The sequence below is a fragment of the Herbidospora sp. NBRC 101105 genome (assembly GCF_030269205.1).
GTDB lineage: Bacteria > Actinomycetota > Actinomycetes > Streptosporangiales > Streptosporangiaceae > Herbidospora > Herbidospora solisilvae.
In genome coordinates this window covers 1,191,884-1,422,569 of the sequence record NZ_BSSX01000001.1, presented here as the reverse complement: position 1 = coordinate 1,422,569, position 230,686 = coordinate 1,191,884, and the positions used below count along the sequence as shown (strand labels likewise).

Genomic DNA, 230,686 nt, shown 5'->3' with positions numbered 1-230,686 from the left:
GATCGACCAGCGCACCAGCGTCTTCACCCTGGGCCGGACCGCCCAGCTCCTGCTCGGCGACCACCTCCACGGCCCTCTGCAGCAGGTCACCACCCGCGCGACGCACCCGAACCCGGAAGAACGTCACGGCTCGCTTCCCGAGTTCTGCGCCGCCTGGCGGGCCGCACGCCAGGACCGGTGCTAGACAACGCTCACGCCGGGTTCCTCGGATAGGCACGATCCCAGGCTTCCCGCTGAGCAGCGTCCAGGGGGATGTTCGGAAAGATGGAGAGAAATCTGTGCGCGAGATCGACCAGCCCCGCTCTCTTCACATCCGGGAGCCGGTCGAAATCGGCCCTGGTGACGTCCAGGGAGAAGTGACCGCCGGTGCCGTCCCGCAGAACCACGGTGGTCGAGCAGCGAAACACCCCTTTCGTCTCTTCGAGCAGGAACGTGAGGTAGATATCCGTCAGCTCGGCCCGATGATCGGCCAACCAGTCAGGGCGGCCTCGGCCGCTCCACTTGTTGCGGCTCGCCGCCTCCACCAACCGATCGAGATCCTCAGTGGACAGTTCCTTGATGTCTCCTCTCTCGATGACACCAAAACGGTTGGGCACTCGGGGCCAACGGCCGAATCGGAACATGCGCCTCATTCGCGGTTTCCTCCGGCTCCGGCAGGCAGAGTGTCCATCTTCGCCCGGCCGGCGATCCCTTGCGAAGCGGCCCTAAACAGATTGCCCGGCTTGCTCCTCCGCTGAAAGTCTCGGCCGGGCGCAGATCCCGGAGAGGAACCCTCGACATGGTCACCCCCCGTACACCGTCCATCTCAGAACCCGTAGTCCGCACCGCCGCCGGTGCCCTGCGCGGCGCCCGGGAAGCGGGCCTGACCGTCTTCCGCGGAGTCCCCTTCGCCGAGCCGCCCGTCGGCGCGCTGCGGTTCCAGGCGCCGCGGCCCGTGCGGAGCTGGGACGGTGTCCGGCCCGCCCTCGAACACGGCCCGCCGCCCCCGCAGTCGGGTGTGCTCGGGTCGTCCGGGGGCGTGTCGGACGGCGGCTGGTTGACGCTCAACGTCTGGACCCCCGACCCGGACGCCGCCCTCCCGGTCATGGTCTGGATCCCCGGCGGCGGTTACGCCATGGGCCACTCCGGCCTGCCCGAATACGACGGCGGGCACCTCGCCTCGGCCGGGACGGTCGTCGTCACGATCAACTACCGCCTCGGCGTCGAGGGGTTCGCGCACATCGAGGGGGCTCCGGCCAACCGAGGGCTGCTCGACCAGGTCGCGGCCCTGGAGTGGGTGCGGGACAACATCCGCGTCTTCGGCGGCGATCCGGACCGGGTCACGGTCTTCGGCCAGTCGGCGGGCGGCGGGTCCGTCGCCGCGCTGCTCGCCATGCCCACGGCCGCGGGGCTCCTCCACCGGGCGGTCGCGCAGAGCGTGCCGGGGACGTTCTTCTCCCCCGAGCTGGCCGCCGACCTCGCCGCCGCGTTCGCCGCCGAGGCGGGGGTCCGGCCGACCGTCTCGGAGATGGCCGAGGTGGAGCCGGAGCTGCTGGCCGCCGCGGGTGACGCGGTCTTCGCCCAGATGGACCGCTGGGCGGCGATCACCCTTCGGCCGATCCCGTTCGCACCGGTCGTCGACGGCGACGTGCTGCCCGCCACCCCGTGGCAGGCGCTCGCCGACGGCCGGGCGCGCGACGTCGTGCTGGTCGCCGGGCACACCCGTGACGAGCACCGGCTGTTCAGCCTGATCGACGGCGTGCTCGGGCAGGTCACCCGCGAGCAGGCCGAGACGGCCCTGCGGGTGCTCGCGCCCGGCCTCCCCTATCGGGAGGCGTTCCCGGCGGCGTCCGATGAGGAGGTGTACGAGCTGGTCAACGCCGACTGGCTCTTCCGGATGCCGAGTGTTCACCTGGCCGAGGCGCAGGTCGCGGGTGGCGGGCGGGCGCACCTGTTCGAGCTGACCTGGCCCGCCCCGGGCATGGGCGGTCTCCTCGGGGCCTGTCACGGGCTCGACGTGCCGCTCGTCTTCGGCAACCTGACCAGCGGCCAGACCGCCACGCTGATCGGCGAGCCGTCGCCCGAGGCGGTGGCGCTGTCCGCCGAGATGCGGGGGTCGTGGACGGGCTTCGCCGCGCACGGCGACCCCGGCTGGCCCGCGTACACGACCGGCGAACCCCTCACCCGGGTCTTCGACAACCCGTCCACGGTCGGGCCCTATCCCGAGGAGACCGCGCGGCTGCTCTGGCGGGACCACGTCTTCTCGGCACTGCCGCCGCTCTGAGGGAGACTTCGGCCATGCGGATGCTCGTCGTCCAGGGCGACATCACCACCCGGCACGCCGACGTGATCGTCAACGCGGCCGGCTCGTCTCTGCTGGGCGGCGGCGGGGTCGACGGGGCCGTGCACCGGCGCGGCGGGCCGGCCCTCGTCAAGGAGTGCCGGGCGCTGCGCGCGTCCGCCTACCCGGACGGGCTGCCGGTCGGGCAGGCGGTCGCCACCACCGGAGGTGAGCTGAGGGCGCGGTGGGTGGTCCACACCGTGGGGCCGGTGTACTCCGCCGACGACGACCGGTCCGGCCTGCTGGCCTCCTGTTACCGCGAAAGCCTGCGGGTCGCCGACGGCCTGGGGGCGCGGAGCGTCGCGTTCCCGGCGATCTCCACCGGGGTGCGCGGATGGCCGCTCGCCGAGGCCGCCGAGATCGCGGTCCGGGCGTTGCGGGCCACGGCTACCGAGGTGGCCGACGTCTGCTTCGTGACGTTCACGCCGGAGGCGTTCGCGGCCTTCACGACAGTCGTCACCGGCGACGAGAACATCGCGGCGGGGCTGGCCGCGCATCCGGAGGAACACTGGCGGCGGCTCTTCGCCGCCGTCGACGAGCTCACGCCGGCCGACCGGGTGGTCACCTGGGAGGCCCCGGAGAACCAGCTCCCCTACCCGGTCTACAGCGAGCGGTTCTGGCGGGTCGTGCGGCTGCTGGCGGAACTCGACGTGATCGTGCCGTTCGACTGGGGCGCGTGGAGCCGGGCCAGCCCGCTCCATCCGGACGGCCGGGGGCTGGCCGCCGCGCCGGTCGCCGACGCCGCGCGGCTGGCCACCGCCTACGTCCGGGGCGAGCGGTTCTGCGAGGGCACCCTGGAGACCGGTCTCGCCAACGGGGCCCTGGACGCGATCTTCGATCGGCTGCGAGGCTGGTGCGCCGAAGGGGGTGCACGATGAAGCCGAGGGTCGAGCGTGACCTGCGTGTGCCGATGCGCGACGGGACCGTCCTGCTGGCCGACCGCTGGGCGCCCGCGAACGGCGACGGCCTGCCGGTCGTGCTGGTGCGCACGCCCTACGGGCGGCGGCGGGCCGTCCGGCAGATCGTCGGGCCGCTGGTCGAGGGCGGATTCCAGGCGGTGGTGCAGAGCACGCGCGGCACGTTCGGGTCGGGCGGCGGCTTCGACCCCCTGCGACGCGAACGCGACGACGGCCTCGACACGGTCGAGTGGGTCGCCGCGCAGCCGTGGTTCGGCGAGGCGATGGTCCTGTACGGGATGAGCTACCTCGGATTCGTCCAGTGGGCCGTGGCCGACGCCCTGCCGCCGCAGGTCAAGGCCCTCGTGCCGGGGGTCTGCGAGTCGGCGCTCACCCTGGAGTTCCTGCGGGCCGACGGGTTCTCGCTGGAGACGCCGTTCTCCTGGGGCGTCATGGTCGGCGTACAGGAACGGCCGTTCTTCCTGCTGCGGATGCTGCTCGGCGGCCGGCGGCTCCAGCGGGCCCTGCGCACCCTCCCCCTGAACCGCGCCGACACCGCCGCGCTGGGGCGCGGCAGCGACTACCTCCAGGACATCCTGCGGCACGACACCACGAGCCCGTTCTGGCAGGCGGCCGACCACCGGCACCGGGTGGCCGGGGTCCGGGTGCCGGTGAGCCTGGTCGGCGGCTGGTTCGACATCTTCCTCCCCGGCCAGCTCCGCGACTTCCGGGCCGCGCCGGACGCGCGCCTCACGGTCGGCCCGTGGACCCACGTCTCCCCCGGCGTCATGGACGCCCAGGCCGCCGAGGCCCTGGAGTTCGCCCTGCCGCTGGCCCGGGGCGAGACCCCGGTCGAGCGAGCGCCGGTCCGCCTGTACGTCATGGGCGAGGAGAAATGGCGCGACTTCCCGACGTGGCCACCGCCGGGCTACGAGGACCGGCGCTTCCACCTCCACCCCGGCGGGCTGCTGGCGACCGACCCGCCGGACGACGCCGGCCCCGACCGTTACCGCTACGACCCCGCCGACCCCACCCCGGCCGTGGGCGGCGTCCGGATGGCCTTCGGCGTGGCGGCGGGCCCGGTCGACAACACCGCCCTCGAAAGCCGCGCCGACGTCCTCACCTACACCACACCCCCGCTGACCGAGGCCGTCGAGGTGATCGGCGAGGTGCGCGCCGAGGTCTTCTTCCGCTCCAGCCTGCCGCACGCCGACGTGTTCGTCCGGTTGTGCGACGTCGACCCCGGCGGCCGGTCGACCAACGTGTGCGACGGCCTGACCGGCGTCGCCGGGGCCGACGAGGTCACGGCCGTCGACGTGCGCCTCTGGCCGACCGCCCACGTGTTCAGGCCGGGCCACCGCATCCGCGTCCAGGTCTCCAGCGGGGCCTTCCCCCGCTACAACCGCAACCCCGGCACCGGCGAACCGCGCGCCACCGCCACCACGCTGCGCGTCGCCGACCAGGAGGTGTTCCACGACCCGGCCCGTCCGTCGGCCCTCGTCCTGCCGGTCCGCGCCGGCGGTCCTACGCTGGACGAATGACGATCTTCGGGGACCCGATCGACGTGCGCCGCCTCTTTCCCGCCGAGCGGCGCGCCCTGCTGGACCTGCTCGGCGGGCTCGCGCCAGGCGACTGGACCCGGCCGACCGTCTGCCCCGGCTGGGACGTGCACGACGTCGTCGCCCACGTCCTGCACGACTACGCCCGGCGGTTGTCGGGCAGCCGGGACGGGCACCGGGGCGGCGGTTTCCTTGAGGGCGAGACGCTGCCGGTGTTCCTCGCGCGGGTCAACGACGAGTTCGTGCGCGCGGCGCGGTCCCTCTCCCCGGCGGTCCTGGTCGACCAGATCCGGCATCTGGGGGTCCAGCTGGACGCGTACTGGACGACCACGGACCTCGACGCCCCCGCCGACCTGGACGTCTCGTGGGCGGCGACCGACGTGCCGAGCCCGGCGTGGCTCGACGTGGCGCGGGAGTACACCGAGTTCTGGGTGCACCAGCAGCAGATCCGCGACGCGGTGTCCCGCCCCGGGGCGCTCGGCGCGGACCTCGCCGAACCGGTCGCCGACACGTTCGCGCGGGCGCTGCCGTTCGCCCTCCGGGAGGTCGTCCGCGCCGAGGGCACGTCCGTCGTGCTGAAGGTCGGCGGCCGGGAGTGGTCGGCCGTGTGGCGGGCGGGCCGGTGGCGCATGGGCGCCGGGAACCCGGCCGCCGAGGTGGCCATGGACCACGACACGTTCTGGCGGCTGGCCAGCAGGGGCGTCACCGTCGAGGAGGCCCGCCGGAGGGCCGCGGTGAGCGGCGACCCGGAACTGACGGACGCGGCGACCACACTGCTGGCCGTGGTGGCCTGACGGTCAGGACGCCGGGCCGACCTCGGGGTCGGGTTCCGGCATGTCGGACTCTTCGGAGCCCGCCACGTCGTCGACCTCCTCCACCGGCTCCAGGTCGCGGAGGATCGGGTGGTCGGGGGTCTGGGTGTCGGCGCCCGAACGCTGGGCGACGACCTCGCTCTCGCCGTCTATGCCACGCTTTTCGACCATGACGTGCCCGTGCCCGGGACGGCGGGCCGTACACGCGAACGGATCCCCGGGCACCGCCGGCCGATGCCCGGGGATCCGCCATGAGACCCGGCCTCCCCGCGGGGGGTGAAGAGGAGACCGGGCGGTCAGGGGGTCAGGTCGGGTCGGGGCGCGGCGGTTCGACGGTGGTCCGCGTCGGCCGCCGGAGATGTGGTGGCATGGGGTCCTTCCTGAACGAGGGAACGTCTCGTCAGGCAAGGCGCGCGCCGCCGCGCATGTTGCCGCGTGAATGGTCGGTTCGGCCACGGCACGAACCGGGCGACGAACCGAGGTGCCACCCGCCGGCCGCCCGGACAGTTGTCCGCGAAGGGGATCGATGATGTTGTAACACGGGCCCAGTGGATCAGGCACCCCCGGACCGGATAACGACTTGGCGCTTCAACATCCTGTTGACAACATTTCGTTGAAAGAGCCATGATGGCGGGCGTGTACGCATCACTGACCCACATCGCCTCCCGCCACGCCACCACCGAGGCCCAGCGCTCCCGTCAGGTCCACCCCACGGTCCTCGGCGCCCACGAGGCGGTCCGCCTCGTCACCATGCTGGCCGCCGGCTCCGCCGCCCCCGACGCCGGCGAACCGGAGGTCGACGCCTCCGACCTGACCGCGGCCCTCACGTTGATGCCCCTGGTCAGAGGGGAGATCGACCAGCTGGAGGCGAGCCTGCTGCTGATCGCGCGGGGGCGCGGGCTGACCTGGCAGGAGATCGCCAACGCCCTGGGCCTCGGCTCACCCCAGGCGGCCAAACAGCGCTACGAACGCCTGGCCGGCCGCGTCGCTACCTGAGCACCCATTCCGCCCGTGCCCGCAACTCCTGCGGCGCCTTCGGGAGGAGCCCGGCCAGTTCCTCCCGCAACGCCTCGGGGCACGGCCGGTAGAGCGCGACCAGCACCTGGTCACACCACACCCGCAGGTCCGTCGACGCGACGTCCGCCAGGTCGGGGTCGTCGAGCAGCAGCAGGTCGGCCTTCAGCCGCGTCCACGGATCGGCGGCGACCAGCAGGCGGTGCCCGGCCCGCCGCACGTGCGGCGGGTTGGCCCGGTCGAGCAGCCCGAAATCCGGCGGGGCTCCGGCGGCCCGCAGGCTCTTGGCCACCTGCCGAACCACCCGCGCCGACGGGTCGCGGACCAGCGGGGCCACGTCGTCATGCCGTCCCCACACCCGCAGGGCGACGACCGCGGCGGCCCGCACCCGCGCCCGCCTGTCCCGCAGGAACGGCACGACCCGATCGGCGTCGGCGGGCCCGCCGCTCTCCCCCAGCCCCAGGATCGAGACGGCACTCCCCAGACGGGTGCGATACCAGGACGCGGGGTCGCCCCCCGCCCGCCTGACGAGTCCCTGGGCCGTCAAACGGACGATCTTCGAGCGGTCGCCGAGGAACTCGCCGCCCCGATGCGGCGCCAGCACCAGCGCACGGGCTCTGACCTGGGCGAACGGCGACCGGAGGAACGGCTCCGGGTCGCTCCGCTCGATCAGGTACATCGCCGCACGGAGCAGCGCACCCGGCGCGGTCATCCGCTCGTGCAGACCGCGCACGGCCTCGACGTCGTCCCGCCGGATCAGTTCCTCGACGACGAGACGCATCGTCGGCCCGTCGAAGTCGGCGTGCGCGTCGAAAGCGATCACCGGGCGGAGCAGGTCGAGCAGGCCCGGCCCGCCGATCCTGCCGCGCAGCCGCATGGCGATCGGGATCATGCGCCGTGCCGCCTCGGGCCGCGTCGCGACGTTGACGAGGATGTGCCGGGCGTAGTCGCGCACCGGCCCGGCCCAGTCGAGGGCACGGACGACGAGCAGCGGCCACAACACCGGATGGCGCGCGAGCTGCGGGATCGCCCGCTCCCGGAACTCTCCCCGGCTGCTGCACGCCATCAGCAGCACATGGACCGGCCGCCGCATCAGCGTGACGTCCCGCGGCGCCTGGAGGTAGTGGCCGGAGCGGATCGACTCGTCCAAGGCGACCCAGGCGCCGGGGGTCAGCTCCCAGAGCCGGCTCTCCGGGACGACGTCGTCGAACAGGTCGTACACGCTGATCCGCATACGAGATGGTGGCAGCTCCGGATGTCCGGATTCGACTGCTTCAGGTCGCGCTCCACTTGAACCAGTCCGTGCCCACGACGACGTGCAACTCGTCACCCCGGCCGAGTATGGTCGCCGTCCGGGGGACACGTCGTCCGCCGGGCATCGCCAGCCGGGCCGGGTGCCGCGCCGTGAAGCCCGGACGGTCGAGGATCACCACCCGGTCCCGGTCGTTCCCGTATCCGCCGACGAGGGCGATCCGCCGATCGGCGACGACGAGCGCGCGGGCGCCGCCGACCTGCGTCGGCCAGCCGGTGATCACGCCGTCGCGCACCCGGACGACGGGGAAGTCGGTGTAGTAGTAGGCCCAGGCGTCCGGCCCGGTCACGTTGAGCGCGTAGCAGTCGGAGATCGCGCCGAGGTCGCCGTCGTACGGATATCGCCAGGCCACGTCGAGTTCGGCGGTGAAACGGACCAGCCCCGCCGAGCCGACCGGCTCCGGGCCGTCCGGCTCGCCCCATCCGTGGTTCCCGTAGACGCCCTCGTCGAAGTAGCCCACCCAGACGTCCCCCTCGGAGGTCGTCTGCACGTCGGCGATCCCGTCGCCCAGGACGCCCCGGCGAAGGCGGCGGCCGTCGGCGTCGTAGATCGCGGCGTTCCGTTCGGCCACGCCGTCACGCCGACGGCACCGCGCGGCCACCAGCAGCACGCCTCCATCGGGCATCGGCTGGAGGTGCGGAAACGCGAGCGACCACCCGTCGACGGGTACCGTCGCCGTCAGGTGGGGGGTGTAGGCGGCGATCCGCATGGAGACGGGCCCGGCGGTCCGGCCGTGCAGCACGTCGGCGTCCCCCCGCGACGTCCACATGACGAGCAATTCTCCTCCGGGACCGGCCGCTGCCGTCACCGGCACCGTTCCTTCGGCCGGAGGGGTCAGCTCCGCGTGGTGACGGAGGCGCAGCTCTTTCATTGGACGTGCAGGCCGGTGACCGCCCTGCCGATGATCAGCCGCTGGATCTCCGACGTGCCCTCGAAGATGGTGAAGATCTTCGCGTCGCGGTGGAACCGCTCCACCGGGTGGTCGCGTGTGTAACCCGCCCCGCCCAGCACCTGGATCGCCTGCTCGGTCACCCACACCGCCGTCTCCCCCGCCACCAGCTTCGACATCGACCCCTCGGCCTGGGTGAACCCGGCCCCCTGCCGCCCCATCCAGGCCGCCTTCCACGTCAGCAGGCGGGCCACCTCGATCCGGGTCGCCATGTCGGCGAGCAGGAACGCCACCGCCTGGTTCTCCCCGATGGCCCGGCCGAACTGCCGCCGCTCCCGGGCGTAGTCGCGGGCGTACTCGAAGGCGGCCCGCGCGATCCCGACGGCCATCGAGGCCACGACGGGCCGGGTGGCCTCGAAGGTCCGCAACGCGGCCTGGCCGCCCGACCGCTGTCCCGACCGGGCCCGCGCCAGGCGTTCCTCCATCTTCTCCACCCCGCCCAGCAGGCAGGACGCGGGCAGCACCACGTCGTCCAGGACCACCTCGGCGGTGTGGGAGGCCCGGATGCCGTGCTTGCGGAACTTCTGGCCCTGGGAGAAGCCGGGGGTGCCGGGCGGGACGACGAACGTCACCTGCCCGCGGGCCCCCAGCGACGGGTCGACGGTCGCCACGACGATGTGGACGGCGGCGATGCCCCCGTTCGACACCCAGGTCTTGGTCCCGTTCAGGCGGAAGTCGCCGTTCGGCAACCGGGTGGCATGCGTCCGGATGGCGCCCACGTCGGAGCCCGCGTCCGGCTCCGAGGCGCAGAACGCGCCCACGGCCACGTCGTCAGGGGTGCCGAACATGACCGGCAACCACGTTCCCACCTGTTCGTCGGTCCCGTTGGCCGACAACGCGGCGGCGGCGAGGCCGGTCGCGGTCAGTGACAGGCCGATCCCGGCATCACCCCAGAACAGCTCCTCGAAGGCGACCGGCAACCCCAGGCCACTGCTCTCGAACCACTGGGTGGCGAAGAAATCCATCGAATAGAGGCCGATCTTGGCCGCCTCCTGGAGCACCGGCCACGGGGTCTCCTCCCGGTCGTCCCACAGGGCCCCGGCAGGGCGGACGACGTCGCGGGCGAACGCGTGCACCCACTCGCGGACCTCGCGGACATCATCTGGCAATTCAGGATTGAAGGTCGTCACCGCCACAGGCTACCCCTTGACGTTCATGTTCCCGTTAAGTTAAATCAAGGATCGAAATAAGGCATTGAGAAAGACCCTTCACACCCCCCTTCACTGTGGAGAACACGCATGAGAGGTCTGTCCAGGCTTGCCGCCTTGGGCACCGCGTCGGCCGTCGTGGCCGCCGCGCTGATCGCCTTACCGGCGAGTCCCGCCTTCGCCGACGTCCTGCTGTCGCAGGGCAAGACGGCGACGTCATCCTCCGTCGAAGGCGGCGGCACGCCCGCCTCGGCGGCCGTCGACGGCAACACCGGCACCCGCTGGTCGAGCCTCTACACCAACGACCAGTGGCTCCAGGTCGACCTCGGGTCGGCCCAGGCGATCAACAAGGTGACCCTCCTCTGGGAGGGCGCCTACGGGAGCGCGTACAAGATCCAGGGCTCGACCAACGGCACCTCCTGGACGGACCTGCAGAGCGTCACCGGAGGTGACGGAGGCACCGACACCCTGACTGTGAGCGGTACCTATCGGTATGTCCGGATGCAGGGCGTGACCCGGGCGACCGGGTGGGGCTACTCGCTCTGGGAGTTCCAGGTCTTCGGGCCGGACGGCACCCCCGGCGGCACCTGCGGCACCACCAACGCGGCGCTGAACAAGCCCGCCACCGCCTCCTCGCTCCAGGGCGCCGGCTTCCCGGCCTCCGCCGCGTTCGACGGTGCCACCGGAACGCGCTGGTCGAGCGCCGCGAGCGACCCGCAGTGGGTGCAGGTGGACCTCGGTTCCGCCGTCGACATCTGCAAGATCGACCTGCGCTGGGAGGCCGCCTACGCCTCCGCGTTCCAGCTCCAGTCGTCGACCAACGGCACGACCTGGACGACCCTCAAGTCGGTGACCGGCGCGACCGGCGGCGTGCAGTCGCACACGGTGACCGGCAACGGCCGGTACATCCGCATGTACGGCACCGCCCGGGGCACCGCCTACGGCTACTCACTCTGGGAGATGGCGGTCTACACCGGAACGACGCCGACCGACCCGGGTGACCCGGGCGGCCCGATCACGGGCGGCGGCGACCTCGGCCCCAACGTCCACGTCTACGACCCCTCGACGCCCGCGGCGACCATCCAGAGCCAGCTCGACTCGGTCTTCGCCCAGCAGGAGTCGGCCCAGTTCGGCACCGGCCGCCACGCCTTCATGTTCAAGCCGGGCACCTACAACGTGACCGCCAACGTCGGCTTCTACACCTCGATCTACGGTCTGGGCCAGAACCCCGGCGACGTCACGATCAACGGTCAGGTCAAGGTGGACGCCGGCTGGTTCAACGGCAACGCCACGCAGAACTTCTGGCGCTCCACCGAGAACCTGTCGGTCCAGCCGACCGGCGGCACCAACCAGTGGGCCGTCTCCCAGGCCGCGCCGTTCCGCCGCATGTGGATCAAGGGCAACCTGAACCTCGCGCCGACCGGCTACGGCTGGGCGTCGGGCGGCTACATCGCCGACTCGCGCGTCGACGGGACCGTCGGCCCGTACTCGCAGCAGCAGTGGTACACCCGTGACTCCACGATCGGCGGCTGGCTGAACGGCGTGTGGAACATGGTGTTCTCGGGCGTCAACGGCGCCCCGGCCAACGGCTTCCCCGAGCCCGTCTACACCACGCTGCAGAACACCCCGCTCTCGCGGGAGAAGCCGTACCTGTACGTCGACGGCTCCGGCGCCTACCGCGTCTTCGTGCCCTCGCTCCGCACCAACGCGCGCGGCCAGAGCTGGGCGAACGGCGCCACCCCCGGCACCTCGCTCCCGCTGTCGCAGTTCTACGTCGCCAAGCCCGGCGACTCGGCCGCCCGCATCAACGCGGCGCTCGCCCAGGGCCTGCACCTGCTGCTGACCCCGGGCATCTACCGCACCAGCGCCCCGATCAACATCGACCGGGCCAACACCGTCGTCCTGGGCCTGGGCCTGGCGACGATCATCCCCGAGAACGCGTCCGTGGCGATGAAGGTCGCCGACGTGGACGGCGTCCGCCTCGCGGGCTTCCTGATCGACGCCGGACCGCAGAAGTCGCCTGTGCTCATCGAGGTCGGGCCGCCCGGCTCCTCGGCCGACCACAGCGCCAACCCCACCACCCTGTCGGACGTGTTCGTCCGCATCGGCGGCGCCTTCGCCGGCAACGCCGAGGTCAGCGTCATCGTCAACAGCGACGACGTGATCATCGACCACACCTGGCTCTGGCGCGGCGACCACGGCGAGGGCATCGGCTGGAACGTCAACACGGCCGAGACCGGCCTGATCGTGAACGGTGACGACGTCCTGGCCACCGGCCTGTTCGTCGAGCACTACCGCAAGTACGACGTCGAGTGGTACGGCGAGCGCGGCCGGACGATCTTCTTCCAGAACGAGAAGGCCTACGACCCGCCGAACCAGGCCGCCTACATGAACGGCTCGGTCAAGGGCTGGGCCGCCTACAAGGTGGGCGACAACGTCCAGGTCCACGAGGGCTGGGGCATGGGCGCCTACTGCTACTTCAACGTCGACCCGACCATCCAGGTCGACCGGGTCTTCGAAGTGCCGATCAGGCCCACGGTGAAGTTCCACAGCCTGCTGGCGGTCTCGCTGGGCGGCAACGGGATCATCAACCACGTGATCAACACGACGGGCGGACCCGCCCAGGGCACGGCGACCATCCCCGCCAAGGTGGTCTCCTACCCGTAACCACCACGAACTGGGCCGTGGGTCTCCCGGGCGCCGCCGGGAGGCTCACGGCTCCTCCATGTTCGGTGAGTCCAATTTGTAATGACCTATTCCGGCTTGTCGCCTATAAGGTGACCCGCACCGGAATGGGGATTAAGATGCCGATCTTCCTCGCGCGGCTGCTGGCCCGGATCAGCACCTGGTGGACTCCCGTGCTCGTGCTGGCCGTGGTGTTCGCGACCAGCTGGCCCCTGATGACGCTGGCCGAACCGGGCGCCGACATCACCTCGCCGGGCAACTTCTGGTGGTGGTTCGTGGTGACGTCCTCGACCGTGGGCTACGGCGACCTGTTCCCCAGGTCGCCGGCGGGCCACCTCGTGGGCGTGTACGTGATCGTCGGCGGCATCGCCGCGCTGACGACGCTGTTCACCCGCCTCGCCACCCGGATCGAACGGACGAGGGGACGCCGCATGCACGGCTCGATCACGGTGCGCCTGTCCGGGCACATCGTGCTGCTGGGTTACAGCCCGGGGCGCACCGAGACGATGGTGGACGAACTGTCCGCCGACGGCACGAAGGTGGTCGTCTGCGCCTGGGACGAGGTGCAGAGCCATCCCATGCCCGAGAAGGACGTCGAATTTGTCCGGGGTGACCTGGCCGATGAGAAGACGCTGGTCAGAGCGGGTGTCGACAGAGCGCACAGCGTGCTGGTCGACGCCCGCGACGACAACGAGGCCCTCGCCGTCGCGCTGACCGCCGACCACGTGATCACCACCGCGCATCTGGTGGTGGCGCTGCGCGATCTCGCGCGGGTCAGGCAGGTCCGGTACGTCGGCGAGAAGGTCCGCTGCGTGCAGTGGCACACCCCGCACATGATCACCGAGGAGCTGAAGGACCCCGGGATCAGTGAGATCTACGCCCAGCTCATGACCCACGGCGGCGCCGACACCTATTCGGTCCCGCTCACGGTCGGGCCGGTGACGGTCGAGCACTGCCAGACGGTGCTGGGCCGCCACCACGGCGCGACCCTGCTGGCCGCCCGCGACGGCGCGGCGCTGCTGGTCAACCCTCCGTGGCAGACCGAACTGAGCGCGGGAACGGTCCTCTACTACATGGGCTCGGCCCGGCTCGACGCCGCCCGGCTCGCCGTCAGTCTTGGAGCTCCGGCCAGTCGATGATCATCGGGATCGGCATGCCGATCTCGGGCGCGCCGCCCGCGTCGCGCATGAGCGTGCCGATGTGCTTGTACGTCATGGTCGCCTGGTCGAGGTGGTAACGCTCGACGGCGGAGGCGCCCGACCGGTCGAGCCGGACGATCCAGTAGTACAGGATCCCGGCCCGCCCGTATTCGCTGGGTTTGCCGCACGTGTCGGTGGTCTCGGTCCCGGCCTCGACGATCTCCACGGCCAGCACGACGTCGTCGGGGCGCAGCACATGCTCGTCGTCGAGGCACCGGAAGAGCACCACGTCGGGCCGCCGCACGTGCAGCGGCACGTCCCGGAGCCGGACGTCGGCCGCGTTCGCGACGGTCAGGCAGCCGTAGCCCCGGGCCATCGCCTCGCGGGCGTGCTTCTCCAGCAGATCGGCGAGCCGCCGGGCCACGGTCTGGTGCCGGCGGCCGTTGGCCGGGCGGTGCACCACATAACCGTCGACGACCTCGATCAGCAGGTCGTCGGGCAGCAGCGCGTACTCCTCCACCGTCAGCGGGTGGGGCTGGGAACTGAGCGTGCGGAACCAGTCGTCTGGCACCGTCTCAGGATAGAACGCCCGCCATGGGAGGTCTCTGGGCGACGGAGACATCGTGTTCGACCGGTTCGTGGCCCAGCGCGGACCGCCGGAACTGGGTGAGCCGCAGCTGGCCGCTGCCGAGCGGCACCCCGGTCAGCCGCGACCAGGCGGTCTGCATGATCTGCGCGGCCATCCCGCCGAGCGCCTCGGTCGACTGGTGGGAGTGGACCCGGCGGCCGAGGTCGACCTGCGCCAGCGCGTCGAGGCCGCACAGGCCGAGCAGGTCGATCAGCAGGCCCAGCTCCACGCCGTAGCCGGTCACGAAGGGCACCCGCTCCAGGGCGGTCCGGCGGCCGGCGTACTCGCCCGAGAGCGGCTGGACGAACCCGGCCAGCTCGGGCCAGTGCAGGTTGATCAGGGGACGGGCGACCAGCTCGGTCACCCGGCCGCCGCCGGTCTGCTCGGCGCCGAACGGGCGGTCGTAGCAGCCCTTCACGTACGCCACCGTGGGGTCGGTCAGCAGCGGCCCCAGCAGCCCCGTGACGAACGAGGTCTCGAACTCGCGCAGATCGGAGTCGATGAAGACCAGCAGGTCACCGGAGGTGACGGCGAGCGACTTCCACAGGGCCTCGCCCTTGCCGTCGAGCGGCTTGAGGTCGGGCAGGATCTCGTCCTGGGCGATCACGGTCGCGCCCGCCTTGAGGGCCACCGCCGCGGTGTCGTCGGTCGAGCGGGAGTCGATCACCACCAGCTCGTCGACCAGGCCGGGGAGATCGCGCCGGATGGCCGCGACGATCTCGCCGACGGTCTCGCGCTCGTTGCGGGCCGGGAGGACGACGCTGATGGTCGTGGTCCCCTTCGCGTCGAGCAGCGCCGGGAGGGGCCAGTCGGACGCCGACGACGATCGCCTGCCCGACCACGCCAGCACCTCAGGCAGCACGCCCCCACTCCCCCCTGAACGTCACGCACACACCTTATGGGGTGGCGTGACCGTTCTAATCTGCGGCGTGGCGTTCGAGGAACGCGTACACGTCGGCCTCGTCGACGCCGGGGAACGAACCGGGCGGCAGCGCGGCCAGCACGTGGGAGTTCGCACGGGCCGAGGGGAAGGCGTACCCCTCCCAGCGCTGGGCCAGCTCGGCCGGCGGGCGGCGGCAGCACTCGCCGTTGGGGCAGTTCGACTTGGTGCGCCGGGTGGTCTCGCGGCCCCGGAACCACCGCGACTCGCGGAACGGCACGCCGAGCGTGATCGCGAAGTCCTTCTCGTGGGACGGGTCGACGTGGGCGACGCAGAAGTGGGTGCCGGTGGGGCCGTCGCTGTACTGGTGGTAGACCGAGTAGCGGTCGGGCGACCGGAACACCTGGCGGCCCGACCACTGCTGGCAGAGCCGCTGCCCCTCGATCGCGCCCTGCTCGTCGGCGGGGAAGATGATGCCGTCGTTCTCGTACGCCTTGTAGATGATGCCCCCGGCGTCGTTGCGCACGAAGTGGCAGACCAGGTCGAGGTGGTGCGTGGCCAGGTTCGTGAAGCGGTGGGCGGCCATCTCGTAGGAGACGGCGAACACGTCGCGCAGGTCCTCGACGGAGAGCGCGCGGTCGCGCTTGGCCTCCAGCAGGTAGGGGGCGGCGGCGGCCTCGGGGACCAGCACGGCCGCGGCGAAGTAGTTGGCCTCGACGCGCTGGCGGAGGAAGTCGGCGAAGTCGCGGGGTTTGTGGTGGCCCAGGGCGATGTGGCCGATGGTCTGGAGCAGGATCGTGCGCGGGGTGTGCATGCCGAGCTGCTCGCGCTTGAGGTAGATCCGGTGGTTGCGCAGGTCGGTCACCGAGCGGGCCGAACGCGGCAGGTCGGGGGCGGTGTGCACGGTGAAGCCGTAGTGGGCGACCAGGGCCTGGATCGTGCTCTGCGACAGGGCGCCGGTGCGGTAGCCGACCGACAGCAGGGCCTCGGCGGCGGCGCTCTCGATCTCCTGGAAGTAGTTCCCGGCCTCCTTCTGCTTCTGCCGCAGCTCGGCGTTGGCGGCACGCGCCTCCTCGGGGGTGGCGGTGCCCTTGGCCTGGCGGGCCTTCAATTCGTCGTACAGCCCGAGAAGGTGTTCCAGCACGTCGTTGGGGACCCGCGCGGACACCTTCAGCTTCCCCAGGCCGAGGGAGGTGTAGAGGGGGTCGCGCTGGGCCTCCTCCAGGGCGATCTCCAGCTGGGCGCGGCGGTTGGGGGCCTGCCGGCGCAGCAGTTCCTCCACCGGGACGCCGAGCGCGGCGGCGAGCGCCTTCAGCAGCGAGAGCTTGGGCTCGCGTTTGCCGTTCTCCAGCAGGGAGAGCTGGCTGGGCGCCCGGCCGACCCGTTCGCCGAGGTCGGAGAGGGTGAGGCCGCGCTGCCTGCGCAGGTGTTTGAGGCGCTGCCCGAACGCGAGCAGGTCGATCTCCTGCGTCAAAGACAACGGTTCTTCGCCGAGCACGGAGGGCATCTCCTCAGAATAGGCGAAATTTCGCGACATCTTCCAGATGCAGTGACCCAGCTCACATCGATTGGTCTAGTCCTTATAGGAAATTCGATGTTTCTTCTCACCGCAACACGGGAACGAATTTCCTCCTCGCGAATATTTTGCCATATTTCTAGACATCTCACCTTGTTTGGTCTCTTGACATCAACACAAACTCGGAAACAAGCACCCCAGGTGACGACCCAACGCAACAAGGGAGTGACCGAGAAGATGATGTCGGAACGCCTCAGGTCAGCCGCTGCCGAGCTGCGTCATGACTGGGACACCAACCCCCGGTGGTCCAGCATCGACCGCACCTACACCCCGGAAGACGTGATCAGGCTGCGCGGGTCCGTCCAGGAGCAGTACACCCTGGCCCGCCTCGGCGCCAAGCGGCTGTGGGACCTCCTGCACACCGAGGACTACGTCAACGCCCTGGGCGCCCTCACCGGCAACCAGGCCGTCCAGCAGGTGAAGGCCGGTCTCAAGGCCATCTACCTGTCCGGCTGGCAGGTCGCGGCCGACGCCAACCTCGGCGGCCACACCTACCCCGACCAGAGCCTCTACCCGGCCAACTCGGTGCCCGCCGTGGTCCGGCGCGTCAACAACGCGCTGCTGCGGGCCGACCAGATCACCTGGGCCGAGGGCGTCGAGGACGCGCCCCACTGGCTGGCGCCCATCGTCGCCGACGCCGAGGCCGGGTTCGGCGGGGTGCTCAACGCCTTCGAACTCATGAAGGGCATGATCGCGGCCGGCGCGGCGGGCGTGCACTGGGAGGACCAGCTCGCGTCCGAGAAGAAGTGCGGCCACCTCGGCGGGAAGGTCCTCATCCCGACCTCCCAGCACGTCAAGACCCTCAACGCGGCCCGCCTCGCGGCCGACGTCTGCGGCGTCTCCACCCTGGTCATCGCGCGGACCGACGCCCAGGCCGCGACCCTCCTGACCAGCGACGTCGACCCGATCGACCGCCAGTTCTGCACCGGCGACCGCTCCGCCGAGGGCTTCTACCGGGTCCGCAACGGGATCGAGCCGTGCATCGCGCGGGGGCTGGCCTACGCGCCGTACAGCGACCTGTTGTGGATGGAGACCGGCACGCCCGACCTGGACGTCGCCCGCCGGTTCGCCGAGGCGATCAAGGACCGCTACCCCGACCAGATGCTCGCCTACAACTGCTCGCCGTCGTTCAACTGGCGCAAGCACCTGGACGACTCCTCGATCGCCAAGTTCCAGCGCGAGCTCGGCCACATGGGGTACAAGTTCCAGTTCATCACCCTGGCCGGGTTCCACTCGCTCAACTACTCGATGTTCGACCTGGCCCGGGGCTACGCCGAAGAGGGCATGACGGCCTACGTGGGGCTCCAGGAGGCGGAGTTCGCGGCCGAGAAGCGCGGCTACACCGCGACCAGGCACCAGCGCGAGGTCGGCACCGGCTACTTCGACCTGGTCAGCACCGCCATCTCACCCGACTCCTCGACGACCGCCTACCGGGGCTCCACCGAGGAGGACCAGTTCCACTAGAAGCCCGGCCCCGCCGCCGCGACGCCGCAGGTCACCCTCGAAGGATCTGACGTATCAGCGGCGGCGGGGCCGTTCCCAGTAGGCTCCGGCGAATGATCGGGAAGTTACTCGGCCTCGCCGCCCTCATCGCCGTGGCGGCCTGCGGCCAGGAGGTCCCGCCGACCACGCGGGCGGTGCCCACCCCCGCGGCCCCGGCGGAGTCGGTGTCGGTACCGCCCGAGGTCGCGCCGCATCGGCCGAACGTGGTCAGGGTCACCGTGCCCACGCCCTCCTGCGCCAAAGACAGGGCCCAGGGCACCGGGTTCGCCTATTCACCCGACCGGGTCCTCACCACCGCACACGTCGTGGCGGGCGCCGACGGCCCGATCACGGTGACCGGAGCCGACGGCCGACGCCACCAGGGCGACGTCGTCGTCTTCGACCCCAAACGGGACGTCGCCGTGCTGCGGGTGCCGGGGCTGGACGCGGACTTCCTGAGCTTCGACTCGGCCGACCCCGGGGAACGGGCCACGTTCGCGGCCTACTCGAAGGACGGGGAGTTCACCGTGCGGTCGGGCCGGACCGGAACGCCCCAGACCGCCGTCGGCAACGACATCTACAACGAGCACATCGTGGAGCGCCAGGTCTTCCTCGTCCACGCCGCCGTCGACCCGGCCATGTCGGGAGCGCCGCTGTTCGGGCCGGACGGGGACGTCGTCGGCATGGTCTTCGCGAGCAACCTCGACGATTCCGTCAGCGGCTGGGTGATCAGCACCGGAGAGATCGCCCACCCCGGCCGGAAAGGCCTGAAAGCCACCGCCGCCGTGTCCGCGCGGAAGTGCGTCTGAGATCACCCGCCGGGAGACGGAGACGGCGACGGACTCGGCGAGGGTGACGGGGAGGGCGACGGAGACGGTGACGGGGAGGGCTGAGGCGACTCCTCGTCGCCCCACTGCGGCTCCGTCGTGATCCCGCCCGTCGGGACCGGGCGGGTCGGCGTCGGGTTGCCCGTCGGCCCCGGGTTGTCCGGCGGTCCCTGGGTCCAGGTCGCCCCGCCGGGGGGCGGCGACGGGACCGAGGTGTTCCACGGGTCCTCGCCCTGCGGCCACGACGGGGTGATCGTGCGGGTCGCGGTCACGGTGACCTCCGCGCCCTCCTCGCCGATCGGCGGCACCTCGCCCGCCACCGGCGGCCGGGACGTGCCGAGCACCTCCGGAGAGGCCGCCGCCTCGTTGGGCAGCACGACCATCGGCACCGCCGGCGGCGGCTCGGCGGTCTGCACGCCGCCCGCCGGGGAGCTGGTGGCCGCCACGACCGTGATCGCCGCGATGGTGACCGTGGCCAGGGCGGCGTATCCGGCGTGCTGGGTGGCCGAGCCGGTCCGGCGGCGGCGTCCCCGGGCGGCGGTCTCGGGCGCGGGCTTGGCGAGGGCCTTCACCTCGCCGCCGCGCGGATAGGGCACCGGCTGCCAGATCTCCTCCATGACCTCCGCCACGGCCACCCGCAGGTCGGGCGGCAGGCCCACGCCCCCGGCGGCCAGCAGGGCCGACAGCAGCTCGGCGGCGTCGGGGCGCTCGGCGGGCTCCTTGCGCAGGGCGGCGTTCACGGTGTCCCAGAGCAGCTTGGGCACGGCCGCGATCCGGGGCTCCTCCAGCAGGATGCGGCGCATCACGACCTCGGGCTCGCCCGCCCCGAACGGGTGGTAGCCGGTCGAGGCGAAGGCGACCAGGCAGCCCCAGGAGAAGACGTCGGAGGCGGGGATCGCCGGGCCGCCGGTCAGCCGCTCGGGGGCGACCCAGCCGGGGCTGCCCATGATCTGCCCGGCCTGGGTGTGGGCGGCCAGGGTGTCGAGGTCGCGGGCGATGCCGAAGTCGATCACGAACGGGCCGCTCGGCGACAGCAGCACGTTGCCGGGCTTCAGGTCCCGGTGGACCAGCCCGGCGTCGTGGGTGGCCACCAGGGCGGCGGCCGTGCCGAGGGCGACGCCGTAGGCGAGGTCGGGGGTCAGCGGGCCGCGTGCGGCCACGACCTGCGACAGGCCGGGACCGGCGATGTACTCGGTGACCAGGTAGGGGCGGTCGCGGTCGTGGCCGTCCTCGATCACGGCGGCGGTGCAGAAGGGCACCACGCGGCGGGAGAACTCGATCTCCTCGGTGAACCGGGCGCGCAGCGTCGGGTCGGACAGGTGCATCGGGTGGGGGGTCTTCAACGCCACCAGGCCGCCCTGCGGATGCTCCGCGAGGTAGACCACGCCCATGCCGCCGGTGCCCAGGCGGCCGAGCAGCAGATATCGGCCAATGATGACCGGGTCTCCCACGGTGAGTGGCCGCACGCCGGGCGGCATGCCGTTCTGGGGGCCCGTTCCGCCTCGTGCCATCCGGAAGTTACCTCTCCGATCCAAAGAAGTACGCAAGGCACACTGTGGCCGGATGGAACGGTCCGCGCCCGCTACTAGGCAGAAGCGGCATAACGGGTTAGGTCACTACGACCTGGGGGTAACAAACGCCTGGTCACACGGGTATCACGAGCCCCATGCCTCTAGGCCGCGACCTCGCCGTCGGCCGCCTTGGCCGCCGCCTCGACCGCCTCGACGAACTCGCCCATGTGGGGGAAGACGAGCCGGGCCTCGGGGAGCAGGTCGGCCATGAGCGCGAAGACGTGGGGCATCTTCCGCCATTCTTCATACCGCACCGGAACGCCGTCCGCACGCGCCCGTTCGGCGACCCGGTGGGCCTCCTCCCGGAGCACCTCGGTGGTGCTGGTGACGATCATCAGCGGCGGCAGGCCCGTGTAGTCGCCGAAGACCGGGGAGACGAGGGGGTCGCGGTTGTCCAGGCCCTCGGTCCAGCGGCGGGCCATCCACTCGACCCGCCCGGCGGGGAGCAGCGGGTCGGCCCAGCGGTTGGCGGTCTTGCGCTCGTCGCTGAGGTCGGCCCAGGGAGACAGACAAATGGCCGCCGCCGGAAGCGGCAGCCCGTTGTCCCTCAGGGAGAGCAGCATGGCGAGGGCCAGATGTCCCCCGGCTGAATCACCTGCCAGCACGATGCCGTCGGGGGCGAAACCGCGGTCGAGCAGGGCCCGGTAGGCGTCGAGGGCGTCGGCGAGCGACTCGGCCAGCTTGTGCTGGGGTCCCTGCCGGTAGTCGAGCGCCAGCACCGGCCGCCGCGTCACGGCCGACAGCCGCCACGTGATCGGCCGGTGCGTCACTGGAGAACAGATGAAATAGCCGCCCCCGTGGAGGTAGAGGACGACCTTGCTCTCATCGAGCTCCTGGAGATCGGAGTCGGGGTCGCCGGACCCGCGTACCCACTCCCCCGAGCAGGCGCCGAACGACTCCTGTTCGATCGAGACGGTCGCCGGGACCAGTCCGGGCAGGCGCCCGCCCAGCTCGATGATCCGGTTGGCGACCACCAGGCTGGTGGTCGTACGGAGAAGGACGGCCGATATGGGCTTCATCGTGCCCCGCAACAGCGAGTTGGCCGCTATGGCCTGCCAGCTCAAAGGGTGCTCCGGGCGAACGTCCACGTCGATGTCAGCGTTCATGCGGATCCCTCCTTGTCCGATTCGTTCCCTTATGCCTAGTTAGGTAACCCTGGATGTTACACAGGGGTTACGCAGATCGGCAGGGGTGAATTACCGGGTTACGATCCTCGGCGGGAGGTGGCCGACTTCGTCCTCTACCTACGCCTGTTCCAGTACGGCTTCCGCCGCCACAGCACCTACCTCGCCGCGGCGCTGGCCGGAGCCTTCACCAACACGGTTTTCGGCGTTTTGCGGGCCTATGTCCTGATCGCCTTGTGGGAGGCCCGGCCCGGCCTCGCCGGATACACCCTCACCGAGGCGGTGACCTTCTGCTTCCTCACCCAGGGCTTCATCGGGCCCATGCAGGTGTTCGGCAGGGGCCTGTCGTTCGGTGACCGCATCCGGTCGGGCGACATCGCGTTCGACCTGGTCAGACCCGCTCCCCTGCTGCTCTGGAGCCTGTCGGAGGACCTCGGCAGGGCCGCCTACCTCACCCTCGCCCGCAGCCTGCCGCCCTCGATCGCCGGGGCGGTCATGTTCACCATGATCGGGCCGGTCTCCCCCTGGTTCGCCGTGTCGTTCGTGCTGGGGGTCGTGGTCAGCTTCGGCTGGCGCTACCTCGTCACGCTGACGGCCTGCTGGACCACCGACGACCGGGGCGTGCACACCCTCTCATCCCTGCTGACCTTCTTCTTCAGCGGGATGGTGCTCCCGCTCGGGCTGTTCCCGGGCTGGTTGCGCACGGTCGCGGAGGCCTCGCCGTTCGCGGCGATGGTGCAGGTGCCCGCCGACGTGTGGCTCGGCGCCGAACCCGCCTGGAGCGCCCTGGGATTCCAGCTTTTCTGGGTGGTCGCCCTGCTCGGCCTCGGCGCGCTGGCGACCTCGGCGGCCCGGCGCAAGGTGGTGGTGCAGGGTGGGTGACTACCTCCTGCTGGCCTGGACGTGGGCCCGCGCCTCCGCGCAGTACCGCACCTCGTTCGCCGTCTCGATCCTCAGCTCGTTCGCGATCAACGCCCTCGACGCCGTCGCCATCGGCATCGTCTTCACCCACGTCACCACCCTGGGCGGGTTCTCGCTCCGCGAGGTCATGTTCCTGTACGGCACCGGCGGCGTCTCCTTCGCCGTCGCCGACATGCTCTTCGGCAACGTCGAGCGCCTCAGCCAGCACATCAGGGCCGGCACCTTCGACACGATGCTCATCCGGCCGGTCTCCCCCTTTGTCCAGATGGCCGCCGACGGCTTCGGCGCCCACCGGATCGGGCGGCTGGCCCAGGCGGTGATCGTGCTCGGCCTGTCGCTGCCGGTCGTGCCGTGGTCACGGGCCTGGATGGTGCCGGTCATGATCGTCTGCGGCGTGGTGATCTTCACGGCGGTGTTCACACTCGGGGCGGCGCTCCAGTTCGTCCTGGTCGACGCCCCCGAGCTCGCCAACGCCTTCACCTACGGCGGGGTCACGCTGACGCAGTATCCCCTGTCGGTCTACGGCGACCAGCTCGTGCGCGGGGTGACCTACATCGTGCCGCTGGCCTTCGTGAACTGGCAGCCGGCCCTCTACGTGCTCGGGCGGCCCGACCCCTTCGGGCTGCCCGGCTGGCTGCGCTTCGCCGCACCGCTCGCCGCCCTGCTGCTGTCAGCCGTGGCCGCCCTCGCCTGGCGGGCGGGCATCCGCCGCTACCGATCGACGGGGAACTGATGATCGAGACGATGTCACTGGGCCGCGACTTCAAGGTGCGCGGGGCGGTCGTCCCGGCCGTACACGACCTGACCTTCGGGGTGGCGGCCGGCGAGTTCGTCGGCTGCCTGGGCCCGAACGGCGCCGGGAAGTCCACGACGATCAAGATGCTGACCGGCATCCTGACCCCCACACGCGGCCGGGCGCTGGTGGCCGGGCTCGACCCGGCCCGGCAGCGCAAGGCGCTGGCGCGGCGGATCGGGGTGGTCTTCGGGCAGCGGACGACGTTGTGGTGGGACCTGCCGCTGCGCGACAGTTTTGAGCTGGTCCGGCTCCTTTACAAAGTAGATCGTGACCAGTTCAAGAAGCGGCTGGCCGAGCTGACCGAGGTGCTGGAGCTGGGCCCGTTCCTGAAGACGCCGGTCCGGCAACTGAGCCTGGGCCAGCGGATGCGCGGCGACATCACCGCCGCGCTGCTGCACGACCCCGAGGTGCTGGTGCTCGACGAGCCCACGATCGGGCTCGACGTGGTCGCCAAGGCCGAGGTCCGGTCGTTCCTGGCCCGGCTGAACGCCGACCGCGGCACGACGGTGCTGCTGACCACCCACGACCTGGGCGACGTCGAGCGGCTCTGCCGGCGGGTGCTCCTGATCGACCACGGACGGCTGGCCTTCGACGGGAGCGTGGCCGAACTGCGGGCGCTGGTGCCGGGCCAGGAGTCGATCGAGGACGTCGTGGCGCACCTCTACCTCAGTAGTACTCGGGCTGCTCCTCGTACTCCTCGTCGTACTCCCGATGCGGACCCGCCCACCGTGACGGCATGAGCACCGGCACGAACAGGGCGATGCCCACCAGGCCGTAGACGCCCGACGACAACAGCGCGAGCATGCCCTGCCCGGCCTCGGCGATCTCCTTCTGGACGGTGGCGCCGACGGGGGCCAGGCTCGTGGCGCGGGAGACGTCGATGGCGTACACGACCGTCCAGGCCAGCAGCACCATCGACGGCACGAACGTGGCGATCGGCGAGATCCGCCCCGCGATCACCAGCCCGAGGAGGAGTCCGACGGCGGCCATGACGCCCAGCGCGATGAGCATGCGGTTGTCGCGGATGGGGTCGACGTCTCCGACGGACCCTCGCAGCGACTCCCGCGAGGCCCAGCCCCCTCCGAACAGCAGAGCGGCGGCGACGACGATCCCGACGAGCAGCCCGATGAAGTGCCGCATGTCACCCACCTCGAAAACGTTCTTGGTCCGGCGCGGCCACATTAGCGACAAAAACCGAAATATCGCACTGCTCCTGACGGGATCGCTTCAGACGTGGGGTGACATCCGGTCGAAGCGTGAGAAGATGTGCGCGCCATGCCGAAGAGCCCCCCGTCCGCAGGCCTCGCCTTGAGGTTCGCCCGGTCCGTCTCGTTCGCCGCCGTCTGCGTCGTCCTCGCCGCGCTCGGCCACCAGGCCGCCGGAGGCGACGGGCCCACCGTCGGGGCGCTCGCCGTCGCGATGCTCGGGGCCTTCGGGGCCGCGTTCGCGCTCGCGGGCCGGGAGCGGTCCCCCGGTGTCATCGCCGGGGTGCAGGTCGCGGCGCAGGTCGTGCTCCACGAGCTGTTCACCGAGGGGCAGACCGCGCGGGTGCTGATCGGCCCGCTGACCGATCCCGGTCACGACCACGGCGGGTTCGGGGTCTCGGTCGGCATGGTGCTCGCCCACCTGACCGCCTCGCTGGTCACCGCCTGGTGGCTCGCCCGGGGCGAGGCCGCCCTGTGGGCGGTGCTGCGCCGCCTCGGCGTCGGCGCCTGGCGGGTGCTCAGGACGCCGCCGGTCCCGGCGCTGCCGCGTCAGGTGCGGGTCCGCGCCGCGTTCGTCCTGCCCGCTCCGGCACGCCCCCTCCGGCACGCCGTCGTCAGAAGAGGTCCTCCACTGGCCGGGTGCTGACCCGTCCCCTTTTTCCCTTCTGTACGACCAGTGGAGTCTTCGCCATGTCCATCATCCGCCGCGCCCTGACCGTCACCGCGACCGCCACCGCCCTCACCCTCGGCTTCGCCCTCCCGGCGCTGGCCCACGTCACCGTCCAGCCCGGCTCGGTCGAGCAGGGCAGCTTCAGCAAGGTCGCCTTCCGCGTCCCCAACGAGCGCGACGACGCCTCGACCACCAAGATCGAGGTCACCTTCCCGGTCGACCACCCGCTGCCGTTCGTGTCGGTCAAGCCGGTCCCCGGCTGGAAGGCCGAGGTCACCGAGGGCAAGCTGCCCACCCCGGTCCAGTCGCAGTACGGCGAGATCACCGAAGCCGTCACGAAGATCACCTGGTCGGGCGGCGAGGTGAAGCGGGGCGAGTTCCAGGAGTTCGAGGTCTCCCTCGGCGGCCTGCCGACCACGACCGACCACCTCTACTTCCCGACGAAGCAGACCTACAGCAGCGGCGAGGTCGTCGACTGGAAGGACGAGCCGAAGACCGACGGCGGCGAGGCCGAGCACCCCGTCCCGACCCTGAAGCTCACCCCGCCCACTGGTGACGACCACCACGGCGCCGCCGCCTCGGCCGCCCCGAGCGCCGCCCCGGCTGTGGCCGCCACCCCGGTGGCCGCCGACACCCACGACTCGGCCTCCACCGACGGCACCGCCCGCCTCATCGGCGGCATCGGCATCGTGGTGGGCATCGCGGGCGTGGGCGTCGCCATCGCGGCCCTGCGCCGCAGGCCGACCGCCTAAGCCGTGACGTCCCGCGACGTGAACCGCGCCCACGCGACCGAGCCGAAGATCGCGATGTACGCGGCGAACGCCAGCACCCCCTGACCCATGTCACCCGTGGCCAGCGGTTCGCGGAGCGCTCCGTCGAACCGCTGGAACCACGAGGTGAGCAGGTAGGGCGAGACCGCGTCGAGTTGCGGGATCACCGTGAGGATCTGGCTGACCAGCACCAGCACGACCGTGGTGACGACCGCCCCGATCGAGGTGTCGGTGAACACCGACACGGCCAGCGCGAGCGTGCCGAGGGCGATCATGCCGAGCGTGACGTAGAGCGCGATCAGGCCGATCCGCAGCAGCCCCTCGACGAGCGGCACGGTCGTGCCGGACAGCAGCGTGACCGGCCCGACCGGGAACAACACCAGCCCGGTGACCAGCGCCGCGACCAGGATGACCAGGCACGTCACCAGCGCGAACACGGCCATCCCGGCGAACTTCACGCCCAGCAGCCGGGTCCGTCCGGCGGGGGCGGTGAGCAGGTACCGCAGCGTGCCGAGCCCGGCCTCCCCCGCGACGGCGTCGCCGGCCACGACCGCGACGACCAGCGGCAGGATCAGCGGCACCATGAACGAGAACGCGACGAACCCGAGCGCGAGCCCGTTCCCGGCCACCTGCGTCAGCAGCGCCTCCCCGTCGCCGCCGAAGATCCGGATGGCGACCCCGCAGAGCACGGGCACGACCGCGACGACGGCGAGCATCGCGACGGTCCTCGGCCGCCGGAAGATCAGCCCGACCTCCGACCGGAAGAGCCGGAACGTCGACCGCACCGTCGACTGCCTCGGCAGCGCCGCGAACGGCGAACCGGCCGGGTGGCCGCCGAACCGGTGCGGGGCCTCCGCGGACACGACGACACCGGCGCCGCGCCCGTCACGAGAGGCCTCGGCCCGCGCGTCCGCGGGCTCCGGCCGCGGGCCGGCCTGGGCCGCGGCTCGGACGCCCTGCTCCCCGCCGGGGGAAGGCGCCGCCGTCTCCTCGCGCGGCGCCGCCGTTCGCTCATGAGCCGACATCGAAGCCCTCCCCTGTCAGCCCGACGAAGACGTCCTCCAGGCTGGGCCTGATCACCTGGAAGCCGCGGATCGACACCCCCGCCTTGAACAGCAGGTCGCTGACGTGTTCGGGAGCCGTGTGGCCGATCTCCGCGCCGACCCGGCCGGCGGCCGGGGTCACGTCGCGCAGGCCGAGGTCGGTCAGCACCCGCGTCGCGGCCGTCACGTCGGCCGTCTCGACCTCGACGCGGGCGGGCGCGCCCGACCCGAGGCCGTCCAGCGGGCCCTGGGCGACCAGCTTGCCGGTTCTCATCACGCCGACGTGGGTGCACATCTGCTCGACCTCGGCCAGCAGGTGGGAGGAGACGAAGACCGTGGTCCCGTCGGCGGCGACGTCCTTGATCAGGTTGCGGACCTCGCGGGTGCCCTGGGGGTCGAGGCCGTTGGTGGGCTCGTCCAGAACCAGCAGGTCGCGGCGGCTCAGGAGGGTGCTCGCGATGGCCAGGCGCTGGCGCATGCCGAGTGAGTAGGCCTTGTAGCGTTTCCCGGCCGCCGCCGTCAGGCCGACGCGGTCGAGGGCCTCCGCCGTCCGCCGCCGGGCCGAGGTCGGGTCGGCCGCCGGGTTGGCGGCGTCCAGCCGCAGCAGGTTGGCCTCGCCGGACAACCACGGGTAGAAGGCGGGGCCCTCCACCAGCGCGCCCACCCTCGTCAGGGCCGCGCGGGCGGGGTCGCCGAACAGGGTGCTGGTGCCGGCGGTCGGGGTGATCAGGCCGAGCAGCATGCGGATCGTGGTGGTCTTGCCCGATCCGTTGGGGCCCAGGAAGCCGTACACGGAACCGCCCGGGACGGCCAGGCCGACGCCGTCGACGGCGACCTGGCCTCCCGGGAAGCGCTTCGTCAGGCCCCGCGTGGCGATCGCGGGAGCGTTCATCCGGCGGCCTTCTCCAGGGTCTCGGGGGTGACCGCGCCGACCAGGAGGCGGCCGTCGTCGGTGAGGAGGGCCGAGACCAGCTTGGTGGTGATCACCCTGCCGCCCTCGACGGGCCTGGCCGAGGCCAGGATCGGGTTGTCCTTGAGCTCGGCCGCGTCGAAGGGCAGCGTCACGACGGAGGTCCAGCCGTTCCCGGTGACCGCGAGGTCGCCGGCGGGCATCTGCGGGTGCTGCCGGGTCAGCGCGGGCAGGTCGCCCTCGGTCACCTTCGCGCCGGGCGGCGGGGTGAAGGTGAAGTTCTCGGGTGCCGGCTCGGCGAAGGTGATCGAGTCGAAGCCGACCTCGAAGGCCGGTTCGGCCGCGCCCTTGGCGAAGACCTGGACCCGCAGGGGCACCAGCGTCTCGCCGTCGATCGCCAGCCGCACGTCGCGGACCAGGGACTCGGCCGCCTTCGGCGCGAGCACCAGCTCGTACGCCGCCCTCCCAGCCACCGTCGCGTCGTTCCCCACGCTGACCGCCGTGTCGGTCTCGGCCATCGCCAGCGCCTGGCGGGCGGCGTCGGGCGGGGTCACGGCCGTGGGGAGGGGCGCGGGGGCCGGGGCCTCCGCCGGCAGCTTGATCTTCGTGGCGGTGTTGGCGGCGCTGTCCCACCACCACGCCTGACCCTTGTTGAAGATCACGTTCTGCTCGCTCATGGCGCCGGGGATCGCGAGGCGGAAGCGGTCGGCGGAGCCGTACCAGACCTTGAGCTCGTGGGAGCCCGACAGCAGCGCGAGCGGGCTGGTGCCGACCGGCGCGGCGGGGAGGCCGGGGATGCCGAGCGAGGCGGTCTCGACGATCGTGCCCGACATCGGCGGCAGCGTGCCGGGGCCGCTCCACTTTGCGCTGACCTCGCCGATCAGCTGCTCGGCGGTCAGCTCGGGCAGCTGCGGTTCCCCCTGGACCGCCGCGATGACGGGGCCCGCTCCGATGGCGCCCGCCACCACCAGGACGGCGGCGGCCGGGACCCCCCACCTCACGGCGCGTGCTCTCGTGGACATGTCATGCACTCCAATCTGACGGACGTGCCCCCACCATGCGCGCCCGGCCCTGTGGCGAGGCTGAGACGTGCTGAGACTCCTCTCAGCCGGGTCACAGCGCAGAACCCGCAAAATGGGGAAATGCGCGTGCTGGTGGTGGAGGACGAACGACGGATGGCGGCGGCCCTGCAACGGGGCCTGCGCGCCGAGGGCTTCGCCGTGGACCTGGCCCACGACGGCGAGGAGGGCCTCCACCTGGCCTCGACCGGGGAGTACGACATCGTCGTGCTCGACATCATGCTCCCCCGCCTGTCGGGCTACAACGTGTGCAAACGCCTGCGCGAGGCGGAGAACTGGGTGCCGGTCCTGATGCTCTCGGCCAAGGACGGCGAGTACGACATGGCCGACGGCCTCGACCTGGGCGCCGACGACTACCTCACCAAGCCGTTCTCGTATGTGGTCCTGGTCGCCCGCCTGCGGGCCCTGCTGCGGCGCGGCGGCGGACGCCGTCCCTCGGTGCTGCGGGCCGGGGACCTGACGCTCGACCCGGCGCGGCGGCTGGTGCGCCGCCAGGAGAAGACCATCGACCTCACGCCCCGGGAGTTCGCGCTGCTGGAGTTCCTGATGCGGCACCCGGACGAGGTCGTCTCCAAGGCGGAGATCCTGGAGCACGTGTGGGACACCTACGACACCGACCCCAACGTGGTCGAGGTGTACGTCGGCTACCTCCGCCGCAAGATCGACGCGCCGTTCGGCCGGGGCGCGGTGCAGACCGTGCGCGGCGCGGGATACCGGCTGGCCAGCGATGGCGGCTAACCCGTTCCGGTGGTGGCGGCGGCGCAGCCTACGGGTCCGGCTGACCGTGGTCGCCACCGCCGTGCTCGGCGTCGGCCTGGCGGTCGCGGCGTGGGTGTTCGTGAACGTCCTGGGCCGCTCCCTCATCGCCACCATCGACGACGAGGTGACCTCGCGGGCCCGGGAGATCGTGGCCCTGTCGGACGCCGGCCGGCTCGACGGCGAGATCGTGCCGACGAAGGCGACGATCGTGCAGGTCATCGACCGGAACGGGCGGATCACCGCGGCGACGCCCTCGACCGACCGCCTGGTGCCGCTGCTGCCGCAGGGCGCGCGCCGGACGGCGGCCGACTCGGGCCGGCCGCAGTTCCTCGACGGACGGCCCTACGGCATCCCGGCCGTGTTGCGGATCGTGGTGATGAGCGCCGACAACGGGGTGACGGTCCTGACCGCCCGCTCCTTCAGTGAGATCGAGCGGGCCCTGAAGGCGACCGGCCACGTGCTGCTGCTCGGCACGCCGCTGCTGCTGGTCGTGCTGGCCGGGGCGTCGTGGGTGATCATCGGCCGGACCCTGAGCCCCATCGGCGCGCTGCGGCGCGGCGCGACCGAGATCACCGGCTCCTCGCCGTCCCGGAGGCTTCCGGTCCCGGAGGCCAACGACGAGGTCCACTCGCTGGCGATGACCCTGAACGACATGCTGGCCCGCCTGGAGGAGGCCGGGTCCCGGCAGCGCGCCCTGGTCAGCGACGCCGCCCACGAGCTGCGCAGCCCGCTGGCCAGCATGCGCCTCCAGCTGGAGGTGGCGCTGAGCCACCCCGACGGCCAGGAATGGCGCGAGACGGCCGAAGGCGTCCTGGAGGACACCCTGCGCCTGTCGAAGCTGGCCGAGGACCTGCTGGCCCTCGCCCGGCTCGACGAGGGCCGGGCGCTGCGCCACGAACCGGTCGAACTGGGCCGGCTGGTGACCCGGACCGCCTCCCGGTACGGCCTGGACGCCGACATCCCGGCCGAGGCCGTGGTCGTGATCGGGGCGGAGATGGACCTGGGCCGGGTGCTGGTCAACCTGATCGACAACGCGGTCCGGCACGCCCACGACAAGGTCCGGGTGGGGCTCTGGAAGTCGGGGCCGTGGGCGCTCGTCACCGTCACCGACGACGGGCCCGGCATCCCCCCGGAGGACCGCGAGCGGGTGTTCGACCGGTTCACCCGGCTCGACACGTCCCGCTCGCGCGACGACGGCGGCACGGGACTGGGGCTGGCCATCGCCCGTGAGGTGGTGGAGGCCCACGGCGGCACGATCACGCTCGACGACGCGGAGCCGGGGCTCGTCGCCACGGTCCGGCTGCCGGTGTGATCAGGCCAGGCCGTGGTCGTGGGCGTACACGATGGCGGCGGGCCGGTCCCTGAGGTCCAGCTTGGTCAGGATGTTGCCCAGGTGGGTCTTCACCGTCGCCTCGGAGATGTGCAGGGCCGAGGCCGCCTCGGCGTTCGTGGCGCCCCGCGCGATCTGCGACAGCACGTCGTGTTCCCGCTGGGTGAGCCGGGCCGCCGCCGACCGCCCCCTGCGCTCGCGGTCGGCCACCCGGCGGAAGGCCGTCAGCACCGGCCCGGCCACCTGGGGGTCGAGCCACGACCCGCCCTCGGCCACCATCGTGACGGCCCGGACGATGTCCTCCCCCGGCGCGTCCTTCAGGATGAACCCGGCCGCGCCCGCGCCCAGCGCCGCCGCCACGGTGTCGTCGTCGTCGAAGGTCGTCAGGATCAGCACCGGCACCGCCCCCGCCAGGCGGCGGGTCGCCTCGGCGCCGTCGACCCGGCGCATGCGGACGTCCATCACGACCACGTCGGGCCTCCAGCGGGCGACGGCCTCGGCGACCTGGTCGCCGTCGTCGCACTCCCCGGCGATCGCGAAGGTCCCCTCGGGTTCGAGGATGCGCCGCAGACCGGCGCGGACGAGAGGCTGGTCGTCGACCAGCAGCACGGTGATCACGCGGGAATCCTCGCCGACACGAGCCACTCCCCGTCGCGCATCCCTGCGGCGCACTCGCCCCCGGCGGCGGCGGCGCGTTCCCGCATGCCCGCGAGCCCGCTGCCCGGCCCGTCGTCCCGCACGCTCCCGACGGGGTTGGCGACCTCCACGAGCAGGTCGCCACCCGTCAGGGTCACCGACACCCGGGCCGGGCCGGTCCCGTGCCGGACCGCGTTGGCGAGGGCCTCCTGAATGATCCGGTACGCCGCCAGCTCCGCCCCCGGCTCGACCGCCGTCACCCCGTCCACGGAGAACGTGAGGTCGACGGCGCCCCGGAAACCCTCCACCAGCGCCGCCACGTCGGCGAGCCCGGGTTGCGGCGCCGTGGACGACTCCTCGCCCGAACGCAGCACCTTCACCAGCCGCCGCAGGTCGGCCAGGCTCGCCCGCCCGTGCCTCTCGGCCTCTTCGAGGGCGTCGAGCGCCTCCGCGCCGGCGTCCCGTCTGATCGCCATCCGCGCGGCGGTGATGTGCAGCATGGTCACCGCGAGGGTGTGCCCGACCACGTCGTGGACGTCCTGCGCCATGATCCGCCGCTGGTCGGCGGCCCGCTGGAGGGCCAGTGCCTCCAGCGCCTGGGCCACCAGGCGGCTGGAGTCGTGGCTGACCCGCACCGCGTAGGCGGCGGCGAGGGTGAGCGCGAACCCCAGGTGCACGGCGACCCACGCCACCGGCGGGGCGCCCGTCAGAGCGGCGAGCGCCACGAGATAGGTCAGCCCGGCGACCCCGGCCGCCAGCGGCACGGGCGCGAAGCCGACGTTCAGCGCCACCAGCAGCAGCGCGACCGCCAGCAGCGTCAGCACGGCCACCGGGCTGTCCAGCCCGGCCAGGACCGCCGCCCCCAGCGGGACGAGCACCGCCAGCGCGAACCACCACGACGGCCCGTCGTCGCCCTTGAGGATCCAGCGCCCCCACGGGATCGCCGAGACGAGCACCAGCACGATGCCCACGACGGACGGCCGGGCGGCCAGGGCGGCGGCCGGCACCGCCCCGGCCGTGAAGGCCAGGGCGAGCGCCGGGGCGCCGACGCGGAACATCACCGAGAGCTGAGCGGGGGCGGCGCGGCCCGCGCGGCGGAGGTCGTCCTCCCAGTCGCAGACGGCCGCGGCCGCGTGGTCGGACCTGTCGTCGGACATGTCCCTATCGTGCTATGGCCACCACGTCGTAGGGCGTGGTGGGCGTCGGGGTGGTGTTGAAGCGGCCGTTGGGCAGGTAGAGGCGGTCCTTGAAGGCGGCCACGGTGGTCGGCACGTCGAACCGGGGGTCGGTCACCTTCCGGTCGATGACGCCCTTCGTCGCGCGCCGGTCGAGCTTGACCCAGGTCACGGTGTTCAGGAAGTTCTGGACGACGACCAGCCGGCGTCCCTCCAGGAGCAGCCCGTCGCCGTTGGTGAGCAGCTCGGTCCCGAGGTCGACCTGCGTGGTCGCGCCGGTCTTCTTGTCGGCCCGGAACAACTTGCCGGTGTTCGACTGGACCAGCAGCAGCGCCTTCCCGTCGGGTGTCTGGGCGATGCCGTTGACGTTGATGCCGGTCGTGTAGACGAGGTCGCCGCTGAGCGGGATCTTCTCGGCCTCGGCGGGCAGGCGGCCCCACCGGCGCAGGTCGAGCTTGTAGAGGACCGGGTTGGTGGAGTCGGTGAAGTAGGCGGCGTCCCGGGTCAGCACGACGTCGTTCACGAACGACGCGCCGGTGGCCAGGGTGTAGCTCTTCAGCACCTTGCCGGTCCGCGCGTCGAGCACCCGGGCGGTCCCGGCGGTGCCGCCCGCGACGAACAGGCGGTTGCGCTTGACCTTCAGGCCGAGGGAGGGCGTGCCGGGGCCCTCGTTGATGATCTTCCCCTGGCCGCTGCGCAGGTCGACCTTGTAGATCGCCCCGGAGGAGCGGGAGCCGAAGTAGGCCGAGCGGCCCTCGTCGACGGCGATCCCCTCGGGCGGGAAGCCGTCGGGCAGGGAGAACGAGGTCGGGTATCTCGTCTCCGCCGACGCGGCGACGGGCGGAGCCGCCACGAGTACGGCCAACAGTCCGGCAACGAAGGCTGCCACGCGCATGGAACAGGTCCCATCTGTCGTCTGAGCGGGACATGAGAGGTTTCCGTAAAGTGATCCGAGTCGTCAACGTATGTCAGGAGATGTCACGGTGCTCCCCCACCACGGCGTGACCGCCGAGGAACTGCTCGCCCGCCTGGCCGAGGCGCAGGAGGCCGATCTCCCCGTGCGGGGCGGCAAGGTCACCGCCTACGTGTACGACACCGGCCGCCCCGAGGTGCACGAGGCCGGCGCCGCCGCGTACGCGGGCATGCTCGAGGTCAACATGCTCGACCCGACGGCGTTCCCCAGCATGGTCGCCCTGGAGAAGGACGTCGTGCGCGCCGTCGCCGCCGAACTGGGCCGGCCGGACGCGCCGGGCATCTTCACCAGCGGCGGCACCGAGTCGATCATGCTGGCGGTGAAGGCGGCCCGCGACGCCGCGACGACCGACCGGCCGCAGATGGTCGTGCCGGTCACCGCGCACCCGGCCTTCCACAAGGCGGGCCACTACCTCGGGGTCGAGGTGGTCGCCGTGCCCGTCGACCTGACCACCTTCACCGTCGACCCGGCGGCCGTCGAGGCGGCGATCACCGACCGGACCGTGCTCGTGGTGGTCTCGGCGCCCTCCTACCCGCAGGGCGTGATCGATCCCGTGACGGAGGTCGCGGCCGTCGCGGCGGCCCGGGGCATCCCCTGCCACGTCGACGCCTGCGTCGGCGGCTGGTTGCTGCCGTGGCTCCGGGAGGCGGGGGCCGAGGTGCCGCCGTTCGACCTGTCGGTGCCGGGCGTCACGTCGATCTCCTGCGACCTGCACAAGTTCGGGTACGCCCCCAAGGGCGCCTCCGTGCTGCTGTTCAGGGACGCCGCGCTGCGCCGCGCCGCCTACTTCGCCTCGGCCGCCTGGCCCGGCTACACGATCATCAACGCGACCGTGCAGAGCTCCCGGTCGGCCGGCCCGCTCGGCGGGGCGTGGGGCACCCTGCACGCGCTGGGCCGCGAGGGCTACATCGACCTTGGCCGCGCCACCCTGGAGGCGACCCGGCGCATCGCCGAGGGCGTCGCGAAGATCCCCGGGCTGCGGGTGCTGGGCGACCCGCAGGCCGCGCTGGTCGCCGTCGCGGGCTCCCCCGAGGTCGACGTGTTCGTGCTGGCCGACGAGGCGCGCAGGCGCGGCTGGTTCCTGCAGCCGCAGCTCTCCTACGCCGGCATCCCCGCCAACGTCCACATCACCGTCACCGGCGTGACCCTGGAGCGGGTCGAGGCGATGCTCGCCGTCATCGCCGAGTCGGCGGAGGCCGCCCGCGAACGCGGCCCGGCGACGGTCCCGGAGGGCCTGCCGGAGCTGATCGCCTCCTTGAACCTCGACGAGCTCGACGACCCGACGTTCGTCGAACTGGCCGCCTCGGTCGGCATCGACCTGACCTCCCGCGACCAGCCGGAGATGGCCGCCGTCAACGCCGTACTCGACGCGCTGCCCGCCAAGACCCGCGAGGCGATCCTGGTCAGGTTCCTGTCAGTGATCTACGGCTGACCGGCTCGCGCAGGCCACGGTCACATGCGGCCGACCACGTCCAGGACCTTGCGGGCCGAGGCGGCGTCGTGGACGCGGAACACCCGCGCGCCCTGCACCGCCGAGACCGCCAGGGTGGCGAGGGTGCCCGCATGGCGCCGGTCCACCGGCAGGCCGCCGAGGGTCTCGCCGACGAAGTCCTTGTTCGAGACGGCCACCAGGACCGGCCAGCCGGTCGCGACCATCTCGTCGAGGCGGCGGCTGAGCTCCAGGGAGTGGTAGGTGTTCTTGCCGAAGTCGTGGGCGGGGTCGATCAGGATGCGGTCCCGCGAGACCCCCGCGGCGAGCGCCTTCTCCGCCAGATCGGTCGTGTACGCCACCACGTCGCCCACCACGTCGTCATAGGCGATGCGATGGGGGCGGGTGCGCGGCTCGACGCGTCCGGCGTGGGCGCAGACCAGGCCGATGCCGTACTTGGCGGCCACGTCGGCCAGCCGGGGGTCGACCCCGCCCCACGTGTCGTTGAGCAGGTCGGCGCCGGCCGCCGCGACGACCTCGCCGACCTCCGCGCGCCAGGTGTCGACGCTGACGATCACGGACGGGTGCCGGTCGCGGACCGCCGCGACGAGGTCGGCGACCCGGCGGATCTCCTCCGCCACGTCGACGTCGTCGCCCGGTCCGGCCTTCACGCCGCCGATGTCGACGATGTCGGCGCCCGCCTCGATCTGGCGGGAGGCGGCGTCGAGGGCGGCGGCGAAGCCGTAGGTCGCGCCCCGGTCGTAGAAGGAGTCGGGCGTGCGGTTGACCACGGCCATGATCGCGTGGTCGCCGGGGCCGAACGTACGGCCACGAAGGCGCAGAGTAGACATCGTCAGCGAGCCTACTCCGCGCCCTCTCCGCGACTGCCGGGACGAGGGAGTGCTTCGGGAAATGGCCGATCCAGAAGTGCCCCCACCGATCCGGCCCCGAATCCGACAAGTCGGATTTGGAACGGTCCAAGCGTTTAAGCGGCGGATCCTCCTTCTGCCAGGGTCACGAAGTCCTGCGCGGTCGCGGGCAGCCGTTTGCGGGCGTGCACGATCGCGATGATCTTCCTGGGGGCCGGGTCGAGCGACCGCACGACCAGGCCGGCGCGGGCCGCCTGCTCGGCCATGCCGCGATACCACAGGAGCGAGGCCTGACCCTCGCGTACGGCGGGCAGCCACTTGGCCCGTTCGTCCGACTCCAGCGCGGGGATGGGGCGGACACCGTACGAGGTGAAGATCTGGTCGAACTCCCGCCGGCGCGGGCTGCCCGGTCCGGGCAGCACCAGCCGCATGCCGTTGAGCCTGCTCATCGGCACGGGGTCGGGCAGGTCGAGACCGGGCGGCGAGATCAGCACGATCTCCTGCCGCTCCAGCGGATGGCTGACCAGGTCGGTGGGCACCGGCAGGTCGGTCAGCCCGAGGTCGGCCCGCTGCTCGCGGACGGCGGTGACGACGCTGTCCCGTCCGTCGCAACGGACGATGTGCACGCGGATCCCCGGATGCTCCGCCACGTAGGCGGGCAGCAGGCGACCCGCGAGCCCCGGTTCGAGGCTCGGCGTCGACGCGATGCGCAGTTCGGCTCCCGCCGTGTGCGACTGGGTCGCCAGCGCCTCGATCTCCCGGACGGCGTCGAGCGCCTCCCGGGCGAGCTTGACGACCCGCCGCCCCTGCGCGGTCACGACCACTCCCCGCCCGGAACGCGCGAAGAGGGTCATGCCGAGTTCCCGTTCGAGGTCCCGGATCGCGCGGGATAACGCGGGCTGCGCGATGTAGAGGGACCGTGCGGCGTCGGTCATGGTGCGGTGCTCTGCGGTGGCTACCACATAGCGGAGCTGTTGCAGATTCATGCCAAAGACGCTAGGGCAGACGAGCCGTCCGAATCCGGAACATCGCAGAGATCACCTCGGATGATTACGGCCCGTGCGCGATCAGTGCTACATCCGTGACAAGTGTGAAATCAGTATTGTTCTGCCCAATCTCCAACCAAGGGGGTCAAAGAGATGGGGCAGCCGTATCCGCCGCCTCCCGGACGTCACCCATACGGTCCAGGCGGCCCACGACAGCCCTCCCAGGGGTACCCTGCACCCCCACCCCCCACCCGCCAGACCACCCCACCGCACCCACCGGCGCCTCCTTATGGGCCGCCGCTTGGGCGGCAGCCGCACTTTCCTCCCGGGATGCGTCCCGCTCCCGCGGGTCCCTACGGGCCGCCCCGGCAGATGCCCGTCCACTGGCGGCCTCGGCGGAAGTCGAGTGCCGGGCCGATCATCGGGGGGATCTTCGGGCTGATGGCCGTGGGGTTCGTGGTGGTCGTCCTCGGCGCGTCGCTCGGTGACCGGCCGGCCGCGTCCGAGCCGGTCGTGAGCTCGTCACGCGAAGGGGACGGGCAGGTGCGCGATGCGCAGCGGCAGCCCGTACAGGAACGACGCGCGCCGCTCAACACGTCGCTGAAGGAGAACACGGTCTACTCGGCCGGCGCGCTGCCGCGCACCCGCTGTCCGGGCGGGCGGGCGAACGTGTTCGACCACGCGCAGATCAAGGCGCACATCCTGAAGACGGCCACGTGCATGGACCGGGCGTGGCGGGCGACGCTGGAGAAGGTCGGCATCCCGTTCGAGCCGCCGAAGTGGGTCATCGCCTCGGGGAAGGGCCGCGGCCCGTGCGGGGACTTCCCGCAGGCGAACAGCGCGGCGCCCTACTACTGCCCGCGCACCATGTCGGTGTACGCCTCGACCAGGGCCATGGCGAACGGCAACGGCGAGGCGGTCGGCTACGCGCGGATGTCGTCGTGGCACGGTTCCTACACGGCGATGATGGGCCACGAGTACGGCCACCACGTCCAGCAGCTCACCGGCCTGTCGCAGGCCCGCTGGGAGAGGAGCCTGGCCTCCGGGTCGGAGAGTCAGCGGCTGGCGCTGAGCCGCCGCCTCGAACTCCAGGCCAACTGTTTCGCCGGCATGTTCATGCGCTCCGTCGCGGCGAGCTACCCCGTCCCGGCCGCGCGCCGCAACGACCTGTTCGCGTTCTGGGGCAGCCTCGGCGACCACGCCGGATGGCCGCGTGACCACGGATCTCCGCCGAACAACGGCGTGTGGTTCCGGCAGGGATGGCAGAAGCGGCAGGCGTATCAGTGCAACACGTGGGTGATGCCGGCGAAGGCCGTCTCCTAGACGGAGCCTTCTTTCCGGATGTGTTCAGTGTTGTCCAGATTTGAGGGCTAGAATCCCTGGGCATCGCACGGGCAATAACGAGCAGAGGAGCGGTTGACCATGCGTCGTGGGGGAGCCGCGGGTGACGAGTCACGCCAGAGACGCACGCGAAAACGCCCCCCGAAGTCGTCCGAGGACTTCCCCGGCGCGGTAGCCGACGAAACATACGAAGAACAGCAGATGCCCGCAGAGTCCTCAGGCCCGTCGGAACCCCCGCAGACCGGTTCCTTCGCCGCCATCCCGAAGACCGCCGGCCCCCAGCCCGACCCGGTCCCCAAGAACGCCGGCCCGGCGGCCTCGGTCCGGCCCGACACGATCGTCCACTCGGGCGCCCCGAGCGGGGGCGTGCACGTGGGCGCCCCGCCGAAGTCCGGGGGGCCGCAGTTCATTCCGCCCCCCGCCGTGCAGGGCCCGCCGGGCGAGCAGCAGGTCGCCGACGACGAGATCACCCGGCCGGGGCCGCCGCGCAGGCCCGCTCCCCTGCCGCCCCGGGGTCCCGCGAGGGGCGGCGGCCCGAAGAGCCGGGCGCCGCAGTTCGGACGGCCGCTCACCACCGGCGGCGTCATCGCGTGGACCGCGCTGTCGGCGATCGTGCCGGGGGCCGCGCACCTGCGCAGCGGACGCCGGAAGATGGGCTACGTCTTCCTCGGCACGTTCGGCGTGGTCCTCGTCGCGGCCGTCGTGTTCGGCTTCGGGATCCTCAGCAACGTCGGCTCGGCCGTCCGCGAGAGCACGCTGACAGGTGTCGTGATCGGGTCGGCCACGCTCGCGCTGGCGTGGTTCGCGCTGATCCTCATGTCGTACATCTCCCTGACGCCCGACCGGCTGCCCCAGCGGGGACAGATCATCTCGGGGGTCGTGGTGGGCGCGCTGTGCGTGGGGGTCATGGCCCCCTTCGCGTACGCGGCGAACTTCGCGAACCAGACGCAGAGCCTGCTCGCCAACTTCCCCAGCGACCACGACAGCGCCAACCCGCAGGCCGTGCCCATCAAGGCCGAGGACCCGTGGGGCGGCAAGAAACGGGTCAACTTCCTGCTCATCGGCGGCGACGCGGCCGGCAACCGGACCGGCGTGCGCACCGACTCGATGCAGGTGGCCAGCGTCAACGTGCAGACCGGCAACACGGTCCTGTTCGCGCTCCCGCGCAACCTCCAGCACGTCCACTTCAGCAAGAACAGCCCGCTCAACAAGCAGTTCCCGAGCGGCTTCCACGCCGAACTCCCCAACGGCGGCCTGCTGAACGAGGTCTGGCAGTACGCCGAGGACTACCCCAACCTGGGTGTCCGCGGCCCGGCCGCTCTGAAGGACGCCATCAGCACCACGCTCGGCCTCCACGTCGACTACTACGCCATGGTCGACATGTACGGCTTCGCCGCCCTCGTCGACGCGATCGGCGGCCTGGAGATCAACGTACAGACCGACATCAAGTACGGCGGCGTCTACGGCACGGCCGGCACCATCAAGGCCGGCAAGCGCGTCCTGAACGGCGAGCAGGTCCTCTGGTACGGCCGCTCCCGCGTCGGCAGCGACGACTTCTCCCGCATGGGCCGCCAGCGCTGCGTCATCGGCGCGCTGGCCCAGCAGGCGTCGCCCCCGGTCGTGCTGGCCAACTTCAACAAGATCGTCGCGGCGGCCAAGCGGCTCTTCCGGACCGACATCCCCCGCCCCCTGCTGGAGCACCTGGTCAACCTCGGCCTCAAGGTGAAGGACGCCAAGATCACCAGCACCCAGTTCGTCCCGCCGCAGATCTGGCCCGGCAGCGCCGACTGGGACAAGATCAAGCGAATGGTCGCCACGGCCATCCGCAAGTCCAACGGCGCGGCGGCCCCCGTCCAGGCGGGCGTGACCGCCTCCCCGAGCGGCGGCAGCCCGGTCGCCTCGGCCTCCGCCCCGAGCCCGACCCCGACGGCGGCCAAGCCGACCCTCACCCCGACCCCGAACTCCCAGGCGACCGAAGACCAGTCGCTCGCGGAACTCTGCGGGTTCTAGAAGACGGCGAAGGCCCCCGGGGGTTCACCCCCCGGGGGCCTTGTCTTTGCTACCAGTCGTCCTCACGGCGAATGGCGAACCGGGTGGGCACCCGGTAGCCGGTGTGCTCGGCGGCCAGCCACTCGGTGGTCACCCTCACCCCGGTGAGGCGCTCCGCCAGAACGAAGGCGCGTGTCTTCCACACGTCGAAGTCGAGCGGCGTCTCCAGGGCGAGATCGCCGGCGAGGGACGGCGGCTCTCCCTCGGGTGCGTCTCCCCAGCGGAACCGGCACACCTGCTCGCCGTCGCGGGCGACATGGAGGTGATAGTGCCGCAGCGTGTCCCCGATGACCAGCGAGACCGCCTCCCCGCCACGCGACAGGGCGGCGATGCGATCGGCGGAGTTCCAGTCGTTGGGTTCCAGGACCAGGAACCATCCGTCGAGTTCGCCGATGACCACCGTCCGTCCGCGCCCCGTCATCGCCACCTGGTTGATGGACAGGTCGAACGCGTCGGAGAGCGTCTGCGGCACTGCGCTGTCCGGATCGATCGGGAGCACGGCCGCCACGTTCGCGGCACGGCACCACGTGATGGTGCCGTCGGCCAGCGACGGGTCGATGCTCTGGACCACACGCCGGTAGTGCTCGTCGGGCTCGATCGGGCCGTCCTCGTGCGAAGGCCCCGGGGCCGCCGCGGCGGCGTCCGGGGCCGGGGACCGCCGCCGCGAGGGCGGCGGTCCGGGAACGCGTTTCATCGGGGAGTTGTCCGCCGGTTCACTTCTCGATCGTGAACTGGTCCACGTCGAAGAGGGAACCGGATCCGCCCGTGAACCTCAGGAAGATCGCCCCGGAGGCCGAGCTCGTGAGGTTCGCCGATACGGTCTGGAAGGTGTCCCAGCTGCCGGTGTTCGGGATGGTCAGCGTGCCGATCTGGGTTCCGGTCGCGGAGCCCGCGCGGACCTGGATCTGGCCGCCCGGTCCGCCCGAGGAGTAGCGCACCGTGATGCGGGTGGCGCCGTTGGCGGTGACCTGGTTGTAGCCGGCCCAGTCGCCGTTGTCGATGAAGCCGAGGGTCTGCCCGCCGACGGCGGGGCCGTGACTGGCGACCTGGACGCCCGACTGCGACGTGAACGCCTCACCCTGGACCGTGGTCTGCGTCGGCGTGCTGCCGGTGGTCAGGGTGATGGTGTCGACGTCGAGCAGGGCGCCGGAGCCGCCGCTGAAGGTGAGGAACAGCGGGCCGGAGGCGTTGCTGTTCAGCGAGGTGGTCACGGTCTGGAAGGTGTCCCAGCTGCCGGTGTTCGGCACGTTGACCGTGCCCAGCACCGTGCCGGTCTGGGAGCCCGCGCGGATCGTGATGGTGCCGCCGGGGCCGCCCGAGGAGACGCGGGCGGAGAAGCTGTTCTTGCCGGCGGTGGAGAAGTTCGCGTAACCGACCCAGTCGCCGTTGTCGACGTAGCCGACGGTGGTGCCGCCGCTGGCGGTGGCGTGCCCGGCGGGCTGGACCCCGAAGTTGGAGGTGTACGACTCGGCCTCGATCGTGGTCGGCTGCTGCGGCGGGTTGCCGTTCAGCTCCTTGATGCGGATGTTGCGGAACGACACGTCGTCACCGGTGCCGTGGTTCTGGATGCCGATGTAGCCCTGGGCGAGCGACCGGTTGGCCACGGTGTTGGTGAAGTCGTTGATGAGGCGGCCGTTCAGGTAGACGCGCAGCCGCTCGCCCTCGACGAGGATCTCGTAGCCGTTCCACTCGCCCGGGGGGTTGAGCGCGGCGTCGCGGGCGGCGACGTCGGCCGACTTGAAGCCGTAGATCGAACCCGTCGTCTTGTCGGCGGTGTCCGTCGCGTCGATCTGGATCTCGTAGCCGTTGTTGATCGCCGAGTTCGGGTCGGTGGACGAGGGGAACCCGACGAACACGCCGGAGTTGTCGTCGCCGTCCATCTTCCAGTCGAGCTTCAGCGAGTACGAGGCGTACTCCTTGGCCGAGTACCAGAGCAGGCCCATGCCGCCGGTCGACTTCAGGGTCGCGTCGGAGTTGGTGAAGCTGCCCGGTCCGGCCTGCGACCAGCCGGTGGTGGAGCCGTTGTAGATCGGCGTGTAGCCGGTCTCGACGCGGCAGTCCTGCTTGGCCCAGCCGGCCGCGTACCGGATGCCGCCGAGCAGCAGCGTGCGGAAGGCGGCCTCGCTGTAGGTGGCCTGGGTGTGGCCGAGGCCGGTGTAGAAGCTGCGGCCGTTGCTGACGTTCTTGCACCAGGTGATGGGGTGGTCGCCCATCCCGCCACCCGAGTAACTCGATTCGTCGAGGTTTTGCAGGATCTTGGCGCTGCTTCTCGGGTTCGTGCGGTACGAATACCATTCGTCAGACCGCGACCAGGTGCCGCCCAGGTGGGCGGTGGCCGCGTGGGCGCGGTCCTCGGTGCGGATGGTGGCCGTCTGGATGGCCGGGTGGCTCTGGAACCAGGCGCCGACCAGGTTGCCGTAGAACGGCCAGTCGTACTCGGTGTCGGCCGCCGCGTGCACGCCCACGTAGCCGCCGCCGCCGTTCACGTAGTTCTCGAACGCGGTCTGCTGGGTGGCGTTCAGCACGTCGCCCGTGGTGCTCAGGAAGACCACGGCCTTGTAGTTGGCGAGGTTCCCGGCGGTGAACGCATTGGCGTCCTCCGTCGCGGTGACCGTGAAGTTGTTGGCCGAGCCGATGGCCTGGATCGCCGCGATGCCCTGCGGGATCGAGTCGTGCCGGAAGCCCGCCGTCTTGGAGAAGACGAGCACCTGGTAGGCCGGGTCGGCGGCGTGCGCCGCCGTCGGCACCAGCGTCGTCGCGGCGACGGCCGCCGCGGCGATCGCGCCGAGGAGTCTGCGCTTCATGTCCCGCCTCACTTCTGGATGGTGAAGTTGTCGACGTCGAAGAGGGCGCCCGAGCCGCCGGTGAACCGCAGCACGACCTGGCCGGTGGCCGAGCCGGCCGTCAGGTTCGCCGAGGCCGAGGCGAAGGTCTCCCAGCCGCCGGTGTTCGGGATGGCGAGGGTGCCGAGGAGCGTCCCGGTCGCCGACCCGGCCCGCACCTCGATGGTCCCGCCGGGACCGGCCGAGGAGTAGCGGACCGTGATGCGGGTGGCGCCGTTCACGGTGACCTGGTTGTAGGCGGCCCAGTCGCCGTTCTCGATGTGCCCGGCGGTCAGGCCGCCGGTCGCCGGGGCGTGGGTGGCGACCTGCACGCCCGAGGTGGAGGTGAAGGCCTCGCCCTCGACCGTCGTGGCCGGCGGCGGGGTGCTGCCGAGCGAGAAGGTGTCGATGTCGAACAGCGCGCCGGAACCACCCGTGAAGGTGAGGAACAGGGCGCCGGTGCCGGTGCCGGTCAGCGTCGTGGACACGTTGGCGAAGGTGTCCCAGCTGCCGGTGTTGGCGACGTTGACCGTGCCGAGGACGGCGCCGGTCTGCGATCCGGAGCGGATGGTGATCGTGCCGCCCGGCCCGCCGGAGGACACCCGGGCGGTGAACGAGGTCTTGCCCGAGGTGCTCACGTTCGAGTAGCCGGCCCAGTCGCCGTTGTCGATGTAGCCGACCGTGAGGCCGCCGCTGGCGGTGGTGTGCGAGGCGGTCTGCACGCCGGACTGCGAGGTGAAGGCCTCGCCCTCGATCGTCCCGGCGGGCGGGTTGCTCGTGCCGCCGTTGAAGGTGAACGCGTCGAGGTCGAACAGGTTGCCCTGGCCGGTGACGCCCTTGAAGACGAGGAACACCGTCGTCGTCGCGGTCGGCACGTTGCTCAGGTTGGCGGTGACGTTGGCGAAGGTGTCCCAGCTCCCGGTGTTGGCCACCGTGGCGGTGCCCAGCAGGGTGCCGGTCGCCGAGCCCGCGCGCACCTCCAGGGTGCCGCCGACGCCGCCGGAGGAGACCCGGGCGGTCAGCGAGGTCGCGCCGGTCAGGTTGTACGGCGTGAAGGAGATCCAGTCGTTGTTGTCGACGAACCCGACCGTGGTGCCGCCTTCGGCGGCGGCGTGCTGGGCGGTCTGGACGCCGTTCTGGGCGCCCCAGTGCTCACCCTGGCGGTGCCGCGGCTGGAGGGTGCGGGTGACCGTGGTGGTCAGGCCGCCGTTGTCGGTGTACTCGGCCGTGAAGACGCCGTAGATGTTGGCGGCGGCGTCGTGCTCGCCGTCGGTCGGGACGGTGATGCTGCCGGAGCAGCCGTCCTTGGAGGTGATCTGGTGGGAGTGGCTGTCGTGGCCGAGGAAGTAGGTGAACTTCACCCGGGCGCAGTTGATGGTGCCGTCCTGCGGGTCACTGACGGAGATCGTGTACGGGATCGTGTCGCCGAAGTTGAACAGCGCGCCGCTCAGCGGGGTCTGCAGGTTGACCGTGGGGGCGGTGTTGCCGACGGTGATCGTCACGTTCGCCGAACCGGTCAGGCCGCCGGAGTCGCGGACCGTCAGCGTCACGTTGTAGGTGCCGTTGGCGGTGTAGGTCTTCGACGGGTTGGCGGCCGTGGAGGTGGTGCCGTCGCCGAAGTTCCACGAGTAGGTCAGCGCCGAGCCCTCGGGGTCGGACGAGCCGGCCGAGGAGAAGCTCACCGCGAGCGGGGCGACGCCGGAGGTCGGGGTGGCCGCCGCCTTGGCGATCGGGTTGCGGTTCGCGCCGCCGATGTACTCGATGCGGTAGAGGGCCTGGTTGCCCGAGCCAGTGCCGTAGTCGAGGACGTACAGGGCGCCGTCGGGGCCGAAGGCCATGTCCATGACCTGGGTGCCGGTCCACGGGAAGCCGCTGATCTCGCCGACGCCGCCCGAGGAGGTCACCTCGATGGCCTTGATCCAGCGGCGGCCGTACTCACCGGCGAAGAAGCGGCCGTCGAGCGACTGCGGGAACTTGACCGGGGAGGTGTTGTTCGGGTCGTACCGGTAGACGGGGCCACCCATCGGGGACTCCGAGCCGCCGCCGAACTCCGGCGGGCTGCCGGCGTCGCCGCCGTAGCGGATCCAGGCCGGGCGCGGCTGCGGGAGGGTCTGCAGGCCCGTGTTGCGGAAGGAGTTGTTGGTCGGCTGCCCCGCGCAGTTGTACTTCGCCTGCGACGGGCCGCTCGGGAAGGTGAACTCGTTGTAGGTCTCGGCCGTGGTGTTGTTGCCGGTGCAGTAGGGCCAGCCGTAGTTGCCCGCCGAGGTGATGCGGTTGAACTCGACCTGGCCGCTCGGGCCGCGGTTGGCGTCGCTCGAACCGGCGTCGGGGCCGTAGTCGCCCAGGTAGACGATGCCGGTCGCCTTGTCGACGCTCATCCGGAACGGGTTGCGCAGGCCCATCGCGTAGATCTCGGGACGGGTGTTGGCCGTGCCGGGCGCGAACAGGTTGCCCGAGGGGATGGTGTAGGTCCCGTTGGCCTGCGGCTTGATGCGGAGCACCTTGCCGCGCAGGTCGTTGGTGTTGCCCGAGGAGCGCTGCGCGTCGAACTGCGGGTTGCGGTTGGTGCGCTCGTCGATCGGGGTGTAGCTGTTCGACTCGAACGGGTTGGTGTCGTCGCCCGTGGTCAGGTAGAGGTTCCCCTGCGCGTCGAAGTCGATGTCACCACCCGCGTGGCAGCACTGGCCGCGGTCGTTGTCGACCCGGAGCACGATCACTTCGCTCGCCATGTCGATGGTGTTGCTCGTGGTGAGCGTGAACCGGGACAGGTAGAACTGCCCCTTCCAGGTGTTCCAGTCGGTCTGGGTGCCCGTCGTCGGCGCGTCGCCGCTGGGGGTGCTCAGCCGGGGCGAGTAGTAGAGCCAGATGTGCCGGTTGGTGGCGAAGTTCGGGTCGACCGCCACGCCCTGGAGGCCCTCCTCGTCGTGCGTGTACACGTTGAGCGTGCCCGCGAGGGAGGTGTTGCCGTTGACGTCGGTGATCCGGACCTGGCCGCCGCGGGCGGTGTGCAGCACCGACCGGTTCGGCAGCACGGCCAGGGACATCGCCTCACCGAGCTCGCCAGGTCCGGTGGCGAGCGCGACTTGCTGATAGTCCGAGGCCGGGATGTCGGCCGCGTGGGCACTGGGGGGCGCCACGACGACGCCCATCGTCACCAGGAGCGTGGTCAGGGCGGCTAACGCCCGTAACCGGTGAGGTCGAGACATGTAGGGGGTGATCCTTTCCTGACCTGGGGATTCAGTCAGGCAAGGCGCGCGCCGCCGCGCTTGTGCCCGGGTTACAGCATGTAAAGCGGGGATCATGCCGACGCAAGCCGTGACGGTGCCACGTCGCCGACATGCGTCATTCCGTCTAACTTTTGCGTAACAGCAGGCGGAATTTACCGATTTCTAACACATCTGTCATCCCCGTGTACAGACCCGGGAGTCTACGGAACGAGCCAGAGTTCCGTGTTACGAAACTGTAATGCAAGGCGAAGCGGTTCGACACTTGTGGCACATGCGTCCAGGACATTTAATTCGGCGAGGCATGCAAATTAATTCGAGACGAACGGCCGCAAGCAGACCGACGGGAAGCAAGACGTGCGACTAACCTCAGGGCCCCAGCTGGGCAGGAACGGCTCGACGGGCGTGCCCGTCGACCAGACCATGATCCGCCGGTCCAACCTGTCGCTCGTCCTGCGCCACCTCCAGGAGCACGGCCCCCGCTCGCGTTCGGCGGTCGCCGCCGAGACCGGGCTGAACAAGGCGACCGTCACCAGCCTCGTCGGCGAGTTACGAGCACGCGGCCTGATCCGCGAGATAGGCCCGCAGCACGCCGGCTCCGTCGGCCGCCCGGGCCTCGCCCTGGCCCTCGACGGCGCGGGCGTCGGCGCCCTGGGCCTGGAGATCAACGTCGACTACATCGCCGCCTTCGCCACCGACCTGGCGGGCCGCGTCCTGGTCGACCGCCGCGTCGGGTTCGACGCCATGGGCTGCGAGCCCGAGGCCTCGCTCGACGAACTGGCCCGGGTGGCCCGCGACGCCATCGCCGAGCTGCACATGCTCGGCGTCCGGGTCGCCGGGATAACGGTCGCCGTCCCCGGCCTCATAGACGGCACCAACGGGGTCGTCCACGTCGCCCCGAACCTCGGCTGGTACGGCGTCCCCGTCGCCGAGCGCCTCTGGGAGGTCGCCCCCGGCGTCCCCGTCACCGTCGCCAACGACGCCAACCTGGCGGCGCTGGCCGAGTTCACCAACGGCGTGGCCGCCGGATCGGCCGACATGGTCTACCTGACCGGTGAGGTCGGCGTCGGCGGCGGCATCATCGCCGGCGGACGCCTCCTCGGCGGCGCCGACGGCTTCGCCGGCGAAGTGGGCCACGTCATGGTCGACTCCTCCGGCGAGCGCTGCGGCTGCGGCCGCATCGGCTGCTGGGAGACCAAGGTCGGCCTGGCCGCGCTGGTCCGCATGGTCACCCCCGACCACGCCTACGGGGTGCGCGACGGCATCGTCCGCGACCCCGAGGAACGCCTGAGCGAGATCGAGCGCCGCCTGGCGGCGGGCGACCCCCAGGTCGACCACGCCCTGGCGGAGGTCGGCCGCTGGCTGGGCCGCGGCTCGGCCACCCTCGTCCGGCTCTTCAACCCCCGGGTCATCGTCGTCGGCGGCTTCTTCGCGCGGTTGGAAGGGCACATCCTCCCGCGAGCCCAGGCGGAACTCGCCCGCCTCGGGGTCACCGGCTCCGTCGCCCGCTGCACCTTCGTCGCCTCCGACCTGGGCTTCGGCGCCGCCTCGCGCGGCGCGGCCGGGGTCGTGGTCGACCGCGTCCTGGCCAACCCGACCACTGTGGAGATACCACCCAGCACTCTCAGCACCCTGGCCTGACGCGACCAAAGACTCCCGTCCGCCTGGCTTTCCGGTTCTTCGTGGCGCCGACCTCGCCGACCTCGGCGCCACGGGGATGTGCCACCCGGAGGCCAGGCGGACGGGCTTTTCACGTCAGGGGTTCTGGGACGATGTGAGGGTGTTTCCCCCGCTCACCCGCCATCTGACCCCCCACCGCATCGGCGTCTGGACCCTGGCCTGGGTGTCGGCGGTGACCTACGCGGTGCTCGGCCTGGTGAGGTTGGGGACATTCCGGGCCACCGTTTTCGACCTCGTGATCGTCGACCAGACGGTGCGCGGCTACGCCGCCCTCGGGCCGCCCTACGCGCCCTCCTCCGGCGTGCAGAAGGGCCAGGGGCTCGACTTCCTCCAGCTCGCCGACCACTTCTCCCCTATCTACGCGCTGCTCGCCCCCTTCTACGCGATCCACGACGGCCCCCAGACGCTGATCGTCTGCCAGGCCGTGTTGTTCGCCGCGGCCATCCCGTTCCTGTGGCTGTACGCCCGCCGCCGGCTCGGGGTCGTCGCCGCCTACCTCGTCTCGGGCGCCTACGCGGTGTCGTTCCCGGTGGCGCAGGCGGTCAACTTCGACGTCCACGAGGTCATGTTCGTGCCCGTGCTGAGCGCGATCATGATCGAGCGCTTCGACCGTGGCCGCCGGGTGCCCGCCTACCTGGCGGCGTTCGGGCTGCTGCTGGTCAAAGAGGACATGGGGCTGATGCTGATCGGCTTCGGCGCGGCGCTGGCGCTGACCCGGCGGCGGCTCGACGGCGCGATCGTCGCCGTGATGGGCCTCGGCGCGCTGGCGCTGGTGCGCGGCGTGCTGATCCCGTGGGCGGGCGGCTCCGACGACACCCACTGGCGCTACGACCACCTCGGCGACTCGGTCCCGGCGGCGCTGGCGAAGCTGGCCGGCGACCCGCTCAACACCCTCCACCTGGTGTTCGGCGACGCCGGCAAGATCGACCTGCTGGTGCTGCTCTGCTGGCTGACCCTGTTCCTGTGCCTGTTCTCCCCGTTGACGCTCGCGGCGGCGCCGATGGTGCTGGAGCGGCTCGTCTCCGAGAACCATCTCTGGTGGTCGACCGACTACCACTACAACGCCTTCGTCGTGGCGATCCTCTTCTGCGCCGGGGTCGACGGCGCGGCCCGGCTGGCCAGACGCGTGGAGGCGAAGCAGACCGTGGTGATCGCGTGGGCGGTCGCGGTGGCGGTCGTCGGGCTGACCCAGCTCCCCCGCTTCGCCTTCGACCAGCTCGCCGATCCGGGCTTCTACAAGCCGCACGACCGCGCGGCGGCGGCCTACCAGGCGATGGGGCTGGTCCCCGACGGGGTGGTGGTCGAGGCGGCCAACCACCTCGGCCCGATGCTGACCCACCGCACGACCGTGCTGATCTGGGAGCCCACCCCGCGCGGCGCGCCCTGGGTGGTGGCCGACCTCGGGCAGTGGGCGTGGCCGTGGGGGTCGGTCGACGACGCGAAGAAGTCGGTGGAGGAGCGCCGGGCGGCGGGCTACATGGTGCTCTTCGAGCGCGACGGCTTCGTCGTGCTGCACAAGCCGGGAGGTTAGACCGTCGTACCCCCGCGAAGGAATCGGCGGGTACGGCGGGGATTGGCGGGAGTTGGGCCGGTGGACCCGGTGGCGGGCGTGCGCCAGATTGGTGGGCGTCGTGTCCCCCTGACCGGATGGATCTTCGCATGCGCGTGCTCGTCCAGCTCCGCCCCTCCCCCGACGTGGTCGCCGCGGTCGCCGACCCGGCGGTGACGGCCACCGCGGCCGACGTCGTCAACGGGCTCCCGGGCGTGCTGCTCGACCCCACGTTCACCCCCGTCGCGGTGCCCCGCCCGCTGCCGGCCCGCGCGGGCGGCGACCCGCTGTCGCTGAACCAGCCGCTGATCTTCTCGATGGCGCCCCGCGACGCCTCGGTGCTGGTCCGGGGCGAGATCGCCGACGACGAGGTGTCGACCCGCCTGGCCCTGCTGCCGGGCCGCGACGGGGTGGTCGGCGTCTACGCCGACCCGGTCATCCAGAGCTCCCTCACCTGCGGGGGCGACGGTCCCGTCGGCGACTGGCGCGACGTGCGGCGGCTGCTCGCCGTCGAAAGGCTCCACGCCGAGGGGTACGACGGCTCCGGGGTCGCCCTGGCGGTCACCGACACCGGGGTGAACGAGCACCATGTGAAGGCCGCCCTCGGGAGCGACTTCGTCCTCGACCGGGAGCGGAGCTGGTCGCCCGACGGCGTCCCCGGGCGGCCGGGCGAGTTCGACGTCGACCACGGCACGATGTGCGCCTTCGACGCGCTGCTCGCCGCCCCGAAGGCCTCGGTGATCGACCTCCCGGTGCTGCTGTCGCGCCGCCCCGGCGGCTCGGCGCTCGACGGCCTGCTGTCCGACGCGATGGCCGCCTTCGCCCACCTGCGCACCGTCCTCGACGCCCAGCCCGCCGAGACGCGCGCCCTCGTGGTCACCAACAGCTGGGGCTCCTTCTCCCCCGACTGGGACTTCCCGCCCGGCCACCCCGGCAACTACTCCGACAACCCCGCCCACCCGTTCAACCTGATCGTCGGCTCGCTGGCCGCCGCCGGGGCCGACATCCTGTTCGCGGCCGGGAACTGCGGGCGCGAGTGCCCCGACGGCCGATGCTCCTACCCCGACCGGCCGATCACCGGGGCCAACTCCCACCCGGCGGTGGTGTCGGTGGCCGGGGTCGACGTGACCGGCGAGCGGGTCGGCTACTCCTCGCAGGGCCCCGGCCGCCTGGCCGACCGCAAGCCCGACCTGGCGGCCTACACCCATTTCGCCGGGTCGGGGGCGTTCGGGCCGGGCGAGCCCGACTCCGGCACCAGCGCCGCCTGCCCGGTCGCGGCCGGGGTCGTGGCGGCGATCCGGTCGCGGGTGCCGTCCACGGTCCTCTCGCCGTCCGATTTGCGGACTTTGCTGATGAGAAGTGCCGATGATCGTGGTGTGCTGGGGTATGACTACGACTACGGATACGGAGTCGTGAACGTGCCCGGCATCGTCGAGGCCCTGCGGGCGAGGGCGAGCGAGACGCGGACGGCCGACGGCAGCCCGTGGCTCGCGGTGTAATCCGCCCCAACAAACCGGAGTTGTTGCGTAATGGTTCTGATCACGGTACGGCTGCCGCGTGGCGCCACCCTGGACATGGCGCTGCGCGAACTGCGGCTGAAGAAGGAAGAAGTCGACGTCGGCTACGGCGTCGTGGCGATCGACCCCGACCACGGCCTCTACGGCCTGCGGGTGAGCGCCATGGCGGCCCACCGGCTGACCGCGACCCCGGAAGCGATGGACGGCCCCTGGGCCGACCCGAAGATCGAGCCGATGGGGCCGCCCGGGAAGGACCGATGACCTGCTGGATCGTGGCGGGCCCGCCCGGGAGCGGCAAGACCACGCTGAGTGAGCTCCTGCTGGCCCGCCTCGACCCGGTGCCCGCCCTGCTCGACAAGGACACCATGTACGGCGGCATGGTCAGCGCGATCCTGGCCGCCGCCGGCCGCGACGAGGGCGAGCGCGAGGGCCCCTGGTACGACGAGCACATAAAGAGATACGAGTACGCCGGCATGACCGCCGTCGCCCGCGAGATCCGCCGCCACGGCGCGCCGGTCCTGCTGAGCGGCCCCTTCACGGGCCAGGTCCACTCGAAGTCCCGCTGGGACGAATGGGCCGAGGAACTCGGCGGCGGCGACATCCGCCTGTTCTGGGTCCGCTCCGACGCGGCGACCCTGCGGGAGCGCATCGTCGCCCGGGGGCTGGAACGCGACCGGGGCAAACTGGCCGCCTTCGCGGCCTACCTGAAAGCGATCAAGGTGGACGAGCCGCCTGTCGTGGACCATGTGGAGATCGACAACCGCCCGGGCGCGGAACCGATGGAACGGCAACTGGAACGACTGGGAATCGGCTAGACCCCGGCCACGGGTCGCCGAAAGCAACGCGCCACCCGAGATGGCTCAACACCCTTCATATGGTGATCGGTGATCGCTTGCCGGTTATGTCGGCCGGGCCCGGCGCGTACATTCTTGTGCGTGTCTGAGGTGGAACCGGTCGAGCGTCATGCCAGCTGGCTTGAGCTGTTCTTCGACCTGATCATCGTGGTGGCCGTCGCCCAGCTGGCCCATATCCTGCATCCCACGCCCGAGCATCCCCTCGACGTCGAGCGGGTGCTGCTGTTCCTGGGGCTTTACTACGCCATCTGGAGCGTGTGGACCTCCTTCACGCTCTACGCCAACGTCGCCGGGGAGAAGACCCGCCAGCGGGCCATGCTCGCCGCGATGTTCGGGATCGCGGTCATGGCCGCGAGCGTGCCGGAGGCGACCGGAGCGCACGGCACGGCGTTCGCCATCGCCTACGTCTACTGCCGGCTCCTGGCCGCCTCGACCTGGGGTTCCACCAATACGTTCTTCGGCGGCTGGCCCGCCGCCCAGAACGGGGCCGGGCTGGTCCCGTGGGTGGTCTCGATCTGGGTGCACGACGCGCCCGCCCGCTACTGGCTCTGGGGGGTCGGCATCGCGCTCGACCTGGTCATCTCCATCCTGAGGAGCGGCGACAGCCGGGAGCAGCTCGACCGGATCACTCAGAGGCTGGAGCGGCGGGGGCGAACCAGGCGGTCGTTCCGGCTGCCGGAACCGGCGCGTGTCAATGAGGGTCACCTCGCCGAGCGGCTCGGCCTCTTCGTCATCATCGTGCTCGGCGAGGCGGTGATGCAGGTGGTGGTCGCCACCTCGGAGATCGAGTGGACCCGGCCGCTGATCGTGTCGGCGATGGCCGGGTTCGGGCTGCTGGTCTGCTTCTGGTGGCTGACCCTTCGTTATGGGGCCTCGGCCGCGCCCGTCCACGACGTCAAGCCCCGGGTCACGATGCCCGGCCACTTCGCGATGACCGCCGGGATCGCGGCGGTCGCCGCCGGGCTCGGGGCGCTGGTCGCCCACCCGGAGGGCCACCTGGAGGAGGCGGTGAAGTGGACCCTCTGCGGCGGGACGGTCGTCTACTTCCTCACGTCGGGCATCATCGCGGCCGCCTCGAAGGCCAGGATCGGCTGGCTGCTCGGGTGGACGCTGCCCGCCGTCGCCGGGCCGGTGGTCCTCGGGCTGCTGCCGCTCCCGGGCTGGGGGCTGGTGCTCGGCCTGCTCGCGGTCGCCGGCTGGCAGGTCTGGTTCCCGCGGGTCACGGCGCGCCCGCGGGCTCGCGGAGCGACCTGACCTCTTCTCTGAGCTCGGCCAGTTCGGCCAGGATGCGTTCGCTGACCTCGACCTCCTCCTCGTCCATGGCGCTGACCACGACCGCGATGAAGAGGTTGACGACGACGAACGTGCAGATGAGGACGAAGCAGACGAAGAAGATCCAGGCCGACGGGTATTCGGTCATGACCTGGCGGGTGATGTCCGACCAGCCGTCCCCGGTCATGATCTGGAACAGGGTGAACAGCGACGTCTGCAGGTTCCCGAAGTAGTCGGGGGCGACGTGGGCGTACATGCGGGTGCCCATGACCGCGGCGACGTACAGGACCAGACCCAGCAGAGCCGCGATCGAGGCGACGCCGGGAACGGCGGTGAGCAGCGCGGACACCACCCGGCGCAGGCTCGGCACCGCCGAGACGAGCCGGAGCGCCCGCAGCACCCGCAGCGACCGCAGGACGGTCAGGCCGCCGGCGGCCGGCATGAGGGAGACCACCACGACGATGGAGTCGAAGACGTTCCACGGGTCGCGGGGGAACCGGCCGCGCTGGACGTAGAGCCGCGCGGCCAGTTCCACGACGAAGACGGCCAGGGAGACGCGGTCGATGAGGTGGAGGAGGTCGCCGTAGCGGGCCATCGCGTCGGCGGAGGTCTCCACGCCGAGGGCGGCCGAATTGATCAGGATGATGGCGATGATCGCCTGCTGGAACCGCTTGGACTCGATGATGTGCCGGACACGCTCGCGCACCGTTTTTGCCCCCGGGGGAAGCGAACAGGAACAGCAGGCGAGCGTAATCGCGGTCGCACGAATCCCCGGGGACCCCGGGAAATACGGCGATCCCCGGCCAAAAGTCACCGAGAGTAGTGTTCCACCACGAGTTGCTCGTCGACCGGGATGGCGATCTGCTCGCGGACCGGCTTCTGCAGCAGGGTGACCGTGAGCTCCTTCAGGTCGACCGACAGGAAGCCCGCCGGGCGCTCGTCGGCGTAGATGCCCTCGGCCGCCGCGACGAACGGCTGCGTCTGGCGCGACTTCGCGCGCACGCCGATGACCTGGCCGGGCTTGACGAGGTAGCTGGGGATGTCGACCTTGCGGCCGTCGACGGTGATGTGGCCGTGGTTGACGTACTGGCGGGCGGCGTAGATCGACGGGGCCAGGCCCGAGCGGACCACGATCGAGGCGAGGCGGGTCTCCAGGATGGCCAGCAGCTCCTCGCCCGAGCGGCCGGGGCGGCGCACGGCCAGGTCCCAGTAGCGGCGGAGCTGGCGCTCGGACACGTCGTAGTACCAGCGCAGCTTCTGCTTCTCCAGCAGCCGCATGCCGTAGTCGCCGACGTTGCGGCGGTTGGTCTTCCGGCCGTGCTCCCCGGGCGGGTAGGGCCGCGCTTCGAAGTACTTCACGGCCTTGCGGGTCAGCGGGACGCCCGCCCGCCGCGACAACCGCACCTTCGGACCCGTGTAGCGCACCTGCACTCCTCTGTGGTTAGGTAACCCTTGCTAAGGTAAGCCTTACCTTAACAGACCAGAAGGAGCGTCACGATGACCCAGCCCGTCTCGGCTCCCCCGATCACCGAACGCGTCCGGACGCTGGCCGCGACGGCGGCCCCGACCCACATCGCGGTGGCCGGTTCCGAGCTGACGGCGCTCCCCGCCCGAGGCGGCGTCGACGCCCAGGGCCGCCCGGTCCTGCTGGTCAAACCCGATGAGGTCCTGTACGGCTGCCGCGACGACCTGGCCGTCACCGTCGACCTGGTCGCCACCCGCAGCATGGGCGAGACCGAGCGCGCCCGTGGCATGCTGAAGATCCGCGGCTGGGCCTCCACGGTCCCCGGCCACGAGGTCCGCGAGACGGCGATCGCCATCGCCGAGCGCTGCCCCGACGAGGACCTGTTCGCCGTCGTCGAGAACGCCGGCCGGGCCCCGAGGCTCCTGCGCGTGGACGTGGCCGACGTCGTCTACCTGACCGGCACCGAGAGCGGCATCCTGGACTCCGACGACTACCTCGACGCCGACCCCGACCCCTTCCTCGACCTGGCCGAGCGCATGCTGCACCACGTCAACTCATCCCACCGTCCCCAGCTCGTGGCCGCCGTGGAGCGCCTGCTGGGCGAACCGGCGCCGGACGCCTGGTTGTGGGAACTCGACCGTTACGGCGCGACGGTGCGCGCGGCCCGCGACCGGCTGATCAGGATGCCGTGGCCGTCACCGGCCCAGACCCCGGAGGCACTGGAGCACGCGTTGGCCTGCCTGGTCTGCGCCCACTGACACGCCCGTCGGACGTTCGCCGCCGACACATCCGGATCGCGTCGCGCTGCGGCACGGGCGCAAGGCGACAGGGCCAGAGACGGTCCGCTGAGCCGTGGGCGGAAGATCGGTGGCCACACCCTGCCCACCAGCTCGGAAGAAGCGCGCTCACCAACAGGGCTGTGTCGCCTCCGCGCCAAGACCCAAGCACAACCGCCCGCTGCTCAACGAGGTTGTCCACCCGCACACCACGTCAGTAGTGAGCGGTGCCTCTCCGCCTACCCGAGTTCACCGAGACGGAGGGCGTCCCTCATCTCGCTGAGCTTCGCGGTTGCCGCCGGGGTCCACTCCTTCGCCTGTTCGCCGAGACGGAGGGCGTCCTCGATCTCGTCGAGCTTCGCGGAGGACAGGACGGCCGCCCGCTCGATCAGGTCGTCCTTGGACAGGGTGGTCAGCCACGTGCAGGGGGTGAAGTCCGGGCGCGGGAACGCGAACCGCAGCACGCCTTCGAAAGGCAGTCCTTCCACGGCACCTACGTGCACTTCGACGCCCAGACCGCTGATGTCGACGCCCGCAGGAGCGACGACCTGCATCGCCCGGACCCTGGACGCGTCGTCTGCCCCCAGCAGCACGACCAGCCGCCGCTCGTCGAACTCCACCCACCAGACTTCGCCCGGTTGCACATGTCCTCCTGACTCGGGACGGCAGGAACCGCGCGACCCTGACGCGTTGTGGAGACGGGTGCGGCCATCGTTGACCATCGTGAGTTGTGTGGACCGACGAAGAGACGGTGGCGGCAGGTCACAGCCTAGAACCCGCCGTTGGCGGGACGCATTCGAGTGCCTACGGCCGGGCCAAAGGCCGTCGCAGTGCGGGTCTGAGGATCTTCTTCGTCACGGGCACCTTTGACATGTGAGCCTCTTGGGCGGCTTTGATCGGGTGGGCGCAGACGGTCGGGTGGCCGGCCAGGCGGAGCCGTAACGGAGAAAGGATTTTCGAGCGGAGCGAGCAGCCGTCCGAGCGGAGCGAGGCCTGCAGGGAGCGCGAGGGGCGGAGCCCTTCGCCCGGAGCGGAGCGACTCGGAGCGGCAGCGACGCCGGGACGCGCAAGCGGCCGGGGGGAGCGTGAGGGGGCGCAGCCCCCTGACAGCGGGGGGTTCGGGGGGTCGTCCCCCCGGGTCAGAGCGCGTCTGGGTCGAGGATGTGGTCGATCACCAGCAGGGCGCAGCCGGTGATGCCCGCGCCGGGGCCCAGGCGGCTGCGCTCGATCTTGAGGCTGCGGGTGGCGAGCTGGGTGGAGCGCTGGTAGACGACCTCGCGGACGCCCGAGACCAGGGGCATGAACATCTCGGCGACGTCGCCGCCGAGGACGACCACCGACGGGTTGAGCAGGTTGACCGCGCTGGCGATGACCTCGCCGAGCCATCTTCCGGCCTGCCTGACGACCGCCATCGTCTCGGCGTCGCCCTGGCGGACCAGGACGGTCACGTCGGCGAGGGTCTCGACGTCGCGGCCGCGTTCGCGGAGGGTGCGCAGGATGGCGGTGCCGCTGGCGACCGAGTCGACGCAGTCGAGGTTGCCGCAGCGGCACAACACGCCCCCGCCGTCGCGGACCGGGATGTGGCCGATCTCGCCGGCGGCGCCGAGGGCGCCGCGCATGATGGCGCCGCTGGAGACGACCCCGGCTCCTATGCGGGTGGAGACCTTCACGAACAGCAGGTCGTCCTGGTCGGGGTAGACGCCGCGGTGCTCGCCCATCGCGATCACGTTGACGTCGTTGTCGACCAGGACGGGGACCGGGAACCGCTTGGCGATGCGGGGCGGGATCTCGACGCCGGTCCACGAGGCCATCACGCGGGCCGACTCGGTGCGGCCGCGGGCGTATTCGACCGTGGCGGGCACGCCCAGGCCGACCCCGGCGAGGGGGCCGCGTCCTTCGAGGAGTTTCTCCCAGGTGTCCATCACGAGGCCGAGGACGGCGTCGGGGCCCTCCTCGACGTCGATCACCAGGTCTGTGCGTTCGATCACATCGCCGGCCAGGTCGCACAGGGCGATCTGGGTGCGGCTGGCGCCCAGCGAGGCGACCGCCACGACGCCGCCCGCGGCGTTGAACCGCAGCCGCACGGGTGGCCGCCCGCCGGTCGAGGGGCCCTCGGCGTCTTCCACGACGAGACCGCGTTGCAGCAGCTCGTTGACTCGGTGGGTGACCGCGGGGCGGGACAGGGCGGTGACGCGGCCGATCTCGGCGCGGGTCGTGGCCTCTCCGCTGCGGATGAGCTGGAGCACCTCACCGGTGGTGGCAATCCGTGACATACGTGGCATCGCCTAAAGCATAGTGGTTGACTGAAGTTCATCGACTTATTCATTCTAGGTTACAAAAGTCAGCTTGATAAGTACCTAAGGTTCGGGCTAATGTCCCGCTTGTCCGTATTGAGGAGGGACGTCATGACACACCCGGCCGTGGCCGAGGTCACCCAACGCATCGTCGAACGCAGCCGGGAGTCCCGCACCGCCTACCTGTCCCGTGTGGACGCCGACGCGGCCGAGCTGCGTCGACGGGGGCCCGCACGGGGCCATCTGGGGTGCGCCAACCTGGCCCACGGGTTCGCCGCCGCCGGTGCCGACAAGCCGCTGCTGCGGGCGAGCACCCGGCCGGGCGTGGCGATCGTGACCTCGTACAACGACATGTTGTCGGCGCACCAGCCGTACGAGAGCTACCCGCCGGAGCTCAAGAAGGCGGTCCGGGCGGCCGGGGGTGTCGCGCAGGTCGCGGGCGGGGTGCCGGCCATGTGCGACGGGGTCACCCAGGGCCGGGCGGGCATGGAGTTGTCGCTCTACAGCCGCGACGTGATCGCCATGTCGACGGCCATCGCGCTCTCGCACGACATGTTCGACGCCTCGCTGCTGCTGGGGGTCTGCGACAAGATCGTGCCGGGCCTGTTCATCGGGGCGCTGCGGTTCGGCCACCTGCCGGCGATGTTCGTGCCGGCCGGGCCGATGCCCTCGGGGTTGCCGAACAAGGTGAAGGCGCGGGCCCGGCAGGCGTTCGCCGAGGGCAAGATCGGCCGCGAGGAGATGCTCGACGCCGAGGCCGACAGCTACCACTCCCCCGGCACCTGCACCTTCTACGGCACCGCCAACTCCAACCAGCTCCTGATGGAGGTCATGGGCCTGCACCTGCCGGGCTCGACCTTCGTCAACCCGCGCACCGAGTTGCGGCAGGCGCTCACGGCCGCCGCCGCCCGCCGGGTGGTCGAGCTGACCGCGCACGGCGAGGAGTACACCCCGATCGGCCACGTCGTCGACGAGAAGGCGATCGTGAACGCCGTCGTGGCGCTGCTGGCCTCGGGCGGCTCCACCAACCACACCATGCACCTGGTCGCCATGGCGAACGCCGCCGGGATCACGCTGACCTGGGACGACATGGCGGCGTTGTCGAAGGTCGTGCCGCTGCTGACCCGGATGTACCCCAACGGGCAGGCCGACGTGAACCACTTCCACGCCGCGGGCGGCATGCAGGTGTTCATCGGCACGCTGCTGGACGCCGGGCTGCTGCACGACGACGTGCTGACCGTGGCCGGGCGGGGGCTCGGCCACTACCGGTCGGCGCCGGAGCTGAAGGAGGGCGAGCTCGTCTGGACCGAGCGGGCCGAGGGCAGCGGCGACCTGTCGGTGCTGCGCCCCGCCGATGAACCTTTCTCGCCGGACGGCGGCATCCACATGGTCGGCGGCAACCTGGGCCGGGCGGTCTCGAAGGTGTCGGCGGTCAAGCCCGAGCACCTGGTGATCGAGGCCCCGGCGAAGGTCTTCGACGACCAGCTCGACCTGCTGCGCGCCTTCGAGGGCGGTGACCTCGACGGACAGGACTTCGTCGCGGTGGTCCGCTACCAGGGGCCGAGCGCCAACGGCATGCCGGAGCTGCACAAGCTCACCCCGCCGCTGGCCGTGCTGCTGGACCGGGGACAGAAGGTCGCAATCGTTACAGACGGCCGGATGTCGGGCGCCTCCGGCAAGGTCCCGGCCGCGATCCACCTGTCGCCCGAGGCCGCCGACGGCGGCGCGATCGCCCTGATCAGGGACGGCGACCCGATCAGGCTCGACTCGACCGCCGGAACCCTGGACGTGCTGGCCGACCTGAGCGGCCGGACCCCCGAGGGCGCCGCGAAACCTGACGACAAATGGGTGGGAACCGGACGCGAGCTTTTTGCCGCCTTCCGTCGTACGGTTGGACCCGCGGAACGCGGTGCCAGCATCTTCGGAGGGTTCTAAGTGAGCTACCCCTGGCTCGTCGCCGACATCGGCGGCACCAATGCACGTTTTGGGATCGTCGCCGGGCCGGGTGCGGTGCCCGAGGCGGTGGCCGTCCTCAACGTGGCGGAACACCCGACGTTGCCCGACGCGATGGCCGCCTACCTGGCCGACCACGCCGACGGCGCGCGGCCGGGCGCCGCGTGCGTGGCGATCGCCGGGCCGGTCAAGGGTGACCACTACACGCTGACCAACGGCTCGTGGTCGGGGTCGGTGGCGGGCCTCGGCATCCCGCAGTCCCACGTGCTGAACGACTTCGAGGCGCTGGCGATCTCGCTGCCCCACCTGGCGGGCGACGACCTGGTGCCGCTGGGCGGCCCGGCGCCGGTGGCCGGGATGGTGAAGGCGGTGCTCGGGCCCGGCACGGGGCTGGGCGTGGCCGGGCTGGTGCCGGCCGGCGACGGCTGGGTGCCGGTGCCGGGCGAGGGCGGCCACGTGTCCGTCCCGGCGGTGACCGACCTGGAGTTCGAGATCGTCAAGGCCCTGCGCACCGACGGCCTGCCCTACGTCGACGCCGAGCACCTGCTCTCGGGCTCGGGCCTGCCCCGGCTGCACCGGGGCCTGGCGCTCGTCCGCGGCATCAAGACCACCCGCAAGAGCGCCTCGGAGATCGTGGCGGGCGACGACGACCTGTGCCACGAGACCGTCGAGGTCTTCCTCGCCCTGCTGGGCGGCTTCGCCGGCAACGTCGCGCTCACGCTGGGCGCGCGTGGCGGCGTCTACCTGGGCGGCGGGGTGCTGCCCCGGATCGTCGACCGGGTCCGCGACAGCGACTTCCGGTCCCGGTTCGAACTGACCGGCCCCGCGTTGTCCGACTATCTGACCGCCATCGCCACCTCGCTGATCGTCGCCGAGCAGCCCGCTCTGACGGGTGCGGCCGCCTGGCTCCAGCAGCGGGCCACTAGTGTGGAGTACGTATGAGTTCCCTCCTCGACCTCGCCCCCGTGGTCCCCGTCGTCGTGGTCGACGACGTCGAGACCGCCGTGCCGATGGCCCGCGCCCTCGTGGCCGGCGGGCTGCCGGTCATCGAGGTCACCCTGCGGACCGAGGCCGGGCTGGAGTCGATCCGCCGGATCGCCGCCGAGGTCGAGGGCGCGGTCGTGGGCGCCGGCACGGTCCGCCGCCCGGCCGACGTCGAGGCCGCGGTCGAGGCCGGGTCGAGGTTCCTGGTCTCCCCCGGCTCCCCGGCCGCCCTGGTCGACGAGATGATCGCCTCGGGTGTGCCGTTCCTGCCCGGTGTGGCGACGGCGACCGAGGTCATGGCGCTGTTCGAGCGCGGGCTGCGGGAGATGAAGTTCTTCCCGGCCGAGCAGGCCGGCGGCGTGAACTACCTGAAGGCCCTGGGCGGCCCGCTGCCCGAGGTACGGTTCTGCCCGACCGGCGGCATCCGCCTGGCGACCGCCCCCGCCTACCTCGCGCTGCCCAACGTCGGCTGCGTCGGCGGCACGTGGCTCACGCCCGCCGCCGCGCTGGCCGCCGGAGACTACGCCGCCATCGAGAAACTCGCCGCGGAGGCCGCCACGCTCCGTTGACAGCCTCGTCAGCCAGGCCATCCTCCCTCGGCCGAAGCTGGCGGCCATGCCCGCGTCCGCAACCCGGAAACACGGCCATGGGTACCGGGGCCCGTGACACCCAACCAGGACGTCACGGGCCCTTCCCGTGCCTGGCCCCGGTCGAGCGGCGGACCACCAGCTCGGGCTGGAACATCAGCTCCAGGTTCTTCGAAGGGGCGCCGTCGACGATCTCCAGCAGGGTCTCCACCGCCGCCGAGGCCATCGCGCCGATGGGTTTGCGCACGGTCGTCAGCGGCGGGTCGGTGAACGGGATCAGCGGGGAGTCGTCGAAGCCGACCACCGACACGTGGCCCGGCACGTTCAGCCCGCGTTGCCGGGCGGCCCGGATCGCGCCGAGGGCCATCAGGTCGCTGGCGCAGAAGACGGCGGTGCAGCCCCGGTCGAACAGGGCGCCGGCCGCCGCCTGTCCTCCTTCGACGGTGGCCAGGCTGTGCTCGATCAGGTCGTCGGCGTCGGCGGCCCGGGGCAGGTGGGTCATGGCCTGCCGGAAGCCCTCGATCTTGCGCAGCGCCGGGACGAACCGGCGCTGGCCGAGCGCGAGCCCGATGCGCTCGTGGCCGAGGTCGACCAGGTGCCGGACGGCCAGCCGGGTGGCGAGGCGGTCGTCCGGGGAGATGAAGGGCGCCTGGATCGCCTCGTTGTACCCGTCGACCAGGACGATCGGCAGCCCCCGGTCGGTCATCCGGGTGTAGCGGTCCATGCGGGCGGTGGCGTCGGCGTGCAGGCCGGAGATGAAGACGATGCCGCTGACGCCCCGGTCGATGAGCATCTCGGTGAACTCGTCCTCGGGGGCGCCGCCGGAGGGTTGCGTGCACAGGACCGGGGTGTATCCGTGCTGGCCGAGGGCCTTCTCCACCGCCTGTGCGAAGGCCGGGAAGACGGGGTTGTCCAGCTCGGGGGTGACGAGCCCGACCAGGCCGTTGCTGCGCTGGCGTAATCGGAGCGGGCGTTCGTACCCCATGAAGTCGAGGGCGGTGAGGACGGCCTGCCGGGTGGACGGGGAGACCCCCGCCTTCCCGTTGAGCACACGGCTCACGGTGGCCTCACTGACCCCCGCCTGCACCGCGATGTCGGCGAGCCGGGCGTTGTTCATGCGCGTATCCTCACCGCCGGGCGGCGTTCCGGCCAGGAACGCTTCGTCGCCCCGTCCCGGGATCGCGGAAAGTAGGCCGCTCACCTTTGATCCGCCCTTGTCAGGGCCGGAAGTCAAATGAACCTTTCATGTCGCTGTTTCAGGAAATGTCAGCTGATGACGGAGAACGGCGCGAAAACCAGCAGGAAGTTCCGCAAGACAGCTGGGACTCCAGCCGCTGATCAGGGGGTTTCGGGCCACCCAGAACACCAGGGCACCCCTTCTCGATTGGGTCACCCCTGGTCCCGGCAACACCCCCGTAACCCCAAGGCCTCCCGTTTTTCACGACATGTATGGACATGGACCGTGCCCACGCGATGTACTACCTCATCAATCACCCAGATGGCGGGCTCCGGGCACTGCGCGCCCGGAAGGGAACGAGAACCTATGAGCCAGGTCGTCCTCGACAACGTCACCAAGGTCTACCCAGGTGGATTCCTGGCTGTGGACCGGATGAACCTGCGCGCCGAGGATGGCGAACTGCTGGTGTTACTCGGCCCGTCGGGTTGCGGCAAGTCGACCTTGCTCCGCATGATCGCCGGCCTTGAGGACATCACCGACGGCGACCTGTGGCTGGGCGGGAAGATCGCCAACCACCTGGCCCCCCGCGACCGCGACGTGGCGATGGTGTTCCAGAACGGCGCCCTCTATCCGCACCGGACCGTGCGGGGGAACCTGTCCTTCCCCCTGGAGATCGCCAAGGCCGATCCGCAGATGGTGCGCGAACGTGTCGTCGAGTTGTCGAAGGCCCTGCACATCGACGAGACCCTCGACCGCCGGCCTGGAACGCTCTCCGGCGGCCAGCGCCAGCGGGTGGCGATGGGCCGTGCCATAGTGCGTCAGCCGTCGCTCTTCCTGATGGACGAGCCCCTCTCGAACCTCGACGCGGGCATGCGCACCGAGCTCCGCATGGAGATCTCCAGTCTCGTACGGGCGCTCGGCGTCACCACCATCTATGTGACGCACGACCAGATCGAGGCCCTCACCCTGGCCGACCGGATCGCGATCATGAACCGGGGCGTGCTCCAGGACATCGGCACTCCCGCCCAGGTCTACAACGACCCGGCGACCGCGTTCACCGCCGCGTTCCTCAGCTCGCAGCAGCTCAACCTGCTGGCGGCCACGGTGCGTACACCGCAGAACCAGTTCATAATGCTGGACTTCGGCACCCACCAGATCACGATGCCCTGGACCGATCCACGCGCTTACGCGGTGTCACAACACACCGGCAGCCAGATCATCGTCGGCATCCGCCCCGACGCGCTCGCGCCGATGCCCGAGGGCATGGACGGCCCGGTGTTCATGGGCCGGGTGCGCACGCTCGAATACCACGGCCACGAGTGGCTGGCCTACGTCGAGTGCGGCATCCCGGCGGTGGCCGTGCCCGAGCCGCCCGACCCGAGGTTCCGGGCCGCGAACGGCGGCGCCAACGGCTCGAAGACCCGGTCGATGATGCGGCGGCTGTTCAACTCCGACATCGAGGCCGACGAGACCCCGTCGGGCCCGCAGTCCGGCCCGAACGGGCTCGGGTCGCACCGCCGGGCCGACCTGATCGTCCGGCTCGGCGCCCGGCCGTCGTGGCGCGCGGGCGAGCACGCTCGCGTGGCCGTGGACGTGTCGCGGCTGATGTTGTTCACCCACACCGGCGCCCGCATCGACCCGCCGCGCCGATAGGCGGCTAACGGCTGGCGCCCGCGTGCGCGAGCACCGACACCACGCCGACCAGCCGGCTCACCTTGTCCTGTTCGGCCCGGTGGAAGGCCGGTCCCTGGCGGCGGGCCACGACCATGCAGAGGTCGCCGATCGGCACGCTCAGCAGGTGGAGCGCGCCCTCGGAGAACGCCGCCGCGCGGGGCGCGCCCAGGAGGGCGGCCGGGAGGGTCTCGGGGGCCTGCCAGCTCCCGTGCACGACCTCTCCGGTCCCGGCGTCGACGGCCACCGCCCATTCGGCGCTCACCAGGTCGGGCACCGCGTCGACCAGGGTGAGCACGGCCCGCCCCGGTTCGGCCGCGACGTGGCCGAGCAGGTCGTAGTCGGGACTGGCGCCGGGCGCCTCCCGGGTGGGCCAGGCCGCCTCGACCTTGACCCCGGGCACGACGCCGATGCGGTCGCGCAGTTCGTCGGGGCTGAAGACGGCCGACCACGACACCGTGAAGTCGTCGATCGCCCGGCCCGCCTCGCGTTCGAGCACGGTCACCTGGAGGATGTCGGCCCCCATCACCCCGAAGGCCCTGGCCACCTGGCCGAGCACTCCCGGCCGGTCGGGCAGCGACACCCGCAGACGCAGCAGCATGAGCGGCCTCCTCTCTTCCCCACCCGAACACCACCCTGGCCCACGCACGTTTCGGTCATGTTCCGGAAGGATGTCCAGCATAAGGCGGCGTCCGATTCCCGCCCGGGGCTTGGCCGACCTTTGGTGTTGTCGGGGCGGCGCGATGAGATCACGGTGAGTAGCCTCAAGGGATGTCCCTCCCCTGGCTGCGGACCCGCTCGATACGCGCGCGCCTGACGCTCGTCGCGGTGGCCATCGCGCTGCTGATCCTCATCCCGGTCGGCGTCGGCGGCAACCTGATCACCCGCAGGCTGGTGATCGACAACATCTTCGAGGCGAGCCAGAACGTCGCATCGCAGGTCTCGGCCGAGATCCGCATGGGCACCGTGCCCTCCCCCATCCCGATCCGCGACGAGATCGACTACGTGCAGGTCGTCGCCCCCGGCGGCCGGGTGATCGAGTCGAGCAACCCGGCCCGAGACCTCCCTCCGGTGACGGCCGTCTGGCCGGCCCCCGACAACCGGATCATCCGCTTCACCTCCTGCGCGCTGCCCGAGAAGAGTTGTGTCTACGGTGTCGGAATAAGAGCCACCACCGACTCCAACAGCGAGGTCGTGTACGCCGCCCGTGAGGCCCCCACCTTCCTCACCACCCGCAGCCTGGCCCTGGCGATCGCGGTGCAGGTGGCGCTGCTGACCGCGCTGATCGGCTGGCTGGCCTGGAAGATCACCGGCCGCGCGCTGCGCCCGGTGGAGGACATCACCAACGAGCTGGCCGAGATCACCGTCCGCGACCTCACGCAGCGGGTGCCGGTCCCGCCCGGCGACGACGAGATCGCCCGGCTGGCCCGCACCGCCAACGCCACCCTGGGCCGGATGCAGCGGGCGGTGGAGCAGCAGCGCCAGTTCGCCGCCGACGCCTCCCACGAGCTGCGCACCCCCATCGCGGGCATCCGGGCCCAGCTGGAGAGCGGCCGGCTGCACGTCGAGGACATGCCGGAGGCGATCGAGGCGGCGCTGCGCGACACCGACCGGTTGGAGGCGATCTGCACCGACCTGCTGTTCCTGGCCCGGGTGGGCTCGGCCGAGGCGAACGTCAAGGAGCGGGTCGACCTGGCCGGGCTGGTCGGCGCCCGGCTCAAGCCCAGCTCCGAGCGCATGCCGCGCAAGCTGCGGCTGGAGCCCGGCGTGGTCGTCGAGGCGATCGAGCCGCAGCTCGCGCGGGCCTTCGGCGAGCTGCTCGACAACGCCGACCGGCACGCCGCCAGCGAGGTCACCGTCAGCCTCACCGCCGAGGGCGGCGAGGCCGTGCTGACGGTGCAGAACGACGGCGAGGGCATCGCCGAGGCCGATCGCGAGCGCATCTTCGAGCGGTTCACCCGGCTCGACACGGCCCGCAGCCGGATGCGCGGCGGCACCGGCCTCGGCCTGGCCATCGCCCGCGAGGTGGTGGAGGCCCACCACGGCACGGTCAGGGTGGAGCCGGTGCCGGGCGGCGTCAGCTTCGTGATGCGGCTGCCTCTCGCCGGTCCGCCACCGCCTGACGACCGATGAGGTCGTCCGGCGGGGCGTCGGGCACGTCGGCGTCGAACCGGGCCAGGCGCGGCACCCGCAGCGCCACGAGGGCGATCAGCGCGATGGCGGCGGCGAAGACGACGTACAGGAGCCCGATGCCGGCGCCCTTCGGGCCGTCGACGAGGTTCTCCATGAGCTCCGAGCCGAACGGCGCGACCACGCCGAAGGCCAGCGGCAGGGTCGACCAGGCGATCAGGGTGTTCAGCGCGATGACCCGCCCGTGGAACCGCTGCGGCACCTTGACCTGCACGATCGTGGCGTAGATGCCGTTGACGACGGTCAGCGCGAGCGACATGCCGAACGCGCCGAAGGCGATCACCGCGAGGTCCTGCCGGAGCCCCGTGACCGCGCAGAAGACCGCGAGCCCCAGGGTGGCCAGCAGCATGCCGCGCATGCGGCGCCGGCGCGGGCCGCCCCACAACGCCACCGCGAGCCCGCCGAGCAGCACCCCGACGCCGCCGGCGACCGACACCCGGGCGACGTCGTCGAGGTCGTTGCCGCCGAAGGCCAGCACGAGCGGGCTGAGCAGCAGGAACAGCGGCGACAGGAAGACGTTCAGGCCCGCGAAGAACAGCAGCATGGCGCGGAAGTTGCGGTTGAACCAGGTGTAGCGGAAGCCGCCCACCATCTCGGCCCAGATGGTCTCGCGGCGGCGCAGCCCCATCGTGCGGGGGAACTTCACCAGCAGCACCGAGACGATCGCGAAGGTGTAGCTGGCGACGTCGATGACGAGGATGCCCTTCAGGCCGATGGTGCCCATCAGGCCGGCGGCGATCAGCGGCACGATGAGCTGGGCCGAGCCGGTGACCATCTGGACGACGCCGTTGGCGTGCCCGAGCAGCCGTTTGGGCACGAGCTGCGGGATCGACGCGCCGTAGGCGAGCCGCTGGAAGGTCAGCGCCACCGACAGGACCGCCAGCAGCGGGTAGATCGCCCAGATGTGCAGGTTCCCGGTCCACAGCAGCACGCCGAGCGCGAGCTGCGTCGACCAGGCGCCGACGTCTCCGGCGAGCATGACCTTGCGGCGGTCGTAGCGGTCGACGATGACGCCGGCGAGCGGGGCGACCAGCATGCCGGGGAGCAGGCCGATGACGGAGAACAGCGCGAAGTTGACCAGTGAGCCGGTGGTGACGTAGATCCACAGCGGCACGGCGAACTCGGTGAGGGCCGAGCCGATGATCGAGACGAGCTGACCGGCGGCGACCGCCCCGAACCGTTTCATGCTCGGCTTCGGGCCCTCGTCGGCGACGGGCTCGTCGGAGGTCGCCTGCGTCCACCAGGTGCGTTCGGGGGTGCGGGGCACCTTCTCGCGGGTGGTGACGATCTCGGCGAGCTCCTCGGCGCGGTGCTTGAGGAAGAAGTGCCCGGCCTCGTCGAGCACGACGCACGAGCTGGCCGGGGCCAGCCGGAGCCACTCGCGGAAACGCTCCTGGTAGAACTCGGTGGCCGGGTCGCGTTCGCCGACGACGGCGGTGATCGGGGCGTTGATCACCGGCCCGCCGGTCTCCGACCAGAGCCGGGTGAAGTAGGCCTCGGCCTCGCGGGTGCCCTCGCGGCGGTTGCGGATGATCGCCTTGAGCTGGTCGTCGTCGAGCTCCTCGACGTCGAGGCCCGCGGCGATGAGGCCGTTGGCCCACATCCGGTCCGAGCGCAGCTTCTCGGCCATGGTGCGCACCCTGCCGACCACCGAGCTCGGCCGGGAGAACGGGAAGACGCCGCCGAGGTGCAGCACCTCGACCTCGCGTCCGGCGGCCTCCAGGCGGCGGGTGATCTCGACCGCGAGCATCACGCCGAGGCCGCAGTGGCCGTAGAGGGCGATCGGGCCGGGAACACGTTCGAGGATCTCCTGGACGCACGCGTCGGCGACCTCGGGGATCGGCCGCGCCTCCTCGTCCAGGCCCCACTCCTGGCCGGGGACGGCCACGGAGTAGAGGGCGACGTGGTCGGGCAGGGCGTCGGCGAGGGGCTGGTAGATCGCGGCGCTGCCGCCGCCGTACGGGACGCAGACGAGGGTCGTGGTGGTGCGCCGGGGCGGGGTGAGGCGGTGCAGGAGGCGGCGCGGGCCGTCGTCCGTGCGGGAGGCCAGGGCGCGGACCGTGCGGTGCCTGAAGATGTCCATGATCGTCACCGGGCGCTCGGTGACGCGGCGGAGCTTGGCCACCACCTGGGCGGCCAGCAGGGAGTGGCCGCCCAGGGCGAAGAAGTCGTCCTCGGCGCCGACCTGGTCGACGTTGAGGACGGCCGCCCAGACGTCGGCGATGGCCTGCTCCAGCGGGGTCGCCGGGGGGACGTAGGCCGATTCGGACTGGCGGTCGGTGCCGGGGTCGGGCAGGGCGGCGCGGTCGACCTTGCCGTGCGACTTCAGCGGGAGGGCGTCGAGCCAGACGTACCGCGACGGGATCATGTAGTCGGGCAGCAGGCCGGTCAGTTCGGCGCGCAGGTCGCGCGGCTCGCCGACCAGGTAGGCGACGAGGCGGTCGGCGCGCAGTTCGACCACCGCCTGGTCGACGGCGTCGAGGTCGGCCAGCACGATCTCGATCTCGGCCAGCTCGACCCGGTAGCCGCGGACCTTCACCTGGAGGTCGCGGCGGCCGAGGAACTGGAGCTCGCCCGACGGCAACCAGCGGCCGAGGTCGCCGGTGCGGTACATGCGGGCGCCCGGTCCGCCGAACGGGTCGGGCACGAACTTCTCGGCGGTGAGCGCGGGCCGGCCCAGGTAGCCGCGCGCCAGCCGGTCGCCGCCGAGGTGGACCTCGCCGGGGACGCCGACCGGGCAGGGGTTCCCGGCGGGGTCGAGGACGTAGACGCGGGCGCCGGGCAGCGGGCGGCCGATCGGCAGCAGGCCCTTCTCCCCCTCCGCCACGTCGTGGGTGGTCACGCCGACGGTGGCCTCGGTTGGGCCGTAGTGGTTGACCACGCGCAGGCCCGGCCGCCGCAGGCCGGCGGCCCACTCGGCGGGCGAGGCCTCGCCGCCGAGCAGCAGCAGTTCCCTCGGCAGGACGTCGGCCTCGGGCAGCAGCGACGCCAGGTGCGACGGCGTGATCTTCAGGTGGTCGGTGTCCCGCAGGGTCACCGCGAGCTCCTCGGCCGGGAGGCGCGGGTTGAGCAGCGTCAGCGTGCCGCCGGTCATCAGCGACAGGTAGAAGACGGTGATGCCGAAGTCGAAGCTCAGCGACTGGAGCAGCGCGTAGGACCCCTGCGGTCGGGGGTTCAGGCGCTCGCGCACGCCCGAGAGGTAGGTGAGGATCTGCCGGTGCTGGACGGCCACGCCCTTGGGGCGCCCGGTGGTGCCGGAGGTGTAGATGACGTAGGCGAGGTCGGTCTCGGAGACCTCCGGCAACGGGGAGGCGCCGCGTTCGTCCGGGGTCACCGTGTGCGTGACGCCGGGCAGGCCGCGCCGGGTGACGGCGATCTCGATGCCCGCGTCGTCCACGAGATAGGCCAGGCGGTCGTCGGGTTGCGCCGGGTCAAGCGGCACATAGGCGGCGCCCGCCTTCAGCACGCCGAGGATGGCGACCGCGATCTCGGCCGACTGCTCCAGGCAGACGGCGATCCGGGTGTCGCGTCCGGCGCCGAGGTCGCGTAATCGGGCGGCCAGCGCGTCGGAACGGTCCGCCAGGTCGCCGTAGGTCAGGTCGACGCCGTCGCAGCGTACGGCCACCCGGTCGGCCGGGCCGCGCACCACCTCGTGCAGGAGCGTTCCCGCCCGGTCGACGGGACCGCCGTCGGAGAAGGCGAGCACGTCCCCGGCCGGGAGGGCGTAGGAGGAGATCGGCCGGTCGGGGTCGGCGACGACCTGGCCCAGCAGGTCGGCGAAGTGCCCGGCGAAGCGCTCGACCGTCGCCCGGTCGAACAGGTCGGTGTTGTACGCGAACTGGGCCCAGTAGCCCCCGGGGCGCTCGTACAGGTAGAGCGACAGGTCGAAGCGGCTCACCCCGGCCTCGACGCGGAACGGGGTCAGGGTCAGGCCGTGGCCGTCGAGGCCCTGCCGCCAGTTCTGCAGCGCCATGGTGACCTGGGCGATCGGCGAGCGGGAGACGTCGCGTTCGACCTCCAGCTCCTGGACCAGCCGGTCGAAGGGGAGCTCCTGGTGCGCGTAGGCGTCGAGGGCGCGGTCGCGGACCCGGGTCACGAGCTCGGTGAAGGTCGGGTCGCCGGTCAGGTCGGCGCGCATGGCCAGGGTGTTGACGAACATGCCGGCCACGTCGTCGAGCTCGGGCACGCTCCGGCCGGCGATCGGGGAGGCGACGGCGAAGTCGTCCTGGCCCGAGTAGCGGCCCAGCAGCACCTGGAAGGTCGCCAGCAGCACCATGTACGGGGTCACGGTGCCGTCGCGGGCGACGGCGACGTCCACCGGGATCTCGTACATCGCCCCCGCGTGGCCCATCTCGGGCGGACGCGGCCGGTCGGTCGGCAGGTCGAGCACCGGGACGTCGCGCAGGTGCTCGCGCCAGTGGGCGATGTCCTTGGCGTGGTCGCGGTCGCGCTGCCAGACGGCGTAGTCGGCGTAGGCGACCCGCGGCGGCGGCTTGAGCGCCTCGCCGCGGGCCAGGGCGAGCAGCTCCGACAACACGATGTCGTGCGACCAGCCGTCGGTGACCAGGTGGTGGGCCGCCAGCAGCAGGATCCGGTCGTCGGGCGCGAGCCGGACCACCAGGGCGCGCAGCAGCGGGCCGTGCTCCAGGTCGAACGGGCGTCCCAGGGCGGTCTCGACGATCTCCCTGGCCTGCTCGTCGGTCCCGGCCTCGGCCAGCCGGAACTCGGCCCCCGCCTCGGGCCGCAGGGTCACCACGGGGAGGCCGTCGTCGTCGGCGGCGAAGCGGGTGCGGAACACCTCGTGCCGGGCCGCGACCTGGTGGAAGGCCGCTTCGAGCACGGCGTCGTCGAGGTCGCCCTGGAGGCGGATGGTCAACGGGACGGTGTAGGTCGTGGTGCCCGGCCGGTACTGCTCCAGGAACCACAGGCGCTCCTGGGCCGGGGAGAGCACGAGGGGCGCGGCCGGGTCGCGCGGGGGTATCGCCCGGGTCTCCTCCCGGCGTCGTAACCGCTGGGCGAGGAGGGCCTTCTTGTCGGCCGACAGTGTGCTCACGGAACGTCTCTTCCGACGACGGTTTGTCAATTTCCCTTACTGTAAATAGTCTTTACAGTTGGGCGGAGATCGTCAGTCTCGCACGCCCGCCACGTGCACACAATGACCGGGACGAGGGCTTGTCGGCCCCTCCGTCCGCGTGGTTCACTGACGGCGATCTCGCTAACTGTAAGCAAACTTTCCAGTTTTAGTTTGGCGGTTCCCCCCTTGGCTCGCGCCCTCTCCCCGGCCCAGGAACGCCTGTGGTTCCTGCACCAGCTCGACCCCGCAGACCCGTCCTACACGACCTGCCACGCCTACCGGTTGCGCGGCCCCCTCGACGTCCCGAGGCTGGCCCTGGCGTTCGAGACCGCGGCGACCCGGCAGGAGAACCTGCGCACCCGCTTCCCCACCGCGGCGGCCGAGGTGCTGCCGCCGGGCCCCGTGCCGATCGCCCAGGTCAGGGCGGTCGACGCCGACGAGGCGCGGGCGATGGTGCGCGAGCTGGCCAACACGCCGATGGACCTGTCGCAACCCCCGATCACGGTCGTGCTGATCGAGCTGGCCCCCGACGACCACGTGCTGGCCATCGCGCTGCACCACATCATCGCCGACGGCCTGTCGGTGGCGGTGCTGGCCCGCGAACTGGCCGACGCGTACGGCGGAACTGGAGCGCTCCCACCACTGAAACCGCAGGTCCACGCCCCCGAGGCGGGGCACACCGACTGGTGGGTGGAGCGGCTCCAGGGGGTGCCGGTGCTCGACCTGCCGACCGACCTGCCGCGCCCGGCGCGGCGCGGCGGCGCGGGCGCCGAGGTGATCGTGGAGATCGACGCGGCGACCGCCGGGCGGGCCGCCGAGACGGCGCGGCGCATGCGGGCCACCCCGTTCATGCTCTACATGACCGCGTTCGCGGTGTTCCTGGCGCGGCACTCGGGCCAGGACGACTTCTGCGTCGGCACCCCGGTCTCCCGCCGCGACCACGTCGGCCTGGAGCAGGTCATCGGCCACCTGACCAGCATGCTGCCGCTCCGATTAGCCCCGGCCGGCACGTTCACCGAGGCGATCAAGGCCACCCGGCGGACGCTGATCGAGGCCATGTCCCACGCCGACGTGCCCCTGGAGCGCGTCATCGCCGAGCTCGGGCTGCCCCGCGACCTGAGCCGCACCCCGGTCTACCAGACCATGTTCGCCCTGCACAGCTACACCGCCGACACGGTGCCGAGCCCGCTCCCCGGCCTCGACGCCGAGTCGTTCCCGAGCGGCTGGACCGGCGCCCGCTGCGACCTCTCGCTCGATCTGTGGCCCAACTCTGACGGCTCGGTCACGGGCTCGCTGATCTACTCCACCGAGTTGTTCACCGAGGCCACGGCCCGGCGTATGGGCGCCAGGTTCGCCACCCTGCTGACCGCCCTCCTCGACGACCCCGACCGGCCGCTCGACAGCGTGAACCTGCTGCCCGACGAGGAGCGGGCGTGGCTGACCGAGCAGGGCCAGGGCGCCCCCGGCCACGACGTCGCCACCTGGACCTCGTTGTTCGTCGAGCAGGCCCGGCGCACCCCCGACGCGCTCGCCGTCGACGACGTCACCTACGACGAGCTGCTCCGCTGGGCCACGTCGGTGGCCGCCTCGCTGCCGCCGGCGCGGCTGGTCGCGATCAGGACCTCGCGGGGCGTGCAGACGATCGTCGCGATGCTCGCGGCCCACTTCGCGGGGGCCGCCTACCTGCCGGTCGACCCCGCCTATCCGCAGGCGCGCGTTGAATACATTCTGAAAGATTCAGGCGCGGAGGTCGTGCTGCGCGACGAGGATCTCGTCGTCCCGGAGGCCGACTTCACCCCGACCTCCCCTGACGCGGCCGCTTACATTCTCTACACCTCGGGGTCAACCGGGCGGCCGAAGGGCGTCGTCGTCCCGCACCCCGCGCTGGCGAACCTGCTGCTCGGCATGCGGGACATCGTCGGGTCGACGCCCGGCGACGTGTGGCTGGCGCTCACCAGCACCGCGTTCGACATCTCGGCCGTCGAGCTGTTCCTGCCGCTGATCACCGGCGGGCGGGTGGTGTTCGCCGAGGACGCCCGCGACGCCCAGGTCGTCGCCGACCTGATCCGCGACCACGGGGTCACCCACGTGCAGGCGACGCCGTCGGGCTGGCGGGTGCTGCTCACCGCCGACTGGCCGCCGGTCACCGCGATCACCGCCGGGGAGCCCCTGCCGCCCAAGCTGGCCGGGGAGCTGACCGCCCGCACCCGCCGCCTGATCAACGGCTACGGGCCCACCGAGACGACCATCTACTCGACCACCTGGGACGTGCCGCGCGGCGCCGAGGCGATCAGCATCGGCCGCCCGACGCCGGGCACGGTCGTGCGGGTCGTCGCGCCCGACGGCGACCTGGCCCCCATCGGGGTGCCCGGGGAGCTGCGCATCGGCGGGCTCGGGGTGGCCCTGGGCTACCACGAGCGGCCGGAGCTGACCGCCGAGCGGTTCACGCCCGACGGGTTCTACCGGACCGGCGACCTGGTCAGGATGCTCGACGACGGGACCCTGGAGTTCCTCGGTCGCACCGACAACCAGGTCAAGCTCCGGGGGCACCGGATCGAGCTGGGCGAGATCGAGACCGTGCTGGAGTCGATCGACGGGGTCGGCCAGGCGGTGTGCGCCGTCCAGGACGACACCATCGTCGCGTTCGTCACCGGCGACGCCGCCGCCGTGCGCGACGAGACGCGGCGGGTGCTGCCGGCGTACATGGTGCCGAGCCGGGTCGTCGTGCTGGACGCGCTGCCGCTGACCCCCAACGGGAAGGTCGACCGGAAGGCGCTGCCGAGGGCCGAGGCGGCCCCCGCGCCGGCGCGCATGCTGCGGACGCGGACCGAGCGCCTGGTCGCCAAGGTGTTCGCCGACGTGCTCAAGACCGGCCTGCCGGGCGGCGACGACGACTTCTTCGCCCTGGGCGGGCACTCGCTGCTGGCCACCCGGGTGATCGCGCGCCTGCCGGTCCGGCTGCCGGTGAGCACCGTGTTCCTGCACCCGACGGTCGCCGGGCTGGCCGCCCAGGTCGACGCGGCCCGCCCGCCGGTCGACCACGTGCCCCGGCCGCGCCCGGCCGGGACGGTGCCGCCGCTGTCGGCCGGGCAGGAGCGCCTCTGGTTCCTCAACCGGCTCCACCCCGACACCGACGCCGGGTTCAACATGTGGATGGTCCGGCACCTGGCCGGCGACCTCGACCGCGCCCGGCTGCAGGACGCCCTGACCACGGTCGCCCGGCGGCACGAGATCCTCCGCACGAGCTTCCCGGCGGTCGACGGCGAGCCCGTCGTCGAGATCCTCGACACCACGCCGGTCATCGAGTGGATCGCCGCCGACGACGCCGCGCGGCCGGTCGCCGACCGGGTCAACACCCCGTTCGACCTCACCGCCGGACCGGCGATCAGGGTCACCGTGGTCGAGGTGCCCGACGGGCACGTGCTCTGCCTGGTCGCCCACCACGTCACCGGCGACGGGGTGTCGCTGAACATCCTGCTCGACGAGCTGGCCGACGCCTACTCCGGCGTCGAGCTGCCGCCGGTGCCGCTCCAGTTCGGCGACGTCGCGGTCTGGCAGCGCGCCCGCGACGCCGGCCCGGCGGTCGACTACTGGCGGCGGCAGCTCGCCGCGCCGACCCCGCTCGACCTGCACCCCGACCGGCCCCGCACCGGCAACGCCGGGCCGAGCGCCACGGTCACCTTCCGCGTCGGGCTCGCCGAGACCGAGCGGCTGGTCGCGCTGGCCCGCGACAACCGAGTGACGCTGTTCATGGCGCTGCTGGCCGCCTACCAGACCACGCTGGCGCGGCACACCGGGCACACCGACATCCTCGTCGGCACCTCCAACGCCGGGCGCGACACCGTCGCGCTCGAATCGGTGATCGGCTACCTGACCGACATCCTGGTGCTGCGCGGCGACCTGTCGGGCGACCCGCTGTTCACCGACCTGCTGCGGGCCACCCGCACCACCGTCCTGGACGCCTTCCAGCACCGCGGCGTGCCGTTCGAGAAACTGGTCACCGAGCTCCGGCTGGAGCGCGACCTGACCCGCACGCCGGTCTTCCAGACGATGGCGATCCTGCACACCCACGAGACCGGCCGGGTGCCGCGCCCGTTCGCCGGCCTGACCGTGACCGACCTGCCGTCCGGGCACGCCCAGGCCAAGTTCGACCTGCTGCTGGAGGCCTGGCAGGACGCCGAGGGCCTGCACGTCCAGCTCGAGTACGACACCCTCCTCTACGACGCCGCCACCGCGCGGGGCGTGGCCGAGCGGCTGCGCACGCTGCTGCTCGGCGTCGCCGCCGACCCCGCCCGCCGCCTGTCGGAGCTGCCGCTGCTGACCGACGCCGACCGGGCCTTCCTCGACGAGGCCGGGCACGGCCCCGCCGTCCCCGACCCCGAACGGGTGCCCGCCATGATCGCCCGGCAGATCGCCGAGCGGCCCGGCGCGGTGGCCGTCCGGACCGACGGGCGCGCCGTCGCCTACGGGGAGCTCCCCATCGCCGTCCACGAGAACGGGCGGACGATCCGGGAGGTCGGGCTCGACCGGACCCCCGAGGGCATCGGGGCGCTCCTGGCGGCCTGGGCCTCGGGGGCCGCCTACCTGCCGGTCGACCCGGCGCTGCCCGAGGCGCGCAAGGCGTTCCTGCGCGCCGAGGCGGCCGGCGGGAGCTACGAGGACGCCGCCTACGTGCTGTTCACCTCGGGCTCCACCGGGACGCCCAAGGGCGTCGTGGTCGGGCACCGGGCGCTGGCCACGCGGGTGGCGTGGATGCGGGAGGCGTACGGGCTCACGCCCGGCGACCACGTGGTGCAGTTCGCGGCCTACTCCTTCGACACCCACGCCGAGGAGATCTATCCGGCGCTGGCGGCCGGGGCGACCCTCGAACTGCTGCCCGGCGGGCCGCTGACGCTGCCGGAGTTCCTGGCCTCGCCGCGCGGGCGCGACGTGACGGTGCTCGACCTGCCGACGGCGTACTTCCACGAGCTGGTCACCCTCGACATCGAGATGCCCCCGAAGCTGCGGCTGGTCATCCTCGGCGGCGAGGAGCTGAGCGGGGCGGCCGTGGCCCGGTGGCGGGAGCGGTTCGGCGACACGGTGCGCCTGGTGAACACCTACGGCCCGACCGAGGGCACGATCATCGCGACCGCGGGCGACGTGACCGGCGACGAGGAGCGCCCGTCGATCGGGCGGCCCGTCGGCGGCGTGGTCGTGCTGGTGCTGGACGCCCACGGGCGTCCGGTGCCGCCGGGCATGCCCGGCGAGCTCTGCCTGGGCGGGCCGAGCCTGGCCGACGGCTACCTCAACCGGCCCGCGCTCACCGCCGAGCGGTTCCGGCCCACCCCGCAGGGGCGGGTCTACCTGACCGGCGACCGGGCCCGGTTCCTGGCCGACGGGCGGCTGGAGTTCCTCGGGCGGATCGACGACCAGGTCAAGGTGCGCGGGCACCGGATCGAACCGGCCGAGGTCGAGCTGCGGCTCACCGCGCATCCGGCGGTCACCGGGGCCGTGGTGGTCGCCGACGCCGACCGGCTGGTCGCCTACGTCACCGGGACCCGGACCGACCTCGCCGAATGGGTGTCGGAGGCGCTGCCGGCGTACATGGTGCCCTCGGTCTGGATGTGGCTGGACGCGCTGCCCCTGACCCCGCACGGGAAGGTGGACAAACGGGCGCTCCCGGCGCCCGACGCGGGCGCCTCGCTCGGGCACGTCGAACCGCGCGGCGACGCCGAGGCGCTCGTCGCGGAGGTGTACGACTCGGTGCTCGGCCTCACCGGGGTCGGCGCCCTGGACGACTTCTTCGCCATCGGCGGCCACTCGCTGCTGGCGGCCCGCGCGCTGGCCCGGATCAAGGCCATCACGGGGATCGAGGTGCCGATCAGGGTCATCTTCGACTGCCCGACCGTGGAGAAGCTGGCGGCGGTGCTGGAGGAGATGATCGTCGCCGAGCTCGACGAGCTCTCCGACGAGGAGGCCGCCGCGCTCGTCCACGGGACGCCCCAGTGACCGCCTTCTCGGGGCTGCCGGCCCGCGAGGGCCCGCTCACGATGGGGCAGGCCAACATGGTGCGCTGCGTGCGCACCGACCCCCCGGAGCACATGAACTACCGGGTGGTGCGCGGCCTGCCCGCCGGGGCCTCGGTGGAGGACGCGGTCCGGACGCTGGTGGCGCGGCACGAGTCGCTGCGCACCACCTTCCACGGCGACGTGCAGCGGGTGCACGGCTCCGGCGTGATCGCGTTCGGCGCCGAGGCCGACCACACGGCGCGCTTCGACGTGGAGAACGAGCTGCCGCTGCGGGTCGGGGTGTCCGGCGACCAGGTGACGCTGGTGACCACCCACAGCGCCGCCGACGCCGCCGGGCTGGCCGTGCTTCTGGCCGACTGGGACGACATCGTCGTCGGCAAGCCGCTCGACCCCGTCACCGCGCCGCAGCCCGTGGACGTCGCCCTGGCCGAGACCTCGCCGGCCGGGCGCAAGCGGGCCGAGGCGGCGCTGCGCTACTGGGACGGCGCGTTGTCGCGGGTGCCGCGCTCGACGCTGACCGCCTCGGTCGACGACACCGGCCACGAGTGGCGGCTGCCCCGCCTGCGGATTCGGTCGGCCGGCGCGGCCCGCGCGCTGGCCCGCATCTCGGCCCGGACGGGCGTCAGCGGCTCGGCCGCCGTGCTCGCCGCCTACGCGGCCCTGTCCGGGCTGCGCGGCGGGCTGCCGCTGACGGGGGTGTTGTCGATCTCGGCCAACCGGTTCCGGCCCGACCTGCGTTCGTACGTGGGGCCGCTGGCCCAGGACGCCCTGGTCCCGGTGCCCGTGTCGGCCTCCTTCGAGGAGGTGCTCGCGGGGGTGCGGGGGGCGGCGCTGGGGGCGTACCAGAACAGCCGCTTCGACGCGGACGCGCTGATCTCGATCATGGAGCGGGTGCAGCGGGAGCGGGGCGTGTTCTTCGCCCGCGACCTGGTGTTCAACGACATGAGCGGCACGGGCCGCAACGGGCGCCCGGCGACCTCCGGGGACGAGGTCCGCGCGACGTGGCTGCCGGAGGCGACGTTGCCGTGCCGGACGGCGCTCTGGGTGCACCGGCTGCACGGCGAACTCGACCTGACCCTGTGGGCCGACCCGCGCGTGCTGCCCCGGGAGGACGCGCTGCTGCTCGGCGAGGGAATAGCGAAGACATTGATCGCCGCCGGGCACGGAAATGTCTCCGACATTTCCGAAATTTCAGGAATTGCACCGATTGAGCGGGACGATTCCTGGGTGTTCACCGATGGCCAATGGGTCTCATTGCCGGAAGTGACGAAACTCGTGACCGACGCCTGCGGCATTCCCGCGTCGGTCGGCGCCGATCTCGTCTGCCAGGTGGAAACGCCGATGACCCCGGCGCAATTGCACACCGAATGCCTCCGCCTGCTTCCGGGCCGAATGGCGGCGATCACCCCGCGCCACTATGTCGTGGCGGGAACCGAGGGCTCCGGCCGCTGATTCCCCTCCCCGCCGCACCGGTCCATCCCGCCGCCGCGGGTCACAACCCTTTTCCGTTACGGCTCCGCCCGGCCGGCCACCCGACGACGTGTGGCCGCCCGACGCGCCCGCGCCGTTCCGGCCTCGACCCGCTCGCGCGGGTGGTGACGGGCCTGCGGGCGGGCAGGGCCGACCCGCGCGGGGCGCCGGAGTTGTCGTACCTGCGGCCTGGCCCGGGGAGTTCTGTCCGCGCCTGCCATACGTGGATTCCGGGGAACAGGCCTCCCTCAGGCTTCCGGGAGGAGGGTGGGGAGGGCGCGTTCGAGGGCGCGGGTCCAATAGGGCCAGTCGTGTTTGCCGTTGCCGTAGAGGTCGGTTTCGACCGTCAGGCCGGCGATTCTGGCGGCGCGGAGGAAACGCTGGTTCTGGCGGAGGATGGACTGCTCGCCGAAGTCGGTGCCGCCGCCCTCGTCGAGTTCGCCCGGCTCGCCGTTGCCCGATGAGACGTAGAGGCGCAGGCCCGTCAATCGCGGGGCGAGGTCGGCGGGGTTGTGGTCGCGCCAGTTGTCCTCGCGCGCGGGCAGGGGGCCCCACAACTGGTCGGGGTCGGCGCCATTGTCCTTCAGGAAGGAGGAGAAGCCGGGCACGTCCATGCGGATGTCGAGCACGCCGGAGAACGACGCCGCCGCCTCGAAGAGGCCGGGGTTGCGGGCGGCGTAGCCCATCGCGCCGTGGCCGCCCATCGACAGGCCCGCGATCGCCCGGCGATCCCCCACGCCGTAGAGGTCCTCGACCAGCGGGAGCATCTCCTTCAGGTGGAAGGTCTCCCAGGCGGGGCCGTCGAGCCAGTCGGCGTACCAACCGTCGGTGCCGCCCTCCGGGACGACCACGACCGCCTTCAGGTTCTCGGTCACCCTCGCCGCGTCGCCCTTGGTCAGCCACGTGTCGGGGGTCGGCTCGCAACAACCGTGCAGCAGGTAGAGGACCGGCCAGCCGGTGGAGCCCTTCGTCCAGCCCGCCGGTTTGAGCACCCGCACCTGCGCCTCGCGGCCGAGGGCGGCCGAGGCGATCGTCAGGGCGTCCTGGCGGTCGTCCACGGCGACGGTGTCGGCGACGCGGGGGGTGAGGGCGGTGGTCAACGGGTCCTGCCTTTCCTGAGGGGCGTCGGAGCATCCGGCGGCGAGGAGAACCAGAGGTAAACTCACCGCCAGCAAAATACGTCTCATATGTGACTTCTATCTAAATTTTGATCATTTGGGTAGGGGTCCAGATTTATGGGTAAACCGCCGCGATACCCCCTGAAACGCCGGGAAAAGACGGCCGGTCAGAGCGGTCACAGAGATCAAAGTGATGCCAACGGCACGGAAAGTTAACATGCACGTTCATAACCGTTAAGCTCAGCACCCCCATTCAGGTCACACTCGTGACTAGGTTTCCTGGGACCCCCATCCCTGGGGGGTTACCGCCCTTTGAGGAGTTGACCCGTGCGAGTCCTGGCCGTTGTCCCCGCCCGCGGTGGTTCGGTGGGAGTTCCGCTGAAGAACCTGGAGCGGGTCGGAGGAATCCCCCTCGTCTCCCGGGCCGTCAGCGCGCTCGTCCGCGCCGAGTCCGTCGACACCGTGGTCGTGAGCACCGACCACGCGGGGATCGCCGCCGCCGCCGAGGCCGCCGGCGCCCGCGTCGTCGACCGCCCGGCCGACATCGCGGGCTCGACCGCGTCGAGCGAGTCGGCCGTCCTGCACGCCCTGGCCTCGCTCGGCGAGACCCCCGAGGTCGTGCTGCTCGTCCAGTGCACCAGCGCGTTCATCGACCCGGCCGACGTCGACGCCGCCGTCGCGAAGGTGCTGTCCGGCGAGGCCGACGTCGTGTTCTCCGGTCTGGAGACCTACGAGTTCATCTGGACGGAGGCGGGCGAGGGCGTCAACCACGACCCGGCGACCCGCCCGCGCCGCCAGGACCGCGAGCCCCACTTCCGCGAGACCGGCGCCTTCTACGCCATGCGCGCCCAGGGCTTCCTGGAGGCCGGGCACCGCTTCTTCGGCACCGTCGCCGTGCAGCCGGTCAAGAGCGTGACCGCCCACGAGATCGACACCCCCGAAGACCTCGAGATCGTGCGCGCGCTGGCCCACGTGGTCGACGCGCCGCTGCCGATCGACGTCGACGCCGTGGTCACCGACTTCGACGGCGTCCACACCGACGACCGCGCGTTCGTCGACTCCGAGGGCCGCGAGATGGTCTCCGTCTCCCGCGCCGACGGGATGGGCGTCTCGCTGCTGCTGCGCGCCGGGGTCAAGGTGCTGGTCCTGTCGACCGAGCAGAACCCCGTCGTGGCGGCCCGCGCCCGCAAGCTCGGCGTGCCCGTGCTCCAGGGCCTGTCGGCCAAGCAGAACGCGCTGGCCGACTGGCTGGCCATCGAGGGCCTCGACCCCGAGCGGGTCGCCTACGTCGGCAACGACGTCAACGACCTCGGCTGCATGGCGCTGGTCGGCTGGCCGGTCACCGTCCCCGAGGCGCACGCCGAGGTCCGCAAGGCCGCCCGGGTCGTGCTGACCCACGGCGGCGGCGCCGGCGCGGTCCGCGAGCTGGCCGACCGGGTGCTCGCCGCCCGGCCCGCGACCCCGGCCCCGGCGCCCGCCCCGGTTCCCGCCTCCCGGTTCCGCACCGTCACGGTCGAGCCGAAGGCCGTCGCCATCGGCGAGAAGCTGCTCGGCGCGGGCCACCCGGTCTACGTCATCGGCGAGATCGGCATCAACCACAACGGCGACGTCGAGATCGCCAAGAAGCTGATCGACGTGGCCGTCGAGGCCGGTTGCGACGCGGTCAAGTTCCAGAAGCGCACGCCGGAGATCTGCGTGCCGATGGAGCAGCGCTCCCAGATCCGGCAGACGCCGTGGGGCGAGATGACCTACATGGAGTACAAGATCCGCACGGAGTTCGGCAAGGACGAATACCAGCAGATCGCCCTCTACTGCGCCCAGAAGGGCATCGACTGGTTCGCCTCGCCGTGGGACGTCCCGTCGGTCGAGTTCCTCGAGAACATGAACGTGCTGACCCACAAGGTCGCCTCGGCGTCGATCACCGACCACGAGCTGCTGCGCGCGCTGGCCGAGACCCGCAAGCCGATCCTGCTCTCGACCGGCATGTCGACCCTGGAGGAGATCGACGCCGCCGTCGATATCCTGGGCACGCAGAACCTGGTCATGATGCACGCCACCTCGACCTACCCGCTGCCTCCCGAGGAGGCCAACCTGCGCACGATCCAGACCCTCCGCGAGCGCTACGGCGTCCCGGTCGGCTACTCGGGCCACGAGCGCGGCCTGCAGATCTCCCTGGCGGCCGTCACCCTCGGCGCCGTCACGGTCGAGCGCCACATCACCCTCGACCGCACGATGTGGGGCTCCGACCACGCCGCCTCGCTGGAGCCGAGCGGCCTGGAGCACCTCGTCCGCGACATCCGCATCATCGAGAAGGCCCTGGGCGACGGCGTCAAGCGCGTCTTCCCCGGCGAGGAGGCCCCCCGGGCCCGCCTGCGCAGGGTGACCGTGTGATCAGCCTCTCGGTGATCGTCCCGGTCCGCGACGGCGCTCCCTTCATCGCCGACGCCCTCACGTCGCTGGTGCGCAACCAGCGCGCCGACTTCGAGTACATCGTCGTCGACGACGGCTCGGCCGACGACACGGGCGCGATCACCGACGAGTTCCGCGCGGAACTCCCCGGCCTGCACCTGATCCGCAACCAGGTGCCGGCCGGGCTGGCCGACGCCCGCAACACCGGGCTGAAGCTGGCCTCCGGCCGCTACGTGACCTTCCTCGACGGCGACGACTGGATCGGCCGGGGCTACCTGGCCGACCTGGTCGCCGCGATCGACGGCCTGGGCTGCGACTTCGTGCGGGTCGACCACGTGCAGGTCAACGGCCTGAAGAGAGAGACCCACCGCGCGCCGGTCGCCCGGCGCGGGGTGGTGCTCGACCCGCGCGAGTCGATCATGCCGCCCGACGCGAAGACGATGGTCGACTACCCCTACGCGTGGGCCGGCGTCTACCGGCGCGAGTCGCTGGGCGACCTGCTCACCTTCCCCGGCGGCCTCCACACGGCCGAGGACCGGCCGTGGATCTGGCGGCTGCACCAGCGGGCCCGGTCGTTCGCGGCGGTGTCGCTGGCCGGCGTCTTCTACCGCCGCGGGGTGCCGCAGTCGCTCACCCAGATCGGCGACGAGCGGCAGCTCCACTTCTTCGACGCCTTCGACCTGGTCTTCGAGGAGGTGGAGGAGCGGTTCCTGCCGAAGGCGGCCCGCACCTTCCTGGCGCTGCTCGCCAACCACCTCGCCAACAACGAGCGGTTCACGCCCGAGATCCTGGCGACGTTCGAGGCGCGCGGCGCCGACCGGCTCGGCCGCCTGCCCCGGGAGCTGGTCCGGGAGAGCTTCGACGCCATCGAGCCCGACCGCCGGGAGTTCGTCGCCCGGCTCCTGGAGGTCACGTGACGCAGGTCTTCCACGCCTCGCGGTTCTTCGGCGCCATGTCCCTGGCGGCGGCCGTCGACGCCGGGGCCTTCGGGCCGCCGGGCTCCGCCGAGCGGGTCCTGATCGTCACCAACAACGCCGCCGTGCCCGAGGCCGCGCTCGGCCTCGACGAGGCGCCCGGGTTCGGCGCGCTGCGCGACCGCTTCGACCGGATCGTCTCGTGGAACGAGATCATCGCGCCGCTCCACCCGTCCGACTGGAAGCCCCGGTCGATCGAGACGCCGATGCTCGGCCGCCTGCTCCAGAAGGCGCTGGGCCTGGAGCACATCGAGGAGATGGTGCTGGAGTCGGTCATCGTGCCGCCCGCGCGGGCCCTGCCGGGCCTGTTCAAGGACGCCATGCTGACGATCTACTCCGACGGCCTGATGGCCCACAGCCCGACCCGCGACGTGCTCCCGGGCGAGATCTCCCAGCGCATCACCCGGCTGCTCCACCTCGACCTGGTCCCCGGGCTGACTCCGCTGCTGCTCCGGGAGTACGGCGTGCCGGCGCGGGCGCTGCCCTCCGAGCCGTTCACCGACGTCGTCGGCCGGGTCGCGGCGGCGGCGGGCCCGATGCCGGAGGGCGAGGCGATCGTCCTGGGCCAGTACCTCTCGTCGCTCGGCATCCTCACCCCCGACGAGGAGTTCAAGCTCCACGCCGACATGGTCCGGGGCGTCGTCGCGCGCGGCCACCGCTCGATCGTCTTCAAGCCCCACCCGGCCGCGGGCCGCCGCCAGGGCCGCGAGCTGGCCCAGGTCGCGGCCGGCCTGAACGCGAGCCTGACGGTCGCCCCCGACGAGGTGCCGGCGGAGGTCCTGTTCGCGACCCGCCGCGCCCGCCTGGTGGTGAGCTGCTTCTCCACGGCCCTGATGACGGCCCGCCGCTTCTTCGGCCTCCCGGTCGCCACGGTGGGCTCCGACCTGCTGCTGGAGCGGCTGACCCCGTACGAGAACAGCAACCGGGTGCCCGTCACGATCGTCGACGCGTCGGTCCCCCGCCTCGACGCCGACGGCACCCTGACCGAACCGGCGGTCGCCGACCTGGCGGGGCTGGTCGACGCGGTCGCCTACTGCATGCAGAGCGCGGCCCATCCGGCGCTGCGGCCGGCGGCCGAGGCGTACGTCAGGGCCAACGGCCCGATGCGCTACTTCAAGAAGAAGCGCCTGGAGGCGCTGGGCATCATCGAGAAGCCCGCGCCGCCGCCCCCGCAACCCCCCAAGAGCGGGCTGGCCCGGCTGAAGCAGATCGTCAAAGGCTGATCGGTTCCGGGTGATACCAAAGGGGTATTCCACACATTCTGTGACGTGAGGGTTCGGCACCCTTGCCGTATGTCCACCCCTCTCAAACAGATCATCGCCGGCGGAATGGCCGCCGCCGGCGTGCTCGCCCCCACCGTGCCGGCCGAGGCGTCGGCGGCGGGGGCTCCGCTGAGACTCGCGGGCACGTCCTGGTTCGCCGGCGGCGGCGTGCCCGTCTGCGGCGCCAGCACCGCGACGAGCTGCGCCGGCCAGAAGCACGTCGGCGGCGTCTCCTACAACTGGTGGCAGTGCGTGGAGCTGCCGCAGCGCTTCTACCTGCGGCGCGGCTGGCACTCGGGGGTCTTCTCGGGTGTCGGCATCGCCTCCCAGATCTTCACCCGGGCGGCGGCGCTCGGCATGGAGCGGCAGGCCAACGGCTCGATCAAGACGATCGTGCCCGGCGACATGATCGTCATGAACCGCAGCGGCGCGGCCGGGCACGTGGTCGTGGTCGAACGCGTCACCGTCAACAAGGACGGCACCAGGAACGTCGTGACGGTCGGGCAGAACTCCCAGGTGGTGCGCAACCCGATGCGCTGGCACGGCGGGCGGCTCGACTCGTTCTGGGCCTCCTACAGCGTCGCGGGCGTCGTGCACGCGAAGAAGAACATGGGCATCCTGTCGACCGACGGCGGCCCGGCCGACTACCCGGTGCTGGTGAACGGCGGCGGCGCCCGGCCGTTCGGCGCGGGCCACCTTGCGGTGACCTCGACCGGCCAGGTGTTCGGCGGCCTGCCCGGCCCGGCCCCGGCGGTGTCGGGCCGCGTCACCGACGCCGCCGTGACGCCGTCGGGCGCCGGTTACTGGCTGCTCTCGTCGTCGGGGCAGATCTTCCCGTACGGCGACGCCGCGCCCGCCGTCGCGCGCCCCGCGACCGCCGAGGGTGAGCTGGTGGCGATCGACGCCGCCCCGAACGGCTACCTGGTGGCGACCTCGACGGGACAGGTCTACGGGCCCGGCGTGTGGATCACCGCCTCGCCCGAGGGCTACAGCGGGCGGTTCGTCGACATCGAGGTGACGACGGGCGGCTACTGGCTGCTGACCTCGGCCGGGCAGGTCCACCCGTTCGGCGCGGCGAAGTGGTACGGCAACGCGACGACGTTCGAGCGCGCGATCGTGGCCATGGCGGGCACCCCGACCGGCAGGGGCTACGTGATGGTCGACGTGGCCGGGAACGTGTTCGCCTTCGGCGACGCCGAGCACCTGGGCGACCTGCCGGCGGGCTCGGCGGAGGCGGCCGACATCGCCGCCACGGCGACCGGTTACGTCATCACCACGAAGACGGGCGTCCGGCACACGTTCGGGCCGGACGCGGGGGTGACGAACCCGGGGGCCTTCACCGGGACGTTCTGACGGAGATTGCCGGGAAGCGACATCTCCATACGGTCTGAGAACTCCTGAGCGGTTCGCCGCGTCTTAAAGGTCAGTCGTGCCCGGAGCCCGCCGGCTCCGGGACGGCTCGTCCCTGGAACGTGACAAACCCTCGGAGAGACCATGACCACCATCCGCTCCCTTCTCGTCGGCGCCCTGCTGGCGCCGGCCCTGCTCGCGCCCGCCGCCCTGCTCCCGGCCTCGGCGACGGCGAAGGCCGTGCCCCAGCTCGTGGCGGTCAGGGCCGACCGCCACCCCGGCGTCGACCGCCTCGTCTTCGAGTTCCGCAACGGGCTGCCACCCACGCGGATCGCGGAGTACGTGCCCAAACTGATCGCCGACGGATCGGGCCACACCGTGCCCGTCCCCGGCGCCGCGAAGCTCGCCTTACGGTTCTTCGACGCCCGGGGTCACGACGACACGGGCGGCTCGACCTACGGCGCCTCCCGGCGGACGTACGCGCTGCCGGGCGTCATCCAGGTCGTCAACACGGGCGACTGGGAGGCGACCCTGTCGTTCGGGGTGGGGCTGGCCAAGAAGGTGCCCTACCGGATGTACACGCTGACCAAGCCGAGCCGGATCGTCGTCGACTTCACGGTGGGCTACCGCACCGTCCCGGTGAAGGCCTACTTCCTCGACCTGCCCCGCGAGCCGAAGCTCAAGGCGGTGTCGCGGCCGGTGATCCCGCCGAGCACCGCCCACGGCGCGCTCCAGCGGCTGTTCGCCGGGCCGACGGCGGCCGAGCGGGCGGCCGGGCTGCGCTTCGTGAACTCCGGCGCGACCGGTTACAGCAAGCTGACCGTCACGAACAAGGTCGCCCGGGTCTACCTGACCGGGAAGGTGAAGAGCGGCGGCGCGACGTTCACCGTCGCGAATCACCTGAACGCGACCCTGAAGCAGTTCCCGACGGTGAAGTGGGTCAAGATCTACGACGCGGCCGGCAAGACGCAGCGGCCGGGCGGCAACAGCGACTCGATCCCCGAATCCCTGGAGCCGTGAGTATTTGTCCGCAGACGGCCGCGGGCTTCCGCGGTTTCCTGGACCCCGTCAACCCAACCAGACGGGGGAAAATCACATGTCATTCGCACAGCGTGTCCTCACCGCCTTAGCGCTCGCCGCGGCGAGCCTGGTGATGGTCACGAGTCCCGCGCAGGCGGCGGCGGCCACGTCCGTCCACGTCTCGGGGAAGACCCTCTTCATCGTCGGCACCAGCGGCGGGGAGATCGTCAACGTCAGCTTCCTCGAAGGGAAGCTGACCGTCGACTCCAACTCGGGGATCGTCGTGGGAGCCGGGTGCTCCAAGTCGGGCGCAGTGGCCCAGTGTTCCGGCGCCATCCAGTTCCTGGACGTCTCGCTGCTCGGGGGCAACGACACGTTCTCCAACGGCACGAACTTGCAGTCGACCGTGCTGGGCGGCGCGGGGCGCGACGTCCTGAACGGAGGTTCGGGCCGTGACGGGCTCAACGGGGGCTCCGACGACGACATCCTGAAGGGCAACGACGGAATCGACACCGCGAACGGGGTCGGCGGTTTCGACAAGTGCACCGCCGAGACCGAGACGGCCTGCGAGGCCGACGCCTGATCGGCGATCGGAACACCGGAGCCGCCCCGCGCCACTCGCGCGCGGGCGGCTCTTTTGATGGGCTCGCGCCTGACAGAAACGGCCGGCCTGGCGCCAGGCGGACCTCCCCGCACCAGCGCGCGTCAGTGGGCCCGGTAGAACTCCAGGTGCGCCTCGGCCGCCTTGCGCCACGTGTGCCGGGCGGCCAGCGCTCTCCCCTTGGCGACCCGTTCCGGCGACGGGACCGTCACCGCCTCCCGCAGCGCCGCCGCGAGCGAACCCGGATCGGTCGCGAACAGGGCCGCGCCGGTGAAGACCTCGCGGAAGACGGCCAGGTCGCGGACGACCAGCGGCACCCCGGCCGCCAGCGCCTCCATCGCGGCCAGGCCGAAGCCCTCCTTCGTCGACGGGAACGCGAACGCCGCCGCCCCCGCCACCAGGCCGGGCAGGTCGTCGTGGGGCACCGGGCCGAGCACGACCGGCGCGACGCCCAGTTCCGCCGCGCGGGAATCCCACGCCGACCGGTAGTCCCGGTAGTCGAACAGCGTCTCGCCGCCCGCGACGACCAGCGGATACTCCGGCAGCAGGGCGTGCGCCTCGAGCAGGTCGAGGGAGCCCTTGCGGGGTTCGATGCCGCCGACCGTCAGGACGTACCGGCCGAAGCGGGCGCGCCAGGGCGACCCGTCGGCCGTCGCGAAGCGGGCGGCGTCCACGCCGTTGGGGATGACCGACGCCGAGATGCCCCACCCCTGCGACAACTCGGCCGCCACCGCCGACGACACGCAGATGTGCGCGAACGGTTCGACCAGGGCGCGTTCGTGGCAGGCCGCCAGCTCGGGCGTGGTGAAGTGGTCGAGGTGGTGCACCGTCCGGACGCAGCGCCCGGCGGCGTTGGCGGTGATGCAGTCCTGGGCGTGCACGACGTCGTACGCCGACGACGTGAAGGCCTCGCGCAGCAGGTCGATCGAGCGCAGCACCCGTTCCCCCATCGTCTCGCCGGGCACGTCGGGGCAGTCGACGATGTGCACGGGCACCCGCACCCCCCGGTGGAAGCGGCGGTCGCCGCCGCGTCCGAGCGCCCACACCTCGGCCTCCTGACCGAGATCGGCCAGCGCCTCGGCCAGGGCCAGGGTGTGCACGACCCCGCCGCGCGGCTTGGTCGAGTAGGTCAGCAGCGCGATCCTCATGCCCGGTACGCCTCCGGCCGCCGTTCGCCGATGTGCCGCAGCACCCGCCGTGCCTGGGCGATCTCGGCCGCCACGTCGAGGGAGGCCACCGCGAGCCCGGCCTTCGACCACGTCCGCGCCAGGATGTCGCCGCCCGGGCCGACCACCTTGGCCTGGCCGAGGAAGCGCATGCCGCCCATCGCGCCGGTCTGGTTCGAGGAGGCCAGCACCACCTGGTTCTCGGCGGCGCGGGCGCAGTCGTACAGGTCGAACAGGCGCGACTGGCGGTCCTGGGCCATGCGCGGGGCCCGGTTGGTGATGCTGGTGGGCCAGGCCGACAGGCAGGCGACGATCTGCGCGCCGTCGAGGGCCAGCGACCGGGCCGACTCGGGGAACGTCTTGTCGTAGTCGATCAGCATGCCGATCCGCCCGGCCGGGGTGTCGAACGCGTCGAAGCGGTCGCCGGGCGAGTAGGCGGCGACCTCCCCGGCGGGCAGGTGCACCTTGCGGTGGCGGCCGAGCACGCCGTCGCCGCTCACGCAGACGGCCGCGTTGTACCGCGACTCCCCCTCGGCCTCGCAGTAGCCGACGCAGACGACCATCTCGGCGGCCAGTCCGGCGACCCGCTTGATCAGCGCGTCGTCGGGGTCGAGCGCGGGCGGCAGCGCGTCCGGGTCGGGGTGGCGCAGGTCGGCGAGGTAGCCGCCGAGGGCGGCGTCGGGCAGCACGAGCAGCCCGGCGCCCTCCTGGCGCGCGTCGGCGATGAGCTTGGCGACCCGCTGGAGGTCGAATTCCAGGTCACGGCCGAAGTGCGCGGAGGCGGCGGCGATGCGGAGCACGGGTCACGATCCTGCCGCATACGCCTCGGGACGGCGATCCCGCAGATGACCCATCGACCGCCGCGCGGCGGCCAGCGCCCCGGGCACGTCCACGTCGCAGACGGCGACCCCGCCCTCGACGCCGGTCGCGGCGAGGATCTCCCCGCCCGGTGCGACGATCTTGGCGCGGCCGACGAACCGCAGGTCGCCGAACGAGCCCGACTGGTTCGACGACACCCACACGACCTGGTTCTCCAGGGCCCGCGCCTGGTCGAACAGGTCGAACCGGCGGGTCCACCGGTCGTCGGCCAGGTCGGGCGCGGGGTCGGTGCGGCTGGCGGGCCAGGCCGACACGCAGACGACGATCTCCGCGCCGTCGAGGGCCAGCGTGCGGGCCGACTCGGGGAACGCCTTGTCGTAGCAGATCATCATGCCCATGCGCCCGGCCGGGGTGTCGAAGGCGGTGAAGCCGTCGCCGGCCGCGTAGCTGCGGTCCTCGCGGAGCGGCTGGTGGACCTTGCGGTGGTGGCCGAGGACGCCGTCACCGGTCAGGCAGACGACGGAGTTGTACCGGGCGTCCCCGTCGGCCTCGCAGTACCCGGCGCAGATCACCAGGTCTCCGGCGATGGCGGCGAGGCGCTGGAGCTCCGGGCCGTCGCGGCGCAGCGCGGGCGGCCCGGCGGCCGAGCCGCGGAGGTCGGCCAGGTAGCCGCCCAGGCACGCCTCGGGCAGCGCCAGCACCGACACGCCCTGTTCGCGGGCCTGCGAGGCCAGGGCCCCGATCGTGGCGAAGCACGCCTCAAGGTCCCGGCCGAAGGGGGCGGCGACGGCCGCCAGCCGAATGGTCATGCGTCCTCCTCAGGCCGTTCCGAGTCCGGTGACCGCGCCGTGCACGCCCTCCGTCACCACCCCGTCGGGCCAGCGCAGCCGCACCCCGCTCCCGGTCACGAGCTCGCCGCACTCCGCGCCGAGGGCGGGCCCGGCGGGCAGCGCGGGACCACCCGCGGTGAGCATGGCGAAGCCCGGGAAGCAGGTGAGCCAGTCGCCCATCGTCACCCCGGCGGGCCGGGGCACGCGGGCCGGTTCGAGCACCGCGCCGCAGCCGCCGGCCTCGGCCAGCATGCCCAGGGTCCCGGCGATCCCGGCCATGGACACGTCCTTGGCCGCCGCCGGCCGGGCCGCGCCGACCGCGCCGAGCATGGCGCGCAGCTCCTCGGTGGTCCGGGTCGAGGTGGAGTCCCACTGCCGACCGGTGTAGCCGCTGCGCCACCGGCCGCCGAGGTCGGCGGTCAGCCGTACCCGATGGCCCGGACGCCCGCCCCCGCCGGGCACCGGCGACGCGGCGAGTCCGAGCGCGGTGACCGAGAGCGCGGCCGGCACCCCGAGCTGGGTGTGCCCGCCGAGGATCGGCACGTCGTAGGCGCTCGCCGCGCGCCGCAGCCCGGTCAGCACCCGCGCCGCGAACGAGGCGTCGCGGGCCCCGAGGGCGTCGAGCAGCCCGACCGGGGTCGCCCCCATCGCGGCGAGGTCGTTGAGGTTGACCAGCACCGAGCACCATCCGGCCCAGTCGGGGTCGCGTTCGACCATCGAGGGCAGGATCGCGTCGCACGCCGCCACGACGTCGCTGCCGGGCACCGGCGCGCCGTCGTCGCCGACCCAGCCGCGCCCGCCGGGCGAGAGCCCGCGCAGCAGCGGTCCGAGCGCGGCCTTCCCTTCGGCGGCGCGGGCCAGCCGCCCGATGGGCCACCGCATCGTGTGGTGCGGCCGTCCGGTGACGCGCACCGCCCGGACCGGCCGCCAGCCGAGCCGGGTGAACAGCGGGACGGCCCGTTCCTGCACGTCGGCCTCGAACCGCAACACGCCCGCGTCCTCGGCGTACGCGCACGCCGCCCGGACCAGCGCGGCCCCCACCCCGGGGGCCACGCGCCGGGCCGGGTCGACGACGAGCCGGGAGCCGCGCCACCAGCCGATGTCGGGCCCGTCGGTCTCCGGCCCGAGCCGCACCCCGCCCAGCACGGCCCCCGAGGCGTCCCGGGCCACCAGCACGACGGTGCGCGGGTCCTCGTCGCGGTGGTCGAGGTCGTCGTCCTCGAACAGGCCCTGCTCCTCGACGAAGACCCGCCGGCGGAGCAGCCGGTAGGCGTACAGGCAGCCGCGGTCGGTGGTCGGCTCGACGACGAACCGGGCGGGCGCGGCCCCGGTCGCCCCGAGGAGCGCGGGCACGTCGAGCACGCGGGCGGCGGCGGGCCCGGGCGAGCCGGTGAGCAGCACGTCGCAGACGGAGGTCACGCCCTCACCCGCCCGCCGTGGCCAGGGCGCTGCACGCGCCGCAGGCCGCGCAGCCCGCGCCCTGTTCGGCGCCGGTCATCCCGGCGCCGCGCAACATCGCGGCCACGCGCTCCGTCACGTCGCGCACCAGGTCCTTCGACGGCGCCGGTACGCCGTCCCGCCGCGCCGGCGTGCCCGCGAGCGGCCGGTAGGGCACCACGAAGGGGTAGACGCCGTGGGCGATCAGCTCGGAGGCCCCCGCGACGATCTCGTCGGCCGACTCCCCCAGCCCGATCAGCAGGTAGGTCGACACCCGGTTGCGGCCGAAGACGCGGACCGCCTCGTCCCAGGCGGCCCAGTAGTCGGCGAGCGGCGTGCGCGCCTTCCCGGGCGTCCAGCGGCGCCGGACCTCGTCGTCGAGCGACTCGACGTGGATGCCGATCGCGTGCGCCCCGGCCCGCTTCAGCTCCGCGATCCAGGCGAGGTCGGCGGGCGGCTCGCACTGCACCTGGATCGGCAGCCCCGGCACGGCGGCCAGGACGGCCCGGACCGACCGCGCCAGCACCCTTGCCCCGCGGTCGGGCCCCGACGTGGTCCCGGTCGTCATGACCATCTGCCGCACCCCGTCGAGCCGGACCGCCGCGGCGGCCACCTCGGCGAGCTGCGCGGGCGTCTTGGCCGCCACGGTCGCGCCGGAGGCCAGGGACTCCTCCACGGCGCAGAACCGGCAGCGCTCCTCCTCGGCGTACCGCACGCAGGTCTGCACCACGGTCGTGGCCAGCACGTCGGCGCCGTGCAGCTTGGCGATCTTCTCGTAGGGCACGCCGTCGGCGGTGGCCAGGTCGTAGAACCGGGGCCGGCGCACGGCCCGGACGGCCACGCCCATGTCGGTGCCGCCCAGGTAGAGCCGCCCGTCGCGGACGACGTAGGGGCTGGCGGGGTCGAGGGGCAGCGCGGCGTTGGCGCCGTCGACGAGCAGGTGCCCGTCGTCCGACGGACCGGCGCCCCCGGTCCGCCGTACGGGCGCGTCGAGCCGGACCCCCCGGATGGCCACGTCGACGCGGGTCGAGACGCGGTCGGTCATCAGAACATGTACGTCGAGTTGATGACGGCGCCCTTGCGGGTGTAATGGATCAGCGCGTCCTGGACGTCGAGCGGGTGCGTCGGGATGACGCCCTCGATGAGGTCCTCCTCGCGCGCGCCGTGCAGCGACAACCCGAACCGGCAGCAGAAGACCTTGCCACCCTCGGCGATGAACGTCTTCAGCGAGTTGTTGATGTTGTGCTCGCCGGGGAACGCCGAGTTGCCGGTCGTCGGGAAGCCCCGGGTGGCCAGGCAGTTCAACGACCCTGGTCCATAGAAGTAGATGGCCGACTCGAAGCCCTTGCGGAGCGCCCGGGTCGCCTGGAGCACGGCCACGAAGCTGACCGACGACTCGTGCGCGATGCCGTGCACCAGCGTGAAGTACGTCTCGCCCTCCTCGGCCTTGTAGTCGGGGAAGACCTTCGTCTCGCCGTAGAGGCTCGACCCGTCGGGCAGCGACGGGTGGGGGATCTCGGTGAGGCTGGCCTGCTCCAGATCGGTCAGTTCGGTCATGGGTTGCTCCTATCCGTACAGCTTCTCGAAGGTGTCGTGGAAGACCAGCCGGGCCAGCTCGCCGTCCCCCACGGCGGCGCTGAGCCGGGCATGCTCCCCGGGGTGGTCGCCCCAGGGCTCGTCGCTGGCGAACAGCAGCCGGTCGTGGCCGAGGCCGCGCCGGTCGATCTCCTGGGCCAGCCAGCGCGGGGCGAACCCGATGGCCCAGGAGAGGTCGGTGTAGACGCGCTTGCCGGCCGCGATCCAGTCGAAGAACCGTGACCCGGCGAGCTTGATGTGGCCCGACGCGCCGCCGCCGAAGTGGACGAGGTGGATGGCGACGGCGTCGCCGTACCGCTCGACCAGGTGGGCGATCTCGTCGACGTCGGAGGCCGCGCCGGGCGAGGTGTGGACGTGCACGACCAGGTCCCCGTCGCGGGCGACGGTGAAGATGCGGTCGAGCAGCGCCCGGCAGGAGGGGTCGGCGGGGCGTCCGCCGAGCAGGAAGCTCAGCTTCAGCGCCCGGACTCCGGGTTCGCTGGCGAGGGCGAGCGCGGCCAGCGTGCGCGACTCGTCGGCGGGCAGCGGCGAGACCCAGAGCCCGGCCCTGATCCGATCGTCGCGGGCGGCGGCCTCGACGCAGAGGTCGTTGAAGGAGAACGCGACGGCCGGGTCGGGCACGCCGTAGTTCGGGATCACCAGCGCCCGCTCGGTGCCCTCGCGGTCGAGGTCGCGCAGGAGCTCGGTGATGGTGGCGCGGGCGCCGACGTCGGGCCGGACCGGCGGCCCGCCGTAGAAGGGGTAGGTGGGCAGGATCCCCAGGTGGCGATGGGCGTCTCTGATCATCGTCACGTCCCCAGCAGCTCGGGGTGGACGTGGTAGCCGGAGGCCGAGGGCGCCCGCCCGGCGAGGTGGGCCGAGACGTGCCCGGCGAGGTGCTCGGCGTCGCGGCCGACCCCGACGATGCGGCCGGATCCCCAGGTGTGCAACCAGGGCAGGCCGAGGAAGTAGAGCCCGGGCCAGCCCGTCACCCCGCGCGTGTGGGCGGGGTAGCCGGTCCCGTCGAACACCGGCACCCTGATCCAGGAGTGGTCGCGCCGGAAGCCCGTGCACCAGACGACCGAGGCGATCTCGTCGGCGCGGACCGTGGAGGTCCCCGGGGGCGGCCGCCAGACCGGGACGTAGCGCTCCTCGGCGGGGGCCGCGATCCCGTTCGAGGCGATGTACGCGTCGATGGAGTCCTTCACGCTCTCCGACACCGCGTCGGCGTGGTCGAGGTTGGCCGCCAGGTCGTCGGCGAATTCGAACCGGCCCCCGGTGACGCCGGTGAGCCGACCGTGCAAGCGCATGCCCTGGAGCGCGAAGGCCCGCAGGTCGATGTCGCGTCCGCCGTCGCGCCCGGTCACGTAGTGGTTGGCGCGGGCCCGCACCGCCTCGGGGTCGTCGAACTCGGTGATCGGCCGGTCGTAGTGGCCCATCAGGTCGAGCCACTCGACCACGTCGCGCCCCCGGTAGCGGCGCGCGACCCGGGGCGCGGTGCCGACGGCGAGGTGGACGGTCCGCCCGGCCAGGAACAGGTCCTCGGCGATCTGGCAGCCCGACTGCCCGCTCCCCACGACGAGCACCGGGCCGTCGGGCAGGCCGTCCGGGGCGCGGTAGGCGTCGGAGTGCAGCGAGGGCACGGTGAGCCGCTCGGCCAGCCGGGGCACGACCGGCGTCTGGTAGGGGCCGGTCGCGACCACGACCTGCCCGGCGGTCAGCACGCCCCGGTCGGTGGCGACGGCGAACCCGCCCTCGACGGCGGTCAGCCGGGTGACCGTCACCCGTTCGGCCAGGGGCGGCGCGAAGGAGGCGGCGTACGCCTCCAGGTAGGCGACGATCTCCTCGCGCACCATGAAGCCGTCGGGATCGCCGCCCGCGTAGGGGTGGCCGGGCAGGTCGCACTGCCAGTTCGGGGTGACCAGGCAGAAGGAGTCCCAGCGCCGGGAGCGCCACGACTCGCCGACGCGGCCCCGCTCCAGCACGACGTGGCCGACGCCCAGGCGGGTCAGGCAGTGGCTCATCGCCAGCCCGGCCTGGCCGCCGCCGATCACCACCACGGGGTGGGCGGTACCGTCGACTCTCATGCCCCTCAGTGCATGAGCGGGCCGTTGCCGATCGATGTCATCCGGAACAAATCCCCGTCAACGGATGCTCACCCGCCGTGACGGAGCCTGTTACTTGAGCAGCTTGCGGATCTTCTTCTTGGCGCGGTAGCCGTAACGCAGCACCTTGGGCGGCACCTCGATGCGCAACCGGGCGCGGCGGCGGGCGGCGGCGTGCTGGGGGCCGTCGAGCAGCGACGTGGAGGGCGTCAGCGTGCCCGCGCGGGCGGCCTCGACCAGCGCGAGGGTGCGCACGGCCCAGTCGTTGTGGGCGGCCTCGTGGAAGTAGTTGGCCGCGCACCACTCGGGGGTCGGGGTGCGGAAGTCGGCCTTGGCGAGGTCGTCGAGCGTGCCGAGCGAGCCGGAGCCCTCGAACACCAGGTTGATCATCTCGGCGCTGACCCCGAAGTCGGACAGCACGAGCAGCGGCACACCCTGGGCGATGGCCTCCAGCGCCGCCGTCGAGGAGACCGTGACGAACCCGTGGGCGCGGGCCAGGTGCTCGTGCATCGGCCCGGCCTCGAACGACAGCAGGCCTGCCGGGACCCGCCCCTCGGCGGCCATGGTGTTCCAGAGCCGCTCGTAGTGGTGCTTCTCGTTGTGGGTCTGGCGTTCGTCGTCGCGGGCCCGCAGCTTGACGACCACCCGCAGGTCGGGCCGGGCCTCGGCGAGCGCCTTCAGCGCCAGCAGCACGCTCTCGCGGTCGTCGCGCCGCACCGGCACCTTGGCCTGGGTGGCGAACACGACCCGGTCGCGCGTCTCGCCGGCCGAGGGGTGGCCGGTCAGGTCGAGGTAGGGCAGCCGCGCCAGCGCCACCTGCCCCCCGCCGCCGAGCCGCCGGGCGATCTCGCCGAACTCCCGCACCTCGCGGCCGGAGTGGAGGATGAACAGGTCGCAGCCGCTGCGGTAGATCCAGGCCTTCTCGGTGGCCGGGACCGAGATGCCCGGCAGCCCGGTGACGAACACCGGGCGCGGCCTCAGCCCGGCGAGGACCTCGCTGACCAGCGCGTCGACGACCGGGCCGGTGCACGACACCAGGATCACGTCGGGCCGGAACCGCTCGGCGGCCTTGCGCAGCGCCCGCGCGCCCAGCGTCGGCACGTCGTGGAAGCGGGTGCCGCTCACGGCGGCGGCGATCTGCGACTCCGAGGGCGCGATGGGGGTGCGCACCACGGCGAGTTCGAGCTTCCAGTCGCCGGGCGCCCCGCCGACGAGCCCCGCGGCCCACTTCAGGTAGGAGTCGGAATCGGCCACGGCGAAAACGCGGATCAAGGAGCGACTCTTTCGTGTGCGAAAAGCTGAAGGTGGGAGCGGAGCGAGGGACCCGCCGAGGCGGTCCACCATTCGTCGGGGACCTCGACCGTCTCGACCGAGACGCCGCGTGCCCGCAGCAGGATACGGAGAGACGTGACCGCCGTCGACGGCAGGCTGAGCACCCGCTGGCCGGGCCGCAGGTCGCGCAGCGTCATCTCGGCGGGGGCGCCGCTCTCGTACACCGTGACGCCGTCGATGCGGCGGACCCGGTCGAGGTCCTTGGGGTCCTCGCGGCGGTGCGGATAGTAGGCGACCGGCTCGTCGAGCCCGGTCAGCCACTTCACGTAGGCCTCGCGGTGGATCAGCCCGTTGCGCACCAGGGAGGTGCCCAGCACGACCGTCTTCTCGGCCGGGGGACGCCTGCCGGGCTGGCTGCGCAACCACGGGAAGTCGTGCCGCACCACGGACGCGCCGAGGGCACGGACGGCGTCGGCCACCTCGTCGGGCACGGGCAGCGCGGTGAAGACGGTGAGGCGGCCGCGGCGGGCCAGCCGGCGCAGCCGCACCCCGGCGACCGCCCCCATGGCGGTGCGGGCGGTTCCGGGCACGGCGCGGGCGCGCAGCAGCGGGCGGCGCTCGGCGAGCAGTTCGAGGAGCCGGATGGTGGCCAGCCCGTCGTCGACGAGCAGCAGCCGGCGCACCGGGGACGTCAGGAGGCTGAGCTGGACGCGGCCGGAGAAGGCGTCGCCCACCGCCCACGACCGGCCGGGCTTGGGCATCTTCGCCGACGGCTCGGCGAAGCGCAGCCCGTCGGGCAGCGCGAGCCGGGAGATCTCGTTTCGGGTCAGCCGCAGCGCGGGCAGGCCCGACCGCGGCACGACGACGGCGTCGTCGCCGAGCAGACCCGCGTGCTGCGCCTCGATGACGCACAGCAGTTGCAGCGGGGACTCGACCCACGCGACGGACGAACCGCCATTACTCGCAGAACTCTCCATGGACCCGTTCACGACGGGCTCACGGTAGCCGCCGATCGCAACAGGACAGGGAACGACGGGTGAACAGCCGAATACGTGAACCCCCGGATCTCATACGAATCACTGTCCCGGAGGCATTAGAACGGTGCAACCGGTTGGGAGAATCAACTACGTATCGTGTACGGTCCGCTGCTAAATGTACGTTTTCGCAGGTGTAACAGCGGCAATGATCTGCCCCATGTTGAAGAGGAGTCTCACCTGCGGCCTCGCCCTGGCCCTCCTGGCGGCGCCGCTGACCATCACGCCGGCCACCGCCAAGTCGTCTCCGAAGGTGCCCGCGAAGGCGTCGGTCAAGGCTCCTCCGAACGTGGTCTTCATCCTCGCCGACGACCTCGACACGGCCGACCTCCACCGGTTCCCCAACATCTCCAAGCTGGCGGCGAGCGGCACCACGTTCTCCCACTTCTACGTGACCAACCCGTGGTGCTGCCCGTCGCGCTCGTCGATCCTGCGCGCGCAGTACATCCACAGCCACGGCGTGACCAGCAACCGCTTCCCCACGGGCGGGTTCCCCCGGTTCAAGCCGCTGGAGGAGAGCACGATCGGCACCTGGATGAAGGGCGCCGGCTACCGCACGGCCCTGTTCGGCAAGTACCTGAACCAGTATCCGAGCCCCGAGGTGCCGCGCACCTACATCCCGCCGGGCTGGGACGAATGGGCGGTGCCGGTCACCAACCTCTACCGCGAGTACGGCTACGCCCTCAACGACGACGGCATCATCGTCGAGCGCGGCGAGCAGCCGGAGGACTACCTGACCGACGTGCTGGCCCAGAAGGCCGCCGGGTTCGTGAGCCGCAGCGACCCGTTCTTCCTCTACCTGTCCCCCACCGCGCCGCACCGCCCGGCCAACCACGCGCCGCGCCACGCCGACGCCTTCGAGGGGGTCAAGGCGCCGCGCACCCCCTCCTACAACCAGGAGGACGTGTCGGCCGAACCGCTCTGGGTGCAGCAGCGCGGGCGCATCCCGAAGCGGGTCAGGCACAACATCGACCAGATGTACCGCGACCGGCTGCGCTCCACGGCGGGCCTCGACGACCTGGTCGGCACGGTCGTCTCGGCGCTGGAGCAGGCCGGCAAGCTCGACGACACCTACATCTTCTTCGGCTCCGACAACGGCTTCCACCTGGGGCAGCACCGCCTGCGGTCGGGCAAGACGACGCCCTACGAGGAGGACATCCGGGTCCCGATGATCGTGCGCGGGCCGGGCGTGCAGGCCGGGCGGGTCGACACCTCGCTGGGCTCGACGGTCGACCTGGGCCCGACCTTCGCCGAGCTGGCCGGCGCGCAGGTGCCGGGCTTCGTCGAGGGCCGGTCGCTGGTCCCGCTGCTGCAGGGCCGGCGGGTGCCGTGGCGTGACGCCGTGCTGGTGGAGTTCGACAAGCCGGACTACGCGCCCGGCTGCCCGCCCACCTACCGGGCGCTGCGCACCGAGACCCACGCCTACGTCGAGTACGCCACCGGCGAGCGCCAGCTCTACGACATGATCAGCGACCCCCACCAGCTCACGAACCTGGCGGCCACCGCCGACCCGGCGCTGATCGCCGGCCTGTCGGGCCGGCTGGCCGCGCTCCACGCGTGCTCGGGGGCGGGGTGCCGGGTCGCCGATACGATTTTGGGCGAACGCTCAGATTTCCCCCCGTCAGGAGTGCAATGGATCGGACCCCGACCCCAGAACGCACCGCATGTGATCGGCTGAGCCCCGGCTTCGGCCACCTCATCCGGTCGGCCACCGCGCTGGAGCGCCTGATCGACAAGGCGCTCCAGGAGGAGGTCGGGATCACCCACGTGATGTTCGAGGTGCTCCTGCGCCTCTACCGCGACCACGGCGCCTGCACCGCGATCAACGCCCTCGACCTGACGCTGACCAGCGGGGGAATGACCCGGCTGCTCGACCGGATGGAGAAGGCGGGGCTGGTGACCCGAGGCCGCCACGAGGGCGACCGGCGGGTGACCCTGATCCGGCCCACTGACAAGGCCTCGGAGGTCTTCCTGAAGGCGGTCGACGTGCACGTGCGCGTCGTCGAGCGCCACTTCGAGGCCCCGCTGTCCACCGTCGAGCGGGAGACGCTGCGGCGGGCGCTGGCCCGGCTCGAGGAGGTGCTCACCGAATAATTTGATTGCACGGGAAGATATTGCACGGGAAGAAGGTTGTTGGGCAACATGAGTGCCATGACAACCCAGAGCGCCCTCGACGCCACGGCCCAGGACCTGCTCTTCCGCGACGCACGGACGGCCAACACCTTCACCGACGAGCCCGTCTCCGAGGAGACCGCGCACGCGATCTACGACCTGATCAAGTGGGCCCCGACCGCGATGAACACCCAGCCGCTGCGCATCGTCTACGTCCGTTCTCCCGAAGCGCGGGCCAGACTCGTCGAGCACATGTCACCGGGGAACAAGGCGAAGACGGCCACCGCCCCGCTCGTCGCCATCCTGGCCGCCGACGTGGACTTCCACGAGCACCTGCCGCGGACGTTCCCGCACTTCCCGGGCGCGAAGGACGTGTTCGCCGACCGTGAGCAGCGGGTCGAGTCGGCGCGGTTCAACGGCGCTCTGCAGGTGGGCTACTTCATCGTGGGCGTGCGCGCCCACGGCCTCGCCGCCGGGCCGATGGCCGGCTTCGACAAGGCCGCCCTGGAGAAGGAGTTCTTCCCGGAGGGCGGGCACGAGGTGCTCGCCGTGGTCAACATCGGCAGGCCCGGCCCGGACGCCTGGTACGCCCGCAACCCCCGCCTCGACCTCCACGAGGCCGTGACCACCGTCTGAGCACTCCCCCACCAGTGGCCCGTCTCCGCAGTGAGATGGGCCACTTTGTTCTCTATGAACTGGGAGCGCTCCCAACTGCGGGTATGTACTTTTTGTAGGTTCATGTCCATTTCTACGCCTCTAACCGTTACAGGAGTAACAGTTAGGTTTCGGCATATTGACGGGTGCGTTGCCCATAGTGGACTCTTCGTGGGAGCGCTCCCAACCTGCTGAGCAGTCGGGGATCGGCCGGGAGCCCACCTTCTGTCACAGATTCGGGAACCACCTGAGAGGGGTCCGGAATGATGAACAACACGCGCCGCGGTGTGCTCGCGGCCGTGGCCGCAGGGACGCTGGCCTTCACGGCCGCTGCCTGCGGCGGCGATGAGGCACCCGCAGCGGCACCCAGCGCGGGCGGCTCCGCGGCCCCTGCCGAGAAGATCGAGCTCACGCTGAACACCTTCGGCGGCGGCGAGAACTTCGCCTACGACGACGCCGTGGCGCAGTGGAACGCCGCGCACCCGAACATCCAGGTCAAGTACGTCAACCTGACCGACCGGTTCGAGGACACCTACCTGCCCCAGGTCCTCCAGTGGCTGGAGGCCGGCAGCGGCGCCGGCGACATCATCGGCATGGACGAGGGCGCGATGGGCCTCATGGCCGCCCGCCCGCAGTACTTCGCCGACCTCGGCCAGTACGGCCTCGACAGCCGTAAGGCCGACTTCCCCGCCTACAAGTGGGACACCGGCGTCAACACCGAGGGCAAGCTGTTCGCCCTCGGCACCGACATCGGCGGCATGGCCATGTGCTACCGCACCGACCTGTTCGAGAAGGCCGGTCTGCCGACCAACCGCGACGAGGTCTCCAAGCTCTGGCCGACGTGGAACGACTACCTCGAGGTCGGCAAGAAGTTCAAGGCGAAGGTCCCGGACGCGGGCTTCGTCGACGGCGCCAACACCGTCTACGAGTCGGTGCTGGCCCAGGAGGCCGGCAAGAACGGCGGCCAGATCTACTTCGACAAGAGCCAGCAGCTCATCGTCGACAAGAACCCGGGCGTCAAGGCCGCGTTCGACTACGTCCAGTCGCTCAGCACGGCCGGTCTGACCGCCAAGCTGCGCTCCTGGAGCGAAGAGTGGAACACGGCCATGCAGAAGGGTGGCTTCGCCACCATGGGCTGCCCGTCGTGGATGCTCGGCGTCATCTCCGGCACCTCGGGCGAGGGCAACGCCAAGAAGTGGGACGTCGCGGCGGTGCCCGGCGGCTCCGGCAACTGGGGCGGCTCGTGGCTGATGGTGCCCGCGCAGAGCAAGCACCCGAAGGAGGCCGCCGAGGTCCTCAACTTCCTGACCGGGAAGGAGGGTCAGGTCGCGGCGTTCAAGGAGGGCGGCAACTTCCCGAGCTCCATCCCGGCGCAGCAGGACCCGGCCGTCGCCGAGGCCAAGAACGCCTACTTCAACGACGCCCCGAGCGGCCCCATCTTCGCCGCCTCGGTCGCGCAGCTCTCGCCGGTGTTCTTCGGTGAGAAGCACGCCCAGGTGAAGGCCGCCGTCGGAGAGGTCCTCGTGGGCGCCGACCAGGGCTCGGTCAAGTGGGACGAGGCCTGGACCCGATTCGTGGAGGAGGGCGTGAAGGCCGCGGGCTGACCCCCGGCCGTGCCCGACCGGCCCCTGCACCGAGGGGCCGGTCACTCACTTGAGCGGCCGGATCCCCCCGGCCGCTCCTTCCACGAAAGGTTGACGATGAGCCTCAGCGTCGACGCGGGCTCCCGGACCCGCACGGTGCCACCCGGGCCCCGGCGGCACGCGCGGCCGCCGGGCGGCCGGAGATTCTGGTCCTGGCTGGACCTGCGGGCCACTCCCTATTTGTTCGTCTCGCCCTACTTCATCCTGTTCGCGATCTTCGGCATCTTCCCGCTGATCTTCACCGCCTGGGTGTCGCTGCACGACTGGCAGCTCGCCGGCGACAAGACGTTCATCGGCCTGGAGAACTACACCGAGCTGCTCGCGGACGACAAGTTCTGGAACTCGGTGCTCAACACCGTCGGCATCTTCCTGATCGCGACGGTGCCGCAGCTGGTGCTCGCGCTGCTGCTGGCCAACGCCCTGAACAAGAAGCTGCGCGGCCGGCTGGTGCTGCGGCTGAGCGTGCTCGCGCCGCTGATCACCTCGGTGGTGGCGGTCGCGGTGGTCTTCACCCAGCTGTACGGCCGCGACTACGGCATCGTCAACTGGGTGCTGGGCTGGTTCGGGGTCGACCCGATCCACTGGCAGAACCAGAAGTGGTCGTCGTGGATCGCCATCGCGACCATGGTCGACTGGCGCTGGACCGGCTACAACGCGATCATCTACCTGGCCGCGATGCAGACGATCCCCAAGGACCTCTACGAGGCCGCCGCGATCGACGGCGCCTCGCCGCGCCGCCAGTTCTGGGGCATCACGGTCCCGCTGCTCAAGCCCACGATCATCTTCACCGTCATCGTCTCGACGATCGGCGGTTTCACCCTGTTCGCCGAACCGGTGATGTTCGGCGCCGGCCTGATGACCGGCGGCACGACGGGCCAGTTCCAGACGGTGGCCATGTTCATCGTCAAGGAGGGCTTCCGGGACTTCCAGTACGGCTACGCCGCGGCCGCGGCCTGGATCCTGTTCCTGCTCATCATGATCACCGCGTTGATCAACTTCGCCATCGTCCGCGGCATCGGGAGATCACGATGACGACGATCACACATCGGGCGCCCCGGGCCCCGCGCACCGCCGGGGCCGGGACCTCGCGCCTCGACCCGTTCCGCGCGACCGTCCTGACCAAGGCGAGCCTCGCCCTGGCCATCTTCCTGTCGATCTTCCCGATCTACTGGATGATCGTCATCGCGACGCGCACCAACGAGGACGCGCACAGCATGCCGCCGCCGCTGCTGCCGGCCGGCAACCTGGGCGAGAACATCAGGGCCGTCTTCGAGGCCGAGAACGCCCACTTCATGACGGGCATCATCAACTCGATCATCATCGCCTGCACGGTGACGATCGGCATCGTGATCATCTCGACCCTGGCCGGGTTCGCCTTCGCCTCGCTCACCTTCAGGGGCCGCAACCTGCTGCTGCTGTCGGTCGTGCTGACCATGATGGTGCCGCTCCAGCAGATGGGCATCGTGCCGCTCTACCAGATGATGGTGACGCTGGGCTGGACGAACACCCTCAAGGCGGTCATCCTGCCGTTCCTCGTGAACGGGTTCGGGGTGTTCCTCATGACGCAGTACACGCGCCAGGCCGTACCGAGGGAACTGGTCGAGGCCGCGCGCGTCGACGGCGCGAGCACCCTGCGCATCTGGTGGAACGTCGCGGTGCCGGCGGTGCGGCCCGGCATGGCGGTGCTGGCGATCCAGACGTTCATGCTGATCTGGAACGAGTTCCTCTGGCCTCTCATCGTGCTCACGCCGGACAATCCGACCGTGCAGGTCGCGCTGAGGGCCCTGAACGACCGTTACTCGACCAACTACGTGCTCATCTTCGCGGGCACTACGGTGTCGATCATTCCTCTTCTGCTGGTATTCGTCTTTTTCGGCCGCCAGATCATCGGCGGACTCATGGAAGGTGCGGTCAAGGAGTGACCCAGAACACAGAGACCCAGATCGACACCCCTGGTCTGGTCTTCCCCACCGGCTTCGTCTGGGGCAGCGCGACGTCGGCCTACCAGATCGAAGGCGCCCTCACGGCCGACGGCCGCGGCCGTTCCATCTGGGACACCTTCGTGGCGCAACCCGGGCGGGTCGTCGAGGGCGACGACGCCTCGGTCGCGATCGACCACTACAACCGCTACCGCGACGACGTGCGGCTGATGGCCGACCTGGGGCTGACCGCCTACCGGTTCTCGGTCTCCTGGACCCGCATCCAGCCCGACGGCAAGGGCGAGGTCAACCCCAAGGGCCTCGACTTCTACAAGCGGCTGGTCGACGAGCTGCTCTCCTACGGCATCTCGCCGTGGGTGACGCTCTACCACTGGGACCTGCCCCAGGCCCTGGAAGACGACGGCGGGTGGCCGTCGCGCGACCTGTCGAAGCGCTTCGCGGACTTCGCCGCCATCGTGCACGGCGCCCTCGGCGACCGGGTCGCCAACTGGGCCACGGTCAACGAGCCGTGGTGCGCGGCGTTCCTCGGCTACTCCTCGGGCGAGCACGCCCCCGGCCGCCGGGTCCCGGCGGAGTCGATCAAGGCGGCCCACCACCTGAACCTGGCCCACGGCCTGGCCGTCCAGGCGATGCGGGCCCAGCGCACCGACACCCGGATCGGCGGCTGCGTCAACCTGTACGCGATCAGCCCGCAGACCGACAGCGAGGCCGATCGCGACGCCGCCCGCCGCATCGACGGCGTGCAGAACCGCTTCTTCCTCGACGCCATCATGCGCGGCCGTTACCCGCAGGACGTCCTCGACGACCTGACGCCGCTGATCGCGCCGGAGGAGTACATCAAGGACGGCGACCTGGAGCTGATCGCTGCCCCGCTCGACATGCTGCTGATCAACTACTACAGCCGCTTCACCGTCACCGGCGCCGAGGGCGGCACCAAGTCGGCGTCGGCGGCCCCCACCGACACCGGCTCGGCGTGGCCCGGCAACGAGCACGTCGGCTTCGTCAACGGCGGCCGTCCGGTCACCGGCATGGGCTGGGAGGTCGACGGCGGCGGCCTGTACGAGGTCCTCACCCGCCTGCGCGACGAGTACCCCGCCATCCCTCTGTACATTTCAGAGAACGGCGCCGCCTACGACGACGTGGTCACCGAGGACGGCGCGATCCACGACGTCGAACGCCAGGCCTACATCGACACCCACCTGAGGGTCTGCCACCAGGCCATCGAGGCGGGGGTTCCGCTGGAGGGCTACTTCGCCTGGTCGCTCATGGACAATTTCGAGTGGGCGTGGGGTTATGGCAAGAGATTCGGCCTAGTGTACGTGGACTATCCAACCCAGACGCGCATCCTGAAAGATAGCGCTCTCTGGTACGCCGAGACCATCCGGCACGGGGGCCTCCGGGGTCCGGCACAATAGCGTGAACGTGGTGAGGGGGCAGGACTGATGAACGGGGACCGCCGGTCGGTCGCGCGACCGACGCTCGAAGCCGTCGCCGCGCGTGCCGGAGTCGGGCGAGGAACGGTTTCACGGGTCATCAACGGCTCGCCGAAGGTGAGCGAGAAGGCCCGCGACGCCGTCCTGCTCGCGATCGACGAGCTCGGATACGTCCCCAACCGGGCGGCCCGCACCCTCGTCACCAACCGGACCGACACCATCGCGCTGGTGGTGTCGGAATCCGAGCAGCGTGTGTTCGACGAGCCCTACTTCGCCGGCCTGATCAGGGGAATCGGGTCGGCGCTGGCCGAGACGGGCCTGCAGCTCATCCTGAGCATGGCCCAGAACCGCAACGAACACGACCGTCTGGAGCACTACCTGACCGGGCAGCACGTCGACGGCGTCCTGCTGACCTCGGTCCACGGCGCCGACCCCCTGCCGGGACGTCTCGAAGAGCTCGGCGTGCCCACCGTCCTCGGTGGCCGCCCCGTGGGGCTCAACCCCTACAGCTACGTCGACATGGACAACCGGGCGGGGGCCCGGCAGGCGGTCAAGTACCTTCTCGGCAAGGGCCGCACCCGCATCGCGACCATCGCCGGTCCCCAGGACATGGGCGTGGGTGTCGACCGACTGGCCGGCTACCGCGACGCCCTCCTCGCGACCGGGCTGACCGAACGCGTCGCCTACGGAGACTTCTCCGAGGAGAGCGGCTCGACGGCGATGCGCGAACTGCTCGACCGCCACCCCGAACTCGACGCCGTCTTCGCGGCCTCCGACCCGATGGCGGTCGGCGCGCTGCGGGTGCTGCGCGAGCGGGGGTGCGCGATCCCGCAGGACGTCGCGCTGATCGGCTTCGAGGACTCGAAGGTGGCCCTGCACACCGAGCCGCCGCTGACCAGCGTCCACCAGCCGACCGAGGCGATGGGCCGGCAGATGGTGCAGCTCCTCGTCGCCCGCATCAACGGCGAGCCGCTGGAGCAGCCGGTCGTCATCCTCGACACCCACCTGGTGATCAGGGCGTCGACCTGAGATTTCCACATATGAAGGAGAAACGTAGAATTCCGGCTACGTTTCCCCTTCATATCGTCCGCATGGCACGATGTCGGGATCACCGAGTACATCGGAGGTGGTCTTGACTGAGCGGCGGGCCCTGCTTCTAGGTGTGCCTCGGTGCGACGATCCCCAGTTCAGCGACATCGGATCGGTCGTCCGCACCGATGTCCGAATGATGGAAAACGTACTTCGCGAATCCGGTTATGGGGATGTTCGCACCTTTGGTGTCGACGAATCCGGAAATGAGCCGACTGGGAGCCGCATAAAGTCACAGATCAAGCGGGCCTGTGCCGACGCACCGCAAGACAGCGTCCTCCTTCTTTACTTCTCCGGCCACGGTGTGACCATCGACGGTGACGACTTCCTGGTCCCGAGCGACGCCTACTGCGACCCCGACTCCCCCACGCCCGATCCCGAGAGCCTGGTGCCGCTGGTTCCCTTGAACATCGCGGAATGCAGGGCGCGTCTCGTCCTGTTCTTCGTGGACGCCTGCCGGGACACGCCCAACGAGTCCTTCGGCGCGCCACCCCGCGGAAAGCTGCTTCCGGCGCTTCCCCACGGCGACTTCGTGGTGGTCACGGGGTGCACGGCCGGCCAGCGGTGCCTGTTCGGGGAGTCGGGGAGCTTCTTCACCCAGGCGCTCGCGCAGGCGATGGACCGGCGCCATCCCGCCCGGACCTTCGAGCAGGTGCTGACCGAGGTCACGAAGCAGATGCGGCGCAGCGCTGGCCAGATCGAGGAGAGGCAGCAGGAGCCCGAGCCCCATCACCTGGGCGCCGACCTGCCAGGCGCGCACATCACCATCTGCGACGGCGACCAGCTCACGCAGACCTGGCGCCGCGCCGCGGAAGAGGCCAGACTCTGGGACCGCGTGCAGGACGCGCCGCTGGCGGCGAACCTCATTCGCGGAACGGTCCTGGAGATCGTCGACGAATGCGCCCGCCACTGCGGCTCCGCCCGGAACCATCTGTCGGAGAGAACCACGATCGAGGACTCATGGTCCGACCCGAACTATCCCGTCAGGGTCCTGGCCGTTCTCGACCAGCTTCTCGGGCCGCTCATCCCGCTGACCGCGCCCGAGGTGGCGGTGCTGATCGTGGCGCCGTTCCTCCGCGAAAGCGTCTTCGCGGAGGGCATCCGGACCGCGGCGGGCATCCAGCCGACGATGTTCCGGCGCACCTACCAGCCGGGGCCGAGAAGCGACCTGGAGACGACGTACGAATTGTATCCGCACGTCGTCCGGAGGGCAGAAGGTCTCGACAAACGCGGCGACACGGTATCCCGGAACTCCCTGGCCATGTGGCTGGTGCACCAGTGGCTGGGCGCCCGGCCGGCGATCTGGCGCAGCCCCGCGGCCGAGAACGCGTACCGGCGCGGCGCCGGGCTCCTCGAACACTGCGACGTGTCCGCGTCGTCCGGTGAACTGCCGAACCTGATGGAGGCGCTGATCCGCGCGGTCGGCGCCGACCCGGTCGACCACCAGCTCGCCGACCTGCTGCGGCACGTCTATGTCGACGACCGCTCGCGCGGCTTCGCCTCCCATCTCTGGGTAGCCGGAATCCTGGCCGCCGACCCCCGGCGCATGCCGACCGTCATCGCCGACCACATCGGCACCCGGCTGGAGCTGCCGCTGACCGCGATCACCGCGGCGGTCGACCGGATGGAGTGGCGGCGCACGGGCGACGCCCTCGACCTCCGCATGATCTGCGACAACCCGGCGCTCTATCTGGGCATCGAAGACGTCGTCCAGCGGGCGGGCACCGCGTTGCGGAGCGTCCGGCAGCTGGCCACGTCGCCCGAGTTACGGCAGACGATCCCGGCTCAGATCACCAAGAGGGGATTCCGGCCCGAGCAGCGGAAGGACGGCACACCGCTCTACGAGACCCCCGTGGCCCGCTTCCGGCTCTCGGAAGACAAGATCAGAGAGCTGCTCATGGGACGACAGCTCTACAACGATCCGTCCCTGGCCATCCGCGAGCTCTACCAGAACGCCCTGGACGCCTGCCGCTACCGGGCCAAGAGGTGGGAGTTCCTCGACCGCACCGGCCGCAACCCCGATCCGTGGACGGGACGGATCAAGTTCGAACAGGGCACCGACGCCGACGGCCGCGAGTACATCCTCTGCGAGGACAACGGCGTCGGCATGGACGTCGACACCTTGAAACACGTGTTCGCGAACGCCGGCGAGCGGTTCGTCTACCGGCAGGAGTACCGGGCCGAACAGGCTGACTGGCAGGATCTCCAGCCGCCGATCGACGCGGTCTTCAACAGCCAGTTCGGCGTCGGCGTCTTCAGCTATTTCATGCTGGCCGACGAGATCTCGGTGGTGACACGCCCAGTCGGCAGGAACGGGATCGTGGCGCCGCACGCCTACAGCGTCAGCATCGCCAGCAGCGGCAGCCTCTTCCAGATCACGTCGTCGGACCACATCCCGCACGGCGGCACCCGCGTCAAGCTGTACCTCACCGGCGACGAGAAGGTGTCGGTCACCCAGACGCTGCGTGCTCTCCTATGGATCGCTGAGTATCGCGTCGACGTGGCCGAACAGGACCTCGCTGCAGAGGTCTGGGAGGAGAACGACCTCCACTATCGCGGGGAGGATTCGTTCAGGGCCACCAACGATCTGTGGTGGGTGTCCGAAACCGGGGGCTTGGCCGCCGACGGCATCGTCACTGACCAGGATATCTTCGGCGTGGTCGCGAATCTCCACGGGAAGCAGAAACCGACCTTCACAGTGGATCGCCGCGCACTCCGCGAGTGGGACGAGAAGTGGGTGTCCGAGGAGATCTCCCGATCTCTGCCCGAACTGGCGTCCTGGAGCGGGCTGACGTGGAACTGGTTGTGGGACCTGGCCACGAACGAGCCGGCGATCGCACAACAGGTGTTCGACCATCTGGTCAAAGAGAAGAAGTCCATTCCTCTCGGGGGCCGAAAATACGCGGCCACCAGGGTTTCCGTCGAAGAACTCGGAGTCTTCCCCAAGGACCTCGGACTGGTCGACAGGCGTTCCATAGTAAACAACGCCCCCTGGAGCGTGGCCTGGCGGGCGACCCGCCTGCAACTTCTCCTGAACCGCCAGCTGCCGACCGCCAGCAAGTTCGCGATCGACAACGGGGCCGCAGGCTATCCCGTCCCCGATCCCATCGACGCCGACCTCCTGAGGAATCTATCCTCTCACCGTCTTTCCACCTTGTTCAGGTCAACCGTGATCTCCATCGTCGGGCGTGAGGACATGCCCATCGCGGCGGCGATGAAGCGGTTACGCCGGTATGCCATCTGCGGCCTCGGCATGGAGCGCCTCCGCGATGTCCCACCCATCACGAGGATGCTCAGCGCGACGGAGTCACAATTGCTGGACGCCTGTCAGGCGTGGACTCGCCCGGGGAGCCCGGCTCACCCAGACGGCATCGCCCGGCTGGCCAAAGCCTCGGCTGCGCTGAACATCTCTATCGGCGACGTGATCTCGGCCGTCGCCTCGGTGATACCTCAGGGCTGGGTCCCCCCGGCCGTCGATGTGCGGACCGTCGGAAAGCATGTCTGCACTCCGGAGGATGTTCGGCTCATCTCGGTCGACATCGACGGCGTCGCGCCGTGGGTCGACCGGCCGCTTTCTCCCCAGGACATAACCGCCCGGGTCAACGCCCTCGGACAACCCGCCGATCACATCCTGCGGATGTGCGACTCCCTGGCGCCGCTCGGGCTGGCTGTGGAGGATCGGGACAAGTACCCGGCGGATCTCAACGAACTGGAACTCGCCGCCCTGCGGTATGTCGACGCGGTCGGCCGGCGTCTGAAGTCGACAGATCTTCTCCGGGTCGCGGGCGCCGCCGGCATCAGCTTTCACGAGGCCGCCGACGGACTCGAACGCCTTCAGAGGTGCGGCCTACTCGAACTCGACGACGTCGCAGCGCTTCCAGACCTCACTCCACCCGAGGAGCTGGTCGACTTCATCAGCGAGTTCAACGGAGGAGGATTCGCTGTACCTACTGACAGTCTGCACACTTCGGATGCGATCACGCTGACCCAGATGTTCGCCATGTTGCGGTCGGAGCGGGATCAGAGGCAATCGCACGCCGTCACACTCAGCCAGTTCGTCCGGCCGCCCACTCCACTCCACGCGTTCGAACTGGCGATTCTCGGCGCGAGAAGCTTCAGTTCACTTGAGGAGGCCCGCGACCTCGTTGGCCAGCTCTACCCCGACGCGGAATTCGGGGAGTTGACGCCCGCCGAACTCCGGCTGCGGCCGACGCCGAGCCAGCTGAACGCCGTGATCAGCAATGTGGCGCCGTCCCGTGAAGGAGCGAGGCTGACGACCAGCCCGCGAAAGATCGCGACGGGAGCGAAAACCCTCGGAGTCTCCCTGGGCTCGTTCCTTGACCAGCTTCATCCTTACCGACAGCTCGGAGTCGAACTGATCGACCCCACCGGCGAAGAGCGCGAGACGCTGGCACACACCTTCCCCGACGACTACGACGTCGAACTTCTCACGCCCAGTGGGACCGAATCCGCTGTCCTGACGGTCGGCCCGCTGCATCTCGTCAAGGGCGCCGGGCGCTACGGATGGACGCTGGCCACCACCCACGCCCGTTTCGCATCCCTGCAACCCCTCGGCCTGATTCTCGACTACCCCGCCGGCGCCTGCGGAGACGAGACCGTGTCGTGGCAGGACCTGCTCGTGGTGACCGAATACCTCGACGGCGCCGAACCGGCCTTGCGCGGAACGGTCACCCATGACCACATCACGTGGGCGGCCGAGGAGCTCGACGAGTCAGTGGACGACGTGCGCGCCCGGCTCCGGAGATTCGCCCCGCTCTTCGGCTTCACCCTTCCGGAGGCCCATCAGTGACCAGCCAGAACCCGGTCGAGGAGATCATCGAACAACACCGTTCGATCGAATACCGCGTCGCCGATTACGGCGTCCAGGACGACGGCTTCACCGTGACCGTCGCCGACGAGCGGGTGGAGGTCACCGGGATCTGCCCGGGCTGCGGTGCCCGAACCACCTTCACCTGGGAGCACGGCCTGCCCGGTCACAAGGGCGTCTTCTCCCGCCTGGCCGGTCGCGATGCCCCGGAGGCCAAGAGCGCCCGTGCGGTGGAGGACCCCGAACGCCCCCGCACGGTGTTCTGCGAATGCGGTTTCACCCATGCCGAACGCCCGCCCGAGGCGTGGGACCGGGGTTGCGGCGGGTTCTGGCGGGTGAAACTCGTGGGCTCATCCGACCTGGGCGAGAACGCGTGAACGCGGATCTGCGCCGCTGGGCCCAGCGGGCCGACCAGCTGCGTTTCGGGCAACTGGAGGTGGCCCGCAAACAGGCGGAGAGCTGGCGCACCGGCCTGGCCGGCCTGACGGGCCTCCTCGGCGCGGTGCTGATCGTCAAGGGCAAGGACACCGTCTCCGACCTGGCCGCGCCCTACATCTGGATCGTGATCTCGTTCCTCGCGCTCGCCCTCGCCGGCCTGGTGACGGCGACGCTGACGGCGATCCGCGCCTCGTCCGGCACCCCGGGCGACGACCTCCTGCTCAGCGGCGAGGACCTCCAGAGGTGGACCCGCCGGGAGGTCCTGCTCATCGGACGGCACATCCGCCGCGCCCGCGCCCTCACCATCGCCGCGCTGGCCCTCGTGAGCACGGCGGTCGGCCTCTCCTGGGTCGGCCCCACGACCTCCAAGGACTTCCTGGTGATGGTTCACACGGGTGCCGAGGTCGTCTGCGGCGTCCTGCTCCAGAGCGGCGACGGCGAGACGATCATCAAGACGGAGCCGCCCGGCGAGCACTACCGGGTGATCCGGCTGGCGGCCATGTCGGCCATCAAGCCCGTGAAGTCCTGCTAGCGGCGGGTGAAGCGGCCGACCCGGCTCTCCCAACCGGGCCGCCCGCCGTCCTGGGTGATCAGCTCATCGCGACCAGCACGCGCCGCGAGCCCGTGAAGGGCCGGCGCCCGTGCCCGACGAGCACGTTGTCGATCAGGAGCACGTCGCCCGTCCGCCAGTCGACGTCGACCGCGTGCTCCAGCCCGCGGTCGCGCACCTGGATCACGTGCTCGGCCGGGATGGGGGTGCCGTCGGCGTACTGGACCGACTGCGGGAGGTCCTCCGGCGGCATGATCTCCGCCAGCATCATCGCCGTCTCGTCGCCCAGGGACGCCGGGTGCCACTGGTCGGACTGGTTGAACCAGACCTCCGCCCCCGTCACGGGGTGGCGGGTGGTGGCCGGGCGGACCTGGGTGACCCGCAGGCCGCCGTCGGAGCGCCACGTCCACTCGGCGGCGGAGGCGTCGAGGAAGGCCTCGACCGCCTTCTTGTCCGAGGTCTCGAAGGTCTCCTGCCAGCTCTTGCCGAGCCCCATCCCGCCGTGCAGGTTCTGGGTGTAGCGCACGCCCTTGGCGAACGCCTCCCGGACCGGCGGGTCGAGGGACTCCAGCCAGGTGACGCCGTCGACGACCGGCGTCGCGCCGCCCGACTCGGCGGCCTTGGCGCAGAAGAACATCAGCCGCGACGGCCACGACGCGGCGTAGGACAACTCGTTGTGCATGGAGATCGTGTACTCGGCGGGGTACTCCGTCGAGGTGTACACGTTCTGGCCGACCTTGGTGCGCGGGGAGTTCCCGTGGACGTAGGCCAGCCGGTTGGGCAGCAGCAGATCCATCGGCGCGTCCAGGGTGGCCTCGGTCACGCCGAAGCCGCGGAAGACCAGGGCCTTCTTCTCGACCAGCAGCTCGTCGACGGGGGTGTCGCGCAGGAAGTCGGCCAGGGGGCGGCCGTCGCCGTGTAACTCATGGGGTTGCCAGCTCATCGGGATCCTTTTCGGAGGTGGCGTCGGAGCGCTTCGCGCTGGGATTCCGTGAGGACGGGACGAACCGGGCGCGGCGGGCCGAGGAGCGAGGCAACGAGGGCCGCCGCTCTCGTGATGCCCGCCGACGGGTCGAGGTCCTCGGGTGCTGCCGGCCGCTCCCCCGATGCGAGCAGGTCGCGCAGCGTCTCCCCCGCCTCGGGCCATTTCCCGGGCGGAAGCCATTTCGCCAGCCCGAGTTTGGCGAGCCGGGCGGCGTTGTCGGGGCGGTCGGCGCCGTCGGCCAGCACCAATTGCGGGGTGCCGGCCATCAGCGCGCGGGTGAGGGTGCCGATGCCGCCGTGGTGCACGACCGCCCGGACATTCGGCACGACCTGGTCGAACGGCAACCGCTCGAACCAGCGCACCCCTTCGGGCAGCGGCGCGGGCAACAATTCGGGATAGGGCGTGACGACCACCGCCGGAAATCCCTCGACCGCTTTCAGGGCGGAGGCGTAGAAGGCCTCGTTCAGCATGCGCCCGGTGCCGCCCGAGACCAGGACGGGCCGATCGGCGACGACCTCGGCAGAGAACGTTTCCCGGGAGGCGGCGTCGGGCACCGCGAAGCCGGCGAGTTCGAATCGCGCCGGGGATTTCGCGCCGGCCTGGTCGAACCAGCGGGGCCACAGCCCGATGTCCATCGTGGCGCCGGCGAACCAGCCATGCCAATCGGTTATCGGCGGCAGGCCGAGGTCGTCGCGGACGGACTGGAAGCCGTCGGCGAGTTCGGTCGCGTACATGTGGGCGGCCAGGCGGGCGCCCATGACCTGGATCGGGGAGACCGCGACCCAGGCGACCGGGCAGCCGAGCAGTTCGGCGGCGAACCGGACCGACAGGGCCGAGGTGTGCCGGCCGACCAGGACGGTGCGGCCCGGCTCGTGCCGTTCGGCGATGGCCTTGACCTCGAAGGCGAGCTGCTCGAACAGGCCGTTGCGCTCGTAGAAGGCGAGCCAGCCCAGGCCGCTCCGGGTGTCCATGAGCAGGGCGGTGTCGGCCTGGTGGCGGGCGAACTGCTCGGCGGTGTCGATCGCGGTGAAGTCGAGGCCGGCCGCCGCCGCGCGGTAGGGCGCGTGCGTGATCAGGGTGACCTCGTGACCCTGACGGCGGAGTTCGGCACCGAGCCGGACGAAGGGCATCACGTCGCCGTCGGTGCCATGGGTGACGGCGATTATCCTCGGCACGCCACCCGCCCGGCGCCCGGAATTTCGGCTGACAGTGAGCTGCGCATGAAAGTTTCTGGTCCCTTGCATCGGTGGCCGCCGGTGGGTGATACTCCGACTGAGAAAGCGCTCTCTTGTTCCCGGATGCCGTCCTGGAATGCAACCAAAGAAGCAGTAGCGACATGTTCCTGTCAACGGTGATCCCGCATAATGGAACGACCGCTTCCAGTGCTCCGGGAATGTGGGGCAGGCTCAGGGCCGTGACTTTTTTTAAGTTCTATACTATCCTGCTGCCGGATGCCTGACCTGCACAACAACAGAGCGAAGGAGGGCTACTCGCTTACTCATCGGTAATTCGCGGGTAAGCCGCCATTCCCTGGTGGGTCGCGGCGTGCACTTGCGCGCGGCGAATAGGTTCCATTAATCTCTTGTGGGGGTGCAGTGGGAGCGCTCCCATGACGGTTAATTGGGTTCCGCAACTTTCTGCAACTCAGCGCAACATTAGGATGGCGCTTATCGCGCCGGCCTTTTTCGGGTTGCCTTGGACCGTTCAAAGAAAGGCCACTCCGTGGCAGTGACGTCCACATCCACACCCGAGTCCGCGCCCCGTAGCTCCCTCGGCGGGCTCTCCCCCGCGCGCCAGGCGGCACTCGCCCGCCTGCTCACCGCGCGTCCGAAATCCCCCATCCCCGTCGTCCCGCGCGACCAGGGCCCCCTCGCCTGCTCCTTCGAGCAGCGGCAGATGTGGCTCGGCGCGCAGCTCGACGGCGTGGCCCCGGCCCCCAACGCCACTCTGGGGCTGCGGCTCGACGGCCCGCTCGACGTACCGGCGCTGACCGCCGCCCTCGACGCCCTGATCGCCCGACACGAGAGCCTGCGTACGGTTTACGCGACTCCCGGCGACCAGGCCGCTCAGGTGGCGGGCTCCTCCGCGGACGTCCAGGCCGTGAGCGGCGACGAGCCGCTGCAGACGGTGCTCGACCCGTTCCCCATGCCGTTGGAGTTCCACGGCGCGCCCGACCAGGCCGAGGAGATCACCGCCGAGGCGGTGACCCGGCGGTTCGATCTGCGGACCGGGCCGGTCGTGGCCGCCACGCTCATCCGGCTGGCCGAGGAGTCGCACGCCCTGCTGGTCGTGTGCCACCACATCGCCGCCGACGGCTGGTCGATGGGGATCCTGGCCGACGAGCTGGCGACGCTCTACCGGGAGGCTCTCGCCGGGGAGCCGGGCACGCTGCCCGCCCTGCCGGTGCAGTACGCCGACTACGCCGCCTGGTCGCGAGCCGAGCTGACCCCTGACACGCTCGAACGGCGCACCGCCTACTGGCGGGCCGCGCTCGACGGAGCCCCAGCGGTCGACCTGCCGGTGCGGCGCGAGCGGCCGGCGCCCGGCGGGCGGCGTACGAACACCAACTGGAGCCTGCTCGCCCCGGGCACCCTCGCCGCGCTGCAGGCCGCCGGCGGGCCGGGCACGACGCCGTTCACCGCCCTGCTGGCGGTGTTCTCGATGCTGCTGGCCCGCTACACCGGCGCCGACGGGGTCACCCTGGCGACCACCAACGGCGGGCGCCGGCGGCGCGAACTCGAAGGCGTCGTCGGCTGCTTCGTGAACGCGGTGCCGATCCACGGGGACCTGTCCGGCGATCCGACCTTCCCCGAGGTCGCGGCGCGCATCCGGACGGCGGTCGGCGGCGCGCTGAGCAACCCGCTGCCGCTGTCGGTGCTGGCCGACGCGGTCGACCTGAAGCTGCCGGTCAGCTTCTCCTTACGCGGCTTCCGCGACCAGCGCGGCGACTGGCCCGGCCTGACCGCCTCGATCTGGGACCACGAGGTCGACCACCAGGGCTACGAGTTGTCGCTGCTGGTCCACCTCGACGGCGAGGTCACCGGGCTCGACTTCACCTACCGGCGCGACCTGCTCGACGACGAGGTCGTCGACCGCATGGCCGGCCACTACCACCACCTCGCCGCCCAAATCGCGGCGAACCCGTCGGCCACGCTGGCCGAGCTCGACCTGGTGACACCGGAGGAGCGGGACACGATCTTCGGGACGTGGAACGACTCGGCGCGGCCGTACCCGGAGAGAGCGCTCCCTTTGTTGCTGGCCGAGCACCGCGACTCGACCGCGACGGCGGTCCGCTTCGGCGGCCGGGACACCTCCTACGCCGAGTTGCACGCCCGCGCCAACCAGATCGCCCGGCGGCTGCTCGCCGAGGGGGTCACGCCGGAGAGCACGGTCGGGGTGCTGCTCGACCGCTCCCCCGACCTCATCGCGTCGCTGCTGGGCGTGTGGCTGGCGGGGGCGGCGTACGTGCCGATGGACCCGGCGTTCCCGCCGCAGCGCATCGCCGACATGCTGGAGACGGCGGGCACGGCGCTGGTGCTGACCGAGCGGAAGTACGTCTCCCGGTTCGACGGCCCCACGGTCGTCGACGTCGCCTCGGTCGACGGCGACACCACCCCCGTCGACGTCGCGCCCGACCTCGACCGGCTGGCCTACCTGATCTTCACCTCGGGCTCGACCGGGAAGCCGAAGGGCGTCCAGGTCACCCACCGGGGGCTGGTCAACCACGTGTGGTGGGCCGTCGAGGAGCTCGCCTCCCGGGGCGAGGGCGGCGCGCCGCTGCTCGGCTCGGTCGCCTTCGACCTGGTCGTGCCCAACCTGTGGGCGCCGCTCGTCGTCGGCCAGGCCGTGACGGTCCTCGACCAGGACTTCGACATGGGCGAGCTCGGCGAGCTCCTCAGCGGCCACGACTTCAGCTTCATCAAGCTCACCCCCGGCCATCTGGAGGTGCTGGGCCACCAGCTCGACGACGCCCGCGCCGCCGCGCTGGCCGGGGTGATCGTCGTGGCCGGGGAGGCCCTCCCCGGTTCGCTCGCCGACCGCTGGCTCGAGATCCTCGGCCCCGGACGGCTGATCAACGAGTACGGCCCCACCGAGGCCACCGTCGGCACGTGCGTCTACCCGGTCACCCACCGGCAGCACCACGAGGTCGTCCCCATCGGGGCGCCGCTGCCCAACATGCGCATGTTCGTTCTCGACCCGCACCGCCGCCTGCTCCCCGCCGGCGTCCCGGGCGAACTCTACGTCGGTGGCGTCGGCGTCACCCGCGGCTACATGAACCGACCGGACCTGACCGCCGAACGGTTCGTGGAGTTCGAGGGTGAGCGCGTCTACAAGACGGGCGACCGGGTCCTCTGGCTGCCCGACGGCAACGTGGCGTTCCTCGGCCGCTTCGACGACCAGGTGAAGATCCGCGGATACCGCATCGAACTGGACGAGGTCAGGGCGGCGCTCCTCGACCATCCGGGCGTGCGGGACGCGGTGGCGGCGGTGCACGAGGAACGGCTGGTGGCCTACTACGTGCCGGTCGCCGGACCGGTGCGGGGCCTGGACGAGCACTGCGCGCTCCGGCTCCCGGAGTACATGGTCCCGGTGGTCTTCACCGAGCTCGACCGCATGCCGCTCAACGCGAACGGCAAGGTCGACCGCAAGGCGCTGCCCGTCCCCCAGGTCACCGCCACGGCGGGACGGGAGCCCAGCACCGAGACCGAGCTGCTCATCGCGGGCGTCTGGAAAGAGGTCCTCAACGTCGAGACCATCGGCGTCGACGACGACTTCATGGCCCTGGGTGGCCACTCGCTGCTGCTCATCCGCATGATCGCCAAGCTCCGCCAGACGATGCCGGACAAGCCGATCAGCGTGGTCGACGCCCTGGCCAACCGGACCGTCGCGGCGCTGGCCGCGCTGGTCGACGGGCCGGCGGAGGAGGAGAAGGGCCTGCTGGTCCGGCTCACCAAGCCGATCGCCGCCCCGACGATGACCCTGGTCTGCGTGCCCTACGGCGGCGGCAGCGCGGTCGTCTACCAGGCGCTCGCCGACGCGCTGCCGAAGGGGATCGCGCTCCAGGCCGTCGCCCTCCCCGGGCACGAGCTCGGCGTCGACGAGGAGATCCTGCCCTTCGACGAGGCCGCCGAGCGGATCTGCGAGGAGATCCTCGCCAAGGTCAAGGGCCCGCTGGTGCTGTACGGCCACTGCGTCGGCAGCGCCCTCACGACCGAGATCGCCCGCCGCGTCGAAACGGCCGGCCGGGAGATCGACGCCGTCTACATCGCCGGCAGCTTCCCGTTCGCCGTCCCGACCAAGGGCCTGAGCGGCCTGCTGAACAAGCACTACTTCAACAACCGCAGGCTGCGGAACAACAACTCCGAGGCCAACTGGCTGCGCGCGATCGGCGCCGACCTCGACGGCCTGGGCGGCGAGGAGGTCGAGCGCATCGTCACCACCATGCGCTCCGACGCCAAGGCGGGCGAGGCCTACTTCACGAAACTGATCGACGAGGGCGCGACCCCGCTGACCGCCCCGGTCATCTCGATCGTCGGCAGCCGCGACCCGATCACCGACTTCTACGAGGAGCGCTACCGCGACTGGCACGTCACCGCCAGGACGACGGCGCTCGTGGTGATCGACGAGGCCGGCCACTACTTCCTGCGCTACCGCGCCGAGGAACTGGCGAACATCGTCACCACCGTCCACACCGACCTCGACGGCCCCCACGCCGCCGAGACGTGGCGCAAGGAGGCGGTCTCCCGCGAGAAGCCGCCCGTCGAGGCCACGCTGGGCCGGTTCCTGCGGGTCGCCACCGGCCAGACCGTGTCGATGGTGGGCACGGCCATGACCGAGTTCGCGGTGCCGATCTGGGCCTACCTGAAGACCGGCTCACTGCTGCAGTTCAGCCTGTTCGCCATCATCGCGCTGGTGCCCGGCCTGGTGCTCTCGCCGCTGGTCGGCGCGCTGGTCGACCGGAGCGACCGGCGCAGGGCGATGCTGATCGGCGACGGCGCCTGCCTCGGGCTCCAGGCGCTCATGCTGGGGCTGCTGCTCACCGACACCCTCCCGATGCCCGCGCTGTACGGAATCCTCGTCCTGCTCAGCGTGGCGCTGACGGTGCAACGCCTGGCCTGGGCGTCGGCCGTGCCGCAACTGGCGCCCAAGCACTATCTCGGCCACGCCGGCGGCGTGCTCCAGCTCGGCAACGCGATCGGCCGCCTGATGGTCCCGCTGTTCGCGGTCGGGGTGCTGGCCGCGATCGGCCTGAACGGCATCCTGATCGCCAACGTCGTCTGCTACCTGTTCGCCGTCGCCGTCACCCTGTTCACCCCGTTCCCCAAGGCCATGGCCTGGACGCGCCGGGAGACGGTCGGGGCGGAGATCCGCAACGGCTTCCGCTACCTGTGGCGGCGGCCGGGCCTGCGGGCGATGGCGATCACCATGTTCGCCGTCAACTTCTTCCTGTTCACCGCGTTCACGATGATCTCGCCGCTGGTGCTCTCGATGGGCGACCTGGGCGACACCGGGACCGTGGCCCTGGTCGCCGCCGCCGGGGCGGTGGCGGGCGGGTTCGTGATCTCGATCTGGGGCGGCCCGCGCCGCCGCCGGATGTTCGGGATGCTCTCGGCCGTGGCCGTGGTGGCGCTCTTCGCCTTCTCGATGGGCCTGCGGCCGTGGTTGCCGCTGGTCGCGGTGGGGGCGGCCGGCATGGCGCTGTTCATGACGATCAGCGACGGCATCTGGATCACGATCATCCACTCGAAGGTGCCGCAGCGCTACCACGCCCGGGTGATCGCCATCAACCAGATGCTGGCCATGTCGACGCAGCCGATCGGCCTGGCCGTGCAGGCCTGGCTGGCCGGGCTGGTGTTCGTCCCGCTGCTGCGCGAGGACGGCGCGCTCGCCTCGACGGTCGGCGCCGTGATCGGCGTCGGCGAGGGGCGCGGCATCGGCCTGCTCTACCTGATCTGCGGCCTCGCCATGGCCGTCACGATCGTGATCGCACTGAGGCACCGGGCGCTCCGGAACTTCGACCGGGACACCCCGGACGCCGAACCCGACGATTTGGTCGGTCTCGCAGAACTGAAGGGAACCTCCGCATGACCCCCACCGAATCCGCCGTCGCCGAGATCTGGACCGAGCTGCTCGGCCAGGCTCCGCCGTCGGTCGACGACGACTTCTTCGAACTCGGCGGCCAGTCGCTGACGATGGTCCAGTTCCTGGCCAGGGTGGAGGAGCAGTTCGGCGTCGAGTTACCCATCGACGTGCTGTTCGCGTCCGGGTTCACCGTCGCGGAGGCGTCCAAGGCGATCGACCAGGGCCGGATCGCGGCCGTCGACGACGACGAGCTGGCCGCCCTGCTCAAGCAGCTCGACGGCATGTCGGACGACGAGATCAACGAGCTGCTCGCCGACAACGCATGAGAGTCCTGCTCGCCCAGAACATGTTCCACCTGCCCAGCCACGGCGGGGCGAACAAGTCCAACCGGATCATGATGGAGCAGCTCGCGGCGCGCGGGCACGAGTGCCACGTCGTGGCGCCGATGAGCGGGGAGCTCCGCTCGACGTCCGCCGACGATCACGTGGCCTATCTCAGGGGTCTCGGCGCGGAGGTGACGTCGGCCGGTCCGGACGTGCTGGTCTACGAGTACAACGGGGTGCGGGCCCACGTGGTGACCCGCGCCTCGCTGCTCGCCGGGCGGATCGGCGAGGTGGCCGCCGAGGTGTCCCCCGACTGGACGCTGGTCCCGTCCGACGACCCCGGCCTCATCGTGCTCGGGGCCGCGCTGCGGGCGACCCCGGAGCGGGTCGTCTACCTGGCGCACACGCTCCAGCAGCTGCCGTTCGGGCCCGGGGCGTTCTATCCGAGCGCGGCCGGGACCCGGATGGTGAAGCTGGCGGCGTCGGTCGTGGCGGTGAGCCAGGCGGCGGGTGCGTATCTCCAGAAGTGGGGCGACATCTCGTCCACGCTGATTTATCCGCATATTTACGGAGATCCGGCGGAGCTGCCCGGCGGGGACCTGATCACGATGATCAACCCGTGCGGGTACAAGGGCCTGAGCGTGCTCCTCGGCCTCGCCGACGCGCGGCCCGGCCTGCGGTTCCTGGCCGTGCCGACCTGGGGCACCACCGCCGACGACCTCGACGAGCTCAAGCGGCGGCCCAACATCGAGATCGGGCAGCCCTCCGACGACATCGACGACATCCTGTCGCGGGCGAAGGTCCTGCTCATGCCGTCGTTGTGGGACGAGACCTTCGGGTACGCCTGTGTCGAGGCGATGGCCCGGGGGATCCCGGTGATCGCCAGCGCCGTCGGCGGCCTGTCGGAGGCCAAGCTCGGCGTGCCCTACTCGGTGCCGGTGCGCGGCATCGAACGCTACGAGTCGGTCGGCCAGGCCAGGCCCGTCCCGGTCGTCCCGGAGCAGGACCTCGGCCCGTGGCTGAACGCCCTCGACCCGGTGACGGGCGACGAGGCGCTGCGCCGCCACCTGTCCCGCCGGTCGAGGAAGGCGGCGCTCGACTTCATCGGGTCGCTGGACGCCGGCGCCCTGGAAACCCACCTGACCGCCCTGCGCCCCAACCGCCGCCTCGCCGCGCTGGCCGCGCTGGCGGCGGCCCGCGCGAAGGAGTCCCAGTCATGATCGGAGCGGTGCGGGAACGCACCCTGACACCCGTCTCGGAAGCCGACCTGTCACGCATGTTGCGGATCCGGCACTTCGAGAAGGCCCTGCTGCGCCTGTTCGAACAGGGCCGCCTCAACGGCACCACGCACACCTGCCTGGGCCAGGAGCACGTGCCGGTCGCGGTCAGCGCCCTGCTGCGGCCCGAGGACCACGTGTTCAGCAACCACCGGGGGCACGGCCACTTCCTGGCCCGCTACGACGAGCCGCACGCCCTGCTGGCCGAGATCACCGGCCGCGAGGGGGCGCTCTGCAACGGGGTGGGCGGCAGCCAGCACATCTACCACGAGCGGTTCCTGTCGACCGGCGTCCAGGGCGAGTCGCTCCCGGTCGCGGTCGGGGTCGCGCTGAGGCACCGGCGGACCGGCGACGGGATCGCGTGCGCGTACATCGGCGACGGCACCTGGGGCGAGGGGTCGGTGTACGAGGCCCTCAACATGGCCCAGCTCTGGGGCGCCCCGCTGCTGGTCGTCGTCGAGCACAACCGGATCGCCCAGTCGACCCCGACCCAGGCGCAGCTGGCCGGGTCGATCGCGGGCCGCTGCGCCGGGTTCGGCGTGCGGCACGAACGCGTCGAGTCGGTCGACGTCAACGTCGTGCGCGGGGCGCTGGCGCCGCTGGTCGAGTACGTGCGGCGGGAGAAGCGCCCCGCGGTGTTCGAGGCGTCGGTGCACCGCGCCGGGCCGCACAGCAAGGGCGACGACACCCGGACCGCCGCCGAGCTGGCCGAGGCCGCCGCCGGCGACTGGTACACGCACTACACGCGCGACTTCCCCGCCCAGGTGGCGGCGCTGGAGGAGATCGAGCGCGCGTTCGTCGACGCCGCGGTGGAGAACGTGCTGGCCCGGCCCCTGTCGGAGTGGTCATGAGAGTCGCCGAACACCTGAACCGGTCGCTGCACACGCTGATGGAGAACGATCCGTCGGTCCACCTGCTGGGCGAGGACGTCTCCGATCCGTACGGCGGCGCGTTCAAGATCACCAAGGGCCTGTCGGACCGGTTCGGCCCCCGCGTGATGTCCACGCCCCTGTCCGAAGGGGGCATCGTCGGCGTCGGCGCCGGGCTGGCCCTGGCCGGCGACCGGGCCATCGTGGAGATCATGTTCGGCGACTTCGCCACGCTGGCCTTCGACCAGCTCGTGAACTTCGCCGCCAAGTCGACGACCATGTACGGCCGTCGGGTGGACGTGCCGCTGATCGTGCGCCTGCCCACCGGCGGACGCCGGGGCTACGGGCCGACGCACAGCCAGAGCCTGCAGAAGCACTTCATCGGCGTGCCGGGCCTGTCGGTGTACGAGATGAGCCCCTTCCACGACGCCGGGGGGCTGTTCACCGAGATCTTCGACAGCGGCAAGCCGGCCGTGTTCTTCGAGGACAAGGTGCTCTACACCAAGCCGATGCTGAGCGGCGGCGACGGCCTGCACACCTTCGAGGTGCGCGACGGCTGGGCGGTGATCCGGGCCGAGCGGGACACCGAGCACGTGCTGCTGGCCCCGGGCGGCCTCACCGACCGCGCCCTGGCCGCCCTGCGCGACCTGCTGCTGGAGGACGAGATCGCCTGCACGCTGCTGGTCCCCGCCCGCCTCCACCCGCTCGACGTGACCCCGGTCGCCGACGTGCTCGCGGCGGCCAGGCGGGTGCACGTCGCGGAGGACGGCACCGCCGGCGGGACCTGGGGCGCCGAGGTGGCCCGGCTGCTGCACGAGCGGCTCTGGGGCCGGCTGACCGCGCCGATCACGCACATCTCGGCCCCCGACTCGATCATCCCGACGGCCGCGCACCTCGAGGCCCGCTGCACCGTCCAGCCCGCCGACATCCGAAGAGCCATCAACACATGACCGAATTCCGCATTCCGAAGCTGAACAACAACGACGACAGCTACATCCTCGTGGAATGGCTCGCGGCCGACGGCCAGGAGGTGAAACAGGGCGACCCGCTCGTGGTCATCGAGACGTCGAAGACGGCGGAGGAACTGGAGAGCCCGGCCGACGGGACACTGGTCATCCGGGTCCATTCCGGCGACTGCGCGCCGGGCGAGCTGATCGCCGCCATCGGCGCGGCGGTCGAGGTCGCCGAACCGGTCGTGCCGGAGGTGCCGCCGCTGGAGTCCGGGGAGATCGACGTCGTGATCACCCGCCCGGCCCAGGCGCTGATCGAGCGCCACGGCATCTCCCTCGACCGGGTGCGCGCGCTCGGCAAGAAGGTGATCAGGGCCGAGGACGTGGAGTCGCTGGCCGACCCGCGCGAGGTCGTCGAGCTGCCGAGGGCGCAGCGCCAGGCGGCCGACGTGGTCGTGTTGTCGCACCAGACCATCCCGGCGGCGTTCACGGTGGTCAAGGCCGATGTGACCGACACCGCCAAGCTCACCCGCGACCTGTCCAAGCATGCCCGGACCCTCATCGGGCTGTCGGAACTGCTGGTCAAGGCGGTGGCCGACCAGCGGGCGGAGTTCCCGCACCTGTTCGCCACCTGGCTCGGCGACGGCCGGATCCGGCTCGCGGAGGGCTCGCACGTCGGGGTCACCATCGACGTCGGCAAGGGCCTGTTCGTCCCGGTCGTCCGCGACGCGGACGTGCGTCCGCTCGACGCGGTGGCCCGGGAGCTCATGGACTACCGGATGACCGCGCTGCGCGGCAGCTTCCGCGAACGCGATCTGGAGGGCGCCAACATCGCGGTCACCCTGCACAGCGAGGCGGGCGTGGAGTTCGCGATCCCGATCATCTATCCCGGCCACGTGGCGGCGCTGTCGCTCGCCTCGACGCAGCAGGAGGTCCAGCCGGGCGATGAAGGTTTCATGGTCCGCCAGACCGTGCGGATCGGGCTCGCCTTCGACCACCGCGTCGTGAACGGCCGGGACGCCGCGCTCTTCCTCGGAGCGGTCAAGCGGTTGCTGGAAGAACCGCGCAGATGGTTGGAATAACGCGTCGTGGTGTATTTGTGCTGATGTCACTCAGCGCCGCCGGCGCCTGCGCCGCAGACCGACCGAGGAGAACCATGACGTCCGTACGCTTCCCGCGCGACTTCGTCTGGGGGGCGGCCACCTCCGCCTTCCAGGTGGAGGGTGCCACCAAGGAGGACGGCCGGGGGGTGTCGGTCTGGGACACCTTCGCCGCCACCCCCGGAAACGTGCGGGACGGTGACACCGGCGACCCGGGCGCCGACCAGTACCACCGCTTCGAGCAGGACATCGAGCTGATGCGCGAGCTGGGCCTGGAGAGCTACCGCTTCTCCGTCGCCTGGCCGCGCGTCCAGCCGACCGGCGCCGGCCGCCCCAACCTCAGGGGCCTGGACTACTACAAGCGCCTGGTCGACGGCCTGGTCGGCGCCGGCATCCGCCCGATGGTCACGCTGTTCCACTGGGACCTCCCCCAGGCCCTCCAGGACGAGGGCGGCTGGGAGAACCGCGAGACGGCCTACCGCTTCGCCGAGTACGCCGAGATCATGTACGACGCCCTGCACGTCCGCGACTGGCTCACGATCAACGAGCCGAAGACCGTCGTCGACTGCGGCTACCGCACCGGCATCCACGCCCCCGGCGTGCGGGACGACGACCGCGCCCTGGTCGCCTGCCACCACCTGCTGCTGGCCCACGGCCTGGCCAGCCGCGTCCTGCACGACCGCCACCCCGGCCGCCGCATCGGCCCGGCGCTGAACCTCCACCCGACCTACCCGGCCGACGACTCGCCCGAGGCGAAGGAGGCCGCGCGCCGCCAGGACGCCCGCGAGAACCGCCTCTACCTGGAGCCCGTCTTCAACGGGACCTACCCGGAGGAGGCCATGACCCGGCATGACATGATCATGGACGGGGACATGGAGATCATCAGTGAGAAGGTGGACGTGCTCGGCGTGCAGTACTACACGCCGCTCTTCATCGACGCCGAACAGCGGCGCGTCGTCCGCCACCCGGTCAGGGTGGCCGGCTGGCTGGAGGACTACCCCGACGGCCTGCACGACGTCCTGCTGCGCGTCACCCGCGACCACCCCGGCGTGCCGATCGTCATCACCGAGAACGGCCTGGCGACCGACGACGCCGTCTCCCCCGACGGCGGCGTGCACGACGAGGACCGGATCGATTATCTGCGCGGCCACATCGGCGCGATGCACCGGGCCGTCAAGGCGGGCGCGAAGGTCGAGGGATATCACGTGTGGTCGCTGCTCGACAATTTCGAATGGGCCGAGGGATACAGCCAGCGATTCGGCATCGTGTACGTCGACTACGCGACGCAGAAACGAATTCCGAAAGACAGCGCCCTTTGGTACCGGGACCTTATCGAGACCGGCGAACTACGGTGACCTGCCGCTTTTTCGTTGACTCACCGGCTCAATTCACACTAGGTTGTGGGAGCGCTCCCACTCGGGTGGCCAGGAGGCTGCCGAGCTGGGCCGATCGCGTGGCGCATACCCTTGACCTTGTCTCTCGGAGAAAGGACACCCCCCGTGCCCCAGTACACCCTCCTCGGCGGCGGCTACCGCGCGGAGCTGACCGAACTCGGCGGCGCCGTGTCAGCCCTCACGCACGGAGGACGTGACCTGATCCCGAGCCGTCCCGTCGACGGGCCGATCGAGTTCTACAACGGCACCCTGCTCGCCCCGTGGCCCAACCGGGTCGTCGGCGCGCGTTACGTCTTCGCCGACGAATGCTTCGAGCTGCCCGTGAACGAGCCCGACCGGGGCCACGCCCTGCACGGCTTCGTCTCCGACGCCCACTGGTCGTGCGTGGAGTTCACGGCGATCGAAGACCACCGCTCGTCGGCGGTCATGACCTACACGCTGGAGCCCCACCAGGGCTACCCCCACCGGCTCGCCCTGACCACGACGTACGTGCTCGACGAGTCGGGCCTGACGACCACGCTGAAGGCCGAGAACATCGGCGAGGCCCCCGCCCCTTACGGCTGCGGTCCCCACCCGTGGCTGCTGGCCGGCCCCGACGTCACCGAATACACGCTGTCCCTCCCCGCGGGGAAGGTGTTCCTGACCGACGAGCTGCTCGCCCCCACGGAGCTGGTCGCGGTCGACGGCACCGACTACGACTTCCGCGAGCCCCACGTGCTGGGCCAGGTCGCGATCGACCACGCCTACACCGCCCTGACCGAGGGCCGCGTCGTGGTGAGCGGCCCCGGCGGCGGCGTGGCCGTGACGTGGGACCACGAGTCCCTGCCGTGGGTCCAGGTCTGCAACGGCGTGGGCCTGGGCTACAAGGGCGTCGCGGTGGAGCCGATGACCTGCCCGCCCGACGCCTACAACAGCGGCACCGACCTGATCGTCCTCAAGCCCGGCGACACGCACGAGGCGAGCTGGACGATCTCGGCGGCCTGACCCATGGACAGCAAAACGAAGCGGTCGCTGACGACCGCCGAGCTCGACGCGCTCGTCATCGGCGCCCTGGGAGCGGGCGTCGTGACGGCCGAGGAACTGCCCGACGGCTTCGCCAACGCCGTCTGGCGCCTCGGCCTCGACGACGAGTCGCAGGTCGTCCTGAAGGTCGGGCCGCCACCCGACCTGCCGCTGCTGACCTACGAGCGCGACCTGCTGCGCACCGAGGCGATGGTCTACCACCTGGCCCAGGGCACCGGCCTGCCCATGGCCACGCTGCTCCACGCGGGTTTCGACGACCCCGAGATCGGCGGCGACTGGCTGATCCTGTCGGCGCTCACGGGCACGCCGTGGAACCGCGCGGCGCCCGACCCGGCGCGCGACGCCGCCCTCCGCCGCGAGATGGGCGTCCACCTGGCCACCCTCCACCGCATCCCGGGCTCGGGCACGTTCGGCTACCCCTACGCGGGCCTGACCGGCGAGACGTGGCGTGAGGCGTTCCTGAAGATGGTCGGCGCGATCCTCGACGACGCGGTGAAGTGGGAGACGCGCCTGCCGGCCACGATCCTCGACCTGGTCGGCGCCTTCCACCGCAACGCGGCCGCCCTCGACGACGTGCGCACCCCCGCGCTGGTCCACTTCGACGTCTGGCCGGGCAACGTGTTCCTCAACCCCGACGGCACGGTCGAGGCGCTGATCGACCACGAGCGCGCCTTCTGGGGCGACCCCCTGGCCGACTTCGTGACCCCGACCATCTTCTCCGACCTGACGGGCGACGACCCGATGCTGGCGGGCTACCACGAGGGCGGCGGGCGGGCGGGCTTCACCCCGACGTCGCGGGTGCGGTTCGCGATGTACCAGGCCTACCTCTACCTGATCCTGCTGGTGGAGGACGGCCCCCGGCAGTACCCGGAGGCCGACTACGCCCGGCTGCGCAACGGGGCGACCGACGGGCTGGTGCGGGCGCTGGGCGTCCTCACGCGTTAGGCGATCCACGGCGAACGGCGGGGCGATTACGAATACGCCCCGCCGTTCCGCGTTTCTCCGCCGGGTGAATCCTCTTGACCACGGGTTTCCGCGATCGGGAGAATCGAACGGTCGGCGATGTCCAACGCCTTTTCTGGAGCGGCGAATGGGACAGATCGGTCTTGCGGCGGCGATCGCCTCATTACGTGCGGAGCTTCTGGCCGCGATGACCGAAGGCGATGATTCGCCATTCCGTTTCCCCATCGGGCAGACCCAGATCGAGTTCCACGTCGGCGTCACCAAATCCGGAGAAACCGGGGGAAAGGTGAAATTCTGGGTCGTCGAACTCGACGGCAAGGGAACCTACGCCGCCGAGGAGATCCAGAAGATCACCATCACCCTGGAACCGCCGGTCGACGTGAACGGCGACCCGGTGAAGGTCACCCAGGGCTACGACGTCAAGCCCTGACGCCCCGATGAACCGGGTGACGGTCGACCGCGCGGTGGAGGTGCTCCACGACCGCGGTCCTCAGGTCAGGCCGCGCTGGCAGGTCGGCTCGGGGTTCCTGCTCGCCCCCGGCCTGGTCCTCACCGCCGCGCACAACGTGTCGCGGACCGGCGGGTTGTCGGTCCGCTTCCAGGACCGCCGTGAACGGCCCGCGCTCCTGCTGCGGTCGGCGGCTCCCCGGCTCGACCTGGCGCTGCTCCAGGTCGACGGCTCCGCCGAGCCCGGCGACCTGGGCCGTCCCCCGTTCGCGGCACTCGACCGGACCAGCGCCGACCTGGTCGGCGACTGCTGGGCGGTGGGCTTCCCCCGGTTCAAGGTCACCGGCGGAGTGCGGGAGACCGCCCACGTGCACGGGGAGATCCCGCCGGGCGCGAACCGCATCGGCGGGCTGGTGCAGTTCCGGGTGCGCGACAGCCCCCGCCCGATTCCGGGCGGCAACCTGGCGGAGTCGGAATGGGCGGGCATGTCCGGCGCGGTGGTCTTCGCCCGGCACCCCCGCCTGGGCGACCACGTGATCGGCGTGGTGGCCGAACACCACCTGGCCGAGGGCGAGTCCTCGCTCACCGTGGTGCCGATCACGGCCGTCGCCGAACTGGGCGCCGAGGAGGCCGAGGCCTGGAGCGGCGTCCTGGGCCTGGGCGACCCCCGTGAGCTGGCCGTGCTGCCCGTGCCGCCCGCGCCGGCCCGCGCCGTCACCCGCCCGGCCGGACATGTGGCCCTGCTCCGGCGGCTGGCCGACTTCACCGACCGCTCCGACGCGCTCTCCGCGATCATGGAGATCGCCCGGGCCCAGGGCGAGGCCGATCCCAGTCAGATCGTCGTGCTCTACGGGATGGGCGGCGTCGGCAAGACCACGCTCGCCAACCAGGCCGCCCATCTGGCCGCGCCGTTCTACGGCCACGCCCGCGTCCACCTCGACCTGGGCCCGGCCGAGGACGACGCGTACCTGCAGTTCTTCCGCAAGATCGGATTGTCCGACGAGGAGGTGCCCAGGAGCGGGCGCGGGCTCGCCTACCAGGCCGCGCTCCGGCGGGGCCGCTGCCTGCTGGTGCTGGACAACGCGGTCAGCGCCGAGCAGGTGGAGTCGCTGCTGCCCTACGGCGACGGCTGCCTGACCCTCGTCACCAGCAGGTCGGTGCTCGCCGGCGTCGACGGCGCACGCCGGATCATGGTCGCGCCCATGAGCGACGCCGACAGCCTGGTGCTGCTGGAGCGCATCGTCGGAGCCGACCGGCTGGACGCCGACCCCGAGGCGGCCCGCGCCGTCGCCCGCCAACTGGCGGGGTTGCCGCTGGCCACCCGCATCGTGGGCACCCGGATGGTGCTGCCCCGGCATGCGCGGCTGCCTCTGGGGCAGTTGGCCGATCAACTGAAACTCGGCCTGCGAAGCTCCGGAGCCAGATTGAACGAGTTCGAAGACGGCCAGCGCGGCGTCGGATCGAGCCTGGCCGTCAGCTACGCGGGCCTGCCACCTGACACGGCCCGCGCGTTCCGCCTGCTCGCCGTCCTGCCGCTGGCCGACTACGGCCCCGACGCCGCGGGGGCCGCGCTGGGCGTGAGCGCCGCCGAGGCGGACGGGCACCTGGGCACGCTGGTCGACGCGCAGCTCATGATGGTCCGCGACCGATTCGTCTTCCACGACCTGGTCCGCGCCTTCGCCCGCGAGATGGCCGAACTGGACGACCCCCCGGAGGCCGCCGCCGAGGCCTTCGCCCGATGCGCCCGCTGGTACGCCGACACCGCCGTCGCCCTGCGCGCCGACTGGCCGGAGGACCAGGCCGACCCGGCGGCGATGGCCTGGTTGTCGGCCGAACGGGTCAACGCGCTGGCCGTGCTCCGGCAGGCGCACCACGACGGGCTCTGGCGTGACACCCACCGGCTCGCCTGGGCGCTGCGCGACATGCTCAAGTATCGCGGCCTCCTGGCGGACGCCGACGACGCGCTGGCCCTGGCCGTCGACGCCGCCCGCGAGGACGGCGACGCCCAGGCCGAGGTGCACCTGCTCGTCCACCTGGCGCTGGTGCGCCGCGAACGCGGCCGTTTCGACGGCGTCGCCGACCTGTACGACCGGGCCCTGGCCGGCGCCGCCGCGCGCGGCGATCAGGAGGCCGAGCTCTGGACGCTGGTCCACTACGGCGACTACCTCTGCGACCGCGACCGCCAGGAGGACGCCCTCGTCCAGTACGCCCGCGCCCGCGCGATCCATCAGGCCAACGGCGACGCCCACGCCGAGATCTGGGTGATCGCCCACATGGCCGACGCCTACCGGGGGATGGGCCGCCACACCGAGGCCATCGAGGTCTCCATGGCGGGCCTGGAGCTCAGCGTCGCCCTCGGCGACCAGAACCAGGTCGCCTGGACCCTGCTCCACCTGGGCCTGGCCTACGGCGGGGCCGGTCAGTTCGCGCAGGGCACCTCGGCGCTCACCCGGGCCCTGGACCACCAGCGCCTGATCGGCAACACGGCGGGCCAGGTGACCCTGCTCCACCACCTCGCCCGCCTCCACCTGTCGGCGGGCGACCTGGCGTCCGCCCGCACGGCCGCCGGGGAGGGCCTCACGCTGGCCCAGGGCATCGGCAACCCCGATCTCCTGAACAGCCTGCGCGCGACCCTGGCCGACATCGGCTGAGAACCGGCGCTCACACCACCTTCGCGAGCATGACCGGCTCCGTCGTCGGCTGCTCGGAGCCGCCCGCCGGTTCGACCGTCACCCCGAAGTGGTCGGTCCCGGGCGGCAGGTCCACCGTCGCCGTCCGGACGCCGCCGCCCTCGACCAGCCCCGCCGAGCGGATCCGCTCCCCGCCGATGGTCCAGAGCTGGTAGGTCCGGGACGGATCGAGCGCCGGCAGGTCGGAGGTGAACATCACCTTCCCGCGGCTCTCGGAGGCCACCACCGTCGCCGATCCCCCGCCCGTCATGGCGACCCTGCGGACCACGGCGTCGGGCGCGGCGAGCAGGCTCTGCGTCTCCTCGATCGAGGCGTCGCGGGAGCGGATCTCGTTGACCGCGACGACGCCGACCGACACCGCCGCGGCGGCCGAGACGGCGGCCAGGGCCAGCGCCCACCGCCCGGGGCGGCGGCGCAGCGGCACGACGGCCGCGGGAGGCTCCTCCTCGATCGGGGGCGGTTCCTGGCGGACCTCCGCGATCTGGGCCATCACCCGCGACTTCAGCGCCCGGGGCGGCGCCTCGGCCACCGCGGCGCCCAGGCGGGCGGCCGTCTCCTGGAGGCCGCGGACCTCGATCGTGCAGGCCTCGCACCTCGACAGGTGGCCCTCGAACTCGCCGAGTTCGCGGAGCGGCAGGGCGTTCAGGGCGTAGGCCCCGGACAGGGTGTGGATCTCGTCGTTCACCGCTCCACCCCCATGCAGTCGCGCAGCCGGACCAGACCGTCGCGCATCCGCGTCTTGACCGTCCCCAAGGGGACCTTCAACAGGCCGGCCACCTCGGGATAGCTGTATCCCCCGTAGTAGGCCATCGTGACGGCCTGGCGCTGCAGCTCGGTCAGGCCGTCGAGGCAGCGGCGGACCCGTTCGCCCTCCAGCCGCGTGGTCACGGTCTCGGCCACGTGGTCGTAGGCGACCTCGCCGCCCATCCGGGCCACCCGGTCCTCGCGGTCGGAGGAGGCCTGCGCGGAGCGGACCCGGTCGACGGCACGCCGGTGGGCCACGGTCATCACCCAGGCCATGGCGCCGCCGCGGGCCGGGTCGAAGCGGGCGGCGGTCCGCCACACCTCGACCATGACCTCCTGGGCGACCTCCTCGGCCTGGGCCCGGTCGCGCACGACCCGGCGGATCAGCCCGAACACCGAGGCGATCAGCCGGTCGTACAGGCGCTCGAACGCCGTCTCGTCGCCGCGGGCGACCCGGACCAGCAGCTCGTCGAGCTCGGGACTGCGGCCCGTGACGGATATGGGCACGACATCGTTCACGAACCCCATTCGCCGCCGCCTGCCCCGTGGATTGCCCGGGTAGGACGGGAATATGGAAACCACCGTGGTGATCGCGGGCGGCGGGCCCGCCGGGGCGATGCTGGGGCTGCTGCTCGCGCGGGCGGGGATCGAGGTCGTCCTGCTGGAGAAGCACGCCGACTTCTTCCGGGACTTCCGGGGCGACACGATCCATCCCTCGACGATCCAGGTCCTCGACGAACTGGGGCTGCTGGAGGAGTTCGAGGCCATCCCGCACCGCTCCTTCGAGTACTTCGCCCTCTACACGGGCGACGAGTTCATCCCGATGGCCGACTTCCGGGGGCTGCCGGGCCGGCACCGGCGGCTGGCCATGGTGCCGCAGTGGGACTTCCTCAAACTGATCACCACCGCCGCCGGCCGATACCCGAACTTCCGGCTCCTCATGGAGCACAGGGCCGTCGACGTGATCCGCGACGGCGACGCGGTCCGCGGGGTCGTGGTCGAGTCCGGCGGCACGAAGACGGAGATCCGGGCCGCGCTGACCGTGGCCGCCGACGGGCGGCACAGCGACCTGCGGGCGGCCGTCGGCTTCGAGCCGGTCGACATCGGCGCGCCGATGGACGTGCTCTGGTTCCGGCTGCCCCGCCACGACGGGCATCCCGACGACGTGTTCCTGCGGCCGGGGCGGGGCACGGCGCTGGTCTCGCTCAACCGGGGCGACTACTGGCAGATGGCCTACCTGATCCCGAAGGGCGGGTTCGACGACCTCAAGGCGGCCGGCCTGGACGACTTCCGGTCGAGCATCACCGGCCTGCTCCCCTACCTCGACACCAGCGAGGTCACCTTCGACGACGTCCAGTTGCTGACCGTGGTCGTCAACCGGCTGCCGAGGTGGCATCTGCCGGGCCTGCTGATCATCGGCGACGCCGCCCACGCGATGTCGCCGATCGGCGGGGTCGGCATCAACCTGGCGATCCAGGACGCCATCGCGGCCGGGAACCTCCTCGCCGGTCCGCTGGCCCGGGCCCAGGAGAACCGGCGGCCGGTGCTCGATCCCGTGCCGGCTTCTCTCCTGGCGAAACTGCGCCGCCGGCGGTGGTACCCGACGGCCGCGACCCAGGCCGTCCAGGTGCAGGTGCAGAACCGGATCATCGCCCGCGTCCTCGCCGGTGACGCCGATGCGGGCTCCATCGGCGCCGCCGCGCGTAAGATCCCGGCGCCGGTACGCCGCCTCCTCGGCCGCGCCATCGGGCTGGGATTCCGGCCCGAGCACGTACGCTCATCTCACTGAATGGACATGGCAGGCCGGTCCTCGGGACGAGGAACGATAACCTCGTATGTCGTGAGCGCACTCAACCTCGACACCTGGCGTGACCTGCCCGCCGCCCAGCAGCCCGAGTGGCCCGACCGCGGCGCGCTCGACGATGTGGTCACCGAGTTGCGCGGGTTGCCGCCGCTGGTCTTCGCCGGGGAGTGCGACCGGCTGAAAGACGAGCTGGCGGCGGTCGCGCGCGGCGAGGCGTTCGTCCTGCAGGGTGGTGACTGCGCCGAGACGTTCGCCGGCGCCACCGCCGACAACGTCCGCAACAAGATCAAGACGCTGCTCCAGATGGCGATCGTGCTGACCTACGCCGGGCGGGTGCCCGTCGTCAAGATCGGCCGGCTCGCCGGGCAGTTCGCCAAGCCGCGGTCGAAGAACACCGAGACCCGCGACGGCGTCGAGCTGCCGGCCTACCGGGGCGACATGGTCAACGGCTTCGAGTTCACCGAGGCCTCCCGCGTGCCCGACCCGGGCCGTCTCCTGCGGGCCTACCACTCCTCGGCGGTGACGCTGAACCTGGCGCGCGCCTTCACCAAGGGCGGCTACGCCGACCTGCGGCAGGTCCACGCCTGGAACCAGGACTTCGTGGCCGGTTCCCCGGCCGGTCAGCGCTACGAGCGGCTGGCCCGGGAGATCGACCAGGCGCTGGCTTTCATGAGCGCCTGCGGCGCCGAGCCTGCGGAGTTCCACACGGTCGAGTTCTACTCGTCCCACGAGGCCCTGATCCTCGACTACGACCACGCGATGACCCGCATCGACAGCCGCACGGGCCTTCCCTACGACGTGTCGGCCCACATGGTCTGGATCGGCGAGCGCACCCGCCAGCTCGACCACGCCCACGTCGAGTTCTTCAGCAAGATCCGCAACCCGATCGGGGTCAAGCTGGGCCCGACCACGACCGCCGACGAGGCGCTGACGCTGGTCGAGAAGCTCAACCCGTCCAACGAGCCGGGCCGGCTGACCTTCATCAGCCGCATGGGCGCCGGGAAGGTCCGCGACGCCCTGCCGCCGCTGGTCGAGAAGGTGACCGCGAGCGGCGCCGTGGTGACGTGGATCTGCGACCCGATGCACGGCAACACCTTCGAGGCGAGCGGCGGCTTCAAGACCCGGCGCCTCGACGACGTGCTCGACGAGGTGACCGGCTTCTTCGAGGTCCACCGCGCGCTGGGCACCCACCCCGGCGGCATCCACATCGAGTTCACCGGCGACGACGTGACCGAGTGTGTCGGCGGCGGCCACCAGATCCTCGAAGAGGACCTGGCGCTGCGCTACGAGACCGCCTGCGACCCCCGGCTGAACCGGTCGCAGTCGCTCGACCTGGCGTTCCGGGTGGCGGAGCTCTACCGGGGCGACTGACCCAGGGAAACGCGAAAGGCCCCCGGCTCGGGGGCCTTTTTCGTCTGGCCGGACTAGTTCTTCTTCATCTCCGCGCTGATCTCGGCCCGGATCGCGTCCATGTCGAGGGCGCGGACCTGGGTGATCAGGTCGTCGAGCGCGGGGGCGGGGAGGGCGCCGGGCTGGGCGAAGACCACGATGCCGTCACGGATGGCCATGATGGTCGGGATCGCCGTGATGTCGAACCCCTGGGCCAGGGCCGGCTGGGCCTCGGTGTCGATCTTGCCGAACGTGATGTCGTCGTGCTTGGCCGACGCCTTCTCGAAGATCGGGCCGAACGACTTGCACGGCCCGCACCACTCCGCCCAGAAGTCGAGCAGGACGATGCCGTCGTCGGCGATCTCGTTGAAGTTGCTCTCGGTTACCTCGATGGTCGCCACTCGCGACTCCTTTCCTCTCGGGGTGCAACCCGATTGGGCCCCACCGCATTCCAAGGCCTATCACGCCGGTCAGGTTGCCCGGTCGCACCCGTGGGTACGTCCCGCGTCCCGACGACGGCAGGAGGCCTCCATGATCCCCGGTTGCGGCTCGTGCAACTGCTCCGACGAGATTCTCAGCACCCTTCGCCCCCCACGCATCACCCAGTTGAGCACCGAATGAGCGAAACGGCCCCGAGACGACACGTCCGGGGCCGTTTTCCGTTCCCGGGGTGGCAACGACGACACATTTGACAGGCAGCCCGAAAAGGGCCGGAAGAATTGCCGATCGTGGGTAAGCCTTTGGGCATGAGGCAACTCCTTTCCTGGAGCACCTGCGCCACGAGCGCCGATTGCGTAGGGGTGACGCGGCAGCCGTACAACCGCTGCCTGACCCACCTGGAAGCCGAAGAACTGGAAGCCCACCTCGCCACGCTGACGCCGGGGCAGGCCCTCGACCTGCGCGGCACGACCGTGCCCGCCGGGCTGCTCGACCGGATTCTCGCCGCGATGGAGAACGTCGTCGGCCGGGCCCGTTTCGACCAGGCCGTGTTCTGTTCCCCCGCCCGTTTCGGCGACGTCACTTTCAATGGCGACGCGTCGTTCGACGAAGCCCGGTTCGACGCGCTCGCGTCGTTCTTCAACACCCGTTTCAGGGGAAATGTCTCATTCAAGGGCGTGCGTTTCGGCCGGGAAATCTCCCTGTACGGCTCCCGCGTGCGCGGCCACCTCTCGATGGACGAGTCCGCCGTCGCCAGTGACGCCCTCTTCGGCGAGGCGTGCTTCGGTTCGGCGTCGTTCCGCCGGGCCGAGTTCCACGGCTTCAGCTCCTTCGACCAGGCCAGGTTCCACGGCGACGCGACCTTTCGCGGCGCCCGGTTCTCGCGCCCGGTGTCGTTCCTGAAGACCGCGTTCGAGGGCGCGGCCGGGTTCCAGTCGGTCAGGTTCGGGGCGAAGGCGTTCCTGGCCCCCGCCGTGGTGGGCCGCCATCTGGCGCTGACCCAGGCCAGGGCGTCCGGCCCGGTGGAGCTCCACGTCACGGGTTGTCCGGTCGACCTCTCCGAGGCGCGGGTGCTCGGCCGCCTGACCGTGCGGGCGGGCGACGCCGACCTCGACCTGACCGGCCTGACCAGCCGGGGCCGGTCGAAGGTCGGGCGCAAGGGCGGCCCGATCAGGGTCCTGTCGATCGCCGCTCTCGACGCCGACGACCTGACCATCGAGGGCGCCGACCTGACCCGCTGCCACCTGCCCGGCGTGGTGAACGCCGACCGGCTGCGGCTGCGCGACTGCGTGTTCGCGGCCAGCCCCGGCGGCCGGCGGCAACTCCGGTTCAGCTGGCCGCCCCTGCGGCGCACGTTCTTCAGCCGCGTGTCGTGGGTGGCGCTGCTCGCCCTGGTGGCGGTGGCGGCGGCGCTGTGGTCGTCCACCCCCCAGCAGCAGAACCGACACCCCCGCCCGGCGGTCACGCAGGGCGGGACGTGGGCCCACTCGTCCGGGACGGATCAGGGTTCGCCCTGATGCGACCCCCACGAGTCCTCCCATAGCCTGGCGAACGACCATGGACACCGCATTCGAGACGGCCACCGTCGACGACTACGTCGCCGCGCTGGCCAAGACGCTCCGGGGGCCCCGGCGGGCCAGACGCGACCTGCTCGCCGAGGCGCGCGACGGCCTCTGCGACGCGGCCGAGGCCTACGCGGAGGAGGGCCTGTCGCCCGAGGAGGCGCAGGCGCGCGCGGTGGCCGACTTCGGCCCGGTCGCCCAGGTGGCGCCGGGGTTCCAGGAGGAGCTGACCGCGGTCCAGGTCCGCCACACGGCGCTGCTGCTCTTCCTGGGCACGCCGGTGCTGGCGCTCATGTGGACGTATCTCTGGCAGATCTTCCCCGCGGGCCCCGGCTACGCGTCGCGGCCGGGCTGGTTCGACGTGGTGGCCAAGACGGTCGACGTCATGCAGCTCCTGACCGGGCTGGCGGGGGGCGTGGCGTTGTGGCGGTTGCGCCGGACCCGCCGGTCGCGGCGGGTGGCCAAGGTGCTGGGCCTGCTGGTGTGGTGTCAGCTTCCGTTGATGGCGGTGCTGTCCTCGGCCCTGACCGAGACGGCGAACGTGCTGACCGCCTTCGAAGACTACGTCCCGGGCATGGTGGCGACGTGGCTGAGCCTGTCGTTCTGGAGCTGGAAGCTCTGGAGCGCGGCCCACTGCCTGCGCACGGCGGTCACGGTCCCGAAGGGCCGGTAGGGGCTCACGTCTGCGGGTCGAGGACCCGCCCGATCACGCGGGTGAACCTGCTCCAGGCCGAGCGTTCCCCGGCCAGTTCGGCCCGGCCCGAGTCGGTCAGCCGGTAGGTCCGTCTCTTGCGGCCGCCCACGGTCGCCCATTCGCTGGCCAGGAAGCCGGCCCTCTCCAGGCGTCGCAACGCTGGGTAGACAGTACCTGTCGGAACGTCAAGGGCGCCGCCGGACCGCTCCCGCAGGGCTTCGATGATCGCGTAGCCGTGGAGGGGCTCGTGCTCCACCACGGACAGGAGAAGGGCGTCCATATGCCCACGGAGCGCGTCGGGGTTCACGAGTTCACCTTAACCGTGTTCGGCATGTAGCCAGTCTACATGTAGGCTCTCTATATGTAGCCAGACATAAGGAGCCTTCCATGGACGTCCTCGACCTGGCCCGGTTGCAGTTCGCGGTGACGGGGAGCCTGCATTTCCTGTTCGTCGTGCTCACGCTGGGCCTGGCCCCCCTTGTGGCGATCATGCACACCCGATACGCCCGCACCGGCACCACCCTCGACGAGCGCATGACGCGCTTCTGGGGGCAGATCTACGTGACGAACTACGCGCTCGGCATCGTCACCGGCATCGTGATGGAGTTCCAGTTCGGGCTGAGCTGGAGCGGCCTGACCCACTACGCCGGCGACGTGTTCGGCGCGCCGCTGGCCCTGGAGACGCTGATCGCGTTCTTCCTGGAGTCCACGTTCCTGGGCCTGTGGATCTTCGGCTGGCACCGGCTGCCCAAGTGGCTGCACGTCGCGACGATCTGGCTGGTCACGCTCACCGCCTACGCGTCCGCCTTCTGGATCATGGTGGCCAACTCGTTCCTCCAGCACCCGGCCGGGGCGGTGCGCGACGGCGACGTGCTGCGGCTCGACGACTTCGGGGCGCTGCTGACCAACCCGTCGCTCTCGATGGCGCTGCCCCACGTGTTGTCGGCCGGGCTGACCGTGGGCGGCTTCGTGGTGATGGGCGCGAGCGCCTACCACCTGTTCCGGAAGACCTCCGACCAGGAGCTGTTCTCCCGGTCGTTGCGGATGGGCATCTGGACCTCGTTCGTCGGCACGATGACGGTGGTCGGCTTCGGGTTCGCCCAGTTCGGGCCGGTGACCAGCGTCCAGCCCGACAAGTTCGCCGACCGGCCGCTGGCGGCGTTCGGCCTCGGGATCATGATCATGCTGGGGCACCTGCTCCAGCTCGTCGCCCTCCTGCTGGTCGTCGTGGTCAAGTGGGCGCCGCGCTGGCGGTTCCTCCACCCGCTGATCCTGCTGGTCACCCCGCTCCCCTTCGCCGCCGCCATTCTCGGGTGGATCGCGCGGGAGGAGGGCCGCCAGCCGTGGATGATCTGGGAGCGGCTGAAGGTCGCCGACGCCCTCACCCCCGGGCTGACCGAGGCCCAGATCACCCTGTCGTTCGCCGGGTTCGTCGGCGTGCTGACCCTGCTGGCGGTCGCCGACTACCTGCTGATCTCGCGGATCATCCGGCGCGGCCCCGACCAGATCGCGCTGGGCGAGCAGCCCGCGCCCGCCCCCGCGCTGACGTTCTAGGAGTCGACTGATGGAGATCCTGTGGTTCGGCGCGCTCGCGCTGCTGGTGGTCGGTTACTTCGCCCTGGAGGGCTTCGACCTCGGCGTCGGCCTGCTCCTGCCCGTCACCGCCGACCGCGACCGGGCGATCGGCGCCATCGGCCCGTTCGTGCTGGCCAACGAGGTGTGGCTGATCGCCGCCGCGGGCGTGCTGTTCGGCGCGTTCCCCGCGTGCGAGTTCGCCCTGAGCGCCAACTACACCGCCGTGGTGCTGCTGCTGGTCTCGTGGGTGGTGCGCGACGCGGGCCTGTGGTTCCGCCGCCGCCTCGTCACCCGGGCCTTTTGGGAGTGGCTCATCGCCCTCGGGTCGCTGGGCGTCTGCCTGGCCTGGGGGCTGCTGCTGGCCGGCCTGGCCGGGTTCTCGTTCCCCTTCGGGCTCCTGTACGGCCTCCTCATCGCCGCCCTGTTCGTCATGCACGGCCGGAGGTTCCTCGACTGGCGGCTGACCGGCGGCGGAACGCTCCTGGTCACCGGGGGGCTGGCGGCCGTGCCGGCGCTGGTGCCGCTGGTCGGGATGGCGGGCGGGGTCATCGGCAACGCGGCCCCGTCGGCGACCCTGACGGTGCTGACGTTTATGGTGTTGCCGTTCGTCCCGGTCATGGCCGGGGCGCAGATCTGGGTGTGGAGGGCCTTCGGCAAGGGGCCGGTCCCCGCCTACTTCTGAGGGGGGCTCGGTGCACAGAGGTCTCGTGCGGCTGCTGCCGCGCCGCCACCTGACGGTGTGCCTGGGCGCGGCGGTGGCGGCCGGGCTGCTGGTCCTGGTGCAGGCCGAACTGCTCGCCGGGGTGCTGTCAGGACGGTTCGCCGTCGGCATGCTGGGCTGGCTGGCCCTGGTGATCGCGGCCCGGGGCGCGCTGGGCTGGGTCCAGGGCGTGGCGGCCGGGGCCACCGCGAGCGGGGTGAAGTCGGAGCTGCGCCACCGGCTGCTGCGCCGCTTCCAGGGCATGAGCCCGGCCGAGACCCGCTCGGGCGAGCTGGTGACGCTGACCGGCCGGGGCCTCGACGCGCTCGACCCCTACCTCACGGGCTACCTGCCGTCGATCGCCGTGGCCGCCGTGGTGCCGGTGGCGGTGATCGTGCGGCTGTTCGCCGCCGATCTGACGACCGCGCTGATCGTGCTGGTCACGGTGCCGCTGATCCCGATCTTCGGCGCGCTGGTCGGCATGACGACCAAGGTGGTGACCGAGCGGCAGTGGGCCGCCCTGTCCCGGCTGGGCGGCCACTTCCTCGACGTGGTGCGGGGCCTGCCGACCCTGCGGGCGTTCGGCCGGGCCCGCTACCAGGCGACCGTGATCCGCGACGTCGCCGGCGCCCACCGCTCGGCGACGATGAAGACCCTGCGCGTGGCGTTCCTGTCGTCTCTGGTGCTGGAGCTGGTCGCGTCCCTGTCGCTGGCGCTGGTCGCGGTCCCGGTGGGCCTGCGGCTGCTGTCCGGCTCGCTCGACCTGACGACGGCCCTGCTCGTGCTGCTGCTCGCCCCCGAGGCCTACCTGCCGCTGCGCGCGATGGGCACCCGCTTCCACGCCGCCATGGAGGGCGTCACCGCCGCCGACCAGGCGTTCGCCCTGCTCGAAGGGGCTAAGCCGGCCGCCCCGCGTCCCGCGGTCGTCGGCGAGCGGGTGCCCGAGATCCGGCTCGACGGCGTGACCGTGCGCTACCCCGGCCGCGACGACCCCGCCCTCCGCGACGTGTCCCTCACCATCGCCCCCGGCGAACGGGTCGCCCTGGTGGGCGAGAGCGGGGCCGGGAAGAGCACCCTGCTCCACCTCCTGCTGGGCTTCGTCACCCCCTCCGAGGGCCGGGTCCTGATCGGCGGCGTCGACCTGGCCACCCTCGACCTGGAGAAATGGCGGCGGCAGCTGGCCTTCGTGCCACAGCGCCCCCACCTGTTCGCCACCTCGGTGGCCGGCAACATCTCCCTCGACGGCACCGCCTCCCCCGAGGAGATTCGCGCCGCGGCGGTCGCCGCCCAGGCCGACGTGTTCGTCACCGACCTGCCCGACGGCTACGACACCGTCATCGGCGAACGCGGCGCCGACCTGTCGGCCGGGCAGCGCCAGCGCCTGGCCCTGGCCCGCGCCTTCTGCCGCCCCGACGCGGGCCTGCTCCTCCTCGACGAACCCACGGCCCGCCTCGACGGCCGCAGCGAGGCCGCGGTCATCGAGGCCACCCGCACCCTGTCCGAGGGCCGCACCGCGGTGATCGTCGCCCACCGCCCGGCGATGATCGCCCTGGCCGACCGGGTGATCCGAGTGGACGACGGAGTGATCAAGTGACCTCTTCCATGATCTGGAACCGGCGGCTGCTGGTCGCCGCGCTGGCCGGGTCGGCCGCCGACCTGGCCGGGCTCGGGCTGATCGCCTCCGCCGCCTGGCTCATCACGCGGGCCGCGCAGCAGCCCGAGCTGGCCGCGTTGTCGGTGGCGATCGTGGCGGTCCGGGCGTTCGCGACCTCTCGCGGCGTCTTCCGCTACGCCGAACGGCTGTCCGGGCACGACGTCGCGCTGCGGGCGCAGGCGGCGACCCGGGAGCGGCTCTACGACTCCCTCATCCCGGCCGGGCCGCTCTCCCACCGGGGGGCCGACCTGCTGAGCCGGATGGTCGACGACACCGACGCCGTGCAGGACCTGCTGGTCCGGTGCCTCCTCCCGGCCATCGCCGCCCTGGTCACGGGGGTGACGGCCGTCGTCATCGCCGCGTTCCTGCTGCCGTTGGCGGCGGTGGTGCTGGCGGCCGGGCTGGCCGTCGCCGGGGTGCTGCTCCCGGCCGCGACCGCCGCGCTGGCCCGCCGGTCGACCACCCGGCTGGCGCCCGCGCGGGCCGATCTGGCCGCCCACACCGCCGACCTCGTGCACGGGTCGGCCGACCTGGCCGCCTACGGCGCGACCGGGCGGGCGCTCGACGCCGCGGCCGCCGCCGACGACCGGCTGGCCCGGCTGGAGCGCGGGCAGGCCCGGGTGAACGCGACCGCGCTGGCCGCCGGGGTGCTGGTGCAGGGGCTCACGGTCGTGATCGTGGTGGCCGTGGCCATGGCGCTCGGCGCCGGTTCGATCGCGACCGCCGTGCTGGCCCTGATGTCGCTGGTCAGCTTCGAGCCGGTGCTGCCGCTGGCGGCAGCCGGCGAGCGGCTGACCGGAGTGCTGGCGGCGGTCCGGCGGCTGCGCGAGATCGAGGCCACTCCCCCGGCGGTGCCCGCCCCGGCCGACCCGCTGCCCCGGCCGACCGGGCCGCTGACGGTCGTGGTCGACGACCTGGTCGTCCGCCACGGCGACCGGCCCGCGCTCGGCGGGATAAGCCTGACGCTCACGCCCGGCAAGCGCGTCGCCGTCGTGGGGCCGAGCGGGGCGGGCAAGAGCACGCTGCTGTCGGCGCTGATGCGGACCGTCGACATCGTCTCGGGGAGCATCACCGTCAACGGCGCCGACCTGCGCCGCATCTCCCCCGACGACGCCCGCGCCATGATGACGGGCCTCACCCAGGACCCCTACGTCTTCCAGACCACCTTCCGCGACAACCTCCGCCTCGCGGGCCCGGAGGCGGCCGACGCCGACCTCGAACAGGCGGTCCGGGAGGCCAGGCTCGACACGTTCGCCGACCGGGCCGGCTGGGACGTCCAGCTCGGCGAAGACGGCCGCACCCTGTCGGGCGGCCAGATCCAGCGCCTCGCCCTGGCCCGCGCCCTCCTCTACGACCCCCCGGTCCTCCTGCTCGACGAACCCGCCGAGGCCCTCGACGAGACCACGGCCGACGCCCTGATGGCCGACCTCCTCGACGCCACCCGCGGCCGGACCACCCTCCTCGTCACCCACCGGCTCCGGGGGCTGGAGGCGGTCGACGAGGTCGTCGTCCTGGAAGACGGGCTGGTCGTCCAGCGCGGGACCCACGCCGAACTCGTGGCGGCCGACGGCTACTACCGCGAGTTGTGGGAGGCCGAGAACATGATCAGGAGGTAGCCGCACCCGCCCGTGACAGGGCGGACCGGGAGCGGCCGGTGCGCGCCGCTTCTTGAGCGGACCGGAGGCGGCGATCGGGGCCGGGGAGGGCGGAGCCGTAACGGAGAAAAGACCAGCGGGGCCGCGACGGGAAAGACCAGCCGAGCGGTGGCGGGCAAAGACCGACGGAGCCGTGACGGGAAGAGACCAGCAGCGCCGTGACGGGAAGAGACCGGCGGGGCCGTGACGGAAATGACCGGCGGCGCCTCCCATGCCTGGAGGCGCCGCCGGCCGTTCCCTGTCCCCTGCCTGAGAGATCTCCGCGTCAGTTCGTCGTCTTCTCCTCCAGAGTGATCGTCGCCGTGTTCGCCTGACCGTTCCGCATGTAGGTCACTGTCACCTTGGTCCCCGGCTGGTGGCCGCGGACGATGCCGACGACGGTCTCGCCCGCGTCCACGGGGGTGTCGTCGACCTTGGTGATGATGTCGCCCTGCTGCAGGCCCGCCTTGGCGGCGGGGCTGTTGGGCTCGACCGTCGACACCAGCGCGCCGGGGGTGTCGCCGGTGGCGTCGCCGACGCTCACGCCCAGGTAGGCGTGGACGGCCTTGCCGGTCTTGATGAGCTGGTCGGCGACGTTCCTGGCGGTGTTGATCGGGATCGCGAAGCCGACGCCGATGTTGCCGTTGCCGCCGCCCGAGGTGGCGATCGCGGTGTTGATGCCGATGACCTGGCCGGACGCGTTGACCAGGGCGCCGCCCGAGTTGCCGGGGTTGATCGCCGCGTCGGTCTGGATCATGCCGCCGATCGTCGTGGTCGGGTCGGCCTGCTGCTGCTCCTGGCCGAAGCCGCCGCCCCAGCCGGGGGGAAGCTGCGGGCCGCCGCCACCGCCGCCGCCGCCCGAGGTGACCGTGCGGTCGAGGGCCGAGACGATGCCCGAGGTGACCGAGCCCTCCAGGCCGAGCGGGCTGCCGATCGCCAGGACCGAGTCGCCCACCTGGAGCGCGTCGCTGTCGCCGAGCGCGGCGGCCGTGAGGCCCGAGACGCCGGTGGCGCGGATGACCGCGATGTCGGTCGTCGGGTCGGTGCCCACGAGCGTCGCCGGGATGGTGCGGCCGTCGCTGAACTTGACCGCCATCTGGGCGTTCTGACCGGCGCCCGCGACCACGTGGTTGTTGGTGAGGATCAGCCCGTCGGCCGAGAGGATCACACCGGAGCCCTCGCCCTGGCCCTGCTGCGAGGTCACGGTGATCATGACGACCGAGGGCTGCACGGCCTTGGCGACCGCGGCGATCGTGCCCTTGGCGGGCATCGCCGCCGAGCCGTTGCTCTGCGCGTTCACCACCGGGCTGGCCAGCACCGGGGTGCCGTCGTCGTCCAGCGCGTTGGTGATGAGGGCCCCTGCGACCCCACCGCCGACCGCCACGCACGCCAGGGCGAGGATCGAGACGCCCCGCTTCCAGGCCCGCCCGTCGGACCGCTGCCGCTGGGGAGGCTCCGGCGGGACCGGCGGCAGACCGTAGACGGCGGTGTCGCCGACCGGGTTCGCCCCGACGTGTCCCTGGATGGGGCCCGGCTGGTGCGGCGGCGGGGGCGGCGCGAAGGTCGGGGCGGACTGCTCGCCCCGGTAGTCGCCGTACTGCGGGGCCCGCCGGCCGAACTGGCTCCAGCCGCGCCCCTCCAGGACCTCGGTGGTCCCGTGCTCGTTCTCCCGCTCGTCAGCGCTCATCTCTGCCATCCCCTTACCGAATCCCGGCTCCTTCGGGCCGGTGGTTCTAAGATGGCAAACCGCCGATAAGGCGGGCTTAAGCGATCACCCCGCTGACCTGGCGAAACCGAACATCGGCCTTATTTGTGCTGCTCCGGCCAGTATTCGGCGCGCAAAATTCGTTTGTACAACTTCCCGGTGGGGTGGCGGGGCAGCTCCGTGCGGAAGTCGACCGACCTCGGGCACTTGTAGTGGGCCAGCCGTTCGCGGCAGTACGCGATCAGCTCCGCCTCCAGCTCCGGCCCGGCCGCCGCGGGGTCGGCGGGCTCCACGACGGCCTTGACCTGTTCGCCCATCTCCTCGTCGGGCACCCCGAAGACGGCCACGTCGGCGACCTTCGGGTGGACGGCCAGCAGGTTCTCCGCCTCCTGCGGATAGACGTTCACCCCGCCCGAGATGATCATGTAAGAGCTCCGGTCGGTCAGGTAGAGGAAGCCCTCCTCGTCGAGGTGGCCGATGTCCCCGAGCGTCGACCAGCCCCGGCCCTTCGGGTCGTGCGCGGCGGCGGTCTTCTCGGGGTCGCCGTGGTAGACGAACGCCGGGCCGCCGGACAGGTAGACGACGCCGGTCTCCCCCGGGCCGAGCTCCTCGCCCTGGGGGTCGAGGATGTGCGGCACGCCGAGCAGGGGCCGTCCGACGGTGCCCTTGTGGGTGAGCCAGTCGTGCGGGCCGGCGTAGACGAAGCCGTTGCCCTCGGTGCCCGCGTAGTACTCGTGGATGATCGGGCCCCACCACTCCATCATCCGCTCCTTGACCGGGACCGGGCAGGGGGCGGCGGCGTGGACGGCGTACCGGAGCGTGGACAGGTCGTAGCGCGACCGGGTCTCCTCCGGCAGCTTCAGGAGCTTGATGAAGTGGGTCGGCACCCACTGGGAGTGCGTGACGCCGTACTTCTCGACGGCGGCGAGGGCCTGTTCGGGGTCGAAGCGCTCCATGACGACGACCGTGGCGCCGAAGCGCTGGAAGGTGAGCGAGTAGCGCAGCGGGGCGGCGTGGTAGAGCGGCGCGGGCGACAGGTAGACGCTGTCGGCCGTGGGGGTGAACAGGAAGCCGATCAGGTTCATCAGCGGGCCGGGCACGTCGAGCGGCTGGCCGGTCCAATTTGGCCGGACGCCCTTCGGCCGCCCGGTGGTGCCCGAGGAGTAGAGCATGTCCATGCCCTGCACCTCGTCGGCCACGGGGGTGACGGGCATGGGGGCGACCGCGGTCTCGTACGACAGGAAGCCGGGGACCGTGCCGTCGAGCATGAGCCGGAGCGGCGGGCCGGTCACCGCGGCGGCCGCCTCGGCGCACGCCGCCGAGCTGACGAACGCCTTGGCCCCGCAGTTCTCCACTATGTACGTCAGCTCGCCGGCCTGCAGCCGCGAGCTGATCGCCGTGTAGAGCAGCCCCGACCGGTGGGCCGCCCACGCGACCGCGAGGAAGAGGGGGTGGTTCTCCAGCATGAACGCGATGTGGTCGCCGGGCCGCAGCCCGGCCTCGCGCAGCAGGTGGGCGAGGCGGTTGGACTCCTCGTCGAGTTCCCGGTAGGTGACCACCCGGCCGGAACCGGCCATGATCACAGCGGGTTTGTCAGGGCTCACTGCGGCGACGGCACCCGGATACATGACCGAACATTACTCGGTGATCGTCGGGCGGAAAAGGAAACGGCCCGCGCCGGGATTGGCGCGGGCCGTTCAGTAGACCGCTCAGCCTACCGTTCGGGGGTGCCGATCAGACGGCTTCGTAGACCGGCGACCAGGGGCCGTAGAAGCCCTTGGGGCTGAAGAAGTTGCCGCGGGAGACCTGGACGTCGATGGTGTTCACGTTGTCGGCGCTGAAGCCGAACCAGTCGCCGCCCTTGTCGCAGTTCTTGAACTTCTTGAAGTAGGTGTGGCCCTCGAGGTCCTCGATCTTGAAGACGGCCCAGGCGCACTCGTACTTCTTGTCGCCCCACCACTTGTGGTTCGTGAGTTCACCCTTGACCGAGACCTTGGTGTACTCGACCCACTTCCAGGACCACTTCTTGTCCCACTTCCAGCCGACGATCTTGCACTTCTTCTCGCCGTGCTTCCACCAGCACTTCTTGATGGGCTTCTTGAACTTCTCCCAGTGCCAGACCTTCTTCTTCTCGTGGTGGAGGACGTACTTGCCCTCCGCCTCGGCCTTGTGGTCGGCGGAGAAGTAGGGGCCCCAGTCTCCGACGAAGGGGGAGGCACTGGCGGCCGTCGGCGCAACCACGGCGCCGGTGATGAGAGCGGCCGCGACGCCGCCGCTCACCAGGAGCTTCTTGATGAATCGCATTTCCGGATTCCTCTCGGGACGAGGAGTTTGACAGGGAAAGAAATAAACCGTCCCGATAGCGGCTCAGTAGCGACTGACTTGAAGCTCGCTTTAAAGCGCAGGTCACACCCCGCGGATCAGGCTCAGCGCACGTTCGCGCAGCTCAGGACTGGCGGTCGCGGCCGAGCCCGAAGAGAAGGGAGGGGCGGGGTCGTACTCGATGGCCAGCTGCACGGCCCTGGCGGTGTCCTCGTCGCGCAGCAGGGCGAGCAGGGTCAGCGCCATGTCGAGGCCGGCCGACACCCCGGCGGCGGTGACGACCTTCCCCTCGGTGACCACGCGTCCGGCGGCCGGGACCGCGCCGAAGGCGGCGAGCTGGTCGTGGAAGCCCCAGTGGGTGGTCGCGGGGAGCCCGTCCAGGACTCCTGCGTGGGCGAGCAGGAAGGCCCCGCTGCATACCGAGGTGGTCCACCTCGTGGTCCGGTGGGCGGCCCGGATCCACTCGATGAGGCGGTGGTCGCCGAGCGCTCCGACGGTGCCGGGACCGCCCGGGACCAGGACCACATCGGGGTCGGGCAGCTCGTCGTAGGCGGCGGTCGCGGTGATCGACAGGCTGTCCTGGTCGTCGACGACCGGGCCGCGCTCGCCCGCCACGAACGTGACGGTGACGCCGGGCGCGAAGGCCAGGACGGTGTAGGGGCCGACCGCGTCGAGGGCGGTGAAGCCGGGATAGAGGGGGATGGCGATGCGCAACTAGTGCTCCTTGTCACGGAACCGGCGACGGTAGTCGCCGGGGGAAACGCGCAGGTGACGCCGGAACACCCGGTAGAGGCTCCCGGGCAGGCCGAGGCCGGTGCGCCGGGCGACGACGTCGAGGGGTTCGTCGGTGGTCTCCAGCAGCCGCCGGGCGGCGCCGGTGCGGGCCATCTCGACGTACCGGCCGGGGGGCATGCCGGTCTCGTCGGTGAAGACGCGGGAGAAGTGGCGCTCGCTCAGGTTCATCCGGCGGGCCAGCGCCGGGACGCTGAGGTCCTCCTCCGGGTGCTCGTCGATCCAGGCCTGCAGCTCCTTCAGGGGCTCACTTCTCGGTACGGCCTGGATCGGCGCCGAGAACTGCGACTGCCCGCCGGGCCGGTGGAGGTAGACCACCAGCCCCCGCGCGACCTCGCGGGCCACGCGGTGGCCGTGGTCGTCGGCGACCATCGCCAGGGCCAGGTCGATCCCGGCGGTCACCCCCGCCGAGGTCCAGACGTCGCCGTTCCTGACGTAGATCGCGTCGGAGTCGGTCTCGACGGCGGGGTAGCGCCGGCTCAGCTCGCCGGCCGACAACCAGTGGGTGGTGGCCCTCCCGCCGTCGAGCAGCCCGGCCTCGGCGAGCAGGAACGCCCCCGTGCAGACCGATCCGGTCCGCCTGGCTCCCGCCGCCAGCCGGCGCACCCCCGCCACCAGACGGGGGTCGCGCAGGTGGTCGTCGACGGTCGGCCCGCCCGCGACCAGCAGCGTGTCGATCGGCCCGGCGACCTCGTCGATCGGGGTCTCCACGAGCGTGGCCAGCCCGTTCGACGCCCGGACCGGCCCGGCCGCGGTCGAGGTCACCTCCAGCGTGTACGCCGCCCTCCGGGAGACCAGCCCGGCGGTGGCGAACACGTCGGCCGGACCGGCCAGATCAAGGTGCTGGAACCCTTCGGTGATGACGCAGACGACCCGCATGCCTCCATCCTGCGAGTCCCGCCCCGGTGGCCGCAACGACATGAACCTTGCAGATCAGGACATGGCCGGACATGACGAAGGGGGCCTCCCCTGTCCCGGGAGACCCCCTTCGCGCTCGTGGAGACTACGCCGCCGCCGACTGCCCCACCTTCGCCGGGGTCAGCGCGATCTCCAGGACCTCACGCACGTCGCCGACGGCGTGGACCTCGAGGTCGGCCAGCACCTCGGCCGGGACGTCGTCGAGATCCGGCTCGTTGCGGGCCGGGATCAGGACGGTCGTGATGCCCGCCCGGTGGGCGGCCAGCAGCTTCTGCTTGACGCCGCCGATCGGGAGGACCCGGCCGGTCAGCGACACCTCACCGGTCATCGCCACGTCGCTGCGCACCGGCCGCCCGCTGAGCAGCGAGGCCAGCGCGGTCGTCATGGTGACGCCGGCCGAGGGGCCGTCCTTCGGCACCGCGCCCGCCGGGACGTGGATGTGGACCTGGCGGTCCTTCAGCGACCCGACCGGCAGCTCCAGCTCCGCGCCGCGCGAGCGCAGGTAGGAGAGCGCGATCTGGGCCGACTCCTTCATCACGTCGCCGAGCTGACCGGTCAGGGTCACCCCGGTCGAGCCGGTCTCGGGGTCGGCCAGCGACGCCTCGACGTAGAGGACGTCACCACCCGCGCCGGTCACCGCCAGGCCGGTCGACACGCCGGGCACCGAGGTGCGCTGGCGCGACTCGGGCAGCGACGACTCGGGCACGTGGCGCGGCCGGCCGAGGTAGCCGACCAGGTCGGCGTCGGTGACGGTCAGCGGCAGGGTCTTGTCGCCCAGCGAGACCGCCGCGGCGACCTTGCGCAGCACCCGCGCGACCGCCCGCTCCAGGGAGCGCACGCCCGCCTCGCGGGTGTACTCCCCCGCTACGCGGCGCAGCGCCTCGTCGTCGATCGTGACCTCGTCGGGGGTCAGGCCCGCCTTCTCGAGCTGCCGGGGCAGCAGGTGGTCGCGGGCGATGACGACCTTCTCGTCCTCGGTGTAGCCGTCGAGGGTGACGACGTCCATGCGGTCGAGCAGCGGGCCGGGGATCTGCTCCAGGGCGTTGGCCGTGGCCAGGAACAGCACGTCGGACAGGTCGAGCTCGACCTCGAGGTAGTGGTCGCGGAAGGTGTGGTTCTGCGCCGGGTCGAGCACCTCCAGCAGCGCCGCCGTCGGGTCGCCCCGGTAGTCGGCGCCGACCTTGTCGACCTCGTCGAGCAGCACGACCGGGTTCATCGAGCCGGCCTCGCGGATCGCCCGGACGATGCGGCCGGGCAGCGCGCCGACGTAGGTGCGCCGGTGGCCGCGGATCTCCGCCTCGTCGCGGATGCCGCCCAGCGCGACCCGGACGAACTTGCGGCCCATGGCGCGGGCCACCGACTCGCCGAGCGAGGTCTTGCCGACTCCGGGAGGGCCGGCCAGCGCGAGCACCGCGCCGGACCGCCGCCCGCCGACGACGCCGAGCCCCTGGTCGGCGCGGCGCTTGCGGACCGCGAGGTATTCGATGATCCGGTCCTTCACGTCCTCCAGGCCGGTGTGGTCGGCGTCGAGGATCGCGCGGGCGCCGGCGATGTCGTACTCGTCTTCGGTGCGGGTGTTCCACGGCAGGTCGAGGACGGTGTCGAGCCAGGTGCGGATCCAGCCGGTCTCGGGCGACTGGTCGGAGGTGCGCTCCAGCTTGTCGACCTCCTTGAGGGCCGCCTCGCGCACCTTCTCGGGCAGGTCGGCCGCCTCGACCCGGGCCCGGTAGTCCTCTTCCTCGGTCTCGGGGTCGCCGTTCAGCTCGGCCAGCTCCTTGCGGACCGCCGCGAGCTGCTGGCGGAGCAGGAACTCGCGCTGCTGCTTCTCCATGCCCTCCTGGACGTCCTTGCGGATCGTCTCGGCGACGTCGACCTCGGCGAGGTGGTCGCGGGCCCAGCCGACGAGCTTCTCCAGCCGCTCGCCCGCGTCGGGGGTCTCCAGGAGGAGGAGCTTCTGCGCGGTCGAGAGCCAGGGCGCGTAGCCGGAGCTGTCGGCCAGCACCGAGGGGTCGTCGATGCCGTTGACCTGGTCGACGACCTGCCAGGCGCCGCGCTTCTGCAGGATCGTGGTGGTGAGCGCCTTGTACTCCTTCATGAGGGAGCTCACCTTGGCGTCGGGCTCGCCGGCGGCCTTGGCCACGAGGGTGGCCTCGACCCACAGGGCCGCGCCGGGGCCGGTCGTGCCGGTGCCCACGCGGGCGCGCGCCACACCCCGCACCACGGCGGCGGGCTCGCCGCCGGGCAGCCTGCCCACCTGCTCGACCACGGCGCTGACGCCGACCGCCCCGTAGTGCCCGTCGATGCGGGGCACCAGGAGGACCTGCGGCTTCTTCGCGCCGGTGGCCTGGGCGGCCTCGATCGCCGCGCGCACCTCGGAGTCGGACAGATCGAGGGGGACGACCATGCCGGGCAGGACGACCTCGTCGTCCAGGGGCAGGACGGGAAGGATCTCAGTCATGCGTGCTCCTCAGCCTTGAGTTATATGCGCTCAACTAAGGCGAGTCCCATGATGTTCCCAAGCTTGCGTGCGTTCGCTGAGAGCGATCGTAATCGTGTAATCAGGTTTAACGACACTCTGTCATCAAGCTGTTGACGATCGCGCCGAAGGTTTGTGACACTTCGTCATGAACGACACTCTGAGGAGCCTGCCATGGGTTTTGCCGAGGTCCTGCGGACCGCGACCTGGACCGACCACGAGTCCGCGGAGGACGACAGCTACCTGAAGAACCTGATGGCGGGCAGGCTCAGTCCCGAGGCCTACGGCGAGATGGTCGCCCAGCACTACTTCGCGTATGTGGCCCTCGACGGCGCGTCCAGGCGGCTGGCCGGCGACCCCGTCGCCGGGGCCTTCGTGTTCCCCGAGCTCTACCGGGAGGAGGCGCTCGTCCGCGACCTCACGACCATCTACGGCGACGACTGGGCCTCCCGCATCGCCCCCAGCAAGCCGACCCAGACGCTCGTCGCCCGGATCAACCAGGTTTGCGACTGGCCGGGCGGATACGTGGCCCACCATTACACTCGGTACCTCGGCGACCTGTCCGGCGGGCAGTTCATCCGGATGGAACTGCAGAAGATCTACGGCTACGGCAAGGGAGGCGGCGTGGACTTCTACCACTTCGACATCGGCAGCCTCCCCCGGTTCAAGGACGAATACCGCCGCCGCCTCGACGTGCTCGGCGAGAGCCTCGACGAGGCCGGCCGGCAGCGCGTGATCCGGGAGACCCGGCTGGCCTACCAGCTGAACACCGAGGTGCTCGGCGACCTGGGCCGGGTGGCCACGGTGGCGGCCTGACGTGCCGCGCATCTCGGCCGCCACGATCGGCGAGCACCGCGCCCAGACCCAGGAGAAGATCCTGGAGGCCATCGCGCGGCTGGCCCGCAGGCAGGGCATCGACGCGATCTCGATGACCGAGCTGGCGGCCGAGGCCGGCATCACCCGCACCGTCCTCTACAACTACTTCCCCGACAAGACCGCGCTGCTGCTGGCCTTCACCGAGCGGGTGACCCACTACTTCGTCGAGAGCTACGCCCGCGACCTGCCCGCCGACGCCTCGCCGTCGGTCCGGCTGCGCGCGTTCGTCCGGCTCCAGCTCACCGGCCTGGTCGCCCACCCCCACCCGGGGGCCGCCGACCTGTCGGCCACCCTCGGGCCCGACGCCTACCAGCGGCTGGCCGCCCACGTCGCGCCGATGCAGGCGATCCTGCGGGAGATCATCCAGACCGGCGTCGACTCGGGCGAGTTCCAGACCGCCGACGTCGAGGCGTCGGCACGAGCGGTGCTGGCGGTCCTCGGGTCCGAACGCATCCCGCTGACCGAGGGCGGCCGGACCCTGGAGGAGGCCGAGGAGTTCGTCTCGGCCTTCTGCCTGCGCGCCCTCGGATCGGGAGATTAGAGGGTCAGCGGCAGGCCTCCGTGATGGAGGCGGAAGGCGTCTCCGGGGTCGGCCGCGAGGCGCAGCGTGCCGAGTCCGCGGGCGACGCGGTCGAGCATGATCCGGGCCTCCAGGCGGCCCAGCGCCGCGCCCAGGCAGAAGTGGATCCCGTGTCCGAACGCCAGGTGGCGGTGCACGTCGGACCGGTGGACGTCGAACACGTCGGGGTCGGCGAAGACCTCCGGGTCGCGGTTGGCGCCCCAGAGCGACAGGGCCACCCGCTCGTGGGCCGGGATCACGCCCCCGGCCAGGCCGAGGTCGCGGAAGGCGAACCGGGGCGGCACGATCTCGACCGGGCCGCGGAAACGCAGCGTCTCCTCCACGGCCGCCTCCGCCAGCGCCGGGTCGTCGCGGAGGTCCCGCCACTGCTCCGGGTGCGTGAGCAGCAGCCGGATCCCGTTGACGACGACGTCGACCGTGGTCTCCTGACCGGCGATCAGCAGGAGCTGGATCATCGCGACCAGTTCGTCGCGGTCGAGGGCGTCGCCGTCCGCCTCCAGGGCCACCAGCCCCGAGAGCAGGTCGTCGGCCGGGTCGGCCCGGCGGCGGGCGGCCAGGTCGTCGACGTAGGCGGCGAAGGCCAGCGTGGCCGAGCCGTCCCGATCGGAGCCGGAGACGATCGTCGCCGACCAGGCGCGGAACATCGGCCGGTCGTCCTCGGGCACCCCGACGAGCTGGGCGATGACGTTGACCGGCAGCGGGTCGGCCAGGTCGGCCACGCCGTCGAAGGAGCCCAGCTCCCGCGCGCGGGCGACCAGCCGGTCGGCGACCTCGGCGATCCACGGCTCCAGACGTGCCACCGTCCGGGCCGTGAACGCCCTGCCCACCAGCCCGCGCAGCCGGGTGTGGTCGGGCGGGTCGAGGGAGATGAGCTGCCGGGCCGCGATCCGCTCGGCCTCCCCCTCCTCGGGCAGGGCACCGGGGAGCCGGTGGCCGATCTCCGGGTGCCGCAGTCCCGCCAGGACGTCGGCGTGCCGGGCCACCACCCAGAACCGGTTCCCCGCCGGGTCGACCTGCGGAACCGGCCGGCCCGCGGCCCGCACGCGCGCGTAGAACGCGTGCGGGTCGCGGCGGGTGGCGGGCTCCCAGAGCTCCGAGAGCCCGAACTCTTCCGTGATCATCGGGACGTGGCGGCGTACTGCCTGACGATCTCGGTCGTGACCACGTCCCCCTCGACGGTTCCGGTGACGGACACCGTGACCTCACCGGCGGGCAGTGACGCGGCGCGGACCGGGAACTGCTGGAACGCCGACTTGCACGGCGCGACGCCGGTGAAGGACTTCGAGCCGTGGGCGGTCTCCACCACGACGTCGACGGGGGCGTCGTGGTCGTTCACCACGCGGACGGCCAGGTAGGCCGAACCGCCGATGAACCGGGCCTCGGCGGTGACCGTGGCCGGGAGCTCCGCTCCGGGCGCGAGCTGGGCCCGCGCGCTGTCGGCGGCGGCGACGATCGCGGTCTTCTGCGCGGCGGTCAGCAGCCCGGCCGCCACGAACGCGTCGGCCGTCGAGTTGACCTTCGCCATGAACGCGGCGTGCGTCGCGAACGGGGCCTGGTCCCAGAGCACGTCCAGGAAGGTCAGGCCGTCGGTGCCGGGTGAGACGATCCCGGTGACCGGCACGTCGTAGTTGGGCAGGCCGTCGTCGCGCTTCACGTTCGGCACGCCCGAGTCCACGTCGCCGAACACGATCTTCGGCTCGACCCGGCGGAAGTAGGCCGAGTGGGCCTGGGTGTCGCCGACGTACCAGGGACGGAGGGTGAAGCCGCCCGTGGTGAACAGCGGGTCGCCGGCCGCGGTCACGCCGTTCGCCGTGATGGCCGCCCGCGCGTAGTCGCCGTCGCGCTTGAGGTGGCGGTAGAGGGTCAGCTCGCGGTAGGCGCCGCCGCCGGGGTTGCCGAGGATCGGCATGAGCAGCGGGCCCCACATGATCGACTGGGTGTCGGGGCGGTCGATGGCGCGCTCGATCCGGATGGAGAAGGGCATCGAGATCTCGATGACGTCGCCGGCGCCCCAGTTGCGGGTCAGGGTCACGTAGGTGCCCGGGACCGGGGTCTGCAGCAGCTGGAGCACCCCGTTGACCTTCACCGAGTAGCCCTTGACGGCCCACTTGGGCACCCGCAGCTTGAGGGCCAGCTGACCGCCGCCGGTGACGGTCAGCTTGGTGCCGGCCTGGCGCGGGAAGTTCGTCTCCTGGGTCAACGTGAAGTTCTTCTCGGTCCACGTCACGGTCGAGGGCACGAACTGGTTGACCCACAGGGCCGAGCCGTCGGCCGACTTGAAGTAGGTCGCCTCCTGGTACTTGGTGTGGATCTCCAGGCCGGTGCCGCCGCAGCAGGTGCCGGTGTTGCCGTAGGACTTGCCCGCGCCGGGGGTCAGCGGCTGGAAGTAGGTGACCTGCGGGTTGGCCGTACTGGCCGAGTCGGCCCGCGAGCCGGCGAGCTGGTTGAACATCGCCCGCTCGTAGTAGTCCATGTAGGCCGGGTCCTGGGTGTGGAAGAACAGGTTCCGGGCCAGCTTGGCGACGTTGTAGATCGAGCACGTCTCGGCGCCGCCCTGGGCGATCGCGTTGGCGATGTTGTCCCGGTTCTGGAACATCTCGATGTTGTTGTTGGAGCCCGGGTAGTTACCGCCGAGGCCGCCGTGGGAGAACATGCGGTGCGGGACCAGCATGCCGAAGAAGTTCTTCGCGGCCGTCAGGTAGTCGTCGCCGCCGCCCTGCTCGAAGATGCGCAGGTAGCCCGAGAAGCCGGGCACGTGCTGGTTGACGTGCAGGCGGGCGGGTCGCCTGCGGCCGTAGGCGAGCGGGTTGGTGACCGTGAGGATGTCGCGGTTCTCGACGGTCGCGCCGAAGAGGGACTCGCGGTTGTCGAAGAACTTGGCCGTCTCCAGGTGCTTGGGGTCGCCGGTCAGCGCGTGGATCTCGGCGAACACCTCGTTGGCGCCGCCCAGCTCGCCGGCGATGTAGGTGTCCCACATCAGGTTGAGGTTGTCGCGGGTGATCGGGCCCGCGTAGTTCGGGTGGTTCTTGTCGCCGGTGCTCAGGGCGTTGTGCGCCCAGTCGGCCATCTTCACGGCGATGTCGCGGGCCTTGGTGTTGCCGGTCAGCGTGTACGCGTCCAGCAGCCCGCGAATGATCTTGTGCTGGGTGTACCAGGGCGCCCACACGTTGGTGGCGGCGTTGCCGCCGTACTGGGCGTAGCGGGGCGGGCCGACGCGGATGACGGCGTCCTCCGGGATGGCCCCGAGGTACCCGGCGTAGACGGGCTTCCAGAGCTGCCCGCCCGGCTGCGGGACGGCGACGATGCCGGCGGGGCGGTTGTTGGGCGAGGAGTCGAGCGCGGAGGCGCCGTCGGTCTCGTCGAACCGGTACCAGGCGATGTTGCCGCCGCCCGTGGTGCCCGCGGCGGAGGTCTGGAGCGAGGTGATCTCGGCGGCGCTCAGGGCGCGGTCGAAGATGTGGAACTCGTCGACGCTCGCGTTGAGCATCGCGTCGCCGTAGGCCGAGCGGCCGATCCAGACGTTGCCGGGCACGCCGAGGCTGGTCGGGTTGAGGGTCATGTTCGGGTTGGTGCCGGCGACGGCGCCGTTGACGTACAGGGTGCCGACGGTGCCCGAGAGGGTGACGGCCAGGTGCACCCACTGGCCGGTCGGGATCGCGGTCGTGCCGTTGATCTGCTGCTCGCCGCCGCTGCCCGTGGTGGTGATGGCGAACCGGGGCGGGTTGCCGGTGACGCCGGCACGGGCGGTGAGGAACATGTTGACCGCGGTGCTCTGGCCGAAGTCGAAGACCCGGCTCCAGTTCTGCGCGGCGGCGAGGTTGACCCAGGTCGCGATCGTGAAGTCGGTGAGCTGGGACACCGCCTCCTGCGGCAGTTTGACGTGCTCGGCGGTGCCGCCGCCGTTGAGCTTCAGGGCGTTGCCGAACTTCCCGGCCACGCGGCCGATGGGCGGCGCCTCGGGCTCCTCGGGGTTCTCGGGGGCGGTCATGCGGGCGGTGATGGCGTCCTGGCAGGCGCCCAGCTCGTTGACCATCCAGTCGAGCTTGGTCTTGTAGACCGCCTCCCCCTGGTCGGCGTGGGCCTGGGCCAGGGCGCTCATGTAGTGACCGGCCCAGTGGCCGCTCAGCAGGCCGCCGTCCTCCCAGCCGCCGGGAGCGGTCACGCCCGCGGGGTTCGGCCGGCCCGCCTGGTTGTTGAACAGGAAGAGGAACCGGCGTTCGTCGAACGCCTGCAGGAACGCCTTCATCCGGTCGCGCTTCTCCTGCAGCAGACCGGTCTTCAGGCTGATCTCGTGCAGCCGGAACGGCCTGACGGCGGTGTTGCTCCCGGCGCCGACGTAGGGGATCCCGGCCACGGACTCGGTGACGTTCACGGTCGCGGCCTCGGCCGTCCCCGACTGCACGCCGGTGGTCGTCGCGGCTAACGCCACCCCCAAGGCCGACGTCCGCACGAAGGTGCGGCGGCTCATTCCTGACTTCTCGGATGCCGTCATGGCCTTCCCTTCCTTGCCAGCTCGACCCTCGATTGTTAGCGCTAACACAGCTAGAACACCGCTCAGCCGAGGGGATATCTCCTGAGATTGTTAGCGTTCACACAAAGAAGGCACCAGAGCGGCGTGTTCAACCGTTACCGATGCGTTACAGATGGACGAAATCCAGTGGAACCACCGCATTCCCCGCGTCTAGCGTGGGCCGGATGACCCCTCAGCTCGCCGCGCTCTGCATCGACGCGCACGACCCACCCGCGCTCGCCCGGTTCTGGGGCGAATTCCTCGGCTGGAAGGCGGACGGCGACACCACGCTGCTGCCCGCCGACGACACCGGCTTCCGCCTGCGGTTCCTGCCGACCTCGGAGCCCAAGACCCGGCAGAACCCCATGCACTTCGACCTCACCAGCGACACCGACGAGGAGCAGCAGGCCACCGTGGCCCGGGCGCTCGCGCTGGGCGCCCGGCACATCGACATCGGGCAGCTCCCCGAGGAGGAGCACGTCGTGCTCGCCGACCCCGAGGGCAACGAGTTCTGCGTCACCGAGGCGACCAACACCTTCCTCGCCGAGTGCGGGTTCATCGGGGCGCTGGCCTGCGACGGGTCGCAGGCCGTCGGCTACTTCTGGAGCGCGGCCCTGGGCTGGCCGCTGGTGTGGGACCAGAACGAGGAGACCGCGATCCGGTCGCCGCACGGCGGCCCGAAGATCACGTGGGGCGGCCCGCCGCTGCCGGTGAAGACCGGGAAGAACCGGTTGCACTTCGACCTCGCCCAGGTGGAGATCGACCGGCTGGTCGCCCTCGGGGCGACCCGGCTCGGCGCCGCCGAGGGCCGGGTGCTCATGGCCGACCCCGACGGCAACGAGTTCTGCGTGCTCGGCTGATCGTGGTGGACCATGACGGTCACCGCGCCCATCAGCACGGCGGCCAGGATCGTGGCCAGCACGATCAGCGTCATCTCGGTCCGGCCCACCTCCCACTGGAAACGCCCCCGCGCCATCTCGGCGCAGGTGGCGTTCAGCCGGTCGATGCGCGCCGCGAAGGCGCGGTCGTCCTCGCGGAGACGGCGGGCCATCTCGGCCAGCACACGCTCGTCATCCACTGGGGATCCCGCGCCGGGTGACGTGGGGGTACTTGAGGTCGAACGCCGGCCGCTCCGACCTGATGGGCGGGATGCGGTGGAAGTTGTGGCGGGGCGGCGGGCACGACGTCGTCCACTCCAGGCTGTTGCCGAAGCCCCACGGGTCGTCGACGTCGACCCTCGGCGCGTACTTGGCGGTGTACCAGACGTTGAACAGGAACGGCAGCGTCGAGACGCCGAGGATGAACGCGCCGACCGAGGAGACCACGTTCAGGGTGGTGAAGCCGTCGACGGCGCTGTAGTCGGCGTACCGTCGCGGCATGCCCGAGATGCCCAGCCAGTGCTGCACCAGGAACGTGGTGTGGAAGCCGATGAACAGCGGCCAGAAGTGCCAGCGGCCCAGCCGGAAGTCGAGCATGCGGCCGGTCCACTTGGGCCACCAGAAGTAGAAGCCGCCGAACATGGCGAACACGACCGTGCCGAACAGCACGTAGTGGAAGTGCGCCACCACGAAGTAGGAGTCGTGGGCCTGGAAGTCGAGCGGCGGGCTGGCCAGGATGACGCCCGTGATCCCGCCGAACAGGAACGTCACCAGGAAGCCGACCGCGAACAACATCGGCGGCTCGAACGACAGGTGGCCGCGCCACATCGTGCCGATCCAGTTGAAGAACTTCACCCCGGTCGGCACCGCGATCAGGAACGACATGAACGAGAAGAACGGCAGCAGCACCCGCCCGGTGGCGAACATGTGGTGCGCCCAGACGGTGACCGACAGGCCGGTGATCGAGATGGTCGCACCGACCAGGCCGACGTAGCCGAACAGCGGCTTGCGGCTGAACACCGGGATGATCTCGGTGACGATGCCGAAGAAGGGCAGCGCCACGATGTAGACCTCGGGGTGGCCGAAGAACCAGAACAGGTGCTGCCACAACATCGCGCCGCCGACCTCGGCGTCGAAGACGTGCGCGCCCAGCCGCCGGTCGGCCTCCAGCACCAGCAGCGCCGCCGCCAGCACCGGGAACGCGATCAGCACGAGCACGCTGGTCAGCAGGATGTTCCAGGTGAAGATCGGCATCCGGAACATGGTCATGCCGGGCGCCCGCATGGTGATGATCGTGGTGATGAAGTTGACCGCGCCCAGGATCGTGCCGAGCCCCGAGAGCACCAGGCCCATGATCCACAGGTCGCCGCCCATCTCCGGGCTGAACGGCCCGGTCGACAGCGGCGTGTAGCCCGTCCAGCCGAACGACGGGGCGCCCTCGGCGTTGAACAGGCTCGCGGTCACCCCCAGGCCGCCGAACAGGAACAACCAGAAGCTGACCGCGTTCAGCCGGGGGAAGGCCACGTCGGGCGCGCCGATCTGCAGCGGCATGACGACGTTGGCGAACCCGGCGAACAGCGGGGTGGCGAACAGCAGCAGCATCAGCGTGCCGTGCAGCGTGAACAGGCGGTTGTACTGCTCGTTGGAGACGATCTGGAGGCCCGGATGGGCCAGCTCCGCCCGGATGAGCAGCGCCATGATCCCGGCGACCAGGAAGAAGAAGAACGCGGAGATCAGGTACATGTAACCGATCACCTTGTGGTCGGTCGTGGTCAGCCACGACACGATGACCGTGCCCTTGCCCCGTTTGACGGGAGCGAGCGGAGAGGTGATCGGCTCTTGGACGGCCATGGGCAGCGCACCTGTCTGTCATGCGGGACGGCCCGCTCCGGACGATGAACGGCACTCTGATTCGGCCGACGAGAAAATACCCGGCGGCCCGTCGCGCATAACTTGTCCACGTTTTTGCCGCCTCCCGGATTTAGCGTTGACGGGAGAATTCTCCGCGCGTGTGACATGACCACCGGGAACTCGGGTAAGTCGAGATGAATCGCCGATTCGAGTAATCGAGGAGCGTGGATGCTCGCCTTTTATGATCACGAGGAGTCGGAATTCTACGGGCTCTGCGTTGAGGAACTCCTCACCCGCCGACCTGCGATAAGACACGTTCACGAATTCGGCGCCGGCTCCGGTCAGGCCATGGTGAGCGCCATTCAGCGCATCGATTTCCAGGGCCGGATGCGCGGTTTCGAACTCGACGAGACGTCCGCCGCGTCCGCCCGCGAACTGATCCACCGAACCGGCCTGACCGGGCGTTATGAGGTCCGGCACGGCGATTTCTTCACCGGCCTCCACCCGTGGGAGAAACGGCGCTGCGTGGTCGCCAACCCGCCTTATCTCCCCCATCCGGAGGAGCGGCCGGCCTTTCCGCACCTGTCGGGCGGGCACTCGGGCGCGGCCATCAGCAAACGCATCCTGTCGGCCGGGTTCGACACGGTGCTCATGATGATCTCGTCGTACGCCGACCCCTGTTCCGTGCTGGAGCACGCCCGCGACTGCGGGTACACGCTGACGAGCTGGATGGTGCTGCCGCTGCGGATGGGCGAGTTCTCCCGCCGGCCCCACGTCCGGAGCCGGATCGACGCCATGTCGCAGGCCGGCACCGCCTTCGTGGACGGGGAGAGGTACCTGCTGGCCGGCGGGGTCTGGGACCGGGCCGGCGGCGTCTCGGGCGACCAGTCGGCCGTGTTGTCGCGGGTGATGTCCCGGTTCGGGGTGGCCGACCGGCAGCCCGTCAGCTGACGGCCGGGAAGCGGGCGAGGAGCTCCAGCCCGCCGCCCGGGTTGGGGCGCGCCTCCATCGGGGCGCCGTGGGCGCGGGCGATGGCGGCGGCGATCGACAGGCCCAGGCCGGCGCCCTGCGTACGGGTCGTGCCGATGCGCCGGAACGGGGCGAACAGGTCGCCGAACCGCTCGGGCGGCACGTGGGGGCCGGTGTTGGCGACCCGCAGCACGCCGTCGCCGGTCAGGGTGACCCGCGCGGTGCCGCCGGGCACGTTGTGGCGCACGGCGTTGCCCGCGAGGTTGGTCACCAGGCGGTGCAGCAGCGTCCGGTCGCCGAGGACGGCGCAGGGCTCGGCCGTCACGGTCACGGTGACGTCGCCGTGGTCGAGCTCGGCCACCGCGAGCCGGACCACCTCCGACAGCTCGACCTCCTCCGGCGCCTCGATCCCGTGCTCGGCCTGGGCGAGCGTCAGCAGGGCGTCGATGAGGCGCTCGCTGCGCCGGTTGGCGGCCAGCAGCTTGTCCTTGACCGGGCCGACGTCGTCGGGCAGGCCGATCTCGATCGCGGCGCGCTGGACGGCCAGCGGCGTGCGCAGCTCGTGGGAGGCGGTGGCGATGAAGCGGCGCTGCCCCTCGACCGAGCGTTCCAGCCGGGCCAGCATCTCGTCGAAGGTGTCGGCCAGCTCGCGCAGTTCGTCCCGCGGGCCGGTCAGCGAGATGCGCTCGTGCAGGTTCGACAACGACAGGCGGCGGGCCGTCGCGGTGATGCGGTGGACCGGCCGCAGCATGCGCCCGGCGAAGAACCAGCCGACGGCGAGCGAGACCAGGGTCATCGCGACGATGGCCACGCCGGTCACCTCCCACTGGTAGGTGACGACCTCCTCCAGGAGGCGCGGTGCAGGCGGCGGCGGTCCGGCGGGCGGCCGGCCCGGGACGGGGGCATCGGGCGCCGGGGGGCGCGCGCCGACGCTGAGCCGGTGGTGCAGCGACAGGTTGACGCTCGCCAGCAGCACGACGGCCGTCAGCAGGACGAGTCCCGTGTAGGTGAGCGCGAGCCGGGTCCGGATCGTCCTCACAACGTGTACCCCGCTCCGGGCACGGTCCGGATGCACGGCGGGTCGCCGAGTTTGCCCCGCAGCCGGCTGACCACGACCCGCACGACCGTCGTGAACGGGTCGGCGTGTTCGTCCCAGGCCAGCTCCAGCAGGCGTTCGGCGCTGACGACGGCGCCCTCGGCGCGGAGCAGCGCCTCCAGGACGGCGAACTCCTTCAGCGACAGGTGCAGGTGCCGTCCGTCCCTGGCGGCCTGCACGCGCCGGGTGTCGAGCACGATCCCGTGGCGGGTCAGCACCGGCGGCACCGGTTCGCGGCTGCGCCGCCCGAGAGTGCGCACCCGGGCCACCAGTTCGGCGTAGTCGAAGGGTTTGCACAGGTAGTCGTCGGCGCCCAGGCCGAGGCCCGCCACCCGCTCGGGGACCGAGGCCGCCGCCGTCAGCATCAGGATGCGGGTGCGGCCGCCGCGTGCGGCCAGGTCGCGGCAGATCTCGTCGCCGTGCACGTCGGGCAGGTCGCGGTCGAGCACGACCACGTCGTAGTCGTGCACCCCGAGGCGTTCGGCCGCGGCGGCGCCGTCGTAGACGACGTCGACGGCCATCGCGTGCCGGCGCAGCCCCTCGCCGACGAGGTCGGCCAGGTCGCGCTCGTCCTCCACCACCAAGACTCGCATGCCCCGTTCCTACCGGGCGCGGGGTTACAGCGGCGTTAGCGTCCTCGTTCACGGCCGTGCAACGCCCGGCCCGCGACATTCGGCCGTATGACCAAGCCTCTGGCCGCGGCGGCCCTCGCCGCCCTCCTGACCGTGCCCCTGGCCGCCGCCGCACCGGCGGCGGCCGCCCCTCCGGCGTGCACCCGCATGACGGGACCGCCGCCCGCCTCCCCTCCCCCGACGTCGGTCGACACGCTCGGGCAGGCGTTCTTCTGCGTGCTCGACCACTACTACGGCGGACCCGGGCTGCGCACCCAGGACCTGCTGAAGGACGCGTTCGCGGCGTACACGCGGAACCTGCAGAAGCGCGGGGCCGACGTCGCGGGACTGCGGCTGCCCGCGCTGACCGGGGACCGCGAGGCCGACTGGGCCGCCGCGGCCCGCATGCTCGGCACGGGCGACCCGGTGGCGCTGCGCGCCGCCATCGGGGGCATGGTCGCGGGGCTGCGCGACAACCACGCCCGGCACGACACGCCCCGTCCACCACGTGACGGCGGCCCCGTGGGGACCGGCATCGTGGGGGCGTCGGGGATCAGCGGGCCGGGCCTCGATCCGGCGGCCCGGCCGCCGTTCTTCCTCACCGACGTCGTCGAGGGCAGCCCGGCCGACAAGGCGGGCATCCGGCCCGGCGACATCGTGCAGGCGATCGACGGGGTGCCCGTCTGGGTCGGCGAGACGCTGAACCCGCTGCTGGTCGAGCAGGTGCAGCAGCCGTCGTTCACGATCACCCTGAAACGGCCCACGACCGGCAGGGTGCGCACGGTGCGGCTCACCGAGGGCCCGCTGACGCCTCCGGCACGCACCCTGCGGGTCAGGGACGTCTCCGGGGTCCGGTACGTGCGCCTCCCCGGCTTCTACGAAGGCGCCGCCGACGAGGTGATCGCGGCGCTGCGCGGCGGGCCGAAGAAGGTCGTGCTCGACCTGCGCGGCAACGGCGGCGGCTCCCCCAGGGAGGTCGTCAGACTGCTCGGCGCGTTCGCCCACGGCAAGGTCACCAGCCACTTCTGCGGGTACGACGGCTCGTGCACGCCCAACCGGACCGACGACAGCGTGCCCCTGCTCGGCGCCCGGCTCGTCGTCCTGACCGACCGGCGGTGCGCCTCGGCGTGCGAGGACTTCAGCGCGGCCGTCCAGGGCAACGGGATCGCCCCCACCGTGGGCACCCGCACGGCGGGCGCCGTGTCGGGGCCGGCCTCCGCGTGGCTGCTCGGCGACGGCAGCATCGTGGCGCTGCCGTCCGTACGCCATCTCGGCCCCGGGAAGGAGATCATCGACACGGTCGGCGTCCCGGCCGACCACCACGCCCCCATGACCGCGCTGGACCTGGCGACCGGCCGCGACCCCGCTCTGCGCAAGGCGCTGTCCCTTTTGAACGGCTGAGGTTCCTCAGACGGGGAGCGGGCCGCCGTGGCCCGGGATGCCCCGGTCGGGCGGGATCGTGTCGGCGGCGGCGTCGTCGGGGGTGACGCCCTGGGCGCGGGTCAGGTCGGCCAGGCGCCGGTAGTAGGCCGCGACCGCGCCGAGCGCCTCGCCGACCGCGTTCAGCAGCGTGGCCCCCGCCCGCTCGACGACGTCGGCCTCGTGGGTCTCGAACGCCCGCAGGCCCTCCAGGACCGCGGCCTTCAGGTCGCGGAGCAGGCGGACGTCGTGGTGGGCGTAGGCCCGGCACAACGTGGCGACGCGGGTGAAGTCGAGCTCCCTGACGGCCGACACGGTGGTCCGGACCAGCGTGGTCTCCGGCCGGGCCGTCAGGGCCGCCAGGTCGGCGTCGTAGGAGCGGAGGTCCAGGTGGGGGTCGCAGAAGCCGGCGGTGAGCTGCCACAGGGTGCGCAGGTCGTCGCCGAGCACCCCGTCGAGGTAGCTGACCAGGAACCGGCGGTGGGCCTCGACGACGAACTGCGCCTTGAACGGCGTCAGCTCGGCCGGGTCCTCGCCCGCGGTGGCCGCCATGGTGGTGAAGGCGTAGTCGGCGGTCAGCGCGTTCTCCATGCCGACCAGCAGGTAGACGAACCGGACCCAGGTCCGGAACAGCTCCTCCAGCGGCAGCGCCCGCAGCCCCTCCTCGGTGAGCACCACGCCCCACTTAGCGCCGAACTCCAGCCGCCGCAGGTGGCCGATCTGGTACATCGCGAGCTGCGCGTCGATCTCGGCGTGCGCGTGGTGCAGGATCTTCCGGTACGCCGCCGTCGCGTCGAGCCCCACGTGGTTGCGGACGATGTGCGGCCCGCCGATGTGCAGGTGCAGGAACTCGCCGACGTCGAAGACGGCCCCGCCGATCGCCATCCAGTAACCGGCCTCGGCGGTGGTGTGCCGGGCCAGCTCCGACACCTCGAAGCGGGGGCCCTGCTGCGCGTGGCCCAGGTAGGTGGTGAAGACGTCCTGGCTCAGCCGCCCGTCGGCGGTCAGCCGCCGGAGGAACTCCCGGCCGTCGCCGGGCACGATCTCCGCGAGCGCGTCGAGCACGGCGACGGCGAACCGCGCGCTGCCGCACACGTAGACGTGCGCGCCGCGTTCGAGCAGCGCCCACAGGTCGTCGGCCTCGGCCCGGATCACGTCGTCGACCCGGCGGCGCCGCCCGGCCCCGACGACGTGGCGCGTGCCGTCGAAGGCGACCCCGGCGTCGGCGCGGGAGAACGCGACCGACAGGCGCAGGCGGCCCTCGGCCGCCGCGGTCTCCAGGTCGGGGTGGTGGACGAACTCCTCCGGCGACCGGATTCCCAGGTAGAGCCGGTTCTCCCCCGGTCCGGTGCGGGCGGCGGCGAACCCGAGGAACGGCGCGACGCCGGAACCGGCGGCGAACATCACGACGGGCCGGCCGGGGTCGGCGGGCAGCCGGAACCTGGGCGTCGGCACGATCCGGAGCGACAGGTGGCGGCGGCCCTCCTGGGCGGCGCGGCGCAGGAAGTGGGAGGCCGTGCCGCGCCGTTCGCGGGCGTAGGACCAGGGGGTGCGGGCGGAGGTGTAGCCGAGCCCGGCGACCACGAGCCGCAACGTGGTGGCGGCCTCGCCGGGCGGCGGGGCGGAGGCGATCGAGTAGAGGCGGAACGGCTCGGGCGGGATCATCCGGCAGAAGGCGTCCTTCTCCCGGAGGTCGGCCTTCCACAGGCGGGTGACGTCGTAGCCGCCCGCGTAGAGCAGGTTGAGGACGTCCCAGAGCTCCCACTGGTCTTCCATGCGGGCGTCCACGACGCGCTGCCAGGCGCCGACGGCCGTCCGCCTGATGAGCCGTTTGGCCACCTCGCGGCCGATGGGCCGCAGGCGGGCGAAGCGCAGCAGCGTCCGGAGCGGGAGCACGTCGACCTCGCCGAACCCGGCCCGGCCGGCCACCGCCGTCCGCCACTCGGGGGTGAGCGGCACCAGTTCGTCGCCGGTCGCCTGGAGTGCGGCGACGGTGCGGCGCACGAGGTCGTCGTCGTTCTCGGCCAGCACGCCGACCCGGTCGCCCGGCAGGTGGTGCACGCCCTGCCCGGTGACGTCGATGTCCAGGTAGCACGTCCAGGCGCCGGACTGCCCGGTGACGACGCGGCCCCTTCGGGCGGTCCCGAACACCACGGGCGCGCCCACCGGCGGGCGGCGCTCCTCCCGGACGGTGGCCAGCTCGCCGTCGACCTTGTCCCAGGTCCGGTCCTTGAACAGGCCGGTGAAGCGGGCGCCGGTCGTCACCTGGCGGCCGACCTTGAAGGCGACCTCCAGGAAGCCGTAGGCCTTGATGCGGTGCAGCCCCATCCAGCCGCGGTCGCCCACGTAGGCGTCCAGCACGGCGTTGTAGACGCCGCGCAGGGTGCTGTCGCGGGTGTCCTCGACGTACTGGCGCACCGACACCTCGCGGAGCGCGGCCACCAGCTCCTTCCAATGCCGGGGGAAGAAGCCGGCCAGGTAGGTGCTCTGCCGCCCGACCATCGAGCCGTACTCGCGCCGTTCCAGGAACGCGTCGATCGCGTGGACCTGCGGCTGGGCGGTGCCGCTCGGGCTGGGCGCGCCGTCGAAGATCGGCACGCCGGCCGTGCCGACCGTCTTGGCCCAGAGCACCTGGTCGAGCGGGCTGCGGCCCCGGGGGTTGGGGTCGATCTGGGGATAGACGACCTGGGTGACGTACCGGAGCCGGTCGAGGATCACCAGCAGGGAACGCTCCAAGGCGGCCGGATCGTCGGCCACGGCGGCCTCCTGCGCCTCGACCATGGCGCCCAGCACGGGCGTGAGCCCCATCGCGAACTCGGTGGTGACCAGGTAGAAGACCCGTTCGGCCGCGTTGTCCCAGGTCGGCACGAGCAGGTCCAGGTTGTCGAGCACCCGCGGCCCGGCCGGGTCGCGCAACCGCCAGTTGTAGAAGAACAGGTCGATGTACGACACGGCGGGCGTCTTCTTGCCCAGCCGCCGCGACACCGTCGTCCACGGCAGCAGCAGCGAGTCGGGCAGCGCCCTCGGCGGGTCGACGGCCATGTACTGGTAGGCGTGCGCGAACACCCCGAGCATCGTCGAGGCGCGCAGCAGGTAGCGGTCGGGCAGCGCCTCGGGCCGGGCGTCGAGCACCGGCATCGCGTCGAAGGCCCGCCGCAGCGAGAGCCGGCGGAACAGCTCGGGCAACCGGCTGGTCATCTCGTCCCAGGCCCGGTGGGTCTCGGGGAAGGCGAGCAGGGGCGGCTCGGCGGGGAGGAACCCGTGGGCGAAGGACAGGAACCCGTCGAGTTCGTGCCCGGCCCGCCGGTTGAACGCCTCGGCCGCCTCCACCACGCGGCGGGCGGCGACCCGGGGCGGCCCGACCGGGCGCACCATGGTGAGCTGATTGGCGTCGAGGGTGGTCGTGCGGTCGGGGTCGACGAACGCCCAGGTCAGCTCGTAGCGGCCGATGCGGACGCGGTCGCCCGCGGCGAGCAGGCGCCGGGTGATCCTGACGTCGTTGACGAAGGTGCCGTTGGAGCTGCCGAGGTCGGTGAGGGCCAGTTGGCCGTCGTCCCATTCGAGCCGCGCGTGCCGCCGCGAGACGGCGCCGTCGTCGAGCACCACGGCCGCCGCGCCGGCGTCGCGGCCGAGGGTGACCGGCAGGGTGCACACCCGCTGGCTGGTGGCCCGGGTGTGCCGGTCGGTGAGGGTCAGGCGCAGCTCAGGAATGGTAGATCACCGCACGGCACAGGTCGGCGCGGGACAGCGTGCCCACGAGATTCCCCCCATCGACGACGGGCAGCCTGCGGATGCCGCGCTCGATCATCACGACGGCGGCCCTGGCCAGTTCGTCGGCCGGGCTCACGGTGGCCGTGTCACGCACGACGAGCGGGTCGATGACCCGGTCGGCGAGCGCGCGGCCCTTCTCCAGGAAGATCCGGAACGCGTCGGCGAGGGTGCCGCCGCCGGCGGTCACGTCGTCGAAGCCGGGCAGCATGGCCCGCACCAGATCCTCTTCGGACAGTGAACCGGCGAACCGGCCGTCATGGTCGATGACCATGAGCTGGCCGACCTCCGAGACGCTCACCACCTCGGCCGCCCGTCTGATGGTCGAGCCGAGCCTGATGTGCGCCGGGAACGCCGTCATGACGTCGCTGACCAGCATGCCGGGCCACCTTCCGATCAGTCTCCCGGAGTGTAAATCGGGGATTTTCGGGTGTACAGGTGGGGATTCGTCCTGACTTTTCAGGTCAGGCGAAGTGCACTCAGGGTGTGGCCGGTGGCCGTTTTGAAGAGGTGCTCGGCGCGCTCGTAGGACAACCGGCGGCGGCCGGTGTGCGGGCACAGGTCGCCCTCGGCGGGCGCGCGGGCGGGCGCGGGGCGGCGGCCGGAGAGGAACAGCGGGCCGCGGGTGCGGTCGCCGATGAGGTCCGGGAGCAGCGCGGCGGTCCGGGAGCGCCAGGTGATCCCGGTACGGGACCTGCGGTCGTCCAGGTCGAGGTCCTCGACGTTCAGGGCCAGCACCCGGGTCACCGGGGCGGCCGACTCGTGCAGCAGCCACCACAGGGCCCGCTCCCGGAGCGCCGCGTCCGTGTCGCGCCAGACCGGGGCGGGCCGGGCCTCCGGCCGGGGCTCGGGCCGTCGCACCAGCTCCGCGGCCAGGTCGGGCCGCCCGGCCTGCGCGCAGAAGGAGCGCAGCGCCGCCAGGTGCCGGTTCCACGTCCGGGCCGCCGTGCCGCCCCAGGCCGCGGTCACCACGCGGGCCGTCTCGGCGGGGGTCAGCTTCGCCACCGGGGTGTGCTCGCCGAGGGCCGTGCGGAGCCGCCCTAGCGTCTGCCCGTAGGAGCGGGCCGTCGCGCCCAGTCGTCCGGCGAGGAACGCGGCCACGGCCGGGCCGAGCAAGGCTCCTTCGGGCTCGGCCGCCGGGATCGCGGCGGCGCGCCGTTCCAGGAAGGCGCGTTCGGCGGCGTTGTCGGCCAGCGCCGCCGCCCGCAGGAACTCCCGCCGGGCCGCCTCGGCGCGGCCCAGGCGCAGCAGCAGGTCGGCGCGCACGGCCGGGAGCAGGTGGTAGTCGCGCAGCGCCGGGTCGGCGGTCAGGTCCTCGGTCAGGTCGAGACCCGCCCGCGGGCCCCGGGCCATGCCGACGGCCACCGCCCGGTTGAGCCGCACGACGGGTGTCGGGGTCAGCCGGACGAGCAGTTCGTAGAGGGAGACGATCTGGTCCCAGTCGGTCTCCTCGGCCGACGGCGCCTGGGCGTGGCAGACCGCGATGGCGGCCTGGAGCAGATAAGGGCCGGGAGGGCCGCCGAGTTCGCGGGCCCGCAACATCGCGGCGAACCCCCGGCGGATGCGCAGCCGGTCCCAGCGGCCCCGGTTCTGCTCGTGCAGCGGGATCGGCTCGCCCGAGGGGCCGGTGCGGGCGTCCGCCCGGGAGGTCTGGATCTCCATGAGGGCGAGCAGGCCCCAGACCTCCGACTGCGGAGCCGCCTCGGCCAGCATCCCGCCGAGGCGCAGCGCCTCCAGGGTGAGGCCGGGGCGCATCAGGTCGTCGCCGGAGGCCGCCGCGTACCCCTCGTTGAAGATCAGGTAGACGACCTCCAGCACCGAGGCGAGCCGCTCCGCCGCCTCCGCCGGGCCGGGCAGGTCGAAGCCCACCCGGTGCTCGGCCAGCGTGCGCTTGGCGTCGGCGATCCGCCGGGCGATCACCTGCTCGCCGGTGAGGAACGCGCGGGCGATCTCCGCGTTCGTCAGCCCGCCGAGCAGCTTCAGGGTGAGCGCGACCCGCGCCGGGGGCGGCAGCACCGGGTGGCAGGACAGGAACATCAGCCGCAGCGTGTCGTCCCGGTCGTCCTGTCCGGTGGTGTCGCCCTGGCGCAGGTCGTGGGCCAGCCGGCCGTGGGTGAGGTCGTGCCGCCGCTCGGCCCGGATGTGGTCGATCGCCCGGCGCCTGGCCACGGACATCAGCCAGGCGCCGGGGTTGCCGGGCATTCCCTCGGCGGGCCACTGCTCCATCGCGGCGACCAGGGCGTCCTGGGCGAACTCCTCGGCCAGGCCGACGTCGCCGACCAGCCGGGTCAGCGCGGCGATGATCTTCGCCGACTCCAGCCTCCAGACGGCGTCGATCACTGGACTCTGCGGATCTCGCTGACCCCGTCACCGACGATCCGGCGGAAGCGGCGGGCCAGTTCGAGCACCTCGTCCCGCGACCGCACCTCCACCAGGGCGAAGCCGACGGCGACCTCCTTGGCCTCGGTGAACGGCCCGTCGGTCACGGTGAACTCCTCCCCCGAGGAGGTCATCCGCAGCCCGCCGGGCTCCAGGCCGCCGGTGGCCAGCAGCACGCCCTTGGCGCTCATCTCCTCGATGAAGGCGCCCATCTCGGCGAACAGCTTCTCGTCGGGGGCGGGGGTGTTCTCGTCGGCCAGGCTCAGCAGCAGGTAACGCATCTCGGTCTCCGTTCGTCGTCCGGTGTCTGTGCCTGTACGTCGATTCACGGATGTGACAGGGAACGGACGGCATTCCCTGTCATATCGCATCGTCGACGTCCGGGGTGACTCGACTCCCCCGAACGGAAGAGGCTCCGATGACCACGTCCACCACCCGCGCTCTGCTCCTCTGCGCCGCCGTCGCCGGACCGCTCTGGTCGGCGGTGTCGCTGGCCCAGGCCGCCACGCGCGAGGGCTTCGACCTGACCCGCCACCCGCTCAGCCTGCTGAGCACCGGCTCGCTCGGCTGGCTGCAGATCGCCAACTTCGTCGTCGGCGGGATCCTGCTGCTCCTCGGGGCCGCCGGACTGCGCCGGGCGCTCGACGGCGGCTGGGCGCCCCGGCTGGTCGCGGTCGCCGGGGCCGGGATGATCGCCGCAGGGGCCCTCGTCATGGATCCCGCGGACGGCTTCCCCGCCGGGACCCCGGCCGGGCCGGGGGCCATGGGACCCGCCGGGATCGGCCACCTGGCCGCCGGGTCGGTCACCTTCCTGTCACTGATCGCCGCCTGCTACGTACTGGGCCGCCGGTTCTCCCGCGAAGGCGCGCGCGGCCGGGCCGTCGCCTCGCGGGTCGCCGGGACGGCCCTGCTCCTGGGGAACCTGTGGGCGATGGGCGGGGGCACGGGGGGATCGCTGACGCTGGCGGTCGGCGCGATCACGGCGATGCTCTGGATCGCGTGGGTCGCCGCCGAGACGGCCCTCATGGGTCGGAGGTAGCGGTTCTCAGTACCTCCACAGGTGGGCGGCGATCACCTCGTCAACCGGCCTGCCCTCGGCCCAGGCGTGGTCGGCGGCGCGCACGACGGTGAAGGCGCCGAAGAGCTCCTCGCCCAGGACCGCGCGGGCCAGGCCGCCGTTCAGCGCCGCGTGCTGCTCCTCGAATGTCGCGGGCAGGCGGTGGATGCCCGCCGCCGCGCGCCGCTCGTCGGTCCACGGGCCCGGGTCCTCCTGGACGGGCGGCGGGGGCACGAGGCCGTCAGCGATGCCGGCCAGGCCCGCGGCGATGACGACGGCCAGCGACAGGTAGGGGTTGGCGGAGGCGTCGGAGGGCTTGAGCTCCACGTTCGCGTGGGCGGCCCCCAGCAGGTCGGTCGACGGCACGAACCGCAGCGCGGCCTCGCGGTTCTCCACGCCCCAGAAGGCGTAGGCGCTGGAGAAGAAGCCGGGCCGCAGGCGGAGCAGGGAGGCGACGCTGGGGGCGGTGATCGCCGCGATGGACGGCAGGTCGCGCAGCAGCCCGGCCAGGTAGGCGGCCCCGTCGGCGGTCAGGCCGTGCGGGCCGTCGCCGCCCGACAGGAGGTTGACGCCGTCGCGGGTGACGGAGGTGTGCAGGTGCCAGCCGTTGCCGACGCGCGCGCCGTCGGTCAGCGGGGCGAAGCAGGCCCGCAGGCCGTGCGCGCGGGCGGCGGCGTGCACGGTCTGGCGGGTGAGCAGCTGAAGGTCGGCGGCGGTGACCGGGTCGGCGGGGGCGATGTTGAGCTCGAACTGCGCGGGGCCGTATTCGGCGTGCAGCTGGCCGATCTCGACGCCGTTGGCGCGCAGGTCGCCCATCACCTGGGCGGCGAACCCGTCGACCTCCAGCATCAGGCGCGGGCTGTAGGAGGGGCCGGCGACCGCGAGGGGGCCGTCCTCCCGGCTGAGGCGGAACTCCAGCTCGTAGCCCGCCCGGAACTCCAGCCCGGCCCGTGCGGCCGCCTCGACCTGCCGTTCCAGCACCCCGCGCTGGTCGTAGGGCCAGAAGGAGCCGTCGGCGTTCATCTGGCGGCCGGGCGCCCAGGCGAAGCCGGGCTGCCCGGCCAGCCGGACGATCCGCTCGGCGACCGGGACGAGCCGCACGTCTCCCGACGGCGTGCTCAGTCCCGGAGGCCCGTAGGTGATCCCGTCGTGCGTATCGAAGACCGCGAACAGCGGGCTGACGCCGACGCCGCGCTCGGCCGCGAGCGGGACCTGCTCGATCGGGATGGTCCGGGACCGCGGGATGCCGTTGTTGTCGGCCCAGGCCACGATGAGGCCCACGACCCCGTCCTCCGCCAGCCGCTCCGCCGTTTGCCGCACCCTGAATTCCTCTCCGGGAACCCGGGTGCGAAGTCCCCGGGCACGGCGAAGAAACGGTGAAGAGACCGCACGTGTCAGGCGGCCTCGGCCCTGAGGGTCTCGGCCACCGACCGGCGGGCCGAGACCCACGCGGGCAGCGCCGCGAGGACGGCGGTGCCCAGCAGCAGGACGGGCGGGATAAGCCACAACGCCGGGGCAGGCGGTTGCGGCGGGTTCTGGTGGCCGAAGAACCACTGTGCGAACAGGCCCAACGGGATGCCGGCCAGCGCACCGGGCAGGGTCGGCAGCAGCTGGGCGGTGGCCAGGCCCGCGGTGACCTGTCCCGGCGTCGCGCCGAGGGTGCGGGCGACGGCCATGGTGGCCCGGGACTCCGTCGCGGTCGTCCAGGTCATGGTGAGGGTGTTCACCACCGCGAGGGTGACCATCGCCGTGATGACGCCCAGCAGGAGCAGGCGGGACCGGTCGTCCATCAGGTCGGCCATGGTGACGCCGCCCAGGTCCCAGCCCCGGTCGGGCTGGGCGTCCACCATCAGCAGGACGGTCAGGCCGACGGCCGTGGTCGCCGTGCCGCCCGCGTGCAGCAGGGCGCGGCCGGGACGGCGGGCGAGGAGACGCAGCCCGAGCAGCAGCGGCACCGGCAGCAGCCCGGCCAGCCGGCTGAGCAGGACCAGGTGGTCGGGGCGGCGGACGGCCGGTGAGAGCGTGGCCACGGCGTCGGTGCGCAGGGCCCTGACAGCCGGGGCGAGGGCGGTCAGCACCGCCACGCCGACGGCGACGACGGTCGTCATCGCGACGACCGGGCCGCTCGGCCCGGCGTCGGTGGTGAGCAGGCTGCCGCTGGGGTTGACGACGAGCGGGGCGACCAGCCGCGTGACCGTCAGGCCCGCCGCGTCGGCCAGCAGCGCCAGGGCGAGGTGTTCGGTCAGCAGGACGACGGCGACGAGGCCCGGGGTCGCGCCCACGACCTTGAGCAGCCCGGCCCGGCGGATCTGCCCGGCGGCGCGCCCGGCGGCCAGGGTGGTCAGCCCGGCGACGGCCATGAAGCTGAGCAGCCAGCCGCCGACGATCAGGATCGGCTGGCCGTCGCGGAGGTAGACCGCGTCCTGGAAGGCGATGACCGGCCAGGTGAAGGCGTTCAGCCGGACCGCGAGGTCGTGGGCCTCGTGGTAGACGGCCCGGAAGGCCGCGGTCGCGGCCGGGTCGCGCAGCCGCAGGTAGACGAGGGAGGCCGCCGGGACGTCGGCCTCGGCCAGCGTCCGGGTGTCGCGTTCGTGCAGCCAGACCAGGCCCGACCGGTCGCTGGGCCCGCCGTCGGGGCCGCCCATCGTCGCCCACGGATAGACCATGCGCGCGGCCGTCACGGCGATGCCGACCACCGGGAACGACCGGCCGCCGACGGTGACACGGTCGCCGACGCGCAGGCGCAGCGCCCCGGCGAAGCCCCGTTCGACCACCACGCCGCCGGGGCGGACCCAGGCCCCCGACGTCACCAGCGGCCGGTCGATCGGGCCGGGCTTCGCGTCGGCCCCGAGGACGGCCGCGCGCACCTCGCCGCCGGACGTGGTGATCGGCGTGAAGAAGGTCCGGTACGTCCGGCTGCGGGCCGCCACCCCCGGCACGTTCTCCAGCGACCTCAGCGCGGCGTCGGCCGCCCGGCTCGTTCCGGGGGCCACCACGACCACGTCGGGCCCGGCCGTCGCGGCGCGGGTCTGGAGGTAGAGCCGCTCGGTCGCCCCGGGCAGCGACATGCCCAGGCTCAGCACGGCGGTCGCGACGAGCGTCGACAACACGAGCAGCACGGCCGGGCCGGGATGCCGGCGCAGGTCGCCCAGCACGAGGCGGAACACGAGAAGGACACGGCCCACGGCGGTCAGTCCCCCATCGCGAACAGGCCGTCGAACCGCCCGTGACCCGTGTGACCCGTGTGACCGGTGTGCCCGGCCAGCCAGGTGTCCTCGACGAAGGCCCCGTCGCGCATCGAGATCAGCCGGTCGGCGGTGGCCGCGACCCGGCCGTCGTGGGTGACCAGGACGAGGGTCTGGCCCATGGCGCGCAGGTCGGCGAACAACCGCAGCACCTCGTTGGTGGCGGCGGTGTCGAGGTTGCCGGTGGGCTCGTCGGCCAGCACCACCAGCGGCTCGTTGGCCAGGGCGCGGGCCACGGCCACCCGCTGCCGCTCTCCCCCCGACAACTTCCACGGCAGGTGGCGGGCCCGATGGTCCAGCCCGACCTGGTCGAGCAGGTGCCGGGCCCGCCGCCTGGCGGCCCTCGGCGAGCCGCCGGCCAGCAGCACCGGCAGTTCGACGTTCTCGGCCGCCGTCAGCTCCTCCACCAGGTGGAAGGACTGGAAGACGAACCCGACCGACCGGCGGCGCAGCCGGGCCAGGGCCCGCTCGCCCACGGTGTCGATGCGCTCCCCGGCCAGCCACACCTGCCCGCCGGTGGGCCGTTCGAGGCCGCCCATCAGATGCAGCAGCGTCGATTTCCCGCAGCCGCTCGGCCCCATCACCGCGAGCATCTGCCCGGCCGGCACGTCGAGGTCGACCCCGTCGACGGCGCGGACCAGGCTCTCCTTCCGGCCGTGCCGTTTGACCAGATCACGGACCTGCAGCACGTTCATGCGTCCCCGAATTCCTGCCCGGCCCTCGACCAGACCCGTTCGCAGGCCTCCAGCCAGCGCAGGTCGGCCTGCAGCCGCAACGCGATGCCTTCGAGCAGCAGGCCGCCGGTGGAGCCCTCGGGCTCGGCGAGCACCGCCCGCTGCGTCTCGGCCAGGCGGCGCAGCAGTTCGCGGCGCTGCGTGTCGACGAGCTCGACCGGGTCGGCCAGCCGGGACGCGCTCGCCGCGGCCAGCTTGAGGTGGAACTCGACCAGGTCGGGCTTGGGCCGGTTCACCTCGCCCAGCCACGCGGTCACCCGCTCGTGCCCGGCCTCGGTGAGGGCGTAGACCTTGCGGTCGGGGCGGGCGGGCGACTCCTCGGACCGTTCGTGGACGACCAGGCCCGCCTTCTCCAGCCGGGCCAGCGTCACGTAGACCTGGCCCGCGTTCATCGACCCGCCCAGCGGGCCGAGGGCACGCCGCAGCCGCAGGCCGAGGTCGTAGCCGTGCGACGGCTCCTTGGCGAGCATCGCCAGTATCGCGTCCTGCATGCACCACCCCTAACGGCTAGGTAATGAATAGCGGTCAGGTAATGGGCACGTCAAACTCAGGTGTCGGTGCCGGTCTCCTCGTGCGGGGCGCCGACGGGCTTGGACTCGGGCGACTCGCGCTGGCGCAGGTAGATCGACAGGGCGACCATCGAGAGCACCGCCAGGAACTCCGACTGCCAGTTCTGCAGCGTGCGGTCCCAGAAGTCGGGCGAGGCCACGTATTCGGGCCAGGTCACCGGATCCTGGAGCTGGGAGAGTTGTTCGCGGTTGTAGGCGGCGGTGCCGGCGACCGACTGGGCGTACCAGGACAACACGAAGGTCACGCCCATCACGAGGCCGAGCGAGTTGGCGAACAGCATGTTCCGCAGGCCCCCGACGCGGGCCCATCGCGGGCTGCCCGGCCGCACCTCGTCACCCTGCTCACCGGTCTTCGACTCCGGGGAGCCGCGCTGAACCAGCCACACGGTGATCACGATGAACAGCAGGAACTGGAGGTACTCCGACTGCCAGTTCTCCGCGACGTCCACCACGAAGTCGGCCGAGGTGACGTAGGCGCCCCAGGAGACGGGGTCGCCGCCGGAGCCGAGCTGGTCGTCGTTGTAGGCGCCGAGGCCGGCGAACGACTGCCCGGCCAGCGCCAGCACGAAGACGACCAGGAAGAACAGGCTCAGCCCGTTGCGGCGGATCATCGGCGCAGGAACCCGATGAGCAGGAAGTAGGCCAGGCCGACCACGATGATCGCGACGGTCAGGGTGAACATGGTGCGCATCAGCCGGACACCGCGCAGTCGTAGGGGCGGTCGCCCTGGGGGCGGCAGCCCGCCCCGCGCACCCGCCAGCCGTCCGGTCCGCGATGCAGGAAGACGGTGTCCTCCGGGAGCCGCAGCTGGGCCTCCGACCCCCACACGGCGACCTCCTCGGCCGGGCCGCCGCGCAGTCCGGCGTCCAGGACGCTGGTGGCGCACGGCTCGGGCAGGCTCCTGGCCGCGGCGTCGGTGAGCAGCGCGCACGCCGCCGCCCCCTGCCCGGCGGCCACGGCGGCGAAGAAGCGCCCCGCGGCCTCCTCGACGGCCGGCCCGCCCCCGGCGGCGCAGGCGCTGACCGGCAGTGCGAGTCCCATCACGTATTTCAGCACGTAGACGAGGATTCCCCTGCTGGGAGGCGCCTAGTCCGTTAGGCGGGCACGATGGCGGGCACGGTGGCAGGGTGCCAGAACTCCGCCCCAGCGACCCCAACGAACCCGGCATCACCCGCCGCCGCCGCGGGCGTTCCTTCTCCTACGCCTACGCCGACGGCCGCCCCGTGAAGGACCTGCGCACGCTGCGCCGGATCCGGGCGCTGGTGCTGCCCCCGGCCTGGCGGGACGTGTGGATCTGCCGCGACCCCGACGGCCACATCCAGGCCGTGGGCACCGACGCGGCCGGCCGCCGCCAGTACCGCTACCACGACGCCTGGCGTGAGGAGCAGGACCGGGCCAAGTTCGAGCGCGTCGGCAAGCTCGCCGAACGCCTGCCCGCCTTCCGCAAGAAGGTCCAGGCCGACCTCGACGGTAAGGGCCTGACCCGCGAGCGGGTGCTGGCCGCCGCCGCCCGGATGCTGGACATCGGCCTGTTCCGGGTCGGCGGGGAGGCCTACGAGTCCTTCGGCCTGGCCACCCTGCGCCTGGAGCACGTGACGTGCTCGCGCGGCCGGGTCTCCTGCGCCTATCCGGCCAAGGGCGGCCTGCTCCGCGAGGTCGAGATCACCGACCCCGACGTCTGCAAGGTGGTCACCGCCCTGCGGAAGGGGCGCGATGAGGGCGAACTGCTCGGCTACGAGAGCGACGGCCGCTGGGTCGACGTCAAGAGCGACGACATCAACGACTACCTGCGCGACCGCTTCGAGACCGACGTCAGCGCCAAGGACTTCCGCACCTGGCACGCCACCGTGTACGCCGCCGTTGGCCTGGCCGTCTCCAAACGGGTGCGCAGCCGCACCGGCCGCCGCCGGGCCGTCACCCGGGTCATGAAGGAGGTGGCCGGCTACCTGGGCAACACCCCGGCCGTGGCCCGCGCCTCCTACGTCGACCCCCGGGTGATCACGGCGTACGAACACGGCAAGACCATCGACCGCGCGCTCGCCGACCTGGGCGAGGGCGACGGCCCGGCCACCCACGGCGCGGCCGAGCGTGCGGTGATCGCGCTGCTCAAGCGCACGAGGGGGTGAGTGCGGTGAACGACGAAGGGCTGGTGCTGCTGGCCGCGTGGGGCCAGTTCACGGTGTTACTCGGCCTGCTGGCCTACTTCCTGCTGCGGACGCGGCCATGAGACGGGTCCTGCTCGTCCTGCTGCTGGTGGTGGCCGGGTGCGCCTCCCCGGCCTGGGACGACGCCGACTACGGCAGGAAGGCCGGCGCGACGGCCGAGGCCGCCGCCTCCTCCGTGGCGCTGGTCCGGCTCGCGGTCGGGAACGAGGCGAGACTGACCCGCCCCTACCTCCAGACCCTGCTCACCGAGACCGTCACCGCGCTCGACAGCGTCGACTCCCAGTTCGGCGCGGTCCAGCCGCCGTCGCGGCAGGCGGTGGAGGTCCGGGCCGAGATCACCGAGCTGACCTCGGAGGCGGCCGAGCAGGTGCAGGTGCTGCTGAACGAGGTGCGGCTGCGGGAGATCCGCGACCCGGAGAAAGCCGTGGCCGACCTGGCCGAACTGGGTGACCGGTTGCGGGCCTTCGCCGAGGAGCAGCCGTCGTGAAGCGGTTCTTCGCCGTCACGCTCGGCATCCTGACCGCGATCGGCGGGTTCGTCGACATCGGCGACCTGGTCGCCAACGCGCTGGTCGGCTCCCGGTTCGGCCTGTCGCTGGCCTGGGTGGTCGTGGTCGGCGTCGTCGGCATCTGCCTGTTCGCCGAGATGGCCGGGCGGGTGGCGGCGGTGTCCGGCCGGCCGGTCTTCGACCTCGTCCGCGAACGCCTCGGCCCCCGCGCGGGGCTGCTCAACCTGGCCGCGTCGTTCGGGATCAACCTGCTCACCCTGGCCGCCGAGATCGGCGGCGCCGCCCTCGCCCTGGAGCTGGCCACCGGGATCGACTACCTGCTGTGGGTGCCCGCCGTGGGCCTGGTGGCCTGGCTGGTGATGTGGCGGGTCAAGTTCGAGACGATGGAGCGGGTCTTCGGCCTGGCCGGGCTCGCCCTGGTGGTCTTCCTGGTGGCCTTCTTCGCCCTGGACCCCGACTACGGAGAACTCGGGCACCAGCTCGTCCACAACCCCTCCGACGACGGCGCGGCGACCTACTGGTTCTACGCCGTCGCCCTGCTGGGGGCGGCCATGACGCCGTACGAGGTGTTCTTCTTCTCCTCCGGCGGCGTGGAGGAGCGCTGGACCCGGCGGGATCTGGGGGTCATGCGCGCCAACGTGTTCGTCGGCTTCCCCCTGGGCGGCCTGTTGTCGATCGCCATCGCGGCGTGCGCGGCCACCGTCTTCCTTCCTCAGATGATCGAGGTCGACACGCTCGGCCAGATGGTGCTGCCCGCCGGGCTCGCCTTCGGCCAGATCGGCCTGGCCCTGGTGATCTTCGGCGTCTTCGCCGCGACCTTCGGCGCGACCCTGGAGACCGCGTTGTCGTCGGGCTACTCGATCAGCCAGTACTTCGGCTGGCAGTGGGGCAAGTACGTGCGGCCCCGGGAGGCGGCCCGGTTCCACGCGACGCTGCTGGTGTCGACGATCGTCGCGGTGGCGCTGATCCTCACGACGATCGACCCGATCAAGGTCACGGAGTATTCGCTGGTCCTCTCGGCGGCGGCGCTGCCGCTGACCTACCTGCCGGTCCTGATGATCGCCAACGACCCCGACTACATGGGCGACCGGGTCAACGGCCGCCTGTCCAACACCCTGGGGACCTTTTACATGATCCTGCTCCTGGTGGTCGCCGTGGCGGCCATACCGCTGATGCTCGCCACCAAGGCGGGACAGTGACCGGCCGCGTCCTGCACGCCCACCTCCACCTGCTCGACCGCCAGGTGGTCAGGGCCGACGGACGGCTGCTCTGCAAGGTCGACGACCTGGAGATCGAGTGGGGGGAGGTCCCGTACGTCACCGCGATCCTGGCCGGGCCCCTCGCGCTCGGCCCGCGTGTCGGCGGCGTGATCGGCCGTCTGATGACCGGGGTCACCCGCCTGTTCCGGCCGGAGGAGGACCCGGCCCCGCCGCGGGTCCCGATGAGCCTGGTCGGCGAGATCGGCAGCGCGGTCACGGTGGGCGGCGACGTGCCGGAGGCCTCCCTGGAACGCTGGGTGCGCGAGCATGTCGTCGACCCCCTTCCCGGCAGCGGCGGCGCGGACCCGGGGCTGCGCGGCCCCCGCCCGGTCCGGCGGTCCGAGGTCCCCGCCCGCGACCGGCTGAGCTCGCTGGTCGGGCGCAGGGTCGTCGACCGCGACGGCGCGGACGTCGGGCAGGTGGCCGACGTCCGGCTCACCCAGGACGGCCCCCTCCTCGGCGAGACGACCCAGGCGCTGCGCCTGAGCGGCCTCGTCGTGGTGCCCCGGCACACCGGCCAGCTCTTCGGCTACGAACGCGGGCCGGGGGGCAACAGCCCGGCCCTGGTCAGGGTGGTGATCCGCCGCCTCCACCGGGGCAGCCGGTTCGTCGGATGGGAGCAGATCGGCGACCCGGGCGACCCGATCAGGCTCACCGAGCCGCGCGCGGCCCTGCTGCCGCTGCACGAGCTCTTCACGCGGGATGACGCGAGCGCATCCGCATGAGGACGGCCGCCGCGCCGGCGGCGGCGCCGAGGGCCGCGACCAGGGCGTGGTGCCGGCTGGCCCACGCCTGCGGGCTGGCCGCGAGCGACCGCTCGTCGAACGCGCCGTGCGCGCCGTAGTCGTGGCCGTGCGGCCCGTCGGCCGGGGCCCAGAGGTTGGCCGGCTGGCGGCGGGACCTCGGCTGGTCGGTCTGCTGCGAGTCGTATCCCGTCCTGGCCAGGTAGCGGTCGAGCAGCCCGGGGGCGACCGCGTTGGCCATCAGGGTCGCCACGGTGCTGGCCCCGACCCAGTACTCGCGGCGTTCCGGATGGTCGGCGGCGTGCAGCACGGCCCGCGCGGCGACCTCGGGCTGGTAGATCGGCGGCACCGGCTGGGCCTGGCGGGGCAGCCGCGACAACACCCACGAGAACTGGGGCGTGTTGACCGCGGGGAGCTGGACCATGGTCACGTGGACGCCGCTGCGCTCGTGCAGCAGCTCGCAGCGCAGCGCCTCGTTGAAGCCCTGGATGGCGTGCTTGGCGCCGCAGTAGGCGCTCTGCAGCGGGATGCCCCGGTAGGCCAGCGCCGAGCCGACCTGGACGACGGCCCCCCGGTCGCGGGGCCGCATCCGGTTCAGCGCGGCCATGGTGCCGTGCACGTAGCCGAGGTAGGTGACCTCGGTGACGCGGCGGAACTCCTCCGGCCGGATCTCGGCGAACGGCGCGAAGACCGAGGTGAACGCGACGTTGACCCACACGTCGATGGGCCCCAGCTCCGCCTCGGCCCGGCTCGCGGCGGCGTCCACCTGCGCGAAGTCCGACACGTCGACCGGGATCTCCAGCGGGGTGCCGCCGTTGCGCCGCACCTCCCCGGCGGCGGCCCCGAGGCCCTTGACACCCCGGGCGAGCAGGGCCACCTTCGCGTGACGCGCGCCGAACGCCTGGGCGACCGCGCGGCCGACGCCGCCGCTCGCGCCGGTGACGACCACGACCTGTTCCGCTTTCATCGTCCCTCCTCGTGCAGCCCGACGGCGAGCAGCTGGGCGAGGTGCACACCCTCCCTGCCGCCGCTGTCGAGCTGGTGGATCTGGGTCCGGCAGCTGAACCCGTCGGCGAGCACGGCGGTCTCCCGCCCGGCCGCCCGCAGCCGGGGCAGCAGCACCCGTTCGGCGCAGGCCTCGCTGACCTCCAGGTGACCGCGCTCGAAGCCGAAGTTCCCGGCCAGCCCGCAGCAGCCGGAGTCGAGGTGCTCCGCCCGCACCCCGGCGGCCCGCAGCAGTTCCTCGTCGGCGTCGAAGCCCATGACGGCGTGCTGGTGGCAGTGGACCTGGGCCAGCGCGTCGACGTCGAGGCGCGGCGGCCGGTAGCCGGGGCTGTGCCGGGTGAGCAGTTCGGCCAGCGTGACCGTCTGGTTCCGCAGCCGCCGCACGTCCAGGTCGGCCGGGAACAGCTCCTCGGCGTCGCCGCGGAACACGGCCGTGCAGCTCGGTTCCAGCCCCACGACCAGGCCGCCCTCGCGCAGGTGGCCCGCCAGCAGCCGCACGGTCCGGCCGAGCACCCGCCGGGCGGTGTCGACCTGGCCGGTGGAGATCCAGGTCAGCCCGCAGCACACCGGTCCGGGCGGCAGGACGACCCGCCAGCCCGCGTCCTCGATCACCTCCACGGCGGCCCGCCCCACCTGGGGGTGGAACCCGTTGGTGAAGGTGTCCGGCCACAGCAGGACCTTCCCCCGGCCGCCGTCGCCGCGCGGGCCGCGCCGCCGGAACCAGTGCTGGAGGGTCTCCCGGGCGAAGGCCGGGAGCTCCCGGTCGGCGATGCCCGCGACCGTCCTGGCCAGTCCCGGCACGCGGTTCACCAGCGGCCCGAGCCGGAGCCCGGCGACGACCGCGGCGGCGACGGGCAACCAGCCCAGCGCCAGGTCCGACCGGGGCCGCCGCCACTGGCGGCCCTCGTAGTGGTGGGACAGGAACTCCGCCTTGTACGTCGCCATGTCCACGTTCGCCGGGCAGTCGGTCTTGCACCCCTTGCAGGCCAGGCAGAGGTCGAGGGCGTCCTTGACCTCCTCCGAGCGCCAGCCCCGGCGCAGGGTCTCGTCGCCGTGCCCGCCGAGCATCTCGAACAGCAACCGGGCGCGACCCCGGGTGGAGTGTTCCTCCTCCCCCGTGACCTGGTAGGACGGGCACATCACCTGACCGCCCTCGGTGCTGTGCTGACGGCAGCGGCCGACGCCGACGCAGCGGTTGACCGCCTGCGCGAACGAGCCGCCGTCGTGCGGATAGCCGAACCGCAGGTCCCGGGGCTCGGCCGGGGCCCAGTCCGGGCCGAGCCGCAGATGGTCGTCGAGCGGGGCGGGCGCGACCACCTTGCCGGGGTTCATGTGGTCGCCGGGGTCGAAGATCGCCTTGAGCCGCCCGAACGCGGCGACGATCTCGGGGCCGAACATCCGGGGCAGCAGCTCGCCCCGGCTCTGACCGTCGCCGTGCTCGCCGGAGAACGACCCGCCCAGGGCGGCCACGAGGTCGGCGGCCCGTTCCATGAACCGGCGGTAGGCGGCCACGCCGTCGGCGGTGTAGAGGTCGAAGGGGATGCGGGTGTGCACGCAGCCCTGCCCGAAGTGGCCGTAGAGGGCGGGGCCGGTGTCGCTCTCGTAGCCGAACTCCCGGTAGAGGTCGCGCAGGCGGCGCAGGTACTCGCCGAGCCGTTCGGGGGCCACGGCGGAGTCCTCCCAGCCCTCGAAGGTGTCGGGCCGGTCGGCGACGTGCGCGGTCGCGCCCAGGCCGGCCTCCCTGACGTGCCACAGCTCGTCCTCGCGGACGGGGTCGCCGAGGAACCGGACGTCGGCGCGGTGCCCGTCGTGGAGCAGCCCTTCGGCCCGGGACCGCGCCTCCTCGGCCGTCTCGCCGCCGAACTGGACCATGAGGAAGGCCTTGCCCTCCGGGAGTTCGCCCAGCGCGTCGGGGTTGAGGTGCTTGAGCTGCTCGTCGCGGATCAGCTTGGCGTCGACGCCCTCCAGCGCGATCGGCTCGTGCGGCAGGATCGCGGGCACCGCGTCGGCGGCCGTCGCGATGTCGGGGTAGCCGAGCACGACCAGGGTGCGTTCGGGCAGCACCGGCACCAGTTCGAGTTCCGCGCGCAGCACGGTGACCAGGGTCGACTCGCTGCCGACGAGCAGCCCCGCGACGTCGAAGCCGTGTTCGGGCAGCAGGGAGTCGAGGTTGTAGCCGGAGACCCGGCGCGGGATGTCGGGGTAACGGCGCCGGATCTCGTCGGCGTACGCGTCGCGCAGCGCCCGCAGCTGCCGGTAGATCGCGGCCCGGGGGTCGCCCCGGCGTTCGATGGCGGCGTACTCCTCGTCGGTGGTCTCGCCGCACCAGAAGCGGGTGCCGTCGTAGAGGAGCACCTCCAGGCGGGCGATGTTGTCGACGACCTTGCCGGTGCGCTGCGCGGTCGCACCGCAGGAGTTGTTGCCGATCATGCCGCCGAGAGTGCAGTTCATGTGGGTGGCGGGTTCCGGGCCGTACCGGAGGCCGTGGCGTTCGAGCTGCCGGTTCAGCACGTCGAGGACGATGCCGGGCTGGACGACGCAGGTCCGGCCGTCGACGTCGACCGACTCCAGCGTGGTGCAGTACTTCGACCAGTCGACGACCACGGCGGTGTTGGCGCACTGCCCGGCCAGGCTCGTGCCGCCGCCCCGCGACAGGACCGGGGCGCCGAAGTCGCGGGCCACGGCGACCGCCTCGGCCCCGGCGTCGGGGGTGCGGGGCACCACCACGCCGAGGGGCACCTGGCGGAAGTTGGAGGCGTCGGTGGAGTAGGCGGCGCGGCTGCCGGGGTCGAACCTGATCTCGCCGTCGACCCGGTCGCGCAGGGCCGCCGCCAGGGCGGCCGGGGCCTCGGTGACCGTCATGTGTGTCCTCCCGTCAGAGTGCGACCGCGTAGCGCCGGGCGGCGTCCTCCTTGAGCGAGAGGCCGTGGCCGGAGACCGACGCCGACGGGGTCACGACGCCGTCCACGGGTCGCAGGCCCCCGTCGAAGAGCAGGTCCTCGACGCGGTCGTGGTCGGCGAACCATTCGAGGTGCCGGAGGTTCTGGGTCGCGGCGCCGATCTGCGCCGACAGGCTGTTGGCGCAGTGGGCCGACACGTCCCGGTTGACGGCGGCGGCCACGGCGGCGGCGCGGGCGAACTCGGTGTAGCCGCCGCAGCGGGTCACGTCGATCTGCAGGCAGTCGACGACGCCGGCCATGCGGGCGAAGTAGGGCAGGTCGTAGCCGTACTCCCCGGCCGCGACGTCGGGCGGGCTGACCGCGCGCACCTCCGCCAGACCGGCGAGGTCGTCGCTGGAGACGGGCTCCTCGAACCAGGTCACGTCCCAGTCGGCGAGCCGCCGGGCGACCCGGCGGGCCTGGCCGACGGAGTAGGCGCCGTTGGCGTCCACGTACACCTCGGCGGCGTCGCCCACGGTCGCGCGGGTGAGCGCGACCCGGTCGAGGTCGGCGCCGATCTTGATCTTCACCCGGGGCACCCGGCCGGCCCAGTGCTCCAGCCAGGCGCGCAGCGCGGCGTCGTCCATCGAGGTGAAGCCGCCGCTGGCGTACACGGGGACCGATTCGCGCACCCGGCCGAGCAGGCGGCACAGCGGCAGCCCCACCGACCGCGCCGCCGCGTCCCACAGGGCGATGTCGACCGCCGAGATCGCGCACGACACCAGTCCCGGCCGGCCCAGGTTGCGCACGGCGTGCCGCATGGCCGCCCAGCAGGCCGGCACGTCGAGCACCGGCCGGCCCGTCACCGCTCCGGCCAGCACGCCCTCGACCAGCGGCACGCAGGCCGCGTCGGCGTACGTCCACCCGAGCCCCGTCACGTCGGCGGCCCGCACGTGCACCACGACGACGGTGGTGGCGTCCCAGCCGAGGGTGCCGTCGGTCTCCGGTTCCGGCGTGGGCACCCGGTAGGCGCGGGCCGCCACGTGGTCGACCGGCGCCATCAGTCGTTCTTCCGGCCGTGCAGGAACTCCTGCGCCTTGGTCTTCACCCCTTGGGCGATCAGGTGGAACGCGCTCGGGTCACCCTGCAGCACGGCCTCGGTCACCGACTTGACCTCGTCGAAGGTCGCGTGCGGCGGGATGGGCGGCACCTCCGGGTCGCAGTGCACGTCGAGCACCGCCGGCACGCCGGCCGCGAACGCCCGGTCCCAGGCCGTGCCCAGGACGTCGGGCTCGGTCACGGTGATGCCCTCCAGGCCGAGGGAGCGGGCGAACCCGGCGTAGTCGACGTCGGGGAGGCTCTGCGAGGCCTCGAACTTCGGCGCGCCGCCCATGGCCCGCAGCTCCCAGGTCACCTGGTTGAGGTCGTTGTTGTGGAAGACGCAGACGACCAGGCGCGGGTCGCGCCACAGGTGGTGGTAGCGGGCGATGGTGATCAGCTCGGCCAGGCCGTTCATCTGCATGGCCCCGTCGCCCACCAGGGCGACCACGGGCCGGCCGGGATGGGCGAACTTGGCGCCGATGGCGTAGGGGACGCCGGGGCCCATCGTGGCCAGGGTGCCCGAGAGCGAGCCCCGCATGCCCTCGCGCATGCGCAGGTTGCGGGCGTACCAGTTGGTGGACGAGCCGGAGTCGGCCGTCACGATCGTGTCGCCGGGGATGCGCCGGGACAACTCCGAGACGATCAGCATCGGGTTGACCGGCTTGGCCGTCACCTCGGCCTCGCGCTCCATGACGTCCCACCAGTGGGCCACGTTCCGCTCGATGGTCTCCCGCCACTCGCTGCCGACCTTGGGCCGGATCATCGGCAGCAGCGCGGTGAGCGTTGCGGCGGCGTCGCCGACCAGGTTGACCTCGGTGGGGTAGCGCATCCCGATGAAGCGGCCGTCGATGTCGATCTGCACCGCTCTGGCCTGCCCGAACTCCGGCAGGAACTGGGTGTACGGGAAGTTGGAGCCCACGATCAGCAGGGTGTCGCAGTCGCGCATCATCTCGTAGCTGGGCCGGGTGCCGAGCAGCCCGATCGACCCCGTCACGTAGGGCAGGTCGTCGGGCAGCACGTCCTTGCCCAGCAGCGCCTTGGCCACCCCCGCGCCGGTGAGGTCGGCGAACCGCCGCACCTCCTCGGCCGCGCCCCGGGCGCCCTGCCCGACCAGGACGGCCGGCCGCTCCCCCGCGTTGATCACCTCGGCGGCCCGCGCGATGTCTGACTCGGTGGCGACCGACCGCGCCCACAACGTGCCGGGCGGGCTGGAGGGCACCATCTTGAAGGCGTGCTCCGGCGGGGCGTACTCCTCCTCCTGGAGGTCCGACGGGATGATCACCGCCGTCGGCGCGCGGGACGCCTGGGCGGTCCTGATCGCGCGGTCGAGCGCGTTCGGGAGCTGCTCGGCCACGTTGACCTCGACCAGGTACTCCGAGGCGACGTCCTTGAACAGCGCCTGGAGGTCGACCTCCTGCTGGTAGCTGCCGCCCATCGCGCTGCGGGCGGTCTGGCCCACGATCGCCACGACCGGCACGTGGTCGAGCTTGGCGTCGTAGAGGCCGTTCAGCAGGTGGATCGCCCCGGGTCCGGAGGTGGCCATGCACACCCCGAACCGCCCGCTGAACTTGGCGTATCCCACGGCCGCGAAGGCGGCCATCTCCTCGTGCCGGCTCTGCACGAACCGGGGCATGTCATCCGCCCTCCCCAGGGCCGCGAGGATCCCGTTGATCCCGTCCCCCGGATAGGCGAAGACCTGCTGCACGCCCCATTCCTGCAGGCGTCGTACCACGTAGTCACCGACGGTCTGCGTCATGAGCCCGGCCGTACCCATCCGTTTTGTCGGCACACGCACCTTTTGTCGGATTTGGGTTAGACGAGCACGTGGCCCCCGTCCACGGTCAGCACGGTCCCCGAGGCGAACGGCTCAGTCATCAGGAACACGTACGCCCGCGCGATGTCCTCGACCTCGCCGACCCGGCCGACCGGGATCACGGCCCCGGCCTCGGCGTACATGCGCTCGCGGGCCTCCTCGCCCATCCCCGCCCACAGGGGCGAGCGCACGAACCCGGGGGCGACGGCGTTGACCCTGATCGGGGCCAGTTCGACGGCCAGCGCCCTGGTCAGCGACTCGATCGCCCCGCAGATGCTGGCCGCGACCGACCATCCGGGCCCCGGCCGGTCCTTGGCGGTGCCGGTCGTGAGCGTGATCGACCCGTCCTTCCGCAGGTGCGGCAGGGCGGCCCGGACCGCGCCCAGTGCCCCGAAGTAGCGGACGGCGAAGAAGTGGCGGGCCGCGTCGAGGTCGAGGCCGTCGACCGGCATCAGCGCCAGCGGCTCTCCGGCGGTGTAGACCAGGTGGTCGACCGGGCCCGCCTCGGCGAGGACCGCGCCCACCGCCGCCGGGTCGGTGAGGTCGGCGACCCGTCCCGCCGCGCCTTCGGGCAACCGCGCCAGCGCCCGGTCGACGCTGGCCCGGCGGCTGGAGGCGACCGTCACCGCGGCCCCCTGCCGCGCCGCCGCCTCGGCCGTGGCCAGCCCGATTCCCGAGGTGCCGCCCAGCACGACGACCCGCTTTCCCTGAAGATCCATGGTTCCCTCTCCCGTACGAGGACGATGCCGACCCCTCCACGATGGCCCCGCCGGGAGGCCGCCGTCCAAGACCTCGTTCGCCGCCTGTAATACCCTGAGGGCATCACGACCGGGAGGAGGCGCTGGTGGACGTCGACCTGCGGAAGCTGCGCTACTTCGTCGCGGTGGCCGGGCGGCTCCACTTCGGCCGCGCCGCCGAGGACCTGCACATCGCCCAGCCGGTGTTGTCGCGCCAGATCCGGGCGCTGGAAGACGAGCTGGGGGCCCAGCTTTTCCTCCGCACGAAACGGGCGACCGAGCTGACCCCGGCGGGCGAGCAGCTCCTCGCCGACGCCCGCCCGCTGCTGGCCTCGGCCGAGGGCCTGCGCCGCCGCGTCGCCCGCGTGGCCCGGGGCGGCGGCGTGTTCACGGTCGGCTTCATGCCCGGCCTGATCGTCACCCCGGCGGTCCGGGCGTTCGGCGAGCGCCACCCCGGGCTGACCGTGGAGGTGGTCCGCACCACCTGGGACGACCAGACCGCCACCATCCACGACGGCCGGGTCGACGTCGGCTACGTGCGCCTGCCGATCGACCGGCGCGGCCTGCGCGTCACTCCGCTGTGGAGCGAGCCGCGCGTCGCCGTGCTGCCCGCCGACCACCCCCTCGCGGGCAAGGACGCCGTCGGCATCGCCGACCTGGCCGACGAGCGCCTCCTGCAGAACCCCGACGCCGTCCCCGAGTGGCGCGACGTCGCCACCCGGCGCGACCCCGAGGTCAGGTTCCGCGCGGTGGAGGAGAAGCTGGAGCACGTCGCCGGCGGTCACGGCGTGGTCGTCCTGCCGCTGTCGGTGGCGGTCTTCTACACGCGCCCCGACGTCGGGTACGCCCACGTGACCGACATCCCGCCGAACCAGGTGTGCCTGGCCTGGAGCGCCGCCCGCCGCGATCCCCTGATCGCCGGCTTCGCGGCCGTGGCCCGGGAAATGTCGGTGGCCGCCGATAGTTTCTGATCAACCCCCCGAACACGGAAGGTTGGTCATGTACCGACAGGGTGACATCCTGATCATGCCGGTCCCCGAGGCGTCGGTGCCTCCCGGTCTCGTCGCCGAACCGCGTGACCACAAGGGCCGCATCGTGCTGGCCCTGGGCGAGGCCACCGGCCACGCCCACGCGCTCCACGGCCCCGGAACGCTCTACCCGGGCTTCCTCCACCTGCCCGAGGGCGGCCGGCTGGTCCACGAGGAGCACGCCACGATCCCGTTGCCGAAGGGCTGGTTCCGGATCGTCCGCCAGCGTGAATACGTGCCGGGTTCGTTCCGGGTGGTGGCCGACTGATGCGCGTCGAGACCACGATGACCTGGGCCGACGTCGCCTTCTCCACCGGCGGGGGCGACCGCGCCGAGGCCGAGGCGGGTGTCCGCGAGGCCTACGCCGCCGCCGGGCTGGCCGCCCCCCGGGCGATCATCTGGGCCGGGTCGCCGGTCGTCGCCTCGGCGGCGGCCGCCATCCACCACGGCGGCGAGGCCGCCGTCGACGCCCTGAACAAGGCCGGCCTGGGGTCGCTCATCCTGTCGGCGGCGCCGTTGCTGGCCCGCCCCCTCGGCCGTTCCGTCCGCGAGGAGGTGCGCACCCACCCCTGGGAGCGGGCCCGCGCCGACGTGCTGCGCGAGACCGGCGGGGCCGGGTGGGCGCGGGTGTGGGAGTCGACCGGCGGGCTGCTCTGGCCGAGGGTGAACACCGTCCTCCAGGAGATCCGCCGGGGCCTGTCGGTGCTCGGCGGCGAGGAGGCCGGCGACCTGCTGCGCCAGGCCGCGCTCGACGCGGTGCTCGGCCAGCACGACGCCGCCTGGTTGTCGGCCTTCGCCGACGCCCCCGGCCTGGCCGGTCTGGCCCGGGTCGCCCGCAACGCGGGCTGGTGGTTCCCCTACGCCGACGTGGCGATCGTCTGCGAGCGCCCCGCCGAGCTCCACCTCGACGAGGCGGGCCGCCTCCACCGCTCCGACGGCCCCGCCCTGGTCTTCCCCGACGGCTTCGCGCTGGAGGCCTGGCACGGCATGCCGGTGCCCGAGGGCTTCGTGGCGTCGATGGCTGACCTGAACCCCGAGCGCATCCGGGGCGAGGAGAACGCCGAGCTGCGCCGGGTCATGCTCGAACACTTCGGCTTCGACCGCTACCTGTCGGAGTCCGGCGCGACCCCCCTCCACCGCGACGAGACGGGCGTCCTGTGGCGCATCAGCCTGCCCGACGACGAAGACGTGGTGACGGTCGAGGTGGTCAACTCGACCGCCGAACCCGACGGAACCTTCCGCACCTACTTCCTGCGGGTGCCGCCGTGGGTGCAGCGCGCCCGCCAGGGCGTGGCGTGGACGTTCGGGGTGAAGGAGGAGGACTACCGGCCCGAGAGGGAGACCTGACCCCCGAACTCTCCGGGCAGCGCCAGGGTGAAGGCGGCCCCCCGGCCGGGCGCCGTGCGGAGGTCGAGACGGCCTCCGTGGGCCTCCGCCAGCGAGCGGGCGATGGCCAGGCCGAGCCCCGCGCCACCGGGCCCCGACCTGCTGCGTGAGGCGTCGGCGCGGGAGAACCGGTCGAACACGCGGGCGGCCTCCTCCGGGCCGAGCCCCGGCCCGTGGTCCTCGATCACCAGCACCGCCTCGCCGTCTCGGGTGCCGACCCCGATGCGCACGGGCGTGCCGTCGGGGGTGTGCTCGACCACGTTCCCGACCAGGTTCGTCACGACCTGGCGCAGCCGGGCCTCGTCGCCGACCACGGGCGCCGAGGCGGGCGGCCCGCCGTCGGGGCCGGTCAGCTCGACCGGCCGCCCGGGGGCCAGGGCGCGCAGGTCGAGGCGCGCGTCGGCGGCCAGGGTGCGCAGGTCCATCGGGGCCAGGTCGAGCGGCAGGGCGTCGCCGCCCTCGTCGAGGCGGGCCAGCAGCAGCAGGTCCTCGACCAGCCGGGCCAGCCGTCCGGCCTCGCTCTCGATCCGGGCCATCGCGGGGGCGACCTCGGGCAGCCCGCCCATGCGGTAGAGCTCGGAGAACCCCTTGATGCCGACGAGCGGGGTGCGCAGCTCGTGCCCGACGTCGGCGACGAAGCGGCGCAACCGGGCCTCCGACTCGGTGCGCGCCGCGAAGGCGTGCTCGATCTGGCCCAGCATGCCGTTGAGCGCGGCCGACAACCGGCCGACCTCGGTGTCGGGGGCCGCGTCGGGCACCCTGCGGCCGAGCTCCCCCGCCGCGATGGCGGCGGCGGTCTCCTCGATGTCCCGCAGGGGCCGCAGCCCCGCCCCGACGGCGAACCACCCGGCCAGCGTGAGCAGGCCGAGCAGCCCGATCCCGGTGACGACGTAGATGACACGGAGACGGCCGACCGTGGCCTGCACGGCGTCGAGCGAGGCCGCCACGACGACGGAGGTCCCGGCTCGATCGCGGGGCACCACGAGCACCCGCCAGTCCGCCCCACCGGCGGAATCCCGCGCCTCGAAGGGCTGGAGTTCCGAACCTGTCCGCTGCGCACCCGCGCCACGCTCGGGGGCGATCGGCTCGGGCGCGGTCGGTGCGAGGTGGGCGGGGCCGGGGGCATCGCTCGGGTGGGCGGGCAGTTCCGGGCCGCCGGGGCCGGGTGGGAGGCGGACCTCTGAGACGGGGTCGCCGTCCGGGGGCAGCTCGGCGATGTACAGGCGGTTGATCAGGTCGAGGTTGGTGCTCAGGGTGTTTCCCGCCACGCGGTCGGCAGGGGCCTGGGAGGCGAAGCCGGGCGGGATGGCGGCGATGATGCCGCCGAACACGCGGAGCTGGGTGTCGACCCGCTCGACCAGGCCCGATCGCAGCAGGCCGACCACGATCGAGCCGCTCAGCAGCAGGCCCGCCGCCAGCAACGCGCAGGTGATCAGGAGGAGGCGGCCGCGCAGGGAGGTCATCGGGGCTCGCGCAGGACGTAGCCGACGCCGTGGACGGTGTGGATGAGCCGGGGACCGCCGGCCTCCAGCTTGCGGCGCAGGTAGCTGACGTAGGTGTCGACGATGCTGGTGTCGCCGGCGAAGTCGTACTGCCAGACGTCCTCGATGATCGAGGTCTTCGACACCACCCGACCGGCGTGCTCGGCCAGGTAGCTGAGCAGCCGGAACTCGGTGGGCGACAGGCGTACCGTCACCCCGGCCCGGCGCACCTGGCAGCCTTCGACGTCGACCTCCAGGTCCCCGACGACCACGGCGTGGGCGTGCGGCACGCCGGTGCGGCGCAGGATCGCGCGGATGCGGGCCAGCAGTTCGGGCAGGTCGAACGGCTTGGTGACGTAGTCGTCGCCGCCGAGGGTGAGGCCGGTGACCTTGTCGGCCGGGGAGTCGCGGGCGGTCAGGAACAGCACCGGCACCGGCGGCCGGGCCAGGTCGCGCAGCCTGCGCACGACCTGGAAGCCGTCGAGGTCGGGCAGCATCACGTCGAGCAGGATCAGGTCGGGGCGGGCCAGGCGCACCGCCTCGACGGCCTCGGCGCCGGTGGCGGCGGAGGTCACCTCGAACCCGGCGAAGCGGAGGGTCGCCGACAGCAGTTCCCGCACCGTCGGCTCGTCGTCGACGACCAGCAGCCGCTCCATCACGCCCCTTCCGTCCTCCACATCATGCGTCCCGCCGCCGGAGCACCACGTAGGCGGCGGCCAGCAGGATCGCGGCCCACGCGCAGGTCACGGCGATGCCGGCCGCCGGTCCCGGCAGGTCGGGGTCGCCGTCGAGGCTGAGCAGCCGCAGCCCGGCCGTGATCGGCCAGTAGCTCAGGATCAGCCGGGCCAGCCATTCAGGGTAGAGCGAGGCCATCGCCGGGACGAACACCCCCATCACTATCGTGACGACCAGCGCCCCGGCGGTGCTGCGCAGCAGGCAGCCGACGGCCAGGCCGATCAGCCCGAGCAGGGCCAGCAGCAGCCCCGGCCCGGCCAGCACCCGGAGCATGCCCGGCTCGGCCAGCGGGTTGACGGGCACACCCCGCGAGGTCAGCACGGCCCGGTTGACGAAGACCACGATCAGCCCGGTCACCGCCCCGGCGGCCAGCGTCAGCCCGCCGCAGACCACGGCCTTGGCCGCCAGCACCCGGCCCCGGCGGGGCGTCGTGGTCAGGGTCAGCGCCATCGTGCGGGTGAGGTACTCGACGGTGAAGGCCCGCAGGCCGAAGTAGCCGACGGCGATCTGGACGAAGATCAGCGGCCGGAAGTCGGGCGCGGGCCGGTAGGCGGCCCGCTCGGCGGCGGTCATCCTGGCGTGCTCGGTGGCGGCGGCGTGGCCGAACAGCACCGCGAACAGGGCGCCGAGCACGACGATCGCGGCGAGGGTGAACCAGGTCGACCGCGTCGTCCACGTCTTGGCCCACTCGGAGCGGATGGCGTCGATCATCGGGTCAGCTCCATGAACGCCTCTTCCAGGGACGCGCGGCGGGGGGTGAGCTCGTGCAGGACCACTCCCTCGGCGACGGCGAGCTCACCGACGCGCCGCGTGCCCAGCCCCCGCACGACCAGTTCGTCTCCGGCCGGGTCGACGTCGGAGGCGCCGTGGGTGACCAGGACCCGGGCGAGCCGGCGGGCCTCCGGGGTGCGCACCAGCACCCCGTCGGGCCGGGCCAGCGCCTCGACGGTGGTGTCGGCGACCAGCCGCCCGCGCGCCACCACGATCAGCCGGTCGGCGGTCACCGCCGTCTCACCCATCAGGTGGCTGGAGACCAGGACGGTCCGCCCTTCGGCCGCCAGCTTCCGGATCAGGGTGCGGATCCAGACGATGCCCTCGGGGTCGAGCCCGTTGACCGGTTCGTCGAGGATCAGCACGCCGGGGTCGCCGAGCAGCGCGGCGGCCAGCCCGAGCCGCTGCTTCATGCCGAGCGAGAACCCGCCCGCGTGCCGGTGCGCCACCGCCGTCAGCCCGACCAGGTCGAGCACCTCGTCGACCCGCCGCCGTGCCAGCCGGTTGCTCAGCGCCAGACAGCGCAGGTGGTCACGGGCGGACCGGCGGGGGTGCACCGCCCCCGCGTCCAGCAGCGCCCCGACCGCCCGCATCGGCTGGGGCAGGTCGGCGAGCCGGGCCCCGAGGACGCGGGCGCGGCCCGCGTGGGGGGCGTCCAGCCCGAGGATCATCCGCATCGTGGTCGTCTTGCCGGCCCCGTTGGGGCCCAGGAACCCGGTCACCGCGCCGGGTTTCACGTCGAACGTCAGGTCGTCGACGGCGACGACGTCGCCGTAGCGTTTGCTCAGTCCGGTCACTTCGATCACGCGGCCGAGCGTGCGCTCCCGGGCTCAGGGCTTCCTGGACGGTTCTGTGAGAGTCCTGTGAGGGATCCGTTCGAGCACGCCCCCGGCGAACACGTCGTACAGGCCCGTCGGTTCGAGGTGCACGTAGCCGATGTGGCAGTCGCACTCCAGCTTCGGGCAGGCCCGCCGGCCCAGCCGGGCGCGGAACGTGCCGTCATAGAGATTTCCCAGGACCGTCGGGATGAAGTGGCAGCGCCGGACGGTCCCGTCGCCGTCCACGGAGATCACCGTGTCGCCGGTCCGGCACGCCTGGCCCGCGCTGAGGTGCGGGCGGCGGCTGTAGTGGAACAGCGGGTCGATCTCCTGCCAGCGGGCCGCCTCCTCGTCGGTGTAGGTCCGGCCCTCCTCGGCGTTGATCCACAGGTACGTCCCGGCCGGGAGGTCGCGGCGCAGGCGGCGGGCGTCCTCCAGGTGGGCGGGGTCGCCGACCACGCCGACGCTGTGGCGGACCGGCAGGCCCGTGACCTTGGCCAGGAAACGGTCATAGGTCACCTGGGTGGGGTGGTAGGTGACCCACAGGGCCAGCTTGTCCGGGTCCGCCCGGTCGAGCCAGGCGGTGCGGGAGCTGAGGTTGGTCTGGATGGCGACGCGGCGGACGTTGGCCCGGTGGCTGAGCTCGACCATCGCCTCCCGGTACCACGACCGGACCAGCCCCTCCCCCCACGGCGTGAACAGGACGCTCACCTCGTGGTCCTGCGCGGCGGTCCACTCGGTGAAGCGGCGCAGCGCGGCCCGGTCGGCGCGGAGCTGCTCGGGGGTGTCGCGGCGTTTGGCGAACGGGCAGTAGGCGCAGTCGTAGTCGCAACTCGCCAGCGGCCCCCGGTAGAGGATCGTCAGGTGGGTCATCGGGCGTCGTTGCCCGCCATGAGGGCGCGGACGCCGGCGGAGAAGAGGGCGGGCCCGACGGCGTCGGAGTGGGCCAGGCCCTCGTCGGTCAGCCGCAGCACGTCGCCGTCGTGCACCAGCCACTCCTCGGGCACCGCCGTGACGTCGGGGTCGCCGCCGAACCGGTCGCGGTAGAGCCGCAGGTCCAGGCCGTCCTTCTGGAGGAGACTCTGGATCGTGTGCCGCCGCCGCCGTTCGTCGCCGGTCAGGGTGAAGCCGATCAGGGCCTCGGTGAAGTCGTCGCGGCGCACGTAGTCGTCGATGATCGACCGGACGTGGCGGGCGCCGACCGCGTACTCGTGGGAGTAGTGCAGGGTGCTCGTGTACGACCGCGCCCCGCACCCCACACTCGCCATGCCGTCGGTCTGGCAGCAGTAGTCGGTCGAGGCCTGCGTGCCGGGCAGCCGGAACATGCGCATCGACACCTGCTCGTAGCCGCGGGCGAGCAGCAGGTCGCGGCCCTCGCGGTAGAGCTCCATACGCTGGTCGTCCCAGTCGCGGCCGATCTTCCCGAGGCCGGTGAGGGGGCGTACGTACAGCGGGTAGAGGTAGAGCTCCTCGGGGGCCCAGCGCAGCGCGGTCTCCAGGGAGTGCCGCCACGTCGCGGCGGTCTGGCCGTCGATGCCGTAGATGAGGTCGATGTTGAGGATCGGGAAGCCCGTCGCCCGGATCGTGTCGAGGGCGCGGTCGACCTCGGCGCGCTTCTGCGGGCGCACCGCCGCGCGGGCCTCCTCGTCGACGAAGCTCTGCACCCCGATCGAGATCCGCGTCGTGCCGCGCTCCTTCAGCACCGCCAGCCGGTCGGCGGTCGCGGTCGCCGGGGAGGTCTCGACCGACAGCGGGATCTCGCCGTAGGGGGTGATCTTGCCGGTGACGTCGAACAACCGGGTCAGCTCGGCGGGGCTCAGATAGGTCGGGGTGCCGCCGCCGATCGCCGCCGTGGTGAAGGCCGGGTCGACCGCGTCGGCCAGCGCCAGCGTCTCGCGCTCCAGCGCGTCGAGGTAGGCGGCCACCAGGTCTTCGGGGGCGCCGGTCCGGGTGAACAGGTTGCAGAAGCCGCAGCGCATCTCGCAGAACGGGATGTGGGCGTAGAACGACCCGGCCCGCTCGCCCCGCCACACGTCGGCCAGCGCCGGGCGCGGGTCGAGCGGGCGGTAGGCGGTCTTGTGGGGGTACGCGTAGACGTAACTCTCATACGGACTGGTCATCGGAGCTCCGGTCGAGGACGAATTCGGCGTAGGGGACGGTCCAGACGACCTCGTGCGCGAGCCGGTGGCCCACGTGGCCGTCCTCGCCGTAGGCGGTGCCGTGGTCGGAGCAGACGATCACGAAACAGGGCCGGCGGCGGGTCATCAGGGCGAACAGCCGGGCGACGTGCCGGTCGACGTACTCCAGCGCCGCCGCGTGCGACTCGATCGAGTCGTCGGCCGCGCCGGGCAGGTAGAACCGGTTGGGCTGGTGCAGCGCCGAGACGTTCAGGAACAGGAAGACCGGTTCCGGCACGCCGTCGAGCACCTCCTCGGCCCGGTCGAGTTGCCGTTCGAAGGAGTCGGGGGCGGTCACCCCGAACCCGGGCGTCCAGTGGCTCTCCTGGAACAGGTCCGGCAGCACCGAGCCCAGCGGGCTCAGCCGGTTGAAGAACCCCACCCCGCCGACGCAGACGGTCCGGTAACCGGCTTTCGCCAGCCCGGCGGGCAGGTCGGGCGCGTCGAAGACCCACGTCCGCGGCGAGGTGGTCGCGCTGCCGGGGAAGGACGCCGCGAACGGCCGGGTGTGCGGCCCCGGGGTGACGGGGGTCGGCAGGAACCCGGCGAACATCGCGGCGTGCGAGGCGAACGTGAAGCTGCCGGGGCTGTGCCGTCTCTCCCAGGTCAGGAAGCGGGCGAAGCCCGGCGTGCGCCCCTCGGCCATGAGGCGTTCGGCGACGTCGTACCGGAGCGTGTCGAGGGTGAGGAGCAGGATGTCGTGGCTGCCCACGATCGTGTTCATGTCGCGCACGATCGCCACCCCGCCGCGATCGCCCGCGCCTGGCACTCGTAGGTCGTCAGGCCGCTCCCGTCGAGCGCGCCCAGGCCGGGCAGCAGGTCGCCGAAGGCGTTCACCTCGGCGACCGCCATCGACCGCCAGTCGGCGCCGATCATCAGGTCGACGCCGGTCGTCAGGCTGCCGGGGAAGCAGGCGGCGGTGCGGGCGCAGACGTCCATCGCCTCGTCCCATCGGTCGCCGCCCAGCCGGGCCCGGATCTCCCCCAGGTCGCCGCGCCGCCCGCCGAGGTGCAGGTTGGTCATCGGCACCCGGCTCACCCGCGCCACCGCGTGGGTCGGCCGCCCGGCCACCGTCACCACCCGCAGGTCGAACCGGCCCTCCGCGACCGACGCCTTGGGGAACCAGCGTTCGACGTGGAGCCCGTCGGGGGCCAGGGTGTCGACAATGCGGGCGACGGTCGATTCGTCGGTGTACGTCCGGACCGCCAGCGAGTTCCGCAGGTCCTCGGTGGCCGAGGTGACCGCGCGCAGGCGGGCGCCGGAGGTCTCGAAGGCGATCACCCCCGACGCCGAACTGCCGTGGGCGGGCTTGACGAACACCCTGGGCCACGCCCGCGCGCGCATCTGTTCCCGCAGCTCACCGTAGGAGTGCACGGTGACCCCGCCGGGCACCGGGAGACCGGCCGAGGCGAGCAGGGTGTGGCAGCGGCGTTTGTCGAACATGGTGGCGATCTCGTCCACGTTCGCCAGCAACTCGCCGCCCGCCCCGGCCACCCGCCTCACCCCGTCCATGAACCGGGTGTACCAGGTCGCCCCTCCCCCGACGCGGGTCGGGTCGCCCGCTCCCCGCAGCAGGGCGTCGGCCTCGGCCGACTCGCCGGGCGAGTCGACCCGGACGAGACCGGAGAACGTGAGCGGGGCGCCGGTCAGCACCTCCGTCCACGGGACCACGGTGATCTCGCCCAGGCCGTGGGCGAGGGCCGCCGCGCCGAACAGGTCGGTACGGCGGTCGCCGGGCGTGCCGATGACGATCATTCGTTCACCGAGGTGAAGAGCCAGCCGTCGTCCTCGTCCGGATCTCCCTGGGCTTCCAGGTCGAGGTCGACGGAACCGAGGGCGGCGCGCAGGCGGGCCATCATGGCGTCGCTCAGGTAGTGGTGGTGCAGGTCGAGCCGCCGCAGGTGGGTGAGCGGCTGGCCGCTGAGCAGCGCTTCGGCGCCGTCGTCGGTGAGCGTGCCCATCGACAGGGCGAGGCCGTCGAGCCGGGCCACGATCGGGGCGGTCGCGACGGCGGCGGCGACGTCGTCCTGACGGTCGCTGTCCTGCAGGCCCAGGTGCTTCAGGGCGGGCAGGTGGTCGCCGCTCAGGATGGGGGCCAGGTCGTCAACGGTGTAGTCGCCGCCGTACTCCTCGACGCCGAGCCAGAGCTCCAGGTGTTCCAGCGCGGGGAACCGGCACGCCGCGACGCCGCGCACGAAGTCGCCGTCGAGCCCGCCGCTCTCGGCCCGGAGCATGCGCAGCCGCTCGTGGCGGACCGGGGAGAGGCGCAGGCCCGTGCCGCCCCGGGTCTCCAGGCGCTCCAGGTCGGGGAAGGCGGTCAGCAGCGGGGTGACGTCGGTCTGGTTGATCCAGGAGATCTCCAGCGCCTCCTGCGGAATCGCCCCGAAGAAGATCGCGCGCAGGGCCGGAAGCCGGTGGGCCCCGGCGACCAGCCGCTCGACGACCGCGTCGGCGTCGGCGTCCCAGCCGCCGACGACGAGGGCGCGCACCTGGGCGGTGTCGACGGCGTCGAAGAAGTCGTCCAGATCGAAGGAGCCCAATTCCCAGGCCACCTCGCCGGGCGGGTGGCCGGCCTCACGGGAGAAGTCCACTGTCGGCAGGCCGGCGTAGCGGCGGTAGTAGACGTCGGTGTCGTCGGTGTGCCGGGGCAGGTCGAGGGAGATCGTCACTCGTCCACCGCCACGTAGAACCAGCCGTCGTCGTCGTGCTGGCGCTCGTCGAGGTCGACGCCCACCGTGAACAGCGCCTTCTCGACGCGCGCCATCATGGCCTCGCTGAGGAAGTGGTGGTGCAGGTCGAGCTGGTCGAGGTGGGTCAGCGGCTGACCGCTGAGCAGGGCCTCGGCGCCCTCGTCGGTCAGCACCCCGAGCGACAGGGCGAGCGTCTCCAGGCGGGCCACGACGGGCGCGGACGCGACGGCCGCGGCGATCTCGTCCTGGCGGTCGCTGTCCTGCAACCCCAGGTGCTTCAGCGCGGGCAGCCGGTCGCCGTTGAGAACCGGCGCGAGATCCTCGACGGTGTAGTCGCCGCCGTAGTTCTCGACCCCGAGCCAGAGCTCCAGGTGCTCCAGCGCCGGCAGGTCGCACCCGGCGACCCCCCGGACGAACGCGCCGCTCAGGCCGCCGCTCTCGATCCGGAGCATGCGCAGCTTCTCGTGCCGGACCGGGCTGAGGGCGAGGCCGTCGCCGCCCCGGATCTCCAGGCGCTCCAGGTCGGGGAACGCGGTCAGCAGCGCGGTGATGTCGCTCTGCTTGATCCAGGAGATCTCGCACCAGTCGGACCCGACCGCGCCTATGAACAGCGCCCGGAGGGCGGGCAGCCGGTGCGCGTTGGCGGTCAGCGTGGCCACGATGGGCGCCGAGCTCGTCGAGAACATGTCGTCCCAGTGGCCGATGACGAGGGCGGGCACCGTCTCGGTGTCGACGTGTTCGAAGAAGGCGTCCATCTCCTCGATGATGTCCTCGTCCAAAACGCCCAGGTACCAGGCGCCGCTGCCGCCCGGCTTCGGCTTTCTGCCGCCTTCCCTGTCCCAGCCGATCACCGGCAGGTTCGCGTAGCGCTCCCGGTAGTCGTCGTGCTCCTCGGGGCGCAGTGGCACGTGGAGGGAGATCTGCGAGGTCACTCGGACACCGCCACGTAGAGCCGGTCGTCCTCGGGCGAGAAGCGGTCGTGCAGCTTGACGTCGACCCCGGGCAGCGCCTTCGCGACACGGTCGGCCATCGTGTCGCTGAGGAAGTTGTGGTGCAGGTCGAGGACCTTCAGGTGGCTGAGCGGCTGGCCGCCCAGCAGCGCCTCGGCCCCCGCGTCGGTCAACGTGCCCATCGACAGGTCGAGCTCGTCGAGCTGGGCCACGACGGGCGCGGACGCCACGGCGGCGGCGATCTCGTCCTGGATCTCGCTGTCCTGCACGCCCAGGTGCTTCAGGGCGGGCAGCCGGTCACCGGCCAGGATCGGGGCCAAATCGGCGGCCGTCGTGTTCCCGCCGTAGCGTTCGACGCCGAGCTGGATCCACGAGATCTCGCACCAGTCCGGATCGACGTCGCCGATGGACAGCCTGCGCAGGCCCGGGAGCAGGTGGGCGTTGGCGACCAGCTTCTCGACGATGGCCTCCGAGCTCTCCTCGTACATCTCGGGCCACTCGCCGATCCGGATGGACGACACCTCCTCGGTGCCGTCGCCGGCGAAGAAGGAGTCCAGGTCGTTGAGGATGTCGACGCCCTCGTCGATCCCCCTGCCCAGGTCCACGTGGCTCACTCGGCCACCGACACGTAGATCCAGTCGTCGCGCTCCTTGCGCTCCTCCAGGTCGAGCTCGGCGTCGCCGACGAAGGCGCGCAGGCGTTCGGCCAGCGGGTCGGTCACGTAGTTGTGGCGCAGGTCGAGCACCTTGAGGTGGCCGAGCGGCTGGCCGCTGAGCAGCGCCTCGGCGCCCTCGTCGCCCAGCGTCCCCATGGCCAGCGACAACACGTCGAGACGGGCCACGATCGGGGCGGCGGCCACGGCGGCGGCGATCTCGTCCTGGTGGTCGCTGTCCTGCAGGCCCAGGTGCTTCAGGGCGGGCAGCCGGTCACCGGCCAGGATCGGGGCCAGGTCGGCGATCGTGGAGTCGCCGCCGTAGTCGTCGACGCCGAGCCACAGGTCGAGGTGCTCCAGGGCGGGCAGGTCGGACGCGGCGACCGCCCGGACCACCTCCGCGGGCAGCCCGCCGGTCTCGAACCGCAGCACCCGCAGGTTCTCGTGGCGGACCGGCGAGAGCGCCAGGCCGCTGCCGCCGCGAACCTCCAGCCGCTCCAGCTGCGGGAAGGCGGTGAGCAGCGGGGTGACGTCGGACTGCTGGATCCAGGAGATCTCCGCCTCCTCCGACTGGATCGCGCCCAGGAAGATCGCCCGCAGCGCCGGGAACCGCTTGGCGTTGTCGGCCAGCATGGAGACGATCACGGAGGAGTCGGTGTCGTACGCCTGCTCCCAGCACCCGATGACCAGCGCCCGCACCTCTTCGGTCGCGACCTGGTCGAGGAACACCTGGAGGGTCCCGGCGAACGCGCCCTCCTCCGCGTCGTAGGCGTCGGGTTCGGCGATCCGCCACGCCACCGTGCCGGCGGCCGGGAGCTTCTCGTCGTCGTCGTCCGGCGGGAAGACGCACACGTCGAGACCGGCGTAGCGCTCGTCGTAGAGATCCCACGGGTCAGGGTGGATGTTCTCCGGGAGGATTGTCAGCATGGGCCCAGTTCCTATCAGAACGCGGCGACAAATCACGGAGTCAGCCCACATTTCGTGATCGAAGCGGCCCCGTGACTCAGCCGTGGCCGGCGATCAGCGGATCGGTCAGCGCCAGACCGCGTTCGTGAGCACCTTGGACAGGCCGGCGGTGCTGAACTTGTCGACGATGAGGATCTTGGACTTCGGCAGCAGCCACTCACGCTGGACGAAGGTCGCCCTCACCTTGGACGAGTCGTTCGCGACGCACGTGATCCGCCAGGCGCGGTACTGCGCCTTGTGCCCCTTGCCGATCGCGCGATAGCCGGACGTGAGGAGCTTGACGCCGCCACCGTAGCTCCACTTCGCGTTCAGCGGGCACGGCTGCACGTCGGTGGCGGGGTAGTAGGGCGACTCGCCCGTGTAGGGCTCGAACAGTTCGTCCCCGACAGCGATGCCCTTCGGCCCGTAGATCGAGAATTGGTGGCAGCCGGGCTCATGGAGCTTCTTGCACTTACCGGCGACCACGTAGACGAAGTCGCCCTTGCCGCGCACCTTCCACGCGGACGGCAGGGTGATCGTCAGTCCCTTACGCAGCTTGAGCACCTGCCCGGCTGAAGCCTGTGCCGTGGCGGGCACCAAGGCGCCTAAGGCCGTGACGACGACGGCGAGGGAAATGATCCGCTTAATCATGACTTGTGAGACGAGCCGCCGCCGGGAAAGGTTCGGGGGGCGACGAGAATCGCACAAGGACTCGTCCCACGGCGACGGCACCGCCGGCCGAAGGGCCGTGACCCGCACGCCTAGCCCCAGGCGTGCGGGTCACGGGGCCGGGGGGATCAGCCGCCGGGCTGGGTCACGCCGTTCACCTTCAGGGTGTAGGGCGCGTACTGCTGGCCGAGCTCGGTCGGCTCGTCGTACGCCACGATCGCCACGATCTTCGTGAACGGCCGGGCGAGCAGGAGTTCGAGGCGGTTCAGGTTGATCGTGCCCTTGCCGTTGAACTCGACCTGGGCGGCGACCTTGTGCTTCTCGTCGAGGCCCACCAGGCGGACGTTCCAGTTGTGCACGGCCGTCGGCTTGATCTCGGTGAACGAGTCGAACGGCTCCAGGCTGGAGCCGTCGCTGACGACGGTGCCGCCGACCGTGACGTCGTCGAGGTACAGGCCGCCCTCGTTGACGCCGCCGTCGGAGACGTACTGGAAGCCGAGCAGGATGTCCTGGCCCGCGTAGGCGGACAGGTCGAACGTGTGCGGCTCGAAGCCGCTGGTGGTGCCGTTCAGCGACGGGCCGAGCGGGCCCTCGACGGTCTGGTCACCCGAGACGGGGGTGTAGGTCGCGCCGCCGTCGGTGGAGACGACGACGTAGCCGTAGTCGTAGCCCTCCTCGGCGCCGTACTTGGCGAGCAGGCGCAGGGTCGGGTCGGCGGCCGGGACGCTCACCTCGGCCACGGCGCTGACGTTGAGGTTGTTCTCGTTGCCGGAGAAGAGCACCGGGTTGCCGGGGCGGTCGGGTTCGTCGTTCACGATCGTCCAGGCCAGCGGCAGGGCGGGCAGGCCGGTGGCGCCGGTGAACGTGAGCGTGCGCAGTTCGCTGCCCTTGAAGGGCTTGCCGTCGGCCTTCTGGAGCGTCACGTAGTCGGCGCCGTTGGGGGCGGCGCCGGGGGTGTCGTAGGTGTCGGGGTTGGCCAGGTTGACGGTGGAGCTGAGCGAGGCCGAGGTCACCCGGGACTTGGGCACGCCCAGCACGATGCCGGTGCGGCTCTCCACGATGCGGTCGAGCAGGACCATCGACTGGTAGTCGTGGATGACCCGGTAGAGGTCGGCGCCCTCCGCCTTCAGCGCGGCCTCCAGGCTGGCCAGGCCCTGGCGTTCGCCGTCGCGGTGCAGCGTGGACATGAAGTCGGCGCCGTAGCGGTCGTACAGGAAGAGCATGATCTCGTAGGCGTTGCCGTAGTCGGCGAGCACCTCGCTCGGCTCTCCCTCACCCCACAGGGTCAGCGAGTTCTGCGGGCCGCCGCACTGCCGGGGGTTGGGGTTGTACCGCGCCTGGACGTTGCCGAAGCCCTGGAAGCAGTAGATGTGGCTGTCGGCGCCGTAGTCGTTGATGGTGGCCTTGGCGTCGACGTAGCCGGTCAGGGTCTGGGCGAAGTCCGAGAGGCCCTCGTTGATCCAGTTCCCCTCGAACGGGTCGGTGTAGTACATGAGCAGGTGCTGCCACTCGTGCGCGAACGTGCCCTCGTAGGCGTTCGGGCGGGCCGGCCGGCTGGTGCACAGGTCGCCGGTGGGCTCGTCGGCCGGCTGGTCGCCGGTCCGGTGGGCCCAGTCGAAGGCGTCGACGGTCATGACGTTGCGGTCGACGCGCTCGTTGATGCCGGCCGAGAAGAAGCCGGCGATGTAGGTCGGGTTGGCCGGGAAGTCGTAGAAGTTGTCGTCGCGGATGTTGTCGATCAGCGCGACCGTCTTGTCGCCGTCGCCGGTGTAGTCGCCGGGGATGCGGGCGTTGGTGCCGTCGCGGTCGGGCGGCGTGGAGAAGGCCGCGGTCTCCTTCGGGTACATGTTCGTGTCGAACTCGTTGACGAAGTAGGCGACCTGCGCGTCGGTGATCGTCGTGGAGTTCGGGATCTGCGCCCGGCAGTCCCCGGCCGGGAACGACAGATCGTTCGCGACCCACACCTCGATCTTGTCGCCGACGCCGCGCAGGGTGAACGCCTTCGGGAACGGCGCGCCCCCGGCCTGCGTGTCGTCGATGGCCAGCCAGTTCCGGACGGTGCCCACCGGCGGTGTGGCGGCCGCCGCGGCGGTCGTCTTCCGCGCCTTGGACGGCTCGTAGCGCGTGGGCAGGTCGATCTTCTTGCCCTGGAAGGTGTCGGCGAGCTTGCCGTCCCAGTGCCGGAAGTCGTTCAGCGGGGCCGAGGACGGCGCCGGGGCGGCGGCCGACGGGGTGGCCGGGAGGAGCGTCGCGAACGGGAGGGCAAGGGCGGTGACTGCTAACGCGATGACACGTCTGCGTGTCATTGAACCCCCTTCGGGTGCTGCTGCGGCACTGTGACAGGCCGCACTGACACACCGTGACTATCTGGCGGGAGGCGGGGGCTACAAGCATGACATCTGCCAATAAATGTCAGTCAGTTTGGCGGTAAGCGCTTCTTCCTCACATCAATCCGGGAAAGGCGTGAGAAAGACCGAAAACCATTAATTCGCTGACCGGAGCAGGCCCGCACGGTGACTATGTTGGTCGGGTGACGACGGAAGCGGTGCAGCTCAGCACGGCCAAGGGCCGCTGGATTCTGGTGACGACGGTGCTCGGCTCGGGCATGGCGCTCCTCGACGGCACCGTCGTCAACGTGGCGCTGCCCGACCTCGGCCGGGCCCTTGAGGCCGACATCGAGGGCCTGCAGTGGACGATCAACGCCTACACGCTGACCCTCGCCGGGCTGATCCTGCTGGGCGGCTCCCTGGGCGACCGCTACGGCCGCCGCAAGGTGTTCATGATCGGCGTGGTCTGGTTCGCGATCGCCTCGGCCCTGTGCGGGCTGGCGCCGAACATGGAGGCCCTGATCGCGGCCCGCGCGCTCCAGGGTGTCGGCGGCGCCCTGCTGACCCCGGGCTCGCTGGCGATCATCCAGGCCACGTTCGCGGCCGACGACCGGCCGAAGGCGATCGGGGCGTGGTCGGGCCTGGGCGGCACCGCCGCCGCCATCGGGCCGCTGCTGGGCGGGTGGATCGTCCAGACGATCGGCTGGCGGTGGGTCTTCCTCATCAATCTGCCGCTGGCCGTGGTCGTGCTGCTGATCGCCGCGCGCCACGTGCCGGAGACCCGCGACGAGGAGGCGGCCGGCCGGTTCGACGCCCTGGGCGCCGGCCTGGCGGCGATCGGGCTGGCGGCGCTGACCTACGGCCTGATCGAGACCGAGCTCGTGCCGATGGTCCTGGGCGTGGTGATCCTGGCCGCCTTCGTGCTCGTCGAGCACCACCGGGGCGAGCAGGCGCTGGTGCCCGTGGGGCTGTTCCGGAATTCCGCGTTCTCCGCCGTGAACGCGGTGACGTTGTTCATGTACGCCGCGATGGGCGTGGTGTTCTTCCTGCTCGTGCTCCAGTTGCGGACCGTCTCGGGCTTCTCGGCGTTCGCGGCGGGCTCGGCCATGGTGCCGGTGACGCTGCTGATGCTGGTGATCTCCCCCTACGCCGGCGAACTGGCCCGCCGCATCGGCCCGCGCTGGCCCATGACGGTCGGGATCCTGCTGTCCGGGCTGGCGTTCATGTGGATGAGCCGGATCGGCGCCGGCGCCCACTACCTGACCGAGGTGCTGCCGCCGGTGACGCTGTTCGGCCTGGGCCTGTCGCTGACGGTCGCCCCGTTGACGGCCACCGTGCTGGCCGCCGCCTCGCAGCGCCGCGCGGGCATCGCCAGCGGGGTCAACAACGCCCTGGCCCGGACCGGCAGCCTGCTGGCCGTGGCGGCCGTGCCGCCGCTGGTCGGGCTGACCGGCGAGGCCTACCTGAACCCGGTCCTGTTCGACGCGGGGTTCCGGCTGTCCATGTACGCCTGCGCGGGCATGATGGCGATCTCGGCGCTGATCTCCGTGCTGGGGATCAGAATCCGCTTCTAACCGAGGCCGAACCCGAGGAACCCGTCCCCCTCGGCGATCTTCTCGCCCTTCTTGCCCACCCCCGGGTAGGAGCCCTTCTTCACGCTGCCCCGGTAGCGGTACACCGCGCCCTTGGTCGGGGCGCCGACGATCAGGTTCCCGTCGTGCACCATGACGGCCGCGCCGAACTCTGCGCCCTTCGGGCCGGGGATCAGCACGTTGTGGTTCCTGGTCAGGCCGCCGCTCCTGGTTCCCGCGAGCACCTGGACGGCGTTCTCGCCGGGCACGCCGACCACGAGTTCGTCGTCGCCGTCGCCGTTCAGGTCGCCCGCGGCCAGGGAGGTGCCGAAGCGGTCGTACATGACCGCCTCTCCGGCCAGGCTGTTCTGGGTCCAGGCCTCGGCGGAGGCCGGGCGCAGGCCGCCCGGGGAGCCGTAGACGACGTCCACGGCCCCTTCGCCGTAGTCACCGGCCCGCTGGAGCTTGTTCAGGCCTTCTCCGGGCACGCCGATCGCCAGGTCGTCGTGGCCGTCGGCGTTGAAGTCGCCGGTCGCGAGGGCCGCGCCGAAGGCGTCCCAGCTTTCGGAGAGGCCGTCGACGCCGTAGGTCTCCTGGGAGTAGAGCAGGCGGCGGCCGCCCTTGGCGACCACGGTGACGGTGCCCTCGCCCTGGCGGATCAGGTTGGCGCCGGGCGCGCCGATGGCCAGTTCGTCGGTGCCGTCGCCGTCGAAGTCGCCGGTGGCCAGCGCCTCGCCGAACTGGTCGGTGACGGCGCCGCCGGTGTTCTTGATCCGCCGCAGCTTTCCGCCCTGGCCGTGGACGTAGACCGAACCGCCGCCGGGGGCGCCGATGGCCAGTTCGTCGTCGCCGTCGCCGTCGAGGTCGCCCGCCGCGAGGGCCGCGCCGAAGCGGTCGGCCCCCTTCCCGGGCAGCTCGACGGTCTTCCGGGAGGTCAGGCCGTACAGGATCTCGACGACGCCGTGGCCGTCGCGGCCGCCGGGGCCGGCGTCCTCCTCGGAGGCGCCGATCGCCAGGTCGGCGCAGCCGTCGCCGTCGAAGTCGCCCGTGGCCAGGGCCGAGCCGAACATGTCGCCCGGCTCGGGATCGTCCTGGGTGATCAGCGGGCCGTCGAGGATGCGGACCGCGCCTGCCCTGACCTGGCCGTCGACGGTCGCGTAGGGCTGGGCCACCGCCACGAAGGGGCCGCACTGCGGGGTCAGGCCGGTGAGCAGGGGGATCGTCAGGGTCACGACGCCGAGGATCACGCGAACCTCCGTTCGCCCGCCGGGATGGTGAACCGGGCGGAGGTCTTCGCGGGCGCGCCCCGGCGGCTGATGTAGTCGAGGGTGCGGAAGTCGGCGACCAGCTCCTGCTCCGACAGGCGGGCCAGGATGTAGCCGCGGCGCTGGTCAAGGTACTTGATGTGCGGGTTCTCGGCGCGCAGCGCGGACATGCGCTCGGTGTCGCGGTAGCCGTCGCCGTCGCTGGCGATCGAGGTGGCGACCAGCTCGACGCCGACGTTGGTCCCGGGGTCGTCGAAGTCGGTACGCAGCTCCGCCGCGTGGTGGATGTGCGCGTCGCCGGTGAGCACGACCGGGTTGCTCACCCCGGCCATGCCGCGCAGGAGCTGGTCGCGCTCGGCGGCGTACCCGTCCCAGGAGTCGAGGTTCGACTCGCGGCCGGGGCCGACCTTGAGGTCCTTCTGGGTCATCACGATCTGCTGGCCGACCAGGTTCCATCGGGCCGGGGAGTCGCGCAGGCCGTCGACGAGCCATTTGTGCTGCGCCTCGCCGAGCAGGCTGCGCCCGCTGTCGAGGCGGTCGTCGCAGCCGGCCCGCACGCCGTCCTCGCACGCCTGGTCGTCGCGGAACTGGCGGGTGTCGAGCAGGTGGAACCGGGCCAGCGGGCCCCACGAGACCCGCCGGTTGATCGTGATCGAGGCCCCCTTGGGCACGCTGGCCCGCCGGAGCGGCATGTTCTCGTAGTAGGCCTGGAAGGCGAACGCCCGCCGCTGCTCGAAGGCGGGCGCGTCGCTGGCGGAGACGCCGGCGGCCCAGTTGTTCTCGATCTCGTGGTCGTCGAAGGCGACCAGCCACGGCGCGACCGCGTGGGCGGCCTGGAGGTCGGGGTCGCTCTTGTACTGGGCGTGCCGCATCCGGTAGTCGGCCAGCGTCGTGCACTTCACCCCGCCCGAGTGGGTGCGGATGTTGCCGAAGGGCGCGGTGTAGCCGTTGGGCTGGTACTCGTACATGTAGTCGCCCAGGTGGACCACCAGGTCGGGTTCCTGCTCGGCCAGCCGCCGGTAGGCCGTGTAGTAGCCGTGCTCCCAGTGGGCGCAGGCCGCGATGGCGAAGGTGAGCGGCGACACGACGGCCGGGCTGGTGCGGGTGCGGCCGACGGGCGAGAGGTTGTTCTCGGCGCGGAACCGGTAGAAGTACTCCCGGCCCGGTTCGAGACCCCGCAGCTCGACGTGCACGCTGTGCGCCGACCGGGCCGACGCGGTGGCCGTGCCGTCGCGCACGACGGTCGCGAACCTCTCGTCCGTGGACACCTGCCACTTCACGTCGACGTCCCGCGAGGGCATCGATCCCCGGCCGTCCGCGCCGTAGGGGTCGATCACCAGACGGGTCCACAACACGAAGCCGTCAGGGGACGGGTCCCCCGAGGCGACGCCGACGGCGAAGGGGTCGGTCTTCAGGGCCCGGGAGGGCAGGGCCGGGAGGGCGGGCGCGGCGGCGGCCAGGAGCACGCCGGAGATGAACGATCTGCGCTGCACGTCCGACAGTGCAGACCGCCCGTCTGTCGGATTCGTTTTACGGCTCTGACCAGCGCGATAACCAAAAATGAACAGATGAGCCGGTACCCGCCGTCAATGAACGCCGGGCGACCGTCAGCCGTCTTCTCGCAGGTCGGCGATGAATTCCTCGATGCGGGCGCACACCTCGTCGTCACCTGCGGCGCGGAACCCGGCCAGCGCCTCCTCGGCGGCGATCTCCGCCTCGGCGGTGCGGCCCAGCCGGGCGTAGGCCTCGGCCAGCGACAACCGGGCGTACCGGACCGGCTCGTCGGCGCCGTCGGCGACGTACTGGGCGACGGCCTCGACGAGGTCGTCGAGCGCCTCGGGCACCCTGCCGAGCTGGAGGTGCAGGCCGCCCCGGTCGTGGTGGAGGCCGGCCCGCTCCGACGCGGGGGCGTTGGCGACGGCCTCGTCGTAGGCGGCCAGCGCCTCGTGGGCGCCCGCCTCGTCGACGCCCGCGGTGAGCAGCAGGTGGGCGTACAGGGCGCAGGCGCGGGCCAGGCCGTCGCGGTCGTCCTCCGCGCGCAGGGCGTCGCGGGCGCGCAGCGCGGTCGCGGCGTCGCCGCGCACGTTCGCGAGCAGCAGCAGGGCGGTCCCGGTGGGCGGCGCGGCGGCGAGCACCTGCTCGGCCTCGGCCTCCCGGCCGACGGTCAGGTAGGCGTGCGCGAGCCGGACGGTCGCGTTCGGCGTGTCCAGGACGGCGGCCGACGACTCGACCATCGGCAGGCCCTCGTCGGCCCGCCCGAGCTGGCAGAGCAGCAGGCCGATGCGGCCGAGGGAGCCCTGGCGGCGTTCCTCGTCGGTGTGGAGGTCGGCGGCCCGCCGCCATTCGGCCAGGGCCGTCTCGGCGTCGCCGTCGACCATGGCGACCAGGCCCCGGCCGTCGGCCCGCCGCGCTTCCAGCAGGTCGCCGGGCTCGAGGGCGTCGTACCGCGCCCAGGCCGCCTTCGCCTCGTCGAGGCGGCCGCGCTGCCAGGCCTCCTCGGCCAGGTCGAGCAGTTCCTCCGGGGTGTGCGCGGGCGGCAGCGGGGCGGGCGGCAGCGGCGGCGTGGAGTGCCGGGCGCGGGGGTCGAGCGGCACGTGCTCGCCGAGCGGCGCGGCCGTCAGCCACTCCTCGACGCGGCGGCCCTGCTCGCCGGTGCCGTTGCGGGCGTCGAAGCGCGCCGCGATGTCGCGCGCCCTCGTGGTGAGCGCGGCCTCCTCGGCCTCGTCGTCGGGCCGGGCGTGGCCCTGCTCGCGGAGCAGCCGCAGCAGCAGCGCGGCGCCCGCCGCGAACCACATGGCCGCGCCGGGGCTGGGCGCCCGGTCCAGCAGCGGGCGTTCGCGGGTGAGGATCTCCAGGCCGCGGGCCAGGTTGCCGGTGACGGCGCAGAACCACAGGTGGGAGGCGATCTCCTCGACCTCGTTGGCGTCGCCGCGCATCGCCCGGTAGGCGACGCGGTGGGCGTGCGCGGCCTCGGCGTACCTGCCGGTCCGCACGTAGGCGGGCAGCAGCGTGGTCAGGATGCTCTGCGGCTGGACGTGGCAGGTCAGCTCGCCGCGCAGCACCGGCTCGGCCAGCTCGACGGCCTCCTCGTCGCGGCCGCGCAGGATCAGGTAGAAGGCCTTGGACGTCGGATCGCACCCCTCGCAGTCGCTCAGGATGTCGCGCGGGGTGGTCGTCCAGCGGTGGTAGAGCTCGTCGGCGGTCGCGTAGTCGCCCAGGTGGGCGGCGTGCGCGCAGCGGGCGGCCCACACGGCGTGCAGGCCGTCGCCGTTCTCGCGGTAGCGGCGCTCCATGTCGTCGAGCATCTGGTGGGTGCGGGCCAGCGGCACCTCGGGGAACCGGCGCAGGTCGCCGACGATCCACTTGAACTGCCAGAGCAGGTTGTGGGTCGACCACTCGTCGAAGCCGCCGGGGTCGGCGTCGTGGTCGGCCAGGCAGCGGGCGAAGGCGGCGAAGGCCTTGGCGTGCTCGGCGCCGTACTGGTAGGCCTCGGTCAGCTCCATCCGGACCGCCCAGGTGAGGTCCTTGTCGCCGGTCGCCTCGGCCCGGCGCAGGGCCGTCTCCAGCACGTTCGTGCGCGTCTCCCCATAGGGCAGCGCCCGCGCCCGGTCGATCAGCTCGGCGATCTCATCCATTGACGGCCCAGTCGAGCAGCCCGAGGAACGACCGGTTGAGGGTGGCGGTGTCGACCGCGCGCATCGGGTGGTGGCCGTGCAGCAGCGCCATGCCGTAGAGCGCCTCCACGGCGGTCGCGGCCAGCGCGGGGTCGGCCAGGCGGGTGACGCGGCGGACCAGCGGGTTGCGGTGGTTCAGCACCAGTTGCGGCTGCTCGCCGCCGCCCGCGTCGAGCGCGCCCAGCACGTCGGCCCACATCTCCCCCGCCATCTCGCCGGCCTCGCGGGCCTGGGCCTCGTGGCGGGCGGCGCGGCTGGTCAGGTAGAGGGCGGGCAGCGCGGCCGGGTCGAAGTCGCGCAGCACGACCTCGCAGCCCAGCGGGGCCAGCGCGGTCGCGGCGGTGGCGAGGAACCCGCGGACCGCGAGCTCGGCGGCCGGGTCGACGGGGGCCATGCGGGTGGTCAGCTCGGCCGGTTCGAGGCGCGACAACCCGTGGCCGGGCTCGATGCGGGACAGCCGGGCGAGGATGTCGGCGTCGTACACGTAACCGGCGTTCAGCAGCCCGACGCCCTGGGCCGCGCAGACCCCGGCGAGCTGGCGGAACTCGTCGACGCTGGTCGTGTAGCGGCCGTGCGGATGCCGGGCCCGGAACCGGCTGAGGGTCATCGGCTCGTCGGCGGTCTCGTATTCGAGCCACCGGTCGACCAGCCGCAGCATGTCGTCGTCGTGCAGGGCGAGCGCCTTCACCCCGAGGTGGTGCAGCCGCAGAAAGCTCCGCAGCCGGGCCGGGTCGGTGGCGGCCAGCGTGACCAGCCACTCGCGTAACCGGGCGCCGAGCGCGTCGCGGGTGTGTTCCAGCAGGTCGTCGTCGTAGAGGGCCTCGCGCGAGGCGGTCGGGCGCAACTCGGCGGCGTCGACGACGCACCGCACGAAGAACGCCCACTCGGGCAGCAGCCCGGTCAGCTTCTCCGACAGCAGCATGCCCTTGAGGTAGACGCGGTGCGCGTCGCGGGCCCCCGGGTTGGCCGGGTGGGGCACCACGAACGCCACCCCGGTCAGCCCCGCCTCGGGCACCTCCAGGTCGATCACGTCGAAGGCCAAGAAGCCGAAGAGCTCTCTCCCGTACGCCACCAGCGCCTCCCGCCGGAGCGCGGGACTGGCGTGGCGGACCTGCCAGGGCGCGCCCGCGCCGGAGATCGGCACGCCGTCGACGGTGACCTCGACGGGCAGCAGCGAGCCGAAGAGCCGGGCCAATTCGGTTACGGTCCGGCCGGAAGTCCAGACGGCCGCGTCACGGCGGGGACGCAAGGTGACCGTGGTGCCCGGCTCCCCCGGCCGGTCAGGCGTGGTGGCGACGTCGTAGCTGCCGTCCGACCGCCCGGTCCACGACACGGCGGGCCCGCCGGAGGCCGACCGCGACTCGACGTGGATCTCGTCGGCGACCAGGAAGCCCGACAGCAGGCCGATGCCGAACTGGCCCAGGAACTCGTGCCGCGCGAACCCGAGCTCGTCGCGCTTGGACGACCGCCCGATCGTCGCCAGCAGCGTGTGCACCTCGTCCTCGGTGAGCCCGATCCCGGTGTCGTGCACCCGGATCGCGTCGGGCGTCACCTCGACCCGGACGCGTCCGGGCGCCGCCGGATCGCCCGCCCGGCGCGCGACGATCGCGTCGCAGGCGTTCTGCAGCAGCTCACGGACGTAGACGCGCGGACTGGAGTAGAGATGCCGGCTGAGCAGATCGACCACCCCGCGCAGGTCGACCTGAAAGGCCCGGGTCCCTTCGGTGTACGGCACGCGACGACCCTATCGAGCTTTTTACTGGAGAAAGTCCCGCAAATGGGAGTTCAAGACACCACAACCCAGGTAATTGCGGACGGTATGAAAATCGAGCCAGTCGATGTTGCACTGGAAGTCACGTTCCACCCCCTTGAAAACCGGGCGCAACTCGGCGGGAATGGCGGCGATGTCGTCCTTGTCGGCGACGTTGATCCACCGCTTCACCCCCGGCGGCCGCGCCCCCATCCCGGCCACGGGCAGCGGCGCGAGCCGCTCGAACACCACGTTCCGCATCCCCAGCGGCGACCCGAGCGTGACCAGCAGTTCGGCCCGCAGCTCGGGATGCGCCCAGAACGCCTCGTACGTCACCACGCTCCCCAGGGAGTGGGCGATCACCACCCGGGGTTCGCGCCGCCGGATCACCTCGGCCACCGCGTCGCGCGCGAGCGTGCGGGGCGCGCCGCCGCCCAGATAGGTGGCGACCTCCGGACAGAAGTCCTCGGCGAACCTCAGCGCGCCCGCGCCGAGCCGGTCGAGCAGCCAGCCCGCCAGCCGGTGGGCCAGCGCGGTGAGGGTCTCCCCGGCCGCCGCGGCGACCCGATGGTCCTCGACCTGCCGCATCCAGTCGGCGAAGACCATCTTCTCCGGCGGCGCCATCTTCTTCGGCGGCTGCGGGACGCCCTTGCGCAGATGGTGGGCGTAGTAGGCGACCTCGACGACCGGAGCGCCCGTGAGCCCGCCGTCGGCGAGATAGCGGTTCCATTTGGCGAGCATCAAGTCGGCCGCCTTGCCCGGGGAACCGCCGCCCTGTTCGAAGTACTTGTACTTGCCGATGCCGTGCACGCCGACGATGGTCACCCGCCCACAGTGCCGGAAAAATGCGTTGATGGCACGGCTAATCTGAGAGGCATGACCGAGATTCCGGAGGCCGAGCTCCGCTGGCGGTTCTCGCGTTCCTCCGGGCCCGGCGGCCAGGGTGTGAACACGACCGACAGCCGGGTGGAGCTCAGCTTCGACATCGTGAACACCCAGGCGCTGACCGACGTCCAGAGGGAACGGGCGCTGGAACGGCTGGCCCACCGGCTGGTCGACGGCGTGCTGACGATCGCCGCCCAGGAGTTCCGCTCCCAGCTGCGCAACCGGGAGGCGGCCCGCACCCGCCTGGAGGCGGCGCTGCGCGACGCGATCGCGCCGCCCGCGAAGAAGCGGCGCCCGACCAAGCCCTCGAAAGGCCAGGTGGAGCGCCGCCTGGAGAACAAGAAGCGCCGGTCCGACGTGAAGCGCCTGCGCCGCGACGTCTTCTAGCGTTCGGTGCGGTCCTCCATCTCCCACACGTGGTCGAGCACGTGCCAGATGATGCGCCGGGAGGCGTAGCGGACCGGCCAGCGGTAGTCGTCGCCGTCGAGCGGCCGTGACACGACCTCCAGCAGCCGGGGCCGCATCTCGGCGACCTCCGCCGGCCTGATCCGCACGTCGAGCTTGGCGGCGTAGGCGCGTTCGGCGTTCACGACGTGGTCGACCATCTTGTCGCGGTCGCGCCCGCCACCCCGCGGCCCCTTGCGCAGCTCCTCGGGGGTGATGCCGACGACGTCGTCGAAGACCTCCCAGGCGGCCCGCATCAGCGCGGCGTTCTTGGCCGCCTCGGCCGCGCCCCAGGGCTCGGAATCGAGGACGGCCGGCAGGCCCGGGGCGCCGAAGTCGGTCGTCGCGTTGCCGGTGATCTTCTCGGCCACCCGGATCTCGCCGGGCTCGAACACCAGCCCGGCCCGGTCGGCCACCACGCGGTAGCGCTCCTCGTAGGAGAGGAGCGCCTCGATCGCGTCGTCCTCGGTCCGGGCCGACCGGCTCCAGCCCGGCCAGTCGACCGAGTTGGCGAACACCCGTTTCTTGCCGAGCTCCAGGTAGATGGTGTGCATGCCTCCACCCTGGCACCCATACCTGCCAGAACGTGTCAGCTACACCAGGTCGATCAGGTCGGCGACCGAGTTCACGACCTGCGAGGGACGGTAGGGCCAGCGGTCGATCTGGTCGGGCTTGGAGACGCCGGTCAGCACCAGGATGGTGTGCAGGCCCGCCTCCATGCCGCAGACCACGTCGGTGTCCATGCGGTCGCCGATCATCGCGGTCGACTCGCTGTGGGCGTCGATGCGGTTGAGGGCGCTGCGCATCATCATCGGGTTGGGCTTGCCGACGAAGTAGGGGTCGACGCCGGTCGCCTTGGTGATCATCGCGGCGACCGCCCCGCAGGCCGGCAGGTTGCCCTCGTGGGAGGGGCCGACGGCGTCGGGGTTGGTGGCGATGAAGCGGGCGCCGTTCTCGATCAGCCGGATCGCGCGGGTGATGTGGGAGAAGCTGTAGGTGCGGGTCTCGCCGAGCACGACGTAGTCGGGGTTGAGGTCGGTCAGCACGTATCCGGCCTCGTGGAGGGCGGTGGTCAGGCCCGACTCGCCGATCACGTAGGCGCTGCCCTCGGGGCGCTGGGCCGACAGGAAGTCGGCGGTGGCCATCGCGGAGGTCCAGATCGCCTCGGGCGGCACCTCAAGACCCGCCGACCGCAGCCGGACCGACAGGTCGCGCGGGGTGTAGATCGAGTTGTTGGTGAGCACGAGGAAGCGTTTCCCCGAGGCCTCCAGCCGCTTGATGAACTCGTCGGCTCCCGGCACGGGTTGACCTTCGTGGACCAGGACGCCGTCCATGTCGGACAGCCAGCATTCGATCGGCTTGCGCTCACTCATGGGGCTAAGCATCGCAGAAGGAAATAACCGGAGTAAGACTCCGGTTATCTGAGGTCATGGACAACATCCACGGTGTCGCACGGGGCACGGCCGAGGTCCCGCTGTCGGTCCTCGAACTCGCGACGGTAGGCGTGGGGATCACCCCCACCGAGGCGCTGCGCGGCGCGACCGACCTGGCCAGGAAGGCCGAGGAATGGGGCTTCCACCGCATCTGGGTGGCCGAGCACCACGGCATGCCGGGGGTGGCCAGTTCCTCCCCCGCCGTGCTGATCGCCCATCTGGCGGCGGCCACCGTGCGGATCAGGGTCGGATCGGGCGGCGTGATGCTGCCCAACCACGCCCCGCTGGTGGTGGCCGAGCAGTTCGGCACCCTGGAGGCGCTGCACCCGGGCCGCATCGACCTGGGGCTGGGCCGCGCGCCCGGCACCGACATGGCCACCGCGCACGCCCTGCGCCGCCGCGCCGAGGTCGACCCCGACGAGTTCCCGCAGCACGTCAACGAGCTGACCGCCTTCCTCGACGGAACCTTCCCGCGCATCCAGGCGATCCCGCGCGGCCCGCAGCGCCCGCCGATCTGGCTGCTCGGGTCGAGCGGCTTCTCCGCCAAGCTGGCCGGCCTGCTCGGCCTGCCGTTCGCGTTCGCGCACCACTTCAGCGCGGCCAACACCGAACCGGCGCTGGAGCTCTACCGCACCTCCTTCCGTCCGTCGGAGGTGCTGGCCGAGCCCTACGCGATGATCGGCGTCTCCGCGCTGGCCGCCGAGACCGAGGAGGAGGCCTACCGGCAGGCCCTGCCGGGCGCGTTGTCCTTCCTCCGGCTGCGGTCCGGCACGCCGGGCCCGTTCCCGACACCCGAGGAGGCGACCGAGTACGAGTTCAGCCCGATGGAGGCCGAGTTCGTCCGCGACCGCCTCTCGACCGTCGCCCTGGGCACCCCGGACCAGGTCCGCGCCCACCTCGACGACCTGCGCAAGCGCACCGACGCCGACGAGCTGATGATCACCACGATGGTGCACGGCACGGAGACGCGCATCCGCTCCTACGAGCTCATCGCGCGGGCGTACGGCCTCATCTAGGACGTGCCCGGGAGACCACAGGCCCGGTGCGGGGACGCCCCGCACCGGCCTGGGAGACCATGCCATCGACGGAACTCAGCCCGGCGCGGGCTGCTTCACAACGCGGGCATCGGCGTGCGACGTATCCGGTCGTGGGCCGTCACAGGCTGAGACATCCGTCGTCGCCGTCACCACTCGCGGGGTGCCCTGTACTCACCTCAGAGCCGGGCTCCGGTTCTACGTGCACATATTTGGCTATCGCGAGAGCGGCCATCGCGGCACAGATCAGCACCGTGACCCAGAAGGCGGGCAACAGTCCCTCGCTGACCGCCGCCGTGGCGATGTTCGAGCCCAGGCCCTGCAGGACTGCGGTGACCATCCCTGCGCCGAAGGCCCCCGACCTGCTGAGCACGCCGAGGACCAGGCACAGCGCGAGCAAGACACCGGCCAGCACGACGCTGACCAGGTCTACCGCGTCGATGATCGTGGTGGTGCAGCATTCGAAGGTGGTCCCGTCCCATCGCTCATAGACCCGCGTCGGGAGGGTCCTGGCCAGCAGCCAGGTCACGACGATCGCCACCGCCGCCATCGCCAGAATCCTGTTCCGCCGGGTCGCCCGGAAGCCCAGCCGGTCCCGCCACACGATTCCGAAGAACAGGAAAGCCGCCGTCATCGCCAGTACGAAGCCGTTCCACCAGTCGTCGTGATAAGGCTCTCTCCAGATCACGTCGATCACGACGGGCACGTTCACAGTCGTGTACAACGCCAGATGCCCGAGCGTGACGCCTGCCCCGAACATCGCCGTACGGCGGAACAGCAGCAGAACGGCAGTGGGAATCAGCACGAGATGGAGGGTCAGCTGACTCCAGAAGACGTCCCAGAACTCGGGCGACCCCCACCACGTCGACAGTATCCAGAGCCACCAGACGTTCAGGCCGGCAACGAGGATCGCGGCGAGGAAGTCGCCCCACCTGATCGGCCGCCGCTCGACAGGGGACGGCTCCGGAGCCGGAGCGGCGTCGCTCCCCTCGCAGACCGGGCATTTCTCCCAGTCGGGAACCGTGTCCGTCCGGCAGTCCAGACACAACACGCGATCAGGCCACCGATCCGCATCCTGGAGACTTCGGAGCAGTATGGCGTACGGAGATCCCTCGGTTCGGCATCACGGTGGTCAGCGCACTGTTATGCCCTACAGGCGATCTACCGGACCGCCCTGGGCGCGAGGTTCTCCATGGCCTCCTCGGCCAGGGCCAGGGAGACGGCCGGGTCGGCGTCGGGGGCGCCGAAGGCGGGGTTGAAGTTGAGGTCGTGGAAGACCTCGGTGATGCCCTTCTCCGCGAGCGCCTCGACGTCCTCCCGGATCTTCTCGTAGGGACCCGACAGCGGCTGCCCGGCGTCCTTCCCCGGCCGGGTGACGCCGCGGCAGACGAAGCGGGTCACCTCGCGGCCCGCTTCCGCGGCGGCCTCCTTCACCTGGTCGATCATGGCCGGGAGGTCGTCGGCGAGCATGCGGCTGGAGCTGATCCACCCGTCGGCCAGCCGCCCGGCGCGGCGCAACGCGGCGGGGGCCCCGCCGCCGAGCAGGATGGGCGGCGGCGTCTCCGGCTTCGGGTCCTGGCGTGAGGGCACGACGTCGTAGAACTCGCCGTGGTGCTCGATCACGTCGTCGGTCCAGAACCGGCGCAGCAGCGTCAGATATTCGTCGGCGCGCTTGCCGCGGCGCTCCAGCGGCACCTTGGAGGCGATGAACTCCTCCTCCATCCAGCCCAGCCCGAGGCCGGCGTCGAGCCGCCCGGCGCTCACCGACTGGAGGGTGGCGAGCTGCTTGCCGAGCAGCGCGGGCGAGAAGAAGGGCAGGTTCAGCACGGCCACGCCGAGCCGGATGCGCGAGGTCAGCGCCGCGACGTACGCGAGCGACACGATCGGGTCCTGCACGCTGCGGTAGGCGGCGCCGATGTCGGTGCCGGCCGGGTGGAGCAGCCGCTGGAACGTCCAGACCTCGTCGTAGCCGAGTTCCTCCGCGCGCGTCGCCACGCGGGCCATGATCTGGGGGGTCGCCCACGTGCCCGACACGGGCACACCGAAGCCGATTCTCATGTCTTAGATTGTCCGCGTGTCCCTCCTCGACGAACTCGTCCGCCACGCGGGCGGCGGCGATCACACCGTCCTGAAGGACACCCGCGTGCTGGTGGTCCGGGTGGGCGACGTGGTGGTGAAGGCCCACGAGGCCGACACCGACGAGGCCGCGCTGAAGGCGCGCCTGGCCGTCGAGCTGCCGGCCGGATTGATGCTCCGCGCGCTCTCGGTCGACCGGGTCGGCGGCCGGATCGTCACCGTGTGGCCCGCCGGCACACCGCTCACCCCCGACGACCTCGACGACGCCCCGTGGGAGGAGGCCGGCGAGCTGCTCGCCGAGCTGCACCGCCAGCCGGTGCCCGACGGGGTGCCGATGATGGGCGGCCCGGAACGGGTGACACGCGCGGTCGCGCGGCTCGAACCGCACGACGTCCCGCGCAGGGCGTACACGACCCTGAACCTCAACCAGCGGCGGCGGGCCCTGACGCACGGCGACTGGCACCTCGGGCAGTTGCTGCGCCACGACGGCGCCTGGACGCTCATCGACCCCGACGACCTCGGCTGGGGCGACCCGGCGTGGGATCTGGCCCGGCCCGCCGCGTGGTTGGCCAACGGGCTGATGGATCCGGCGGGCTGGGATCGCCTGACCCGTTCCTACCTGCGCGCCGGTGGCACCGCGATTTCCGGTGACGACATGTGGCGGGAACTCGACGGGCCGGCCCGCGCGTTGACCGTCCAGTTGGCGGCCGTCGCGGTGGCCAATGCCCGCGAAGACGGTGTCCCGCTTGACGACGCGGCCGAGGCTCTGATCTCCTCCTGCGAGAGGATCCTTGCCGCCCCGCCGCTGTCCTAGAGTGAACGGTGCACGTCACATAAGGAGATGAACCTCATGCAGTGCCCTAAGTGCAGAGGCAACATGCGGACTCTTGACCGCAACGGCGTCCACATCGAGCAGTGCGACAACTGCCGTGGCATCTTCCTCGACTACGGCGAGCTCGAGACCCTGAGCCGCATGGAGAGCCAGTGGGCCCAGCAGCACTACTCGGCCCCGCCGCCCCCGCCGCCGCCCCCCGCCCACGGTCCCGCCTGGGGTCACGGCGGCCACCACGGCGGCCACTACGGCCACCGCCGCAACAGCTGGGTGGGCATGCTCTTCTCCAGCTGATCCCCGAACGTCCGGCGAGCCGCGACCCCGTCACAGGGTCGCGGCTCGCCGCGTGTTCGTCACGTGTTCACAGGTCCAGCCGCCGGGTGATGCCGATCGAGTCGAGGAACGGCAGGTCGTGGCTGGCCACGATCAGCGCTCCCCGGTAGCCCGACAGCGCCTCCGCGAGCTGGCGCACGCTCGCCAGGTCGAGGTTGTTCGTCGGCTCGTCGAGCAGCAGCAGTTGCGGCTGGGCGAACAGCAGCCGGGCCAGCGCCGCCCGGAACCGCTCCCCGCCCGACAACGTGCCGGCGATCTGGTCGGCCCGGCCGCCCCGGAACAGGAACCGCGCGAGGCCCGCGCGGATCTCGTTGTCCGACACCTCCGGCGCGACGGCGCGCACGTTGGCCGCGACGCTGACCGTCTCGTCGAGCACGTCGAGCCGCTGCGGCAGATACCGCGTCGGCACGAGCGCCGGCCACCGGGTGATGGCCTCCAGCAACGTCGTCTTGCCCGAGCCGTTCGGGCCGAGCAGCGCGATGCGTTCGGGGCCCTTGACGACGAGCTCCGACGGTTGGCGGCCACGCCGTTCCGGCACCACCTCCAGCGGTCCCGACACGTCGCGGTCGGTGACGAACGTGCCGCCGAGCGGGAACGAGAGCACCATCCGGGTCTGCGGCACCGCCGTGCCCGGCAGGTCGACGCGGATCTCGGCCTCGTCGCGGACCGCCTCCTCCGCCTCGGTCAGGCGGTCGCGGGCACCGGCGAGGCGCTGCTCGTGCATGATGCGGTGCTTGCCGGCGCTCTCCTGCTGGGCACGTTTCCGCGCGCTCATGATGATCTTCGGCTCACGCTTCTGGGCCTCCATCTTCCTGCCGTAACGCACCCGTCTGGCCAGCTTCTCGTGGGCCTCGACGAGCTCCCGCCTCTCCCGCCGCACCTCGCCCTCGGCCGCGCGGACCATGCGCTCGGCCGCCTCCCGCTCCACGTCGAGCACCTCCTCGTACGCCGTCAGCCCGCCCCCGAAGACCCGTCCGTCGGGCAGTTCGGCGAGCCGGTCGACGAGGTCGAGCAGCACCCGGTCGTGGCTGACCACGACGATCGTGCCCGGCCAGGAGGTGACGGCGTCGTAGAGCCGGTGGCGGGCGGCCAGGTCGAGGTTGTTGGTCGGTTCGTCGAGCAGCAGCACGTCGGGGGCGCGCAGGAACTCGGCGGCCAGGCCGACCATGACCGTCTCGCCGCCCGAGAGCGTGGCGACGGTCCGGTCGAGGCCGACGTCGTCGAGGCCGAGCCGGTCGAGTTCGGCGCGGGCACGTTCCTCGACGTCCCACACGACGTTCTCGTAGTGCTCCTCGGCGGTGTCGCCGGCCTCGATGGCGTGCAGGGCCCGACGGGCCACGGTGATGCCCATCAGGTCGGAGACGGTGCGTCCGACGCCGAGCGGCAGGTTCTGCGGGAGGTGGCCGACCGAGCCCGACACCTGGACCGAGCCCCGGATGGGCACCAGCTCACCGGCGGCCAGCTTGAGAAGGGTGGACTTGCCGGAACCGTTCACCCCGATCAGCCCGGTCACGCCGGGGCCGATCACGAGGTCGAGGCCTTCGAAGACGGGGGTGCCGTCGGCCCAATAGAAGAAGACATCGTCGCAGCGCAACATGGCGCACCAACTCCAGAGGTCATGTGTCAGAGAAAAACGGACATGATCTCTAGAGCTCCAACGGATCTCCCCCGGGCAGGCGATGTGACGTCGTCAACGCTAGACGCCGGGTCGCCCGGCTTCAAATCAATTTCGTCAGAGTCGCGACCGGTAGATCTGCGCGGCCTTCTCGATGAGGTCGAGGTGGTCGGCGAGCTGGCTCGGGGAGTCGAGGCGGGCGTGCGTCCTGACGGTCTGGTCGAGCAGGGCCAGCCAGTCGAGGCACCACCGCACGTCCTCCGTCCGGGCGACCGGGCGGCCGGCGACGTCGACGTAGATGGGGCTGGTGTGGGCGTACACCCGGCGGTGCAGGCTGCGGCGGTGGGGGCCGCCGCTCGCGGTGGCGACGATGTAGGTCGGCTCGGTGACGGTCAGCGTGGTGCGCAGTTCGCCGCCCGGACCGGCGGCGGCCACGCCGCTCGCGGTGACGATCTCCAGGCGCTCCACCTCGGGACCGACGCTGCGCGCGACGACCTCGATCTCCTCGCCGGCCGCCAGGCACCACGTGTCGCCGATCTCGGCTCCCCCGGCGGTCAGCTCCAGCCACGGCCCGGTGGTGGCGAAGGTGCGGCCCTGCCGCACGGCGTGCGCGTACGCCTCGGCGGAGAGGGGGCCGCCGAGACGGGCGTACACGCGTTCCCAGCCGGGCGGGCTGGAGACGGTGTCCTGCCGGGTGTAGGACAACATCGAGTCGGTGCCCGCCAGCGCGGCCAGCCGGTTGCCCGCGCCGAGGAGGCGGCGGTAGACCTCGACGGTGCCGGAGAACTCGGAGAAGTGCAGCAGCTCGACGCCGTCGACCAGGCCGAGCGCGGCGTCGACGACCAGCGCGCGGGCGTTGCAGTCGCGCCGGGCCGCGCCGATGACGTCGCCGGGGGTGGCGACCGGGCCGTGGAACGGGTGGGCGTAGCCGAGCACGGCCTGGAGCTCGCGCAGTTCGCCGCAGGCCGTCCCGTTCGGGGGCCAGTCGGCGTCGTCGAGGAAACCCGTGTGGTAGATCGAGGGCGGCGCGGCCAGGCCGAAGGCGTGCACGTGGCCGAGCAGGTCGTTGCGGTATTCGACGCCCATGCGGGCGACGTGCCCGGCGTCCGACCAGGGCAGGTCGCGGCCGGCCCAGTGGTGCAGCGCCTCCTGGTCGTAGACGCGGCGGCCGGCCACGTTGCCCGCCACCAGGTTGAGCACGTGCAGGTCCTCGCCGTGCTGCATGACGGCGGCCTCGGCGGGGGCGGCCACCACGTCGCCCGCCCAGTTGAGGTGGACGTGCAGGTCGGCACCGTACCAGCCTTTCGCGGCGGCGTCGTAGACGCGGGCCGGGGTGAGGTCGACGGTGGTCTCGCGCCAGGGCGACGGCACGACCTGGGTCTCGGCGAGTTCGTACTCCATGCCGCGGGTCACCCGGACGACCAGGGGTTCGGCCGGCACGGGCAGCGTCAGGTCGTCGCCGTGGAAGTAGGGCACGCCGTGGTAGTCGCGCCGGTGCGGGACGCCGTCGGGCCACCAGCCCTGGCCGTCGGTCGACGTCACGCTCCAGCGGCAGGGGAACCCGGCTCGCAGCCGCAGCCGCGCCGGGACCGCGGCCCGGGTGAGCACCGACAGGTCGACCGGCTCGCCGTCGCAGCGCAGGTCGCTGTCGCTGGCGAACTCGGTCAGGTGGGCGCCGCCGGGCCCGATGACGTGCTCGGTTCCGTCGAGAGTGACGGTGGCGGTGGTCGTCCGGGCGGAGTCGACCAGCAGCACGCCCGGCACGGGGGTCGCGGAGAGCACCGCGCTCGCGCGGGCCTCCAGGATGTAGCCGCCGGGGGTGAGCCGCAGCACGGTCAGCCCGTCGGGGACCTCCCGGCCGCTGACGGCGTCGCGGAAGGCCCGGTCGAGGTCGGTGTCGCCGGACATCTGATAGGCCTCGTCCGGAAACCGGAGGAAGCTCAGCATGCGCACGTAGCCGATCGGCGGTTCACCCCAGGTGATGCCGTGCTCGGCCAGGAGGGCGCGGTAGTCGTCGAGGGCCCGTGCCACCACCGGCGGCAAGAGCGGGTCATGGTGCATGATGCCTCCCCGATATCCGAAAGCGACAGCATCGTCACACCGGATCACCAGGCATGGGGTGCAATCGTGCATCGGGGTGCAGCGAGGTCGAACACGGTGGGGGAAAACCCGAACCGGGAGCAAAAAACCGTCACCCGTGAAATCGCGGTGAACGAGCTCTGAATTCTTTTTGCGGCTCGCGTCGGTTTTCTCGGCGTCTCACATAATTCGAGATGAGATGAGGAGAAGATTACTCGGCGTGGCGCTGGCCGTCCTTCTGGGTGGAGGGGTCGTCGCGGCCCTCGTCCTGGGCAACCTGGGGTCAGGCGTCACCGTCGTCCGCGGCGTCATCGGGTCGGAGAAGAAGCCCTTCTTCGACGACCCGCAGGTCAAGGCCGCCTTCGCGAAGCACGGCCTCCAGGTTGAGGTCGACACCGCCGGGTCCCGCGAGATCGCCACGAGCGTGGACCTGGACACCTACTCGTTCGCCTTCCCGTCGAGCGCGCCGGCCGCCGAGAAGATCAAGAAGGAGCGCGGGGTCAACGCGACCTTCGCGCCGTTCTTCTCGCCGATGGCGGTGGCGACCTTCGAGCCGATCGTGGCCACGCTGACCCGGGCGGGGGTCGTGAGCGGTACCACCTTCGACATCAAGAAATATCTGGAATTAGTTGATGAAGGCACTCGGTGGGATGCGCTGCCCGGTTCGGCGTACAAAGCCAGAAAACGGGTGCTGCTCACCACGACCGACATCCGCACCTCGAACTCGGCGGCCATGTACCTGGCGCTGACCAGCTACGTCGCCAACGGCGACGACGTCGTCCAGGGGGCCGACGCGCGGGTCGCCGAGCGGGTCGCGCCGCTGTTCCTCGACCAGGGCTACTCCGAGTCGACCTCGGAGGCGCCGTTCGAGGACTACCTGGCCATGGGGATGGGCAAGACCCCGATGATCATGGTGTACGAGGCCCAGTACGCCGCCCGCCTGTTCGCCGGCGACGGCACGATCGGCCCGCAGATGCGGCTGCTCTACCCGTCGCCGACGGTGCTCAGCAAGCACACCCTGGTGCCCTTCGACGAGAACGCGAGCGAGGTCGGCCGCCTGCTGACCGAGGATCCGGAGTTCGCCGGGCTCGCCGCCGAGCACGGCTTCCGCACGGCCGACCCGGGCGTCTTCGCCGGCCTCGCCGAGGGCACCCCGCTCACCCCCGATCTGGTCGACGTGGTCGAGCCGCCCACCTACGACCATCTGGACCAGCTCGTCGCCATGATCGAAGAACGTTACCTCTGAGGGACGACTGATGGACCTGGTACTCACGCCACCGGAGCCGGTCCCCCCGGTGCCCGCCGAGAAGGCGTCGCGGATGATGCCCATCTCCGGCGAACGCGACGCCGAACTGGCCGGACGGGCCCGCGCGTTCGCCGGCGAACTGGCCGCGCTCGACCCGCGCTCCCCCGACTTCACCAGGAAGGTCGCCGACATCACCGCGATGGGCGCGACGGAGGTCGGCGCGTCGTCGCAGGTCTCCAACCGCATGCTGCGCCGCCCGCTGAAGGCGGCCGACGGACCGGTCGCCGGCGACCTGGTGGCGCTGCGCCGCACGATCGTCGACCTCGACCCGAAGAACGCCACCACCGGCCGCCGCCTGATGGGCCTGCTGCCGGGCCGGCTGCGTGACTACTTCGCCCGATACCAGAGCGCGCAGAAGCACCTCGACGACATCGTGCGCTCGCTCAGGTCGGGCCAGGACGAACTGCGCAAGGACAACGCCGCCATCGAGGGCGAGCGCCGCCTGCTGTGGGACGCCATGCTCAAGCTCCAGGAGTACGCCGTCATGGCCGCCGCGCTCGACGCCGAGATCGAGGAGCTGATCCTGCGCGAGCACGACGAGGAGCGGGCCACCGCGTTGCGCAGCGACGCCCTGTTCGCGGTGCGCCAGCGCCACCAGGACCTGCTCACCCAGCTCGCCGTCTCGGCCCAGGGCTACCTGGCGCTCGACCTGGTGCGCAAGAACAACCTGGAGCTCATCAAGGGCGTCGACCGCGCGACCACGACGACGATGGCCGCGCTGCGCACGGCGGTCGTGGTCGCCCAGGCGCTCGCCGGGCAGAAGCTGGTGCTCGACCAGATCACCGCGCTCAACACGACCACCTCCGACCTCATCGTGTCGACGAGCGAGCTGCTGCGTGGCCAGGCCGCCGACATCCAGGCGCAGGCCGCCGCGACGACGGTCGACCTCGACGCGCTGCGCAAGGCGTTCGACAACGTCTACGCCACCATCGACACCATCGACGAGTTCCGCGCGCGGGCCGTGGAGAACATGGCCACCACCGTCGGCAGCCTGACGGTGGAGATCGAGAACGCGCGCAGGCACCTGGACCGGAGCGACCGGAGCGACCGGAGCGAGCGATGAAGCGGGCGTTGTCGGCGCTGCTGCTGGTCGCGGCGTCCCTGACCGCGTGCTCGGCCGACGAGCCGTTCCGGATCCTGGCGGGCAGCGAGGTCGCCGACCTCGAACCGCTGCTGAAGGAGTCGGGCGTCGAGGTCGAGTTCACCTACGCCGGCACCCTCGACGGCGCCGAGCAGGTCGCCCGCGGCGACGCCGCCGGCTACGACGCGACCTGGTTCTCCTCCAACCGGTACCTGTCGCTGATCGACGGCGCGCGGGAGAAGTTGTCGACCCAGACGAAGATCATGAACTCGCCGGTGGTGCTGGGCCTCACGCCGGCCAAGGCGGCCGAACTCGGCTGGACCGGCAAGCCGGTGACCTGGTCGGACATCGCCACCGCCGCCGCGGCGCAGCGGTTCACCTTCGGGATGACCAACCCGGCCTCGTCCAACTCCGGCTTCGCGGCCCTGGTCGGGGTGGCGGCGGCGCTCTCGGACGCCGGGGAGGCCCTCGACGCGGGCACGATCGCGGCGGTGACGCCGCGCCTGAAGGAGTTCTTCTCGGCGCAGCGGCTCACCGCCGGTTCGTCGGGGTGGCTGGCCGACGCCTACACCGCGCGGCCCGACGTCGACGGGCTGGTCAACTACGAGTCGGTGCTGCTCGGCATGCGCGACAGGCTGACGCTGGTCTATCCGTCCGACGGGGTGGTGTCGGCCGACTACCCGCTGACCCTGCTCGCCTCCTCCGGCCGTAAGGAGCAGTACGACAGGCTGGTCGCGTGGTTGCGTACACCCGAGACCCAGCGGAGGATCATGACGGCCACCCACCGGCGGCCGATCGTGCCCGGGGTCGCGCTCGCGCCCGAGTTCGGGTCGGCCTCGCTGGTCGAACTGCCGTTCCCGAACCGCCGGTCGGCCGCCGACCAGCTCATCGCCGCCTACCTGAACGACCTGCGGGTGCCGGCGCGGGCGACGTACGTGCTGGACACCTCCGGCTCGATGGACGGCGACCGCATCGAGAGCCTGCGCGCCGCCCTGGTGACGCTGACCGGCGCCGACACCTCCGCCTACGGCACGTTCTCCCGGTTCCGCAACCGGGAGCAGGTCCACCTGCTGCCGTTCAGCGACCACCCCAAGGGACGGCAGGACTACGAGATCCCCGCCGCCGACCCCGAGCCGGTGCTCGGCCAGATCAGGACCTACGCCGAGAGCCTGTCGGCCGACGGCGGCACCGCCATCTACGACGCGCTGCGCGCCGCCTACGAGCAGCAGGCCGACTCGCGGCGCTACTCCTCGATCGTGCTGATGACCGACGGCGAGAACACCGACGGCTCGGAGTACCTCGACTTCCAGCTCTACTACCAGGCGCTTCCCCCCGAGCGGAAGGCCGTCAGGACCTTCGTGGTGCTGTTCGGCGACAGCGACGCCGACGAGATGAACCAGGTCGCGAAACTGACCGGCGGCGCCGTCTTCGACGCCAGGGACGGCTCGCTGGCCGAGGCGTTCAAGGAGATCCGTGGCTACCAGTGACCGGGTCCTGACCTACCTGGGCTCGACGAAGAACATCGTCGGCTCGATCTGCGGGCTGGCCGGCGTGGGCCTGGTGTTCCTGGGCGTCGCGGGCGCGTTCTGGCCCGTGGTGGTCATCGGCCTGTACGGCCTGGGCGCCCTCCTGGCCCCCTCCGACAAGACCCGCGTCGTGTTGTCCGTCGCCAGGGCGGAGACCGCCGCCCTGCGGGCCGAACTCGACCACCTGGTCGGACGGCTGCGCGGCCTCCCGCCCGACGTGATCGACCGCGTGGTCGACCTGGCCCAGACGCTGCGCGGCATACTGGGCCGGGTCGAGTCCCCCGACCACCTCCACGTGGTCTCCCAGACCATCCGCGACTACCTCCCGACCAGTCTGGACGCCTACGGCCGCCTGCCGCTCTCCCGGAGGGAGGCCGCGCACGAGGAACTGCTCAGCCAGCTCGACCTGCTCAAGACGGGCTTGGGCCGGGTGGCCGACGCCGTCCACGCCGGAGACGAACAGGCCCTGAAGGACCAGGGCCGCTTCCTCCAGGACCGGTTCGGCGGATCTTCCTTGGACCTGTGAACCGGTCCAGCTGAACCGGCCTCGGAGGGGACGACTCGGGGGCGGCTTCGCCGCAGCACACGCACGGGCAAGCCGGACCTATTCGGCGTCGCCCTCGCCGGATCTGTAGAGCAGGTCGGCCGCCTGGGCCGGGGTCAGTTCACCGTCGAGGACCTGCCGTTCGATTCCGGGGGCGATCTCGCGTGTCCTGTCCCGCAGGTCGCCGAGGACCCGTTCCCGGACCATCGCCCACGTCCAGTCGACCGCCTGGCGCTGGCGTTTGGCCGTCAGGTCGGTCGTCTCCTGGTGTTTCAGGATGTGCGCCCACAACTCCTCCAGCCCCGCCCCGGTCAGCCCGCTGCAGGTCAGCACGGGGGTGTGCGAGTTCAGGAGGCGCAGCGCCCCGGACAGTTCCCTGGCCGCCTTCCTGGCCGCCAGTTCGAACTCGCCGTCGGCCTTGTTGACCGCGATCACGTCGGCCAGTTCCAAGACGCCCTTCTTGATGCCCTGGAGCTGGTCTCCCGTCCGCGCGAGGGAGAGCACCAGGAAGGTGTCGACCATCTCGGCCACCGCCGTCTCCGACTGCCCGACGCCGACGGTCTCAACGAGCACCACGTCGTAACCGGCCGCCTCGACGACGACCATCGCCTCGCGCGTCGCCTTCGCCACTCCGCCGAGCGTCCCGGCGGTCGGCGACGGGCGGATGAACGCGTTCGGGTCGACCGCCAGGCGGCTCATCCGGGTCTTGTCGCCCAGGATGCTGCCGCCCGACCTGCTGGAGGACGGGTCGACGGCGAGCACCGCCACCCTGTGGCCCGAGCCGGTGAGCATCGTGCCGAGCGCCTCGATGAACGTCGACTTGCCCACGCCCGGCACCCCGCTGACCCCCACCCGGCGGGCCTTGCCGGCCGCCGGGGCGAGCTCCGCGAGCAGGGCCTGCGCCTGCACGCGGTGGTCGGCGCGGGTCGACTCGACCAGGGTGATGGCGCGCGCGATCGACCGGCGGTCACCCTTCACGACCCCTTCGGCGATCATCGGTTCCGCAGGTCGGCGATGAGGTCGAGGGCGGCGTCGGCGATGACCGTGCCGGGCGGGAAGATCGCGTCGGCGCCCGCCGCGCGCAGCGCGTCGAAGTCGCCGGGCGGGATGACCCCGCCGACCACGATCATGATGTCACCCGCGCCCTGGTCCTCCAGGGCCTTCTTCAGCGCCGGGACGAGCGTCAGGTGCCCCGCCGCCAGCGACGACACCCCGACGACGTGGACGTCGGCCTCGACCGCCTGGCGGGCGACCTCC

191 protein-coding genes (2 of these 191 cut by a window edge) are annotated in these 230,686 nt (G+C 71.8%); 92 read left to right on the top strand and 99 right to left on the bottom strand.

Translation table 11 applies throughout. The annotated features are described in order from the left end of the window. Positions 1-184 carry the end of a serine/threonine-protein kinase gene (locus QSK34_RS06290; RefSeq protein WP_285580914.1) on the top strand. The gene continues 611 nt to the left of window position 1, outside the view, so 184 of the gene's 795 nt are visible here — the last part of the coding sequence; its start codon lies beyond the left edge, outside the window; it ends in the stop codon at positions 182-184. 7 nt (positions 185-191) lie between these two features. Here QSK34_RS06290 and QSK34_RS06285 read toward each other — a convergent pair whose 3' ends face one another. Further along, positions 192-632: a hypothetical protein gene (locus QSK34_RS06285; protein ID WP_285580912.1), complete on the bottom strand. Its 441-nt coding sequence runs from the start codon at positions 630-632 to the stop codon at positions 192-194. A gap of 146 nt (positions 633-778) precedes the next feature. Between QSK34_RS06285 and QSK34_RS06280 the strand changes: the two genes are divergently transcribed. Genes QSK34_RS06280 through QSK34_RS06260 form a run of 4 tightly spaced genes read left to right on the top strand, consistent with a single transcriptional unit; the run spans position 779 to position 5,569 of the window. After that, positions 779-2,263, top strand: a complete 1,485-nt coding sequence (locus QSK34_RS06280) for a carboxylesterase/lipase family protein (RefSeq protein WP_285580910.1) — start codon at positions 779-781, stop codon at positions 2,261-2,263. A gap of 14 nt (positions 2,264-2,277) precedes the next feature. Beyond that, on the top strand, positions 2,278-3,198 hold the full coding sequence (locus QSK34_RS37730) for an O-acetyl-ADP-ribose deacetylase (protein WP_353051366.1): 921 nt from the start codon (positions 2,278-2,280) through the stop codon (positions 3,196-3,198). Continuing rightward, positions 3,195-4,757 carry a CocE/NonD family hydrolase gene (locus QSK34_RS06265; protein WP_285580908.1) on the top strand — a complete coding sequence of 521 codons (1,563 nt, stop codon included), beginning with the start codon at positions 3,195-3,197 and terminating at the stop codon, positions 4,755-4,757. The genes QSK34_RS37730 and QSK34_RS06265 overlap by 4 nt, the downstream gene beginning before the upstream one ends. Then, complete coding sequence (locus QSK34_RS06260) at positions 4,754-5,569, top strand: maleylpyruvate isomerase family mycothiol-dependent enzyme (RefSeq protein ID WP_285580906.1); 816 nt, start codon at positions 4,754-4,756, stop codon at positions 5,567-5,569. Before QSK34_RS06265 ends, QSK34_RS06260 begins: the two co-directional genes overlap by 4 nt. Positions 5,570-5,572: 3 nt before the next feature. On the opposite strand, the gene QSK34_RS06255 is transcribed toward QSK34_RS06260, so the two are convergent. Next, positions 5,573-5,758, bottom strand: a complete 186-nt coding sequence (locus QSK34_RS06255) for a hypothetical protein (RefSeq protein ID WP_030453248.1) — start codon at positions 5,756-5,758, stop codon at positions 5,573-5,575. A 456-nt stretch (positions 5,759-6,214) separates the two neighbouring features. On the opposite strand from QSK34_RS06255, the gene QSK34_RS06250 reads away from it, so the two are divergent. Beyond that, a complete protein-coding gene (locus QSK34_RS06250) occupies positions 6,215-6,583 on the top strand; it encodes a DNA-binding protein (RefSeq protein ID WP_419672896.1) in 369 nt (122 codons plus the stop codon). Here the strand turns inward: QSK34_RS06250 and QSK34_RS06245 are convergent. The 3 genes from QSK34_RS06245 to QSK34_RS06235 form a co-directional block, all read right to left on the bottom strand. Then, complete coding sequence (locus QSK34_RS06245) at positions 6,576-7,835, bottom strand: hypothetical protein (RefSeq protein ID WP_285580903.1); 1,260 nt, start codon at positions 7,833-7,835, stop codon at positions 6,576-6,578. The two genes, QSK34_RS06250 and QSK34_RS06245, sit on opposite strands and share 8 nt — an antisense overlap. A 40-nt stretch (positions 7,836-7,875) precedes the next feature. Next, complete coding sequence (locus tag QSK34_RS06240; RefSeq protein ID WP_285580901.1) at positions 7,876-8,682, bottom strand: YxiH-YxzG fusion protein; 807 nt, start codon at positions 8,680-8,682, stop codon at positions 7,876-7,878. A 98-nt stretch (positions 8,683-8,780) separates the two neighbouring features. Beyond that, positions 8,781-9,992 (bottom strand): acyl-CoA dehydrogenase family protein, encoded by a 1,212-nt coding sequence (locus QSK34_RS06235; RefSeq protein ID WP_285580900.1) that lies wholly within the window; start codon positions 9,990-9,992, stop codon positions 8,781-8,783. Between the two features lie 135 nt (positions 9,993-10,127). On the opposite strand from QSK34_RS06235, the gene QSK34_RS06230 reads away from it, so the two are divergent. Together QSK34_RS06230 and QSK34_RS06225 are read left to right on the top strand one after the other, a co-directional pair. Next, positions 10,128-12,677 carry a pectate lyase-like domain-containing protein gene (locus QSK34_RS06230; RefSeq protein ID WP_285580899.1) on the top strand — a complete coding sequence of 850 codons (2,550 nt, stop codon included), beginning with the start codon at positions 10,128-10,130 and terminating at the stop codon, positions 12,675-12,677. A 137-nt stretch (positions 12,678-12,814) separates the two neighbouring features. Further along, complete coding sequence (locus tag QSK34_RS06225; RefSeq protein WP_285580897.1) at positions 12,815-13,834, top strand: ion channel; 1,020 nt, start codon at positions 12,815-12,817, stop codon at positions 13,832-13,834. On the opposite strand, the gene QSK34_RS06220 is transcribed toward QSK34_RS06225, so the two are convergent. Genes QSK34_RS06220 through QSK34_RS06210 form a run of 3 tightly spaced genes read right to left on the bottom strand, consistent with a single transcriptional unit; the run spans position 13,806 to position 16,849 of the window. Continuing rightward, positions 13,806-14,405 carry a Uma2 family endonuclease gene (locus QSK34_RS06220; protein ID WP_285580894.1) on the bottom strand — a complete coding sequence of 200 codons (600 nt, stop codon included), beginning with the start codon at positions 14,403-14,405 and terminating at the stop codon, positions 13,806-13,808. The genes QSK34_RS06225 and QSK34_RS06220 overlap by 29 nt on opposite strands. Positions 14,406-14,409: 4 nt before the next feature. After that, positions 14,410-15,324 (bottom strand): glucosyl-3-phosphoglycerate synthase, encoded by a 915-nt coding sequence (locus tag QSK34_RS06215; protein WP_285580893.1) that lies wholly within the window; start codon positions 15,322-15,324, stop codon positions 14,410-14,412. A gap of 55 nt (positions 15,325-15,379) precedes the next feature. Continuing rightward, positions 15,380-16,849 carry a helix-turn-helix domain-containing protein gene (locus QSK34_RS06210; protein WP_235965786.1) on the bottom strand — a complete coding sequence of 490 codons (1,470 nt, stop codon included), beginning with the start codon at positions 16,847-16,849 and terminating at the stop codon, positions 15,380-15,382. A gap of 249 nt (positions 16,850-17,098) precedes the next feature. Here QSK34_RS06210 and aceA point away from each other — a divergent pair, with 249 nt between their 5' ends. Together aceA and QSK34_RS06200 are read left to right on the top strand one after the other, a co-directional pair. Then, positions 17,099-18,382, top strand: coding sequence for an isocitrate lyase (aceA, locus tag QSK34_RS06205; RefSeq protein ID WP_161478650.1), 1,284 nt, complete (start codon positions 17,099-17,101; stop codon positions 18,380-18,382). A 92-nt stretch (positions 18,383-18,474) separates the two neighbouring features. Then, positions 18,475-19,209, top strand: a complete 735-nt coding sequence (locus tag QSK34_RS06200; protein ID WP_285580888.1) for a trypsin-like peptidase domain-containing protein — start codon at positions 18,475-18,477, stop codon at positions 19,207-19,209. A 2-nt stretch (positions 19,210-19,211) separates the two neighbouring features. Here the strand turns inward: QSK34_RS06200 and QSK34_RS06195 are convergent, their stop codons facing one another. After that, positions 19,212-20,738, bottom strand: coding sequence for a serine/threonine-protein kinase (locus tag QSK34_RS06195; protein WP_285580885.1), 1,527 nt, complete (start codon positions 20,736-20,738; stop codon positions 19,212-19,214). Positions 20,739-20,899: 161 nt separating this feature from the next. After that, positions 20,900-21,904 (bottom strand): alpha/beta hydrolase, encoded by a 1,005-nt coding sequence (locus QSK34_RS06190; RefSeq protein ID WP_285580883.1) that lies wholly within the window; start codon positions 21,902-21,904, stop codon positions 20,900-20,902. Between the two features lie 117 nt (positions 21,905-22,021). Here QSK34_RS06190 and QSK34_RS06185 point away from each other — a divergent pair, with 117 nt between their 5' ends. From QSK34_RS06185 to QSK34_RS06175, 3 genes are read left to right on the top strand one after another with little or no spacing between them, the layout of a single operon-like run. Then, complete coding sequence (locus QSK34_RS06185) at positions 22,022-22,804, top strand: ABC transporter permease (protein WP_161478145.1); 783 nt, start codon at positions 22,022-22,024, stop codon at positions 22,802-22,804. Continuing rightward, positions 22,797-23,576 (top strand): ABC transporter permease, encoded by a 780-nt coding sequence (locus tag QSK34_RS06180; protein ID WP_285580879.1) that lies wholly within the window; start codon positions 22,797-22,799, stop codon positions 23,574-23,576. Before QSK34_RS06185 ends, QSK34_RS06180 begins: the two co-directional genes overlap by 8 nt. Beyond that, positions 23,576-24,379 carry an ABC transporter ATP-binding protein gene (locus QSK34_RS06175; protein WP_285580877.1) on the top strand — a complete coding sequence of 268 codons (804 nt, stop codon included), beginning with the start codon at positions 23,576-23,578 and terminating at the stop codon, positions 24,377-24,379. The genes QSK34_RS06180 and QSK34_RS06175 overlap by 1 nt, the downstream gene beginning before the upstream one ends. Here QSK34_RS06175 and QSK34_RS06170 read toward each other — a convergent pair. Beyond that, entirely contained in the window at positions 24,306-24,779 is a 474-nt protein-coding gene (locus tag QSK34_RS06170; RefSeq protein ID WP_161478148.1) for a hypothetical protein, read from the bottom strand. The genes QSK34_RS06175 and QSK34_RS06170 overlap by 74 nt on opposite strands. A 135-nt stretch (positions 24,780-24,914) precedes the next feature. On the opposite strand from QSK34_RS06170, the gene QSK34_RS06165 reads away from it, so the two are divergent. Then, complete coding sequence (locus QSK34_RS06165) at positions 24,915-25,490, top strand: MFS transporter (RefSeq protein WP_285580875.1); 576 nt, start codon at positions 24,915-24,917, stop codon at positions 25,488-25,490. A gap of 44 nt (positions 25,491-25,534) precedes the next feature. Continuing rightward, on the top strand, positions 25,535-26,266 hold the full coding sequence (locus tag QSK34_RS06160) for a YcnI family copper-binding membrane protein (protein ID WP_285580873.1): 732 nt from the start codon (positions 25,535-25,537) through the stop codon (positions 26,264-26,266). On the opposite strand, the gene QSK34_RS06155 is transcribed toward QSK34_RS06160, so the two are convergent. The 3 genes from QSK34_RS06155 to QSK34_RS06145 are packed head-to-tail and all read right to left on the bottom strand — an operon-like array spanning position 26,263 to position 29,259. Next, positions 26,263-27,309, bottom strand: coding sequence for a DUF2705 family protein (locus QSK34_RS06155; RefSeq protein ID WP_285580870.1), 1,047 nt, complete (start codon positions 27,307-27,309; stop codon positions 26,263-26,265). The genes QSK34_RS06160 and QSK34_RS06155 overlap by 4 nt on opposite strands. Then, positions 27,296-28,219: an ABC transporter ATP-binding protein gene (locus QSK34_RS06150; protein ID WP_285580869.1), complete on the bottom strand. Its 924-nt coding sequence runs from the start codon at positions 28,217-28,219 to the stop codon at positions 27,296-27,298. Before QSK34_RS06150 ends, QSK34_RS06155 begins: the two co-directional genes overlap by 14 nt. Then, entirely contained in the window at positions 28,216-29,259 is a 1,044-nt protein-coding gene (locus tag QSK34_RS06145) for a LolA family protein (RefSeq protein WP_285580867.1), read from the bottom strand. The genes QSK34_RS06150 and QSK34_RS06145 overlap by 4 nt, the downstream gene beginning before the upstream one ends. A 120-nt stretch (positions 29,260-29,379) precedes the next feature. On the opposite strand from QSK34_RS06145, the gene QSK34_RS06140 reads away from it, so the two are divergent. Both QSK34_RS06140 and QSK34_RS06135 read left to right on the top strand, forming a co-directional pair. After that, positions 29,380-30,054 (top strand): response regulator transcription factor, encoded by a 675-nt coding sequence (locus QSK34_RS06140; RefSeq protein WP_030453225.1) that lies wholly within the window; start codon positions 29,380-29,382, stop codon positions 30,052-30,054. Then, the gene (locus QSK34_RS06135; protein WP_285580864.1) at positions 30,044-31,387 is read left to right on the top strand and encodes a sensor histidine kinase; all 1,344 of its coding nucleotides are present in this window, start codon (positions 30,044-30,046) and stop codon (positions 31,385-31,387) included. Before QSK34_RS06140 ends, QSK34_RS06135 begins: the two co-directional genes overlap by 11 nt. On the opposite strand, the gene QSK34_RS06130 is transcribed toward QSK34_RS06135, so the two are convergent. Genes QSK34_RS06130 through QSK34_RS06120 form a run of 3 tightly spaced genes read right to left on the bottom strand, consistent with a single transcriptional unit; the run spans position 31,388 to position 34,081 of the window. Then, positions 31,388-32,023 carry a response regulator transcription factor gene (locus QSK34_RS06130; protein WP_285580862.1) on the bottom strand — a complete coding sequence of 212 codons (636 nt, stop codon included), beginning with the start codon at positions 32,021-32,023 and terminating at the stop codon, positions 31,388-31,390. Next, positions 32,020-33,198, bottom strand: coding sequence for a sensor histidine kinase (locus QSK34_RS06125; RefSeq protein WP_285580860.1), 1,179 nt, complete (start codon positions 33,196-33,198; stop codon positions 32,020-32,022). The genes QSK34_RS06130 and QSK34_RS06125 overlap by 4 nt, the downstream gene beginning before the upstream one ends. Positions 33,199-33,202: 4 nt before the next feature. Further along, entirely contained in the window at positions 33,203-34,081 is an 879-nt protein-coding gene (locus QSK34_RS06120) for an SMP-30/gluconolactonase/LRE family protein (RefSeq protein ID WP_285580858.1), read from the bottom strand. A gap of 118 nt (positions 34,082-34,199) precedes the next feature. Here QSK34_RS06120 and QSK34_RS06115 point away from each other — a divergent pair, with 118 nt between their 5' ends. After that, positions 34,200-35,621, top strand: coding sequence for a pyridoxal phosphate-dependent decarboxylase family protein (locus QSK34_RS06115; protein ID WP_285580856.1), 1,422 nt, complete (start codon positions 34,200-34,202; stop codon positions 35,619-35,621). A 20-nt stretch (positions 35,622-35,641) separates the two neighbouring features. Here the strand turns inward: QSK34_RS06115 and folP are convergent, their stop codons facing one another. Together folP and QSK34_RS06105 are read right to left on the bottom strand one after the other, a co-directional pair. Beyond that, positions 35,642-36,469 (bottom strand): dihydropteroate synthase, encoded by an 828-nt coding sequence (gene folP, locus QSK34_RS06110; RefSeq protein ID WP_285580854.1) that lies wholly within the window; start codon positions 36,467-36,469, stop codon positions 35,642-35,644. Between the two features lie 134 nt (positions 36,470-36,603). Further along, positions 36,604-37,473 (bottom strand): LysR family transcriptional regulator, encoded by an 870-nt coding sequence (locus QSK34_RS06105; RefSeq protein WP_161478160.1) that lies wholly within the window; start codon positions 37,471-37,473, stop codon positions 36,604-36,606. Positions 37,474-37,803: 330 nt separating this feature from the next. Here QSK34_RS06105 and QSK34_RS06100 point away from each other — a divergent pair, with 330 nt between their 5' ends. Beyond that, positions 37,804-38,796: a neutral zinc metallopeptidase gene (locus QSK34_RS06100; protein WP_285580852.1), complete on the top strand. Its 993-nt coding sequence runs from the start codon at positions 37,804-37,806 to the stop codon at positions 38,794-38,796. 219 nt (positions 38,797-39,015) lie between these two features. Continuing rightward, positions 39,016-40,824 (top strand): LCP family protein, encoded by a 1,809-nt coding sequence (locus QSK34_RS06095; protein ID WP_285580850.1) that lies wholly within the window; start codon positions 39,016-39,018, stop codon positions 40,822-40,824. A gap of 49 nt (positions 40,825-40,873) precedes the next feature. Here the strand turns inward: QSK34_RS06095 and QSK34_RS06090 are convergent, their stop codons facing one another. The 3 genes from QSK34_RS06090 to QSK34_RS06080 are packed head-to-tail and all read right to left on the bottom strand — an operon-like array spanning position 40,874 to position 46,891. After that, a complete protein-coding gene (locus tag QSK34_RS06090) occupies positions 40,874-41,557 on the bottom strand; it encodes a DUF6461 domain-containing protein (protein ID WP_285580848.1) in 684 nt (227 codons plus the stop codon). A gap of 19 nt (positions 41,558-41,576) precedes the next feature. Beyond that, positions 41,577-43,667 carry a ThuA domain-containing protein gene (locus QSK34_RS06085; protein ID WP_285580847.1) on the bottom strand — a complete coding sequence of 697 codons (2,091 nt, stop codon included), beginning with the start codon at positions 43,665-43,667 and terminating at the stop codon, positions 41,577-41,579. 8 nt (positions 43,668-43,675) lie between these two features. Next, positions 43,676-46,891 carry a carbohydrate-binding protein gene (locus QSK34_RS06080; protein ID WP_285580845.1) on the bottom strand — a complete coding sequence of 1,072 codons (3,216 nt, stop codon included), beginning with the start codon at positions 46,889-46,891 and terminating at the stop codon, positions 43,676-43,678. A 375-nt stretch (positions 46,892-47,266) separates the two neighbouring features. Here QSK34_RS06080 and QSK34_RS06075 point away from each other — a divergent pair, with 375 nt between their 5' ends. The 6 genes from QSK34_RS06075 to QSK34_RS06050 all read left to right on the top strand — a co-directional run bounded on the left by QSK34_RS06075 (position 47,267) and on the right by QSK34_RS06050 (position 53,763). Further along, positions 47,267-48,550: an ROK family transcriptional regulator gene (locus QSK34_RS06075; protein WP_285580843.1), complete on the top strand. Its 1,284-nt coding sequence runs from the start codon at positions 47,267-47,269 to the stop codon at positions 48,548-48,550. Positions 48,551-48,689: 139 nt separating this feature from the next. Then, positions 48,690-50,120 carry a DUF2079 domain-containing protein gene (locus QSK34_RS06070; RefSeq protein ID WP_285580841.1) on the top strand — a complete coding sequence of 477 codons (1,431 nt, stop codon included), beginning with the start codon at positions 48,690-48,692 and terminating at the stop codon, positions 50,118-50,120. A 128-nt stretch (positions 50,121-50,248) separates the two neighbouring features. Further along, positions 50,249-51,637 (top strand): S8 family serine peptidase, encoded by a 1,389-nt coding sequence (locus tag QSK34_RS06065; RefSeq protein ID WP_285580840.1) that lies wholly within the window; start codon positions 50,249-50,251, stop codon positions 51,635-51,637. A 30-nt stretch (positions 51,638-51,667) separates the two neighbouring features. Continuing rightward, positions 51,668-51,916: a hypothetical protein gene (locus QSK34_RS06060; protein WP_161478167.1), complete on the top strand. Its 249-nt coding sequence runs from the start codon at positions 51,668-51,670 to the stop codon at positions 51,914-51,916. After that, positions 51,913-52,470: a P-loop nucleotide/nucleoside kinase family protein gene (locus QSK34_RS06055; RefSeq protein ID WP_285580837.1), complete on the top strand. Its 558-nt coding sequence runs from the start codon at positions 51,913-51,915 to the stop codon at positions 52,468-52,470. Before QSK34_RS06060 ends, QSK34_RS06055 begins: the two co-directional genes overlap by 4 nt. Positions 52,471-52,590: 120 nt before the next feature. Beyond that, the gene (locus QSK34_RS06050) at positions 52,591-53,763 is read left to right on the top strand and encodes a low temperature requirement protein A (protein ID WP_285580831.1); all 1,173 of its coding nucleotides are present in this window, start codon (positions 52,591-52,593) and stop codon (positions 53,761-53,763) included. On the opposite strand, the gene QSK34_RS06045 is transcribed toward QSK34_RS06050, so the two are convergent. Together QSK34_RS06045 and rpsD are read right to left on the bottom strand one after the other, a co-directional pair. Beyond that, positions 53,729-54,487 (bottom strand): ion transporter, encoded by a 759-nt coding sequence (locus tag QSK34_RS06045; protein WP_285580828.1) that lies wholly within the window; start codon positions 54,485-54,487, stop codon positions 53,729-53,731. The genes QSK34_RS06050 and QSK34_RS06045 overlap by 35 nt on opposite strands. A 104-nt stretch (positions 54,488-54,591) precedes the next feature. Continuing rightward, entirely contained in the window at positions 54,592-55,206 is a 615-nt protein-coding gene (gene rpsD / locus QSK34_RS06040) for a 30S ribosomal protein S4 (protein ID WP_285580826.1), read from the bottom strand. Between the two features lie 72 nt (positions 55,207-55,278). Here rpsD and QSK34_RS06035 point away from each other — a divergent pair, with 72 nt between their 5' ends. Next, positions 55,279-56,004 carry a DUF2470 domain-containing protein gene (locus QSK34_RS06035; RefSeq protein ID WP_285580825.1) on the top strand — a complete coding sequence of 242 codons (726 nt, stop codon included), beginning with the start codon at positions 55,279-55,281 and terminating at the stop codon, positions 56,002-56,004. Positions 56,005-56,261: 257 nt separating this feature from the next. Here QSK34_RS06035 and QSK34_RS06030 read toward each other — a convergent pair whose 3' ends face one another. Further along, complete coding sequence (locus tag QSK34_RS06030; protein ID WP_285580823.1) at positions 56,262-56,666, bottom strand: putative type II toxin-antitoxin system PemK/MazF family toxin; 405 nt, start codon at positions 56,664-56,666, stop codon at positions 56,262-56,264. Positions 56,667-57,161: 495 nt separating this feature from the next. After that, positions 57,162-58,295 (bottom strand): ROK family transcriptional regulator, encoded by a 1,134-nt coding sequence (locus QSK34_RS06025; protein WP_161478653.1) that lies wholly within the window; start codon positions 58,293-58,295, stop codon positions 57,162-57,164. A gap of 132 nt (positions 58,296-58,427) precedes the next feature. On the opposite strand from QSK34_RS06025, the gene edd reads away from it, so the two are divergent. Genes edd through eda form a run of 3 tightly spaced genes read left to right on the top strand, consistent with a single transcriptional unit; the run spans position 58,428 to position 61,822 of the window. Further along, entirely contained in the window at positions 58,428-60,251 is a 1,824-nt protein-coding gene (gene edd, locus QSK34_RS06020; RefSeq protein WP_285580820.1) for a phosphogluconate dehydratase, read from the top strand. Next, complete coding sequence (locus tag QSK34_RS06015; protein WP_285580818.1) at positions 60,252-61,211, top strand: glucokinase; 960 nt, start codon at positions 60,252-60,254, stop codon at positions 61,209-61,211. It begins immediately after the preceding gene. Beyond that, complete coding sequence (eda, locus tag QSK34_RS06010) at positions 61,208-61,822, top strand: bifunctional 4-hydroxy-2-oxoglutarate aldolase/2-dehydro-3-deoxy-phosphogluconate aldolase (protein ID WP_285580816.1); 615 nt, start codon at positions 61,208-61,210, stop codon at positions 61,820-61,822. The genes QSK34_RS06015 and eda overlap by 4 nt, the downstream gene beginning before the upstream one ends. A gap of 112 nt (positions 61,823-61,934) precedes the next feature. Here eda and QSK34_RS06005 read toward each other — a convergent pair whose 3' ends face one another. Then, entirely contained in the window at positions 61,935-62,957 is a 1,023-nt protein-coding gene (locus tag QSK34_RS06005; RefSeq protein ID WP_161478177.1) for a LacI family DNA-binding transcriptional regulator, read from the bottom strand. Positions 62,958-63,383: 426 nt separating this feature from the next. Between QSK34_RS06005 and QSK34_RS06000 the strand changes: the two genes are divergently transcribed. Then, positions 63,384-64,670 (top strand): ABC transporter ATP-binding protein, encoded by a 1,287-nt coding sequence (locus QSK34_RS06000; protein WP_030453196.1) that lies wholly within the window; start codon positions 63,384-63,386, stop codon positions 64,668-64,670. Positions 64,671-64,674: 4 nt separating this feature from the next. Here the strand turns inward: QSK34_RS06000 and QSK34_RS05995 are convergent, their stop codons facing one another. After that, the gene (locus QSK34_RS05995) at positions 64,675-65,289 is read right to left on the bottom strand and encodes an ACT domain-containing protein (RefSeq protein WP_161478179.1); all 615 of its coding nucleotides are present in this window, start codon (positions 65,287-65,289) and stop codon (positions 64,675-64,677) included. A gap of 170 nt (positions 65,290-65,459) precedes the next feature. Between QSK34_RS05995 and QSK34_RS05990 the strand changes: the two genes are divergently transcribed. Next, positions 65,460-66,821, top strand: coding sequence for a sensor histidine kinase (locus QSK34_RS05990; RefSeq protein WP_285580812.1), 1,362 nt, complete (start codon positions 65,460-65,462; stop codon positions 66,819-66,821). Here QSK34_RS05990 and QSK34_RS05985 read toward each other — a convergent pair. Next, the gene (locus QSK34_RS05985) at positions 66,766-71,931 is read right to left on the bottom strand and encodes a non-ribosomal peptide synthetase/MFS transporter (RefSeq protein WP_285580810.1); all 5,166 of its coding nucleotides are present in this window, start codon (positions 71,929-71,931) and stop codon (positions 66,766-66,768) included. The genes QSK34_RS05990 and QSK34_RS05985 overlap by 56 nt on opposite strands. A gap of 207 nt (positions 71,932-72,138) precedes the next feature. Between QSK34_RS05985 and QSK34_RS05980 the strand changes: the two genes are divergently transcribed. After that, on the top strand, positions 72,139-77,940 hold the full coding sequence (locus tag QSK34_RS05980; protein WP_285580808.1) for a non-ribosomal peptide synthetase: 5,802 nt from the start codon (positions 72,139-72,141) through the stop codon (positions 77,938-77,940). Beyond that, complete coding sequence (locus tag QSK34_RS05975) at positions 77,937-79,412, top strand: hypothetical protein (protein ID WP_285580806.1); 1,476 nt, start codon at positions 77,937-77,939, stop codon at positions 79,410-79,412. The genes QSK34_RS05980 and QSK34_RS05975 overlap by 4 nt, the downstream gene beginning before the upstream one ends. A 266-nt stretch (positions 79,413-79,678) precedes the next feature. Here QSK34_RS05975 and QSK34_RS05970 read toward each other — a convergent pair whose 3' ends face one another. Then, positions 79,679-80,596, bottom strand: coding sequence for an alpha/beta hydrolase (locus tag QSK34_RS05970; protein ID WP_285580804.1), 918 nt, complete (start codon positions 80,594-80,596; stop codon positions 79,679-79,681). Positions 80,597-80,875: 279 nt separating this feature from the next. On the opposite strand from QSK34_RS05970, the gene QSK34_RS05965 reads away from it, so the two are divergent. From QSK34_RS05965 to QSK34_RS05940, 6 genes are all read left to right on the top strand, one after another. Then, positions 80,876-82,939, top strand: a complete 2,064-nt coding sequence (locus QSK34_RS05965) for an N-acetylneuraminate synthase family protein (protein ID WP_285580802.1) — start codon at positions 80,876-80,878, stop codon at positions 82,937-82,939. Beyond that, positions 82,936-83,874, top strand: coding sequence for a glycosyltransferase family 2 protein (locus QSK34_RS05960; protein WP_030453188.1), 939 nt, complete (start codon positions 82,936-82,938; stop codon positions 83,872-83,874). Before QSK34_RS05965 ends, QSK34_RS05960 begins: the two co-directional genes overlap by 4 nt. Beyond that, the gene (locus QSK34_RS05955) at positions 83,871-85,154 is read left to right on the top strand and encodes a polysialyltransferase family glycosyltransferase (protein WP_030453187.1); all 1,284 of its coding nucleotides are present in this window, start codon (positions 83,871-83,873) and stop codon (positions 85,152-85,154) included. Before QSK34_RS05960 ends, QSK34_RS05955 begins: the two co-directional genes overlap by 4 nt. A gap of 69 nt (positions 85,155-85,223) precedes the next feature. Then, positions 85,224-86,546 (top strand): CHAP domain-containing protein, encoded by a 1,323-nt coding sequence (locus tag QSK34_RS05950; protein ID WP_030453186.1) that lies wholly within the window; start codon positions 85,224-85,226, stop codon positions 86,544-86,546. A gap of 141 nt (positions 86,547-86,687) precedes the next feature. Continuing rightward, positions 86,688-87,563: a GerMN domain-containing protein gene (locus QSK34_RS05945; RefSeq protein WP_051760000.1), complete on the top strand. Its 876-nt coding sequence runs from the start codon at positions 86,688-86,690 to the stop codon at positions 87,561-87,563. 76 nt (positions 87,564-87,639) lie between these two features. After that, positions 87,640-88,146, top strand: a complete 507-nt coding sequence (locus QSK34_RS05940; RefSeq protein ID WP_285580795.1) for a calcium-binding protein — start codon at positions 87,640-87,642, stop codon at positions 88,144-88,146. Between the two features lie 122 nt (positions 88,147-88,268). Here QSK34_RS05940 and QSK34_RS05935 read toward each other — a convergent pair whose 3' ends face one another. The 10 genes from QSK34_RS05935 to QSK34_RS05890 all read right to left on the bottom strand — a co-directional run bounded on the left by QSK34_RS05935 (position 88,269) and on the right by QSK34_RS05890 (position 98,345). Next, the gene (locus QSK34_RS05935) at positions 88,269-89,312 is read right to left on the bottom strand and encodes an MSMEG_0565 family glycosyltransferase (RefSeq protein WP_285580793.1); all 1,044 of its coding nucleotides are present in this window, start codon (positions 89,310-89,312) and stop codon (positions 88,269-88,271) included. Further along, positions 89,309-90,130 (bottom strand): carbon-nitrogen hydrolase family protein, encoded by an 822-nt coding sequence (locus tag QSK34_RS05930; RefSeq protein WP_285580792.1) that lies wholly within the window; start codon positions 90,128-90,130, stop codon positions 89,309-89,311. Before QSK34_RS05930 ends, QSK34_RS05935 begins: the two co-directional genes overlap by 4 nt. Positions 90,131-90,133: 3 nt before the next feature. Beyond that, positions 90,134-90,958 (bottom strand): carbon-nitrogen hydrolase family protein, encoded by an 825-nt coding sequence (locus QSK34_RS05925; RefSeq protein ID WP_285580789.1) that lies wholly within the window; start codon positions 90,956-90,958, stop codon positions 90,134-90,136. A 9-nt stretch (positions 90,959-90,967) separates the two neighbouring features. Further along, complete coding sequence (locus QSK34_RS05920; RefSeq protein WP_285580787.1) at positions 90,968-92,398, bottom strand: MSMEG_0567/sll0787 family protein; 1,431 nt, start codon at positions 92,396-92,398, stop codon at positions 90,968-90,970. 4 nt (positions 92,399-92,402) lie between these two features. Continuing rightward, the gene (locus QSK34_RS05915; protein ID WP_285580785.1) at positions 92,403-93,461 is read right to left on the bottom strand and encodes an MSMEG_0568 family radical SAM protein; all 1,059 of its coding nucleotides are present in this window, start codon (positions 93,459-93,461) and stop codon (positions 92,403-92,405) included. Beyond that, complete coding sequence (locus QSK34_RS05910) at positions 93,461-93,973, bottom strand: MSMEG_0572/Sll0783 family nitrogen starvation response protein (protein ID WP_161478195.1); 513 nt, start codon at positions 93,971-93,973, stop codon at positions 93,461-93,463. Before QSK34_RS05910 ends, QSK34_RS05915 begins: the two co-directional genes overlap by 1 nt. A 9-nt stretch (positions 93,974-93,982) precedes the next feature. After that, positions 93,983-94,804 (bottom strand): amidohydrolase family protein, encoded by an 822-nt coding sequence (locus tag QSK34_RS05905; RefSeq protein ID WP_285580782.1) that lies wholly within the window; start codon positions 94,802-94,804, stop codon positions 93,983-93,985. Then, positions 94,801-96,078, bottom strand: a complete 1,278-nt coding sequence (locus tag QSK34_RS05900) for an MSMEG_0569 family flavin-dependent oxidoreductase (RefSeq protein ID WP_285580779.1) — start codon at positions 96,076-96,078, stop codon at positions 94,801-94,803. Before QSK34_RS05900 ends, QSK34_RS05905 begins: the two co-directional genes overlap by 4 nt. A gap of 90 nt (positions 96,079-96,168) precedes the next feature. Then, positions 96,169-97,368 (bottom strand): DUF6716 putative glycosyltransferase, encoded by a 1,200-nt coding sequence (locus QSK34_RS05895; protein WP_285580777.1) that lies wholly within the window; start codon positions 97,366-97,368, stop codon positions 96,169-96,171. After that, positions 97,365-98,345 carry a hypothetical protein gene (locus tag QSK34_RS05890; RefSeq protein WP_161478198.1) on the bottom strand — a complete coding sequence of 327 codons (981 nt, stop codon included), beginning with the start codon at positions 98,343-98,345 and terminating at the stop codon, positions 97,365-97,367. The genes QSK34_RS05895 and QSK34_RS05890 overlap by 4 nt, the downstream gene beginning before the upstream one ends. A 217-nt stretch (positions 98,346-98,562) precedes the next feature. On the opposite strand from QSK34_RS05890, the gene QSK34_RS05885 reads away from it, so the two are divergent. The 11 genes from QSK34_RS05885 to QSK34_RS05835 all read left to right on the top strand — a co-directional run bounded on the left by QSK34_RS05885 (position 98,563) and on the right by QSK34_RS05835 (position 113,071). Beyond that, complete coding sequence (locus tag QSK34_RS05885) at positions 98,563-100,080, top strand: sulfatase family protein (protein ID WP_285580775.1); 1,518 nt, start codon at positions 98,563-98,565, stop codon at positions 100,078-100,080. After that, positions 100,035-100,496, top strand: a complete 462-nt coding sequence (locus QSK34_RS05880; protein ID WP_285580773.1) for a MarR family winged helix-turn-helix transcriptional regulator — start codon at positions 100,035-100,037, stop codon at positions 100,494-100,496. Before QSK34_RS05885 ends, QSK34_RS05880 begins: the two co-directional genes overlap by 46 nt. 57 nt (positions 100,497-100,553) lie before the next feature. Further along, positions 100,554-101,150 (top strand): malonic semialdehyde reductase, encoded by a 597-nt coding sequence (locus tag QSK34_RS05875; protein ID WP_161478201.1) that lies wholly within the window; start codon positions 100,554-100,556, stop codon positions 101,148-101,150. 281 nt (positions 101,151-101,431) lie between these two features. Further along, positions 101,432-102,772 carry an ABC transporter substrate-binding protein gene (locus QSK34_RS05870; RefSeq protein WP_161478202.1) on the top strand — a complete coding sequence of 447 codons (1,341 nt, stop codon included), beginning with the start codon at positions 101,432-101,434 and terminating at the stop codon, positions 102,770-102,772. Between the two features lie 96 nt (positions 102,773-102,868). After that, on the top strand, positions 102,869-103,843 hold the full coding sequence (locus QSK34_RS05865; protein WP_161478203.1) for a carbohydrate ABC transporter permease: 975 nt from the start codon (positions 102,869-102,871) through the stop codon (positions 103,841-103,843). After that, entirely contained in the window at positions 103,840-104,733 is an 894-nt protein-coding gene (locus QSK34_RS05860) for a carbohydrate ABC transporter permease (RefSeq protein ID WP_161478204.1), read from the top strand. The genes QSK34_RS05865 and QSK34_RS05860 overlap by 4 nt, the downstream gene beginning before the upstream one ends. Then, complete coding sequence (locus QSK34_RS05855) at positions 104,730-106,166, top strand: GH1 family beta-glucosidase (RefSeq protein ID WP_285580767.1); 1,437 nt, start codon at positions 104,730-104,732, stop codon at positions 106,164-106,166. Before QSK34_RS05860 ends, QSK34_RS05855 begins: the two co-directional genes overlap by 4 nt. 27 nt (positions 106,167-106,193) lie before the next feature. After that, positions 106,194-107,213, top strand: a complete 1,020-nt coding sequence (locus QSK34_RS05850; RefSeq protein ID WP_161478206.1) for a LacI family DNA-binding transcriptional regulator — start codon at positions 106,194-106,196, stop codon at positions 107,211-107,213. A gap of 103 nt (positions 107,214-107,316) precedes the next feature. Beyond that, positions 107,317-112,083, top strand: a complete 4,767-nt coding sequence (locus QSK34_RS05845; RefSeq protein ID WP_285580764.1) for an HD domain-containing protein — start codon at positions 107,317-107,319, stop codon at positions 112,081-112,083. Beyond that, entirely contained in the window at positions 112,080-112,478 is a 399-nt protein-coding gene (locus QSK34_RS05840; protein ID WP_285580762.1) for a hypothetical protein, read from the top strand. The genes QSK34_RS05845 and QSK34_RS05840 overlap by 4 nt, the downstream gene beginning before the upstream one ends. After that, positions 112,475-113,071 (top strand): hypothetical protein, encoded by a 597-nt coding sequence (locus tag QSK34_RS05835; protein WP_285580760.1) that lies wholly within the window; start codon positions 112,475-112,477, stop codon positions 113,069-113,071. Before QSK34_RS05840 ends, QSK34_RS05835 begins: the two co-directional genes overlap by 4 nt. A 58-nt stretch (positions 113,072-113,129) precedes the next feature. On the opposite strand, the gene QSK34_RS05830 is transcribed toward QSK34_RS05835, so the two are convergent. Together QSK34_RS05830 and QSK34_RS05825 are read right to left on the bottom strand one after the other, a co-directional pair. Next, the gene (locus QSK34_RS05830; RefSeq protein WP_285580757.1) at positions 113,130-114,032 is read right to left on the bottom strand and encodes a TauD/TfdA family dioxygenase; all 903 of its coding nucleotides are present in this window, start codon (positions 114,030-114,032) and stop codon (positions 113,130-113,132) included. Next, positions 114,029-115,249, bottom strand: coding sequence for a glycosyltransferase (locus QSK34_RS05825; RefSeq protein ID WP_285580755.1), 1,221 nt, complete (start codon positions 115,247-115,249; stop codon positions 114,029-114,031). The genes QSK34_RS05830 and QSK34_RS05825 overlap by 4 nt, the downstream gene beginning before the upstream one ends. 553 nt (positions 115,250-115,802) lie before the next feature. Between QSK34_RS05825 and QSK34_RS05820 the strand changes: the two genes are divergently transcribed. The 11 genes from QSK34_RS05820 (at position 115,803) to QSK34_RS05770 (ending at position 132,154) form a co-directional block, all read left to right on the top strand. Further along, on the top strand, positions 115,803-121,163 hold the full coding sequence (locus QSK34_RS05820) for a non-ribosomal peptide synthetase/MFS transporter (protein WP_285580753.1): 5,361 nt from the start codon (positions 115,803-115,805) through the stop codon (positions 121,161-121,163). After that, positions 121,160-121,483 (top strand): phosphopantetheine-binding protein, encoded by a 324-nt coding sequence (locus QSK34_RS05815; protein WP_030453153.1) that lies wholly within the window; start codon positions 121,160-121,162, stop codon positions 121,481-121,483. Before QSK34_RS05820 ends, QSK34_RS05815 begins: the two co-directional genes overlap by 4 nt. After that, positions 121,480-122,700: a glycosyltransferase gene (locus QSK34_RS05810; RefSeq protein ID WP_285580749.1), complete on the top strand. Its 1,221-nt coding sequence runs from the start codon at positions 121,480-121,482 to the stop codon at positions 122,698-122,700. The genes QSK34_RS05815 and QSK34_RS05810 overlap by 4 nt, the downstream gene beginning before the upstream one ends. After that, positions 122,697-123,608, top strand: a complete 912-nt coding sequence (locus QSK34_RS05805; protein ID WP_285580747.1) for a thiamine pyrophosphate-dependent dehydrogenase E1 component subunit alpha — start codon at positions 122,697-122,699, stop codon at positions 123,606-123,608. Before QSK34_RS05810 ends, QSK34_RS05805 begins: the two co-directional genes overlap by 4 nt. Continuing rightward, the gene (locus QSK34_RS05800) at positions 123,605-124,576 is read left to right on the top strand and encodes an alpha-ketoacid dehydrogenase subunit beta (protein WP_285580745.1); all 972 of its coding nucleotides are present in this window, start codon (positions 123,605-123,607) and stop codon (positions 124,574-124,576) included. The genes QSK34_RS05805 and QSK34_RS05800 overlap by 4 nt, the downstream gene beginning before the upstream one ends. Further along, positions 124,573-125,658: a 2-oxo acid dehydrogenase subunit E2 gene (locus tag QSK34_RS05795; RefSeq protein WP_161478221.1), complete on the top strand. Its 1,086-nt coding sequence runs from the start codon at positions 124,573-124,575 to the stop codon at positions 125,656-125,658. The genes QSK34_RS05800 and QSK34_RS05795 overlap by 4 nt, the downstream gene beginning before the upstream one ends. 74 nt (positions 125,659-125,732) lie before the next feature. After that, positions 125,733-127,031 (top strand): GH1 family beta-glucosidase, encoded by a 1,299-nt coding sequence (locus tag QSK34_RS05790; protein ID WP_285580741.1) that lies wholly within the window; start codon positions 125,733-125,735, stop codon positions 127,029-127,031. Positions 127,032-127,175: 144 nt separating this feature from the next. After that, positions 127,176-128,054 (top strand): aldose 1-epimerase family protein, encoded by an 879-nt coding sequence (locus QSK34_RS05785; protein ID WP_161478223.1) that lies wholly within the window; start codon positions 127,176-127,178, stop codon positions 128,052-128,054. Positions 128,055-128,057: 3 nt separating this feature from the next. After that, positions 128,058-129,038, top strand: coding sequence for a phosphotransferase family protein (locus QSK34_RS05780; protein WP_285580740.1), 981 nt, complete (start codon positions 128,058-128,060; stop codon positions 129,036-129,038). 145 nt (positions 129,039-129,183) lie between these two features. After that, positions 129,184-129,486: a trypco2 family protein gene (locus QSK34_RS05775; protein ID WP_161478225.1), complete on the top strand. Its 303-nt coding sequence runs from the start codon at positions 129,184-129,186 to the stop codon at positions 129,484-129,486. Between the two features lie 16 nt (positions 129,487-129,502). Beyond that, positions 129,503-132,154: a trypsin-like peptidase domain-containing protein gene (locus tag QSK34_RS05770; protein ID WP_285580732.1), complete on the top strand. Its 2,652-nt coding sequence runs from the start codon at positions 129,503-129,505 to the stop codon at positions 132,152-132,154. A gap of 10 nt (positions 132,155-132,164) precedes the next feature. Here QSK34_RS05770 and QSK34_RS05765 read toward each other — a convergent pair whose 3' ends face one another. Together QSK34_RS05765 and sigK are read right to left on the bottom strand one after the other, a co-directional pair. After that, the gene (locus QSK34_RS05765) at positions 132,165-132,878 is read right to left on the bottom strand and encodes an anti-sigma factor (protein WP_285580729.1); all 714 of its coding nucleotides are present in this window, start codon (positions 132,876-132,878) and stop codon (positions 132,165-132,167) included. Continuing rightward, positions 132,875-133,465: an ECF RNA polymerase sigma factor SigK gene (gene sigK / locus QSK34_RS05760; protein WP_502875354.1), complete on the bottom strand. Its 591-nt coding sequence runs from the start codon at positions 133,463-133,465 to the stop codon at positions 132,875-132,877. Before sigK ends, QSK34_RS05765 begins: the two co-directional genes overlap by 4 nt. A 43-nt stretch (positions 133,466-133,508) precedes the next feature. Between sigK and QSK34_RS05755 the strand changes: the two genes are divergently transcribed. Together QSK34_RS05755 and QSK34_RS05750 are read left to right on the top strand one after the other, a co-directional pair. Next, the gene (locus tag QSK34_RS05755) at positions 133,509-134,726 is read left to right on the top strand and encodes an FAD-dependent oxidoreductase (RefSeq protein WP_285580723.1); all 1,218 of its coding nucleotides are present in this window, start codon (positions 133,509-133,511) and stop codon (positions 134,724-134,726) included. A gap of 51 nt (positions 134,727-134,777) precedes the next feature. Then, positions 134,778-136,112 carry a class II 3-deoxy-7-phosphoheptulonate synthase gene (locus QSK34_RS05750; protein WP_030453141.1) on the top strand — a complete coding sequence of 445 codons (1,335 nt, stop codon included), beginning with the start codon at positions 134,778-134,780 and terminating at the stop codon, positions 136,110-136,112. A gap of 53 nt (positions 136,113-136,165) precedes the next feature. Here the strand turns inward: QSK34_RS05750 and QSK34_RS05745 are convergent, their stop codons facing one another. After that, entirely contained in the window at positions 136,166-136,531 is a 366-nt protein-coding gene (locus tag QSK34_RS05745; RefSeq protein ID WP_161478231.1) for a thioredoxin family protein, read from the bottom strand. 345 nt (positions 136,532-136,876) lie between these two features. Between QSK34_RS05745 and QSK34_RS05740 the strand changes: the two genes are divergently transcribed. After that, complete coding sequence (locus QSK34_RS05740; protein WP_285580714.1) at positions 136,877-138,085, top strand: pentapeptide repeat-containing protein; 1,209 nt, start codon at positions 136,877-136,879, stop codon at positions 138,083-138,085. 40 nt (positions 138,086-138,125) lie between these two features. Then, positions 138,126-138,803: a permease prefix domain 1-containing protein gene (locus QSK34_RS05735; RefSeq protein WP_285580709.1), complete on the top strand. Its 678-nt coding sequence runs from the start codon at positions 138,126-138,128 to the stop codon at positions 138,801-138,803. A 4-nt stretch (positions 138,804-138,807) separates the two neighbouring features. On the opposite strand, the gene QSK34_RS05730 is transcribed toward QSK34_RS05735, so the two are convergent. After that, on the bottom strand, positions 138,808-139,104 hold the full coding sequence (locus tag QSK34_RS05730) for a helix-turn-helix transcriptional regulator (RefSeq protein WP_051759994.1): 297 nt from the start codon (positions 139,102-139,104) through the stop codon (positions 138,808-138,810). 107 nt (positions 139,105-139,211) lie between these two features. Here QSK34_RS05730 and QSK34_RS05725 point away from each other — a divergent pair, with 107 nt between their 5' ends. Genes QSK34_RS05725 through cydC form a run of 4 tightly spaced genes read left to right on the top strand, consistent with a single transcriptional unit; the run spans position 139,212 to position 144,369 of the window. Further along, positions 139,212-140,378 (top strand): cytochrome ubiquinol oxidase subunit I, encoded by a 1,167-nt coding sequence (locus tag QSK34_RS05725; RefSeq protein ID WP_285580705.1) that lies wholly within the window; start codon positions 139,212-139,214, stop codon positions 140,376-140,378. A 10-nt stretch (positions 140,379-140,388) separates the two neighbouring features. Further along, on the top strand, positions 140,389-141,081 hold the full coding sequence (locus QSK34_RS05720; RefSeq protein WP_161478234.1) for a cytochrome d ubiquinol oxidase subunit II: 693 nt from the start codon (positions 140,389-140,391) through the stop codon (positions 141,079-141,081). A 10-nt stretch (positions 141,082-141,091) separates the two neighbouring features. Beyond that, positions 141,092-142,693, top strand: coding sequence for a thiol reductant ABC exporter subunit CydD (cydD, locus tag QSK34_RS05715; RefSeq protein ID WP_285580702.1), 1,602 nt, complete (start codon positions 141,092-141,094; stop codon positions 142,691-142,693). Further along, positions 142,690-144,369 (top strand): thiol reductant ABC exporter subunit CydC, encoded by a 1,680-nt coding sequence (gene cydC, locus QSK34_RS05710; protein ID WP_285580699.1) that lies wholly within the window; start codon positions 142,690-142,692, stop codon positions 144,367-144,369. The genes cydD and cydC overlap by 4 nt, the downstream gene beginning before the upstream one ends. 304 nt (positions 144,370-144,673) lie before the next feature. On the opposite strand, the gene QSK34_RS05705 is transcribed toward cydC, so the two are convergent. The 6 genes from QSK34_RS05705 to lon all read right to left on the bottom strand — a co-directional run bounded on the left by QSK34_RS05705 (position 144,674) and on the right by lon (position 152,582). Continuing rightward, positions 144,674-146,074 carry a S1C family serine protease gene (locus QSK34_RS05705; protein ID WP_285580696.1) on the bottom strand — a complete coding sequence of 467 codons (1,401 nt, stop codon included), beginning with the start codon at positions 146,072-146,074 and terminating at the stop codon, positions 144,674-144,676. A 119-nt stretch (positions 146,075-146,193) separates the two neighbouring features. Continuing rightward, on the bottom strand, positions 146,194-147,720 hold the full coding sequence (locus QSK34_RS05700) for an acyl-CoA synthetase (protein WP_285580694.1): 1,527 nt from the start codon (positions 147,718-147,720) through the stop codon (positions 146,194-146,196). 106 nt (positions 147,721-147,826) lie between these two features. Beyond that, positions 147,827-148,396, bottom strand: coding sequence for a hypothetical protein (locus tag QSK34_RS05695; RefSeq protein ID WP_285580691.1), 570 nt, complete (start codon positions 148,394-148,396; stop codon positions 147,827-147,829). A 102-nt stretch (positions 148,397-148,498) separates the two neighbouring features. Beyond that, a complete protein-coding gene (locus QSK34_RS05690) occupies positions 148,499-149,128 on the bottom strand; it encodes a DJ-1/PfpI family protein (RefSeq protein ID WP_285580688.1) in 630 nt (209 codons plus the stop codon). Next, positions 149,129-150,085: a GlxA family transcriptional regulator gene (locus QSK34_RS05685; protein ID WP_161478240.1), complete on the bottom strand. Its 957-nt coding sequence runs from the start codon at positions 150,083-150,085 to the stop codon at positions 149,129-149,131. It lies immediately after the preceding gene. A 124-nt stretch (positions 150,086-150,209) separates the two neighbouring features. Continuing rightward, a complete protein-coding gene (lon, locus tag QSK34_RS05680) occupies positions 150,210-152,582 on the bottom strand; it encodes an endopeptidase La (protein ID WP_285580682.1) in 2,373 nt (790 codons plus the stop codon). Positions 152,583-152,774: 192 nt separating this feature from the next. Here lon and QSK34_RS05675 point away from each other — a divergent pair, with 192 nt between their 5' ends. Next, a complete protein-coding gene (locus QSK34_RS05675; RefSeq protein ID WP_285580678.1) occupies positions 152,775-153,416 on the top strand; it encodes a biliverdin-producing heme oxygenase in 642 nt (213 codons plus the stop codon). Position 153,417: 1 nt separating this feature from the next. Beyond that, positions 153,418-154,017 (top strand): TetR/AcrR family transcriptional regulator, encoded by a 600-nt coding sequence (locus QSK34_RS05670; protein ID WP_285580675.1) that lies wholly within the window; start codon positions 153,418-153,420, stop codon positions 154,015-154,017. On the opposite strand, the gene QSK34_RS05665 is transcribed toward QSK34_RS05670, so the two are convergent. Together QSK34_RS05665 and QSK34_RS05660 are read right to left on the bottom strand one after the other, a co-directional pair. Further along, positions 154,014-155,177 carry a cytochrome P450 gene (locus QSK34_RS05665; RefSeq protein WP_285580669.1) on the bottom strand — a complete coding sequence of 388 codons (1,164 nt, stop codon included), beginning with the start codon at positions 155,175-155,177 and terminating at the stop codon, positions 154,014-154,016. The genes QSK34_RS05670 and QSK34_RS05665 overlap by 4 nt on opposite strands. Then, a complete protein-coding gene (locus QSK34_RS05660) occupies positions 155,174-158,524 on the bottom strand; it encodes a beta-L-arabinofuranosidase domain-containing protein (RefSeq protein WP_285580658.1) in 3,351 nt (1,116 codons plus the stop codon). The genes QSK34_RS05665 and QSK34_RS05660 overlap by 4 nt, the downstream gene beginning before the upstream one ends. 227 nt (positions 158,525-158,751) lie before the next feature. Here QSK34_RS05660 and QSK34_RS05655 point away from each other — a divergent pair, with 227 nt between their 5' ends. Next, positions 158,752-159,426 carry a VOC family protein gene (locus tag QSK34_RS05655; protein ID WP_285580655.1) on the top strand — a complete coding sequence of 225 codons (675 nt, stop codon included), beginning with the start codon at positions 158,752-158,754 and terminating at the stop codon, positions 159,424-159,426. A gap of 210 nt (positions 159,427-159,636) precedes the next feature. Here QSK34_RS05655 and ctaD read toward each other — a convergent pair whose 3' ends face one another. Next, positions 159,637-161,295, bottom strand: a complete 1,659-nt coding sequence (ctaD, locus tag QSK34_RS05650; RefSeq protein WP_285580652.1) for an aa3-type cytochrome oxidase subunit I — start codon at positions 161,293-161,295, stop codon at positions 159,637-159,639. 348 nt (positions 161,296-161,643) lie between these two features. On the opposite strand from ctaD, the gene QSK34_RS05645 reads away from it, so the two are divergent. Next, a complete protein-coding gene (locus tag QSK34_RS05645; RefSeq protein WP_285580648.1) occupies positions 161,644-162,246 on the top strand; it encodes a class I SAM-dependent methyltransferase in 603 nt (200 codons plus the stop codon). On the opposite strand, the gene QSK34_RS05640 is transcribed toward QSK34_RS05645, so the two are convergent. Both QSK34_RS05640 and QSK34_RS05635 read right to left on the bottom strand, forming a co-directional pair. After that, entirely contained in the window at positions 162,239-163,303 is a 1,065-nt protein-coding gene (locus tag QSK34_RS05640; protein ID WP_285580644.1) for a sensor histidine kinase, read from the bottom strand. The genes QSK34_RS05645 and QSK34_RS05640 overlap by 8 nt on opposite strands. After that, a complete protein-coding gene (locus QSK34_RS05635) occupies positions 163,300-163,953 on the bottom strand; it encodes a response regulator transcription factor (protein ID WP_285580640.1) in 654 nt (217 codons plus the stop codon). Before QSK34_RS05635 ends, QSK34_RS05640 begins: the two co-directional genes overlap by 4 nt. Positions 163,954-164,040: 87 nt before the next feature. Here QSK34_RS05635 and QSK34_RS05630 point away from each other — a divergent pair, with 87 nt between their 5' ends. Further along, a complete protein-coding gene (locus QSK34_RS05630; protein ID WP_285580636.1) occupies positions 164,041-165,372 on the top strand; it encodes a S41 family peptidase in 1,332 nt (443 codons plus the stop codon). A gap of 6 nt (positions 165,373-165,378) precedes the next feature. Here the strand turns inward: QSK34_RS05630 and QSK34_RS05625 are convergent, their stop codons facing one another. The 4 genes from QSK34_RS05625 to QSK34_RS05610 all read right to left on the bottom strand — a co-directional run bounded on the left by QSK34_RS05625 (position 165,379) and on the right by QSK34_RS05610 (position 171,818). Then, complete coding sequence (locus QSK34_RS05625; RefSeq protein ID WP_285580634.1) at positions 165,379-169,044, bottom strand: FHA domain-containing protein; 3,666 nt, start codon at positions 169,042-169,044, stop codon at positions 165,379-165,381. 49 nt (positions 169,045-169,093) lie between these two features. Next, positions 169,094-169,537 carry a CBS domain-containing protein gene (locus QSK34_RS05620; RefSeq protein ID WP_161478251.1) on the bottom strand — a complete coding sequence of 148 codons (444 nt, stop codon included), beginning with the start codon at positions 169,535-169,537 and terminating at the stop codon, positions 169,094-169,096. A gap of 80 nt (positions 169,538-169,617) precedes the next feature. After that, positions 169,618-171,498: a DUF6596 domain-containing protein gene (locus QSK34_RS05615; RefSeq protein WP_285580632.1), complete on the bottom strand. Its 1,881-nt coding sequence runs from the start codon at positions 171,496-171,498 to the stop codon at positions 169,618-169,620. After that, on the bottom strand, positions 171,495-171,818 hold the full coding sequence (locus QSK34_RS05610) for a YciI family protein (RefSeq protein ID WP_161478253.1): 324 nt from the start codon (positions 171,816-171,818) through the stop codon (positions 171,495-171,497). The genes QSK34_RS05615 and QSK34_RS05610 overlap by 4 nt, the downstream gene beginning before the upstream one ends. 137 nt (positions 171,819-171,955) lie before the next feature. Between QSK34_RS05610 and QSK34_RS05605 the strand changes: the two genes are divergently transcribed. Then, the gene (locus QSK34_RS05605; RefSeq protein WP_285580629.1) at positions 171,956-172,576 is read left to right on the top strand and encodes a DUF998 domain-containing protein; all 621 of its coding nucleotides are present in this window, start codon (positions 171,956-171,958) and stop codon (positions 172,574-172,576) included. 6 nt (positions 172,577-172,582) lie between these two features. Here QSK34_RS05605 and QSK34_RS05600 read toward each other — a convergent pair whose 3' ends face one another. The 6 genes from QSK34_RS05600 to QSK34_RS05575 form a co-directional block, all read right to left on the bottom strand. Then, complete coding sequence (locus tag QSK34_RS05600) at positions 172,583-173,914, bottom strand: type I glutamate--ammonia ligase (protein WP_285580627.1); 1,332 nt, start codon at positions 173,912-173,914, stop codon at positions 172,583-172,585. A gap of 74 nt (positions 173,915-173,988) precedes the next feature. After that, entirely contained in the window at positions 173,989-175,779 is a 1,791-nt protein-coding gene (locus QSK34_RS05595) for an FtsX-like permease family protein (protein WP_285580625.1), read from the bottom strand. A gap of 5 nt (positions 175,780-175,784) precedes the next feature. Continuing rightward, a complete protein-coding gene (locus QSK34_RS05590; RefSeq protein ID WP_285580622.1) occupies positions 175,785-176,534 on the bottom strand; it encodes an ABC transporter ATP-binding protein in 750 nt (249 codons plus the stop codon). Further along, on the bottom strand, positions 176,531-177,064 hold the full coding sequence (locus QSK34_RS05585) for a PadR family transcriptional regulator (RefSeq protein ID WP_285580620.1): 534 nt from the start codon (positions 177,062-177,064) through the stop codon (positions 176,531-176,533). Before QSK34_RS05585 ends, QSK34_RS05590 begins: the two co-directional genes overlap by 4 nt. 56 nt (positions 177,065-177,120) lie before the next feature. Then, complete coding sequence (locus QSK34_RS05580) at positions 177,121-177,753, bottom strand: DUF6766 family protein (protein ID WP_285580618.1); 633 nt, start codon at positions 177,751-177,753, stop codon at positions 177,121-177,123. Between the two features lie 79 nt (positions 177,754-177,832). Continuing rightward, entirely contained in the window at positions 177,833-178,198 is a 366-nt protein-coding gene (locus tag QSK34_RS05575; protein WP_285580616.1) for a hypothetical protein, read from the bottom strand. A 71-nt stretch (positions 178,199-178,269) separates the two neighbouring features. On the opposite strand from QSK34_RS05575, the gene QSK34_RS05570 reads away from it, so the two are divergent. The 4 genes from QSK34_RS05570 to QSK34_RS05555 all read left to right on the top strand — a co-directional run bounded on the left by QSK34_RS05570 (position 178,270) and on the right by QSK34_RS05555 (position 181,799). Next, entirely contained in the window at positions 178,270-179,268 is a 999-nt protein-coding gene (locus tag QSK34_RS05570) for a DNA topoisomerase IB (RefSeq protein ID WP_285580614.1), read from the top strand. A 97-nt stretch (positions 179,269-179,365) separates the two neighbouring features. After that, a complete protein-coding gene (locus QSK34_RS05565; RefSeq protein ID WP_285580612.1) occupies positions 179,366-179,794 on the top strand; it encodes a hypothetical protein in 429 nt (142 codons plus the stop codon). Further along, positions 179,791-181,014 (top strand): NRAMP family divalent metal transporter, encoded by a 1,224-nt coding sequence (locus tag QSK34_RS05560; protein WP_285580610.1) that lies wholly within the window; start codon positions 179,791-179,793, stop codon positions 181,012-181,014. Before QSK34_RS05565 ends, QSK34_RS05560 begins: the two co-directional genes overlap by 4 nt. Next, positions 181,011-181,799, top strand: a complete 789-nt coding sequence (locus QSK34_RS05555) for a hypothetical protein (RefSeq protein ID WP_285580608.1) — start codon at positions 181,011-181,013, stop codon at positions 181,797-181,799. Before QSK34_RS05560 ends, QSK34_RS05555 begins: the two co-directional genes overlap by 4 nt. Here QSK34_RS05555 and QSK34_RS05550 read toward each other — a convergent pair. The 5 genes from QSK34_RS05550 to QSK34_RS05530 are packed head-to-tail and all read right to left on the bottom strand — an operon-like array spanning position 181,768 to position 189,334. After that, positions 181,768-182,784, bottom strand: a complete 1,017-nt coding sequence (locus tag QSK34_RS05550) for an SDR family oxidoreductase (protein ID WP_285580606.1) — start codon at positions 182,782-182,784, stop codon at positions 181,768-181,770. The genes QSK34_RS05555 and QSK34_RS05550 overlap by 32 nt on opposite strands. Next, on the bottom strand, positions 182,781-185,684 hold the full coding sequence (locus QSK34_RS05545) for an FAD-binding and (Fe-S)-binding domain-containing protein (RefSeq protein ID WP_285580604.1): 2,904 nt from the start codon (positions 185,682-185,684) through the stop codon (positions 182,781-182,783). Before QSK34_RS05545 ends, QSK34_RS05550 begins: the two co-directional genes overlap by 4 nt. Before the next feature lie 13 nt (positions 185,685-185,697). Continuing rightward, complete coding sequence (locus QSK34_RS05540; protein WP_285580602.1) at positions 185,698-186,762, bottom strand: enolase C-terminal domain-like protein; 1,065 nt, start codon at positions 186,760-186,762, stop codon at positions 185,698-185,700. Then, positions 186,762-188,558, bottom strand: a complete 1,797-nt coding sequence (locus tag QSK34_RS05535) for a thiamine pyrophosphate-requiring protein (RefSeq protein ID WP_161478268.1) — start codon at positions 188,556-188,558, stop codon at positions 186,762-186,764. The genes QSK34_RS05540 and QSK34_RS05535 overlap by 1 nt, the downstream gene beginning before the upstream one ends. Positions 188,559-188,614: 56 nt before the next feature. Beyond that, a complete protein-coding gene (locus QSK34_RS05530) occupies positions 188,615-189,334 on the bottom strand; it encodes an SDR family oxidoreductase (RefSeq protein WP_285580599.1) in 720 nt (239 codons plus the stop codon). 125 nt (positions 189,335-189,459) lie between these two features. On the opposite strand from QSK34_RS05530, the gene QSK34_RS05525 reads away from it, so the two are divergent. The 3 genes from QSK34_RS05525 to QSK34_RS05515 are packed head-to-tail and all read left to right on the top strand — an operon-like array spanning position 189,460 to position 191,727. Then, a complete protein-coding gene (locus QSK34_RS05525; protein WP_285580597.1) occupies positions 189,460-190,323 on the top strand; it encodes a LysR family transcriptional regulator in 864 nt (287 codons plus the stop codon). 28 nt (positions 190,324-190,351) lie between these two features. Then, the gene (locus QSK34_RS05520; protein WP_030453098.1) at positions 190,352-190,648 is read left to right on the top strand and encodes a DUF8820 family protein; all 297 of its coding nucleotides are present in this window, start codon (positions 190,352-190,354) and stop codon (positions 190,646-190,648) included. After that, positions 190,648-191,727, top strand: coding sequence for a DUF6745 domain-containing protein (locus QSK34_RS05515; RefSeq protein WP_285580594.1), 1,080 nt, complete (start codon positions 190,648-190,650; stop codon positions 191,725-191,727). The genes QSK34_RS05520 and QSK34_RS05515 overlap by 1 nt, the downstream gene beginning before the upstream one ends. Here QSK34_RS05515 and QSK34_RS05510 read toward each other — a convergent pair. From QSK34_RS05510 to QSK34_RS05445, 14 genes are all read right to left on the bottom strand, one after another. Then, complete coding sequence (locus QSK34_RS05510) at positions 191,703-193,229, bottom strand: sensor histidine kinase (protein WP_285580592.1); 1,527 nt, start codon at positions 193,227-193,229, stop codon at positions 191,703-191,705. The genes QSK34_RS05515 and QSK34_RS05510 overlap by 25 nt on opposite strands. Beyond that, positions 193,226-193,903, bottom strand: a complete 678-nt coding sequence (locus QSK34_RS05505; protein WP_285582054.1) for a response regulator transcription factor — start codon at positions 193,901-193,903, stop codon at positions 193,226-193,228. The genes QSK34_RS05510 and QSK34_RS05505 overlap by 4 nt, the downstream gene beginning before the upstream one ends. Positions 193,904-193,925: 22 nt before the next feature. Further along, positions 193,926-194,693, bottom strand: a complete 768-nt coding sequence (locus QSK34_RS05500; RefSeq protein WP_285580590.1) for an ABC transporter permease — start codon at positions 194,691-194,693, stop codon at positions 193,926-193,928. After that, on the bottom strand, positions 194,690-195,559 hold the full coding sequence (locus QSK34_RS05495) for an ABC transporter ATP-binding protein (RefSeq protein WP_285580589.1): 870 nt from the start codon (positions 195,557-195,559) through the stop codon (positions 194,690-194,692). Before QSK34_RS05495 ends, QSK34_RS05500 begins: the two co-directional genes overlap by 4 nt. A 24-nt stretch (positions 195,560-195,583) precedes the next feature. Continuing rightward, positions 195,584-196,444 carry an STM4011 family radical SAM protein gene (locus tag QSK34_RS05490; RefSeq protein ID WP_285580587.1) on the bottom strand — a complete coding sequence of 287 codons (861 nt, stop codon included), beginning with the start codon at positions 196,442-196,444 and terminating at the stop codon, positions 195,584-195,586. Next, the gene (locus tag QSK34_RS05485) at positions 196,441-197,691 is read right to left on the bottom strand and encodes an STM4012 family radical SAM protein (protein ID WP_285580585.1); all 1,251 of its coding nucleotides are present in this window, start codon (positions 197,689-197,691) and stop codon (positions 196,441-196,443) included. Before QSK34_RS05485 ends, QSK34_RS05490 begins: the two co-directional genes overlap by 4 nt. Further along, complete coding sequence (locus QSK34_RS05480; protein ID WP_285580583.1) at positions 197,675-198,472, bottom strand: STM4013/SEN3800 family hydrolase; 798 nt, start codon at positions 198,470-198,472, stop codon at positions 197,675-197,677. The genes QSK34_RS05485 and QSK34_RS05480 overlap by 17 nt, the downstream gene beginning before the upstream one ends. Next, entirely contained in the window at positions 198,469-199,503 is a 1,035-nt protein-coding gene (locus QSK34_RS05475; protein ID WP_285580581.1) for an STM4014 family protein, read from the bottom strand. Before QSK34_RS05475 ends, QSK34_RS05480 begins: the two co-directional genes overlap by 4 nt. After that, entirely contained in the window at positions 199,500-200,417 is a 918-nt protein-coding gene (locus tag QSK34_RS05470; protein WP_285580579.1) for an STM4015 family protein, read from the bottom strand. Before QSK34_RS05470 ends, QSK34_RS05475 begins: the two co-directional genes overlap by 4 nt. Next, positions 200,414-201,370 carry an STM4015 family protein gene (locus QSK34_RS05465; protein ID WP_285580577.1) on the bottom strand — a complete coding sequence of 319 codons (957 nt, stop codon included), beginning with the start codon at positions 201,368-201,370 and terminating at the stop codon, positions 200,414-200,416. The genes QSK34_RS05470 and QSK34_RS05465 overlap by 4 nt, the downstream gene beginning before the upstream one ends. Then, entirely contained in the window at positions 201,367-202,002 is a 636-nt protein-coding gene (locus QSK34_RS05460) for a hypothetical protein (RefSeq protein ID WP_285580575.1), read from the bottom strand. Before QSK34_RS05460 ends, QSK34_RS05465 begins: the two co-directional genes overlap by 4 nt. Beyond that, entirely contained in the window at positions 201,999-202,967 is a 969-nt protein-coding gene (locus QSK34_RS05455) for an STM4015 family protein (RefSeq protein WP_285580573.1), read from the bottom strand. The genes QSK34_RS05460 and QSK34_RS05455 overlap by 4 nt, the downstream gene beginning before the upstream one ends. Positions 202,968-203,072: 105 nt before the next feature. Further along, positions 203,073-203,636: a hypothetical protein gene (locus QSK34_RS05450; RefSeq protein WP_285580570.1), complete on the bottom strand. Its 564-nt coding sequence runs from the start codon at positions 203,634-203,636 to the stop codon at positions 203,073-203,075. A 146-nt stretch (positions 203,637-203,782) separates the two neighbouring features. Continuing rightward, the gene (locus QSK34_RS05445) at positions 203,783-205,960 is read right to left on the bottom strand and encodes a M6 family metallopeptidase (RefSeq protein WP_285580568.1); all 2,178 of its coding nucleotides are present in this window, start codon (positions 205,958-205,960) and stop codon (positions 203,783-203,785) included. A gap of 224 nt (positions 205,961-206,184) precedes the next feature. On the opposite strand from QSK34_RS05445, the gene QSK34_RS05440 reads away from it, so the two are divergent. Next, complete coding sequence (locus QSK34_RS05440; protein ID WP_285580565.1) at positions 206,185-207,555, top strand: MFS transporter; 1,371 nt, start codon at positions 206,185-206,187, stop codon at positions 207,553-207,555. On the opposite strand, the gene QSK34_RS05435 is transcribed toward QSK34_RS05440, so the two are convergent. From QSK34_RS05435 to QSK34_RS05415, 5 genes are all read right to left on the bottom strand, one after another. After that, positions 207,552-208,799, bottom strand: a complete 1,248-nt coding sequence (locus tag QSK34_RS05435; RefSeq protein ID WP_285580563.1) for an FG-GAP-like repeat-containing protein — start codon at positions 208,797-208,799, stop codon at positions 207,552-207,554. The genes QSK34_RS05440 and QSK34_RS05435 overlap by 4 nt on opposite strands. Further along, the gene (locus tag QSK34_RS05430; RefSeq protein WP_285580561.1) at positions 208,796-210,310 is read right to left on the bottom strand and encodes an alkaline phosphatase D family protein; all 1,515 of its coding nucleotides are present in this window, start codon (positions 210,308-210,310) and stop codon (positions 208,796-208,798) included. The genes QSK34_RS05435 and QSK34_RS05430 overlap by 4 nt, the downstream gene beginning before the upstream one ends. A gap of 114 nt (positions 210,311-210,424) precedes the next feature. Beyond that, the gene (locus QSK34_RS05425; RefSeq protein WP_285580559.1) at positions 210,425-212,452 is read right to left on the bottom strand and encodes a tetratricopeptide repeat protein; all 2,028 of its coding nucleotides are present in this window, start codon (positions 212,450-212,452) and stop codon (positions 210,425-210,427) included. Beyond that, positions 212,445-214,226: an HSP90 family protein gene (locus tag QSK34_RS05420; RefSeq protein ID WP_285580557.1), complete on the bottom strand. Its 1,782-nt coding sequence runs from the start codon at positions 214,224-214,226 to the stop codon at positions 212,445-212,447. Before QSK34_RS05420 ends, QSK34_RS05425 begins: the two co-directional genes overlap by 8 nt. 21 nt (positions 214,227-214,247) lie before the next feature. Then, on the bottom strand, positions 214,248-215,066 hold the full coding sequence (locus QSK34_RS05415) for a hypothetical protein (protein ID WP_285580555.1): 819 nt from the start codon (positions 215,064-215,066) through the stop codon (positions 214,248-214,250). Between the two features lie 51 nt (positions 215,067-215,117). On the opposite strand from QSK34_RS05415, the gene arfB reads away from it, so the two are divergent. Next, a complete protein-coding gene (gene arfB / locus QSK34_RS05410; protein ID WP_030453076.1) occupies positions 215,118-215,513 on the top strand; it encodes an alternative ribosome rescue aminoacyl-tRNA hydrolase ArfB in 396 nt (131 codons plus the stop codon). On the opposite strand, the gene QSK34_RS05405 is transcribed toward arfB, so the two are convergent. Both QSK34_RS05405 and QSK34_RS05400 read right to left on the bottom strand, forming a co-directional pair. After that, on the bottom strand, positions 215,510-216,124 hold the full coding sequence (locus tag QSK34_RS05405) for a hypothetical protein (RefSeq protein ID WP_030453075.1): 615 nt from the start codon (positions 216,122-216,124) through the stop codon (positions 215,510-215,512). The genes arfB and QSK34_RS05405 overlap by 4 nt on opposite strands. A 39-nt stretch (positions 216,125-216,163) precedes the next feature. Next, a complete protein-coding gene (locus QSK34_RS05400; RefSeq protein WP_030453074.1) occupies positions 216,164-216,943 on the bottom strand; it encodes an HAD-IIA family hydrolase in 780 nt (259 codons plus the stop codon). A gap of 56 nt (positions 216,944-216,999) precedes the next feature. Here QSK34_RS05400 and QSK34_RS05395 point away from each other — a divergent pair, with 56 nt between their 5' ends. After that, positions 217,000-218,019 carry an LLM class flavin-dependent oxidoreductase gene (locus tag QSK34_RS05395; RefSeq protein ID WP_285580550.1) on the top strand — a complete coding sequence of 340 codons (1,020 nt, stop codon included), beginning with the start codon at positions 217,000-217,002 and terminating at the stop codon, positions 218,017-218,019. 139 nt (positions 218,020-218,158) lie between these two features. Here QSK34_RS05395 and QSK34_RS05390 read toward each other — a convergent pair whose 3' ends face one another. Both QSK34_RS05390 and QSK34_RS05385 read right to left on the bottom strand, forming a co-directional pair. Continuing rightward, positions 218,159-219,088, bottom strand: coding sequence for a hypothetical protein (locus tag QSK34_RS05390; protein ID WP_285580548.1), 930 nt, complete (start codon positions 219,086-219,088; stop codon positions 218,159-218,161). A 110-nt stretch (positions 219,089-219,198) separates the two neighbouring features. Continuing rightward, positions 219,199-220,095 (bottom strand): TIGR03619 family F420-dependent LLM class oxidoreductase, encoded by an 897-nt coding sequence (locus tag QSK34_RS05385; RefSeq protein ID WP_161478292.1) that lies wholly within the window; start codon positions 220,093-220,095, stop codon positions 219,199-219,201. 16 nt (positions 220,096-220,111) lie between these two features. Here QSK34_RS05385 and QSK34_RS05380 point away from each other — a divergent pair, with 16 nt between their 5' ends. Together QSK34_RS05380 and QSK34_RS05375 are read left to right on the top strand one after the other, a co-directional pair. Then, complete coding sequence (locus QSK34_RS05380) at positions 220,112-220,927, top strand: phosphotransferase family protein (RefSeq protein ID WP_285580543.1); 816 nt, start codon at positions 220,112-220,114, stop codon at positions 220,925-220,927. A 27-nt stretch (positions 220,928-220,954) separates the two neighbouring features. Continuing rightward, positions 220,955-221,239 (top strand): TFIIB-type zinc ribbon-containing protein, encoded by a 285-nt coding sequence (locus QSK34_RS05375; protein ID WP_502875352.1) that lies wholly within the window; start codon positions 220,955-220,957, stop codon positions 221,237-221,239. A 67-nt stretch (positions 221,240-221,306) separates the two neighbouring features. Here the strand turns inward: QSK34_RS05375 and QSK34_RS05370 are convergent, their stop codons facing one another. Both QSK34_RS05370 and QSK34_RS05365 read right to left on the bottom strand, forming a co-directional pair. After that, a complete protein-coding gene (locus QSK34_RS05370; protein WP_285580539.1) occupies positions 221,307-222,875 on the bottom strand; it encodes an ABC-F family ATP-binding cassette domain-containing protein in 1,569 nt (522 codons plus the stop codon). A 135-nt stretch (positions 222,876-223,010) separates the two neighbouring features. After that, on the bottom strand, positions 223,011-224,954 hold the full coding sequence (locus QSK34_RS05365; protein WP_285580538.1) for a CehA/McbA family metallohydrolase: 1,944 nt from the start codon (positions 224,952-224,954) through the stop codon (positions 223,011-223,013). 217 nt (positions 224,955-225,171) lie between these two features. Here QSK34_RS05365 and QSK34_RS05360 point away from each other — a divergent pair, with 217 nt between their 5' ends. Genes QSK34_RS05360 through QSK34_RS05345 form a run of 4 tightly spaced genes read left to right on the top strand, consistent with a single transcriptional unit; the run spans position 225,172 to position 229,411 of the window. After that, positions 225,172-226,218, top strand: coding sequence for a hypothetical protein (locus QSK34_RS05360; RefSeq protein WP_285580537.1), 1,047 nt, complete (start codon positions 225,172-225,174; stop codon positions 226,216-226,218). Between the two features lie 10 nt (positions 226,219-226,228). After that, positions 226,229-227,341, top strand: coding sequence for a toxic anion resistance protein (locus QSK34_RS05355; protein ID WP_285580536.1), 1,113 nt, complete (start codon positions 226,229-226,231; stop codon positions 227,339-227,341). Continuing rightward, positions 227,338-228,846 carry a vWA domain-containing protein gene (locus QSK34_RS05350; RefSeq protein WP_285580534.1) on the top strand — a complete coding sequence of 503 codons (1,509 nt, stop codon included), beginning with the start codon at positions 227,338-227,340 and terminating at the stop codon, positions 228,844-228,846. Before QSK34_RS05355 ends, QSK34_RS05350 begins: the two co-directional genes overlap by 4 nt. After that, entirely contained in the window at positions 228,833-229,411 is a 579-nt protein-coding gene (locus tag QSK34_RS05345; RefSeq protein WP_285580532.1) for a hypothetical protein, read from the top strand. The genes QSK34_RS05350 and QSK34_RS05345 overlap by 14 nt, the downstream gene beginning before the upstream one ends. Positions 229,412-229,489: 78 nt before the next feature. Here the strand turns inward: QSK34_RS05345 and meaB are convergent, their stop codons facing one another. Both meaB and scpA read right to left on the bottom strand, forming a co-directional pair. Then, positions 229,490-230,425 carry a methylmalonyl Co-A mutase-associated GTPase MeaB gene (gene meaB, locus QSK34_RS05340; protein ID WP_285580530.1) on the bottom strand — a complete coding sequence of 312 codons (936 nt, stop codon included), beginning with the start codon at positions 230,423-230,425 and terminating at the stop codon, positions 229,490-229,492. Further along, on the bottom strand, positions 230,422-230,686 hold the end of the coding sequence (gene scpA, locus QSK34_RS05335; RefSeq protein WP_285580528.1) for a methylmalonyl-CoA mutase. It continues 1,853 nt past the right edge of the window; 265 of the gene's 2,118 nt are visible here — the last part of the coding sequence; its start codon lies off the right edge, out of view — the gene reads right to left on this strand; the stop codon is at positions 230,422-230,424. Before scpA ends, meaB begins: the two co-directional genes overlap by 4 nt.

What these genes read in the sequence shown, in the direction of transcription:
- folP (WP_285580854.1), bottom strand. Translation starts at nt 36,469, where the DNA reads ATGTCTACTCTGCGCCTTCGTGGCCGTACGTTCGGCCCCGGCGACCAC.
- meaB (WP_285580530.1), bottom strand. Translation starts at nt 230,425, where the DNA reads ATGATCGCCGAAGGGGTCGTGAAGGGTGACCGCCGGTCGATCGCGCGC.
- QSK34_RS05635 (WP_285580640.1), bottom strand. Translation starts at nt 163,953, where the DNA reads ATGCGAGTCTTGGTGGTGGAGGACGAGCGCGACCTGGCCGACCTCGTC.
- QSK34_RS05945 (WP_051760000.1), top strand. Translation starts at nt 86,688, where the DNA reads ATGACCACCATCCGCTCCCTTCTCGTCGGCGCCCTGCTGGCGCCGGCC.
- QSK34_RS05875 (WP_161478201.1), top strand. Translation starts at nt 100,554, where the DNA reads ATGACAACCCAGAGCGCCCTCGACGCCACGGCCCAGGACCTGCTCTTC.
- QSK34_RS06245 (WP_285580903.1), bottom strand. Translation starts at nt 7,835, where the DNA reads ATGCGGATCAGCGTGTACGACCTGTTCGACGACGTCGTCCCGGAGAGC.
- QSK34_RS05365 (WP_285580538.1), bottom strand. Translation starts at nt 224,954, where the DNA reads ATGCACCATGACCCGCTCTTGCCGCCGGTGGTGGCACGGGCCCTCGAC.
- QSK34_RS05645 (WP_285580648.1), top strand. Translation starts at nt 161,644, where the DNA reads ATGGTGAGCGCCATTCAGCGCATCGATTTCCAGGGCCGGATGCGCGGT.
- QSK34_RS05865 (WP_161478203.1), top strand. Translation starts at nt 102,869, where the DNA reads ATGAGCCTCAGCGTCGACGCGGGCTCCCGGACCCGCACGGTGCCACCC.
- QSK34_RS05665 (WP_285580669.1), bottom strand. Translation starts at nt 155,177, where the DNA reads ATGATCACGGAAGAGTTCGGGCTCTCGGAGCTCTGGGAGCCCGCCACC.
- QSK34_RS06005 (WP_161478177.1), bottom strand. Translation starts at nt 62,957, where the DNA reads ATGAACAACGCCCGGCTCGCCGACATCGCGGTGCAGGCGGGGGTCAGT.
- QSK34_RS05675 (WP_285580678.1), top strand. Translation starts at nt 152,775, where the DNA reads ATGGGTTTTGCCGAGGTCCTGCGGACCGCGACCTGGACCGACCACGAG.
- QSK34_RS05885 (WP_285580775.1), top strand. Translation starts at nt 98,563, where the DNA reads ATGTTGAAGAGGAGTCTCACCTGCGGCCTCGCCCTGGCCCTCCTGGCG.
- QSK34_RS05500 (WP_285580590.1), bottom strand. Translation starts at nt 194,693, where the DNA reads ATGATCGACGCCATCCGCTCCGAGTGGGCCAAGACGTGGACGACGCGG.
- QSK34_RS05805 (WP_285580747.1), top strand. Translation starts at nt 122,697, where the DNA reads ATGATCGGAGCGGTGCGGGAACGCACCCTGACACCCGTCTCGGAAGCC.
- eda (WP_285580816.1), top strand. Translation starts at nt 61,208, where the DNA reads ATGAGTTCCCTCCTCGACCTCGCCCCCGTGGTCCCCGTCGTCGTGGTC.
- QSK34_RS05755 (WP_285580723.1), top strand. Translation starts at nt 133,509, where the DNA reads ATGGAAACCACCGTGGTGATCGCGGGCGGCGGGCCCGCCGGGGCGATG.
- QSK34_RS06165 (WP_285580875.1), top strand. Translation starts at nt 24,915, where the DNA reads ATGCCGAAGAGCCCCCCGTCCGCAGGCCTCGCCTTGAGGTTCGCCCGG.
- QSK34_RS05485 (WP_285580585.1), bottom strand. Translation starts at nt 197,691, where the DNA reads ATGACCAGTCCGTATGAGAGTTACGTCTACGCGTACCCCCACAAGACC.
- QSK34_RS06210 (WP_235965786.1), bottom strand. Translation starts at nt 16,849, where the DNA reads ATGCCCTCCGTGCTCGGCGAAGAACCGTTGTCTTTGACGCAGGAGATC.
- QSK34_RS05700 (WP_285580694.1), bottom strand. Translation starts at nt 147,720, where the DNA reads ATGTATCCGGGTGCCGTCGCCGCAGTGAGCCCTGACAAACCCGCTGTG.
- QSK34_RS05445 (WP_285580568.1), bottom strand. Translation starts at nt 205,960, where the DNA reads ATGACACGCAGACGTGTCATCGCGTTAGCAGTCACCGCCCTTGCCCTC.
- QSK34_RS06055 (WP_285580837.1), top strand. Translation starts at nt 51,913, where the DNA reads ATGACCTGCTGGATCGTGGCGGGCCCGCCCGGGAGCGGCAAGACCACG.
- QSK34_RS05520 (WP_030453098.1), top strand. Translation starts at nt 190,352, where the DNA reads ATGTACCGACAGGGTGACATCCTGATCATGCCGGTCCCCGAGGCGTCG.
- QSK34_RS05925 (WP_285580789.1), bottom strand. Translation starts at nt 90,958, where the DNA reads ATGACCATTCGGCTGGCGGCCGTCGCCGCCCCCTTCGGCCGGGACCTT.
- QSK34_RS06085 (WP_285580847.1), bottom strand. Translation starts at nt 43,667, where the DNA reads ATGAAGCGCAGACTCCTCGGCGCGATCGCCGCGGCGGCCGTCGCCGCG.
- QSK34_RS06125 (WP_285580860.1), bottom strand. Translation starts at nt 33,198, where the DNA reads ATGTCCGACGACAGGTCCGACCACGCGGCCGCGGCCGTCTGCGACTGG.
- QSK34_RS06100 (WP_285580852.1), top strand. Translation starts at nt 37,804, where the DNA reads ATGCGTCCCGCTCCCGCGGGTCCCTACGGGCCGCCCCGGCAGATGCCC.
- QSK34_RS05775 (WP_161478225.1), top strand. Translation starts at nt 129,184, where the DNA reads ATGGGACAGATCGGTCTTGCGGCGGCGATCGCCTCATTACGTGCGGAG.
- QSK34_RS05660 (WP_285580658.1), bottom strand. Translation starts at nt 158,524, where the DNA reads ATGAGCCGCCGCACCTTCGTGCGGACGTCGGCCTTGGGGGTGGCGTTA.
- QSK34_RS05515 (WP_285580594.1), top strand. Translation starts at nt 190,648, where the DNA reads ATGCGCGTCGAGACCACGATGACCTGGGCCGACGTCGCCTTCTCCACC.
- QSK34_RS05610 (WP_161478253.1), bottom strand. Translation starts at nt 171,818, where the DNA reads ATGCGTTACCTGCTGCTGAGCCTGGCCGACGAGAACACCCCCGCCCCC.
- QSK34_RS06105 (WP_161478160.1), bottom strand. Translation starts at nt 37,473, where the DNA reads ATGAATCTGCAACAGCTCCGCTATGTGGTAGCCACCGCAGAGCACCGC.
- QSK34_RS05830 (WP_285580757.1), bottom strand. Translation starts at nt 114,032, where the DNA reads ATGAGCTGGCAACCCCATGAGTTACACGGCGACGGCCGCCCCCTGGCC.
- QSK34_RS05940 (WP_285580795.1), top strand. Translation starts at nt 87,640, where the DNA reads ATGTCATTCGCACAGCGTGTCCTCACCGCCTTAGCGCTCGCCGCGGCG.
- lon (WP_285580682.1), bottom strand. Translation starts at nt 152,582, where the DNA reads ATGACTGAGATCCTTCCCGTCCTGCCCCTGGACGACGAGGTCGTCCTG.
- QSK34_RS05720 (WP_161478234.1), top strand. Translation starts at nt 140,389, where the DNA reads ATGGAGATCCTGTGGTTCGGCGCGCTCGCGCTGCTGGTGGTCGGTTAC.
- QSK34_RS05815 (WP_030453153.1), top strand. Translation starts at nt 121,160, where the DNA reads ATGACCCCCACCGAATCCGCCGTCGCCGAGATCTGGACCGAGCTGCTC.
- QSK34_RS06135 (WP_285580864.1), top strand. Translation starts at nt 30,044, where the DNA reads ATGGCGGCTAACCCGTTCCGGTGGTGGCGGCGGCGCAGCCTACGGGTC.
- QSK34_RS05450 (WP_285580570.1), bottom strand. Translation starts at nt 203,636, where the DNA reads ATGATTAAGCGGATCATTTCCCTCGCCGTCGTCGTCACGGCCTTAGGC.
- QSK34_RS06000 (WP_030453196.1), top strand. Translation starts at nt 63,384, where the DNA reads ATGAGCCAGGTCGTCCTCGACAACGTCACCAAGGTCTACCCAGGTGGA.
- QSK34_RS05730 (WP_051759994.1), bottom strand. Translation starts at nt 139,104, where the DNA reads ATGGACGCCCTTCTCCTGTCCGTGGTGGAGCACGAGCCCCTCCACGGC.
- QSK34_RS05705 (WP_285580696.1), bottom strand. Translation starts at nt 146,074, where the DNA reads ATGAGCGCTGACGAGCGGGAGAACGAGCACGGGACCACCGAGGTCCTG.
- QSK34_RS06080 (WP_285580845.1), bottom strand. Translation starts at nt 46,891, where the DNA reads ATGTCTCGACCTCACCGGTTACGGGCGTTAGCCGCCCTGACCACGCTC.
- QSK34_RS05395 (WP_285580550.1), top strand. Translation starts at nt 217,000, where the DNA reads ATGGACAACATCCACGGTGTCGCACGGGGCACGGCCGAGGTCCCGCTG.
- QSK34_RS06090 (WP_285580848.1), bottom strand. Translation starts at nt 41,557, where the DNA reads ATGAAACGCGTTCCCGGACCGCCGCCCTCGCGGCGGCGGTCCCCGGCC.
- QSK34_RS05360 (WP_285580537.1), top strand. Translation starts at nt 225,172, where the DNA reads ATGAGGAGAAGATTACTCGGCGTGGCGCTGGCCGTCCTTCTGGGTGGA.
- QSK34_RS05425 (WP_285580559.1), bottom strand. Translation starts at nt 212,452, where the DNA reads ATGGATGAGATCGCCGAGCTGATCGACCGGGCGCGGGCGCTGCCCTAT.
- QSK34_RS06155 (WP_285580870.1), bottom strand. Translation starts at nt 27,309, where the DNA reads ATGTCGGCTCATGAGCGAACGGCGGCGCCGCGCGAGGAGACGGCGGCG.
- QSK34_RS05725 (WP_285580705.1), top strand. Translation starts at nt 139,212, where the DNA reads ATGGACGTCCTCGACCTGGCCCGGTTGCAGTTCGCGGTGACGGGGAGC.
- QSK34_RS06265 (WP_285580908.1), top strand. Translation starts at nt 3,195, where the DNA reads ATGAAGCCGAGGGTCGAGCGTGACCTGCGTGTGCCGATGCGCGACGGG.
- sigK (WP_502875354.1), bottom strand. Translation starts at nt 133,465, where the DNA reads ATGGGGTTCGTGAACGATGTCGTGCCCATATCCGTCACGGGCCGCAGT.
- QSK34_RS06170 (WP_161478148.1), bottom strand. Translation starts at nt 24,779, where the DNA reads ATGCGGCACTTCATCGGGCTGCTCGTCGGGATCGTCGTCGCCGCCGCT.
- QSK34_RS06260 (WP_285580906.1), top strand. Translation starts at nt 4,754, where the DNA reads ATGACGATCTTCGGGGACCCGATCGACGTGCGCCGCCTCTTTCCCGCC.
- QSK34_RS05910 (WP_161478195.1), bottom strand. Translation starts at nt 93,973, where the DNA reads ATGACCGAACTGACCGATCTGGAGCAGGCCAGCCTCACCGAGATCCCC.
- QSK34_RS06225 (WP_285580897.1), top strand. Translation starts at nt 12,815, where the DNA reads ATGCCGATCTTCCTCGCGCGGCTGCTGGCCCGGATCAGCACCTGGTGG.
- QSK34_RS05995 (WP_161478179.1), bottom strand. Translation starts at nt 65,289, where the DNA reads ATGCTGCTGCGTCTGCGGGTGTCGCTGCCCGACCGGCCGGGAGTGCTC.
- QSK34_RS06250 (WP_419672896.1), top strand. Translation starts at nt 6,215, where the DNA reads ATGGCGGGCGTGTACGCATCACTGACCCACATCGCCTCCCGCCACGCC.
- QSK34_RS05655 (WP_285580655.1), top strand. Translation starts at nt 158,752, where the DNA reads ATGACCCCTCAGCTCGCCGCGCTCTGCATCGACGCGCACGACCCACCC.
- QSK34_RS05405 (WP_030453075.1), bottom strand. Translation starts at nt 216,124, where the DNA reads ATGCACACCATCTACCTGGAGCTCGGCAAGAAACGGGTGTTCGCCAAC.
- QSK34_RS05850 (WP_161478206.1), top strand. Translation starts at nt 106,194, where the DNA reads ATGAACGGGGACCGCCGGTCGGTCGCGCGACCGACGCTCGAAGCCGTC.
- QSK34_RS06240 (WP_285580901.1), bottom strand. Translation starts at nt 8,682, where the DNA reads ATGTGGACGTCGCGGGGGGACGCCGACGTGCTGCACGGCCGGACCGCC.
- QSK34_RS05795 (WP_161478221.1), top strand. Translation starts at nt 124,573, where the DNA reads ATGACCGAATTCCGCATTCCGAAGCTGAACAACAACGACGACAGCTAC.
- QSK34_RS05880 (WP_285580773.1), top strand. Translation starts at nt 100,035, where the DNA reads ATGGATCGGACCCCGACCCCAGAACGCACCGCATGTGATCGGCTGAGC.
- QSK34_RS05870 (WP_161478202.1), top strand. Translation starts at nt 101,432, where the DNA reads ATGATGAACAACACGCGCCGCGGTGTGCTCGCGGCCGTGGCCGCAGGG.
- QSK34_RS06190 (WP_285580883.1), bottom strand. Translation starts at nt 21,904, where the DNA reads ATGAACGCTGACATCGACGTGGACGTTCGCCCGGAGCACCCTTTGAGC.
- QSK34_RS05545 (WP_285580604.1), bottom strand. Translation starts at nt 185,684, where the DNA reads ATGACGGTCACCGAGGCCCCGGCCGCCCTGGCGGCGGCCCTGCGCGAC.
- QSK34_RS05400 (WP_030453074.1), bottom strand. Translation starts at nt 216,943, where the DNA reads ATGAGTGAGCGCAAGCCGATCGAATGCTGGCTGTCCGACATGGACGGC.
- QSK34_RS06175 (WP_285580877.1), top strand. Translation starts at nt 23,576, where the DNA reads ATGATCGAGACGATGTCACTGGGCCGCGACTTCAAGGTGCGCGGGGCG.
- QSK34_RS05585 (WP_285580620.1), bottom strand. Translation starts at nt 177,064, where the DNA reads ATGCAGGACGCGATACTGGCGATGCTCGCCAAGGAGCCGTCGCACGGC.
- QSK34_RS05475 (WP_285580581.1), bottom strand. Translation starts at nt 199,503, where the DNA reads ATGATCGTCATCGGCACGCCCGGCGACCGCCGTACCGACCTGTTCGGC.
- QSK34_RS05510 (WP_285580592.1), bottom strand. Translation starts at nt 193,229, where the DNA reads ATGACCTCCCTGCGCGGCCGCCTCCTCCTGATCACCTGCGCGTTGCTG.
- QSK34_RS05505 (WP_285582054.1), bottom strand. Translation starts at nt 193,903, where the DNA reads ATGGAGCGGCTGCTGGTCGTCGACGACGAGCCGACGGTGCGGGAACTG.
- QSK34_RS06255 (WP_030453248.1), bottom strand. Translation starts at nt 5,758, where the DNA reads ATGGTCGAAAAGCGTGGCATAGACGGCGAGAGCGAGGTCGTCGCCCAG.
- QSK34_RS05385 (WP_161478292.1), bottom strand. Translation starts at nt 220,095, where the DNA reads ATGAGAATCGGCTTCGGTGTGCCCGTGTCGGGCACGTGGGCGACCCCC.
- QSK34_RS05350 (WP_285580534.1), top strand. Translation starts at nt 227,338, where the DNA reads ATGAAGCGGGCGTTGTCGGCGCTGCTGCTGGTCGCGGCGTCCCTGACC.
- QSK34_RS06095 (WP_285580850.1), top strand. Translation starts at nt 39,016, where the DNA reads ATGCCCGCAGAGTCCTCAGGCCCGTCGGAACCCCCGCAGACCGGTTCC.
- aceA (WP_161478650.1), top strand. Translation starts at nt 17,099, where the DNA reads ATGTCGGAACGCCTCAGGTCAGCCGCTGCCGAGCTGCGTCATGACTGG.
- QSK34_RS05740 (WP_285580714.1), top strand. Translation starts at nt 136,877, where the DNA reads ATGAGGCAACTCCTTTCCTGGAGCACCTGCGCCACGAGCGCCGATTGC.
- QSK34_RS06145 (WP_285580867.1), bottom strand. Translation starts at nt 29,259, where the DNA reads ATGTCCACGAGAGCACGCGCCGTGAGGTGGGGGGTCCCGGCCGCCGCC.
- QSK34_RS05530 (WP_285580599.1), bottom strand. Translation starts at nt 189,334, where the DNA reads ATGGATCTTCAGGGAAAGCGGGTCGTCGTGCTGGGCGGCACCTCGGGA.
- QSK34_RS05565 (WP_285580612.1), top strand. Translation starts at nt 179,366, where the DNA reads ATGAGACGGGTCCTGCTCGTCCTGCTGCTGGTGGTGGCCGGGTGCGCC.
- ctaD (WP_285580652.1), bottom strand. Translation starts at nt 161,295, where the DNA reads ATGGCCGTCCAAGAGCCGATCACCTCTCCGCTCGCTCCCGTCAAACGG.
- QSK34_RS05455 (WP_285580573.1), bottom strand. Translation starts at nt 202,967, where the DNA reads ATGCTGACAATCCTCCCGGAGAACATCCACCCTGACCCGTGGGATCTC.
- QSK34_RS05695 (WP_285580691.1), bottom strand. Translation starts at nt 148,396, where the DNA reads ATGCGATTCATCAAGAAGCTCCTGGTGAGCGGCGGCGTCGCGGCCGCT.
- QSK34_RS06160 (WP_285580873.1), top strand. Translation starts at nt 25,535, where the DNA reads ATGTCCATCATCCGCCGCGCCCTGACCGTCACCGCGACCGCCACCGCC.
- QSK34_RS05990 (WP_285580812.1), top strand. Translation starts at nt 65,460, where the DNA reads ATGTCCCTCCCCTGGCTGCGGACCCGCTCGATACGCGCGCGCCTGACG.
- QSK34_RS06025 (WP_161478653.1), bottom strand. Translation starts at nt 58,295, where the DNA reads ATGTCACGGATTGCCACCACCGGTGAGGTGCTCCAGCTCATCCGCAGC.
- QSK34_RS05900 (WP_285580779.1), bottom strand. Translation starts at nt 96,078, where the DNA reads ATGAGAGTCGACGGTACCGCCCACCCCGTGGTGGTGATCGGCGGCGGC.
- QSK34_RS05540 (WP_285580602.1), bottom strand. Translation starts at nt 186,762, where the DNA reads ATGGCGCCGGTCGACCACGTGGCGGCCCGCGCCTACCGGGTGCCCACG.
- QSK34_RS05370 (WP_285580539.1), bottom strand. Translation starts at nt 222,875, where the DNA reads ATGTTGCGCTGCGACGATGTCTTCTTCTATTGGGCCGACGGCACCCCC.
- QSK34_RS05915 (WP_285580785.1), bottom strand. Translation starts at nt 93,461, where the DNA reads ATGACCGACCGCGTCTCGACCCGCGTCGACGTGGCCATCCGGGGGGTC.
- QSK34_RS06065 (WP_285580840.1), top strand. Translation starts at nt 50,249, where the DNA reads ATGCGCGTGCTCGTCCAGCTCCGCCCCTCCCCCGACGTGGTCGCCGCG.
- QSK34_RS05590 (WP_285580622.1), bottom strand. Translation starts at nt 176,534, where the DNA reads ATGAACGTGCTGCAGGTCCGTGATCTGGTCAAACGGCACGGCCGGAAG.
- QSK34_RS06150 (WP_285580869.1), bottom strand. Translation starts at nt 28,219, where the DNA reads ATGAACGCTCCCGCGATCGCCACGCGGGGCCTGACGAAGCGCTTCCCG.
- QSK34_RS06195 (WP_285580885.1), bottom strand. Translation starts at nt 20,738, where the DNA reads ATGGCACGAGGCGGAACGGGCCCCCAGAACGGCATGCCGCCCGGCGTG.
- QSK34_RS05890 (WP_161478198.1), bottom strand. Translation starts at nt 98,345, where the DNA reads ATGGAGAGTTCTGCGAGTAATGGCGGTTCGTCCGTCGCGTGGGTCGAG.
- QSK34_RS05685 (WP_161478240.1), bottom strand. Translation starts at nt 150,085, where the DNA reads ATGCGGGTCGTCTGCGTCATCACCGAAGGGTTCCAGCACCTTGATCTG.
- QSK34_RS05535 (WP_161478268.1), bottom strand. Translation starts at nt 188,558, where the DNA reads ATGACGCAGACCGTCGGTGACTACGTGGTACGACGCCTGCAGGAATGG.
- QSK34_RS05490 (WP_285580587.1), bottom strand. Translation starts at nt 196,444, where the DNA reads ATGACCCACCTGACGATCCTCTACCGGGGGCCGCTGGCGAGTTGCGAC.
- QSK34_RS05800 (WP_285580745.1), top strand. Translation starts at nt 123,605, where the DNA reads ATGAGAGTCGCCGAACACCTGAACCGGTCGCTGCACACGCTGATGGAG.
- QSK34_RS05550 (WP_285580606.1), bottom strand. Translation starts at nt 182,784, where the DNA reads ATGAAAGCGGAACAGGTCGTGGTCGTCACCGGCGCGAGCGGCGGCGTC.
- QSK34_RS05935 (WP_285580793.1), bottom strand. Translation starts at nt 89,312, where the DNA reads ATGAGGATCGCGCTGCTGACCTACTCGACCAAGCCGCGCGGCGGGGTC.
- arfB (WP_030453076.1), top strand. Translation starts at nt 215,118, where the DNA reads ATGACCGAGATTCCGGAGGCCGAGCTCCGCTGGCGGTTCTCGCGTTCC.
- QSK34_RS37730 (WP_353051366.1), top strand. Translation starts at nt 2,278, where the DNA reads ATGCGGATGCTCGTCGTCCAGGGCGACATCACCACCCGGCACGCCGAC.
- QSK34_RS06280 (WP_285580910.1), top strand. Translation starts at nt 779, where the DNA reads ATGGTCACCCCCCGTACACCGTCCATCTCAGAACCCGTAGTCCGCACC.
- QSK34_RS05810 (WP_285580749.1), top strand. Translation starts at nt 121,480, where the DNA reads ATGAGAGTCCTGCTCGCCCAGAACATGTTCCACCTGCCCAGCCACGGC.
- QSK34_RS05860 (WP_161478204.1), top strand. Translation starts at nt 103,840, where the DNA reads ATGACGACGATCACACATCGGGCGCCCCGGGCCCCGCGCACCGCCGGG.
- QSK34_RS05630 (WP_285580636.1), top strand. Translation starts at nt 164,041, where the DNA reads ATGACCAAGCCTCTGGCCGCGGCGGCCCTCGCCGCCCTCCTGACCGTG.
- QSK34_RS05620 (WP_161478251.1), bottom strand. Translation starts at nt 169,537, where the DNA reads ATGCTGGTCAGCGACGTCATGACGGCGTTCCCGGCGCACATCAGGCTC.
- QSK34_RS06140 (WP_030453225.1), top strand. Translation starts at nt 29,380, where the DNA reads ATGCGCGTGCTGGTGGTGGAGGACGAACGACGGATGGCGGCGGCCCTG.
- QSK34_RS05355 (WP_285580536.1), top strand. Translation starts at nt 226,229, where the DNA reads ATGGACCTGGTACTCACGCCACCGGAGCCGGTCCCCCCGGTGCCCGCC.
- QSK34_RS06200 (WP_285580888.1), top strand. Translation starts at nt 18,475, where the DNA reads ATGATCGGGAAGTTACTCGGCCTCGCCGCCCTCATCGCCGTGGCGGCC.
- QSK34_RS06035 (WP_285580825.1), top strand. Translation starts at nt 55,279, where the DNA reads ATGACCCAGCCCGTCTCGGCTCCCCCGATCACCGAACGCGTCCGGACG.
- QSK34_RS05580 (WP_285580618.1), bottom strand. Translation starts at nt 177,753, where the DNA reads ATGATCCGCCGCAACGGGCTGAGCCTGTTCTTCCTGGTCGTCTTCGTG.
- QSK34_RS05735 (WP_285580709.1), top strand. Translation starts at nt 138,126, where the DNA reads ATGGACACCGCATTCGAGACGGCCACCGTCGACGACTACGTCGCCGCG.
- QSK34_RS05605 (WP_285580629.1), top strand. Translation starts at nt 171,956, where the DNA reads ATGACCACGTCCACCACCCGCGCTCTGCTCCTCTGCGCCGCCGTCGCC.
- QSK34_RS05780 (WP_285580740.1), top strand. Translation starts at nt 128,058, where the DNA reads ATGGACAGCAAAACGAAGCGGTCGCTGACGACCGCCGAGCTCGACGCG.
- QSK34_RS06060 (WP_161478167.1), top strand. Translation starts at nt 51,668, where the DNA reads ATGGTTCTGATCACGGTACGGCTGCCGCGTGGCGCCACCCTGGACATG.
- QSK34_RS06285 (WP_285580912.1), bottom strand. Translation starts at nt 632, where the DNA reads ATGAGGCGCATGTTCCGATTCGGCCGTTGGCCCCGAGTGCCCAACCGT.
- QSK34_RS05375 (WP_502875352.1), top strand. Translation starts at nt 220,955, where the DNA reads ATGAACCTCATGCAGTGCCCTAAGTGCAGAGGCAACATGCGGACTCTT.
- QSK34_RS05480 (WP_285580583.1), bottom strand. Translation starts at nt 198,472, where the DNA reads ATGAACACGATCGTGGGCAGCCACGACATCCTGCTCCTCACCCTCGAC.
- QSK34_RS05790 (WP_285580741.1), top strand. Translation starts at nt 125,733, where the DNA reads ATGACGTCCGTACGCTTCCCGCGCGACTTCGTCTGGGGGGCGGCCACC.
- edd (WP_285580820.1), top strand. Translation starts at nt 58,428, where the DNA reads ATGACACACCCGGCCGTGGCCGAGGTCACCCAACGCATCGTCGAACGC.
- QSK34_RS05950 (WP_030453186.1), top strand. Translation starts at nt 85,224, where the DNA reads ATGTCCACCCCTCTCAAACAGATCATCGCCGGCGGAATGGCCGCCGCC.